This is a genomic window from Marihabitans asiaticum (genome assembly GCF_007828725.1).
GTDB classification, from domain to species: domain Bacteria; phylum Actinomycetota; class Actinomycetes; order Actinomycetales; family Dermatophilaceae; genus Marihabitans; species Marihabitans asiaticum.
Genome location: NZ_VIUW01000001.1, coordinates 743,980 through 952,911, shown reverse-complemented (window position 1 = coordinate 952,911; position 208,932 = coordinate 743,980). Strand labels below are relative to the sequence as shown.

Annotated in this window: 214 protein-coding genes and 5 tRNA genes (1 of these 219 only partly in view); 62 read left to right on the top strand and 157 right to left on the bottom strand. The window is 71.0% G+C overall.

All coding sequences use genetic code 11. The features are described 5' to 3' along the window. The 3 genes from FB557_RS04595 to FB557_RS04585 all read right to left on the bottom strand — a co-directional run. A partial coding sequence (locus tag FB557_RS04595; protein WP_211356476.1) for a gamma-glutamyltransferase occupies positions 1-919 on the bottom strand: 919 nt, incomplete at its 3' end. A 211-nt stretch (positions 920-1,130) separates the two neighbouring features. Continuing rightward, a tRNA-Met gene (locus tag FB557_RS04590) sits at positions 1,131-1,207 on the bottom strand. Between the two features lie 120 nt (positions 1,208-1,327). Further along, positions 1,328-4,309: a UPF0182 family membrane protein gene (locus FB557_RS04585; protein ID WP_144855935.1), complete on the bottom strand. Its 2,982-nt coding sequence runs from the start codon at positions 4,307-4,309 to the stop codon at positions 1,328-1,330. A gap of 195 nt (positions 4,310-4,504) precedes the next feature. Between FB557_RS04585 and FB557_RS04580 the strand changes: the two genes are divergently transcribed. Continuing rightward, positions 4,505-5,026 (top strand): PPA1309 family protein, encoded by a 522-nt coding sequence (locus FB557_RS04580; RefSeq protein WP_144855933.1) that lies wholly within the window; start codon positions 4,505-4,507, stop codon positions 5,024-5,026. A gap of 333 nt (positions 5,027-5,359) precedes the next feature. On the opposite strand, the gene FB557_RS04575 is transcribed toward FB557_RS04580, so the two are convergent. After that, the gene (locus tag FB557_RS04575; RefSeq protein ID WP_170236177.1) at positions 5,360-6,436 is read right to left on the bottom strand and encodes a YlbL family protein; all 1,077 of its coding nucleotides are present in this window, start codon (positions 6,434-6,436) and stop codon (positions 5,360-5,362) included. Positions 6,437-6,528: 92 nt separating this feature from the next. Here FB557_RS04575 and FB557_RS04570 point away from each other — a divergent pair, with 92 nt between their 5' ends. Continuing rightward, on the top strand, positions 6,529-8,052 hold the full coding sequence (locus FB557_RS04570; RefSeq protein ID WP_144855930.1) for a zinc-dependent metalloprotease: 1,524 nt from the start codon (positions 6,529-6,531) through the stop codon (positions 8,050-8,052). After that, positions 8,049-8,741, top strand: a complete 693-nt coding sequence (locus FB557_RS04565; RefSeq protein ID WP_246074400.1) for an NUDIX hydrolase — start codon at positions 8,049-8,051, stop codon at positions 8,739-8,741. Before FB557_RS04570 ends, FB557_RS04565 begins: the two co-directional genes overlap by 4 nt. A gap of 110 nt (positions 8,742-8,851) precedes the next feature. On the opposite strand, the gene FB557_RS04560 is transcribed toward FB557_RS04565, so the two are convergent. Then, entirely contained in the window at positions 8,852-9,418 is a 567-nt protein-coding gene (locus tag FB557_RS04560; protein WP_144855928.1) for a M48 metallopeptidase family protein, read from the bottom strand. A gap of 148 nt (positions 9,419-9,566) precedes the next feature. Here FB557_RS04560 and FB557_RS04555 point away from each other — a divergent pair, with 148 nt between their 5' ends. Both FB557_RS04555 and FB557_RS04550 read left to right on the top strand, forming a co-directional pair. After that, positions 9,567-10,451 (top strand): hypothetical protein, encoded by an 885-nt coding sequence (locus FB557_RS04555; RefSeq protein ID WP_144855926.1) that lies wholly within the window; start codon positions 9,567-9,569, stop codon positions 10,449-10,451. Further along, positions 10,448-11,770, top strand: coding sequence for an ABC1 kinase family protein (locus tag FB557_RS04550; RefSeq protein ID WP_144855924.1), 1,323 nt, complete (start codon positions 10,448-10,450; stop codon positions 11,768-11,770). The genes FB557_RS04555 and FB557_RS04550 overlap by 4 nt, the downstream gene beginning before the upstream one ends. 121 nt (positions 11,771-11,891) lie before the next feature. Here FB557_RS04550 and FB557_RS14115 read toward each other — a convergent pair whose 3' ends face one another. The 5 genes from FB557_RS14115 to nudC form a co-directional block, all read right to left on the bottom strand. Next, complete coding sequence (locus FB557_RS14115; protein WP_170236176.1) at positions 11,892-12,044, bottom strand: hypothetical protein; 153 nt, start codon at positions 12,042-12,044, stop codon at positions 11,892-11,894. 26 nt (positions 12,045-12,070) lie between these two features. Beyond that, complete coding sequence (locus FB557_RS04545) at positions 12,071-12,370, bottom strand: WhiB family transcriptional regulator (RefSeq protein ID WP_144855922.1); 300 nt, start codon at positions 12,368-12,370, stop codon at positions 12,071-12,073. Positions 12,371-12,465: 95 nt separating this feature from the next. Further along, positions 12,466-12,687, bottom strand: coding sequence for a hypothetical protein (locus FB557_RS04540; RefSeq protein WP_144855920.1), 222 nt, complete (start codon positions 12,685-12,687; stop codon positions 12,466-12,468). A gap of 260 nt (positions 12,688-12,947) precedes the next feature. Next, on the bottom strand, positions 12,948-15,095 hold the full coding sequence (locus tag FB557_RS04535; protein WP_246074431.1) for an ATP-dependent DNA helicase UvrD2: 2,148 nt from the start codon (positions 15,093-15,095) through the stop codon (positions 12,948-12,950). Between the two features lie 22 nt (positions 15,096-15,117). Next, a complete protein-coding gene (gene nudC / locus FB557_RS04530; RefSeq protein WP_144855916.1) occupies positions 15,118-16,026 on the bottom strand; it encodes an NAD(+) diphosphatase in 909 nt (302 codons plus the stop codon). 67 nt (positions 16,027-16,093) lie between these two features. Between nudC and FB557_RS04525 the strand changes: the two genes are divergently transcribed. After that, positions 16,094-17,590 (top strand): phosphotransferase, encoded by a 1,497-nt coding sequence (locus FB557_RS04525; RefSeq protein WP_144855914.1) that lies wholly within the window; start codon positions 16,094-16,096, stop codon positions 17,588-17,590. On the opposite strand, the gene FB557_RS04520 is transcribed toward FB557_RS04525, so the two are convergent. Together FB557_RS04520 and FB557_RS04515 are read right to left on the bottom strand one after the other, a co-directional pair. Next, the gene (locus tag FB557_RS04520; RefSeq protein ID WP_246074399.1) at positions 17,571-20,963 is read right to left on the bottom strand and encodes an ATP-dependent helicase; all 3,393 of its coding nucleotides are present in this window, start codon (positions 20,961-20,963) and stop codon (positions 17,571-17,573) included. The two genes, FB557_RS04525 and FB557_RS04520, sit on opposite strands and share 20 nt — an antisense overlap. After that, positions 20,960-24,253, bottom strand: coding sequence for an ATP-dependent helicase (locus tag FB557_RS04515; protein ID WP_144855912.1), 3,294 nt, complete (start codon positions 24,251-24,253; stop codon positions 20,960-20,962). The genes FB557_RS04520 and FB557_RS04515 overlap by 4 nt, the downstream gene beginning before the upstream one ends. A gap of 78 nt (positions 24,254-24,331) precedes the next feature. Here FB557_RS04515 and FB557_RS04510 point away from each other — a divergent pair, with 78 nt between their 5' ends. The 3 genes from FB557_RS04510 to FB557_RS04500 all read left to right on the top strand — a co-directional run bounded on the left by FB557_RS04510 (position 24,332) and on the right by FB557_RS04500 (position 25,846). Beyond that, on the top strand, positions 24,332-24,976 hold the full coding sequence (locus FB557_RS04510) for a TetR/AcrR family transcriptional regulator (protein WP_144855910.1): 645 nt from the start codon (positions 24,332-24,334) through the stop codon (positions 24,974-24,976). A gap of 67 nt (positions 24,977-25,043) precedes the next feature. Next, complete coding sequence (locus FB557_RS04505; protein ID WP_144855908.1) at positions 25,044-25,262, top strand: DUF3107 domain-containing protein; 219 nt, start codon at positions 25,044-25,046, stop codon at positions 25,260-25,262. Between the two features lie 314 nt (positions 25,263-25,576). Then, positions 25,577-25,846 carry a GlsB/YeaQ/YmgE family stress response membrane protein gene (locus FB557_RS04500; protein WP_211356475.1) on the top strand — a complete coding sequence of 90 codons (270 nt, stop codon included), beginning with the start codon at positions 25,577-25,579 and terminating at the stop codon, positions 25,844-25,846. Positions 25,847-25,906: 60 nt separating this feature from the next. Here the strand turns inward: FB557_RS04500 and FB557_RS04495 are convergent, their stop codons facing one another. Continuing rightward, positions 25,907-26,608 carry a ferritin-like fold-containing protein gene (locus FB557_RS04495; protein WP_144855905.1) on the bottom strand — a complete coding sequence of 234 codons (702 nt, stop codon included), beginning with the start codon at positions 26,606-26,608 and terminating at the stop codon, positions 25,907-25,909. Positions 26,609-26,820: 212 nt separating this feature from the next. On the opposite strand from FB557_RS04495, the gene FB557_RS04490 reads away from it, so the two are divergent. Next, positions 26,821-28,413 (top strand): DEAD/DEAH box helicase, encoded by a 1,593-nt coding sequence (locus FB557_RS04490; protein WP_144855903.1) that lies wholly within the window; start codon positions 26,821-26,823, stop codon positions 28,411-28,413. 72 nt (positions 28,414-28,485) lie between these two features. Here the strand turns inward: FB557_RS04490 and FB557_RS04485 are convergent, their stop codons facing one another. The 5 genes from FB557_RS04485 to FB557_RS04465 all read right to left on the bottom strand — a co-directional run bounded on the left by FB557_RS04485 (position 28,486) and on the right by FB557_RS04465 (position 33,324). Continuing rightward, positions 28,486-29,583: an NAD(P)-dependent alcohol dehydrogenase gene (locus FB557_RS04485; protein WP_144855901.1), complete on the bottom strand. Its 1,098-nt coding sequence runs from the start codon at positions 29,581-29,583 to the stop codon at positions 28,486-28,488. Positions 29,584-29,662: 79 nt separating this feature from the next. Then, complete coding sequence (locus tag FB557_RS04480; protein ID WP_144855899.1) at positions 29,663-30,436, bottom strand: ParA family protein; 774 nt, start codon at positions 30,434-30,436, stop codon at positions 29,663-29,665. An 83-nt stretch (positions 30,437-30,519) separates the two neighbouring features. Beyond that, positions 30,520-31,365: a PHP domain-containing protein gene (locus FB557_RS04475; protein WP_144855897.1), complete on the bottom strand. Its 846-nt coding sequence runs from the start codon at positions 31,363-31,365 to the stop codon at positions 30,520-30,522. Between the two features lie 141 nt (positions 31,366-31,506). Beyond that, entirely contained in the window at positions 31,507-32,409 is a 903-nt protein-coding gene (gene purU / locus FB557_RS04470) for a formyltetrahydrofolate deformylase (protein ID WP_144855896.1), read from the bottom strand. 126 nt (positions 32,410-32,535) lie between these two features. Beyond that, positions 32,536-33,324, bottom strand: a complete 789-nt coding sequence (locus tag FB557_RS04465; protein WP_144855894.1) for an enoyl-CoA hydratase/isomerase family protein — start codon at positions 33,322-33,324, stop codon at positions 32,536-32,538. 40 nt (positions 33,325-33,364) lie between these two features. Here FB557_RS04465 and FB557_RS04460 point away from each other — a divergent pair, with 40 nt between their 5' ends. Further along, entirely contained in the window at positions 33,365-34,855 is a 1,491-nt protein-coding gene (locus FB557_RS04460) for an aminopeptidase P family protein (RefSeq protein ID WP_144855892.1), read from the top strand. A gap of 84 nt (positions 34,856-34,939) precedes the next feature. Here the strand turns inward: FB557_RS04460 and pdxR are convergent, their stop codons facing one another. After that, positions 34,940-36,385 carry a MocR-like pyridoxine biosynthesis transcription factor PdxR gene (gene pdxR, locus FB557_RS04455; RefSeq protein ID WP_144855890.1) on the bottom strand — a complete coding sequence of 482 codons (1,446 nt, stop codon included), beginning with the start codon at positions 36,383-36,385 and terminating at the stop codon, positions 34,940-34,942. Between the two features lie 85 nt (positions 36,386-36,470). Here pdxR and pdxS point away from each other — a divergent pair, with 85 nt between their 5' ends. After that, complete coding sequence (pdxS, locus tag FB557_RS04450; RefSeq protein ID WP_144855888.1) at positions 36,471-37,433, top strand: pyridoxal 5'-phosphate synthase lyase subunit PdxS; 963 nt, start codon at positions 36,471-36,473, stop codon at positions 37,431-37,433. Then, positions 37,430-38,113 carry a pyridoxal 5'-phosphate synthase glutaminase subunit PdxT gene (gene pdxT, locus FB557_RS04445; RefSeq protein ID WP_246074395.1) on the top strand — a complete coding sequence of 228 codons (684 nt, stop codon included), beginning with the start codon at positions 37,430-37,432 and terminating at the stop codon, positions 38,111-38,113. The genes pdxS and pdxT overlap by 4 nt, the downstream gene beginning before the upstream one ends. 254 nt (positions 38,114-38,367) lie before the next feature. Here pdxT and FB557_RS04440 read toward each other — a convergent pair whose 3' ends face one another. Continuing rightward, a complete protein-coding gene (locus FB557_RS04440; RefSeq protein WP_144855884.1) occupies positions 38,368-38,964 on the bottom strand; it encodes a YflT domain-containing protein in 597 nt (198 codons plus the stop codon). 43 nt (positions 38,965-39,007) lie between these two features. After that, complete coding sequence (locus FB557_RS14495) at positions 39,008-39,532, bottom strand: L,D-transpeptidase family protein (protein WP_246074427.1); 525 nt, start codon at positions 39,530-39,532, stop codon at positions 39,008-39,010. 37 nt (positions 39,533-39,569) lie between these two features. Between FB557_RS14495 and FB557_RS14490 the strand changes: the two genes are divergently transcribed. Then, positions 39,570-40,061: a hypothetical protein gene (locus tag FB557_RS14490; protein WP_246074435.1), complete on the top strand. Its 492-nt coding sequence runs from the start codon at positions 39,570-39,572 to the stop codon at positions 40,059-40,061. A 125-nt stretch (positions 40,062-40,186) separates the two neighbouring features. Here FB557_RS14490 and FB557_RS04430 read toward each other — a convergent pair whose 3' ends face one another. Continuing rightward, positions 40,187-41,182, bottom strand: coding sequence for a L,D-transpeptidase family protein (locus FB557_RS04430; protein ID WP_170236175.1), 996 nt, complete (start codon positions 41,180-41,182; stop codon positions 40,187-40,189). Positions 41,183-41,359: 177 nt separating this feature from the next. Continuing rightward, positions 41,360-42,226 carry an HpcH/HpaI aldolase/citrate lyase family protein gene (locus tag FB557_RS04425; protein WP_144855880.1) on the bottom strand — a complete coding sequence of 289 codons (867 nt, stop codon included), beginning with the start codon at positions 42,224-42,226 and terminating at the stop codon, positions 41,360-41,362. A 39-nt stretch (positions 42,227-42,265) separates the two neighbouring features. On the opposite strand from FB557_RS04425, the gene FB557_RS04420 reads away from it, so the two are divergent. The 4 genes from FB557_RS04420 to FB557_RS04405 are packed head-to-tail and all read left to right on the top strand — an operon-like array spanning position 42,266 to position 45,821. Continuing rightward, positions 42,266-42,784, top strand: a complete 519-nt coding sequence (locus FB557_RS04420; protein ID WP_144855878.1) for a hypothetical protein — start codon at positions 42,266-42,268, stop codon at positions 42,782-42,784. Positions 42,785-42,789: 5 nt separating this feature from the next. Next, positions 42,790-44,058, top strand: coding sequence for a magnesium transporter MgtE N-terminal domain-containing protein (locus tag FB557_RS04415; protein WP_144855876.1), 1,269 nt, complete (start codon positions 42,790-42,792; stop codon positions 44,056-44,058). Then, entirely contained in the window at positions 44,051-44,665 is a 615-nt protein-coding gene (locus tag FB557_RS04410; protein WP_246074393.1) for a DUF1003 domain-containing protein, read from the top strand. Before FB557_RS04415 ends, FB557_RS04410 begins: the two co-directional genes overlap by 8 nt. 10 nt (positions 44,666-44,675) lie before the next feature. Beyond that, a complete protein-coding gene (locus FB557_RS04405; protein WP_144855874.1) occupies positions 44,676-45,821 on the top strand; it encodes an Mrp/NBP35 family ATP-binding protein in 1,146 nt (381 codons plus the stop codon). Positions 45,822-45,880: 59 nt separating this feature from the next. On the opposite strand, the gene FB557_RS04400 is transcribed toward FB557_RS04405, so the two are convergent. Both FB557_RS04400 and FB557_RS04395 read right to left on the bottom strand, forming a co-directional pair. Beyond that, positions 45,881-46,315: a twin-arginine translocase TatA/TatE family subunit gene (locus tag FB557_RS04400; RefSeq protein ID WP_144855872.1), complete on the bottom strand. Its 435-nt coding sequence runs from the start codon at positions 46,313-46,315 to the stop codon at positions 45,881-45,883. Between the two features lie 2 nt (positions 46,316-46,317). After that, entirely contained in the window at positions 46,318-47,763 is a 1,446-nt protein-coding gene (locus FB557_RS04395) for a S1C family serine protease (protein ID WP_246074392.1), read from the bottom strand. A gap of 74 nt (positions 47,764-47,837) precedes the next feature. Here FB557_RS04395 and FB557_RS04385 point away from each other — a divergent pair, with 74 nt between their 5' ends. Next, a complete protein-coding gene (locus FB557_RS04385; protein ID WP_144855867.1) occupies positions 47,838-48,470 on the top strand; it encodes an O-methyltransferase in 633 nt (210 codons plus the stop codon). Here FB557_RS04385 and FB557_RS04380 read toward each other — a convergent pair. From FB557_RS04380 to FB557_RS04340, 9 genes are all read right to left on the bottom strand, one after another. Further along, on the bottom strand, positions 48,460-48,816 hold the full coding sequence (locus tag FB557_RS04380) for a hypothetical protein (protein WP_144855864.1): 357 nt from the start codon (positions 48,814-48,816) through the stop codon (positions 48,460-48,462). The two genes, FB557_RS04385 and FB557_RS04380, sit on opposite strands and share 11 nt — an antisense overlap. Beyond that, entirely contained in the window at positions 48,813-50,330 is a 1,518-nt protein-coding gene (locus FB557_RS04375; protein WP_144855863.1) for a leucyl aminopeptidase family protein, read from the bottom strand. The genes FB557_RS04380 and FB557_RS04375 overlap by 4 nt, the downstream gene beginning before the upstream one ends. Before the next feature lie 127 nt (positions 50,331-50,457). After that, the gene (locus FB557_RS04370) at positions 50,458-50,631 is read right to left on the bottom strand and encodes a DUF3117 domain-containing protein (protein WP_144855861.1); all 174 of its coding nucleotides are present in this window, start codon (positions 50,629-50,631) and stop codon (positions 50,458-50,460) included. 129 nt (positions 50,632-50,760) lie between these two features. Further along, positions 50,761-52,017 (bottom strand): hypothetical protein, encoded by a 1,257-nt coding sequence (locus tag FB557_RS04365; protein ID WP_144855859.1) that lies wholly within the window; start codon positions 52,015-52,017, stop codon positions 50,761-50,763. Next, positions 52,014-52,478: an SRPBCC family protein gene (locus tag FB557_RS04360; protein WP_144855857.1), complete on the bottom strand. Its 465-nt coding sequence runs from the start codon at positions 52,476-52,478 to the stop codon at positions 52,014-52,016. The genes FB557_RS04365 and FB557_RS04360 overlap by 4 nt, the downstream gene beginning before the upstream one ends. After that, a complete protein-coding gene (locus FB557_RS04355; RefSeq protein WP_144855855.1) occupies positions 52,475-52,813 on the bottom strand; it encodes a DivIVA domain-containing protein in 339 nt (112 codons plus the stop codon). The genes FB557_RS04360 and FB557_RS04355 overlap by 4 nt, the downstream gene beginning before the upstream one ends. Next, positions 52,813-53,535: an LOG family protein gene (locus tag FB557_RS04350; protein ID WP_144856106.1), complete on the bottom strand. Its 723-nt coding sequence runs from the start codon at positions 53,533-53,535 to the stop codon at positions 52,813-52,815. Before FB557_RS04350 ends, FB557_RS04355 begins: the two co-directional genes overlap by 1 nt. Positions 53,536-53,629: 94 nt before the next feature. Next, positions 53,630-54,706 carry a succinyl-diaminopimelate desuccinylase gene (gene dapE / locus FB557_RS04345; RefSeq protein WP_144855852.1) on the bottom strand — a complete coding sequence of 359 codons (1,077 nt, stop codon included), beginning with the start codon at positions 54,704-54,706 and terminating at the stop codon, positions 53,630-53,632. A 97-nt stretch (positions 54,707-54,803) separates the two neighbouring features. Further along, entirely contained in the window at positions 54,804-55,733 is a 930-nt protein-coding gene (locus FB557_RS04340; RefSeq protein ID WP_144855850.1) for an endonuclease domain-containing protein, read from the bottom strand. A gap of 183 nt (positions 55,734-55,916) precedes the next feature. Here FB557_RS04340 and dapD point away from each other — a divergent pair, with 183 nt between their 5' ends. Both dapD and FB557_RS04330 read left to right on the top strand, forming a co-directional pair. Next, positions 55,917-56,846, top strand: a complete 930-nt coding sequence (dapD, locus tag FB557_RS04335; protein WP_144855849.1) for a 2,3,4,5-tetrahydropyridine-2,6-dicarboxylate N-succinyltransferase — start codon at positions 55,917-55,919, stop codon at positions 56,844-56,846. Positions 56,847-56,900: 54 nt separating this feature from the next. Further along, the gene (locus tag FB557_RS04330; protein WP_246074390.1) at positions 56,901-57,803 is read left to right on the top strand and encodes a hypothetical protein; all 903 of its coding nucleotides are present in this window, start codon (positions 56,901-56,903) and stop codon (positions 57,801-57,803) included. 155 nt (positions 57,804-57,958) lie between these two features. On the opposite strand, the gene FB557_RS04325 is transcribed toward FB557_RS04330, so the two are convergent. The 3 genes from FB557_RS04325 to fdxA form a co-directional block, all read right to left on the bottom strand. Then, positions 57,959-59,239 carry a citrate synthase gene (locus FB557_RS04325; protein WP_144855847.1) on the bottom strand — a complete coding sequence of 427 codons (1,281 nt, stop codon included), beginning with the start codon at positions 59,237-59,239 and terminating at the stop codon, positions 57,959-57,961. A 173-nt stretch (positions 59,240-59,412) separates the two neighbouring features. Further along, complete coding sequence (gene dapC, locus FB557_RS04320) at positions 59,413-60,570, bottom strand: succinyldiaminopimelate transaminase (protein WP_144855845.1); 1,158 nt, start codon at positions 60,568-60,570, stop codon at positions 59,413-59,415. 26 nt (positions 60,571-60,596) lie between these two features. Beyond that, complete coding sequence (gene fdxA / locus FB557_RS04315) at positions 60,597-60,923, bottom strand: ferredoxin (protein WP_144855843.1); 327 nt, start codon at positions 60,921-60,923, stop codon at positions 60,597-60,599. Positions 60,924-60,959: 36 nt separating this feature from the next. Between fdxA and FB557_RS04310 the strand changes: the two genes are divergently transcribed. Then, the gene (locus FB557_RS04310; protein WP_170236173.1) at positions 60,960-62,048 is read left to right on the top strand and encodes a GNAT family N-acetyltransferase; all 1,089 of its coding nucleotides are present in this window, start codon (positions 60,960-60,962) and stop codon (positions 62,046-62,048) included. 58 nt (positions 62,049-62,106) lie between these two features. Here the strand turns inward: FB557_RS04310 and FB557_RS04305 are convergent, their stop codons facing one another. The 6 genes from FB557_RS04305 to typA all read right to left on the bottom strand — a co-directional run bounded on the left by FB557_RS04305 (position 62,107) and on the right by typA (position 69,907). Then, positions 62,107-62,739 carry a 4'-phosphopantetheinyl transferase family protein gene (locus tag FB557_RS04305; RefSeq protein WP_170236172.1) on the bottom strand — a complete coding sequence of 211 codons (633 nt, stop codon included), beginning with the start codon at positions 62,737-62,739 and terminating at the stop codon, positions 62,107-62,109. A gap of 143 nt (positions 62,740-62,882) precedes the next feature. Then, complete coding sequence (locus FB557_RS04300; protein WP_144855837.1) at positions 62,883-64,628, bottom strand: VanW family protein; 1,746 nt, start codon at positions 64,626-64,628, stop codon at positions 62,883-62,885. A 7-nt stretch (positions 64,629-64,635) separates the two neighbouring features. Continuing rightward, a complete protein-coding gene (locus FB557_RS04295; protein ID WP_246074388.1) occupies positions 64,636-65,127 on the bottom strand; it encodes a flavin reductase family protein in 492 nt (163 codons plus the stop codon). Further along, a complete protein-coding gene (locus FB557_RS04290; protein ID WP_144855835.1) occupies positions 65,124-66,107 on the bottom strand; it encodes a PIG-L family deacetylase in 984 nt (327 codons plus the stop codon). The genes FB557_RS04295 and FB557_RS04290 overlap by 4 nt, the downstream gene beginning before the upstream one ends. Then, positions 66,104-67,861 carry an ABC transporter substrate-binding protein gene (locus FB557_RS04285; RefSeq protein WP_144855833.1) on the bottom strand — a complete coding sequence of 586 codons (1,758 nt, stop codon included), beginning with the start codon at positions 67,859-67,861 and terminating at the stop codon, positions 66,104-66,106. The genes FB557_RS04290 and FB557_RS04285 overlap by 4 nt, the downstream gene beginning before the upstream one ends. A gap of 153 nt (positions 67,862-68,014) precedes the next feature. Next, complete coding sequence (typA, locus tag FB557_RS04280; RefSeq protein ID WP_144855831.1) at positions 68,015-69,907, bottom strand: translational GTPase TypA; 1,893 nt, start codon at positions 69,905-69,907, stop codon at positions 68,015-68,017. Between the two features lie 161 nt (positions 69,908-70,068). Here typA and FB557_RS04275 point away from each other — a divergent pair, with 161 nt between their 5' ends. The 5 genes from FB557_RS04275 (at position 70,069) to FB557_RS04255 (ending at position 76,090) form a co-directional block, all read left to right on the top strand. Continuing rightward, complete coding sequence (locus tag FB557_RS04275; RefSeq protein WP_144855829.1) at positions 70,069-71,739, top strand: ABC transporter substrate-binding protein; 1,671 nt, start codon at positions 70,069-70,071, stop codon at positions 71,737-71,739. Between the two features lie 97 nt (positions 71,740-71,836). Beyond that, a complete protein-coding gene (locus FB557_RS04270; RefSeq protein WP_144855827.1) occupies positions 71,837-72,844 on the top strand; it encodes an ABC transporter permease in 1,008 nt (335 codons plus the stop codon). Then, the gene (locus FB557_RS04265) at positions 72,841-73,860 is read left to right on the top strand and encodes an ABC transporter permease (RefSeq protein WP_144855825.1); all 1,020 of its coding nucleotides are present in this window, start codon (positions 72,841-72,843) and stop codon (positions 73,858-73,860) included. Before FB557_RS04270 ends, FB557_RS04265 begins: the two co-directional genes overlap by 4 nt. Positions 73,861-73,865: 5 nt before the next feature. Then, on the top strand, positions 73,866-74,918 hold the full coding sequence (locus FB557_RS04260) for an ABC transporter ATP-binding protein (protein WP_144855823.1): 1,053 nt from the start codon (positions 73,866-73,868) through the stop codon (positions 74,916-74,918). Then, on the top strand, positions 74,915-76,090 hold the full coding sequence (locus tag FB557_RS04255; RefSeq protein WP_144855821.1) for an ABC transporter ATP-binding protein: 1,176 nt from the start codon (positions 74,915-74,917) through the stop codon (positions 76,088-76,090). Before FB557_RS04260 ends, FB557_RS04255 begins: the two co-directional genes overlap by 4 nt. A gap of 149 nt (positions 76,091-76,239) precedes the next feature. Here FB557_RS04255 and FB557_RS04250 read toward each other — a convergent pair whose 3' ends face one another. From FB557_RS04250 to FB557_RS04220, 7 genes are all read right to left on the bottom strand, one after another. Further along, a complete protein-coding gene (locus FB557_RS04250; protein WP_144855819.1) occupies positions 76,240-77,436 on the bottom strand; it encodes an ABC transporter ATP-binding protein in 1,197 nt (398 codons plus the stop codon). Next, positions 77,429-78,571, bottom strand: coding sequence for an ABC transporter ATP-binding protein (locus FB557_RS04245; RefSeq protein WP_144855817.1), 1,143 nt, complete (start codon positions 78,569-78,571; stop codon positions 77,429-77,431). Before FB557_RS04245 ends, FB557_RS04250 begins: the two co-directional genes overlap by 8 nt. A gap of 4 nt (positions 78,572-78,575) precedes the next feature. Then, the gene (locus tag FB557_RS04240; protein ID WP_144855815.1) at positions 78,576-79,646 is read right to left on the bottom strand and encodes an ABC transporter permease; all 1,071 of its coding nucleotides are present in this window, start codon (positions 79,644-79,646) and stop codon (positions 78,576-78,578) included. Then, entirely contained in the window at positions 79,639-80,565 is a 927-nt protein-coding gene (locus FB557_RS04235) for an ABC transporter permease (protein WP_144855813.1), read from the bottom strand. Before FB557_RS04235 ends, FB557_RS04240 begins: the two co-directional genes overlap by 8 nt. A 160-nt stretch (positions 80,566-80,725) precedes the next feature. Continuing rightward, positions 80,726-82,327, bottom strand: coding sequence for a peptide ABC transporter substrate-binding protein (locus tag FB557_RS04230; protein WP_246074386.1), 1,602 nt, complete (start codon positions 82,325-82,327; stop codon positions 80,726-80,728). A gap of 200 nt (positions 82,328-82,527) precedes the next feature. After that, positions 82,528-84,633, bottom strand: coding sequence for a 4-alpha-glucanotransferase (malQ, locus tag FB557_RS04225; RefSeq protein ID WP_144855809.1), 2,106 nt, complete (start codon positions 84,631-84,633; stop codon positions 82,528-82,530). Between the two features lie 69 nt (positions 84,634-84,702). After that, positions 84,703-85,644 carry a universal stress protein gene (locus FB557_RS04220; RefSeq protein WP_144855807.1) on the bottom strand — a complete coding sequence of 314 codons (942 nt, stop codon included), beginning with the start codon at positions 85,642-85,644 and terminating at the stop codon, positions 84,703-84,705. 153 nt (positions 85,645-85,797) lie between these two features. Between FB557_RS04220 and trpB the strand changes: the two genes are divergently transcribed. Continuing rightward, positions 85,798-86,994 carry a tryptophan synthase subunit beta gene (gene trpB, locus FB557_RS04215; protein WP_144855805.1) on the top strand — a complete coding sequence of 399 codons (1,197 nt, stop codon included), beginning with the start codon at positions 85,798-85,800 and terminating at the stop codon, positions 86,992-86,994. A 44-nt stretch (positions 86,995-87,038) separates the two neighbouring features. Here trpB and FB557_RS04210 read toward each other — a convergent pair whose 3' ends face one another. Continuing rightward, positions 87,039-87,404 carry a hypothetical protein gene (locus FB557_RS04210; RefSeq protein ID WP_144855803.1) on the bottom strand — a complete coding sequence of 122 codons (366 nt, stop codon included), beginning with the start codon at positions 87,402-87,404 and terminating at the stop codon, positions 87,039-87,041. 176 nt (positions 87,405-87,580) lie between these two features. Here FB557_RS04210 and glsA point away from each other — a divergent pair, with 176 nt between their 5' ends. The 4 genes from glsA to FB557_RS04190 all read left to right on the top strand — a co-directional run bounded on the left by glsA (position 87,581) and on the right by FB557_RS04190 (position 91,764). Further along, complete coding sequence (gene glsA / locus FB557_RS04205; protein WP_170236171.1) at positions 87,581-88,552, top strand: glutaminase A; 972 nt, start codon at positions 87,581-87,583, stop codon at positions 88,550-88,552. 57 nt (positions 88,553-88,609) lie between these two features. Further along, complete coding sequence (locus FB557_RS04200) at positions 88,610-88,804, top strand: SDR family oxidoreductase (protein ID WP_281290042.1); 195 nt, start codon at positions 88,610-88,612, stop codon at positions 88,802-88,804. A gap of 68 nt (positions 88,805-88,872) precedes the next feature. Continuing rightward, positions 88,873-90,636 (top strand): HNH endonuclease signature motif containing protein, encoded by a 1,764-nt coding sequence (locus tag FB557_RS04195; protein WP_170236170.1) that lies wholly within the window; start codon positions 88,873-88,875, stop codon positions 90,634-90,636. 96 nt (positions 90,637-90,732) lie between these two features. Next, on the top strand, positions 90,733-91,764 hold the full coding sequence (locus FB557_RS04190; protein WP_144855795.1) for a pirin family protein: 1,032 nt from the start codon (positions 90,733-90,735) through the stop codon (positions 91,762-91,764). A gap of 44 nt (positions 91,765-91,808) precedes the next feature. On the opposite strand, the gene FB557_RS04185 is transcribed toward FB557_RS04190, so the two are convergent. Then, positions 91,809-92,255, bottom strand: a complete 447-nt coding sequence (locus FB557_RS04185) for an SRPBCC family protein (protein ID WP_144855793.1) — start codon at positions 92,253-92,255, stop codon at positions 91,809-91,811. A gap of 40 nt (positions 92,256-92,295) precedes the next feature. Here FB557_RS04185 and FB557_RS04180 point away from each other — a divergent pair, with 40 nt between their 5' ends. Together FB557_RS04180 and FB557_RS04175 are read left to right on the top strand one after the other, a co-directional pair. Beyond that, complete coding sequence (locus FB557_RS04180; RefSeq protein ID WP_246074384.1) at positions 92,296-92,664, top strand: YidH family protein; 369 nt, start codon at positions 92,296-92,298, stop codon at positions 92,662-92,664. Between the two features lie 7 nt (positions 92,665-92,671). Then, positions 92,672-93,040 carry a DUF202 domain-containing protein gene (locus FB557_RS04175; protein ID WP_144855788.1) on the top strand — a complete coding sequence of 123 codons (369 nt, stop codon included), beginning with the start codon at positions 92,672-92,674 and terminating at the stop codon, positions 93,038-93,040. A gap of 122 nt (positions 93,041-93,162) precedes the next feature. Here FB557_RS04175 and FB557_RS04170 read toward each other — a convergent pair whose 3' ends face one another. The 8 genes from FB557_RS04170 to FB557_RS04135 form a co-directional block, all read right to left on the bottom strand. Then, on the bottom strand, positions 93,163-93,672 hold the full coding sequence (locus FB557_RS04170; RefSeq protein ID WP_211356474.1) for a DinB family protein: 510 nt from the start codon (positions 93,670-93,672) through the stop codon (positions 93,163-93,165). Next, positions 93,669-93,971, bottom strand: coding sequence for a HigA family addiction module antitoxin (locus FB557_RS04165; RefSeq protein WP_144855786.1), 303 nt, complete (start codon positions 93,969-93,971; stop codon positions 93,669-93,671). Before FB557_RS04165 ends, FB557_RS04170 begins: the two co-directional genes overlap by 4 nt. 8 nt (positions 93,972-93,979) lie before the next feature. After that, positions 93,980-94,261: a type II toxin-antitoxin system RelE/ParE family toxin gene (locus FB557_RS04160; RefSeq protein WP_144855785.1), complete on the bottom strand. Its 282-nt coding sequence runs from the start codon at positions 94,259-94,261 to the stop codon at positions 93,980-93,982. Between the two features lie 40 nt (positions 94,262-94,301). Continuing rightward, positions 94,302-95,387, bottom strand: a complete 1,086-nt coding sequence (ychF, locus tag FB557_RS04155; protein WP_144855783.1) for a redox-regulated ATPase YchF — start codon at positions 95,385-95,387, stop codon at positions 94,302-94,304. Positions 95,388-95,440: 53 nt separating this feature from the next. Beyond that, positions 95,441-96,031 (bottom strand): hypothetical protein, encoded by a 591-nt coding sequence (locus FB557_RS04150; protein WP_144855781.1) that lies wholly within the window; start codon positions 96,029-96,031, stop codon positions 95,441-95,443. A gap of 362 nt (positions 96,032-96,393) precedes the next feature. After that, a complete protein-coding gene (locus FB557_RS04145) occupies positions 96,394-97,011 on the bottom strand; it encodes a DUF6318 family protein (protein WP_144855779.1) in 618 nt (205 codons plus the stop codon). Positions 97,012-97,124: 113 nt separating this feature from the next. Beyond that, complete coding sequence (locus FB557_RS04140; protein WP_144855777.1) at positions 97,125-97,412, bottom strand: hypothetical protein; 288 nt, start codon at positions 97,410-97,412, stop codon at positions 97,125-97,127. Then, complete coding sequence (locus tag FB557_RS04135; protein WP_144855775.1) at positions 97,409-97,972, bottom strand: NUDIX domain-containing protein; 564 nt, start codon at positions 97,970-97,972, stop codon at positions 97,409-97,411. Before FB557_RS04135 ends, FB557_RS04140 begins: the two co-directional genes overlap by 4 nt. Before the next feature lie 48 nt (positions 97,973-98,020). Between FB557_RS04135 and FB557_RS04130 the strand changes: the two genes are divergently transcribed. After that, positions 98,021-99,289, top strand: coding sequence for a DNA recombination protein RmuC (locus tag FB557_RS04130; RefSeq protein ID WP_144855773.1), 1,269 nt, complete (start codon positions 98,021-98,023; stop codon positions 99,287-99,289). Here FB557_RS04130 and hutI read toward each other — a convergent pair. From hutI to hutH, 4 genes are read right to left on the bottom strand one after another with little or no spacing between them, the layout of a single operon-like run. After that, complete coding sequence (gene hutI, locus FB557_RS04125; RefSeq protein ID WP_144855771.1) at positions 99,238-100,428, bottom strand: imidazolonepropionase; 1,191 nt, start codon at positions 100,426-100,428, stop codon at positions 99,238-99,240. The genes FB557_RS04130 and hutI overlap by 52 nt on opposite strands. Continuing rightward, complete coding sequence (hutG, locus tag FB557_RS04120; RefSeq protein ID WP_144855768.1) at positions 100,425-101,369, bottom strand: formimidoylglutamase; 945 nt, start codon at positions 101,367-101,369, stop codon at positions 100,425-100,427. Before hutG ends, hutI begins: the two co-directional genes overlap by 4 nt. Continuing rightward, entirely contained in the window at positions 101,366-103,075 is a 1,710-nt protein-coding gene (gene hutU, locus FB557_RS04115; RefSeq protein ID WP_425462979.1) for a urocanate hydratase, read from the bottom strand. Before hutU ends, hutG begins: the two co-directional genes overlap by 4 nt. Positions 103,076-103,134: 59 nt before the next feature. After that, a complete protein-coding gene (gene hutH / locus FB557_RS04110; RefSeq protein ID WP_144856097.1) occupies positions 103,135-104,691 on the bottom strand; it encodes a histidine ammonia-lyase in 1,557 nt (518 codons plus the stop codon). Between the two features lie 160 nt (positions 104,692-104,851). Between hutH and FB557_RS04105 the strand changes: the two genes are divergently transcribed. Next, positions 104,852-105,607, top strand: a complete 756-nt coding sequence (locus tag FB557_RS04105) for an IclR family transcriptional regulator (protein ID WP_211356473.1) — start codon at positions 104,852-104,854, stop codon at positions 105,605-105,607. 12 nt (positions 105,608-105,619) lie between these two features. On the opposite strand, the gene FB557_RS04100 is transcribed toward FB557_RS04105, so the two are convergent. Further along, complete coding sequence (locus FB557_RS04100) at positions 105,620-106,198, bottom strand: TetR/AcrR family transcriptional regulator (RefSeq protein WP_144855765.1); 579 nt, start codon at positions 106,196-106,198, stop codon at positions 105,620-105,622. Positions 106,199-106,269: 71 nt separating this feature from the next. Here FB557_RS04100 and FB557_RS14290 point away from each other — a divergent pair, with 71 nt between their 5' ends. Beyond that, positions 106,270-106,809 carry a hypothetical protein gene (locus FB557_RS14290; protein WP_211356472.1) on the top strand — a complete coding sequence of 180 codons (540 nt, stop codon included), beginning with the start codon at positions 106,270-106,272 and terminating at the stop codon, positions 106,807-106,809. A gap of 72 nt (positions 106,810-106,881) precedes the next feature. On the opposite strand, the gene FB557_RS04090 is transcribed toward FB557_RS14290, so the two are convergent. Beyond that, positions 106,882-107,895, bottom strand: coding sequence for a 4-hydroxy-3-methylbut-2-enyl diphosphate reductase (locus FB557_RS04090; protein ID WP_144855763.1), 1,014 nt, complete (start codon positions 107,893-107,895; stop codon positions 106,882-106,884). A 186-nt stretch (positions 107,896-108,081) separates the two neighbouring features. Between FB557_RS04090 and xseA the strand changes: the two genes are divergently transcribed. Beyond that, positions 108,082-109,317, top strand: coding sequence for an exodeoxyribonuclease VII large subunit (gene xseA / locus FB557_RS04085; RefSeq protein WP_144855761.1), 1,236 nt, complete (start codon positions 108,082-108,084; stop codon positions 109,315-109,317). Between the two features lie 10 nt (positions 109,318-109,327). Further along, positions 109,328-109,606 (top strand): exodeoxyribonuclease VII small subunit, encoded by a 279-nt coding sequence (locus FB557_RS04080; protein WP_144855759.1) that lies wholly within the window; start codon positions 109,328-109,330, stop codon positions 109,604-109,606. Between the two features lie 17 nt (positions 109,607-109,623). Here FB557_RS04080 and FB557_RS04075 read toward each other — a convergent pair whose 3' ends face one another. Continuing rightward, positions 109,624-110,175, bottom strand: coding sequence for a DUF4245 domain-containing protein (locus FB557_RS04075; RefSeq protein WP_170236169.1), 552 nt, complete (start codon positions 110,173-110,175; stop codon positions 109,624-109,626). Between the two features lie 141 nt (positions 110,176-110,316). Between FB557_RS04075 and glpX the strand changes: the two genes are divergently transcribed. After that, positions 110,317-111,324, top strand: a complete 1,008-nt coding sequence (gene glpX, locus FB557_RS04070) for a class II fructose-bisphosphatase (protein ID WP_144855755.1) — start codon at positions 110,317-110,319, stop codon at positions 111,322-111,324. A 3-nt stretch (positions 111,325-111,327) separates the two neighbouring features. Then, positions 111,328-112,263 (top strand): carbohydrate kinase family protein, encoded by a 936-nt coding sequence (locus FB557_RS04065; protein ID WP_144855753.1) that lies wholly within the window; start codon positions 111,328-111,330, stop codon positions 112,261-112,263. A gap of 178 nt (positions 112,264-112,441) precedes the next feature. Here the strand turns inward: FB557_RS04065 and FB557_RS04060 are convergent, their stop codons facing one another. From FB557_RS04060 to FB557_RS04035, 6 genes are all read right to left on the bottom strand, one after another. After that, positions 112,442-113,752: an anaerobic C4-dicarboxylate transporter gene (locus FB557_RS04060; protein WP_144855751.1), complete on the bottom strand. Its 1,311-nt coding sequence runs from the start codon at positions 113,750-113,752 to the stop codon at positions 112,442-112,444. Beyond that, positions 113,749-115,182, bottom strand: coding sequence for an aspartate ammonia-lyase (aspA, locus tag FB557_RS04055; protein ID WP_144855750.1), 1,434 nt, complete (start codon positions 115,180-115,182; stop codon positions 113,749-113,751). The genes FB557_RS04060 and aspA overlap by 4 nt, the downstream gene beginning before the upstream one ends. Positions 115,183-115,336: 154 nt before the next feature. Beyond that, positions 115,337-116,332: a carbohydrate ABC transporter permease gene (locus FB557_RS04050; protein WP_144855748.1), complete on the bottom strand. Its 996-nt coding sequence runs from the start codon at positions 116,330-116,332 to the stop codon at positions 115,337-115,339. Next, entirely contained in the window at positions 116,332-117,285 is a 954-nt protein-coding gene (locus FB557_RS04045; RefSeq protein ID WP_144855746.1) for a carbohydrate ABC transporter permease, read from the bottom strand. Before FB557_RS04045 ends, FB557_RS04050 begins: the two co-directional genes overlap by 1 nt. Positions 117,286-117,361: 76 nt before the next feature. Continuing rightward, positions 117,362-118,753, bottom strand: coding sequence for an ABC transporter substrate-binding protein (locus FB557_RS04040; RefSeq protein ID WP_144855744.1), 1,392 nt, complete (start codon positions 118,751-118,753; stop codon positions 117,362-117,364). Positions 118,754-119,000: 247 nt separating this feature from the next. Beyond that, positions 119,001-120,470 (bottom strand): GH1 family beta-glucosidase, encoded by a 1,470-nt coding sequence (locus FB557_RS04035; RefSeq protein ID WP_144855742.1) that lies wholly within the window; start codon positions 120,468-120,470, stop codon positions 119,001-119,003. An 81-nt stretch (positions 120,471-120,551) separates the two neighbouring features. Here FB557_RS04035 and FB557_RS04030 point away from each other — a divergent pair, with 81 nt between their 5' ends. Next, positions 120,552-121,205 carry a carbonic anhydrase gene (locus tag FB557_RS04030; RefSeq protein ID WP_211356471.1) on the top strand — a complete coding sequence of 218 codons (654 nt, stop codon included), beginning with the start codon at positions 120,552-120,554 and terminating at the stop codon, positions 121,203-121,205. A gap of 69 nt (positions 121,206-121,274) precedes the next feature. Here FB557_RS04030 and glmM read toward each other — a convergent pair whose 3' ends face one another. Next, a complete protein-coding gene (gene glmM, locus FB557_RS04025) occupies positions 121,275-122,624 on the bottom strand; it encodes a phosphoglucosamine mutase (protein ID WP_144855740.1) in 1,350 nt (449 codons plus the stop codon). 164 nt (positions 122,625-122,788) lie between these two features. Between glmM and FB557_RS04020 the strand changes: the two genes are divergently transcribed. Then, positions 122,789-123,934, top strand: coding sequence for a glutamate--cysteine ligase (locus FB557_RS04020; protein WP_144855738.1), 1,146 nt, complete (start codon positions 122,789-122,791; stop codon positions 123,932-123,934). A 28-nt stretch (positions 123,935-123,962) separates the two neighbouring features. Here the strand turns inward: FB557_RS04020 and truA are convergent, their stop codons facing one another. From truA to rplM, 3 genes are all read right to left on the bottom strand, one after another. Beyond that, positions 123,963-124,817, bottom strand: a complete 855-nt coding sequence (gene truA, locus FB557_RS04015; protein WP_144855736.1) for a tRNA pseudouridine(38-40) synthase TruA — start codon at positions 124,815-124,817, stop codon at positions 123,963-123,965. Positions 124,818-125,070: 253 nt separating this feature from the next. Then, the gene (gene rpsI, locus FB557_RS04010; RefSeq protein WP_144856091.1) at positions 125,071-125,532 is read right to left on the bottom strand and encodes a 30S ribosomal protein S9; all 462 of its coding nucleotides are present in this window, start codon (positions 125,530-125,532) and stop codon (positions 125,071-125,073) included. 69 nt (positions 125,533-125,601) lie between these two features. Beyond that, on the bottom strand, positions 125,602-126,045 hold the full coding sequence (gene rplM, locus FB557_RS04005; RefSeq protein ID WP_144855734.1) for a 50S ribosomal protein L13: 444 nt from the start codon (positions 126,043-126,045) through the stop codon (positions 125,602-125,604). 174 nt (positions 126,046-126,219) lie between these two features. Between rplM and FB557_RS04000 the strand changes: the two genes are divergently transcribed. Beyond that, the gene (locus FB557_RS04000) at positions 126,220-126,810 is read left to right on the top strand and encodes a winged helix-turn-helix domain-containing protein (protein ID WP_144855732.1); all 591 of its coding nucleotides are present in this window, start codon (positions 126,220-126,222) and stop codon (positions 126,808-126,810) included. A 93-nt stretch (positions 126,811-126,903) separates the two neighbouring features. Here FB557_RS04000 and rplQ read toward each other — a convergent pair whose 3' ends face one another. The 7 genes from rplQ to infA form a co-directional block, all read right to left on the bottom strand. Continuing rightward, positions 126,904-127,614: a 50S ribosomal protein L17, sunset domain variant gene (rplQ, locus tag FB557_RS03995; RefSeq protein ID WP_144855730.1), complete on the bottom strand. Its 711-nt coding sequence runs from the start codon at positions 127,612-127,614 to the stop codon at positions 126,904-126,906. 47 nt (positions 127,615-127,661) lie between these two features. Further along, a complete protein-coding gene (locus tag FB557_RS03990) occupies positions 127,662-128,684 on the bottom strand; it encodes a DNA-directed RNA polymerase subunit alpha (RefSeq protein ID WP_144855728.1) in 1,023 nt (340 codons plus the stop codon). A gap of 163 nt (positions 128,685-128,847) precedes the next feature. Next, entirely contained in the window at positions 128,848-129,456 is a 609-nt protein-coding gene (gene rpsD, locus FB557_RS03985; protein WP_144855726.1) for a 30S ribosomal protein S4, read from the bottom strand. Positions 129,457-129,482: 26 nt separating this feature from the next. After that, positions 129,483-129,881 carry a 30S ribosomal protein S11 gene (rpsK, locus tag FB557_RS03980; protein WP_144855724.1) on the bottom strand — a complete coding sequence of 133 codons (399 nt, stop codon included), beginning with the start codon at positions 129,879-129,881 and terminating at the stop codon, positions 129,483-129,485. Then, positions 129,881-130,258 (bottom strand): 30S ribosomal protein S13, encoded by a 378-nt coding sequence (rpsM, locus tag FB557_RS03975; RefSeq protein WP_144855722.1) that lies wholly within the window; start codon positions 130,256-130,258, stop codon positions 129,881-129,883. Before rpsM ends, rpsK begins: the two co-directional genes overlap by 1 nt. Before the next feature lie 215 nt (positions 130,259-130,473). Next, on the bottom strand, positions 130,474-130,587 hold the full coding sequence (rpmJ, locus tag FB557_RS03970; RefSeq protein WP_007928044.1) for a 50S ribosomal protein L36: 114 nt from the start codon (positions 130,585-130,587) through the stop codon (positions 130,474-130,476). Between the two features lie 82 nt (positions 130,588-130,669). Continuing rightward, the gene (infA, locus tag FB557_RS03965; protein ID WP_068265898.1) at positions 130,670-130,891 is read right to left on the bottom strand and encodes a translation initiation factor IF-1; all 222 of its coding nucleotides are present in this window, start codon (positions 130,889-130,891) and stop codon (positions 130,670-130,672) included. 286 nt (positions 130,892-131,177) lie between these two features. Between infA and FB557_RS03960 the strand changes: the two genes are divergently transcribed. The 3 genes from FB557_RS03960 to FB557_RS03950 all read left to right on the top strand — a co-directional run bounded on the left by FB557_RS03960 (position 131,178) and on the right by FB557_RS03950 (position 134,091). Next, entirely contained in the window at positions 131,178-132,854 is a 1,677-nt protein-coding gene (locus tag FB557_RS03960) for a BCCT family transporter (RefSeq protein ID WP_144855720.1), read from the top strand. A gap of 58 nt (positions 132,855-132,912) precedes the next feature. Next, positions 132,913-133,467, top strand: coding sequence for a hypothetical protein (locus FB557_RS03955; protein ID WP_144855718.1), 555 nt, complete (start codon positions 132,913-132,915; stop codon positions 133,465-133,467). A 102-nt stretch (positions 133,468-133,569) separates the two neighbouring features. Continuing rightward, positions 133,570-134,091 (top strand): hypothetical protein, encoded by a 522-nt coding sequence (locus FB557_RS03950; RefSeq protein ID WP_144855716.1) that lies wholly within the window; start codon positions 133,570-133,572, stop codon positions 134,089-134,091. 15 nt (positions 134,092-134,106) lie between these two features. Here FB557_RS03950 and meaB read toward each other — a convergent pair whose 3' ends face one another. The 34 genes from meaB to FB557_RS03780 form a co-directional block, all read right to left on the bottom strand. After that, entirely contained in the window at positions 134,107-135,087 is a 981-nt protein-coding gene (meaB, locus tag FB557_RS03945; protein ID WP_144855714.1) for a methylmalonyl Co-A mutase-associated GTPase MeaB, read from the bottom strand. Beyond that, a complete protein-coding gene (scpA, locus tag FB557_RS03940) occupies positions 135,080-137,287 on the bottom strand; it encodes a methylmalonyl-CoA mutase (RefSeq protein ID WP_144855693.1) in 2,208 nt (735 codons plus the stop codon). The genes meaB and scpA overlap by 8 nt, the downstream gene beginning before the upstream one ends. After that, positions 137,284-139,194, bottom strand: coding sequence for a methylmalonyl-CoA mutase family protein (locus tag FB557_RS03935; RefSeq protein WP_144855691.1), 1,911 nt, complete (start codon positions 139,192-139,194; stop codon positions 137,284-137,286). Before FB557_RS03935 ends, scpA begins: the two co-directional genes overlap by 4 nt. A 162-nt stretch (positions 139,195-139,356) precedes the next feature. Beyond that, positions 139,357-140,208 (bottom strand): type I methionyl aminopeptidase, encoded by an 852-nt coding sequence (map, locus tag FB557_RS03930; protein ID WP_144855689.1) that lies wholly within the window; start codon positions 140,206-140,208, stop codon positions 139,357-139,359. Continuing rightward, on the bottom strand, positions 140,208-140,771 hold the full coding sequence (locus FB557_RS03925; RefSeq protein ID WP_144855687.1) for an adenylate kinase: 564 nt from the start codon (positions 140,769-140,771) through the stop codon (positions 140,208-140,210). Before FB557_RS03925 ends, map begins: the two co-directional genes overlap by 1 nt. Further along, on the bottom strand, positions 140,771-142,093 hold the full coding sequence (gene secY, locus FB557_RS03920) for a preprotein translocase subunit SecY (RefSeq protein WP_144855685.1): 1,323 nt from the start codon (positions 142,091-142,093) through the stop codon (positions 140,771-140,773). Before secY ends, FB557_RS03925 begins: the two co-directional genes overlap by 1 nt. 198 nt (positions 142,094-142,291) lie before the next feature. Further along, entirely contained in the window at positions 142,292-142,792 is a 501-nt protein-coding gene (gene rplO / locus FB557_RS03915; RefSeq protein WP_144855684.1) for a 50S ribosomal protein L15, read from the bottom strand. A 2-nt stretch (positions 142,793-142,794) separates the two neighbouring features. Then, positions 142,795-142,977 (bottom strand): 50S ribosomal protein L30, encoded by a 183-nt coding sequence (gene rpmD / locus FB557_RS03910; protein ID WP_144855683.1) that lies wholly within the window; start codon positions 142,975-142,977, stop codon positions 142,795-142,797. Further along, entirely contained in the window at positions 142,977-143,672 is a 696-nt protein-coding gene (rpsE, locus tag FB557_RS03905; RefSeq protein ID WP_144855682.1) for a 30S ribosomal protein S5, read from the bottom strand. The genes rpmD and rpsE overlap by 1 nt, the downstream gene beginning before the upstream one ends. Before the next feature lie 37 nt (positions 143,673-143,709). Then, positions 143,710-144,084, bottom strand: coding sequence for a 50S ribosomal protein L18 (gene rplR, locus FB557_RS03900; RefSeq protein ID WP_144855680.1), 375 nt, complete (start codon positions 144,082-144,084; stop codon positions 143,710-143,712). 3 nt (positions 144,085-144,087) lie between these two features. Next, positions 144,088-144,624: a 50S ribosomal protein L6 gene (gene rplF / locus FB557_RS03895; RefSeq protein WP_144855678.1), complete on the bottom strand. Its 537-nt coding sequence runs from the start codon at positions 144,622-144,624 to the stop codon at positions 144,088-144,090. A gap of 11 nt (positions 144,625-144,635) precedes the next feature. Beyond that, complete coding sequence (rpsH, locus tag FB557_RS03890) at positions 144,636-145,034, bottom strand: 30S ribosomal protein S8 (protein ID WP_144855676.1); 399 nt, start codon at positions 145,032-145,034, stop codon at positions 144,636-144,638. Positions 145,035-145,206: 172 nt separating this feature from the next. Then, on the bottom strand, positions 145,207-145,392 hold the full coding sequence (locus FB557_RS03885) for a type Z 30S ribosomal protein S14 (protein ID WP_144855674.1): 186 nt from the start codon (positions 145,390-145,392) through the stop codon (positions 145,207-145,209). Position 145,393: 1 nt separating this feature from the next. Continuing rightward, a complete protein-coding gene (gene rplE / locus FB557_RS03880; RefSeq protein WP_144855672.1) occupies positions 145,394-145,984 on the bottom strand; it encodes a 50S ribosomal protein L5 in 591 nt (196 codons plus the stop codon). A 1-nt stretch (position 145,985) separates the two neighbouring features. After that, positions 145,986-146,324 (bottom strand): 50S ribosomal protein L24, encoded by a 339-nt coding sequence (rplX, locus tag FB557_RS03875; RefSeq protein WP_211356470.1) that lies wholly within the window; start codon positions 146,322-146,324, stop codon positions 145,986-145,988. 4 nt (positions 146,325-146,328) lie between these two features. Further along, positions 146,329-146,697, bottom strand: a complete 369-nt coding sequence (rplN, locus tag FB557_RS03870; protein WP_144855670.1) for a 50S ribosomal protein L14 — start codon at positions 146,695-146,697, stop codon at positions 146,329-146,331. Next, positions 146,694-146,996: a 30S ribosomal protein S17 gene (rpsQ, locus tag FB557_RS03865; protein ID WP_144855668.1), complete on the bottom strand. Its 303-nt coding sequence runs from the start codon at positions 146,994-146,996 to the stop codon at positions 146,694-146,696. The genes rplN and rpsQ overlap by 4 nt, the downstream gene beginning before the upstream one ends. Further along, positions 146,993-147,235, bottom strand: a complete 243-nt coding sequence (gene rpmC, locus FB557_RS03860; RefSeq protein ID WP_144855666.1) for a 50S ribosomal protein L29 — start codon at positions 147,233-147,235, stop codon at positions 146,993-146,995. Before rpmC ends, rpsQ begins: the two co-directional genes overlap by 4 nt. Beyond that, complete coding sequence (gene rplP, locus FB557_RS03855; RefSeq protein ID WP_144855664.1) at positions 147,235-147,654, bottom strand: 50S ribosomal protein L16; 420 nt, start codon at positions 147,652-147,654, stop codon at positions 147,235-147,237. Before rplP ends, rpmC begins: the two co-directional genes overlap by 1 nt. Further along, a complete protein-coding gene (rpsC, locus tag FB557_RS03850) occupies positions 147,654-148,466 on the bottom strand; it encodes a 30S ribosomal protein S3 (protein ID WP_144855662.1) in 813 nt (270 codons plus the stop codon). The genes rplP and rpsC overlap by 1 nt, the downstream gene beginning before the upstream one ends. Further along, a complete protein-coding gene (gene rplV / locus FB557_RS03845; RefSeq protein WP_144856087.1) occupies positions 148,466-148,843 on the bottom strand; it encodes a 50S ribosomal protein L22 in 378 nt (125 codons plus the stop codon). Before rplV ends, rpsC begins: the two co-directional genes overlap by 1 nt. A gap of 32 nt (positions 148,844-148,875) precedes the next feature. Then, positions 148,876-149,157, bottom strand: a complete 282-nt coding sequence (gene rpsS / locus FB557_RS03840; protein ID WP_144855660.1) for a 30S ribosomal protein S19 — start codon at positions 149,155-149,157, stop codon at positions 148,876-148,878. Between the two features lie 13 nt (positions 149,158-149,170). Continuing rightward, positions 149,171-150,007 (bottom strand): 50S ribosomal protein L2, encoded by an 837-nt coding sequence (gene rplB, locus FB557_RS03835; protein ID WP_144855658.1) that lies wholly within the window; start codon positions 150,005-150,007, stop codon positions 149,171-149,173. Between the two features lie 28 nt (positions 150,008-150,035). Further along, on the bottom strand, positions 150,036-150,335 hold the full coding sequence (gene rplW, locus FB557_RS03830) for a 50S ribosomal protein L23 (protein ID WP_144855656.1): 300 nt from the start codon (positions 150,333-150,335) through the stop codon (positions 150,036-150,038). Further along, a complete protein-coding gene (gene rplD / locus FB557_RS03825; RefSeq protein ID WP_144855654.1) occupies positions 150,332-150,982 on the bottom strand; it encodes a 50S ribosomal protein L4 in 651 nt (216 codons plus the stop codon). The genes rplW and rplD overlap by 4 nt, the downstream gene beginning before the upstream one ends. A 1-nt stretch (position 150,983) precedes the next feature. Then, positions 150,984-151,640 carry a 50S ribosomal protein L3 gene (gene rplC / locus FB557_RS03820; RefSeq protein WP_246074381.1) on the bottom strand — a complete coding sequence of 219 codons (657 nt, stop codon included), beginning with the start codon at positions 151,638-151,640 and terminating at the stop codon, positions 150,984-150,986. A gap of 14 nt (positions 151,641-151,654) precedes the next feature. Next, entirely contained in the window at positions 151,655-151,963 is a 309-nt protein-coding gene (gene rpsJ / locus FB557_RS03815) for a 30S ribosomal protein S10 (protein ID WP_012867945.1), read from the bottom strand. A gap of 377 nt (positions 151,964-152,340) precedes the next feature. Further along, complete coding sequence (locus tag FB557_RS03810; RefSeq protein ID WP_144855652.1) at positions 152,341-153,417, bottom strand: YihY/virulence factor BrkB family protein; 1,077 nt, start codon at positions 153,415-153,417, stop codon at positions 152,341-152,343. Between the two features lie 192 nt (positions 153,418-153,609). Beyond that, positions 153,610-154,803 carry an elongation factor Tu gene (gene tuf / locus FB557_RS03805; protein WP_144855650.1) on the bottom strand — a complete coding sequence of 398 codons (1,194 nt, stop codon included), beginning with the start codon at positions 154,801-154,803 and terminating at the stop codon, positions 153,610-153,612. Positions 154,804-154,914: 111 nt separating this feature from the next. Beyond that, complete coding sequence (fusA, locus tag FB557_RS03800; protein ID WP_144855648.1) at positions 154,915-157,029, bottom strand: elongation factor G; 2,115 nt, start codon at positions 157,027-157,029, stop codon at positions 154,915-154,917. Between the two features lie 104 nt (positions 157,030-157,133). Continuing rightward, positions 157,134-157,604, bottom strand: coding sequence for a 30S ribosomal protein S7 (rpsG, locus tag FB557_RS03795; protein ID WP_144855646.1), 471 nt, complete (start codon positions 157,602-157,604; stop codon positions 157,134-157,136). Next, entirely contained in the window at positions 157,604-157,978 is a 375-nt protein-coding gene (gene rpsL / locus FB557_RS03790; protein ID WP_144855644.1) for a 30S ribosomal protein S12, read from the bottom strand. The genes rpsG and rpsL overlap by 1 nt, the downstream gene beginning before the upstream one ends. 314 nt (positions 157,979-158,292) lie before the next feature. Further along, a complete protein-coding gene (locus FB557_RS03785) occupies positions 158,293-158,841 on the bottom strand; it encodes a GNAT family N-acetyltransferase (RefSeq protein WP_246074379.1) in 549 nt (182 codons plus the stop codon). Then, entirely contained in the window at positions 158,838-159,131 is a 294-nt protein-coding gene (locus tag FB557_RS03780; RefSeq protein WP_144855643.1) for a hypothetical protein, read from the bottom strand. The genes FB557_RS03785 and FB557_RS03780 overlap by 4 nt, the downstream gene beginning before the upstream one ends. A gap of 28 nt (positions 159,132-159,159) precedes the next feature. Between FB557_RS03780 and FB557_RS03775 the strand changes: the two genes are divergently transcribed. Next, positions 159,160-159,360 (top strand): hypothetical protein, encoded by a 201-nt coding sequence (locus FB557_RS03775; RefSeq protein ID WP_144855641.1) that lies wholly within the window; start codon positions 159,160-159,162, stop codon positions 159,358-159,360. 76 nt (positions 159,361-159,436) lie between these two features. On the opposite strand, the gene FB557_RS03770 is transcribed toward FB557_RS03775, so the two are convergent. The 3 genes from FB557_RS03770 to rpoB all read right to left on the bottom strand — a co-directional run bounded on the left by FB557_RS03770 (position 159,437) and on the right by rpoB (position 167,533). Further along, positions 159,437-159,712 (bottom strand): HU family DNA-binding protein, encoded by a 276-nt coding sequence (locus FB557_RS03770; protein WP_144855639.1) that lies wholly within the window; start codon positions 159,710-159,712, stop codon positions 159,437-159,439. A 317-nt stretch (positions 159,713-160,029) separates the two neighbouring features. Next, entirely contained in the window at positions 160,030-163,938 is a 3,909-nt protein-coding gene (locus tag FB557_RS03765) for a DNA-directed RNA polymerase subunit beta' (protein ID WP_144855637.1), read from the bottom strand. 112 nt (positions 163,939-164,050) lie between these two features. Continuing rightward, complete coding sequence (gene rpoB / locus FB557_RS03760; protein WP_144855635.1) at positions 164,051-167,533, bottom strand: DNA-directed RNA polymerase subunit beta; 3,483 nt, start codon at positions 167,531-167,533, stop codon at positions 164,051-164,053. A 322-nt stretch (positions 167,534-167,855) separates the two neighbouring features. On the opposite strand from rpoB, the gene FB557_RS03755 reads away from it, so the two are divergent. Then, positions 167,856-169,085: a phospholipase D-like domain-containing protein gene (locus FB557_RS03755; protein WP_144855633.1), complete on the top strand. Its 1,230-nt coding sequence runs from the start codon at positions 167,856-167,858 to the stop codon at positions 169,083-169,085. Between the two features lie 216 nt (positions 169,086-169,301). Here the strand turns inward: FB557_RS03755 and rplL are convergent, their stop codons facing one another. The 8 genes from rplL to FB557_RS03715 form a co-directional block, all read right to left on the bottom strand. Next, on the bottom strand, positions 169,302-169,694 hold the full coding sequence (gene rplL, locus FB557_RS03750) for a 50S ribosomal protein L7/L12 (protein WP_144855632.1): 393 nt from the start codon (positions 169,692-169,694) through the stop codon (positions 169,302-169,304). 72 nt (positions 169,695-169,766) lie between these two features. Then, a complete protein-coding gene (gene rplJ / locus FB557_RS03745) occupies positions 169,767-170,417 on the bottom strand; it encodes a 50S ribosomal protein L10 (protein WP_144855630.1) in 651 nt (216 codons plus the stop codon). Between the two features lie 275 nt (positions 170,418-170,692). Continuing rightward, on the bottom strand, positions 170,693-171,505 hold the full coding sequence (locus FB557_RS03740; RefSeq protein ID WP_144855628.1) for an SCO4651 family lipoprotein: 813 nt from the start codon (positions 171,503-171,505) through the stop codon (positions 170,693-170,695). Positions 171,506-171,654: 149 nt separating this feature from the next. Further along, on the bottom strand, positions 171,655-172,395 hold the full coding sequence (gene rplA, locus FB557_RS03735) for a 50S ribosomal protein L1 (protein WP_144855626.1): 741 nt from the start codon (positions 172,393-172,395) through the stop codon (positions 171,655-171,657). A gap of 119 nt (positions 172,396-172,514) precedes the next feature. Further along, on the bottom strand, positions 172,515-172,946 hold the full coding sequence (gene rplK, locus FB557_RS03730; protein WP_144855624.1) for a 50S ribosomal protein L11: 432 nt from the start codon (positions 172,944-172,946) through the stop codon (positions 172,515-172,517). 96 nt (positions 172,947-173,042) lie between these two features. Further along, positions 173,043-173,957, bottom strand: coding sequence for a transcription termination/antitermination protein NusG (nusG, locus tag FB557_RS03725; protein WP_144855622.1), 915 nt, complete (start codon positions 173,955-173,957; stop codon positions 173,043-173,045). Positions 173,958-174,036: 79 nt separating this feature from the next. After that, a complete protein-coding gene (gene secE, locus FB557_RS03720; protein ID WP_246074377.1) occupies positions 174,037-174,297 on the bottom strand; it encodes a preprotein translocase subunit SecE in 261 nt (86 codons plus the stop codon). Positions 174,298-174,381: 84 nt separating this feature from the next. After that, positions 174,382-174,454: transfer RNA gene (locus tag FB557_RS03715), tRNA-Trp, on the bottom strand. Between the two features lie 157 nt (positions 174,455-174,611). On the opposite strand from FB557_RS03715, the gene FB557_RS03710 reads away from it, so the two are divergent. The 3 genes from FB557_RS03710 to FB557_RS03700 are packed head-to-tail and all read left to right on the top strand — an operon-like array spanning position 174,612 to position 177,462. Then, the gene (locus FB557_RS03710; protein WP_144855618.1) at positions 174,612-175,916 is read left to right on the top strand and encodes an aspartate aminotransferase type Ic; all 1,305 of its coding nucleotides are present in this window, start codon (positions 174,612-174,614) and stop codon (positions 175,914-175,916) included. Next, positions 175,913-176,419 carry a DUF5709 domain-containing protein gene (locus FB557_RS03705; protein ID WP_144855616.1) on the top strand — a complete coding sequence of 169 codons (507 nt, stop codon included), beginning with the start codon at positions 175,913-175,915 and terminating at the stop codon, positions 176,417-176,419. Before FB557_RS03710 ends, FB557_RS03705 begins: the two co-directional genes overlap by 4 nt. After that, positions 176,416-177,462: an adenosine deaminase gene (locus tag FB557_RS03700; protein WP_144855614.1), complete on the top strand. Its 1,047-nt coding sequence runs from the start codon at positions 176,416-176,418 to the stop codon at positions 177,460-177,462. Before FB557_RS03705 ends, FB557_RS03700 begins: the two co-directional genes overlap by 4 nt. 39 nt (positions 177,463-177,501) lie before the next feature. Here FB557_RS03700 and FB557_RS03695 read toward each other — a convergent pair whose 3' ends face one another. The 9 genes from FB557_RS03695 to FB557_RS03655 all read right to left on the bottom strand — a co-directional run bounded on the left by FB557_RS03695 (position 177,502) and on the right by FB557_RS03655 (position 181,476). Next, positions 177,502-178,572, bottom strand: coding sequence for a UDP-N-acetylmuramate dehydrogenase (locus tag FB557_RS03695; protein WP_144855612.1), 1,071 nt, complete (start codon positions 178,570-178,572; stop codon positions 177,502-177,504). Next, positions 178,572-178,997 (bottom strand): MaoC family dehydratase, encoded by a 426-nt coding sequence (locus FB557_RS03690; RefSeq protein ID WP_144855610.1) that lies wholly within the window; start codon positions 178,995-178,997, stop codon positions 178,572-178,574. The genes FB557_RS03695 and FB557_RS03690 overlap by 1 nt, the downstream gene beginning before the upstream one ends. After that, positions 178,994-179,446, bottom strand: a complete 453-nt coding sequence (locus tag FB557_RS03685) for an FAS1-like dehydratase domain-containing protein (protein ID WP_144855608.1) — start codon at positions 179,444-179,446, stop codon at positions 178,994-178,996. Before FB557_RS03685 ends, FB557_RS03690 begins: the two co-directional genes overlap by 4 nt. Before the next feature lie 88 nt (positions 179,447-179,534). After that, positions 179,535-179,705 carry a 50S ribosomal protein L33 gene (gene rpmG / locus FB557_RS03680; RefSeq protein ID WP_144855606.1) on the bottom strand — a complete coding sequence of 57 codons (171 nt, stop codon included), beginning with the start codon at positions 179,703-179,705 and terminating at the stop codon, positions 179,535-179,537. Positions 179,706-179,866: 161 nt separating this feature from the next. Then, positions 179,867-179,940, bottom strand: a tRNA-Met gene (locus FB557_RS03675). Positions 179,941-179,978: 38 nt separating this feature from the next. Then, positions 179,979-180,051 (bottom strand) — tRNA-Thr (locus tag FB557_RS03670). A gap of 217 nt (positions 180,052-180,268) precedes the next feature. Continuing rightward, positions 180,269-180,706, bottom strand: coding sequence for an acyl-CoA thioesterase (locus FB557_RS03665; protein WP_246074374.1), 438 nt, complete (start codon positions 180,704-180,706; stop codon positions 180,269-180,271). Beyond that, positions 180,699-181,307, bottom strand: a complete 609-nt coding sequence (locus FB557_RS03660) for a DNA-3-methyladenine glycosylase I (protein WP_144855602.1) — start codon at positions 181,305-181,307, stop codon at positions 180,699-180,701. Before FB557_RS03660 ends, FB557_RS03665 begins: the two co-directional genes overlap by 8 nt. A gap of 86 nt (positions 181,308-181,393) precedes the next feature. After that, positions 181,394-181,476: transfer RNA gene (locus FB557_RS03655), tRNA-Tyr, on the bottom strand. A gap of 90 nt (positions 181,477-181,566) precedes the next feature. On the opposite strand from FB557_RS03655, the gene FB557_RS03650 reads away from it, so the two are divergent. Further along, the gene (locus tag FB557_RS03650; RefSeq protein WP_144855601.1) at positions 181,567-182,061 is read left to right on the top strand and encodes a YajQ family cyclic di-GMP-binding protein; all 495 of its coding nucleotides are present in this window, start codon (positions 181,567-181,569) and stop codon (positions 182,059-182,061) included. A 46-nt stretch (positions 182,062-182,107) separates the two neighbouring features. Continuing rightward, positions 182,108-182,692 carry a dienelactone hydrolase family protein gene (locus FB557_RS03645; RefSeq protein WP_144855600.1) on the top strand — a complete coding sequence of 195 codons (585 nt, stop codon included), beginning with the start codon at positions 182,108-182,110 and terminating at the stop codon, positions 182,690-182,692. A gap of 136 nt (positions 182,693-182,828) precedes the next feature. Here FB557_RS03645 and FB557_RS03640 read toward each other — a convergent pair whose 3' ends face one another. The 6 genes from FB557_RS03640 to FB557_RS03615 are packed head-to-tail and all read right to left on the bottom strand — an operon-like array spanning position 182,829 to position 189,222. After that, positions 182,829-183,857: a phosphotransferase family protein gene (locus FB557_RS03640; protein ID WP_144855599.1), complete on the bottom strand. Its 1,029-nt coding sequence runs from the start codon at positions 183,855-183,857 to the stop codon at positions 182,829-182,831. Beyond that, positions 183,854-185,077, bottom strand: a complete 1,224-nt coding sequence (locus FB557_RS03635) for an acyl-CoA dehydrogenase family protein (protein WP_144855598.1) — start codon at positions 185,075-185,077, stop codon at positions 183,854-183,856. The genes FB557_RS03640 and FB557_RS03635 overlap by 4 nt, the downstream gene beginning before the upstream one ends. A 49-nt stretch (positions 185,078-185,126) precedes the next feature. Further along, the gene (locus FB557_RS03630) at positions 185,127-186,323 is read right to left on the bottom strand and encodes an acetyl-CoA C-acyltransferase (RefSeq protein ID WP_144855597.1); all 1,197 of its coding nucleotides are present in this window, start codon (positions 186,321-186,323) and stop codon (positions 185,127-185,129) included. Positions 186,324-186,381: 58 nt separating this feature from the next. Beyond that, a complete protein-coding gene (locus FB557_RS03625) occupies positions 186,382-187,215 on the bottom strand; it encodes an SDR family oxidoreductase (protein WP_144855595.1) in 834 nt (277 codons plus the stop codon). A 26-nt stretch (positions 187,216-187,241) separates the two neighbouring features. Further along, the gene (locus tag FB557_RS03620; RefSeq protein ID WP_144855593.1) at positions 187,242-188,195 is read right to left on the bottom strand and encodes an NADPH:quinone oxidoreductase family protein; all 954 of its coding nucleotides are present in this window, start codon (positions 188,193-188,195) and stop codon (positions 187,242-187,244) included. A 25-nt stretch (positions 188,196-188,220) separates the two neighbouring features. Beyond that, positions 188,221-189,222, bottom strand: coding sequence for an NADP-dependent oxidoreductase (locus FB557_RS03615; protein WP_144855591.1), 1,002 nt, complete (start codon positions 189,220-189,222; stop codon positions 188,221-188,223). 174 nt (positions 189,223-189,396) lie between these two features. Here FB557_RS03615 and FB557_RS03610 point away from each other — a divergent pair, with 174 nt between their 5' ends. After that, complete coding sequence (locus FB557_RS03610) at positions 189,397-190,173, top strand: SDR family oxidoreductase (protein ID WP_144855589.1); 777 nt, start codon at positions 189,397-189,399, stop codon at positions 190,171-190,173. Positions 190,174-190,295: 122 nt separating this feature from the next. Here the strand turns inward: FB557_RS03610 and FB557_RS03605 are convergent, their stop codons facing one another. Both FB557_RS03605 and FB557_RS03600 read right to left on the bottom strand, forming a co-directional pair. Then, on the bottom strand, positions 190,296-190,958 hold the full coding sequence (locus tag FB557_RS03605) for a TetR/AcrR family transcriptional regulator (protein ID WP_246074372.1): 663 nt from the start codon (positions 190,956-190,958) through the stop codon (positions 190,296-190,298). Beyond that, entirely contained in the window at positions 190,955-191,632 is a 678-nt protein-coding gene (locus tag FB557_RS03600; RefSeq protein ID WP_144855587.1) for an HAD family hydrolase, read from the bottom strand. Before FB557_RS03600 ends, FB557_RS03605 begins: the two co-directional genes overlap by 4 nt. Before the next feature lie 125 nt (positions 191,633-191,757). Here FB557_RS03600 and FB557_RS03595 point away from each other — a divergent pair, with 125 nt between their 5' ends. Then, positions 191,758-193,125 (top strand): MFS transporter, encoded by a 1,368-nt coding sequence (locus FB557_RS03595; RefSeq protein ID WP_144855585.1) that lies wholly within the window; start codon positions 191,758-191,760, stop codon positions 193,123-193,125. Then, positions 193,122-193,931, top strand: a complete 810-nt coding sequence (locus tag FB557_RS03590) for an enoyl-CoA hydratase-related protein (protein WP_144855583.1) — start codon at positions 193,122-193,124, stop codon at positions 193,929-193,931. Before FB557_RS03595 ends, FB557_RS03590 begins: the two co-directional genes overlap by 4 nt. A 106-nt stretch (positions 193,932-194,037) precedes the next feature. Here the strand turns inward: FB557_RS03590 and FB557_RS03585 are convergent, their stop codons facing one another. The 6 genes from FB557_RS03585 to htpX all read right to left on the bottom strand — a co-directional run bounded on the left by FB557_RS03585 (position 194,038) and on the right by htpX (position 200,666). Continuing rightward, entirely contained in the window at positions 194,038-195,384 is a 1,347-nt protein-coding gene (locus FB557_RS03585) for an MFS transporter (protein WP_144855581.1), read from the bottom strand. 202 nt (positions 195,385-195,586) lie between these two features. Beyond that, a complete protein-coding gene (locus tag FB557_RS03580) occupies positions 195,587-196,207 on the bottom strand; it encodes a methylated-DNA--[protein]-cysteine S-methyltransferase (protein WP_144855579.1) in 621 nt (206 codons plus the stop codon). Beyond that, positions 196,204-196,668, bottom strand: a complete 465-nt coding sequence (locus tag FB557_RS03575; RefSeq protein ID WP_144855577.1) for an RNA polymerase sigma factor — start codon at positions 196,666-196,668, stop codon at positions 196,204-196,206. Before FB557_RS03575 ends, FB557_RS03580 begins: the two co-directional genes overlap by 4 nt. 3 nt (positions 196,669-196,671) lie before the next feature. Further along, on the bottom strand, positions 196,672-197,211 hold the full coding sequence (locus FB557_RS03570) for a methylated-DNA--[protein]-cysteine S-methyltransferase (RefSeq protein WP_211356469.1): 540 nt from the start codon (positions 197,209-197,211) through the stop codon (positions 196,672-196,674). A gap of 67 nt (positions 197,212-197,278) precedes the next feature. Continuing rightward, a complete protein-coding gene (gene pepN / locus FB557_RS03565; RefSeq protein WP_144855575.1) occupies positions 197,279-199,756 on the bottom strand; it encodes an aminopeptidase N in 2,478 nt (825 codons plus the stop codon). Between the two features lie 49 nt (positions 199,757-199,805). Further along, entirely contained in the window at positions 199,806-200,666 is an 861-nt protein-coding gene (htpX, locus tag FB557_RS03560) for a zinc metalloprotease HtpX (protein WP_144855573.1), read from the bottom strand. A gap of 227 nt (positions 200,667-200,893) precedes the next feature. On the opposite strand from htpX, the gene FB557_RS03555 reads away from it, so the two are divergent. Then, entirely contained in the window at positions 200,894-201,352 is a 459-nt protein-coding gene (locus FB557_RS03555) for a DUF4870 domain-containing protein (RefSeq protein WP_246074370.1), read from the top strand. A 110-nt stretch (positions 201,353-201,462) separates the two neighbouring features. Here the strand turns inward: FB557_RS03555 and FB557_RS03550 are convergent, their stop codons facing one another. Genes FB557_RS03550 through FB557_RS03540 form a run of 3 tightly spaced genes read right to left on the bottom strand, consistent with a single transcriptional unit; the run spans position 201,463 to position 203,042 of the window. Next, positions 201,463-202,032 carry a 4Fe-4S binding protein gene (locus FB557_RS03550; RefSeq protein ID WP_342778894.1) on the bottom strand — a complete coding sequence of 190 codons (570 nt, stop codon included), beginning with the start codon at positions 202,030-202,032 and terminating at the stop codon, positions 201,463-201,465. Continuing rightward, positions 202,025-202,576, bottom strand: coding sequence for an NADH-quinone oxidoreductase subunit C (locus FB557_RS03545; protein WP_144855571.1), 552 nt, complete (start codon positions 202,574-202,576; stop codon positions 202,025-202,027). Before FB557_RS03545 ends, FB557_RS03550 begins: the two co-directional genes overlap by 8 nt. Beyond that, complete coding sequence (locus FB557_RS03540; RefSeq protein WP_144855569.1) at positions 202,569-203,042, bottom strand: NADH-quinone oxidoreductase subunit NuoB; 474 nt, start codon at positions 203,040-203,042, stop codon at positions 202,569-202,571. The genes FB557_RS03545 and FB557_RS03540 overlap by 8 nt, the downstream gene beginning before the upstream one ends. 44 nt (positions 203,043-203,086) lie before the next feature. Between FB557_RS03540 and FB557_RS03535 the strand changes: the two genes are divergently transcribed. Further along, positions 203,087-203,578 (top strand): hypothetical protein, encoded by a 492-nt coding sequence (locus FB557_RS03535; protein WP_144855567.1) that lies wholly within the window; start codon positions 203,087-203,089, stop codon positions 203,576-203,578. On the opposite strand, the gene FB557_RS03530 is transcribed toward FB557_RS03535, so the two are convergent. Next, complete coding sequence (locus FB557_RS03530; RefSeq protein WP_144855565.1) at positions 203,563-204,384, bottom strand: crotonase/enoyl-CoA hydratase family protein; 822 nt, start codon at positions 204,382-204,384, stop codon at positions 203,563-203,565. The genes FB557_RS03535 and FB557_RS03530 overlap by 16 nt on opposite strands. Positions 204,385-204,583: 199 nt before the next feature. Between FB557_RS03530 and FB557_RS03525 the strand changes: the two genes are divergently transcribed. The 3 genes from FB557_RS03525 to rarD are packed head-to-tail and all read left to right on the top strand — an operon-like array spanning position 204,584 to position 208,587. Continuing rightward, positions 204,584-206,755 carry a PhoX family protein gene (locus FB557_RS03525; RefSeq protein ID WP_170236168.1) on the top strand — a complete coding sequence of 724 codons (2,172 nt, stop codon included), beginning with the start codon at positions 204,584-204,586 and terminating at the stop codon, positions 206,753-206,755. Positions 206,756-206,789: 34 nt separating this feature from the next. Further along, positions 206,790-207,608 carry a class F sortase gene (locus FB557_RS03520; protein ID WP_144855563.1) on the top strand — a complete coding sequence of 273 codons (819 nt, stop codon included), beginning with the start codon at positions 206,790-206,792 and terminating at the stop codon, positions 207,606-207,608. A 31-nt stretch (positions 207,609-207,639) separates the two neighbouring features. Next, on the top strand, positions 207,640-208,587 hold the full coding sequence (gene rarD / locus FB557_RS03515; RefSeq protein WP_144855561.1) for an EamA family transporter RarD: 948 nt from the start codon (positions 207,640-207,642) through the stop codon (positions 208,585-208,587). Positions 208,588-208,701: 114 nt separating this feature from the next. On the opposite strand, the gene FB557_RS03510 is transcribed toward rarD, so the two are convergent. Continuing rightward, a protein-coding gene (locus FB557_RS03510) for a polyprenyl synthetase family protein (protein ID WP_144855559.1) crosses the window boundary here: on the bottom strand, positions 208,702-208,932 show its 3' portion. 774 nt of this gene lie beyond the right edge of the window; only the last 231 of its 1,005 coding nucleotides appear in the window; its start codon lies off the right edge, out of view — the gene reads right to left on this strand; its stop codon occupies positions 208,702-208,704.

The following is a 208,932-nucleotide window of genomic DNA, read 5'->3' as shown; positions in this document are numbered from 1 at the left end:
CATCGAGACCACGGTGGCTGGCCCGGGTCGGCTCGAGGACCGGTGCGGTGTAGGCGGCCAGGTCGGCCGCCGTCAGCTGACCGGGGTAGACGCTCACACCCGGCGCGGTGGACGGGTCTCGGACCTCGTCGACGATCGCCCGGGCAACCTGGCCCCGGTAGAGCTCGCCGACACCGCGCCGACCGATGAGGTCGTAGGTGTCGGCCAGGTCCGGGTTACGCATCGTGTCCCCGACCTCGGGGGCCTTGCCGCCGGGCAGGAAGACCCGCGCGGTCTCGGGGAAGAGCCGGAACCGCTCGGCGTTGGACTCGGTGTGACGGCGGTAGTAGGCGTCGACGACGAAACCTCGCCGGGCCAGCTGCTCGGCCGGGCGCAGCAGCCAGCGCAGCCGCCGGGTGCCGAACCGGTCGAGCGCGACCTGCCAGGTGAGCGGCGTGCCGGGCACTCCCACGGAGAGCCCTGAGCTCACCGTCTTAGCGAAGGGGAGGGCGTTGCCTGCGCCGTCGGTCAGCGAGGTGGAGGTGAAGCTCGCCGGTGCGGTCTCTCGGCCGTTGATCGTCCATGTCCGACCCGACCGTGCATGGTGGTAGACGAAGAAGCCGCCCCCACCGAGGCCGCACGAGAAGGGCTCGGTCACGCCGAGCGTGGCGGCCATCGCGACGGCGGCGTCGACGGCGTTGCCGCCGGAGCGAAGGATCCGCATCCCGACATCAGCGGCGTAGGGGTCGACGCAAGAGACCGCTCCCCCGGCGCCGATCGCCTCGGGCACCTTGAGCGGCTCGGGCACCGCGCGCGGACCCCGCCCGCGGCCGGGTGGTCTGCGGTGGGCGGGCTCGGCGTGGCCGGGTGGCGCGGTGAGTGCGACGGCGGCGCCGGCTCCGCCGGCGGTAAGGACGGTGCGGCGGGTGATCTCGGCCATGTCAGCTCCCTTGGTGACGACGAGATCTCCATGGTGGACCCGCTCGGGCGATCCTGCACCTCGAGAGCGGCGACCGGCGAAGGGGGTAAAGCACGACGTTCGGGTCCGGGACGAGCGTGGCTGCCGTCGGCTCACGGCACAGCCCCCGGAAACGCCATCAGGGCGAACCTCGAAAGGTCCGCCCTGATGTTGGTGCGCGCTAGCATCGCGGTGGTAGCGGGGGCAGGATTTGAACCTGCGACCTCCGGGTTATGAGCCCGGCGAGCTACCGAACTGCTCCACCCCGCGTCGTTGCGAGTGCAACTCTACGTGAACGCCGCGTGACGACAAAATCGCGCTGGTTCGATGTAGACACGCCCGAGGTGATGACCCGGTGCTACCTCAAATCAGCCCACCGAGTCGCCCCACTCACTCGCCGAGGTCGACCGAGCCACCACCGGGCTGGTTCGCGGCGGCCCGCTCGAGCGCCGCGCGCAGGTCCTTCTGCGCCTTGCCGTAGGCCTCGAGGTCGCCGGCCTTGAGCGCGTCCTGGCCGCGCTTGTAGGCCTCGCCCATGTCGGCGATCGCCTCGCGTAGCGCCTGCTCGGACCCTGACGCCGGAGCCTCGTCGCCACCCTGCTCACCGTCCGGCTCCTCGGCCGGCGGCTCCTGCGGCGCCGGCTCACCCCCTTCGCCGCTCGCCCCCGAGTCACCCCCGAAGAGCTCGTCGAGCGCGTCCTCGAGCGAGCGCGCCCACGCGTACCGGTCGCCGAAGCTGACGATGACCATCCGCATCGAGGGGTAGGCATTCTCCGAGGTCGAGGAGAGGTAGACCGGCTCGACGTGCAGGAAGCCCTCACCGACCGGCAGGGTCATGAGGTTGCCGAAGTCGACCTGGCTGTTGCCTCGCGAGCTGTTGTTGAGGAAGTCGCTCAGCGTCTGGTCGGTGTCGACGCCCTTGACCGAGCTGCTCGCGATCTCGTTCTGCACCTGCGGCGGGCCGGGCACCGTCGTCGAGCGTGGCACCGCGAGCATCCGCAGCGTCCCGTAGCCGTCGGCGGGGTTGCCCTTCTCGCCCCCCGCCTCGGACTCCACGGCCAGGTACCCGGCCATGACGTCGCGGTCGCCCTTCGGGATGTACGTCGAGGTCAGCGACCACGCCGGCTGGTCCTGGTCGGGCATCGCCATGGTGAGGTAGTAGGGCGGCTGGGCGACCTTCTGGTCACGCAGCACCGTCGGGTCGTTCGGGACGCGCCAGCGGTCCTGGCCGGCGCGGAAGTCGCTGGCGTTGGTCACGTGGTAGTCGGCGAGCACCGCGCGCTGCATCCGGAAGAGGTCCTCCGGGTAGCGCAGGTGCGACATCAGCTCGGCGCTGATCTCCGAGGTGGGCCGGATGAGGTCGGGGAAGGCCTCCGACCAGGCCTGCACGATCGGGTCCTCGTCGTCCCAGCGGTAGAGGCGCACCGACCCGTCGTAGGCGTCGACGGTCGCCTTGATCGAGTTGCGCATGTAGTTCACCCGGTCGCCGGTGAGCGCCAGCTGGCGCTGGGTCTCGATCGAGGTGACCGTGCCCTCCTGCACCCCCGAGACGCTGAACCGGCTGCTGTACGGGTAGGTCTGAGAGGTCGTGTAGCCATCGACCACCCACTGGATCCGACCGTCGACCACGGTCGGGTACGGGTCCTTGTCGAGGGTGAGCCACGGGGCGACCCGCTGCACCCGCTCGAGCGGGGTGCGGTGCTCGAGCAGGCGCGAGTTCGAGCCGACGGCGTCGGAGAGGACCAGCTTGAGGTCGCGATGGGTGATCGCGTAGGCGACCTGGCGAAGGGGGGAACCGATGTCGACCCCACCCTCACCGGTGTAGGTCGAGCGGCTCTCGGTGCCACCAGTCGGCCGGTCGACCTCGCGCGGGGGCGCGCCGGGCTCACCGCCGACGATGGAGAAGTGCTTCATCTGCTCGCCGAAGTAGATCCGAGGCTCGTACTCCCCCTTCGCCTCGGCGATGTCGAACCACGCCGGGCTGCCGCTGCCCGAGACCTGCGCCCCGCGAGCCGCGACGAGCCCGTAGCCGTGGGTGTAGACGGTGTGGTCGTTGACCCAGTCCCGCCGGTCTGCGGGAACCTTGGTCAGGTCGACCTCGCGGGCCGCGACCACGGTGTCGACGCTCTCGCCGTCGACGGTGTACCGGTCGACGTCGAGGTCGTCGGGGAAGGTGTAGTACGGCTGCTGGGCCTGGAGCTGCTGGAAGGTGGGGCTGACGACGTTGGGGTCGAGCAGGCGGATGCCCGGGATCGTCCCGGCGTCCTCGCGCAGCTGCCCGGCGGAGGCGCTCGAGACCGCGTCGTACTCCTCGACCTGGACGTCGTCGACGTCGTAGGCGGCTCGGGTGAAGTCGATGTTGTCCTGCAGGTACGGCTGCTCCAGCGACGAGCGCGACGGCGCCACCTTGTAGGTCTCGACCAGGGCCGGGTAGATGTTGCCGACGAGCACGGACAGGCCGACGAGGGTGGCCACCCCGATGACCGGCAGGCGCCAGCGGCGCAGCCGGATCGCGGCGAGGAAGAAGCCCGCGCACATCACCGCAGCCACGGCGAGGATGTACTTCGCCGGGACCACCGCGTTGGCGTCGGTGTAGCCGACCCCGGTGAGCACCGCCGACTCGTGCGTGGTCAGCGCGTGCGCGTCGAGCAGGTAGGAGACCCCACGCAGCAGGGCCAGGACCGCGCCGAGCACCCCGAGGTGGACGAACGTCGCCAGGCTCGACCCGCCCCGCCCGGGCGGACGCAGCCCGCCGTAGACGTAGTGCGCGAAGGCGGCGGCGATGAGGCACACCGTCGCGACGACGGTGAGGTAGCCGACGACGAAGGAGTACCAGGGCATGTCGAAGAGGTAGTAGCCGACATCCATCGAGAAGTGCGGGTCGTCGACCCCGACCTCGCTGCCGTGCCGCCAGAGCTTGTACTGCTGCCACTGACCCGCAGCCGCCAACCCGCCCATGAGCCCCATGACGAGCGGCAGCCCGATCGTCACGAGCCGGCGGAAGGGGTCGAGCACCTCGCGGTACTGCGCCAGCGCCCGCTCCCCCGGCGTCCCGGGCCAGCTCATCGCGCGCTGCCGGTACGGGATGACCAGGCTCACCGCCAGCGGGACGGCGATGAGCAGCCCCCCGACGACGAAGAGGAGGGCCTCGGCCGCGAGCCGGCGCCACCACGAGGCGCTGAAGCCGAGCGCCTCGAACCACAGCAGCTCGGTCCAGATCGCGGCCGCGACGATGACCGCCAGCACGACGAGCCCGAGGCCGATGAACCAGCGCAGCGCCCGCGACCCGGCGCGCCGGGCCTCCGCGGCGGCGGAGTCCTCCTCGCTGGGGACGCCCGCTCCGTCCTCGGGGGGCAGGTCGCTCGAGCTCATCGCTCTCTCTTCACGGTCCTCTGACAGGGTCGGCGCACACGGGGGAAACACCGCGGCGGGGACAACCTACCTACCGTCCCTGACAACGGGTGGGGCAGCATGGCCCCCGTGCCCGAATCGTCTCCTTCCGACCCCGTAGATCCCCGCGACCCGCGCGACCCCCTTCGCCCCGAGCCCCGGTCGCGTCCCGACTCCATGCCGGTCACCGAGCCCCTGGCCCGCTGCGCCCTGGAGACCGAGCGGCACGTGGGGACCGCGGGCTGGGACCAGGCACCACGGGTCTTCGCGCTCGTCGAGACCGAGGCGCTGCTCGCCGCCGAGCCGCAGCTGCGCGAGTCGATGTCGGTGACCGACCTCGTCCCGGGCGCGCTCACCGCGATCGAGCAGGAGGGATTTGCCCGGACCAGCTCGATCGAGACCCTGCTCGGGCGGCTCAGCTGGCCCGAGACGGTGCACGGGGCCGCGATCGCCATCGAGCGCGTGGTCGTCCCGCCGAGTGCGGAGCACGACCTGCCGAGCGACCCGGAGCAGGCAGCCGAGCACCTCGCGGCCCACCCGGACCGCCAGGACGTGCGCCTCCTCGCGGCCGTGCACCGCGACGGCCGCTCGATCTGCCTGCTGCGTCAGCGGGCCAACGACCACGACGACCAGGTCGCGATGGGTGAGGACATCGCCCCCGGCCTCGTCCACGCGTTGCGCACCACCCTCGAGGACTGAGCGAAGGGGGGAACCCCGGGGCCACCGCAGACCCGGGCCGGTCGGCGCACGACGGGAGCTCGGGCCGGCTTTCCGTGTGCCCAACCGGTGACTCGCGGGTCGGACGACACGAGTGATCCCCTCGGCGCGGCGACCTCGAGATCTCAGGGGGTCACCAGGGTGGCTACGCGGACTTGTGTCGTCGTACCCGCGGGTAGCAACGGCGGACGAAGGGAGACCCGGGCCGGTCGGCGGGCGAAGAGAGACGGGAGATCGGGCCGGCGGCGGGCCGCAGGCCAGCCGCGCCGAGAGGGGCGAAGGGTCCCGGGTCACCCGTGCCCCGGGGCGCCCCCCTCACCGGGTGCCGCAGGACGGCACAGCCGAGACATCCCCCTTCGCCGCTGCCTCGACGGCACCCACCGCATCGTCGAGGGTCGCGACCTCGAGCACGGTCAGGCCCGAGGGGACGTTCCCGCTCACCTCCGAGCAGTTGGCCCGCGGCGCGAGGAAGTAGGCAGCGCCCCCCTCCTGCGCGCCGATCATCTTCTGCTCGATGCCGCCGATCGGGCCCACGGCGCCGGCGTCGTCGATCGTCCCCGTGCCGGCGATCGAGGTCCCCGAGGTGAGCGCCCCGGGGGTGAGGACGTCGTAGATCGCCAGGGCGAACATCATCCCCGCGCTCGGGCCACCGACGTTGCCGGCGTCGATCTCGACCTCGATCGGGAAGTCGTAGAGCGCGTCGATGCCCACCCCGATCCCGGCACGGCCGCCGCCGAGGTCCTTGGTCCCGACCTGCACGTCCTGCTCGCGGCCGTCTCGCTCGATCGTCAGCTCGACGCCCTCGCCCGGTGTGCGATCCGAGATCGCGGCGATGACGTCGGCGACGGTCGTGACCGGCTCGCCGTCGACCTTGCGGATCTCATCCTTCAGCTCGAGGACCTTCGCCGCCGGGTAGTCCTCGGCGATCGAGGCGACGACGTTGTCCTGCGGCACGTCCTTGCCCATGCTGCGCAGCGCGGCCGCGACGGCGTTCTTCTGCGAGCCCTGCATCTGGGCGGCGTTGAGCTCCTTGACCTGCTTCTCGGTGTAGCCGGTGCCGAAGACCTGCTCCTCGGGCACGACGTCGGACTCGCTGTCGAGCGTGCCGAGCAGCCACTCCCAGAGGGTGATGTGCTCGTCGGGGCTGCCCTGCACGCTGACCGTCGTGAAGTACAGGTGACCGGTCGTCGGGTAGGTCTTCTCGTCGACGGTGATGATCTTCGCCGCGTCCTCGCCCTCGCCGATCGAGGCGAGGGTGTCGCGGACCGGTCCGGGAGACTCCACCGCGTACGGCACCTTGATGTTGGCCATGAGGAGCGAGATGGTGAGGATGACCAGCGAGATCCACATGATCGACCACGCCAGCGCGTCGGCGCGTCTCCTGTCGGTCATGGGCTCCCTCATGATGCTCCCCCGGCCGTGGGAACCTATCGGCCCCGACCGTGGTTGGGTCTGTTGGTGACGACACATCCTAAGGAGCGCAGATGAGCGAGCCGACCAGCGGCCAGGACGACGGGCGGGAGGAGCTGCCCGAGGAGATCGCGGCGATCTTCCAGGAGATGACCGGTGGCGCGCCCATCCCGCCGGAGGTGGCCCGTCAGCTCTCCGCGATGGGTATCGCCGACGCCGACCCGGCCCAGCTGCGAGCCATGGCCGGCCAGATGCGGGCGATGTTCAGCCCCGGCGCGACGGCGAAGGGGGTAGACCTGACCCAGGCGACGACGACCGCCCGCGAGGTGGTCGCCGAGGGCGACCGGACGATCGGGGCCCGCGAGACCAACCTCGCCGAGCAGGCGACCCGCGTCGCGGGCATGTGGCTCGACGAGGTCACCGACCTCGAGGCTCCCGGCCTGACCGGCATCGCGATGACCCGGGCGGAGTGGGTCGAGGAGACGATGCCGCTGTGGGCCCGGCTCGTCGAGCCGGTCGCCGACGGGGTGTCCGGGGCGATCCGGGACTCGATGACCGCTCAGCTGAGCGGGCCGGACGCGCCGGACCTCACCGCGCTCGGCGTGCCCGAGGGCACCAACCCGCTCGCCCTCGCCGGGCAGCTCGCCCCGATGATCGACCGGCTCGGCTCGGCCCTGGTCACCGCGCAGACCGGCAGCGCCGTCGGTGCCCTCGCCGAGGACACGGTCACCGGCACCGAGGTCGGCATCCCCTTGCTGAACGATCACGTCGTGCTGCTGCCGGCCAACATCGCCGAGCTCGCCGACGGGCTCGACGTCGACATCGACGAGGTGTGGCTGCACCTGGCCGTCCGGGAGAGCGCGCGGATGCGTCTCTTCGTCGACGTGCCGTGGCTCGGCCCGCAGATCCTCGCGGCGGTCGAGGAGTACGCCCGTGGCATCGCGATCGACACCTCTGCGGTTGACCGCGCGGTTACCCAGCTCGAGCCGGGCGACGTCGCCGCGATGCAGGAGGCGCTGGCCGGCTCGCTCTTCCGTCCCTCGCCCTCCGCGGCGCAGCAGGCGGCCCTGACCCGGCTCGAGACCTGGCTGGCGCTTATCGAGGGCTGGGTCGACGTCGTCACTGCACGCGCCGCCGGCCCTCACCTGCCCAAGACCGACGCCCTCGCCGAGACGGTGCGGCGCCGGCGCGCGAGCGGCGGCCCGGCCGAGAAGACCTTCGCCGGGCTCGTCGGGCTCGAGCTGCGTCCGCGCCGGCTGCGCGACGCCGCGAACCTCTTCGCCGCGCTCGAGGACGCCGGCGGCGCCTCGGCGCGCGACGCCGCCTGGGGCCACCCCGACGTCGCCCCGACCTCGGCGGACCTGGACGACCCGCTCGGCTATGTCGAGCGGACCACCGGCGCGAAGGGGGGTCAGCCCGCCTCCTCGACCGGGTCGGGTCCCGACGCCGGTGACCCGGAGCAGACGGGCGCGTCCGGCTCCGAAGGGTCCTCGCCGACAGGTGCCCCGGCCGGGGACGACCTCGACGCCGAGCTCGCGGCCCTGCTCGACGAGGAGGCGCGCAAGCGCGAGGACCCCGGCACGTCCGACGACGCGTGAGGTCCGGTCCCGGGGAGGCCGGCGACGTCGCGGTCGGGGCGTCGGACGACGCGACCGTCGGCGAGGTCGGCGAGGTCGGCGAGGTCGGCGACGTCACGGTCGGGGCAGCGGGCGGCTCTCGGCTCGCCGACGACCTCGAGAACGTGCTGCGCACGTGGTCGGCGCCCGACCGCGAGCAGGAGGCGCTGCGGGAGTCCTTCCTCGGCCACCTTGTCCGGCACCCGGACGCGGTGCACCGGGACGGTCCGCCGGAGCACTTCACCGTCGGGTGCGTCGTGCTCGATGCGGAGGGGGAGCAGGTGCTGCTCACGCTGCACGCGAAGGCGCGGCGGTGGTTCCAGCTCGGCGGGCACATCGAGCCGGGTGACCCCAGCATCGCCGGCGCTGCCCTGCGCGAGGCGGTCGAGGAGTCCGGGCTGTGCGCGCGAGACCTGACCGTGCACCCCGAGCCGGTCCTCCTTGACCGGCACGAGCTGCCCGGTGCCTTCGGGCGGTGCTCGGCGCACCTCGACATCCGCTACGCCGCCGTCGCCCGCCCCGGGAGCCAGCCGAGAGTCTCGAGCGAGTCGCTGGACCTCGCGTGGTGGCCAGCGGACGCGCTGCCCGAGGGCACCGCCGAGGAGCTCACCCCGTCGGTGCGCGCCGCCCGCGCTGCCGTCGCCGCGTTGACGCCGCCCGCACTGCCGTAGCCGCGTCGCATCACGCCGGTAGTCGTCCCGGACTGGCGCCCGCGCTGCCGTAGCCGCGCTCACCCCCCTTCGCCGATCACCCGGCGCCTGATCGTCTCTCCAACCCGCCCCTACCCAGCCGCCGACTCCGGGGCGGCGGCTCCACCCCCTTCGTCGATCTCCGGCTCGTCCCAGGACTCCCCCGACCGGCCGGAGAAGCCCTCGAGGTACCCCCGCGCCCGCTCCCGCTGCGGGTATCGGTCCATGAGCGCGTAGAAGTCACGCCCGTGCCCTGGCACGAGCAGGTGCACCAGCTCGTGGGTGAGCACGTAGTCCAGGACGTAGTCGGGCATCTCCTGCAAGCGGTGACTCAGCCGGATCGCCTTCGACGACGGGGTGCACGACCCCCACCGCGAGTTCTGGTTCGTCACCCAGCGCACGCTCGACGGCACCGCGGCACCATCGAGGTAGCGGCGCGAGAGGGCCATCGCCCGCTCGTGCAGGTCGACGTCGGTGGGCCGGCGCCGCTCCCGCCGGGCAGCGAGCCGCTCGGCCATGTCACGGACGTAGCGCTGCTCCGCCGAGGCGCTCAACCCGGTCGGCAGCATGACGACCAAGGTGTCCCCCTCGACCCGCGCGGAGACGGTCTTGCGGCGGCGGGCGCTGCGGCGGATCTCGACGTCGGCGAAGTAGTCCATGTCCAGACCGTAGGGCCCGGCACCGACAACGTCCCGGCGCCCCTGTGGACAACCCGCGCGGCGAGGCGGCCCGACAGTGCGAGTCTGCTCGATGACACCACACCCCAACGACGCCCGACGACCCCGATGACCCCGATGCGAGGACCCCATGACCCGCCGCCCCCGACTCACCCGTCCGATCCAGCCGCTGGCCCGACCGGACGGCGCGATCCAGCTGGGCCTCGACCCGCGCAGCGCCCTCGTCACCCGAGGAGTCACCGCCGCGGAGTGCCGGTGGCTGTCGACGCTCGACGGCTCACGCGAAGAGGGCCAGGTGATCACGGCCGCTGCGGCGCACGGCATCACCGCCGAGCGCGCGGAGAGCCTCATCGCCAGCTTCGCCGAGCACGGGCTCGTGGACCGCGACGGCGTCGTCCCCGACCTGCGCAAGGCCGTGGCGGTGGTCGGGGCCGGCAGCGTGCCCGCGCACCTCGCCGAGACCCTGCGCGAGGCGGGCGTGCACCCGGTGCGACGGCTGATCGACGGGCTGAGCGATGACGAGCCTGCGGCCGCGGAGCTCGCGGTCCTCGTCTGCCCCGTCCCCGTCCCAGCCGGAGCGGGTGAGACCTGGCGCGCGGCGGGGACCGCGCACCTGCCCGTCTGGTGCGGCCGCACCCACGCCAGCGTGGGTCCGCTCGTCGTCCCTGGAGCCGGGCCCTGCCTGCAGTGCCTCGAGCTGACCCGGGTCACCCTCGACCCCGGGTGGAGCTGGATCCGAGCCCAGATCTCCCGTCCGCAGGTGGGTCCGGTCGTGCCGGTGGAGGCGGAGGTGACCCTGCGCAGCCTCGTCGTCGGCATCGCGGCCGGCGTGGTCATCGACACCCTGACGTCTGGCCCCGACCCCTCCGGCTGGTCGCTCGACGCCTTCGCCCCCGGACCGTGCCTGGAGCGGCGCCGATGGCCGCGCCAGCCGGGCTGCCCGCGATGCGGCGTCGACCAGGCGGCGAGCCCTCCGGCGGATGCTCAGGCTCCCGGGCGACAATGGGCGGGATGAGTGAGATTCCCCGCAACGCTGCCCGGCGCACCGCCCGGCTGGCCTCGCTGCCGCTCGGCGCCGCCAGCCGAAGCGCGATCGGTCTGAGCCGTCGTGCGCGCGGCGAGTCCGCCGAGAGCGTCAACGAGGACCTACGCCGTCGCACCGCAGAGCAGCTCTTCACCGTGCTCGGCTCGCTCAAGGGCGGCGCGATGAAGGTGGGCCAGACGCTCAGCGTCCTCGAGGCCGCCATGCCCGAGGACCTCGTCCAGCCGTACCGCGAGATGCTCGTCCAGCTCCAGGACGCGGCGCCCCCGATGAGCTACTCCACGGTGACCGACATCCTCGACCGCCAGCTCGGGTCGGGGTGGGAGCGCACGATGGTCCGCGACCTGAGCGAACGCCCGGTCGCGGCGGCCTCGATCGGGCAGGTCCACCGGGGGACGTGGAGCGACGGGCGCACGGTCGCGGTCAAGGTGCAGTACCCCGGCGCCGACTCTGCGCTGCGCAGCGACCTCCAGCAGCTTGCCCGCCTCGCGCGGGTCATGGGCAGCTTCGTCAGCGGGCTCGACATCAAGTCCGTGACCGATGAGCTGCTCGAGCGCGCCGACGAGGAGCTCGACTACGCCCTCGAGGCCGAGAACCAGCGCGTCTTCGCCCGCGCGTACCGGGGCGACCCCGACGTCGCGGTACCTGACGTCGTCGCCCAGACCGAGCACGTGCTCGTCTCCGAGTGGCTCGACGGCTCCCCGCTCAGCCAGGTCATCCGGGAGGGCAGCCAGGAGGTGCGCGACGCGGTCGGCGCGCTCTACCTCGAGATGGCGGCGAGCTCACCGGCGCGGTGCGGGATGCTCCAGGCCGACCCGCACCCGGGCAACTTCCGACTCACCCCCGACGGCCGGCTCGGGGTGCTCGACTTCGGTGCCGTCAACCGGCTGCCCGACGGATTCCCCCCGCGCATCGGACCCCTGGTCAGCCTCGCGCTGCGAGGCGAGGCCGAGGCGCTCGTGGACGGCCTGCGCGCCGAGGGGTTCATCCGGCAGGGCGTCAGCGTCGACCCGGACCGGATGCTGCGCTACCTGCGCCCCTTCGTCGAGCCGCTGGGCAAGGCCTCCCACCACTTCACGCGCGAGTGGCTCCGCGAGGTCTCGGCGCCGCTGACCGACCCCCGCACCGAGGAGTTCCTCACCGGCGCGAAGTTCAACCTGCCGCCGGAGTACGTCCTCATCCATCGGGTCTTCCTCGGCAACACCGCCGTCCTGAGCCAGCTCGAGGCGAGGGTCGGCGCCCGCGAGATCTTCGAGCGTCACCTCCCCGGCTTCGCCCCGCCGCCCCTCTGAGCCACCCGACCTCGCCCCTCCCCCTTCGCACCTGCCAAGGCTCGTGCCCGACCCCTTCGCACCTGCCAAGGCAGGTACCCCACCTGGGGCACCTGCCTTGGCAGATCCGGGTACGGCGCGGTCACCGCAGACCGAGCAGGGTCGGCATGGACTGGCTGGGCGACTCGGCCCGGCGCGGGAGACCGGGCTGATGACCTCGCGCGGCCTGGCGCTCACGCCGGGTCGTCCGGCTCCGACGTAGTCGCGCCGCGGTGGTACGGGTGATCTGTCGCATGGGTGCTTCACCTCCTCAAGGGCGGGTCAGGCCGAGATCGGATGCTTACGGGGACGGCCGCGGGGCCGCTTGCGCGGGATCACCCGGCCACCGTCGAAGAGCTCGCCACCCCACACGCCCCAGGGCTCGCCTCGCTCCAGTGCCCCGTCGAGGCAGCTCTGGCGGACCGGGCAGCTCGCGCACAGCGACTTGGCGTGCTCGACCCCGGCGGGGGTCTCGGCGAACCACAGCTCGGGCTCCGCAACGAGGCAGGGCGCCTCGGCCGGCGCGTCGACCTCGATCGCGGGCAACGGCTGGGGTGGGTGGCGGGTCTCGATGATCGTCATGTCGGGTCCTCCTGGGCGGGGTCGGGTGAAAACAGAGAAAGGCCGCGGTATCCGGTGTGGATGCCGCGGCCTCGAGGAGGTCGAACCGTCGTGGGCTAGGTGAGCCTGACGGGTCGCAGATCTCGAGGTCGCGCGGCGTCCGGGAAGCCGAAGGTGCCAGCAGCGCCACCGGTGGCGTCGGTCCCACCGAAGGCGGCAGCTGCGCCGAAGGCATCGGCTGCACGCAGAGCGGCTGCGCCACGCAGACGTGCGGCGGCGACTCCCCCGCGGACGAGGGCAGCGCCGTGCACGACGGTGGTGACGATCTGGTTCTTCATCGTGGGCTGCCCTCCTCTCGTGATCTGCTCTCTCGGTCGCGCCCAGGCGCTCCCGACTGACGCGTTGGACACTAGAGCAGACGTCGTGCGGCGCGCGACTTCTTTTTTCGAGGGGCTTTCGTCATCAAGCTCGACCCGAGTTGTTGCAGCTTCGCCCGACTTCGGTAGTCGGGTGAAGCTGCAACAACTCCCTCAACCCGATAACTGGCGGGCGAAGGGGGCGAGGCCGGGCGAGGACGAAGGGAGACGGCGAAGGGGGGTCAGCCGCGGGCGGCGGGTTCGTCGCCGGCGACGATGGCGAGCACGTCCTCGCCGTAGAGCTCGAGCTTGCGTGCACCCACCCCGCTGATCGCGCGCAGCGCGGCCACGTCCTTGGGCTCGGCGTCGGCGATCGCCTCGAGGGTGGCGTCGGTGAAGACGACGAAGGCGGGGACGGACTGCTCCGCGGAGAGCTCGCGGCGCCAGGTCACGAGCCGCTCGTAGAGCTTCTCGTCGTAGGTCGGCGGGCAGGCGGGGCAGCGGCCGGCGGCGCGCTGGGGCGCCGTGGTCAGCTCGGTGCCGCACCCCTTGCAGTGCCGCACCCGCGCCGAGCGCGGTCCGCGGCGCGCACCGCCACCCCCCGCTCCACCGCGCGCCCCGCCCGCCTTCGGCGTCGAGCGCGCCCCCTCACCGAGAACCACCGCGAGCGGGTCGAGGAATCGGCTGACCCGGCGGGTGGGCCGCGCGCCCGGGGTCCGGGCCCGGGCCCACGACAGGTGCAGCTCGTCGCGGGCCCGGGTCATCCCGACATAGAGGAGGCGCCGCTCCTCCTCGATCTCGTCCGGCCCCTCAGCCATGACGATCGGCATGAGGCCGTCGCTGCACCCAGCGAGGTGCACGACCGGCCACTCCAACCCCTTCGCCGCGTGGAGCGAGGCCAGGGTGACCCCCTCGACCGACGGTGCGTGCTGCGCCGCCGCCCGCTCGTCGAGCTCGCGGATCAGCTCCGGCAGGCGCACCCCGGGCGAGGTCGCGGCCAGGCGCTCCGCGAGGGTGACCAGGGCCCGCAGCGACTCCCACCGGGCCCGCACCGCCCCGGACGCGGCCGGCGGCTCCTCCTGGTAGCCCACCCCCTGGAGGACGTCGGCGACGGTGTCGGGCAGCGACTTCGACTCGTCGTCGGTGCGCGCGGCCCCACGCAGCAGGACGATCGCATCGCGCACCTCGCGTCGCGCGAAGAACCGCTCACCGCCGCGCACGAGGTACGGCACCCCGGCGTCGGCGAGCGCGGACTCGAAGCCCTCGGACTGCCCGTTGGTCCGCAGGAGGATCGCCACGTCGGAGGCCGGCCGGCCCGCGTCGAGCTGGCTGCGGATCCGGGCTGCCACCCAGGCCGCCTCGGCCGGGTCGTCGTCGAGCGCGGTGAGCGTCGGGTCGGGCCCGGCGCTGCGCTGCGCGACGAGCTCGACCGCCCCGCGTCGAGCGGTCGAGCCGCTGGGCATCGAGGCGACGAGGGTGTTGGCCAGCCGCACCACCTCGGGCGTCGAGCGGTAGTTGCGCACGAGGCGCACGGTGCGCGCGCCCGGGTGCGCCGCGCTGAAACCGAGCAGGTGCTGCGGGCTGGCACCGGTGAAGGAGTAGATCGTCTGCATCGGGTCGCCGACCACGCAGACCTCGTGCCGCCCGCCGAGCCACAGCTCGAGCAGGCGCTGCTGCAGCGCGTTGACGTCCTGGTACTCGTCGACGACGAAGTGCCGGTACTGCTGGCGCACCGTCGCCGCGATGTCGTCGCGCTCCTCGAGGATGCCGACGGTGAGGAGCAGCACGTCCTCGAAGTCGATGACCGCTCGCTCGCCCTTGACCTCCTCGTACACCTCGAGCAGCCGCGCCATGCCGCTCTCGTCCATGCCGGGCGGCTCGCGGCCCTCGCGCCGGGCAGCCGCCGCGTAGCTCTCCGGGGTGAGCAGGCTCACCTTGGCCCACTCGACCTCGGCCGCCACGTCGCGCAGCTCGGTGCGGTCCAGGCGCAGGCGAAGGCGGGACGCGGCCTCGGCGACGACGGGCGCCTTGTGCGGGAGGATCTCCGGGGCGGCCCCGCCGATCGCGTGGGGCCAGAAGTAGTGCAGCTGCCGCAGCGCCGCCGCGTGGAAGGTGCGGGCCTGCACCCCGGCCACGCCGAGCTCGCGCAGCCGCACCCGCATCTCGCCGGCCGCTCGGGCGGTGAAGGTCACCGCGAGCACCCGCATCGGCTGGTAGGCGCCGGAGTGCACCCCGTAGGCGATGCGGTGGGTGATCGCCCGGGTCTTGCCGGTGCCGGCGCCGGCGAGGACGCACAGCGGGCCGGTAGGGGTGGCAGCGACCTCGCGCTGCTCGGGGTCGAGGGCGTCCAGGACGTCGTCGGCGCTCGGTGGTGCGGTCACGTCGGCGATGCTCTCAGAGGCCGCCGACAGCTCACCGCCCGCCCACGGCAGCCGGGTCGGATCGCTCGCACAGCTCGCCGCCATACCACTCCTCGACGAGGCGTGCCGAGATCGAGACCGCCCGCGGCCGGTACAGCTCACCGGTCTCGAACGCCGCAGCCAGCTCGTCCCGGGTGAACCACCGCGCCTCGACGATCTCGACCCCGTCCGGCGCGAGCCGGGCCGAGGCCGCGCGAGCGGTGAAGCCCACCATGAGCGAGGCGGGGAAGGGCCACGGCTGGTCGGCCCGGTAGCGCACGTCGCTCACCTCGAGCCCGACCTCCTCGTGGACCTCGCGGGCGACCGCCGCGGCAAGGGTCTCCCCCGGCTCGACGAACCCCGCCAGCACCGACATCCGCCCCGTAGGCCATCCGGCGTTCCGGGCCAGCAGGAGCCGGTCGTCCGGGTCGGTGACCGCCATGATCACCGCCGGGTCGGTCCGCGGGTGGTGCCAGCTCTCGTCTGCCGGGCAGCGCCGGACCCAGCCGGCCTGGGCGATCTCGGTCGGCCCCCCGCAGCGGGGGCAACGAGGGTGGGTGCGATGCCAGTTGTCCAGGGCGACCGCGGTCGCCGCGAGGCTGGCCTGGTCCGGCGGGAGCAGGTCGGCAACCGCGCGAAGGGGGGTCCCCCCTTCGCCGTGCTGGAGGGCGGCGAGCACGTGTCCGCCGCCGAGTCGTCCGAGGAGGACGAGGTCGCGCTCCTCGTCCGAGGCCTCGGGGTGACGCAGGGCGAGGGCGATCTCGGGGCCACCCACGGTGGGAACGCGCATCTCGTGCACGTCGAGCACCCGGGTGCCCGGCTCGCCGAGCAGGCGCGGGATCACCCCGGCCTCGAAGCGGAGGTCAGCGGCGCGGTCCAGCGGAGGTCCGGCCAGCACGAGCTCGTCGAAGGGGGCAGCCATGGACCTCACGATAAGTCGGTCCGTGGCGCTGCAGGCCTCGCGCCGGTGATCGTCCTACGGTGAGTGCGTGAGTGTTCCGACGAAGCGTTCGCCCCTGGCCCTGGCGGCACTCGCCAGCGCGGCCGTCCCCGACCTGGACCCGGTGAGCGTGGAGCAGGTGCGCACCGAGCCGACGTCGCGCTTCGACGTCGCCTTCGTCCAGGACGCCGAGCACCGGCGGTGGGTGATCCGCTGCCCGCGCACACCGGCGGCCTCCGCGCAGCTGGAGCAGTCGGCGGCGCTGACCCACCTGGTGTCGCGGCGGCTCCAGCTGAGCGTCCCCGTGGTCCGGGGCTGGGTGGCCCTGCCCGAAGGGGGACGAGCGGCTGTCCATGCCCAGATCAGTGGTCGACTCCTCGACCTCGAGCGGCTCGTCCCGGGGCCGGGACTGACCGCCTCCCTCGGCCGGGCCGTGGCGAGCGTGCACAACCTGGACCCGGCGGTCTTCGAGGAGGCGGGCACGCCGTCCTACGAGCCCGAGGCGTATCGCACCCGGCGGCTGGCCGACCTGGACCGGGCGGCCGCCACCGGGCGGGTGCCGACGGGCCTGCTGACCCGGTGGGAGCGCCAGCTCGAGGACGTCGGGCTCTGGCGCTACCAGCCCGTCCCGACGATCGGGGGGCTGGGCGGTGAGCGCGTGCTCGCCACCGAGGACGGCGACCAGCAGCTGTCGGTCAGGGGGTTCGTCGGCTGGGAGGACGCGCAGGTCGCCGACCCCGCCGACGACCTTGCTGCCGTGGTGGGCTCGGTCGACGAGGAGACCCTCGACACCTTCATGGAGGCCTATGCCCACACCCGGGTGCATCGACCCGACCGCGGGCTCGTGCGCCGCGCGCGACTGGTCCACGAGATGTCGCTCGTGCGCTCGATGATGAGCGCGGTCGCCACCGGTGACCTCGACCTCGCCGAGGAGCACGCCGCCGCGTTGCGCCGGCTCGATGCCGAGGTCGCCGACGCGCCCGACGCACCCGCGGTGACCGAGGCGACCGACGTAGCCCAGGCGAGCGACGCACCCGCGGTGACCGACGCGAGCGACGTAGCCCAGGCGAGCGACGCTCCCGCGGCGTCCGAGGCGACCGACGCAGCCGAGGCGACCCGAGGACCTGGCGCGACCGACGACGTGGGCGCCGGGGGCGACGAGGGCGAGGAGGACCCGTCGACGCCGGAGACGGCGTCCGGCGGCAGCACCAGCGCCAGCCTGGTCGGCAGCCGGCGCGACGAGGGCGCCGAGGTCAGCGCCGACGACGATGCTGCGGACGCTGACGGCGACGAGACCCGCAGCGAGGAGCAGCCCGAGCAGCCCGACAAGGTCGCTGAGGGCGGTGCCGCGGGCGAGCAGCCCGACGATGTCGCTGAGGGCGGTGCCGCGGGCGAGCAGCCCGACGATGTCGCTGAAGGCGGTGCCGCGGGCGAGCAGCCCGACGATGTCGCTGAAGGCGGTGCCGCGGGCGAGCAGCCCGACGATGTCGCTGAGGACGACGGCGCGGGCGAGCAGCCCGGCGACGTCACACCCCCTCGCCGGTGAGCACCGCCGCCACCTGCTCCTCGCTCAGGAGCCGGGGCCGCACCGTCTCACCGGTGCCGGCGTAGAAGAGGGCTGCCCGCACCCTGGCGGGGTCGAGGCCGCTCCAGCGCGCGTAGGCGAGCCGGTACACGCTCAGCTGCAGCGCTGCACCGTCGGCGGACGAGCCGCGCGGCGGCCGGCCGGTCTTCCAGTCCACGATCGTCACCCCACCGTCGGGGTCGGCGAAGACCGCGTCGACCCGGCCGCGGACGGCCCGGCCGGCGAGCACGAACTCCAGGCTCAGCTCGACCTCGACCGGCGTGCGCTCGGCCCACTCGCTCGCGAGGAAGCGCTCCTGCAAGGCCGGCAGGTCGACGTCGTCGCTCTCGGCGTCGGCCCGGCCGGGCAGGTCGAGGACGTCGACCATCGCCGTGGTCCCGTAGTGCTGCTCGACCCACGCGTGGAAGTCCGTGCCCCGCCTCGCCTCCGGCGCTGGAGGGCTCGGCATGGGCCGGCGCAGCTGCGCTGCGTAGGACGCCTCGTCACCGGCCACCGCGACCAGGGACGAGGTGCTCAGGTGCTCCGGGAGCGTCACCGCGGGTGAGGTCGGGGTCCGGGCGGCCTCCCGCTCCCGAAGGAGCAGCTCGATCGTCTCGTCGAGCTCGTGCCTCCCAGCGAGCGATGTGGGCGACGCACCGCCGGCGAAGTCATCGCCGCCGCTCTCATCGCTCCCGCCCTTCCCCTGACGATCCGCGAGCCGGGCGGCGGCCCGACCCAGGGCGGGCCGCTCGGGTGCGGGCGGCATCGACGGCCAGGTGACCGTCCGGGAGCGCTCGAGCAAGGGGTTGGCCTCGTCGTCCCGCGGCATCGGCGCATCTGCGATGCGGTGCACGCCGGGCAGCGCGGCCACCTCGTCGAAGAAGCGCGATGCCAGCCTGGGCGTGCTGCCGGTCGCCGCCCAGACCGCCGAGGTCAGGAGCAGGTGCCGCCGCGCCCGGGTGAACGCGACGTAGGCCAGGCGGCGCTCCTCGGTGAGGAGCTGCTCACCGCTCGCCTCCTTGAAGGCGGTGACGTCGGCCTCGATCTCCTTGGTCGTCGCGCCGTGCTCACCGAGCGAGGGCAGACCGTGCCGGTCTCCGCGCAGCGGGTAGGGCACGCCTCCCTCGGTCGCGTGCAACCAGCCGCTGTCCCTGACGGTGCCGAGCGTCCACTCGCCGGTCTCAGCGTCGTGGCGGGAGCGAGCGTTGTGCGACGGGAATGACCCTTCAACCAGGCCGGGCACGGCCACGACGTCCCACTCCAACCCCTTCGCCGCGTGGCAGGTGAGGATCTGCACCGCGTCGGGGGTCGGGTCGACCACCGGCCGCTCCAAGCCGCGCTCTCGTGCGACGGCGGCCTCGACCCAGTCGAGGAAGCCACCGAGTGTCGACCGGTCGGCGCCGGCGGCGAACTGAGCCGCCACGTCGGCGAAGGCGTCGAGGTGGGCACGGGCGGCGCCTGGGCTCCACCCGGGGCGGGCCAGCACCTCGACATCGACCCCGAGGACCTGCTCGGCGTGAGCGACGAGGTCGGGCAGCGGCAGGCCGGTCAGACCACGCAGCGTCGAGATGCCTGAGGCGAGAGCGCGCAACCGCTCCAGCGCCCGCCCGCTGATCGTCTCGCCCCGGCTGCCGACCCATCCCGGCTCCGGCAGCTGATCGAGGGCGTCGACGATCGTCGTCTCCTCGCGCGAGTCCTGGGCGAGGTCGGTCCCCGGCGCCCGTCCGGCCCGAGGCCCCAGCTCGCGGGCCCACGCCGCGAGACCGGCGACGTCGGCCGCTCCGAGCCGGCAGGTGGGGCCGGTGAGCAGACGCATCAGCCGGTCACCGCGGGCGGGGTCCTGCACCACCGCGAGCAGCGCGACGACGTCGGCGACCTCGCTCGTCACGAGCAGACCGCCGAGGCCGACGACCTCGTGCGGGACGCCGCGCTCGGCGAGCGCCTCAGCGATGACGGCGAACTGGCTGCGCTTGCGGCACAGGACCGCCGCGCTGAACCGGCCGTCGCCGCGCCGCTGCTCGACCCACTCTGCGACGAGCTGGGCCTCGGCCCGCGCGTCGGCGACCCGCGCGGCCCACACCTGGCCGCGCTGCGCACCCGGGCGGGCCTGAAGCGGCCGGACCGGGACGGCGCTCGCCTCGCGCAGCGGCCGCGCGACCTCGTTGGCCGCGTCGAGCACCGCGGTGTCGTTGCGCCAGCTGCGGGACAGGTGGAGGACCGGAGCATCTCCGAAGCGCTCGGGGAAGGTCGCCAGGGTCGTCGCGCTCGCCCCCCGCCAGGCGTAGATCGACTGGTGCGGGTCTCCGACGGCGGTCACCGGGCTCGGCTCCGAACCGTCCGGGGCGAAGAGGCCGGTCATGAGCACCAGCTGGGCCTCCGAGGTGTCCTGGAACTCGTCGAGCAGCACGACCCGGAATCGGTCTCGCTCGCCCGTACCGACTTGCGGCGCGGAGCCGGCCAGCCGCGCGGCCAGCGCCATCTGGTCGGCGAAGTCGAGCACCCCGCGCTCGTGCTTGAGCTCGAGGTAGCGGCGCACGACGGGCAGCACGAGGGCGCGCCGTCGCAGGGCCTCGCGCTGGTCGGTCATCGCCTTCAGGCGGGTGCTGCTCGCCTCGGCCCGCTCCCACCGCTCGACGAGGGCGTCCAGGTGGGCGATCGCCTCCTCGGGCTCGCGGAGGTGCTCGGCCAGCTCCCCGGCGAGGTCGACGACCATGCTCGTGACGGTCGACTCCACCCACTCGACCTGATCCATCGGGCCGTCGTAGCCGAGGACCGCCTCGTGGGCGAGCTGCCAGGCGGCGGCCTCGGTGAGCAGCCGCGCGTCGCGCTCACGCCCGAGCAGCGGCGCGTGCTCGCGCACGAGGGACCCCGCGTAGGCGTGGTAGGTCGTGATCGTCGGGGCGCCGGGCAGGGTAAGGGCGCCGCTGACGTCGGTGCGCTGCGCCTGCCACAGCCCGGTGCGCTCCAGGGTCGCGAGGCGCGCCCCGACCCGGTCGGCGAGCTCCCCGGCCGCCTTGCGGGTGAAGGTCAGGCCGAGCACCTCCTCGGGCTGGACGAGGCCGTTGGCGACGAGCCAGACGACCCGCGCGGTCATCGTCTCGGTCTTCCCCGACCCGGCTCCGGCGACGACGAGCTGGGGCCGCAGCGGCGCCTCGATGATCGCCGCCTGCTCCGCGGTCGGCGGGTGCTCCTGACCCAACGCACGGCTGAGCTCGGCCGCGGACAGCGTCGGCGCAGGAGCGTCGTCCATCCGGTCGGTTCCCTCCCGCTCGGCGAAGGGGGAACCGCCCGGCCCCCCGAAGAGGGTGGGCTGCTCCGCCGGGCCAAGCGGCCCGGCGCCAGGTGGTGGGGTCATCGCAGCATCCGGCCTTCCTCGTGCGCCGGGCAGGAGGAGCGCACCGGGCAGATCGCGCAGCGGCGCTCCTCCGGGCGGGCGGGGACGTGCGCGGCGGCCATGCCGTCGACGACCTCGCCCACGACCTCGCGCACCCACTCAGGGTTCTCGCTGCCCGCCAGCGGGGCCTGCACCCGAACGTGGCTGCTCCTGTTCGCCGCCTTGCCGAGGTTGACCAGCGCGGCACCGGCCGAGGTCGCGCCGAGCTCGGCGAAGGCACCCTCCTGCACCGCCAGCTGGTAGACCCCGAGCTGACGGTGGGCGGGCATCTCCTTGGGACCCGGTGTCGACCCACCGGTCTTGTAGTCGATGACGCGCAGCGCGCCCTCAGTGTCGTGCTCGACCCGGTCGACCCGACCGGAGATCGTGGCCCGGCCCACGTCGGCCCGGAAGGGGACCTCGACGCCGGCCAGCCGCCACCCTTCGCGCCGGGCGGTGAGGTAATAGTCGGCCAACCAGCGACCCATCCGGTGAGCACGCTGCTTGTTCTGCTCGCCGACCCACCCCGGGTGCTGACCCAGCTGCGGCCACCGGGCCTCGATCTCGGCGGCGATCGTCTCGTGGTCGGCGTCGGGCAGGTCCTCGGCGATCGCGTGCAGCAGGGTGCCCAGGCTCTGGGAGACGTGACCGACGCCGCGCCCGCCCGAGCTCGTGAGCAGCCAGGCCAGCCCGCACTCCTCGAACGCCTCGACCTGGGACGGGCTGAGCGGGACCTGCTCGTCGGGTGATCGCAGCGGCCGGTCGTCGGTGAGACCGCGCAGGGCCCACCAGTCCCTCGGGTCGGCACCACGGACCCCGGCGGCACGCAGTGCCGCGAGACGGTCGAGCGCGACCTGCGTGGTGTCCTCGGTGCCCTCGGGCCGGCCGAGCTCCTGGCGCAGCCGAGCCACGACACCCACGAGATCCATCGGCAGCGGTGCCTCGACCGCGGTCCGGCCCTCCCCGTCGTCGGGCAACGGATCGATCACCTCGAGGAAGGGCGAGGGGTGCTCGTCCTCGGAGCGCACGGCGGTGACGAGGACGGCCTCGCTCGCCCGGGTGAGCGCGACGTGGAGCAGGCGGGTCTCGTCGTGGCGCACCTGGACCCTGGCCGCCTCGAGCGGCCCGGTGCCGCGACCACCGACCCGTGCCGCGGCTGCCTCGCCGGCACCTCTGCCGGTCATGATCTCGACGAGGTCCTCCGACCCGAGCATTGACCCGCGCAGGCGCAGATCGGGCCAGACCCCCTCCTGCACACCCGCCACGACCACCCGGCGCCACTGCCGCCCGGCGCAACCGGCCGGGGTGACGAGCGAGACCGCGCCGGTGCTGGGACTGCGGGCGGCGAGGGAGTCAGCGGCGACCTCTTGCTGCGCGACGGCCTCGAGGAACATCTCCGGTCCCCCGCGACGGACGGTGTCCTCGTGCGCGGCCGCTGCGGAGAACAGGGCGACGACGGCGTCGAGCGCCTCGTCCGCGCGCGCCCCGGCCGCTCCCCCGGCCAGTGCCCTCGCCCGCCACTGCTGAGCCACGCCGGCCGCCTCCCAGGCGGCCCAGAGCACCCCTTCGGCCGTGACGCCGGGCGCCCAACGCTCACCCTGCACCGGCGCCGCTTCTCGCGCTGCGGCGATGATCCGCGCCAGCCGCAGCAGGGGGTCGGTGTCGCCGCTGGGGTCCTCGACGGCGAGCAGGGCGATCTCCTCCGGGGCGACCACCAGGTCACGCAGCAGCTCGTCGCTGCTCCGTGCGCCTTCCGAGGCGAGCTCCACGGATCGCAGGCGCCGCCTCAGCCGGCGCACGGCGACCGGGTCGGCGCGTACATAGGGAGAGCCGAGCAGGTCGAGGACCTCCTCAACGTCGGGCACATCGCGGCGACCGCGCTGGAGGTCCAACGCGAGCGTCAGCACCGCGAGCAGCGGGGCCACCGCGCTCTGCTCCCGCAACGGCAGCTCGGTGGCGGCGGCGACGAGCGGCACGCCCCGCGCGGCGAGCACCCGGCGCAGGGTCGCCTGGCGGGCCGCGCCCCGCACGACGACCGCCATGTCCGACCAGGCCACGCCGTCGAGCAGGTGGGCCGAGCGCAGCTCGTGGGCGACGTAGGCGGCCTCCTGGGCATCGGATCTCAGCACGGCCACCTCGACCGCTGCGCCCTCACCGCGCGGGGGGCAGCCCCGCGCAGCGCCCCCGCCGAGCGCACCGATCCGCGCGACCACGCGCGCATTGGCCGCTGCCACGGACGACGGCAGCCGGTAGCCCCGGCCGAGCACGACCCGCCCGACGGACCGGCCGCCCCAGTCGTCGTCGACGAACACCGCCGGGTCGGCGCCCCGGAAGGTCTGAACCGCCGCGTCGGGGTCGCCGACCAGGACGAGCGGCACCCCGGCACCGGCGAGGATGCGCAGCAGCCGGGCCGCCGGAGCGGTGAGCTCCTGGGCGTCGTCGACGACGAGGCAGCCGACCTGCTCCAGGGTGCGCCTCCTCGCCTCGTCGTCGGACTCGAGCAGGTCCGATGCCGCGGTGAGCACCCACGCGGGGTCGAACATCCCCGGGGTGGCCAGGGCACCGACCTGCTCGTACTCCTCGAAGACCCGAGCCGCCGCACCCCACTCGGGGCGCTCGTGCTCCTCGCCCAGGGCCGCGAGCCGGTCGGGGGTCAGCGAGTGCTCGACCGCTCGCATCAGCAGGTCCCGCAGCTCGCCGCGGAAGGCCCGGGTCGCGAGCGCCTCGCGCAGATGCTCCGGCCAGACCGGACCGGTGCCCGACTCGGCATGGCCCGCGAGGAGGTCTGCCAGGACGAGGTCCTGCTGGGCACCCGACATCAACCGCGGCGTCGGCTGGCCCTCGAGAGCGGCCTGCGCGCGCAGGATCGCGAAGCCGAGGCTCTGCACGGTCCGCGCCAACGGCGCCGAGGCGGCCCCTCGCAGACCTGCAGTGACCTGGTCGCGCAGGGTGGCCGCCAGCTGCCTGGTGGCCCCGACCACGACGACCTCGTCGGGGCGGCACTCTCCCGAGGCCACGCGGTCCAGCGCGGCGTGCACCGCGACGACGGACTTGCCGCTGCCCGGCCCCCCGAGCACGACGAGCACCTCCTCGCGAGCCTCCACCGCGGCCCGCTGGCTCTCGTCGAGCTCGCTGCGGGACGGCAGCCGCGCAGCGGCCGGCTGCCCCCCTTCGCCACGCCCTTCGTCGCCCCCTTCGCTCCTCCCACCGCGGGTCCGGCTGGACCCACCACGGTCCAACCGGACCTGCGGCAGCTCGTCGTCCTTGGCCATGACCACATCCCATCACCGAGGGCTGACAACGCCAGCCCCTAGGATGTGCGGATCGCCCCGACTGACCCTGGAGGAACCATGACCGCCGGTCACGGCGCTCGCGTCCAGCGCCTCCCTCGCGCCGAGCGACGCGCGCAGCTGCTGCAGGCCGCGCAAGAGATCTTCGTCCGGCAGGGCTACCACTCCGCCGCCATGGAGGACATCGCCGAGCACGCCGGGGTGTCCAAACCGGTGCTCTACCAGCACTTCCCGGGCAAGCTCGAGCTCTACCTCGCGCTCCTCGAGAGCCAGTGCGACCGGCTCGAGCAGCTCGTCCTCGACGCCCTGGACAGCACCGACGACCACAAGGAGCGCGTCTACGCCACCCTGGCGGCGTTCTTCGAGTTCGTCAGCGGAGAGGGCGAGGCATTCCGGCTGATCTTCGAGTCCGACCTCACCAACGAGCCTCGGGTCCGGCACCGCATCGACAGTCTTGAGGCGCAGATCGCCGATGCGATCAGCCAGCGGGTCGCGAAGGACACCGGCCTGCCCCAGCAGTTCGCCGACCTCCTCGGCTACTCCTTGGCCGGCATGTCGCAGGTCTCCGCCCGCGCGTGGCTCGCTCATGCCCAGGACATCCCCCAGTCCGACGCCGCCCGCGCCGCCGGGCACCTCGCCTGGCGCGGGATCGGCGCCTTCCCCACCGAGGCCACCCGGCGCGCGGCCGACCGCGAGCCCAGCTGACCTAAGTCGGCACCGGCCAACCATCAGCACCGCACCCGAACCACCCCTACAGCAGAGAGGATCGACCGTGGAGGTCAAGATCGGAGTCCAGAACGTCGCCCGCGAGATCGTCATCGACGCGACCGGGACCGACCAGGAGATCCAGGGCGCCATCGAGGCGGCCCTGGCCGGCAACGCGCTCGACCTGCGCGACGACAAGGGGCGCCGGGTCGTCGTGCCCGCCGCCGCGCTGGGCTACGTCGACCTGGGCGAGCCCTCCCGAGGCCGCGTCGGCTTCGGCGCCTGACACCCCCTGGGTCGGCTGCCGCTCGCCGTCGGCCCGCCCCCTCGTCGCCCGCTTGAGCTCTGCCCCAGATATCTGGGGCAGAGCTCAACTCCTCTCCCAAACCCCTGCGCCTCGGGGCGGCCCGAGCACGTCGGAGGGTGCTCCCGGGTGCGTCTTCGCAGGTGGGCGAGCCATCCAGGGTCGGGACCGAGCACCCGAATCGCCCGCGACGTCCCCGGGAATACCCCTGTCCTGCCCTACGCTTCACTCCGATGACCGGGGAGGCCGGTCACCAAGCCCCGGCCAAAGCCGGGAACCTGAAAGGAACCGCCACCATGCTGTGGACCATCATCGTGACCGTCATCCTCGGGGCGATCATCGGGGCCCTCGCTCGTCTGGTGCTGCCGGGCAAGCAGAACATCTCGGTGCTCGTGACCGTCATCCTGGGCATTCTCGGCGCCCTCATCGGCTCCTGGCTGTACACCGCCATCTCGGGCAACGAGGGGACCTCGGGCATCGACTGGATCGCCCTCATCATCGGCGTCGCCGTGGCGGCCGGCCTCATCGTCGCCTACGGCGCGATCACCGGTCGCAAGCAGGTCTGAGCGACCGACGCACGCGAAGGGCCCCTGGATCTCCAGGGGCCCTTCGTCGTTTGGCGGTCGTCAGGCGGACAGCCCCAGGCGCGCCATCCGCTGCTGGTGGGCATCGGTGAGCCGCTGCATGATCGCGCCCATCTCCTCCAGTCCCGCGCCGGGTCGGGAGTGGCTGGTCCCGAGGATCAGCTCGGCGAGGGCGTCCCGCTCGCCGGCCACGAGCTGGCCCTGCGAGAGCGCCTCCCCGACGAGCCGGCGACCCCACAGCGCCAGCGGTCCCGCGAGGTGGCGGTCGGCCCTGATCTGGCGGCGGACCGCGTCGACGATCACCTCGGTGCGGCGGCCGTCGCCGGCGGCCTGGGCGATGATCGCGCGCGACTCGTCGTCGACGAAGGCGGAGATCTCGCGGAAGAAGTCGTTGGCGATCCCGTCACCGATGTAGGCCTTGACCAGCCCCTCGAGCAGCCCCCGTGGAGCGGTGCGGGCGTGGAAGGAGTCGAAGGCGGGGACGAAGGGGGTCATCGCCTCCATCGGGTCGCCGCCCAGCTCGCGGATGTGGGTCACGAGCAGCTCGTGTTTGGCGAACTCGTCGACCGCCATCCCCGCGAGCGCGGTCTTCAGCCCGAGGTCCTTGGACAGCTCGCTGTCCGCCGCCAGGCGGGTGAAGCCCGAGATCGCCCCGTAGGCGATCACCCCGAGGAGCTCGATCACCCCTTCGCGCTCCCGGTCCCCGAGAGTGGACCCAGGCTTGGTCGACGGCTCCTCGCTCATGGTCGCAGCGTAGCCGCGCTAGCCCCCCGACGGCAGGGCGTAGCATGGGCGACGAACGACGGTGCCCGGTCGGCATCACGACTTGTGCCCGGTCCTGCCCTCTGTCCTGGCAGCGGCCTCCGGTGCGACAGCTCAGTCGCCCACGCAGACCTCCGATCGGCCCGACCCACCCGGCGCGCCACACCGGCGCCGCCGCCGATCGAGAGATGTGCATGACCGACTCCACCGAGCCCACATTCGACACCCCTGCCGACGCCAGCGCGGAGGCCCCCGCAGCGGAGGCACCGGCAGCGCAGGCACCGGCAGCGCAGGCTCCCGCCGAGCAGCCCACCTTCGCCGACTTCGACGTCCACCCCGACATCGTCGCCAGCCTCGCCGACGCCGGCATCGTCCACCCCTTCCCCATCCAGGCGATGACCCTCCCGGTCGCGCTCGGCGGGCACGACATCATCGGCCAGGCCAAGACCGGCACGGGCAAGACCCTCGGCTTCGGCGTCCCGATCCTCAGCCACGTCGACGTCGACACCGACGACCGCCGCCCGCAGGCGCTGGCCGTCGCCCCCACCCGCGAGCTGGCGGTGCAGGTCGCGACCGACCTCGAGCGGGCCGGCAAGCGGCGCGGCGTCCGGGTGCTCACCGTCTACGGCGGCCGCGCGTACGAGCCGCAGATCGAGGCCCTGCAGCGCGGCGTCCACGTCGTCGTCGGCACCCCGGGGCGGCTGATCGACCTCGCCCAGCAGGGCCACCTCGACCTCACCAACGCCCGCACGGTGGTCCTCGACGAGGCCGACGAGATGCTCGACCTCGGCTTCCTCCCCGACGTCGAGAAGCTCATGGCGATGACGCCCGACGGGCGGCACACGATGCTCTTCTCGGCGACGATGCCCGGCGCCATCGTCGCCCTGGCCCGGCGCTACATGAACCAGCCCACCCACATCCGCGCGATGAGCGACGACGGTGAGAAGGACAGCCACACCGTCAAGGCGATCGAGCAGTTCACCTACCGCGCGCACGCCATGGACAAGGTCGAGCTGCTCTCCCGTGTGCTCCAGGCCAAGGATCGAGGCCTGACGATCATCTTCAGCCGGACCAAGCGGACCGCGGCCAAGGTGGCCGACGAGCTGAGCGACCGAGGCTTCGCGGCCGCCGCCATCCACGGCGACCTCGGCCAGGGGGCGCGAGAGCAGGCCCTGCGCGCCTTCCGCAACGGCAAGGTCGACGTCCTCGTCGCCACCGACGTCGCCGCGCGCGGCATCGACGTCAACGACGTCACCCACGTCATCAACTACCAGTGCCCCGACGACGAGAAGACCTACGTGCACCGGATCGGCCGCACCGGGCGCGCGGGCAACACCGGCATCGCGGTGACCCTCGTCGACTGGGACGACATGTCGAAGTGGTCGATGATCAACCGCGCCCTCGACCTCGGCATCCCCGAGCCGGTCGAGACCTACTCGGCCTCGCCGCACCTCTACGAGGACCTGGAGATCCCCGAGGGCGCCAAGGGGCGCCTGCCCAAGAGCCAGCGCACCCGTGAGGGCCTGGCCGCCGAGAAGCTCGAGGACCTCGGCGAGACCGGTCGGTCCGCCGGGGGTCGGGGCGGTTCCGGTGGGGGCCGTGGCCGCGACGGGCGCGGTGACCAGGGTGGTCGCGGCGGCCGGGGTGGCGGCCAGCGGGGCGAAGGGGGCTCCGCGCCCCGTCGCGACGGCGAGAGTGGCCAGGGTGGCGGCGAGAAGCCGCGGCGACGCCGCAACCGACGCCGCACCCGGGGTGGCCAGACCGGTCAGGCGACCGCCCAGGACTGAGCCGGCCGCTCCCCCCTTCGTACTCGGCGCCGACCCCTTCACCCCTCAAGGGGAGGAAGGGGTCGGCCGTTGTCAGGCCGGACTGATCGTCGAGGTGTCGATGACGGCGCGGAAGCGCACGTCGCCGGCGACGATCCGGTCGTAGGCCTCGTCGACGGCTGAGGTGTCGCTCGCGTCGATCCGCTCGATCGTCGCCGTGATGCCGTGCTCGGCGCAGAAGTCGAGCATCTCCTGGGTCAGCGGGATGCCGCCGATGTTGGAGCCGGCGATGACCTTGTCGCCGATGATCAGCGACGCAGGGGCGACGACGAGGTCGCTCGGCGGCAGCCCGACGTTGACCAGCGCACCGAAGGGCCGGAGCAGGGCGATGTACGCCGACATGTCGAGATCGGCGCTGACCGTGTTGACGATGAGGTCGAAGGAGCTTCGCGCCGCCTTCATCGCGTCCTCGTCGCCGCTGGCGATGTGGGCGGCGGCGCCGAGCTCGCGGGCCTCGTCGGCCTTGGCGTCGGTCCGGCTGATCGTCGTGACCTCGGCGCCCATCGCGGCCGCGATCTTGACGGCCACGTGCCCGAGCCCACCGACTCCAACCACCGCGACCTTGCGGCCAGGACCGGCGCCCCACCGCTTGAGCGGGGAGTAGGTCGTGATGCCGGCGCACAGCAGCGGGGCGGCGCCATCCATCTCCATCGAGTCGGGGATGCGCAGGACCATCTGCTCGCTGACGACGATGTGCTGGGCGTAGCCGCCCTGGGTGATCTCGCCGTCGTAGCCGGGTGCGTTGTAGGTGCCGACGGCCGGCTTCTCGCAGAACTGCTCCTGCCCGTTCTTGCACTGCTCGCACTCGTGGCAGGCGTCGACGAGGCAGCCCACCCCGACCCGGTCACCGACCTGGTAGCGGGTCACGGCGTCGCCGACGGCCTCGACCGTCCCGACGATCTCGTGGCCGGGGGTCATTGGGTAGGTCGCCGGCCCCCACTCGTCGCGGACGGTGTGGATGTCGGAGTGGCAGATGCCCGCCCAGGCGATCGCGATCCTCACGTCGTCGTCGCGCAGCGCGCGACGGGTCAGGCGGACCGCCTCGAAGGGGGCGCCTGCGGAGGGTGTGGCGAGGGCCTTGGTCTCGAAGGGGGACCCGCTGCGGGTCTGGTCAGGGGTGGCTGTGGTCATCCGCCCATCGTGGCACGCAGCTCCGACAGCTTGGTTGCTCCGGGCGGGCACGGATTCCCCCCCGCCACCGGCCGCGGTCTCAGAGCTGGGGCAGCAAACCCTCGGCGACCTCGCGATAGGCCTGGGCGCCCTTGCTCGATCCGGCGGTGTCAAGCACCGACCGGCCGATAGCCGGGGCCTCGGCGAAGCGCACTGTCCGCGGGATCGGCGGAGTCAGGACGGGCAGCCCGTAGCGCTCGCCGAGGTCGCCGAGCACCTCACGGGAGTGGTTGGAGCGGCCGTCGTACATCGTCGGCAGGATGCCGATGACCTTGAGCTTCTTGTTGAGCAGGCGGCGCACGTCACGGACGGTGTCGAGCAGCTGACCGACCCCGCGGTGGCTGAGCATCTCGGCCTGCATCGGGATGATCAGACCGGTCGCGGCCGTGAGCGCGGCGAGGGTGAGCACCCCGAGACTGGGGCTGCAGTCCAGCAGGACGACGTCGTAGTCGTCGCGGACCTCGTCGATCACCGACTGGAGGATGAACTCGCGGCCGGGCCGGGTGAGCAGCTGAGCCTCGGCGCCGGCGAGGTCGATCGAGGCAGGCAGCAGGTCGATGCCCTCGGAGGCCTCGACGAGAGCGTCGGCCATCTCGGCCTGGCCGAGGACGACCTCGTTGGTGGACAGCTCGACGACGTCGGGGTCGATGCCGAGGCTGAAGGTGAGGCTGGCCTGGGGGTCGAGGTCGATGAGCAGCACCTGCTTGCCGTGCTCGGCGAAGGCGGCGGCCAGGGACGCGACGGTCGTGGTCTTGGCGACGCCACCCTTCTGGTTGGCGACGGCGATGATCGCGGCCTTCTTCTTGCGGGGCACGGCTGACTCCTGGCGGTGAGGTCTGTCTGTGGCGGCCGCCCGGGGCGACCGGTCGGTCACATTGTCACAGGTCGGGCACGGATCTAGCGCACCACGGCGACATCGCTCGTCGCGAGCTCCTCGATCCGGGCGAGCGACTCCGGCGCAGTGGTGTGCTCGCCGAGCCGGTTGGGCTTGCCGTCACCGTGGAAGTCGCTGCTGCCGGTCGCGATGAGGTCGAGCTCGGCGGCCAGGGCCCGCGCCGTCGCTCGGGCGTCGTCGTCGTGGTCGCGATGATCGACCTCGATGCCCGCCAGCCCTCGCTCGGCGAGGTCGCGGACCAGCGGCGGGGTCAGTCCGCGGCTGCGGCGCAGGGCGAAGGGGTGAGCCACCACCGGCACCCCGCCGGCGGCCCCCACCAGGTCGATGGCGTCGGTCGTCCTCAGCGCGTGGTGGCGCACGTAGTAGCGACTGTCGTTGCGCAACCAGTCGGCGAAGGCCGCCGACCGGTCCGGCACCACCCCCTTCGCCACGAGTGCGTCGGCGAGGTGCGGGCGTCCCGGGGTCACCCCCGGACCCAGCCGGGCCGCGACGTCCTGCCAGGTGATGTCGATGCCGTCCTCGGCCATGAGCTCGGTCATCCGGCGCAGCCGCGGCAGCCGGTCGTCGACGACGAGGGCCATCTCGCTGCTCAGGCCCTCGTGCTCGGGGTCGAAGAGATAGGCGAGCAGGTGCACGCTGCGTCCCTCGTGCACGGTGGACAGCTCTGCGCCGCGCACCAGGGCGATGCCCTCCTCGCGTGCCGCCTGCACGGCCTTGGGCCAGCCGGCGGTCGTGTCGTGGTCGGTCAGCGCCACCGTGCCCACACCGGCCCGCGCAGCCTGGCGCACCACCTCCGCGGGCGGGTCGGTCCCGTCGCTGACGGTGCTGTGGGTGTGCAGGTCGATCACGTCGCCGAGCCTACGGCCGGACGCCGCGCCCCCGCCCCGCCGCCCCCGCGCCCCCGCCCCCCAACGTGATTCGAGGTAGATCTGGGGCGCCCAGTCGGGCGTTCCTACCTCCAATCAACGAGGTGTGGTGGGCCCAGGGCGTCAGCTGAAGACGACGGTGCGGTCCCCGTGCAGCAGGACCCGGCCCTCGGCATGCCACCCGACCGCGCGGGCCAGCACCCGGGCCTCGACGTCGCGGCCGACGGTGACGAGGTCGTCCGGGGCGAGCCGGTGGTCCACCCGCGCCACGTCCTGCTCGATGATCGGCCCCTCGTCCAGGTCGGGGGTGACGAAGTGCGCGGTCGCCCCGATGAGCTTGACCCCGCGGGCATGCGCCTGGTGGTAGGGCTTGGCGCCCTTGAACGACGGCAGGAACGAGTGGTGGATGTTGATCACCTGCCCCGCCATCCGCCGGGCGAGGGAGTCGCTGAGGATCTGCATGTACCGGGCGAGGACGACGAGCTCGACGTCGTGCTCGTCGACAAGCTCGAGGAGGCGTGCCTCGGCCTCGGGCTTGCTCTGCGACGTGACCGGCACGTGGTGGAAGGGGATGTCGTACTGCCCGGCCAGACCCTCGAGGTCGCGGTGGTTGGAGACGATCGCGGGGATCTCGACGTTGAGCGAGCCGGACGCCCGGCGGAAGAGCAGGTCGTTCAGGCAGTGCCCGAAGCGGCTGACCATCACGAGGGTGCGCAGCGGCCGGCTCGCGTCGTGCAGCTGCCACGACATCCCGTGCTCACCCGCCACCGCGGCGAAGCCTTCGCGCAGGGACGCCAGGCCGACTCCCCCTTCGTCATCGAAGGCGACCCGCATGAAGAAGTCGCCGGTCAGGGTGTCGCCGTACTGCTGACTCTCGACGATGTTGCCCCCGCGCCCGGCGACGAAGGTGGACACGGCCGCGACGAGTCCCGGCCGGTCCGCGCAGGCGAGCGAGAGGACGACGCGGGTGCGTCGGGTGGCGTCGGTCACGACAGCAGGCTCCTTGGGTCGCGATGGGGTCCTCATTGTGCGGGCAGGGCGAGGGATGCCGGCGCGGCGTCTCAACCTTCCGCGGCGCCGCTGGCGGTTCGAAGAAGCAACGTCACCTCGAGGTGACGCTCCTTCTTCGAACCGATCCAGGTGAGAGCGAGATCAGCGAAGACCCGGCCACCGCGGGCGACGCTTCTCGGCGAAGGCGCGCACCCCTTCGGCTCGGTCGGCGCTGAAAGCGGTGTCGTGCCAGCGCTCGTCCTCGATGTCGAGGCCCTCGTCGAGGGAGACGTCGAGCCCCGCGCGCATCGCGGCCTTGGCGTTGCGGACACCGATCGGCGAGTTCGCCGCGATCTGACCGGCCAGCTCCATCGCTGCGGTCCGCGGGTCATCCTCGACGCGGTCCACGAGCCCGAGCCGGTAGGCCTCGTCGGCGTCGACGCGTCGACCGGTGAAGATCAGGTCCGCGGCGCGGGACCAGCCGATGCGGCGGGTCATCAGCTGCGTGCCCCCGCCGCCGGGGATCACGCCGACCCCGACCTCGGGCAGCGCCAACGTGGCGCGGCGACCGGCGACGATGAGGTCGCAGGCGAGCGCGAGCTCGCACCCCCCACCGAGCGCGTACCCGTCGACGACCGCGATGGTCGGCACCGGCAGCTCGAGCAGGGCGCGGTAGGCGCGCCGGTTGCCGGGGCGCTGCTCGCGCAGCTGGTCGTCGGTCAGGCCGTTGCGCTCCTTGAGGTCGGCGCCGACGCAGAAGGCCTTCTCGCTCGAAGAGGTCACGACCACCGCCCGCACCGACCTGTCGGCGGCGAGCTCCTCGCCCGCGGCGACCAGGGCCTCAGCCATCTCGGTCGAGACGGCATTCATCGCCTCCGGCCGGTCGAGTACCCACTCGATCACTCCCCCTTCGTGACGGTCGAGGCGGACCAGACGCTGGTGATCACCCATGCCGTCGATGGTGCCATCTCCAAAGTGACACCATGGCGAGGTGAGCGAGAAGCAGACCAAGCCCGAGAACCGAGCCCGCCCGACCACGGAGGAGTTCCGCACCTTCGTCGCCGAGGACTGGGCGCCGCGCAGGAGCACGGTGCCGCAACTCACCGAGGCCGCTCGCCGCGCCGCGGTCCGACGCGAGACGCTGTCTCAGGCCTACCCCGGCGAGCGTCTCGTCATCCCGGCCGGGGGTCTGAAGGTCCGCTCCAACGACACCGACTACGTCTTCCGGCCGCACACCGCCTTCGCCTATCTCACCGGGCTCGGGGCGGACCGGGAGCCGGACGCGGTGCTCGTCATGGAGCCCCGCGAAGGGGGTGGGCACGAGTCCATCCTCTACTTCCGTCCGTTGGCCGGCCGGGACACCGACGAGTTCTTCGGCGACGCCCGCTACGGCGAGTTCTGGGTCGGCGCGCGGCCCACCATCGAGGACATAGAGTCCGAGCTCGGCCTGACCGGCCGCCACATCGACGGCTTCGACGACGCCGTCGGCAAGGACGCCGGGAGCACCCGGGTGCGGCTGGTCCGCGACGCCGAGTCCGAGCTGACCGCTCGGGTCGACCGGCTGCGCACGGACAACGGCGCGGCCGCCGAGACCCTCGAGGAGGAGGACCTCGTCCTCGGCGCGCACCTCTCGACGATGCGCATGGTCAAGGACGACTGGGAGCTCGACCAGATGCGCCAGGCCGTCGAGGCGACGCGGGTCGGCTTCGAGGCGGTCATCGCCGAGCTGCCGACCGTGGTCGAGCGGGGACGCGGGGAGCGCTGGGTCGAGGGCATCTTCGGCCTGCACGCACGCCACCAGGGCAACGGCGTCGGCTACGACTCGATCTGCGCCGCCGGCGACCATGCCAACACCTTGCACTGGATCAAGAACACCGGCGACATCGGCTCCGACGAGCTGCTCCTGCTCGACGCCGGGGTGGAGCTGGACACCCTCTTCACCGCCGACGTCACCCGTACCTTGCCGATCAACGGGACCTTCAGCGACGCCCAGCGCGAGATCTACGACGCGGTCTGCGAGGCCCAGGCGGCCGGGATCGCCGCCGTCCGCCCGGGCGCGAAGTTCTCTGATGTGCACGCCGCCGCGATCCGGGTCATCGCCGAGAAGCTGCACGGCTGGGGTCTGCTGCCCGAGGGCGTCTCGGTCGAGGACACCCTCGACACCGAGCACGGCCAGTACCACCGGCGCTGGATGGTGCACGGCACGAGCCACCACCTCGGTCTCGACGTGCACGACTGCGCCCAGGCCACCCGCAGCGAGTACATGGAGGCGGTGCTCGAGCCGGGAATGGTGCTCACGGTCGAGCCAGGCCTGTACTTCAAGGCTGACGATCTCAAGGCGCCGGAGCGGTTCCGTGGGATCGGGGTGCGGATCGAGGACGACGTCATCGTCACCGACGACGGCTGCCGCAACCTCAACGCCGACTGGCCGCACACCGCCGACGAGGTCGAGGAGTGGATCCGCGAGGTCCAGTCCCGCTGACCCGCCCGGCTGGACCCCCCGACTTCGCCTCCTACCACGCAGTACTGGTCGTGATCAAGACCAGTACTGCGTGGTAGCGGGCGCTCAGGCGGGGGCGATCACCTCGCGTAGCCGGGTCAGGCCCTCCTCGAGCGAAGGGGGGCCGAGCCCGACCACGAGACCGTGCCTGGGGAGCCCGCCGGCCGGGTGCCGGGGCCTTAGATCAGACCAGTAGTCGGCCATGCCGGCCACGAGGACTCCGCGAGCCCGTGCCTCGGCGACCACTGCGCGTTCGGCTGCGGCGTCGACCCCTTCGAGCTCGACGACGGCATGCAGTCCGCCGTCCATGGGGCGCACCCGGACCCCCTCCAGGCCGGAGAGAAGCCGAAGCGCCACATCGCGCCGGTCCCGGTAGCGTCGCCGCATCCTCGCGGTATGCCGACGCAGCGCGCCGGCGTCGAGGTAGTACTCGAGCGCGTCCTGCACCGTTGCGGGCACCGGGCATCCGACGTCGTGGCGGAGCGTGATCACCCTCTGCCGCAACGGCATCGGCACGATGACATGACCGAGACCGATGCCCGGCGCGAGAACCTTCGCGAACGACCCGAGGGTGACGACTACCCCTTCGTCTCCCCGGTCCAGGGCGGCGAGCGCGGGGACCGGTTCTCCGGTGAAGCGCAGCTCCCCGTCGTAGTCGTCCTCGAGCACGACCGCGCCATGGTCCCTGGCCCAGGCGATGAGCTCGAGGCGCCGACCGACCGGCATCGCACCGCCGAGCGGGTACTGGTGCCCCGGGGTCACAAGGACCGCGTCGAGATCGCTGTCCAGGTGGTCGACGCGCAGACCGGCCTCGTCCACCGGGACCGGGACGACCTCGTGGCCGAGCGCCGCGATGACCCGGCGCAGCGCCGGATAGCCCGGATCCTCGACGGCCACCCGGAGTTGCCTGTCCCTCGCATCCTGGCCGAGGACGAGCGCGGTGAGGACGAGCTGCAACCCCTCGCGCACCCCGGCAGTGACGAGGATCTCGCCCTCCCCGACGACTACTCCGCGCGCGATCCGCACGTGCTCGGCGAGCGCCGAACGCAGGGCCAACGACCCCGACGGGTCGTGCCGCGCGCCGGCCTGACCCACCGCCGACCGCCAGGCCGCTCGCCATGCGCCGTCCACGACGTCGGTCACGTCCGGCTGACCGGGTCGTAGGTCGATCACATCGGCTGCGGATGGCGGAACCGTCTGCGCTGCAACACCTCTCGACGGGGATGGCGCTCGCCCTGGGTGGTCGAGGTGCACTCCTGGGTCGACCCGGGTGGCACCTTCGTCCGCGACCAGCCACCCCTCGCCGTGCAGCTGGTCATACGCGGCGACCACGGTCCCCCTGGCTACCCCGAGCCTGGTCGCGAGCGCCCGCGTCGAAGGGAGCGGGTCGCCCGCCTGGAGCACCCCGGCCCGGACAACCTCACGCAGCCCGTCGGCGATCTGCACGACGAGCGAGCGGGGAGCGGACCGGTCGATCGTGAGCGGCAGGTCGGCGGGACGGGGATGGCGCACTCCCGCACGCTATCCGAAGTGGTCCACCTGCGTTGGCATGTTCTGGACCTTCACACCGGACCACTTACGGGATGAGATTGACCGCATGAGCACTCAGACCCCCCAACGCCTCGACTCCGCCCCTTCGGTGACCGACTCCCCGTCCGAGCCCACCAGCCCGACCACCGGTACCCGCCTCGTCAAGCGCGGACTTGCCGAGATGCTCAAGGGCGGCGTGATCATGGACGTCGTCACCGCCGAGCAGGCCCGGATCGCAGAGGACGCCGGCGCCGTTGCGGTCATGGCGCTCGAGCGCGTCCCCGCCGACATCCGCGCGCAGGGTGGCGTCGCCCGGATGAGCGACCCCGACCTCATCGCCGAGATCGTGGACTCCGTCTCCATCCCGGTCATGGCCAAGGCGCGCATCGGCCACCCGGTCGAGGCACAGGTGCTCCAGCATCTCGGCGTCGACTACATCGACGAGTCCGAGGTCCTCTCCCCCGCTGACTACGTGCACCACATCGACAAGCACGCCTTCGACGTCCCCTTCGTGTGCGGGGCGACGAACCTCGGCGAGGCCCTGCGCCGCATCGCCGAGGGCGCCGCGATGATCCGCAGCAAGGGTGAGGCCGGGACCGGCGACGTCTCCGAGGCCGTCAAGCACATCCGCACGATTCGCACCGAGATCGCCGAGCTGCAGGCCCTGCACGTCAGCGCACCGGAGGCCCTCTACACCCGGGCGAAGGAGCTAGCCGCCCCCTTCGAGCTCGTCGCCGAGGTCGCCCGGACCGGCACGCTGCCGGTCGTGATGTTCACCGCCGGCGGGGTGGCGACGCCGGCCGACGCGGCGATGCTGCGGCAGATGGGCGCCGAGGGCGTGTTCGTCGGCTCCGGGATCTTCCTGTCGGGCAACCCCGCGGCCCGAGCCGAGGCGATCGTGCGGGCGACCACCTTCTATGACGACGTCGCGGCGATCACCGAGGCCTCCCGAGGGCTGGGTGAGGCGATGGTCGGGATCAGTGTCGCCGACCTGCCCGCACCGCACCGGCTCGCCGAGCGGGGCTGGTGAGCTCCCCCTCGGTCGGGGTCCTGGCGCTCCAGGGTGGGGTGGCCGAGCATGAGCGAATGCTCGCCGCGCTCGGCGCGCAGGCGGTACCGGTCCGGCGACCGGCCGAGCTGGACGGTCTCGACGCACTGGTCATTCCTGGGGGTGAGTCCTCGGTGCTCGACCGGCTGCTCGACGTCGTCGGTCTGCGCGAGCCGCTGACGGAAGCCATCGGCGGCGGCCTGCCCACCCTTGGCACCTGTGCCGGGTTGGTCCTCCTCGCGCGCCGGATCGATAACCCGGCACCCGGTCAGCGCAGCCTCGGCATCCTCGACATCGCGGTGCGGCGCAACGCCTTCGGGCGTCAGGTCGACTCGGTCGAGACGGTCGCCACCTGGTCCGGTGCCGGGGACGGCCGGCCGGGATCGCTGCGCGCTGCGGCGATCCGGGCGCCAGAGGTGACCGCCTGGGGCGAAGGGGTCAAGGTCGCCGCGACGATGACCGTCGCCACGTCGGACGGTGGCCGACGCGAGGCGGTCGTGGGCGTGCGCCAAGGCGCCGTCATCGGGATCTCGTTGCACTCGGAGCTGACCGGGGATCCGACGGCGCACCGGGCCCTCCTCGCGGCCGTCACCTCACCCCCTTCGCAGCTCCCCGGGGATCTGCACAGGGCGGGGCCCACCGGAGGCCGACCGCTCGTCTGAGGCTCCGCGGGGATCTGCACAGGGCGGGGCCCACCGGAGGCCGACCGCTCGTCTGAGGCTCCCCGGGGATCTGCACAGGGCGGGGCCCGCCGGAGGGCGACCACTCGTCTGAGGCTCCCCGGGGATCTGCGCAGGGCGGGATCCGCCGGAGGGCGACCGCTCGTCTGAGGCTCCCCGGGGATCTGCACAGGGCGGGATCCGCCGAAGGGCGACCGCTCGTCTGAGGCTCCCCGGGGATCTGCGAAGGGGTGGGTCTACGGGGTGGGAGGGGCGGCGGGGTCGGTCCCGGCTCGGGCCGCCTGCGCGGCCGCCGCGCGGTCGGCGTCGGCACGGATCTGACGGGCCCGCTCCTCCGCGGCGCGCATCGGGTCGTGCTCGGCCAGGAACTCGCGGGCCTGTTGGGCGTTGCGGTGCTCGACGAGCAGCTCGTAGCGGGTGGCGACGACCTGGCTGATCGAGGTGAAGTCGCGGTGCCCCCCGGTCGCCCGGTAGCCGAGCCACGCCCAGACGAGCCCGAAGAGCGCGCCGACGAGGACGGTCGAGATCATCCGCATGACGATGTCCTCGCCCCCCTCGAACATCGCGAAGACGAGACCGACGAACATCCCGATCCAGACACCGGACAGCAGTCCGCCGAGCAGGACCCGCCCGGTCGTGAGCCGCCCGGTGACCCGCTCGATCTGCTTGAGGTCGGTCCCGACGAGCATGACGTTCTCGACCGGGAACTCGTGGTCGGAGAGGTAGTCGACCGCCTTCTGCGCCTGCTCGTAGCTGTCGTAGGTGCCGAGCGACTGGGGGAACTCCAGGCGCAGCACCTGCTCACGGATCGGGCGACCTGCCGGCTGACTCATGAGGACATCATCCCAGACCAGAGGCACAGACCCGAGCGCTCGGTCACAACACGACCACGGCACTGCCGACCGGCATGAGGTCCTTGGCCCAGATCATGTCCATCGCGGGGTTGCTCACCCGCGCGCACCCGTGCGAGGCCGGGTACGCGGGGACGCTGGTGGCGCCGTGAACTGCCCACCCGCGGTAGAAGTAGCGCGGCCGCCAGAGCTTGCCGAGGTCGGACTCATCCATCTTGTCCACCCCACGGAAGACGCTGAAGCTGCCCGTCGGCGTGGTCGCCCGGACCTGCTCGCCGTCCTCGGTCTCGTACAGCTCGCCGCTGCCGGTGCTCGTGTTGAGCGCCACCTGGACCGCGCCGCCGCGCACGACGAGGAGGAGCTGGCGCTGCAGGTCGATCTCGACGCGGTCCGCGGGCCCACCACCGCGGGCGGTGGGACGGCCGGCCGACTCCAGCGCGGCGCGGGTGGCGGGCCCGACGAGCCCGTCGCGGCCCAGCCCGTTGGCCTTCTGGAAGGCGAGGACCGCCTGCACGGTCAGCCCGCCGTAGTTCCCGTCTGCGGTGCCCAGCCAGTAGCCGAGACCGGCCAGCCTGCGCTGCAGCGCGGTGACCTGCTCTCCCGAGTCTCCCGGCCGGAGCGTGGTCGGGGCGGGGCTGGAGGACGAGGGCGAAGGGGTAGAGCTCGGGCTCGGCGACGCCGTCGCCGTGGTTGTGCTGGAGGTCGACGACTTCGAGGTGGAGCGACTCGGCGTGGGCGAGCTCGACGTTGACGGGGTCGAGGTGGACGAGCTCGCGGTCGCGGATGTCGACGTCGAGCGGGGCGTCGAGGTGCTCGACGTCGCCGAGGCAGACCCTGAGTCCGAGGTCGACGGCGAGTCCGACGTGGAGCGGCGCGATGAGGAGGTCGAGGAGGCGGCCGAGGTCGGGCTCGACGTCGACGCGGTCTGCGCCGGCCGACTCGTCGCGTCCGACGCCTGGCCGTCGTCGCTCTGCCCCGTGCCACAGGCGGACACCGCCATGGTGATGGTGGCCAGGCCGGCCACGGTGGCGACGCCGAAACGGCCTCTGGGGTGGACGGTCATGCGGCTCTCCTGCTGATGCGCTGGGGTGGTCGTGCGGGCCCACGAGACCTCACGGACCCAGGCCAGGTGCGGAGCACTCGCCGGTCGTGACAGACCTGTGATCCACTGCACCCGCGAGGCTCGTCGGCAGACCTCACGTCGTCAGTAGACGCGGACGGACCGCCCGATCGGGGCGAGGTTCCTGGCCCAGATGTAGTCCATCGCGGCGTTGCTCACCCGAGCGCACCCGTGCGAGGCGGGGTAGCCGGGAATCGAGGTCGAGCCGTGGATGGCGTAACCGCGGTAGAAGTAGACGGGTCGCCACAGCTTGCCCAGGGGCGAGTAGTCCATCTTGTTCACCCGCCGGAAGTTGCGGTAGGTGCCTCGGGGCGTCGGCGTCCGGGACGTGCCGGTGCTGGTGTTGAAGGCCCACTTCACCCGACCGCCCTCGACGACGCGCAGCACCTGACGGCGCAGGTCGATCTCGATCCCGTTGCCGCTGTAGTACGCCGCTCGAGGGCGGCTGATCCGCCCCACTGCCGACCAGGTGTTGGGTCCGCAGACCCCGTCCCGACCGAGGCCGTAGGTCTTCTGCAGGCACATGACGGCCTGCGAGGTGAGGTGACCGTAGCTGCCGTCGATGCTCCCGACCCAGAAGCCGTGGCTCGACAGCTGCCGCTGCAGGTAGGTCACGTGGCTCCCGCGCGACCCGGGCCGCAGCATCGGGCGCGACCCGGTGGGCTTCGGCTCGGGCTTGGGGTCGCTCGGCTCGGGCTTGGGGTCGCTCGGCTCGGGCTGGGGATCCGGCTCAGAGCCACCGGACGTGGCCCGGTCCAGCGCAGCCCAGGTGTTCGGTCCGACGATGCCGTCGACTCCCAGCTTCGCCCTCCGCTGGAAGGCCTTGACGTTGCGCAGCACGTTGGGGCCGAAGATGCCGTCGGTCGAGACCGAGTAGCCGAGCGTGCGCAGCTTCTTCTGCAGCGTGACCACCGCCGAGCCACGAGAGCCGTAGCGCAGCATCGGCAGGGCTGCCTGCGCGGCGCCGGGCAGCCCGAGGGTCGCCGCTCCCATGACGGTCGCGGCGGCTCCGCCCCGGACGAGCAGGCGGCGCCCGGTGTCGCGTACATCAGCGGTGTGGCGTGGCTGGTATCTCGTCATCATCTCTCCCACTGCTCATCGGTCCGAGCGCTCCCCGCGCCGCGGCCGGTGTCCTCGGACCGGCGCCGCGGCGACGGCGCTTCCCCGGTGGACCTCGGATACACGGCAGGCTACGCCGACCCTCGGAGTGAGGGAATACTCACGCCCCAAACCCGGCCGACCGTTGCCGAACCGGTATCAGCGGCGCTCGCGGATCGCCCGCTCGACGGCCAGCACCCGGCGGGCCTGGGCGACGTGGAGCTCCTCGATCATCTGACCCTCGTGCACCGCAACTCCCCCGCCGTCGCGGCCCTCCCAGGCGGCCACGACCCCCTTCGCCGCCTCCACCTCGGTCTCGCCCGGGGCGAAGACCTCGTTGCACGGGCCGACCTGGGTCGGATGGATGAGGGTCTTGCCGTCGAAACCAAGGTCCCGGGCCTGCTCGCACTCGCGGCGCAGCCCCTCCTCGTCGCGGACCGCGTTGTACACCCCGTCGAGCGCGACCGCCCCGACCGCGCGGGCCGCGAGGACCACCATCGACATCGCCACCAGCAGCGGGGAGCGGTCGGCGACCGGCTGCGCGCGCAGCTGCGCCAGCAGGTCGTTGGTCCCGAGCACGAGCGCCGCGACCCGGTCGGACCCAGCAGCGATGTCAGTGGCGTGCACGACCGCTCGCGCGGTCTCGATCATCGGCCAGACCGTGGTGGTCTCCGGTGCGCCGGCCGCAGCCAGCGCGTCGAGCACCTCGCGCACCTGCTCCGCCGACTCGACCTTGGGCACGACCACCGCGTCCGGCCCCACCGCGGCGACCGCCGCCAGGTCCTCCTCGTGCCAGGGGGTACCGACCGCGTTGACCCGCACGGTGAGCTCGCGGTGGCCGTACTCCCCCGACCCCACGGCCGCGCACGCCGCCGCGCGGGCGGCGGCCTTGTCCTCCGGCGCCACTGCGTCCTCGAGATCGAGGACGAGCGTATCGACGGGAAGGGTCTTCGCCTTCTCCAGCGCCCGCGGGTTGCTCGCGGGCAGGTAGAGGACGGACCGACGGGGCTGCTCCGGGTCGCTCACGGCGTCGAACGTAGCAGCGCCCGCCTCTACGCTGTCGCGGTGAGCACCCGACGCACGGACCTCGGCGCGGTGCTCGAGGCAGCGCTGCACCGCAGCGACATCGTCTGGCTCCGCACCGATCGCGACCGGGCGACGTGGTTCGCCCCGGTGCCCGCCGGCAGCCCGGCGGGCCCCTCCGGCTCGCTCCTCGTGGTCGCGGGCGGCCCGGAGCCCGAGCTCGGTGACCTGGCGGCCCCGCCCGCCCCGCTGCACGTCATCCTGCGGTCGAAGGGAGACGGCCGTCGCCTCCTCGTCCTGCCGGCCACTGCGGCCGAGCTGGTCCCCCCTTCGTCGTCGGTGACGCAGCCGCCGGGCGAAGGGAGTGACGCCGGCGACCCGTGGACCGCTGCCACCGCCCTCCTGCGCGCCGAGCGCATCGGCGGCGGACCTGACATCGTCTCGCGCTGGCGCGCCGAGTCCCGCATCTGGCTGATCCGCCCGGCGGGCCGACCGGTGGAGTCACCCGACCGCCCGCCACCGACGACGCTCGTCGCCGAGGTGGTGCGCCCACTACCCTGACCGGCGTGAGTGCTGCCGCCCGCTTCTACGTCGCCCGTCTCGCGGGCCTGAGGGTCTTCGACCCGCTCGGCGACCAGGTGGGCCGGGTCCGGGACGTCGTCGTGACCTTCGGCAGCGGCCGCCGACCCCGCGCCATCGGGATGGTAATCGAGGTCCCCGGCGCGCGCCGCGTCTTCGTGCCGATGACCCGGGTCACCTCGGTCGAGGGCGGCCAGGTCATCACCACCGGGCTGGTCAACATGCGCCGCTTCGAGCAGCGCGCCAACGAGACCCTCGTGCTCGCCGAGCTGCTCGAGCGGCAGGTGACGGTGCGCGGCGACGACGGCCCGGTGGAGGCCACGGTCGAGGACATCGGGGTCGAGCAGACGCCCACCCGCGACTGGCTCGTCCGGCGGGTCTTCGTCCGCTCCGGCCGCAAGAGCACACGCGGCCTGCTCACCCGGCGACGCGGCGAGACCTTCACCGTCCCCGTCGAGGACGTCACCGGGCTGCACGCCACCGACGCCGACCAGGCAGCGGTGAAGTTCCTCGAGCAGTTCGAGGACTCCAAGCCGGCCGACCTCGCCGAGGTGGTCACCGATCTGCCGGCGAAGCGACGCAGCGAGGTCGTCGACGCCCTCGACGACGAGCGGCTCGCCGACGTCCTCCAGGAGCTCGACGAGCACGAGCAGTCCGAGATCCTCTCCTCGCTCAAGGAGTCCCGCGCCGCCGCGGTCCTCGAGGCGATGGACCCCGACGACGCCGCCGACCTGCTCTCCGCGCTCACGCCCGAGCGGGCCGAGACCCTGCTCCAGCTGATGCAGCCCGACGACGCCGAGCCGCTGCGGCGCCTGCTCACCTACGACGAGAACACCGCCGGTGGCCTGATGACCACCGAGCCAGTCGTCCTCGGCCCGGACGACTCGGTCGCCGAGGCGCTGGCGATCATCCGCCGCCAGGAGATCGCGGCCGGGCTGGCCTCCACCGCCTACGTCTGCCGTCCCCCGCACGAGACACCGACCGGGAAGTACCTCGGGATGATCCACTTCCAGCGGTTGCTGCGCGAGCCGCCGCACTCCTCGGTCGGGCTCTTCCTCGACACCGGGGTCGACCCCCTTCTCCCCGACGCCCCGCTCGGCCGGATCACCCGCACCCTGGCGACCTACAACCTCATCTCGGTCCCGGTCGTCGACGAGAACGGCCACCTCGTCGGCGCGGTGACCGTCGACGACGTCCTCGACCACATCCTCCCCGACGACTGGCGCGACGATCGGCACGAGGTCATCGATGAGTGAGCGCGAGAAGAACCGTCAGGACAGGGTGCGCCGGCGCCGCTCCGGCTCCGGCCGGGTCGACCCCACCCGCGTCGACCAGCCGCGGGAGCTGCAGCGCCGCTGGGCGATGCGCAAGCCGTCGGCGCTGAGCAGCGAGAGCTTCGGGGTGCTCTCGGAGAAGTTCGCCCGCTTCATGGGCACGCCGACCTTCCTCATCTGGATGAGCGTCTTCGTCGCGGTGTGGCTGGCGTGGAACACCTTCATGCCCGAGAGCGCGCAGTTCGACCCGCGGGCGCTGAACTACACCCTGCTCACCCTCATCCTCTCGCTGCAGGCCAGCTACGCCGCGCCGCTGATCCTCCTCGCGCAGAACCGTCAGGACGACCGCGACCGGGTGGCCCTCGAGCAGGACCGGGTCCAGGCCGAGCGGGCGCTCGCGGACACCGAGTACCTCACCCGGGAGGTCGCGGCGCTGCGGATCGCCCTGCGCGACGCGGCGACCCGCGACTTCGTCCGCAGCGAGCTGCGGTCGTTGCTGGAGGAGATGGAGGAGAAGGGCCTGGAGGTCCGGCTGCGCGAGTCCGGCTCCGAGGCGGGCGATGATGGAGACGACCGGCCTAGCGCCTAGCATCGAGACCATGCCCTCGACCCACCCCACGATCACCGACGAGATGCTCCGCGAGGCGCTCAGCACCGTCCAGGACCCCGAGATCCGCAAGCCGATCACCGAGCTCGGCATGGTGGAGGACGCGGGGGTCGACGCATCCGGCCACGCCACCGCGACGATCCTGCTCACCGTCTCCGGCTGCCCGATGAAGGAGACGCTCACCACCGACACCGAGAAGGCGCTGCGCTCGATCGACGGCGTCACCGCGGCCACGGTCACCCTCGGCGTGATGACCGACGAGCAGCGGGCCGAGCTGCGCAACCACCTGCGCGGCGGTCAGGCCGAGCGCGAGGTCCCCTTCGCCCAGCCGGGGTCGCTGACCCGCGTCTACGCCGTCGCCTCGGGCAAGGGCGGGGTCGGCAAGTCCTCGATCACCGCCAACCTCGCGGCCTCGCTCGCCGACCAGGGGCTCAAGGTCGGCGTCGTCGACGCCGACATCTACGGCTTCTCCATCCCGCGCATGCTCGGCGTCACCCGCCAGCCCACGCAGGTCGACGAGATGATCCTCCCGCCGGTGGCGCACGAGGTGAAGGTGATCTCGATCGGGATGTTCGTCCCCGGCAACCAGCCGGTGGTCTGGCGCGGCCCGATGCTGCACCGAGCGCTGCAGCAGTTCCTCGCCGACGTCTTCTGGGGCGACCTCGACGTGCTGCTGCTCGACCTGCCGCCCGGCACCGGAGACATCGCGATCTCGGTGGCCCAGCTGATCCCCACCAGCGAGCTGCTCGTGGTCACGACCCCGCAGATGGCAGCGGCCGAGGTCGCCGAGCGAGCGGGGTCGATCGCCGCGCAGACCCACCAGCGCATCGTCGGCGTCATCGAGAACATGTCCTGGCTCGAGCTGCCCGACGGGACCCGCCAGGAGCTCTTCGGCGCCGGCGGCGGGAAGACCGTCTCCGAGAGCCTCACCCGGACCATCGGCGCCGAGGTCCCGCTGCTGGGGCAGGTCCCTATCGACGTCACCCTGCGCGAGGGCGCCGACACCGGGACCCCGGTCGTCCTGGGCCACCCGGACAGCCCGGCTGCGGTGGCGATCCGGGGCATCGCGAAGGGGTTGGCGACCCGTTCCCGCGGCCTCGCCGGCCGGTCGCTGGGGCTGAGCCCCACGGGTCGCTAGCCCAGGAGTCGGTCAGGTCCGACTCGATCAGGTGGCGGGTTTACCTGGTCCCGGATCCGTCAGGTCGCTTCGTCGTCGAAGGGGGCGGGGCCGCTGCGGCGCCCGGCTCCCGCGCTGGAGGACGGTGCCGCGCCTTCGGCCTCCACCGGCTGCGTCCCGTGCGCGACGGTCGTGGGTGTCGCCGGCGATGAGGTGGACACGGCCCGGGAGTCAGCGCTCCTCGAGGACGCCGTGGTGTCGTCCAGCGGCTCGAGCAGCGCCTGCCGCACGATCTTGCGCGGGTCGTACTGCCGCGGGTCGTACTGCCGCCAGTTGACGTCCTCGTAGTCCGGTCCCATCTGCTCCTTGAGCTGGCCCTTGGCGTCGTCGGCGAGCCGGCGCAGCTGGACGACGAACCGCGCGAGCTTCGCCGCGTAGTCCGGGAGCCGGTCCGGGCCGAGGAGGAAGTAGGCCAGGACGACGAGGATGATGAACTCCCAGCCGGTGGTCGGCACGCTTAGTTCTCCTTCGCCGCTTCGAGGGTCATCGTCAGCTGGGTTTCCTTGCCGCCCCGGTCGACGGTGAGCTCGACCTCGTCGCCGACCGCCTTGGAGCGGATGCGCACGATGAGCTGGTCGTTGCTCGAGATCCGCTGCCCGTCCATCTCGACGATGACGTCGCCGGGACGCACCCCGGCCTGGTCGGCCGGGCCGTCGGGGACGACCGGGTCCTGACCGCCCGCGGCGGACTCGCGAACCTTCGCGCCGTCGCCGGAGTACTGGGTGTCCAGCAGCACGCCGATGACGGGGTGCACGGCCTCGCCGGTCGAGATGAGCTGGTCGACGGTTCGCCGGACCTGGTCGCTCGGGATCGCGAAGCCCAGCCCGATCGAGCCGCTCGCGCTGTCGATGCCGCTGGGGACCTGCGCGATGGCGGAGTTGACCCCGACCACCTCGCCCCGGACGTTGAGCAGCGGCCCCCCGGAATTACCCGGGTTGATCGCCGCGTCGGTCTGGATGGCACTGATGTAGGACTCGGCTCCGCTCTCACCGGCGGTCACCGGACGCTCCAGCGCGCTGACGATGCCGGCGGTCACCGTGCTGCCCAGGCCGAGCGGGGACCCCACCGCGACCACGCTGTCACCGACGAGCACGTCGGCGGAGTCCCCGACGGGGATGGGGGTCAGGTCGGCTGGATCGACCTTGAGCACCGCGAGGTCGTAGCTCTCGTCGCGACCGACGAGCTCGGCCTCGCGCCGGGACCCGTCGGCCAGCTCGATGGTCAACGACGAGCTGGCTCCGCCCGCTGCCGCGACGTGGTTGTTCGTCACGATGTGGCCGCTGGTGTCGTAGACCCACCCCGAGCCGGTGCCGCTGCGCTGGCCGGACCCGACCCGGATCGTCACGACGCTCGGGACCGCGTTCGAGGCGATGTCGGCCACCGACCCGGCCTCCCGCTCGATCGCCGGAGCGTCCAGGGTCACCGGGCCCACGCCGGGTGCACGGTCGGCGACCAACCCCCCGAGTAGCCCTCCGCCGATCCCGGCGAGCAGCGCGGTGAGCACCACCACCGTCGCCGCGCCAAGAAGCGAGACGGTGCGCCGCCGGCGCCTGCTCGGGGCAGCGGGGGCCACCGGCATCGCCTGCGTCGGTTGGGCACCCTGCGCCCCGGGGTGGACGGGAGGTCCGGGGTGAACGGGCTGGCCGGGGTTGCCGGGGTTGCCGGGAGGTCCGGGGTGAACGGGCTGGCCGGGGTTGCCGGGCTGGCCGGGGTGAACGGGCTGGCCGGGCTGGCTGGGCTGGCCGGGGTGAACGGGCTGACCGGGCTCGGCGGAGCCGGGACGCTCGGGGGCCGGCTCCTGCCGGGGCCAGAACCCCTCCTCCTGGCGCGGCGAGGCGAGCGGCTGGGTGTCCCCCGGGACGCCCCCTTCGGACCCGTGCTGGTCCCCGCTGCGATCGCTCATGCCCCGATTGTGCCTGGTGGCACCGTCAGCCACCGAACAGAGCCCGAGCGCACTCCAGGCTAGGCTCACGCGCCATGAGCGCATCGCGGCTGACCAGCTATATCTACGCCGAGGAATTCGTCCCCGAGTCCGGGCCGGCCGAGAGCGCCCGCCGGTCCGGTGAGTCGCTCGGCGCCTCCCCCGTCGGCACCGGGGTGGGGGCCGCGCTGCGGCTGCTCGCGGCCGCCTCTCAGGCCCGGCACGTCGTCGAGATCGGGTCCGGTGCGGGGACCTCGGGGCTCTGGCTGCTCGACGGGATGCCCCAGGACGGCGTCCTGACGACGATCGAGCTCGAGCCGGAGAACGCGCACGTCGCCCGCGAGACCTTCGCCGCCGCCGGCGTGCCGACCCAGCGGACGCGGGTCATCGTCGGAGCGGCGAGCCAGGTCCTGCCCCGGATGACCGACGGGGCGTACGACATGGTGCACGTCGACGCCGACAAGGCGGCCTACCCGGAGTACGTCGAGCACGCGATCCGCCTGCTGCGGTCCGGTGGGGTCATGGCCCTGGACAACATGCTGTGGCACGACCGCGTCGCCGACCCGGCTCAGCGCGACGAGACCACCACGGTGCTGCGTGACCTCGGCAAGGCGCTGCGCGACGACGAGCGGCTCGTCCCGGCGCTGCTGCCGGTCGGCGACGGGCTGCTCGCCGCGGTCAAGCGCTGAGCGGGCCCGCTCCGCGGCGGAACTGCGCCGGCCCCTCGGCCACGGCGACGACCTCGAAGGTCTCGATCACCTCGGGCGCCGAGCCCACGATCTGGCTGCCCGGTGCCGTCTGCGCCTGACCGGTGAACTGCTCCTGGAAGTCGTCGCGGGCCTGCTCGTCACCGAAGACATAGGTGCCCTCGAACCACTCCCCCTCGCGCATGCGCCAGGTCTTGAAGGCCAGCCCGTCGAGGAACATGAAGGTCGCCATCGACGTGCCCACGACGTACTCGCGCAGCTCGGCAGCGACGTCCGGCGCGGCGTCAACGAGGGACCACCGCACGGCGAGCCCGTAGCCAGCGTTCATCGATCCATGCCTTCCAGCCAGGTGATCAGGGCGCGAGCACCGTAGCCCGTCGCGCCCTCGCTGAGCAGCCCGGTGTCATCATCCGAGCGTCCCGGCCCGGCGATGTCCAGATGGGCCCACCGGCGGTCTCCCACGAACTCGGCCAGGAAGAGCGCCGCGGTGATCGTGCCGGCCTTTCCAGGGGCGTTGTCGAGGTCGGCGACCGAGGACTCGAGGAAGGTCCGGTAGGGCTGGTGCAGGGGGAACCGCCAGAGCGGCTCGCCGCTGCTCGCGCCGGCCGCACGCAGACCGCCGGCCAGCTCGTCGTCGGTGGCGAAGAGCGCGGCCATGCTGCGGGCCAGGGCGACGCGTGCGGCCCCGGTCAGGGTGGCGACGTCGATCACGACGTCGGGGTCGAGGTGGTCGTCGGCGTAGGCGAGGGCATCGGCCATGACCACCCGGCCCTCGGCGTCGGTGTTGCTGATCTCGACCGTGCGGCGACCGCCGAAGGGGGTGACGACGTCGCCCGGTCGATAGCTGGACTCGCCGAAGGCGTTCTCGGCCAGCGGGAGGAGAGCGGTGACCTTGACCGGCAGGCCCATCGCCGCGATCGCGTCGATGACCGCCAGCACGACCGCCGAGCCGCTCATGTCGGTCTTCATCATCGCCATCGCCTCGGCCGGCTTGACGCTGATCCCGCCGGTGTCGAAGGTGATGCCCTTGCCGACGAGCACGACATGCGCCGCCGCACCGTCGGCGGGCTCGTAGCCCAGCTCGACGAGCCGGGGCGGGTTGGCCGACCCGCCCCCGACGGCCAGCAGCCCCCCGAAGCCTTCGTCGGCGAGGGCCACCTCGTCGCGGACGGCGACGCGCAGGCCGCGCCGGTCGGCGACGGCGCGGGCGCGTTCGGCCATCCACTGGGGGGTTGCGATGTTGGCGGGGGTGTTGGCCAGGTTGCGTGCGACGAGCGAGGCACGGGCCACGGTGACCGCCCGCTCGACCACACCCTCGCCCTCCCCGGTCACGAGCATCGTCCGGCGAGCGGGGAGTGCTCCCGGCTCGGCCACGGTGGCCGCCGACCGCTGCCCCGACTCGGTACCCGCAGGCATCGAGACGTGCACCGGTCGGAAGCCGCCCAGCACCACCCCTTCGACGAAGGCTTCGATCAGCCCGGCATCGGCGAGCAGCGGATGCGCCACGACGACCTCGGCCCGCCCATCCAGGGTGAGACCGAACCGCCCGACCGCCCCACCAAGGGCGCGCGCCTCGTCCCGGGTCGACGCGGCGGGGACCGCGGTGACCCGGCGTCCCCCCTTCGCGTCCGAGGTCTGCTCCACGACGACCGGCACGTCCGAGACCTCACCCAGGCGCTGCTGGGCCGAGCGCCAGGCGGCTGGGTCGACCCCGGCTGCCTCACCCTCGCCGGGGCCGAGGACGAGCACCAGCTCCCCCGCGACCTGGCTCGCGGACGCCGGCACCGAGGGGATGCACGTCAGGTCGGTGGTCGTCGGGCTCAGCAGGGCATCAGCAGGCATGGGCCCGACGATAGCCGTCGCACGAGGGCGGCCAACCGGCCGGCCCGGGTCGCACGATCGGGGCCGGCGGGAACGGCGACGGGCCCCCGACGTCGTGCACGCCGGGGGCCCGTCGATCAGTGAAGTGCTACTTCAGGCCGTCGCAGTCGTCGATGGCCTGACCGAGGGCCTTGACCTCGTCGGGGGTCATCTCGACGACCAGGCGGCCGCCACCCTCGAGGGGCATCCGCAGGACGATGCCGCGCCCTTCCTTGGTCACCTCAAGAGGTCCGTCGCCGGTACGAGGCTTCATTGCCGCCATTGATGCAATCCCTTCTGCTCACCGCCCGAGCGTCCGGACGATGGTCCACGGTGCGTTGAGCACCGCATCGGTCAACGCCTCATTATCTCCCCTGGCGCGAGGTCGACCTAATCCGACCGTCCGCACCGGTCACGGCGGCGTGACGTGCCAGGGCACGTACGGCAGCAGCCCGCACGACCAGGCGATGACGCCGCCGACGAGGAGCACCGCGACGATCGCGACCCGAAGGCGCCAGTGCCGCACCACGTCGCCGCCGGTGGAGGTGCGCATCGCCACCGAGGTGACGAGCGCCGCGATCGGGAAGTCGAGGAGCAGGAAGCGCCACATGCTCGTGATCGGACGGACCACGGCGAAGAGGTACAAGGGGTAGGCCAGGGCCCACATCCGGACCTCGAGCGGCATCCAGGACCCGTGCCGCCCGATGACCAGGGCGAGATAGGTCGCGACGAGCGCGACCATCACGACGACGCCGGCCAGGCCCTTCTCCTCCCACGCCCAGCTGAACCACAGGACGAACGGGCCCTGCGCCGGGCGCTGCCCCCACGCCGCCTGGACCTGGAAGAACGCATCCGGCAGACCCGAGAAGTACCCGACCGTCAGCGGCCAGGCGACCGCCGAGAAGGCCGTCGCCGCCAGCATCACCCCGACCCCGACCCGGTCGCCGCCGAGCGGCCGCACCCCGGCCGCCCGGTCCTCGCGCCATCGCAGGAGGAGGTGAACGAGGACGGCCAGCCCGAGGGCGGGGGCGACGGCGCGGGTGTATCCGAGGACGACCGCGACGAGCGCGAACCACAGGTAGTGCCGGCGCATGAGCAGCAGCAACGCCCCGGCGACGAGGCACGCGGCGAGGGCCTCGGTGTACGCCAGCAGCATCACCCCCGTCGCCGGGTAGAGGCACCAGAGCCCGGCCGCGACGAGCGCCAGGCGGTCCCGGGCCGGCTGGCTTGCCGCGTGCCCGGGGAAGCGCAGGACGCGGTGGATGAGCAGCACCGCCGCCGCGCCGGCGACGAGGTTGACCAGCACGGCGGCCGTGGTGAAGCCCAGCCCGGTGACCATGACGAGGCGCACGAGCGCCGGGAAGACCGGGAAGAAGGCCCACTGGCTGTAGGTGATCTCCCCGGTGCGCGGGTCGGCCGGCAGCGGGACGGGGTAGCCCTCGGTGACGATCCGCTCATACCACTGCGCGTCCCACAGCTGGAACATGTCGCGCACCGTCGGCTCGAGGTGACCGACACCGGCCGGCTCCTGGTAGTAGCGCGCCGCGACCCAGATGCCCAGGAGTGCGACGACTCGGCTCAGGGCGTAGACGCCGAGCAGGGCGCGGGAGGGGTGCTGCAGGGCCGCTGCGGTGACGCGCTCGCGACCCTCCCGGCCCAGGAGCTTCAAGCCCGGCCGTCCACGGGCGGAAGGCCGGTGAGGACCCCGTCGAGGACGCGCGCCAGCAGGGCGGCCGTCGCGCGCCGGGCGATCGGGTCGACCAGGCGGGCCAGCGGCCGCAGCCCCGACGGGGTCGGCACGATCTCCTCGGTCCACGCCACCTCGGCGCCGCCGGCGACCGGCACGACCTCGATGCTGGCCCACCCGGCGAGGAGCGCGCCGGTCTTGACCATTCGCATGCGCGCCGGGGTGCTCGGCGGCGGCTCCCAGCCGCTGACGACCATCGGGTCGTCGAAGCCCAGGGGGCCTACCGCAGTCCTCGCCACGAAGATCGAACCCAGGCGCAGGTCCTCGTCCTGGGTGATCGCCGTCAGCGGCACGTGGTCACCGTGACGCCGGACTTCGGTTACCCGCTCCCAGACCTCCTCCGGGGGCGCCGCGACGCGCCGCCGGACCGTCACCGCGCTCACCGGGCGCGCTCCGTATCCGGTGTCGCGAAGGCGTCCGGCGACGAGAGAGCCGCAGGCGAAGGGGGAGGCGCGCCTCCCCCTTCGCCCTCCAGCTCGGCGATCCGCCCGCGTAGCTGGTCGAGGACGTCGTCGACCTGGTCCATCCGGTAGCCGCGCAGCGCGGTGTCGAAGCGGACCTCGTCGACGTCGCCCGCCCGGAAGACCTCGCCCAGACCCACCTGCGGCGTCGTGGATGCCGGCGGGGGCACGGGGTCGACCGCGAGCCGCCCGGTCGCGAGCGCGACGGTACCGGCCGCAACGACGACCGCGATCGCGATGAGGAGCACCCAGATCATCAGTCCTGCTCCGTCCAGGGGGTGTGCGGCGCGGTCTGGTCGCCGCTGGCGACGATGTCGACCGCCTCGGCCGGGTCGTCGGTGAGGTGGAGCAGGTCGAGGTCGGCGGCGCTGATCGTGCCCGCGGGGACCGCCGTGTCCCGCAGCCAGGCGATGAGTCCGCCCCAGTAGTGCGAGCCGAGGAGGACGATGGGGAAGGAGGTGACCTTCTGGGTCTGGACCAGGGTGATCGCCTCGAACAGCTCGTCGAGGGTGCCGAAGCCGCCGGGCAGGACGATGAAGCCGTCGGCGTACTTGATGAACATCGTCTTGCGCGCGAAGAAGTAGCGGAAGTTGACCCCGAGGTCGACGTGCTCGTTCAACCCGGCCTCGAAGGGCAGCTCGATCCCCAGCCCGACGGAGACGCCACCGCCGGCCTGCGCGCCCTCGTTGGCCGCCGCCATCGAGCCGGGGCCCCCTCCGGTGATCACCGCGAATCCGGCGCGCGCCAGTCGGTGACCGACCTCGACGCCCATCTCGTGCTCGCGCGTGCCGGGTCGGGTCCGCGCGCTGCCGAAGACGCTGATCGCCGGGCCGAGCTCGGCGAGCGCGCCGAAGCCTTCGACGAACTCGGCCTGGATCCGCAGCACCCGCCACGGATCGGTGTGCAACCAGTCCGGCGAGGCCTGGCTGTCGAGCAGGCGCTGGTCGGTGGTCGAGGACGGGACCTGGCTGCCGCGCATGACGACCGGGCCCTTGTGGTAGGCGCGCCCCTGCGGTCGGTCGGTGTCGGGGGTGCGGCCATCGCGCAGGTACGACTCGGTCACGAGCTCGACCCTACGCGAGCCAGCGCAGCATGGCCGCCTCCGCCGCGACGAGCTGGGCGACCGGGCAGCGTTCCTCGTCGTGGTGGGCGAGGTTGGGGTCGCCGGGCCCGAAGTTGACCGCCGGGATACCCAGGGCCGCGAAGCGGGCCACATCGGTCCACCCCTCCTTCGGGCCGACCGGAACCGCGAGCGCCTCGACGAAGGTCTGCGCGGCCGGGCGATCCAGCCCGGGTCGAGCACCCTCGGCGAGATCGGTGACCCGCAGCTCGTGCTCGGGGAAGACCGAGTGCAGGTGGGCGAGCGCCTCCTCGCCGGACCGGTCGGGAGCGAAGCGGTAGTTGATCCGTACGGTGCACCGGTCGGGGATGACGTTGCCGGCGATACCGCCCTCGATGCCCACCGCCTGGAGCGCCTCGTGGTAGGTCAGCCCGTCGACCTCGACGGCCCGCTCCTCGTAGTCGGCGAGGCGGCGCAGGATGTCGTGCATGTCGTGGATCGCGTTGTGCCCGTTCCACGGGCGGGCGGAGTGGGCAGCGATGCCCTTGGTACTCACCTCGACCCGCATCGTCCCCTTGCAGCCCCCCTCGACCTCGGCGTTGGTCGGCTCGAGGAGGACCGCCAGGTCGGCGGCGAGGAGCTCGGGGTGGTCGGCGGCGAGGTGCTTCAGCCCGTTGTAGCGCTCCTCGATCTCCTCGGCCTCGTAGAAGACGAAGGTGAGATCACGGGCGGGCTCGCGGACCTCGTGGGCGATCCGCAGCTGCACCGCGACGCCGCCCTTCATGTCGACGGTGCCACGGCCGTAGAGCACCTCCTCACCGTCGACCATCTCGCGCCGCGTCGGCAGGTTGGGCGGGTCGGTCAGCGGGACGGTGTCGAGGTGGCCGGCGAGGACCACCCGCTCTTCGCGGCCGAGATCGGTGCGGGCGACCACGGTGTGGCCGAAGCGGGTGACGTCGAGGTGCGGCAGGGCCCGCAGGGCAGCCTCGACGGCGTCGGCGATCCCCCCTTCGTCCCGGCTCACCGACTCGATGTCGCACAGCGCGGCGGTGAGGGCGACGACATCGCTCGAGAGGTCCAGCTCAGCCATACCCGCACCCTACAAACTGCTGCACGCAGCACTTCGGTGCCCGTGCAGCAGGTGCATGTGCTGCACGGCCAACAAACTGGTCGCCGGTCGGGCCAGGTCAGGCGACGGACGCAGCCATCGCCCGCTCCAGCTTCGCCTTGACCTTCTTCGGGTTGTACACGTCGCTCCACATCAGCCGCACCACGATGTAGCCCCTCGCGCGGAGCTCGTCCTCGCGCCTCTTCTCCGCCACGACGTCCTCGGGCGTGCGGTACTTCATCGCCCCGTCGAACTCGAGGACCACCCGGCTCCCCTTGATGAGGAAGTCCACCCGGTACGGCCCGATCCACACCTGCGGTTCGAGGTCGTAGCCCAGCCCGTGGCAGACCTGCGCGGTGAGCGTCTCGCCCGGGGACTCCCTTCGCCCGTCGACGTCGGCCAGCGCACGACGCACGGCACCGATCCCCTTCGACCCGCGGTAGCGCTGGCCGGCCACGGTCTGAAGGCGATCGGGCGTCGTCAGACCAGCGCGGGCGGCCGCATCGGCGGCCACGGCCGCCGACCGCGGGCCGGAGAGCAACCCCGTCAAGACGATGGCGGTCTCGATGTCAACGACGGGAGCCTCCGCGACGATCAGCGGCGGACGGGTCATCGTCGTGATTTCACCCTCGCGCAGGTGAGCCGTGTAGTCCTTGCCCCGTCGGGTCGTCGTGCTGCTCTCTCGCTGGACGTGCACCCGAGCGAGGTCGCACTCGAGGGTCGGCAGGCCATGGAGGACCAGCGCCGAGTGCGCGGTCGCGGCAGAGCGCTTCACGTGCCGCCGCAGGACCGCGAGCGTCCTCAGGAGGTGCTCGTCCTTGTCGTCAGCCGGCCGCTCCGTCGCCCACATGCCACGCATGAGGTGATGCAGGTGCGTCTCACGGGCCAGCTCGAGGAGGTCGAAGCTGGACAGCCCGGCGCGACCGGCTTGCTTGGTGGACACGATGCGGTCAACGGCGAGCGCGCGCAGCGCTGTGAGGTCACGTTCGGGGTCTACATGTCGGCTCATGAGAGCAGGATCCCGAGTCTGGCGATCACGGCCGCGAAGATATCCACAGGTGCCTCGGCGCAGTCCTGGTGAGCGCACCGAACGGGCAGCACTTCCTCGCCCGTGCAGCAGGTGTATGTGCTGCACCGACAAAAAAGTGCTGCATGCAGCAGTTTCGAAGGGGGGTTCGTAGACTCTGGCGTCATGACGACACGAGAGGCCTGGGGCCACGGGATCGCCACGACCACCGACGACGGGACCACCCTCGACACCTGGTACCCGAGTCCCGCGCTGGGGGCTGCGCCGGAGGTGGACCAGGTCCCCGAGGAGCTCACCGCTCTCGCGGGCCGGGACGAGGCGCGCGCCGTCACCATCGAGGTCGTCACGACCGCGATCGACCTCGACGCGCCGCCCGCCGACGCGCGCGACGCCTACCTGCGCCTGCACCTCCTCTCCCACCGCCTCGTCACCCCCAACTCGATCAACCTCGACGGCCTCTTCGGCACGCTGAGCAACGTCGTGTGGACCAGCGTCGGCCCGTGCGCGGTCGACGGCTTCGAGGCGACGCGCGCCCGGCTGCGCGCTCGCGTCGGCCACGTCACGGTGCACTCCATCGACAAGTTCCCCCGCCTCGTCGACTACGTCACCCCGACCGGCGTGCGGATCGGTGACGCCGATCGCGTCCGGCTCGGCGCCCACCTTGCCGAGGGCACGACGGTGATGCACGAGGGCTTCGTCAACTACAACGCGGGGACCCTCGGCACCTCGATGGTCGAAGGGAGGATCAGCCAGGGGGTCGTCGTCGGCGACGGCTCGGACATCGGCGGTGGGGCCTCGACGATGGGCACCCTCTCCGGTGGCGGCACCGAGCGGGTGTCGGTCGGCGAGCGCTGCCTCGTCGGCGCCGAGGCCGGGGTCGGGATCGCCCTCGGCGACGACTGCGTCGTCGAGGCCGGCCTCTACCTCACCGCCGGCACGAAGGTCACCCTCCCTGACGGGTCGGTGGTCAAGGCCCGCGAGCTCTCCGGCAGCTCGGGCCTGCTCTTCCTGCGCAACTCGGTGACCGGCGCGGTCGAGGCGAAGGACCGCACCGGCCACGGGGTCACCCTCAACGACGCGCTCCACGCGAACTGACGCCCGCCCTCGCCCCCCGATCGCCGATCACCGAGAGCTAAGAACCACGCCCCCATGACCGAGCACCCCCAGCGCGGCGGCCGACGCCGTCCGGCGCTCGCCGACGAGCGCGCCCCGCGGCGGGAGGATTCGCGCAGCCGGATGCCCGGGGTGGTCGCCGGGCTCACCGCGCTCGGCCTGCTCGCCGGCGCCGGCTGGTGGGCGCGGGACAAGGTGCTCACCCCGTGGAGCGAGACCTGCCGGGCGACCGCGTCCGGCGAGACGGTGAGCTTCGACCCCGAGCAGATGCACAACGCGGCCCTCATCGTCCAGCTCGCCGAACGGCGCGGTCTGGCCGCGCGGGCAGGATCGATCGCGGTCGCGACCGCGATCCAGGAGTCCAAGCTGCGCAACATCACCTACGGCGACCGTGACAGCGTCGGGCTCTTCCAGCAGCGGCCGAGCCAGGGGTGGGGCACCGAGGAGCAGATCCTCGACCCGCACTACTCGACCGACGCCTTCTACGACGCGCTGGTCAAGGTCGACGGCTGGCAGGACATGCGGATCACCGAGATCGCCCAGGAGGTCCAGCGCAGCGCCTACCCGGAGGCCTACGACGACCACCAGGGCGAAGGGCGGACCATCGCCTCGGTGGTGAGCGGCCACTCCCCCGCCGGGATGGCGTGCAGCCTGGACCGCCCGGAGCAAGCCGGAGACCCCGAGGCGGTCGTCGCGGCCGTCGCCCAGGACACCGGGCACCAGGCCAGCGCCCAGGGCCAGACGGTCACCGTGTCCGCCGGCGATCGCCGCCGCGCATGGGGAACCGGAGCCTGGGCGGTCGCGCAGGCCAAGGCCCACGGCATCACCTCGGTCACCGTCGACGACCGGATCTGGCGGCGCGACGACAACCCCAAGGAGTGGCAGGCCGCCGACACCACCGCACCCGAGGGGCAGGTCGTCATCACCCTGGCCGAGTAGTCCTTGCCACTTGTGCCATCTGGTCAGAAGTAGCGGGCGAGTCGCGCGACCCGTCCGCTACTTCTGCCCTCAGGGCAGATCTGGCGCATCGCGCACGACGAAGGGGGTGACCCCGCCCATCCAGGCGGGGTCACCCCCTTCGCTCGGTCAGCGGGTCAGCGCTGGTCGAGGGCGACGTAGTCGCGCTCGGTGTACCCGGTGTAGATCTGGCGGGGACGGCCGATCTTGGTCTTCGGGTCGTTGATCATCTCGCGCCACTGCGCGATCCAGCCGGGGAGCCGGCCGATGGCGAAGAGGACGGTGAACATCTTGGGCTGGAAGCCCATCGCGGTGTAGATCAGGCCGGTGTAGAAGTCGACGTTCGGGTAGAGCTTGCGCTCGACGAAGTAGTCGTCGGCCAGCGCGATCTCCTCGAGCTTCATGGCGATCTCCATGAGCTCGTCGGAGCCCATCTTCTCCAGCACGGTATGCGCGGTCTCCTTGACGATCGCCGCGCGCGGGTCGTAGCTCTTGTACACCCGGTGGCCGAAGCCCATGAGCTTGACGCCGTCCTCCTTGTCCTTGACCTTCTTCATGAAGGTGTCGGTGTCGTACTCGGCGTTCTTGATCTTGGTCAGCATCTCCAGCACGGCCTGGTTGGCGCCGCCGTGGAGCGGGCCGGACAGTGCGTGGATGCCGGCGGAGATCGAGTTGTAGAGCGTCGCCTGAGAGGAGCCGACGAGCCGCACCGTCGAGGTCGAGCAGTTCTGCTCGTGGTCGGCGTGCAGGATGAAGAGCTGGTCGAGCGCCTTGACGATCTCCGGGTCGAGCTCGTAGGGCTCGGCGGGGAAGCCGAAGGTCATCCGGAGGAAGTTCTCGGTCAGCGTGAGCGAGTTGTCCGGGTAGAGGAAGGGCTGCCCCAGGCTCTTCTTGTGCGCGTAGGCCGCGATCGTCGGCAGCTTGGCCAGGAGCCGGATCGTGGAGTTCTCGACCTGCTCGGGGTCGAAGGGGTCGAGGTCCTGGTAGAAGGTGCCGAGCGCCGAGACGGCCGAGGAGAGCACCGGCATCGGGTGCGCGTCGCGCGGGAAGCCGTTGAAGAAGGCCTTGAGGTCCTCGTGCAGCATCGTGTGCCGACGGATCTTGGCCTCGAACTCCTCGAGCTCGTTCTCCGACGGCAGCTCGCCGTAGATGAGGAGGTAGCAGACCTCGACGAAGCTGGACTTCTCGGCGAGCTGCTCGATCGGGTAGCCGCGGTAGCGCAGGATGCCCTGGTCGCCGTCGATGTAGGTGATGTCGGACTCGCACGAGGCGGTGTTGACGAAGCCCACGTCGAGGGTGACGTTGCCCGTCTCCTTGAGCAGGCTCGAGATGTCGTAGCCGTCGTTGCCCTCTGCGGCCTCGACCACCGGGAAGGTGAGGTCCTTGCCGTCGGCGGAGAAGGTGGCGTGGTCAGTCATGGGGTTCTGCCCTTCTGCTCGAGTCGTGACTCGCGATCGCGTGCCCTTCGGGTGGCGGGCCGGACCCGCGGGGTCTCCGAGACCGAAACTACCTCAGCCGGGAGCCTGGGGAAGAGCCAGGGCCGTGGGGTGGGACACACTCCGGCCGCGCGAAGGGGGGATCAGCCGCCTCCTCAGGAAGTGAGCCGCTCCCCCGCGCGCTCGATCTGGGCATCGCTCGCGGTGAGCGCGATCCGCACGTACTGCGCGCCGGCAGCCCCGTAGAACGACCCGGGTGCCACGAGGATCCCGCGCTCGGCGAGCCGCTCGACGGTGCGCTCGGCCGGCTCCCCCGCGGTGGCCCAGAGGTAGAGACCGGCCTCGGAGTGCTCGACGGTCAACCCGAAGTCCTCGACCGCGGGCCGCAGCATGGCCCGTCGGGAGCGGTAGCGCTCCTTCTGCTCGGCGACGTGGGCGTCGTCGCGCAGCGCGACGGTCATCGCGGCCTGGACCGGCGCGGGGACGATCATCCCGGCGTGCTTGCGGATCTGGAGCACCTGCCGCACGAGCGCCGGGTCCCCGGCGACGAAGGCGGCGCGATAGCCGGCGAGGTTGGACTGCTTGCTCAGCGAGTAGACCGCGAGCAGCCCCTCGTGCGAGCCCTCGCACACCCGCGGGTCGAGGATCGACGGGGTCGTCGGCAGCTCCGCGTAGCTCTCCCCACGATCGCCCTCGCGGCGCCAGTCCAGCTCGGCGTAGCACTCGTCGGAGGCGACGACGACGCCGCGCTCGCGGGCCCACCGCACGACCTTGCGCAGGTGCTCGACCCCGAGGACCTGACCCGTGGGGTTGCTCGGGGTGTTCAGCCACAGCAGCCGGGGCGCGGAGGCCGCGGTGACCGGCCCGAACGCGGTCGTGGCGTCCGCCGCCACCGGGGTGGCCCCGGCCAACCGGGCCCCGACGTCGTACGTCGGGTAGGCGACGCGGGGGAAGGCGACGCTCTCCCCCTTCGCCACGCCGAGGAGGGTGGGCAGCCAGGCGACGAGCTCCTTGGAGCCGACCGTCGGCAGCACGCCGTCGGGGTCCACCCCCGGCGCCCCGCGGCGCCGCGCGAACCAGGCCGAGACCGCCTCGCGCAGCTCGGGCGTCCCGTAGGTCTGCGGGTACCCCGGTGCGTCGGCGGCGGCGGTGAGCGCCTGGCGGATCGGGTCCGGCGTCGGGTCGACGGGCGTGCCGACGGAGAGGTCGACGATCCCGGACCCGCGCGGGTCACCGTCGGTGGTGGCGAAGGCCCTCGCCCGCTCCTTGGCAGGGGCGAGCGAGTCCCAGGGGAAGTCGGGGAGGGTGAGCATCGAGGCCAGAGGTGCCGAGGGGCCGACTACTCGTCGTGCTCCTGCGGCGGCAGCGCCGCGATGACCGGGTGGTCCTTGTCGATCATGCCCATCTTGGCCGCACCGCCGGGGCTGCCGAGGTCGTCGAAGAACTCGACGTTGGCCTTGTAGTAGTCGGCCCACTCCTCGGGGGTGTCGTCCTCGTAGTAGATCGCCTCGACCGGGCAGACCGGCTCGCAGGCGCCGCAGTCCACGCACTCGTCGGGGTGGATGTACAAGGAGCGCTTGCCCTCGTAGATGCAGTCGACCGGGCATTCCTCGATGCAGGCCTTGTCCTTCAGGTCCACACAGGGCTGCGCGATCACGTACGTCATGGCCTCCATAGTATGGGCCGGGTGTCCGATCCGACGGTGAGGTATCCCTTAGGGCGGCGGATGGCGATCCGGACCCGGCTGGGTCCGACGCAGGGGGCGAAGGGGGGCCAGCCCGCCTCGACCCCCCGGCCGGATGGTTCTCCTCGCGGCCCGTCGCTGACGGACACCGTCGGCGAGGTCGTCGCGGTCGAGTCCGACGCGGTGGTCGTGCGCACCCGCGGTGGGGAGGTGCGGCTCGCGCTCGCGGACGTCGTCGCCGCCCGGGTGATCCCGCCTCGCCCGACGCGACGCGGCGCCCCGCACCGGGCGATCTCGATCGAGGACCTGCACCTCGTGATGACCAAGGGCAACCCCGGGCTGGAGACGGCCTGGCTGGGCAGGCCGGGCGGTGGTTGGCTGCTGCGGGCCGGCGGAGGCTGGACCGGTCGGGCCAACTCGGTGCTGCCCGTGGGCGACCCCGGCATGCCCGACGACGACGCGGTGCGCGAGGTCGTGGCGTGGTACCGCGAGCGGGAGCTCGTGGCGCACGTCATGCTGCCCCTACCCGAGCACGCTCGGTGGGTCGATGACCCGCTCGGCGCGCTCCTCATCGCCCAGGGCTGGTTCGTGAGCCCTCCAGTGCTCGTGATGACCGGCCGGAGCGCTGATCTGGGCTCGCTCCCGGCGGGCGCGGCCCGGGTCGAGAGCGCTGCGGACCTGACCGAGGAGTGGCTGGCCGCGGCGGGTCCGCGGGTGCGCGGCGGCGGTGAGGTCGCGCAGGTGGTGCTCACGGCGCCGCGAGACCAGGCCTTCCTCCTCGCCCGGGACGGCGACGGCGCCCCGGTGGGCGCCGCCCGGGTCGCCTTCGACGACGGCTGGGCGGGGGTCTTCGGGGTGCACGTCCGGCCGGACCAGAGGCGAAGGGGGGTCGGCGCCGCCCTGACGGCGGCGGCCGGGCGGATCGCCCAGGATCGAGGCGTCACGCTGGCCTACCTCCAGGTCGAGCGCGCCAACACCGCCGCGGTGGCGCTGTACGAGCGGGCCGGCATGGACCTCCACCACCACTACGCCTATCTCGCCCTCCGACCCCCCACACCCCCGTCACCCACCCCCGCCCCCGCCCCCGCAGGATCCGAATTTCCCTAGGTTCCTGCCAGCCGCCGAGGAATGTTCCCGGGCGGCTTGTCAGGACCCTCGGCGTCTCTCAGAGCTCGCAGAGCCACCCGACGCAGCCGGCCGGCGCGTCGAGCCGGGTCACCCGGCCAGCCGGTCGCGAGCCGTCGGTCAGCCCGACCTCGCCTTCCTCGATAAGCACCCGGGACATCGACAACGCCAGCCCGGTCCCGATGGCTTTGAGGTAGGCCTCCTTGGCCGCCCACAGATGAGCGAATCCTTCGGAGTCGGCCGGCTGCGCCTCCCCGGGCGCGAGAACCCGACCGAGCAACCGGGCCGAAGGGAGGTCCGCCCGGACCACTTCGACGTCCACCCCGACGGGTCGGCCGGCTCCCCCGACGAGGACGTGCGGACCGGAGTGGGAGGCGCTGACGTGCCACCCGGTCGCGCCCCCCGTCGGCACCGGGCGACCGTGCGGCTCGCCGCAGTCCGGGCAGGACCTGTGCAGGCCGACCTCGGCCACCGGACAGCCGGCGAGCTCAGCCGCGACCTGTCGCATGAGCGCCGCCGCGCCGAGGAACCGGGTCCGATCCGCCTCGCTGCTCTTGGCCTCGTAGCGGTCGCGCTCCCCTTCGTCGAGGTAGCCGTGCCAGCCCCGGTCCACCTCGTCGAGCGCGAGCCACCGCACCAGGACCGGCGATGACGAGAGGACGGCTGTTCGCACAGGATGGAGGATAGGCAACCCGGCCTCGGGCAGAGCCCGGCCGGGTCCCTCCCCCTCCGCAGATCCGAATCTCCCTAGGCGTTTGCCCAGCCGCCTAGGAAATTTCCCGGGCGGCTGACAGAAACCTAGGGAAATTCGGATCTTTAGCCGGTGCAGGTGACGTCGTCCTGGGGGATGTACTTCGTGACGAAGCTCGACGTCACCGCCTCGCCACCGCCGACCGGTCGCATGATCCGGGTGACCGTCACGTCGAAGCCCGGGGTCGGGGTCTGCGGCACGCATTCCTCGCCGGAATCGCGGATGGTCTTGGGCTGGGTGACGTTGCGTCGCTCGCTCTTCTGCGCGTCGACGTCGTACTTCTTGCGGCCGTAGAACGAGACGGTCACCTGGGAGTCGCTCGCGCTGGCCTTGATGAGGATGCCGGCGCCGGTGTCGTTGGTGAACCGGTTGTCGACCCCGGGGTAGGAGATCGTCGCCTCGCGTCCCTCGGGGTAGCGCGAGATGTAGAACGAGTGCGGGTGGAACTCCTCGATCCGCGCCCCGGAGAAGAACACCGCGTTGAACAGCGTCGTCGAGAGCTGGGAGATACCGCCGCCGTAATCCTCGCGCAGCCGGCCGGCGTAGATCACCCCGGCCTCCTTGTACCCCTTCGCCGCGGTCCGGGGCCCGAGGTGCTGGTTGAGGCTGAAGGTCCCGCCCGGCGGCACGTAGGCGCCGTCGAGGTTCCGCGCGGCGAGCTTGATGTTGTCGACGCGGGTCCCGCCGGTCGACATGTACGTCGTGAAGGTCGAGATCTGCTCCGTGGGCAGGGTCTTCTTCGCCTGCGCCGTGGTCAGCTTGGGCTTGGTCGACTCCGAGTCCACCGTCGCCACTCGCTTGTCACCGGTCTTGGACATCGCCTCGAGGACCGGCTCGGCGATCGAGTCCTTCTTCAGCCCGAGCCCGTTCTTGCTGGGCGTCACCGAGAAGTCGGAGACACCGCGGACCTGCACGGTGGCGTCCTTCGCGGCGCGCAGGGCGCCCGAGCTGTCACCGGCGTCGAGAACCGCAGCGGTGACCTTCTCGGTGTCGATGTCCCGGGTGAGCTCGGCGTCCTCGACCTTGACCGAGATGGCAGAGGCGAGCGCGTCGACCGGCACCTCGAAGCTCACCGTCTTGTCGTCCTTGGCCAGCTCGTCGGTGGTGCGCACGACCACCGGACCACTCACGAGGGGCTTCAGCTCCCCGACGAAGCTGTCGATGTCGGCCTGGGTGAGGGCGGGCTCGAGGGTCTTGGCGGTCGCCTGGTACGTCCCGGTGTCCGGCCATCCGGCGTCGATGGCGTCGACGAGCGCCTCGCGGTCGACCTCCCGCCCGGGCACGGACTTGGTGGTCTTGACCTTCGCCCCCTCCAGGCTGACCGACCCGTTCTTGGGCTTGGTGTCGAGCGTCGAGCCGACCTCGTCGACGGCCGCCGCGAGCGCGTCGCGGTCGACGTCGGTGACCAGGTCGTGCGCGGTCCCGCCCCGCACGTGGTCGTAGAGGTCCATCGGGTTGAGGCTGAAGCCGGTCAGGCCCTCCAGCGAGGCGTCGTAGTCGATCGCGAGCCCGGCGTCGGCCGGGGCGATGCTCTGGCTCTGGTCTCCGAGCGTGACGGCCACCTCGTCGCTGGCCTGGTCGGACACACCCCTCTCGAGCGCTGCGCGCGCCTCGTCACCGGTCATGCCCGCGACGTTGACCCCACCGACCGTCGTCCCCGAGGCGGCCCGGTCACCGAAGTAGACGGCGGCGGCGACGTACAGACCGACGAGGACGAGGAGCACGAAGAGGGCGGCGAGCACCCCGCGCCGGCGCCCCCTGCCCTCGGCGGAGGACCCGTCGTACTCGTCCTGGAACGAGTGGTCGGTCATGCGTCATTCACCTCGTGCTCGTGTACCGGCTCCGGTAGTAGACCAGCGGTTGGCCGCGGTCGGCGTGGCGAGCCCGGAGCACCTCGGCGACGACGATGACGTGGTCGCCAGCCACATGCTGCTGCACAGTGTGGCACTCCAGAGTCGCCAGGGCCGCATCGAGCAGGACGACCCCGGTCTCTCCGCGGTGGTGCGCGACCCGGTCCAGCTGGCCCTGCAGCGGCCGGCCGAAGGTCGACAGCCACGCCGCGGTCGGCCGATCCTCCTCGCGCAGGATCGACACCCCCCACTGCCCGGCACGGGTCAAGGCGTCGTGAAAGCCGGTCTCCTGCTGCACGCACAGCAGCACCAGCGGCGGGTCCAGCGAGACCGAGGTGAAGGAGTTGGCCGTCATCGCGTGGTCGTGCCCGTCGACGGTCGCGGTGACGACCGTGACCCCGGTCGCGAGGCGGCTCATCGCCTGGCGCAGGTCACCGCTCGCCCTCAGCTCCTCGCTCATGACGCGCCCCCGACGAGCGGCAACCGCCCACCGCCGGCGGCCGCGCCAGGGACGAGGCGGCCGGTCTCGACGTCAACCTCGGCGTAGCCCTCGCGGCCGGACAGGCGCGCGGCGATGTCGTTCGACAGCGCGTACTGGGCGCCCACCACGGTGACCTGGGTGGCGTGCTCGCGCAGCGCCGCGACCTGCCGGGGTACCGCGGCCGGATCGGTCACCGCGTGCGTGACGAGCGCGTCGGCGACGACCGAAGGGGGGAAGTCGCCCTCGGGGAGGGACCAGGAGGGGTCGGCGGGCCCGCGCTCGGCCAGCCACTGCCGGTCCTCCCTCGCCCAGGACGAAGGGGTGAGCGCGGCCATCATCGGTGGCCGGCTCTGCGGCGGCAGGCCGCGCAGCGCGGCCCGGACGACGCGGTGGGTCTGGATGTGGTCGGGGTGGCGGTAGCCCCCGTGCTCGTCGTAGGTCACGACGACGTCGGGGGCGAGCTCGACGATGACGGCGCGGACGAGGGCAGCGGCCTCGTCGAGGTCGGCCTGCACGAACGCGCGTGGGTGAGCGGCGCTCGGCGTCCCGGCCATCCCGGAGTCGCGGTAGACCGCCGTCCCGGCAGCCGTCGCGCCCGCGCGGCCCGGCCCCCCGTCGCGCTCCGCTTCGGCGTCGCCGGCCGGACTCCCTTCGTCCGCGGCCCTCGCGTCGCTGAGGGATCCCCCTTCGCCCGGGGTGCCCCCTTCGCCGAGGACCCGATGCTGCGCACCGATCGCCGCCATCGCCCGGCGCAGCTCCTCGCGGCGCACCCCCGCCAGGGTGTCCTCGCGGTCGGCGCCGTGATGCACGAGCTCGGGCGGGATGATCTCGCCCTCGTCGCCGAGGGTGCAGGTGAGCACGTGCACCTCGTCGCCCCGCTCGACGTGGTGGGCGATCGCCACGCCGGTCGCGAGGGTCTCGTCGTCCGGGTGGGCGTGCACGAAGAGCAACCTACTCACCGGGACACCCCGACCAGGCCGGTCTCGAGCGCCCCGCCGAAGACGGCGTTGGCCGCGAGCCCGGTCACCTCGGAGCCGGCGACGAAGGTGTTGCGCTGCTGGGCGAGCGGGATGTAGCGCCCGGTCTCCAGGAGCCCTTGGTCGACCTCTTGCCAGCGGGTCATGCGCTTGTCCTCGTCTCGTTCGGCGGCAGCGGCGTCCATGTCTCGGTTGAGGTTCTTGCTCGCGACGTAGCCGTAGTCGCGTCCGGAGCCGGCGTCGGAGATGTTGATCCGGTCGTCGAAGAGCAGCGGCAGGACGGTGGCGGCGCTGGGGTAGTCCGGGCCCCAGCTGGACCAGAAGACGTCGTAGTCCTCGGCAGCGTCCGCGCCGGAGATCGTCGCGAAGTAGTCGTCGCCGACGGGCTTGAGCTCGATCTCGAAGCCGACTCGTTCCCAGCCCGCCTCGAGCGCCTTCATCGCCGCGTCGGCGCGCTCACCGGGCCGGTAGGCGACCCGCACCGTGGGCGAGGTCTTCTTCGCCTTCTTCAGCCGCTCCGCCGCGGCGTCGGGGTCGCCGGAGGGCCCCCGGTCGAGCACCGCCTCGTGGGCCGACGGGAGCGAGGCGCCGATCAGGGACCAGGCGGGGGTGCTCACGGCCTCGCCGCCGAGCGCCTCGACGTAGGCCTGCCGGTCGGTCGCCAGCGCGAGGGCGACGCGCACCTCCTGCTCCTTCATCACCTCGCTCCTCATGTTGGGGGCGAGGTAGTCGACGAGCTGGCCGTCGGCCGCCACGGTCTGCAGCCGCGCTGGGGACTCGCGCACCGGGTCGAGCAGCCCGGCGGGCAGCGGGTCGAGCAGGGCGGCCCGTGAGCCGCCCTCCCCCTCGGCCATCAGCCGGACCGCGTCGACCGCCGAGACCCCTTCGCGGTGGTCGATCCGCTCCGGCCCCGGGTCCCGGACCTCGTCGCTCTCGGCGTCCCACCTCGGGTTGGGCACCCAGGTGCCACCCTGCGAGGGCACCCACTGCCCTTCGAGCTGGTAGGGGCCGTTGGAGAACACCGAGTACACCCCGTCGTCGCGCTCGTCCTGCGCTTCCTTGTACGGCGCGAGCTCCGTGGTGGAGACGACGGCGGCGAAGGTGGGGACCGGCTCGGAGAGGCGGAAGGTCACCTTCCGTCCGTCGCACCGCACGGCGTCCTCGATGAGCTTGGTGGCCTTCTCGCTCTGGCCGGCCTTGCCGTAGGGGCCGGGGTACTCCGAGGAGCCGTCGGGCTTCTTGGGGATGTCGAGGTAGGTCAGGGCGTACCCGGTGGACGCGGTCTCGGTGGCGAGGGACCGGGCCACGCCGTACCGGACGTCCTCGCAGGTGACCGCCGACCCGTCCTGCCAGGTCACCCCTTCGCGCAGGGTGAAGGTCCAGCTCGTCGCGTCCTTGTTCGGCTTCCCCGTGTCCGTCGCCAGGTCGCCCACGAGCTCCTTCTGGCCGGCCAGGTCGGTCGCCGGCCGGTACGTGGTCAGCGTGCGCAGGTAGGTCCGACCGGCGAAGAGCGCCTGCTGCCGGGAGGTCATCCGCTGGGGGTCCCAGGTGAGCACCGGCCCCTGGGCGAGGACGGTCAGCTGGCGCTGCGGGCCGCTCAGGGCGGTCGTGCTGGAGCCAGCCGGGTCGCCGGCTTCTGCGGTGGGGTCGGTGTCACCGCCGACCTCGCAGCCGGCCGACGCCGCCGCCACCGCTGCTGCGGCGAGGGCCGTGAGGAGTGCTCGGACGTGGCTCATCGCCTACCAGGATGCCTGGTCCCCGCTCGTCGCCGGTCAGCCGCCACGCCGAACCCAGGCACCAGCCTTGGCAGGTGCGCACCCAGTCGGCACGAGCCTTGGCAGGTGCACACCCCGTGGGGACGAACCTTGGCAGGTGCGAAGGGGGCGGGGTCAGCTGCGGGAGCGCGCGGCCCGGGCGCGCAGCACCTGGTCGAGCTCGACCTTGCGGATCCGGACCGAGTCGGGGGTGACCTCGACGCACTCGTCCTCGCGGCAGAACTCCAGGGACTGCTCCAGCGAGAGCTTGCGCGGCGGGACGACCTTCTCGAAGTTGTCCGCGGAAGAGGCGCGGACGTTGGTCAGCTTCTTCTCCTTGGTGATGTTGACGTCCATGTCGTCGGCGCGGGAGTTCTCCCCGACGATCATCCCCTCGTACACCTCGGTGCCGGGCTCGACGAAGAGGACGCCGCGCTCCTGGAGGTTGACCATCGCGTAGGCAGTGACCGGGCCGGAGCGGTCGGCGACGAGGCTGCCGGAGATGCGGGTGGTGATCGTGCCCGCCCACGGCTCGTAGCCCTCGAAGACGTGGTGGGCGATGCCGGTGCCGCGGGTCTCGGTGAGGAACTCGGTGCGGAAGCCGATCAGCCCGCGGCTGGGCACGAGGAACTCCATCCGGATCCACCCCGTGCCGTGGTTGGTCATCTGCTCCATCCGCCCCTTACGGGCGGCGAGGATCTGAGTGATCGCGCCGAGGTGCTCCTCGGGGGTGTCGATGGTCAGCCGCTCGACCGGCTCGTGCAGCTTCCCGTCGATCTCCTTGGTCACCACCTGCGGCTTGCCGACGGTCAGCTCGAAGCCCTCGCGGCGCATCTGCTCGACGAGGATCGCCAGCGCCAGCTCGCCGCGGCCCTGGACCTCCCACGCGTCGGGGCGCTCGGTCGGCAGGACGCGAAGGGAGACGTTGCCGATCAGCTCGCGGTCCAGCCGGTCCTTGACCAGCCGGGCGGTGACCTTGGTGCCCCGGGTCGGGCCACGGCCGACCAGGGGTGAGGTGTTGGTGCCGATGGTCATCGAGATCGCCGGCTCGTCGACGGTGATGACCGGGAGCGGGATCGGGTTGTCGGCGTCGGCGATGGTGTCGCCGATCATGATCTCGGGGATGCCGGCGATGGCGATGATGTCGCCGGGACGAGCGGGAGTACCCTCCAGCGGCTGGCGCTCGAGCCCTCGGGTGATGAGCAGCTCGGTGATCCGCACCTTCTCCTGGCTGCCGTCGTGCCGGCACCAGGCGACCTGCGCCCCCTTCGTCAGCTGCCCGTTGTGCACCCTCAGCAGGGCGAGCCGGCCGAGGAAGTTGCTCGAGTCGAGGTTGGTGACGTGCGCCTGCAGCGGCGCCTCGTCGTCGTAGGTCGGTGCCGGGATGGTCTCGAGGATCGTCGCGAAGAGCGGCTCGAGGTCCTCCCCCGCGACCTCGCCACCCTCGGGCGCGGTGAGGCTGGCCACGCCCGCCTTGGCCGAGGCGTAGACGATGGGGAACTCGATCTGGGACTCGTCCGCGTCGAGGTCCATGAAGAGCTCGTAGACCTCGTCGACGACCTCGGAGATGCGCGAGTCGGGCCGGTCGACCTTGTTGATGCACAGGATGACCGGCATCTTCGCCGCGAGCGCCTTGCGCAGCACGAAGCGGGTCTGCGGCAGCGGCCCCTCGGAGGCGTCGACGAGCAGCACCACGCCGTCGACCATCGACAGGCCCCGCTCGACCTCACCGCCGAAGTCGGCGTGCCCGGGGGTGTCGATGATGTTGATCGTCACGCCCTCGGGGGCGTCGTGCTCGGCCGCGGAGGGCCCCGCATAGTGGATCGCGGTGTTCTTGGCGAGGATCGTGATGCCCTTCTCCCGCTCCAGGTCGCCGGAGTCCATGACCCGGTCGGTCGCCCCCTCCTTCTCGTGCTCGGTGAAGGTCCCGGCCTGCCACAGCATCTTGTCCACGAGCGTGGTCTTGCCGTGGTCGACGTGGGCGACGATGGCGACGTTGCGCACGTCGGGGCGGGTAGTCATGGGCATGGGGCAGATTGTCGCTGGTCCGGTGCCGATCCGCAGAATCGCGCGGGAGGTCTCCCTTCGGTAAAGACGGGCCGTCTGGCGGTGCGGCGGGGGCCAGATCCGGATAGGTTCGCTGGTCAGTCACGACGACGTGACGGGGATCACCACGAAGCGAGGTAGACATGACGGTGCGGAAGAGCACTTCAGCGGTCCTGCTCACCGCCTTCGCCCTGACCCTGGGCGCCTGCGCGGAGAGCGAGCGGAGCGACGACGGGTCCGGTGGCGGATCCGGCGGCGAAGGGGGCGACGGCACCTTCACCTTCGGTGCGGCGGGAGCGCCCGAGGTCTTCGACCCGTTCTACGCCAGCGACGGCGAGACCTTCCGGATCACCCGGCAGATCTTCGAGGGCCTCGTCGAGGTCAAGCCGGGCAGCGCCGAGATCGGTCCCGGCCTGGCGACCGAGTGGGAGCCGAACGAGGACGGCACGAAGTGGACCTTCACCCTGCGCGACGGGGTGACCTTCTCCGACGGCGAGGAGATGAACGCCGAGGCGATCTGCGCCAACTTCGAGCGGATGGCCGACCAGAACGAGACCGCCCAGGCCGGTCCCGCGGAGTACTGGGCGTACTCGATGGAGGGCTTCGGCGAGGACTCTCTCTACCGCAGCTGCGAGGCCACCGACGACATGACGGTCGACCTCACCATCGCCCGCCCGACCTCGAAGTTCCCGGCGCTGCTCTCCCTCTCCTCCTTCGCGATGCAGTCGCCGAAGGCCCTCGAGGAGGGCAACGCCAACGAGGTCACCAAGCAGGGTGAGGGCTTCTCCTACCCGGAGAACGCGCAGAACCCCGTCGGCACCGGCCCGTACACCTTCGAGAAGTACGACACGGCGAACAAGACGGTCACCCTCAAGCGCAACGACGACTACTGGGGCGAGAAGGCGAAGAACGCCGAGATCGTCTTCAAGATCATTCCGGACGAGTCCACCCGCCGCCAGGAGCTCGAGGCCGACAGCATCAACGGCTACGACCTGCCGAACCCGGTGGACTGGAAGGGCCTGGAGGACGGGGGCAACCAGGTTGAGGTCCGCCCCGCCTTCAACATCCTCTACATGGGGCTGAACCCGGAGAGGAACGAGAAGCTCCAGGACAAGAAGGTCCGTGAGGCGATCGGACTGGCCCTCGACCGTGAGGGCATGGTCAAGGCGCAGCTGCCGGAGGGCGCGGTGGCGGCCTCGCAGTTCATGCCCGACACCGTCCAGGGCTACAACTCCGAGCTGCAGCCGACCGAGCGCGACGTCGAGAAGGCCAAGAGCCTGCTCAAGGAGGCTGGCGCCGAGGACCTCGAGCTGACCTTCGCCTACCCCAGCGAGGTCACCCGGCCATACATGCCGAACCCGCAGAAGATCCACGAGGCGCTGACGAACAACCTCGAGGAGGTCGGGATCACGGTCAAGGCGGTCACCAAGCCGTGGAACGGCGGCTACCTCGACGGGGTCGACAACGGCCAGTTCGACGCGTGGCTGCTCGGGTGGACCGGCGACTACGACTCGGCCGACAACTTCATCGGCACGTTCTTCGGCAACCTCGAGAGCAACGACTTCCAGACCTCGGCCACCGACTTCGGTGAGCAGCTGAGCCAGGAGATCAAGGAGGCCGACCAGACGGTCGACGAGGCCGAGCGCACCGCGATGTACGAGGAGCTGAACAAGAAGATCGCCGAGGAGTACATCCCCGGGCTGCCGATCTCGCACAGCCCGCCGGCCATCGTGGTCAACGAGGACGTCGAAGGTCTCGTGGCCAGCCCGCTGACGGCCGAGGAGTTCTCCACGGTCACCGTCGGCGGCAAGTGAGCCGACCCGTCGGTCGAGCTCTCACCTGACGGCTGGGGCCGTCTCGTCCGCGCCGGCGAGACGGCCCCGCGCCGGAGAACTGCCTCAGGAGACGTCCGTGCTCAGATTCATCGTCCGCCGGCTGCTGCAGCTGGTGCTTGTGATCTTCGCGCTCTCGGTGCTCCTCTTCGCCTGGCTGAAGTCCCTGCCCGGCGGGACGGTGTCGGCGATGCTCGGCGAGCGCGCCACCCCCGAGTCCCGGGAGGCGCTGACCAAGGAGCTGGGCCTGGACCAGCCCATCCCCGTGCAGTACTGGAGCTTCCTCAAGCGGGCGGTGCAGGGTGACTTCGGCGTGTCCAACGGCGTTCAGCCGGGGACGCCGGCACTGGACCTCCTCCTCGAGCGGTTCCCCGCGACGATCGAGCTGAGCATCAGCGCCCTGCTCGTCGCGGTGCTCCTCGCCCTCCCGCTGGGCTACCTCGCGGCCCGCCGTCGTGGCGGCATCCTCGACAACGTCGCCATCGTCGGCTCGCTCGTCGGGGTCGCGGTCCCCGTCTTCTTCCTCGCCTTCCTGCTCAAGTACTGGTTCGCGATCGAGCTCGGCTGGATGCCCGTGTCGGGCCGTCAGGAGGTCGGCAACGCCACCCGGGTCACCGGCTTCTTCGTCCTCGACGGCCTCCTGACCCGCGAGTGGGACGCCTCCCTGGACGCGCTCAAGCACCTCGTCCTCCCCGCGATCGCCCTGGCCTCCATCCCCTTCGCCATGATCTTCCGGATCACTCGGGCGAGCGTCCTCGACGTCCTCGACGAGGACTTCGTGCGCACCGCCCGGTCGAAGGGGTTGACCTCCCGAGTGATCCGTGGCCGGCACATCATGCGCAACGCCCTGCTGCCGGTGATCACCGCCATCGGTCTGCAGACCGGGCTCCTGCTCGGCGGCGCGATCCTCACCGAGACCGTCTTCAACTTCCCCGGCATCGGCAACGCCCTCTCCGAGGGATTCACCAAGCGCGACTACCCCGTGCTCCAGGTGATCATCCTGGCCGCCGCCGGGGTGTACGTCCTGGTCAACCTCGTGGTGGACATCCTCTACGCCGTGGTCGACCCCCGAGTGAGGACGCGATGACCCCGACCCACCGTGACGCGCGCGACCCCGGCACCAAGGGGCCTCGCGGGCTCGGCTCCCGCAAGAAGGAGCGCATCGACGAGCTTGCCGCCACCGCCGGAGCGTCCGGGCCGGTCGACGAGGCCGGCGCGATCGACGACACCGCCGGGGTGAGCCTCATCGCCTCCGCGTGGCGGCGCCTGCGCCGCAGCCCGGTCTTCCTCGTCGGGCTGGCGATCACCATCGCCTTCGTCGTCCTGGCGATCGTCTCGTCCTGGCTGGCCCCGCACGACCCGGGCGAGTGGCTGCTCTACGACAAGGTCAGCCCGCAGTCCAACCCGATCCCCGGACCCGAGCCCGGCTTTCCCCTCGGCGCCGACGACAAGGGCCGCGACCTGCTCTCCCGGCTGCTCGTCGGCAGTCGCCAGACGTTGATCGTCGGGGTCTGCGCGACCCTCTTCGGGCTCGCCGGAGGGCTCGTGCTCGGCACCCTGGCCGGCGCCTTCAGCGGCTGGGTCGACTCGGTCATCATGCGGATCGTCGACGTGATGCTCTCCATCCCGAGCCTGCTGCTCGCCTTCTCCATCTCCGCGGTCGCCAGCCGCCCCAGCCAGTGGACGCTGATCATCGCCATCGCCATCGTCCAGATACCCATCTTCGCCCGTCTGCTGCGCGGCTCGATGCTCGCCCAGCGCAGCAAGGACCACGTGCTCGCCGCCCGGGCGCTCGGCGTGAAGAAGTCAGCCATCGTGCTGCGGCACATGCTGCCCAACAGCCTCGGGCCGGTCATCGTCCAGGCCACGCTCGTGCTGGCCACCGCCATCATCGACGCGGCCGCCCTGTCCTTCCTCGGGCTGGGCAACCCCGACGACCGCAACCCCGAGTGGGGGCAGATGCTCGGCCGCGCCCAGACCTACATCTACGACCACCCGCACCTGGCGTTCTACCCCGCGATCTGCATCATCATCGTCGCCCTCGGCTTCACACTCATGGGCGAGTCGCTGCGCGAGGCGCTGGACCCAAAGAGCAGGAGGTGACCGGCATGACGACCACGACACCCGAGACGGCACGCCGCGACCCGCGCGGTGCCGAGCCGCTGCTGTCCGTCCGCGACCTCACGGTGACCTTCAAGCGGCAGGGCGAGGACCCCTTCGTCGCCGTCGACGGCCTGAGCTTCGACGTGCGCCCCGGGCAGACCGTCGGCCTGGTCGGCGAGTCCGGCTGCGGCAAGTCGGTCACCTCGCTGGCGATCATGGGGCTCCTCCCCGACCGTGGCAACACCGTGACCGGCAGCGTCGAGCTCGACGGCCGCGACCTGCTCACGCTGTCGAACAAGCAGATGCGTGACCTCCGGGGCAGCGACATCGGCATGATCTTCCAGGACCCCCTGTCCTCCCTGAACCCCGTGGTGCCGATCGGGCGGCAGGTCACCGAGGTCCTGGAGCGGCACAAGGGCATGTCCCGCAAGTCGGCCAAGCCGGTCGCCCGCGAGATGCTGCACAAGGTCGGCATCCCCGACCCGGACCGTCGGCTCACCGAGTACCCGCACCAGCTCTCCGGCGGCATGCGCCAGCGCGCGCTCATCGCCATGGCGTTGGCCTGCGAGCCCCGCATGCTCATCGCCGACGAGCCGACGACTGCTCTCGACGTGACGATCCAGGCGCAGATCCTGGCCCTGCTGCGCGAGCTGGTCGAGGAGATGGACACCGCGCTCATCATGATCACCCACGACCTCGGCGTCGTCGCCGGCCTCTGCGACGAGGTCAACGTGCTCTACGGCGGCCGCCTCGTCGAGCGCGGCGACCGGCACCCGCTCTTCCACGACCCGCACCACCCGTACACCGGCGGGCTGCTGTCCTCGGTCCCCTCGCTCGAGGGCGACGCCGCCGAGCGGCTCAACCCGGTGCCCGGCTCGGTGGCCGACAACCTGCCGTGGACCTCCTCGTGCGCCTTCGCGCCGCGGTGCTCCAACGCGATCGAGCGGTGCCGGGAGGAAACCCCGGCCGCGGTGGCGAGCGGCGACCGGGTGTTGCGCTGCTTCAACCCGCTGGGCGGGCAGGCCTCGCCCGCCGAGTCTGAGGAGGACCGCCGATGAGCACGGCTGCGACTGAGCCCGCGAGCGACCGGGCGAAGGGAGACCGCACTAGGGGGGACAAGGGCGAGGTCCTCGTCGACGTCCAGGACCTCAAGGTCCACTTCCCGATCAAGCGCGGCATCATCTTCGACAAGGTCGTCGGTCACGTCTACGCCGTGGACGGCGTCGACCTGCAGATCCGCCGGGGAGAGACCTACGGGCTGGTCGGCGAGTCCGGCTGCGGCAAGTCCACGCTGGGCCGGGCGATCCTGCACCTCGAGGAGTCCACCGAGGGGACCGTCACCTTCGACGGGCAGAGCCTGACCGACTTGGGGGGCGAGGACCTGCGCAAGCGCCGCCGGGACCTGCAGATGGTCTTCCAGGATCCCATGGGCAGCCTGGACCCCCGGCAGAGCGTGGAGTCGCTGCTGGTGGAGGGGATGAAGGCGCACGGCATCGTGGGGGACGCCGAGGCGGCCATGCCCCGCCTGAAGCAGCTGCTCAGCGACGTGGGGCTGCCGGCGGCGGCCCTGAAGAAATACCCGCACGAGTTCTCCGGCGGTCAGCGGCAACGCATCGGCATCGCTCGCGCGCTCTCGGTCGACCCCGAGCTCATCGTCGCGGACGAGCCGGTCTCCGCCCTCGACGTGTCGGTGCAGGCGCAGGTGATCAACCTGCTGGCAGACCTGCAGGAGGAGTACGGCCTGACCTACCTGGTCATCGCGCACGACCTGGCGGTGGTGCGCCACATCTCCGACCGGGTCGGCGTGATGTACCTCGGCGGCATCGTCGAGGAGTCCGACGCCGCAGACCTGTATGCCAACCCGCTGCACCCCTACACCCGTGCGCTGCTCTCTGCCGTACCGGTACCCGACCCCGACGTCGAGGACACGCGCGAGCAGATCCTCCTCTCCGGCGACCTGCCCTCCCCCGCCAACCCTCCGTCGGGGTGCCGCTTCCACACCCGCTGCCCCTGGCGCCAGGAGAGCCGCTGCGACGACGAGCGCCCGCAGCTGCGGCTGGTCGAGATCGACGGCACCACCGGCAGCCACAAGGTGGCCTGCCACTACGCCGAGCAGATCGCCAGCGGGGAGATCCAGCCGCACGACGTCGAGACGCAGACCGAGGACAAGCCCAAGGAGCTGCGGGAGGCCGAGGGCGACGAGGTCGCCGACGACATCCCCTTCACCTGACCAGGAGGCCTGCTCCCCCTTCGCCCCCCGAGCCACCGCTCCCCGACGCGGGCTACCACGCAGTAGTGGTCGTGATCACGACCACTACTGCGTGGTAGCAGGCGGTTCAGGCGAACGGGTTCAGGCGAAGGGGGTCAGGCGAGGGGGGGTCAGCCGCCGGAGGGGGCTCTGGTGTCCGGGCCCGACTGCACGTCCCCGTCGCCGGCGGCACCGGCGGCGACCGCGTCGCTGTTGTCCCGCTCACCCTGACCGGCGAAGAGCGAGTCTTTGCCGCGACCACTGACGTCCTGGGTCTCGATCACCTGGCGGACCTCGGCGAAGTGGCAGCGAGACAGGTGCCCGCCGTCGCCGTCCTGGTGCACCTCCAGCTCCGGGGTGTCGGTGCGGCAGACGTCTTGGACCTTCCAGCAGCGGGTGTGGAAGTGGCAGCCGTCCGGCGGGTTCGCGGGGGACGGGACGTCGCCGCTGAGGGTGATCTGGTCGCGCTTGCCGCGCAGGGTCGGGTCCGGCACGGGCACGGCGGAGAGCAGCGCCTGGGTGTACGGATGCGTCGGGCGGCTGTAGATCTCGTCCTCGTCACCGATCTCGACAAGCCGACCGAGGTACATCACCCCGACGCGGTCGGAGATGTGCCGCACGACCGAGAGGTCGTGGGCGATGAAGATGTAGGCCAGGCCAAGCTCGCGCTGGAGCTTCTCCATGAGGTTGACGACCTGCGCCTGCACCGACACGTCGAGCGCAGAGACCGGCTCGTCGCAGATAAGCACCTTCGGGTTGAGCGCGATCCCGCGGGCGATCCCGATGCGCTGGCGCTGACCACCGGAGAACTGGTGCGGGTACCGGTTGATGTGCTCGGGGTTGAGCCCGACGAGCTCGAGCAGCTCCTGGACCGCCTTGCGTCGACCCTTCTTCGGCACCACGTCCGGGTGGATGTTGAAGGGTTCCCCGACGATCTCACCGACGGTGCGGCGCGGGTTGAGCGAGGTGTACGGGTCCTGGAAGACGATCTGGATGTCGCGACGCATCTTGCGCATCGCCGAGCCGGACTGCTCGTACATCTGCACTCCGTCGAACTCGACGGTGCCGTCGGTCGGCTCCTCCAGACGCATGAGCACCCGGCCCAATGTCGACTTGCCGCAGCCGGACTCGCCGACGATACCGAGGGTCTCGCCCTTGTAGAGGTCGAAGGAGACGCCGTCGACGGCCTTGACCTCACCGACCTGGCGCTGGAGCACCCCACCCTTGATCGGGTAATACTTGCGCAGGTCGCGGGCCTTGAGAACGATGTCGCGGTTGTTCGTGCCGCGATCGCTCGTCGCGCGTTCGGTGGTCTCGAGATCAGTCATCGAGGAGCTCCTCTGCGAAGTGGCAGGCGGACTGGCGGCGGGGCCGGATGTCGCGCAGCGGCGGGCTCTCCTCGCGGCAGACGTCCTGAGCCATGACGCACCGCGGGTTGAAGGCGCAACCCGGCGGGATGCGGGTCAGGCTCGGCGGCAGCCCACCGATGGCGGAGAGGTCCTGCCCCTTCTGGTCCAGGCGCGGGATCGACTCGAGCAGACCCTTGGTGTACGGGTGCGCGGGGGCCGCGTAGATGTCGTCGACGTAGGCCCGCTCGACGATCCGCCCGGCGTACATCACGCTGATCCGGTCCGCCACGTCGGCGACGACGCCGAGGTCGTGGGTGATGAGGATCAGGCCCATGTCGTGCTCTTCCTGCAGCTCCTTGAGCAGGGCCATGATCTGGGCCTGGACCGTCACGTCGAGCGCGGTCGTCGGCTCGTCGGCGATGAGCACCTTCGGGTCCAGCGCGATGGCCATGGCGATCATGATCCGCTGGCGCATACCGCCGGAGAACTGGTGCGGGTAGGCCTTGACCCGCTCCTTCGCCCCGGGGATGTTGACCCGCTCCATGAGCCGGATGGCCTGGTCGTAGGAGTCGGAGCGGTTCATGTCCCGGTGCTTACGGAACATCTCCGCGATCTGCCAGCCGACCGGGAAGACCGGGTTGAGCGAGCTGAGCGCGTCCTGGAAGACCATGGAGATCTCCGGGCCACGCAGCTTGCGCCGCTCGTCCTCGGGCATGGTGAGCAGGTCCTTGCCGCGGTAGAAGATCTCACCCGAGGGAATCTTCGCCGGCGGCATGTCCAGGATGCCCATGACGGCCTGGGCCGTCACCGACTTGCCCGAGCCCGACTCGCCGAGGATCGCGAGGGTTTCCCCCTCGGCCAGGGTGAGGTTCACCCCGTTGATCGCCTTCGCCAGCCCTTCGCTGGTGTGGAACTCCACGAAGAGGTCCCGGACCTCGAGCAGCTGCTCGCCCTGGCGCTCCCACGGCGGCACGTCCGGCTTGGCGATCGGGTCTCCCTTGACCACGGTCGCCGGCTCCTCGCGGTTGGCGTCATCGTGCCCGGTGGTGTCACGAGTGGTGTCGTCGCGGTGGGTGTCGTCCTGCTCTGCAGTGTGCTTGTCTCGTCCGAACATGGAATCACCTGTCTCGGCTCTTGGGGTCGAACGCGTCGCGCACGGCATCGCCGAGCATGATGAACGCGAGGACGCAGATGCTGAGGAAGAGGGCGGGGAAGAAGAGGGCGTGCAGCGTCGTGCCCGAGCGGAGGAACACGAGCGAGTCGTTGATCATCACGCCCCACGAAATAGCCGGCGGGACCAGCCCGATCCCGAGGAAGGACAGGGTCGCCTCCACCGAGATGTAGACGCCGAGGTTGATCGTCGTGACGACGATCGCCGGGGCGAGGGCGTTGGGCATGACGTGCCGCCGGATGATGCGAAGGGGGGACGCCCCCAGTGCCCGCGCGGCCTGGACGTAGTCGTTCGGCTTGACCTGGATGACCGAGCTGCGCATGAGGCGCATGATTGCGGGCCAGCCGAACAGGACCAGCACGAGCACGAGCTGGAAGATCGTGCCGAAGTATCCCTGCAACGGGACGCCGAGCAGCGTGTCCATGCTGCGGGTGGCCGAGAGAAGGATGATGCCGGCCATGAGCAGCGGGATGGCGAAGAAGATGTCACCGATGCGTGAGATGAGGGTGTCGACCCAGCCGCCGAGGTAACCCGCGACGAGCCCGAGGAAGGAGCCGAGGAGCAACGTCCCCGTCGCCCCCAGGACGCCGACGAGGATCGAGGCCCGGGCTCCGTAGATCGTCCGGGTGTAGACGTCGTAGCCCTGGCGGTCGGTACCGAACCAGTGCGTGCTGTTCGGGTCGATCCGGGCGCGGCCCAGGTCCCCGTAGTCGGGGTTCTGGTCGGTGAAGAGACCAGGGAAGATGGCGATCGCGAGCAGCCCGACGATCAGGACCGACGAGATCCAGAAGAGCGGGTTCTTCCGCAGGCTGCGCCACGCGTCGGCGGTGAGGCTGCGCGCGGTGCCCGTGTCGTCGGCGGCGATCGCCGCCGACGAGGACGTCGGGGTCTGCTTCTCGTGGCTCTCGGTGGGCAGCTCGCCACCTTCGCCCGGCTTGTTGTCGTGCAGTGGCGCGTCGTCGTGCTCGAGGCGCTCGTCGGGGTTCGCGTCGTGCGGGGTCTGATTGCGCTCAGTCATGGCTGATCCTCGGGTCCAGGACGCCGTACAGCAGGTCGACGATGAGGTTCACGATGAGATAGACGAGCACCAGCACGGTCACGGCCCCGACGACGGCGATGCCGTCACGGTTGCCGATGCTGGTGAAGACGTAGCCACCCACCCCGAGGATGTTGAAGATCCCCTCGGTGACGATCGAGCCGCCCAGGAGTGCGCCGAAGTCGTACCCGAGGAAGGTGATGACCGGGATGAGGGAGTTGCGCAGGGTGTGGATGCCGATGATCCGCCTGTTCGAGAGCCCCTTGGCCTTGGCGGTGCGCACGTAGTCCGAGCCGAGGTTCTCCGCGATGTTGGTCCGCATGAGACGGGCGATGTAGGCCAACGAGAGCGACCCCAGCACCATCGCGGGCAAGAGCAGCCGGTAGAAGGTTGCGTCCGCCCCGACGAGGACCGGGAACCAGCCGAGCTCCAGCCCGAAGAAGTACTGCAGCACGAAGCCGCTGACGAAGATCGGGATGGAGATGACGAAGAGGGTGCTGACAATGACGAGGTTGTCGATGAACCCGCCTTTTCGCAGCCCCGCGAGGATGCCGGCCAGGATGCCGACCACCGACTGGAAGACCAGGGCCATCGACGCGAGCTTGCCGGTGACGCCGAAGCGGTCCCTGAGGTCCTCGGCGACGGGGATCCCGTACTGGTTCTCGCCGAGGTCACCCTGGAGCACGTTGCCCATGTACTTGCCGTACTGGACCGGCAGCGGGTCGTCCAGGTTGTACTTCTCCCGGAACTCCTTGACGTAGGCCGGTGGGCAGGCCCGCTCACCGCACTTGCCGGCGGTGGGGTCGCCCGGCATGGCGAAGACCATCGCGTAGATCAAGAACGTGGAGCCGAGGACCACCGGGATCATCTGCAGCAGTCGTCGGACGATGTACTTGCCCACGTTCACCTCCTCATCGAGTTCGAGCGCTGGCGCACGGCGTGCGGAGCGCGGTCGAGGCTATCCCAATCTGGTGTGATGCGCGCTACAGGGTGTGCGCGGCACAGTGATGGCCGGCCACCGCACTCGGCAGCCGGCCATCACCGGTGTGTCACCTAGCTCGTCACTTGATCGTGACGGCGCGCAGGTCCGGCACGCCGAACGGCGTGGCGGTGACGTTGTCGACCTTCTCCGACCAGCCGATCATCGTCTTGCCGTACCAGGTGGGGATGGTGGTGAACTCCTCGGCGATGAGGCCCTCGGCCTCCTGGTAGAGGGTGTTCGCCTCCTCCGGGGATTCGGCCGCGGCGGCCTCGTCCATCTTCTTGGCGAACTCCTCGCTGTCGTAGCCGTAGTAGTTCGACCCGGCGTTCTTGCCGTAGATCGGGGCGAGGTAGTTCTCGATGGACGGGTAGTCCATGACCCAGCCCATGCGGAACAGGCCCTTCAGCTCCTCGTTGCCGAGCTTGGTGAGGAAGGTCTTGAAGTCGACGCTCGGGGTGGCGACGCAGTCGATGTCGATCGCGTTCTTGATCGAGTTGCAGACCGCCTCGGTCCACTCCTTGTGCCCGCCGTCACCGTTGTAGTGCAGCTCGAGCTTGCCGTCGTAGCCGCCGCCCTCCTCGAGCAGCTGCTTGGCCTTCTCCGGGTCGTAGGTGCAGTACTCACCGCACGCACCCTCCTTGTAGCCCTCGACGACCGGGGAGACCCAGCCGGTGGCGGGGGTGAAGGCGCCGTTGAAGATCTCCTTGATGATCGTCGGCCGGTCGATGGCCATGGAGATCGCCTGGCGGACCTTGACGTCCTCCAGCTTGGGGTCGACGTTGTAGTTCAGGCCGAGCATCTGGAGGGTGGAGTTCGGCTTCTCCAGGTTGCGGTCGGGCAGGTCGGTCTTGAACTGGTCGTTGACCAGCGCCGAGGCCGGGATCGCCCGGATGATGTCGACCTGGCCGGCGAGCAGCGCGGTGTACTCGGCGTCCTGGTCCTGGAAGATCTGGAAGGTGATCTTGTCGGCGTTGCCACCGAACTCACCGGAGTAGTCCTCGAACTTCTCGGTGACGATCGCCTTGTTCTCGTCCCAGGAGACGAACTTGTACGGACCGGCGGCCACCGGGTTCTTGCCGAAGCCCTCGGGGTCCTCGAAGAAGGAGTCCGGCTGCGGCGCGAAGGCGGTGTAGCCCAGACGCAGCGGCAGGTTGGAGACCTTGTCGGTGGTCTTGATGGTGAAGGTGTAGTCGTCCTCGACCTTCAGGCCGGACATCTCCTCGGTCTCGGAGTCCTCGGCGGAGACCTCGTCGTAGCCCTCGATCGGCTCGAAGAAGTACGCGCCCTGCTGACCGTTCGGGCCGTGGGCGGTGTAGTTCCACGCGTCGACGAAGTTCTTCGCCTTGACCTCGGTGCCGTCGTGGAACTTGTAGCCCTTCTTGAGCTTGACGGTGAAGTTCTGGTTGTCCTCGGTCTCGATCGACTCGGCGATGTCGTTGGACGGCTCCGCCGTCTCCGAGTCGTACTTCACGAGCTTCGCGGTGAGGATGTCGAGGACGTCGCCACCACAGGTCTCGGCCGTGTTGCCGGCGATCAGCGGGTTCTCGGGGTTGCAGCCGCCCATGATGATCTCGCCACCGGACTGGCCCTCGCCGCTGCCGCTGTCACTGCCGCTGTCGCCACCGTCGCTGCCGCACGCGGTCGCGAGAAGCGCGACTGCGGAGATGCTGGCGACGGTCATCGCGCGAGACTTCACTCGCATGGATGTCCTCCTACGTCTGTCCGCCCGTGTCGGCGGAGGGGATCCGGACCGCTGCCCGGCTGATGCCGCAGCCGATCGGCTGCTGTCGCTATCTCAGTAGATGAGAACCCCCTTGCGCCAGAGGGCACGACGTCATGAGACCCAACCGTGACTTGCGCGGCCCGCAGGTCACCGTTCGGTCACGACCCGCGCAGGTCCTCGAGCGAGACCGGGGTCCCCGAGCCGTCGGCGAGGGGGAGCCGCCAGTTCGGGTACTCCTCGTCGGTGCCCGGCTGGTTGATCGCGCGGACGTCGCCGACGAGGTCGGTCAGCGCGACCCCCTTGAGCAGCGAAGCGGTGTCCGCCAGCCAGCGGTGCATCGCCTCGGTCGTCGCCGGGACATCCCCCACCTCGTCCTCGCGGAGGTACCCGGCGGCGACCAGCTCCGCGCGCACCGCCTCGATCGTCGCCTGCTCCTCGGCCCGCTCCTCGGCGAGCGGCCGGGTGAGCAGGCCGAGCCGCTCGCGCAGGTCGACGTGCGCCAGCTCGAGGTAGCCCGCCGTGGGCGGGAGGTCGTGCGTGGTCACCGTCGCGAGGCACAGCCGGCGGTAGTGCGAAGGGGGCAGCAGCCGCCCGTCGTCGGTCCACTCGAACCACATCACGCTGGTACCCAGGACGGACCGCTCGAGCAGGTACTCCCGGACCCAGGGCTCGACGACGCCGAGGTCCTCGCCGATGACGAGCGCCCCGGCGCGCTGCGCCTCGAGCGCGAGGATCCCGATCATCGCCTCGTGGTCGTAGCGCACGTAGGCGCCGTCGGAGGGCTCGCCTCCCTGCGGGATCCACCAGAGGCGGAAGAGCCCGATGACGTGGTCGACGCGGATGCCGCCGGAGTCGCGCAGGACCGAGCGGATCATCTCCGCGTACGGCTCGTAGCCCAGCTCGGCCAGGCGATCGGGTCGCCACGGCGGCTGGCTCCAGTTCTGCCCGCGCTGGTTGAACTGGTCCGGCGGCGCCCCGACCGTCACGCCCTGGGCGAGGGCGTCGCCGAGGGCCCAGGCGTCGGCGCCGCGGGGGTGGATCCCGACCGCCAGGTCGTGGACCACACCGAGGCACATCCCCCCTTCGAGCGCCTCTCGCTGCACCTCTCCCAGCTGGACCTGCAGCACCCACTGGAGCCAGCAGTAGAAGGACACCTCTCCCGCGTGCTCCGCGCGGAAGTCGGCCACCGCGGGCCCTTCCGGATCGCGAAGGGAGACCGGCCAGTCCTCGTCCCACCGGGGCCCGTGGACGTCGCAGATGGCGCACCACGTCGCGAAGCGGAGCAGGCCCACCCCTTCGCTCTCCATCCACCGGCCGACCCGGTCGGCCTGGGCCGGACCCAGCTCGCGGTAGGCCGCGCGCAGCGCGGAGCGCTTGAGCCGCCAGGCCTCGTCACGGTCGAGCACCGCGGAGTCGTTGAGCGGGGCGGCCTGGCCGGCGAGCGCGTCGATCTCGGCCCGTGCGCTCTCGCTCAGCAGCTCGACGCTCGGCAGGGTGCCCATGTCGATGTACAGCGGGTTGACGAAGCGTCGTGAGGCCGGCAGGTACGGCGAGGGCTCGAGGACCCCGCTCGGCTCCGCGGCGTGCAGCGGGTTGACCAGGACGAAGTCGTGGTCGTGCTCGTCGGCGGCCCAGCGGGCCAGCTCCCGGAGCACCCCGAGGTCGCCGATCCCCCAGGTGTCCCGCGAGCGCACCTGGTAGAGCTGGGTCATCAGGCCGTGGGCATCGCCCTCGGCGACACCGGCGGGCAGATCGAGCTGGTGCGGGACCGCGATGAGCCGCGAGAGCCGGGAGTCGGGCCTGGGCAGCGGGCTGTCGCCGCCCACCTCGGCGACGAGCTCGTGGTAGCCCAGTGGCAGGCCGGCGGGGATCTCGAAGGCGGCCTCGCCGACGAGCACCCCGTCGACCTCGACCGGGGGCACGAGATGCTCGAGCTGCTCGAGGTCGACCCGGCCCCCGTCCTCGAGGTCGACGTGCACGGTCAGCGACGCCCCGTCGGCGACGTGCACGTGCAGCCGGTACGGGAAGGCGGTGCGCGCCACGACCGTCGGCGGGAGGGTGCGCCGCCAGGGCTCCTCGCGCAGCCGGGTCAGGCTGGCCGTCGTGGCCTGCTCGGTCGAGACGTCCTCGCCGAGGGCCGTGAGCACCTCCCGCAGGGCGTCGGGCGGGATGACGGTGTGGTTGCCCTTCCAGTCCCAGTACTCGCTCGAGACGCCCTTCGCGTCGGCCAGGTCACGGAGGTTCTGCGGCAGGTCGTCGGTCACGGGGTCAACCCTGCCAGGGTGCGACGCACCCACGCCCCCTGAGGTGCGACGAAGGCGCCTCGAAGGGGGTCAGCCCCTCGTGACGAGCACCGGGCCCGGGCTGACCTCGAGCACGGTCTGGGTGACCGACCCGAGGAGCAGGCCGCGGAAGCCTCCCCGGCCGCGGGTTCCGACGACGACCAGGTCATCGTCGGTCGCGCCCTGGACCAACGCGGCCGCCGGCTTGCCCTTGCGGACCTCGACGGTCACCTCGATGTCGCGGTCGGTGCGCTGCTCGATCGCCGGCGAGACGGTGGCGCCGGAGCGCACGTCGGCGAGCGCCTGGTCCATCACGCCCTGGGCGATCTCGCGGTAGCGGCGCTCGACCTTCTCCCACTGCGGGCTGCCGGGCTCGGTCACGACGACCCCGTCGACCACCTCGATGTGCCAGGCGATGACGGCGGTGACTGGCACCGCCGCGTGCTTGGCGACGTCGAGTGCGGCAGCGGCGGCGGCTCGAGACTGCTGGCTGCCGTCGACTCCCACGATCACGCGGCGCGGCTCCGGGCCGGCGCTCTCGGGCACGAGGACCACCGGCGCGGCGGCGTGCTGGATGACCGCACCGGAGACGCTGCCGAGGACGACCCGCTCGAGCCGGGAGGAGCGGGTGGCGCCGAGCACGACGAGCGCGGCCCGCTCAGCGGCGTCGACGAGCACCCGCGAGGCGCTGCCGGTCGTCGTCGACGTGCTCACCTCGACGTCGGGGGCGATCTCCTTGATGTGCTCGCAGGCCGTCGTCACCGACGACTCCGCCGCCTCGAGCAGCTGGTCGACGACGATGCCGGACGCCGCCGACTCCGGTCCGCCGAACGCGGAGACGCCGACCTCCGCGACGCTCACGACGTGCAGCGCGGTCTTGCGCCGCTGCGCCGATCGCGCCGCCCAGGCCAGCACCGCCCGGTCCTTGCTCGTGCCGTCGACAGCGACGACGACGGCGCCATCAGGGGTGTTGTGCTCTGCCTCGCGTGCCATACCTCATCCTCTCACCAACCGGGCGTGCGGGGGCGTCCACCACGTGGCACGGGGATACCGCGATGTCGCCCCCACCGGCTACCGTCCCGGCCAGCAGACCCCCTTCGCTCCCCCTTCGCGTCGTCCCGACGCCCTCGCCACGAGGAGGCCACCATGCCCCGCTTCACCCACGCCGACGAGAACGGCAGCTTCGGCCGGTACGGCGGCGCCTTCCTCCCGCCGCACCTCGAGGCGCCGATCGCCGAGGTCGCGACCGCGTACCGGGAGGCGATGGCCGACCCCGCCTTCATGGACGAGTACCGCGAGCTGCTGCGCGAGTACGTCGGGCGCCCCTCTCCCCTGTACCTGGCGCGGCGCTTCTCCGAGCGGCTCGGCGGGGCGAAGGTCTACCTCAAGCGCGAGGACCTCAACCACACCGGCTCGCACAAGATCAACCACTGCCTCGGCGAGGGGCTGCTCGCGAAGCGGATGGGCAAGACCCGGCTCATCGCCGAGACCGGCGCGGGTCAGCACGGGGTGGCGCTGGCGACCGCGGCGGCGCTCCTCGGGCTGGAGTGCGAGATCCACATGGGCGGCATCGACGTCGAGAAGCAGCACATGAACGTCGTGCGCATGGAGATGCTCGGCGCGAAGGTCGTCGCCGTCGAGACCGGTGGACGCTGCCTCAAGGACGCGGTCGACTCCGCCTTCGCCACCTACGCGGCCGACTACGAGGACGTCTTCTTCGGCATCGGCTCGGTCGTCGGCCCGCACCCCTACCCCTCGATGGTGCGCGACTTCCAGTCCGTCGTCGGCGCCGAGGCCCGCGAGCAGATCATGGCGAAGGAGGGGCGCCTGCCCGATGTCGTCATGGCCTGCGTCGGCGGCGGGTCTAACGCGATGGGCCTCTTCTCCGGCTTCCTCGAGGACGAGCAGGTGCGGGTGATCGGGGTCGAGCCGGCCGGCGAGGGCCTGTCCGGCGACCGGCATGCGGCGACCATGACGAAGGGGGTCGACGGCACCCTGCACGGGATGTCCACCGTGGTCCTCCAGGAGGAGGACGGCGAGCCCTCGCCGGTCCACTCGATCGCCTCCGGCCTGGACTACCCCGGCGTCGGTCCGCAGCACGCCTGGCTCAGGGATGTCGGTCGCGCCGAGTACGTCTCGGTCACCGACGAGGAGACGCTCGAAGCGTTCTCGCTGCTCTGCCGCACCGAGGGGATCATCCCGGCGCTGGAGAGCTCGCACGCCCTCGCCCACGCGATGAAGATCGCGCCGGAGATGTCGCCCGAGCAGGTGATCGTCGTCAACCTCTCCGGGCGGGGCGACAAGGACGTCGACTACATCGCCGAGGTGATGGGCTCGCGCTGACGCGCGAGGGCATCACCACGCGAGGGCGTCACTGCGCGAGAGCCTCACTGCGCGAGGGCGTCCCTGCGCGGCCGGACCTCCATCGCCGTCGGCAGCGCCCCGGACTGCAGCGAGAGAGCGATGAGGTCGGCGCCGGCACCGGAGGCGGGGTCGACGATGCGCTGGCCGGTGAGCTCGTCGGTGGAGTAGCTCGCGTCGGCGCCGCACTCCCGGGTGAAGGTCGGGGCGATGAGGACCTCGCGGTCGAGGACGAAGGCGACCAGGCGGGACGCTTCGTCCGTCGCGCACATGGCCGACTCCCGGACCTGCCCCATCGTCGGCACCGCCTCGTCCGCCCGGGTCAGCGTGAGGGCCTCCTCACCGCCCCCTGAGTAGGCCGCTCGGGCCTCCCTTCGCCGCCACTCCGGCAACGACGACCGGGGCGGCCGCGCATCCCGTGAGCAGGACCGCGATGACGAGCGCAACCGATGCGCGCAACCACACCATGGCCGCGACGGTAGGAGCGCGGACTAACTATTGGGGACGGCGGCCGGTCCGGCCGGTGAACTGCACCCGACAAGAACCACTCGTCGAATACCATCGCACGGTGACGCAGAGCATGAGCGACTACCTGGCCGAGACCCTCGACGCAGTTCGCGACGACGAGCGAGGGACCGTCCACCAGGTGCCCCAGGCGCTCGCCGAGGCCGACCCGGACCTGCTCGCCGCGTGCCTGTGCACCACCGAGGGCTCGCTCTTCGCCGCCGGCAACGTCGATCACGAGCTGACGGTCCAGTCGGTCGCCAAGGCCTTCGTCTACGCCCTCGCGATCGAGGAGCACGGCGTCGAGGAGGTGCTGGCCAGGGTTGACGTCGAGCCCTCCGGCGAGGCCTTCGACGTGCTCTCGGTCGAGCCGGAGACCAAGCGCCCGCGCAACCCGATGATCAACGCCGGGGCGATGGTCGTGCACGGGCTCATCGGCGGGGTCGCGGTGGACTGGCAGGAGCGCGAGCGGATCATCCTCGACGGCCTGTCTCGCCTGGCCGGGCGGGAGCTCTCGATCGACACCGAGGCGGCCGACGACGAGCTCGCCCAGGCGCACCGCAACCTCGCCCTGGCCCACCTGCTGCGCGCCGAAGGGGTTATGGAGGACTCCCCGGAGGACGTCGTGACTGGCTACACCCGGCAGTGCTCGGTGCTGGTCACGCCACGCGACCTGGCCGTCATGGCGGCGACGCTGGCCACCGGCGGTCGGCAGCCGATCACCGGTGAGCAGGTGCTCTGCCTGGCCACGACCCGGCACGTGCTCAGCGTGATGACGACGTGCGGCATGTACGACTCGGCCGGGGACTGGATGTCCCAGGTCGGCATCCCCGCCAAGAGCGGGGTGTCGGGGCTGATCATGGGCGCGATCCCGGGGCGCTTCGGTCTCGCGACGCTCTCGCCGCGGCTGGACGGGCACGGCACGAGCCGACGCGGTGAGGCGATCTTCACCCGGGCGAGCCGCGAGCTCGACCTGCACCTGCTCACCGACCCCACCGGGCACGACGAGCAGTGGCGGACGCTCGTAGGAGACTAGACTGGCGCGCTCCTCGCGCTAGCTGGCTCGCGGCCGGCACCCCCGGGCCGAGGCCCCCTGCCGACGCACTCGACGCAGACCGATATGTGCGCCGACCCGGACTTCCAGGCGTCGGTGCGCTCCGGGGTACCGGCGGCTCGGCTTGGCTCACCACGGGAAGCCGCCGAGGCGCTGTGGTGGCTCGCCTCCCCGCAGGCGTCGTACGTCGTCGGCAACGTGCTCACCCTCGACGGGGGCTGGTCGCTCGGCTGAGCGGGTCGTCGGCTGAGCGGGTCGACGGCGCCGGTCCGTTGTCACACCTCAGTTCTATGATCGAACACATGTTCGACGATGTGACGATGTTCGTAGATCAGGCACGGGTGGGCTTCGCCGCGTGCGGGGTGACCGCGGAGGCCCTCGGTGGGCAGGCCGAGACCGAGTCGCTCGGCGAGATGCTGGCCGGGGTGGAGCGGGCGCGTCGGGCAGCCGATGCCGCGCAGCTGGCGGTCATCGCGGAGCTGGCTCGGCGGGGCGTCGATCCGGTACTCCCGGGGGAGACACGGCTGGCGAAGGGAGAGATTGCCCCCTTCTGCGCGGACGAGGTGGCGTTGCTGCTTGGGTGCTCGCTGACCGTGGCGGAGCGGCGGTGCCGGCTCGCGGCGCGGCTGGCGACGGACCTGTCCGACCTGGCCGTGCCGCTGAGCGCGGGGCTGGTCGGCGAGCGGAGCGTGCAGCTCGTCGCCTCCGAGACCGAGGAGGCGTCGGCTGAGGCGGTTGAGGCGGTGGTGGCTCACGTGCTCGGCCGCAAGCGCGGCAGCGAGGAGATCCGCCTGGTCGCGCTGGAGCCCCGAGAGCTGGCGCGCTCGTGCCGTCGGGTGCTCACCGTGGTGGACGAGGCCGCGCTGGAGCGACGGGCACGGCGCAACCGGTCCGAGGCGACCGACGTCCACCTCGATCCCGGGCCAGTCGGGACGAGCATGCTCACCGCGGTGCTCCCGACCGAGGCCGCGGTCGTGGTCTACGCCGCGGTCGAGGAGCTGGCTCGCACGGCGGTGCGGGACCGGCCGGGACTGAGGTTGGGGTCGGCGCGAGCGCAGGCGCTGACCGACCTCGCTCTGCGAGGGGTGAGCGTGCACACCCGGCTCGACCTCACCGTCCCCGTCCTCACGGGCCCCGCCCCCGCCGGTGGGGGCGAGCCGGGAGCCGGGGGGCGGTCACTCCTTGCCCCCGCTGGTGGGGGCGAGCCGAGGGCTGACGGGCGGTCATTCCTTGCCCCCGCTGGTGGGGGCGAGCCGGGAGCCGACGGGCGGTCACTTGCCCCCGCCGATTGGGGCGAGCCGGAAGCCGGCGGGCGGTCACTCCTTGCCCCCGCTGACGGGGGCGAAGGACGCGCCGGAGGCGAGGGGCGGGCAGTGGCACGGTTCGGCCCGGTCGAGGTGCCGGGCGTCGGGTGGATACCCGCCGAGACGGTCACCGCGATCCGCGCCGGTGAGGACCACGACCTGGCCCGGGTCCTGCTCGACCCCGACACCGGACACCTCGTCGCGGCCGACAGCACTGCCCAGCCCGGGTACGTCCCTCGGCCCGGGCTGCGTCGGCTGGTCACGACCCGTGACGGGACGTGTCGAATGTTCGGCTGCACCCGCCCTGCGGTCTCCTGCGACCTGGACCACGCGACCGCGTGGCCGCAGGGCCCGACGAGCGCGACCAACCTCGCCCCGCTCTGCCGGCGCCACCACCAGCTCAAGCAGCACCCGCGGTGGGGCTACCGCCTCGACCCGGACGGCACCGCGACCTGGACATCGCCCACCGGGACCGCTGCCATCACCTGGCCCCAGGCCTGGGCCCCCGAGACCGTCGAGCCCGAGACTGTCTACCCCACGGCCGCCGCCTCCGACGGCAGCACCGAAGTCAACGACCGCAGCGCAGACGCCGACCACACCAAGGGCGACCCCACTACGGACGACCCCACTACGGACGACCCCACCGCGGGTGCCGACCACACCGCGGGTGCCGACCACGCCACCGCCGCTCTGCCCCCTTCTCCCCCACCGGTGGGGGCAGGCGTCGGGTCCACCCTTGAGGATGACGCTCCGCCCTTCTGATCGTCTCCGGTGATCGCGCAGAGGGACCGACCGCCTCGTCACCGGGGGAGCGCAAGCGGTCGCCGCCGGCGCGGCCGCTGAGTACTCTCGAGGCGCATGAGCAACACCGAGGCCGATCCCGACGAGTACGACTCGGGCACCGACGTACCGTGCGAGGGGTTCGAGCTCCTCTCCCCCCGCGAGGTGCCGCTCGGCGGGCCCCGCGCGATGACCGTCCGGCGCACCCTCCCGCAGCGCAGCCGCAGCCTCATCGGCGCGTGGTGCTTCGTGGACCACTACGGGCCTGACGACGTCGGCCGCACCGGGGGCATGGAGGTGCCCCGCCACCCGCACACCGGGCTGCAGACGGTCAGCTGGCTCTTCACGGGCGAGATCGAGCACCGCGACTCGGCCGGCACCCACGCGATGGTCCGGCCGGGCGAGCTGAACCTCATGACGGCCGGGCACGGAATCAGCCATTCCGAGTACTCGACCGCGGGCACCACGAGCCTGCACGGGGTGCAGCTGTGGACCGCCCTGCCGGACAGCCGTCGCGACGACCCGCCGCGGTTCGACCACCACCGCCCCGACGCGGTGACCGGCGACGGGTGGGAAGCGCGGGTCTTCCTCGGCTCCTTCGCCGGCAGCACCTCTCCGGTCCCGACGGCCACGCCGTTGCTCGGGGTTGAGCTGCAGCTAGAGCCTGGCGCGACCGCGACCTTCGCCGTCGACCCTGACTTCGAGCACGGGCTGCTCGTCGACGCCGGTCCGCTCACCATCGCCGGCGATCAGCCGGTGGCGCCCGCCCACCTGGCCTACCTCCCGCCAGGTTACGACACCCTCACCCTGACGACCGCCGAATCGCCGGCCCGCGCCCTGCTGCTGGGTGGCCCTCCCTTCGAGGAGGACATCGTCATGTGGTGGAACTTCATCGGCCGCACGCACGACGAGATCGTGGAGTACCGCCGTCAGTGGCAGGCCGAGATCGGCGCCGATGAGGGCGAAGGGGGATCAGCCGACTCCGCGCGCGAGCCCGGGGACTCCCCGCGGCTCAGGTTCGGGCGCTTCCCTCCCGACCAGCCTGCACCGCTGCCCGCGCCAGCGCTGCCGAACGCCCGGCTGCGGCCGCGCAAGCGAGCGGCGCGGTGACCAGTGTTGCGGGGCGGTGACGGCACACTTCCCCGCCGAGCGCCTCAGCGCTGAGCGACCTCCGCAAGACTGTCGATGCTGGCGCGCAGATTTGACTCGGTCGTGGCACGGGCACGCTCGAACCGGCTCTCGTCGGTCAGCTCGCGCCAGTCGTAGATGTGGGTGACCCGGCACGTCTTCTCGGTCAGCGGCTCGACCTCCCAGCGCCACTCGTGGCCGGCCGGGGCTCCCCCTTCGCTCCCCGGACGCCAGGCGATCCGGCGACCCTCCTCGAAGTCGACGACCCGGTTGTCGCGCACCTTGTCCTTCGTCGTCCGCATCGCGAAGACCTCACCGACCTCACGCACCCGGGCGCCGCGGACGAGCTCGGAGACGTTGTCGTTGCCGTCCCAGCGCGGATGCTGGCTCGGGTCGGCGATGAGCTCGAAGACTTGCTCGGCGGGGGCGTCGATCTCGCGCGTGGACCGGACGACCTTGCTCTCGGTGCTCATGGGCCCAGTCAAGCAGGAGACGGGTCGGTACGGTGGCGCCGTGAGCGGACGACAGCGCTGGCCGGCCCGGGTCTACGGAGAGGGTGAGGAGCCGGACTACCGGTTCAGCCTGGCGAACGAGCGGACCTTCCTCGCCTGGCTGCGCACGGGTCTCGCCCTGATCGCGGCGGGGATCGCGGTCGATGTCGTCGACCTCTCGCTCAGCGTCGAGATGACCGCTGCGCTGGCGACCCTGCTGCTGCTCCTCGGTGCCGGGAGCGCGGTGCTGGCGTTCCTGCGGTGGGCGGGGTCCGAGCGGGCGATGCGGCTCGGAGCGCCGCTGCCCGCGTTCGGCGTGACGGCGACCCTCTTCGCTGGAGCGCTGACCGTGCTCGCGCTGCTGGCCATCGTGATCATCGGCGTGCAGTGATGGCGCGGTGACTACCGAGGGAAGGCTCACGCCGCCGGGCGCGCAGCCGGAGCGCACGGCCCTGGCCTGGCAGCGCACGGGGCTCGCCAGCGCGGCCGGCGCCGCGATCGTCGCCCGGCACACCCTGGGGCCGCTGGGTTGGTGGGCCGCGGTGCTCATGGCGGCCACGATGGTCCTCGCCTTCATGGCAGCCGCCCTGGGCCGTCGCCGGTACCTGGCGGGGCTGCCGGGCAGTCCCGACAACGATGCGAGGCCGCCAGGCGGCCGACGGCGGGGGCGGCGGGGGCCCCGACGCGACGGTGCCGCCCCGCTCGCGCTGAGCGCATCGATCGTCCTGCTCGCGCTCACCGAGCTGGCCGCGATCACCTGGAGGTAAGGGACCGGTTCGAAGAGGGAGCGACCGCTCGAGCGGTCGTTCTCTCTTCGAACCAGCAGGTCACACGTTATTTCGAAACTTCACCGGCGTTCCGGCACATACGGCTACCTGCGGCGTGGCACTCAGGTGAGCGTCAACGATCTCGCGGCCTTGATCTGCTCCACAAGGATCTCCGCGTGCCCAGCGTGCTGGGCCAACTCCCGGATGCAATGAGTCAGCACCCAGCGCAGCGACAGCTCACCCATCGCGGGATGCACGCACGTGGCGTCCAGGCCCAGCCGATCGATGACTTGGTCAGCCGCGGCAACGGTGGCCTCGTGGCGTGCGGCCAAGGATTCCAGCGAGTCTGCACCCTCCAGGGTGAAGCTTTCGTCCACGGTTTCCGGAATGCCGGCCTCGGAGCGCGTGGCACCCCCGAAGCGGCAGACGAACCAGGCCGTGTCAACGAAGATAGCGTGCTTCAGCAGACCCATCGGAGTCGTCAGGGAGGGGACCAGAGAGCGGCGGGCTTCTTCATCGGAGAGATCGAGCACGATCTCGCGAAGGAGGCGTCGGTGCTCAGAGAGAAAGCCCAACAGCACCTCCCTCTCGCCGCCGATTCCGACCTCCAGCGCGCCTCCGACGAGACTCACGACGCCGCGGCGAGAGGCTGGATGGCCGCGATCTGGTCGGCCGCGCGACCCTCGGCCAGTTCGATCTCATACCGGGACTGGAGATTGAGCCAGAACAGCGCGTCAACGCCGAAGTACCTCCCCAGGCGCAGGGCCGTGTCGGCGGTGACGGCCCGCTTGCCATGCACGATCTCGTTGATCCGACGAGGCGGTACGCCGACAGACACCGCGAGCTTGTGCTGGGTGATGCCAAACCAGTCCAGGAAGTCCTCCTGCAGGATCTCCCCAGGGTGGATCGGGGGGTAGAGCTTCTCAGTCATGGTGCACCTCAGCGATAGTCCTCGATGATCACGTTCTCGAGTCCCGCATCGGTCCAGACGAAGCAGATGCGCCACTGGTCGTGGATTCTGATGCTGTGCTGGCCCGCCCGGTCGCCCTTGAGCGATTCCAAGCGGTTGCCGGGCGGCACCCTGAGTGCGTTGAGCGTCGTCGCTGCGTCCAGCTTGTGCAGCATCCGGTTGGCCGCCCGGTGGATCCGCGGGTCCACCTTGGGTGCCGACTCACGCAACCAGACCCGTTCGGTGTCACGGTCACCGAACGATCTGATCACCCTTCGAGGGTGGCAGACATAACGTACTGCGTCAATAACGCTAGACGTTAAACCTGAACTCCACCACGTCACCATCAGCCATGACGTAGTCCTTGCCTTCCATCCGGACCTTGCCGGCAGCCTTCGCGTCAGCCATCGACCCGGCGGCGACGAGGTCGTCGAAGGAGACCACCTCGGCCTTGATGAAGCCGCGCTCGAAGTCGGTGTGGATCACCCCGGCGGCCTTCGGCGCGGTGTCACCCTTGTGGATCGTCCAGGCGCGCGCCTCCTTCGGTCCAGCGGTGAGGTAGGTCTGCAGCCCGAGGGTGTTGAAGCCCTTGCGCGCCAGCTGGTCCAGGCCGGGCTCGGTGATGCCCACTCCTTCGAGCAGCTCGCGGGCGTCCTCGTCGTCGAGCTCGGCGACCTCGGACTCGAGCTTGGCGTTGAGCACGATCGCCTCGGCCGGCTCGACCAGGGCCTGCAGCTCGGCGTGCAGCGCGTCGTCGTCCAGCTGGTCCTCGTCGACGTTGAAGACGTAGAGGAAGGGCTTGGTCGTGAGCAACCCGAGCTGGCGGGCGATCTCCATGTCGACGCCGGCCGACTCCCCCTTCGCGAAGAGGGTGTCTCCCCCTTCGAGCACCGTCTGCGCCGCCTTGGCGGTCTCGAGGACGGCGGGGTCGGTCTTCTTGCCCTTGACCTCCTTGTCCAGCCGCGGCAAGGCGCTCTCGAGGGTCTGCAGGTCGGCGAGGACAAGCTCGGTGTTGATCGTCTCCATGTCCGAGCGTGGGTCGACCCGCCCGTCGACGTGGGTGACGTCGTCGTCGACGAAGGCGCGCACGACCTGGCAGATCGCGTCGGCCTCCCGGATGTTGGCGAGGAACTTGTTGCCCAGACCCTCGCCTTCGCTCGCGCCGCGCACGATGCCCGCGATGTCGACGAAGGACACCGTCGCAGGCAGGATCCGCTCGCTGCGGAAGATCTCGGCAAGCGTGCCGAGCCGCTCGTCCGGCAGGGGGACGACGCCGACGTTGGGCTCGATGGTCGCGAAGGGGTAGTTCGCGGCCAGGACGTTGTTCTTGGTCAGCGCGTTGAACATCGTCGACTTGCCGACGTTGGGGAGACCGACGATTCCGATGGTGAGTGCCACGGGACCAGGAGTCTAGTAGCGGGCGAAGGGGGGACCCGCCACCCGGGTCGTGGTCAGCTCACAAGACGGTTCTTGGCCTCGACGACCTCGTAGGGCACCTCTGGCTCGTCCTGCAGGTCGGCGACGGTGTCGATGTCCTGCCACTCGCCGCCGTCGACCCGGTACGAACCGGTCAAAGTCGCATCGATGTGCACCCGCACCTTCCCGACGTCCGAGTAGGTGTGGCGGATGTCCCCGTCCGGGTAGATGCCCCCGGCGCTCTTCGTCCACCCCGAGTTCTCGCCGTCACCGAAGTCGTACCAATAGCTCCGCTCCGCGGCCCGGAACTCGATGCTCCAGGACAGCAGCTGCATCGCCTCGCTGGTCTCCCCCGGCGCCAGGCAGTCGCCGTCGTCAGGCCAGGTCGCCTCGTAGAAGGTCGGCAGGTTGACCAGGGTGCGCCCACCGACAGGCTGCATCGACGGCTTTGGCAGGCAGAACGGCAGGCTGACGAACGCCTCCTGGATCTGCTGCATGCTCGGCACCGGCGGGACCTGGACCACCTCGATGCCCGCCGGCGCGCTCGGTGGCGCGGGCGAGTCGCCCGTGCAGCTCGTCGTGCTGCTTACCCACTCCTGAGATCCCTCGGGGCGCCACTGCGTCACGACCGGCCTCTCGCCGTTGCCCTGGGTCGTGCACTCGAATCGGACCGCCCCGCACAACGGGTGCGCGGCCGAGGTCGTGCATGGGATCGCTGAACTCTCCCAGCGAACTGCGGGCTTGGGGTCTGACTGGGCCCCTCCGCCCTCCTGGCTCGCTGCTGCAGCCGAGCCTCCTGGCTCACTACCTGCGCGACCCGCAGGCCCTCCGCCACCGCCCCGGTCGTCATGTCCTTGACCCGCAGCAGCTTCCGCCTGGTTGCCTTTGATCTTGCCATCCGGTGCCGCCGCGGCAGTCGTCCCCGCGTAGAAAGGAAGGAGCAATAGCAGCGCCCAGGCCCCAACCCGCCCAACGTTCCTGACGATGCTCATTCCGTGATCAACCAATCAACGACAACCCAGTCGTCGCGCTCTCGTCGGATCGTGACGATCGAGTGAAACTCGTCACCCTCGACGGTCTGTTCGTCGCCGGAGGGGTTGACCACCGCGTAATCCTCGTACGCGACTGCGACCTTGGACAGAAACTCCCCCTGGTCCTTGACCGTCTCAACGCCCCGTACGTCAAAGGGATTGGAACGTGCGCGGTACTGGCCCTCGTACTGAGCGTCTGAGCGATCCGCAGAGTCCCGACAGACCTCGCAGGTGTGGGCCGAGTAGCGCCGGTATAGACGGCCGGACCCGGTCACCTCAGCCTCCCCCATCTGCTGCCAGTACCAGACCGCGAAGGCCTGCGCCCCTTCCTTCGTATCTGGCTCCGCCTCCGCGGGCGGCTCGTCCGGCAGCGCCGGGGAGCTCGATCCAGACGCCGACCCTGATGAGCCCTCAGGGCCTGATGTGCCAGAAGAGGACGCCGAAGGATCCGGCTTGACCACCGTCGGCTTCACGGTGCTCGTGCTCGAGGTCTCCTCACCGTCCGCCTCGCCGCCGCAGCCAGCAAGGACGACCGCCCCTACCAGGGCAACCGCACACATCACTCGCCTCGCCATCAGCATGTCCCTCCATCAGCCTGCGCCCGCCCGGCACCCGCCAGGCGCCACCAACGGTAGCCAGATCTGAGCGGGCCGCATCTCGAGATCTCCACAGGCCCGCTGGACCGGGCCTACTCCCCCTTCGCCACCCAGGTCCGCAGCGGCCCGCGCACCCCGACGAAGAGCGCGACGCCGACCGCGACGAAGACCCACGGCACCCACCAGCGAGGCGACCCGATGGCGAAGGGAGCGGCGACCAGACCAACAAGGACCGGTATCGCCAGCAGGAGCAACACCGCGTCCTTGACCACCTCACGGCCCCAGAAGTCCCACAGCGCGAAGCCTGAGGAGGCGCTTCGCCTCGCCTGACGCCGCTCGATGAGCCGGTCGACCCGCTCCGCCGGATCCGGCTCGGTCATGTCGGCTCCGCCGAGTTCTCCAGGTAGAGGGTGGTCTGCGCCGCGACGGCCTGAGCGAGCATGGCGGCGGTGTAGGGCGCGACGCGCTCGCTCGCCTGCGCCGGGTCGACCCAGTGGACGGCCTTGATCTCGCGCCGCTGCAGCACCGCCTCCTCGAGGATCGATGCCTCGACGCTACCGAGGTCGAAGAGGACGAGCAGCGCGTCGTCCCACCCCCGGTAGGGCGGCAGCCAGTTCACCGCGAGCATGCCACCGACCCCGAGACTCAGGCCGAGCTCCTCGCGGACCTCGCGGGCCACGCAGTGCGCCGGGGACTCCCCCGGGTCGACGACGCCACCGGGCAGGTCCCAGTCCTTCTTGTAGACCAGCTGGCAGAGCAGCACCTCGCCGTGCTCGTTGCGCAGCAGCCCCTGAGCGATGAGGCGCTTCTTCGGCAGCCGCGAGTTCAGCACCCGGATGAAGGCCAGCCGCCCCTGCTCCGAGCCGAGATCGGGACCCTTCTCCCCCTGGGCACCCTGGACCTCGTCCTTGACCTCGTGCTCCGTCTCGTCCCGCGCCATGCGGCCACGGTATCCAGCGTTGTCGGTGCTCGCTGGTTGGGTGGACCCATGGACATCACGACCTTGCTCGTCGGGCTGGTGATCGGTGCAGCGCTCGGGGCCGCCCTGGCGTGGGGCTACGCCCGTGGGAGCGTCCTCTCGGCTCGTACCGAGGCGGTGCTTGGCGCTGCCTCGGCCCGTGAGGAGCTCGCGGCGGCGACCTCCGAGCGCGACGTGCTGCGCGCCCGGGTGGTCGACCTCGAGGCGACCGTCGCCGACGACGCGCAGACGGCCGCGGCCTTGCGTCCGGTGCAGGACGCGCTGGCCCGGGTGAGCACGCAGGTGCAGACGCTGGAGCGAGACCGGGTCGACCAGTTCGCCGGGGTGCGTGATGCGCTGGTCCGGCTCGAGGAGAGCACCGCGACGGTGGGCCGGGAGACCCAGTCGCTCGCGGGGTCGCTGCGGGTGTCCTCGGTGCGCGGCCAGTGGGGTGAGACCCAGCTGCGCCGGGTGCTCGAGGTCTCCGGCATGCTGCCGCGCTGCGACTTCGAGGAGCAGGCGCGGGGTACCAACACCGCGGGCGAAGGGGTGAACCCGGACGTCGTCGTCCGGTTGCCCGGGGAGAAACAGCTCGTCATCGACGCCAAGGCACCGATGAGCGACTGGCTCGCCGCGCACGGCGAGGACGTCAGTGACGAGCAGCGCGCGGCGGCGCTGAGCCGGCACGCCAAGGCGTTGCGCTCCCACGTCCGGACGCTGGCGGCCAAGGAGTACTGGACCGCCTTCGAGCCCTCGCCGGAGATGGTCGTGTGCTTCGTTCCCACCGACGCGACCCTGGCCGCCGCCCTCTCTGCGGACCCCTCCCTGCACGAGGAGGCGATGAGGGAGCGAGTCGTGCTCACCTCCCCGGCGACGCTGCTCGCCCTGCTGCGGACCATCGCCTACACCTGGCAGCAGGACGCCCTGACCCGCAGCGCCCAGGAGCTGCTCGACGTCGGCCGCGAGCTCTACCAGCGGCTCGGCACCCTCGGCGACCGGACGAGCGCGATGGGCAAGAGCCTCGCCCGCAGCGTGGAGGCCTACAACGCCCTGGTGGGCACGCTGGAGTCACGCGTCTTCGTCTCGGCGCGGCGGATGACCGACATCGGCCTCTCGACCGACGCCATCGCCGAGCTCGAGCCGGTCGAGACCGCGCCGCGGGCGCTCAGCGCACCCGAGCTGGTCGAGGAGCTCGACCTGGCCGCGGGTCCGCACGGGCGCCCCGAGCTCGACCTCGATCAGCGCCCTCAGCCCGACGACAGGTTCAGCGCCCGCGCCAGCGGCACCCCCGGGCGATAGGCAAGGTGGGTGTAGGACGGTGCGTCGATGACGGTGAGGTCGGCACGTGAGCCCACGGTCAGGGTGCCGACGTCCGTGCGGCGCAACGCCTTCGCCCCGCCGACCGTCGCGGCCGCGAGCGCCTGCGCCGGGGAGAGCCCCATCTCGCGCACGGCGAGCGCGATGACGAAGGGCATCGAGCTCGTGGCGCACGTCCCGGGGTTGCAGTCCGTGGCCAGCGCGATCGAGACCCCCGCGTCCAGCAGGGTGCCCGCATCCGGGTACGGCGAGCGGGTGGAGAACTCCACGCCTGGCAGCAGCGTCGCGACCGTCGTCGCCGACGCACCAGCGAGCGCCTCGACGTCGGCGTCGCAGAGATAGGTGCAGTGGTCCACGCTCGCCGCGCCGAGCTCGACGGCGAGCTGGACGCCCGGGCCGTGACCCAGCTGATTGCCGTGCACCCTCAGCTCCAGACCCGCCTCGCGGCCGGCCAGCAGCACCCGACGCGACTCCTCCTCGGTGAAGGCGTGCGGAGAGTGCGGCTCGCAGAAGACGTCGACCCATCGCGCGTACGGCGCGCACGCCGTGAGCATCTCCCCCGTGACGAGATCGAGATAGGCCTCGCGGTCGTCGCGCATCGACGGGGGCACGACGTGCGCCCCGAGGAAGGTCACCTCGTCGGTGACCTCCGCGGCGAGACGCACCGCGCGCACCTCCTGCTCGACATCGAGCCCGTAGCCGGACTTGATCTCGACGGTCGTCGTGCCCTGGGCCCGCATCTCGGCGACCCGGCCGACGACGAGGTCGCGCAGGCGTGCGTCGCTCGCCGCGCGGGTCGCGTCCATCGTCGTCGCGATCCCGCCCCCGTCGTAGGGGGTCCCGGTCATCCGGGCGGCGAACTCCCCGGACCGGTCGCCGTCGAAGACGAGATGGCTGTGGCTGTCGACGAAACCGGGAACCACCGCCCGACCCTCGACGTCGACCCGCGCGTCGGCCGGCGGTGCGGCGGCTGCCGGGCCGACCCAGGCGACGGTCGGGACCCCTTCGCGCTCCTCGAGCACCAGCGCGGCGTCGTCGTGGCGCACCCCCAGGCCCGCCTCGCCGCTGCCGTCACCCGTGACCAGCTCCCCGATGCCGGTGACGAGCGTGCTGGCGCTCACGAGGCCCTCCTCGCCGCGACCGCCCGAGTCATCAGCCGGTGGACCAGCCGGGCAGCGACCCGCGCCGTGCGCGAGTCGAGATCCAGGCGCGGGTTGAGCTCGGTGACGTCGAGATGGACCAGCGTGCCGGAGTCGGCGACCGCGTCGCAGACCGCCTGGATCACCGAGACCGGGACCCCGAGCGCGGCCGGGGCGCTCACCCCGGGCGCGACCGCGGCGGGCAGCACGTCGAGGTCGATGCTCAGGTACACCTCGTCGACCCCGGCGAGGAACTCCTCGACGAAGGCCCGCGCGGGCGCGACCTCCTGGCAGTCGTCGTCGAGCAACCAGCGCGCGCCGACCCGCTCCGCGGTCTCGAAGAGCGCGGTCGTGTTGCTCGCCCGGCTGATCCCGAGCACGGCGTAGTGCATCTGGGCACCGGCCCGCGCCCGGTCGCGCGCGATCTGGGCGAAGGGGGTGCCCGAGGTCGCCTCGTCGGCCTGGCGCAGGTCGAAGTGGGCGTCGAGGTTGAGGATGCCCAGCCGCGGTCGATGGCCATCGGCCGCCAGCCCGCAGTAGCTGCCGTAGGCGGTCTCGTGCCCGCCGCCGAGGACGACGGTCAGGGGTGCACCGTCACGGGCGGCGGCGATCGCCTCGCCGAGTCGAGCCTGACCCCCTTCGAGGTCGCCGCCAGTGACGGCTACGTCCCCGTGGTCACGGACCGCCAGCTCCTCGTGCACCGCGAGCGAGGCCACCGCCGAGCGCAGGGCGGCCGGCCCCTCGGCGGCCCCGACCCGACCCTTGTTGCGCTGCACCCCCTCGTCGCTGGCGAAGCCAAGCAGCGCGACATCGACCGGCTCGTCGCCGGGGCCTGCGCCGTCGGGGCGGACGACGTGGTGGACCCGGCGGTGCTCCGGCCCCGGCCCGTCATCCCGACCGGTCCAGGCGAAGGGGGAGCTCACGCCTCCCCCTTCGCGTCCCGGATGGTCGGGTCCATCGGCACCCGCACGCCGCGCTCCTCGGCGACCTCGACCGCCCGGGAGTACCCGGCGTCGACGTGACGCAGCACCCCCATGGCGGGGTCGTTGGTCAGCAGCCGCTGAAGCTTCTGCCGGGCGAGGTCGGTGCCGTCGGCGACCCCGACCTGCCCGGCGTGGATCGAGCGGCCGATGCCGACCCCGCCGCCGTGGTGGATCGAGACCCAGGTCGCGCCCGAGCTGGTCGCGGTGAGCGCGTTGAGCAGCGGCCAGTCAGCGACCGCGTCGGTCCCGTCGAGCATGCCCTCGGTCTCCCGGTACGGGGAGGCGACCGAGCCGGAGTCGAGGTGGTCGCGACCGATGACGATCGGCGCCTTGACCTTGCCGTCCCGGACGAGGTCGTTGAAGAGCATCCCCGCCCGGTGCCGCTCGCCGTAGCCGAGCCAGCAGATCCGCGCCGGCAGCCCCTCGAACTCGACGAGCTCGCCGGCAGCGTCGAGCCAGCGGTGCAGGTGCTCGTCCTCGGGGAAGAGCTCCTTGAGCGCGGCGTCGGTGACGGCGATGTCCTCCGGATCGCCGGAGAGCGCCACCCAGCGGAAGGGGCCCAGCCCCTCGCAGAAGAGCGGACGGATGTACGCGGGGACGAAGCCGGGGAACTCGAAGGCCCGGGCGTACCCGGCCTTGCGGGCCTCGTCGCGGATGCTGTTGCCGTAGTCGAAGACCTCAGCCCCCTCGTCCGCCAACTCGACCATCGCCTGGACCTGGGCGGCCATCGACTCGCGCGCCTTCTTCGTGAAGCCGGCGGGGTCCCCCTTCGCCTCCTGCTCCCACTCCCCGAGCTGGTACTCGGCGGGCAGATAGCTGAGGGGGTCGTGGGCGCTGGTCTGGTCGGTCACGACGTCGACGGTGATCTCGCCGGCCCGGTGGCGGCGCAGGATCTCGGGGAAGACGGTCGCGGCGTTGCCGACGAGCCCGACCGAGAGCGGGCGACGCTCATCCTTGGCCACCTGCAGCTGGCGCAGGGCGTCGTCGAGGTCGGTGCTCACCTCGTCGAGGTACCGCTTGGCGCGTCGCCGCTCCAGACGCGTCTGGTCGACGTCGACGACGAGCACGGCGCCGCCGTTGAGGGTGACCGCGAGCGGCTGGGCCCCGCCCATGCCGCCGCAGCCGCCGGTGATCGTCAGGGTGCCGTGCAGGGTCGGCTCGTCGAGGCGACCCTGACCGTGCAGCTTGCGCGCGACCGCGGCGAAGGTCTCGTAGGTGCCCTGGAGGATGCCCTGGGTGGCGATGTAGATCCACGACCCGGCCGTCATCTGGCCGTACATCATCAGCTCCTCCGCCTCGAGCTCACGGAAGTGCTCCCAGGTCGCCCAGTCCCCGACGAGGTTGGAGTTGGCGATGAGCACGCGCGGCGCCCACTCGTGGGTGCGCAGCACGCCGACCGGCTTGCCGGACTGCACGAGCAGCGTCTCGTCGTCCTCGAGGTCGGTCAGGACGCGCACGATCGCGTCGAAGGCGGCCCAGGACCGCGCCGCACGACCGGTGCCGCCGTAGACGACGAGGTCGTCGGGCCGCTCGGCGACCTCGGGGTCGAGGTTGTTCTGCAGCATCCGCAGCGGCGCCTCGGTCTGCCAGCTCTTCGCGGTGATCTCGGTGCCGCGCGGCGCGCGCACCTCCCGTGCTCCGTCCATGCTCACTCCTTCGGTCTCGGTCGGATCGTGCTCAGCTGCGTGGGGTGATCGTGCGCCACTCACCGCAGCCCACCGACGACCTGCTCGACGGCGGCACGCACGCTCCCGTCGAGCACCGCCTGGTAGGCCGGCTCGATGTCGTGCGCGAGGATCCGGTCCTCTCCGGGCTCGACCCGGGTGACCGCAGCCAGGGCATCGATGGCCGCACCGGTCGCGGGGGCGGGACGAAGGGGGGCGCGCAGCGCGATCCCCCGCGCCGCGGTGAGCAGCTCGATGGTCAGCACCCGGGCGAGGATGTCCACGGACCGGCGCAGGGCGCGGGCCGACGCCCACCCCATCGAGACGTGGTCCTCCTGCATCGCGCTGCTGGGGATCGAGTCGACGCTGGCGGGGCTGGCGAGGCGCTTCAGCTCGCTGACCATCCCGGCGGCGGTGTACTGGGCGATCATCAGCCCGGAGTCGGTACCGGGGTCATCGGCGAGGAAGGGCGGGAGCCCGTGGTTGCGCGCCGGGTCGAGGAAGCGGTCGGTGCGCCGCTCGCTCATGCTCGCGACGTCGGCGGCGACGATCGCGAGGAAGTCCAGGACGTACGCCACCGGGGCGCCGTGGAAGTTGCCGTTGGACTCCACCCGCCCGTCGAGGGTGACGACCGGGTTGTCCACCGCGGCCTGCAGCTCGCGGCCGGCGACGAGCGCGGCGTGCTCGAGCGTGTCCCGGGCACCGCCGTGCACCTGCGGTGCGCAGCGAAGGGAGTACGCGTCCTGCACCCGGGTGCAGGCGGTGGGGTCGCGGTGGCTGTCGCGGATCGGGCTGTCGGCGAGCACGGCGCGCAGGTTGGCCGCGGACGCGGCCTGGCCCGGGTGCGGGCGCAGCTCCTGCAGGTCAGCCGCGAAGACGTCGTCGGTGCCGAGCAGGCCCTCGACGCTCATCCCGCAGGCGACATCGGCTACCGCGAGCAGGCCGCGCAGGTCGTGGATCGCCAGGCAGAGCATGCCGAGCATGCCGTCGGTGCCGTTGACCAGTGCCAGGCCCTCCTTCTCGTGCAGCTCGACCGGAGTCAGGCCGGCGCCCTCCAGCGCCTCTCGGCTCTCGACCGGATCACCGCCGCGCACCCGCACCCGACCTTCGCCGATGAGCGCGAGCGCGCAGTGAGCGAGCGGGGCAAGGTCACCGGAGCAGCCGAGCGAGCCGAACTCGTGGACCACCGGGGAGATGCCCTCGTTGAGCAGGGCCAGGTAGAGGCGCAGGGTCTCCTCGCGGATGCCGGTGCGTCCGGAGGCGAGGGTCTTGACTCGCAGCAGCATCAGCGCGCGGACCACCTCGTCCTCGACCTCCGGGCCGGTGCCGGCGGCATGGCTACGGACCAGCGAGCGCTGCAGCCGGGCGCGCTTCTCGTGCGGGATGTGGGTCGTGGCCAGGGCGCCGAAGCCGGTGGACACCCCGTAGTGGGCGACGGTGTCCTCGGCGAGCGAGTCGATCACCTCTCGGGCCTGACGAACCCGCTCCCACGCCAAGTCGGCGATCTCGACACGCGCTCCGTGCCGAGCCACGGCCACGACGTCCTCGACGGTCAGCGGCTGCTCGCCGAGGGTGATCGTCGCCTCTGGCGCGCCCATCGGGGCTCGCCCCGCCGCGTCACCACGGTCGGTTGTCGCGCCGGTGCTCTGCGTCCTCGCCTCGCTCATGCAGACCATCTCAGCGCTGACCGGGCCACGTCGCCAGCCCCGGGTCGTCGATCCTGTCTCGGATCCGAGACAGCCGACTAGGATCGCCCAGGTGAGCAACGCACCCGCGGCGAGTCACGCCCTTCGCCTGCTGTCTCACCTCGCCGGGCGGGTCGAGCCGCTCCCCGCCTCGGCCATCGCCCGCGCGCTGGACCTGCCTCGAAGCACGACCTACCACCTGCTCGCGGCGCTGGCCGAGCAGAGCTATGTCATCCACTATGCCGAGGACCGCCGGTGGGGGCTTGGGGTCGCGGCCTTCGAGCTGGCCAGCGGCTACCAGCGTCAGGACCCGCTGCAACGCCTCGCCCGGCCGGTGATCCAGCGACTCGTCGACGAGACCACCCACAACGCCCATCTCGCGGTGCTGCATGGGCGGGACGTCCTCTACGTCATCGAGGAGCGGGCGCCCGGCCGTCCGCTGCTCGTCTCCGACGTCGGTGTGCGCCTGCCCGCCCCGACGACGGCCAGCGGCCTGGCTCTGCTCGCCGCGCTGCCGGGCCGGCAGGTCACCGCCCTCTTCCCCGGCGTCAGCTCCGTCGTGCGCGGCGGCGACTCGCCCGCGACCCCGTCCGCGCTGCGCCGCGAGCTCGTCGCGATCCGGCGCCGCGGCCACGCCGTCGAGGCCGGGACGGTCACCCCGGGGCTCAGCTCGGTCGCCGTCGCGGTGCGCGACCGGGCCGACCAGCCGCTGGCCGCGATCGCCCTGACCTACCCGGACGAGGCGGTGACCGACACCGCGGCGCTGCTCACCCCCCTTCGCCGTGCCGCAGGTGCGCTCACCCGTCAGGTGGGCGGCAGGCAGACCTGATCCGAAGGGAGGTCACGACCCGGCGAGCGCCGCCACGTGATCGCGCAGGACCGCGCGCGCCAACGCCGGCGTCATCCGGTCCGGGTTGAGCGAGAGGTGCAGCGCGAGGCCGTCGGTGAGGACGTGCAGGCGGGCTGTCTCGGCATCCAGGCGGGGCGCGTCGACCCCGGTCTCGGTGAGCACCCAGCGGCAGACCCGGTCGATGCCCTGCCAGCTCGTCTCGTTGAGCGCGGCGAGGCGTGCATCGCCACGCGCGCCGACGACGACCGCGTGCCACACGTCGAACTCCGCGCGGCGCGCATCGTCCAGAGGCAGCAGCTGCTCGAGCGCCTGAAGGCGACCCTCCGGACCCTCGGCCGCTGCGATGGCGGCCCGCGTCCGCCGCTCCGCGGTGCCGATCAGCCTCTCGGCGACGAAGAGCACCAGCCCCGCCTGGCTGTCGAAGTAGTGCCGCAGCGCCCCCGGCGACAGTCCCGCCTCGGCGGCAACCGTGCGGACCGAGGCCGCCGCCACCCCGTCCCGGCGGGCGACGGTGGCGAAGGCGGTAGCGATGTCGGCGCGGCGCTGGTCGTGGTCGACGATCTTCGGCATGACCGCATGGTGACACAGTTGTGCTAGATTGTTTTAGCACAGTCGTGTTGTTAACGGTGAAGGGGTGCGCCATGCTCTACGCGATCATCGTCGGCTCGGAGCTCGGCTTCTGGCTGGTCCTGCTCGCCGGGCTCGTCGCCCGCTACCCGTTGCGCCGCCCTCGTCTCGGGGCCGCCCTGCTCGTCGCCGCGCCCCTGGTCGACCTCGTGACCCTCTGCGCCGCGGTCCTCGACCTACGCAGCGGCGCCGACCCCTCCTTCGCCCACACCCTGGCCGCGATCTACATCGGGGTCTCGGTCGGCTTCGGCCACTCGATGATGCGGTGGGCCGACGTCCGCTTCGCCCATCGGTACGCCGGTGGGCCGCCCCCGGCACCGAAGCCCGAGCACGGTCCAGCACGCGCCCGCCACGAGACCGACGGGATGCGACGCCATGCGATCGCCTGGGTCGTCGGCGCGGTCCTGCTCGTCCTCGCCGGCCTGCTCGTCGGCACCTCGGCCGCGCACGACCAGTTCTACGGTGCGGCGCGCCTGTGGACGATCATCCTCGTGATCGACCTCGGGTACGGCGCGAGCGTCATCGCCCGCGAGCGCCGCGCGGCCCTGGGCTGAGGTCGCCGGGCCGGAGCGCGACCATCGGCCGCGCCGCAGTGCAGCTGGCCGGGAGCGCTCCGGCTCGCGCGGTCAGTGGAGCTGGCCGGCGTCCTCGAGCGAGCTGGCGTCGTGCTTCATCTTGTCGCTCATCCCGGCGGCCTTGAGGTCCTTGCGCAGCTCCATCGGCAGCGCGAAGAGCAGGCTCTCCTCCGCCGCGGTGATCGCGGTGACGTCGTCGAATCCCTGGCTCGCGAGGTAGTCCAGCACCCCGCGGACGAGGATCTCGGGCACGGAGGCGCCGGAGGTCACCCCGACGGTGCGCACGCCGTCGAGCCAGGTCGGGTCGATCTCGTCGGCGTAGTCGACGAGGTGCCCGTCCTTCGTGCCGTGCTCGAGGGCCACCTCGACCAGGCGCACCGAGTTGCTGGAGTTGCGCGAGCCGACGACGATCATGAGGTCGCAGTCGGCGGCCATCTGCTTGACCGCGAGCTGGCGGTTCTGCGTGGCGTAGCAGATGTCGTCGCTCGGCGGGTCCTGCAGCGCGGGGAACTTCTCGCGCAGTCGGCGCACCGTCTCCATCGTCTCGTCGACGCTGAGGGTGGTCTGGCTGAGCCAGACCACCTTGTCGGGGTCGCGGACCTCGACGTTGGCGACGTCGTCCGGGCCGTCGACGAGGGTGATGTGCTCGGGCGCCTCGCCGGAGGTGCCGATGACCTCCTCGTGGCCCTCGTGACCGATGAGCAGGATGTCGTAGTCGTCCTTGGCGAAGCGGACCGCCTCCCGGTGGACCTTGGTCACCAGCGGGCAGGTCGCGTCGATGGTCTTCAGCGACAGCTGCTTGGCCTCCTCGTGCACGACCGGCGCCACGCCGTGCGCGGAGAAGACCACGGTGGCCCCCTCGGGGACCTCCTGGGTCTCGTCGACGAAGATCGCCCCGCGCTTCTCCAGGGTGGTCACGACGTGCTTGTTGTGCACGATCTCCTTGCGGACGTAGACCGGCGGGCCGTAGAGCTCGAGCGCCTTCTCCACGGCGACGACCGCCCGGTCCACCCCGGCGCAGTAGCCGCGCGGGGCGGCGAGCAGGACACGCTTGCTCTCAGACATGCCCACCAGCGTAGGCCAGAGCACTGGACACTCCCTGACCCCCGAGCCCCCCGCCACCAAACTGCTGCATGCAGCACTTCGGTGTCCGTGCAGCACCTGCACCTGCTGCACGGACACCGAGGTGTGCCTCGGTCGAGCATCCGCCGACCTGGGCGCTGTCGCCGCCTGTGCCTAGGCTCTGTGACCATGAGCACCCTGCCCGATAAGGCGGCCGACACCACCGCCGAGCAGCCCTGGCCGGTCCGGGTGCTCTCGCTGAAGATCCAGGACTACGTCGAGCGGATGTCGGTGACCTGGGTCGAGGGGCAGGTGGTCCAGCTCAACCGCCGGCCCGGGGCGAAGACCGCCTTCCTCACCCTGCGCGACCCGGACGTCGACATGTCGCTGTCCTGCGCCATCCGGGTCACGGCGCTGGACGCGATGCCCGCGCCGATCGCCCAGGGCGCCCGGGTCGTCGTGCAGGCCAAGCCGCAGTACTGGACCCAGCGCGGCTCGCTGAGCATGGACGTGCGCCAGATCCGCCCGGTCGGCATCGGCGAGCTGCTCGCCCGGATCGAGTACCTGAAGCAGAACCTGCGCGCCGAGGGACTCTTCGACGCCGAGCGCAAGCAGCGCCTCCCCTTCCTCCCCCGCCGGGTGGGCCTGATCTGCGGGCGGGCCAGTGCCGCGGAGAAGGACGTGGTGGAGAACGCACGCCGCCGCTGGCCGGGCCTGCACTTCGACATCCGCGCAGTCGCGGTCCAGGGCAGCTCCGCGGTCACCGAGGTCGTCGCGGCGCTGCGCGAGCTCGACGCCGACGAGGGCGTCGACGTCATCGTCATCGCTCGCGGCGGCGGCGCCGTCGAGGAGCTGCTCGCCTTCAGCAACGAGGCGATGATCCGCGCGGTGAGCGAGGCACGGACCCCGGTCGTCAGTGCGATCGGGCACGACGTGGACTCCCCGCTGCTCGACCTCGTCGCCGACGTGCGGGCATCGACCCCGACCCACGCGGCCAGCCTCATCTGCCCCGACCACGCCGCGGAGCGCGAAGGGGTGATCGTCGCCCGGGACCGGGTCCGGGCCCACGGGCGCGCGATGGTCGACAGGGAGCGTCGTGCGCTGGTCACCCTGACCAGCCGCCCGGTGCTCGCCGACCGCACCGCCCTGATCCGCACCCAGCGCGAGGTCCTCGCCGCGCTGCGCGGCCGCTCCCGCACCCGGGTCGAGCACGCGCTCCACCGGGACCGCGATCGGATCGAGCACCTTCGCGCCCAGGCCCGGGTCCTCTCGCCGCAGTCGACCCTGGAGCGGGGCTACGCGATCGTCTCCGACGGCGAAGGGGTGGTCGTCACCTCCTGGGAGGACGTCGAGGGCGACCAGGTTCTCCGGGTCCGGGTCGCCGACGGCGACTTTGCCACCCGCGTCGTCGGCGGGGGCTCGTAGGGTGTCTGCCATGGCTGAGCGCGAGGCACCGCAGGACACCTCCAGCACCCCCGAGGCGCCGACGCCGGTGGGCGAGCTGAGCTACGAGCAGGCGCGCGACGAGCTCATCGCACTGGTCGCGACGCTGGAGTCCGGCAAGACCGGGCTCGAGGAGTCGATGCGGCTGTGGCAGCGCGGCGAGGACCTCGCCGCGCACTGCTCGGGCTGGCTGGACCAGGCCGAGGCCAGCCTCGATGCCGGGACCGATGCCGATGCCTCGGCACAGGCCGGGGAGCACCAGGCGCACTAGGTCGTGACCGCCTACGGCTAGCCGGTAGCAGCCTCGAGGTGGTTGGCGAGCTCGAGCAGCTGGTCGAAGGTCCCCGTCCCGGTGACGATCGTCGTCAGCTCGCCCTCCCCTTCGCCGCGGTTGACCAGGCTGCGCTGCACCTTGCCCTCACGCTCACGCTGAAGCCACTCTCGCCCGTCGCCGGTCGACACGGTGCCGACCCGCTTGCCGTTGTTGGTCTGGGTGTTGACCCATGTGTCGGTGGCGTCGGCGACCTGCTGCAGGGCGACATACTCCCCGTCCGGGGTCTTCCACGTCGCGCTCCACATCATGAGGTCGTCCTTGGAGCGGACGTACCGCTGGGAGTCCGAGGTCCACCCTTCGGGCAGGTCGGTGGCGTACTCGAAGGGGTGACCCGACTGGGTCGCGTGCTGCCGCGCCGCTGCCTCGATGTCGGCCTGGTCACCGGAGACCGAGCTGGTCCGGGCAACCATGAGGAAGATGACGGCCGCCATGCCCGCCACGACGAGCAGGGACCGGACGACGTTCGCGACGGTGCCCTTCGCGTAGTGGCTGGCAGCTGAGCTCATGGGCGCGATTCTCCCACCTTCGCCTGGCCGCCTCGACCAGTGGCTGGGCTCCCCCCTTCGCACCCGGCCCGTGCACCCCCTCAGCATCCGGCCTCGATAGGGTCGAGGCGACGCCCCTCCCTCAGAGTCGAAGGACCGCCGATGAGCCCGCACCGCACGCCCGACCGCAACCTCGCCCTCGAGCTCGTCCGGGTGACCGAGGCGGCCGCGATGGCCGGCGGACGCTGGGTCGGGCGGGGCGACAAGAACCAGGCGGACGGCGCGGCGGTCGAGGCGATGCGCGCGATGATCGCGTCGGTGCAGATGCGCGGAGTCGTCGTCATCGGTGAGGGCGAGAAGGACGACGCACCGATGCTCTACAACGGCGAGGAGGTCGGCAACGGCGAAGGGCCGGAGTGCGACGTCGCCGTCGACCCGATCGACGGCACCACCCTCACCGCGAAGGGGATGACCAACGCCGTCTCGGTCCTCGCCGTCGCCGACCGTGGCTCGATGTACGACCCGAGCGCCGTCTTCTACATGGACAAGCTCGTCGCCGGCCCCGAGGTCGCCGACGTCGTCGACATCCGCCTCCCGGTGAAGGAGAACATCCGCCGCGTCGCCAAGGCCAAGGGCGAGGAGGCAGAGGACGTCACCGTGGTCATGCTCGACCGGCCCCGGCACGAGGAGCTCGCCGAGCAGGTCAGGGCAGCGGGGGCGCGGATCCGCTTCATCTCCGACGGCGACGTCGCCGGCGCGATCATGGCGGCCCGCCCCGAGACCGGCATCGACCTGCTGCTCGGGGTCGGCGGCACGCCCGAGGGCATCATCACCGCGTGCGCGATCAAGTCCCTCGGCGGGGTGATCCAGGGCAAGCTGTGGCCCACGGACGACGAGGAGCGCCAGCGCGCGCTGGACGCCGGCCACGACCTCGACGCCGTGCTCACCACCGACGACCTCGTCGCCACCGACAACTGCTACTTCGTCGCGACCGGAATCACCGACGGCTCGCTGCTCAAGGGCGTGCGTTACCGCTCCGGCGGCGCCACCACCCACTCGCTGGTGATGCGCAGCCGGTCCGGCACGATCCGTACCGTCGAGGGCCAGCACCGCCTGACCAAGCTCGAGCAGTACGACGCGCTGGGTCCGGCGCGTGGCCAGTCGGACTGACCCATGACGCACGCGGCCGATCAGCCCGGGATCGTCGTCATCGGCGAGGCGCTGGTCGACGTCGTCAACCGCCGCGACCTCGGCGGCGACGTCGAGGAGCATGTCGGCGGCAGCCCGGCCAACGTCGCCATGGGCCTCGCCCGGCTCGATCACCGGGTCGAGCTCGTCACCTGCCTCGGCGACGACGAGCGGGGGGCACGGGTCACCGAGCACCTGCGCCAGCACGGGGTCGAGCTCAGCGAGGGCAGCATCCGCGCGAGCTCGACCTCGACGGCTGAGGCGACGATCGCGCAGGACGGGTCGGCCTCCTATGTCTTCGACATCGACTGGCGGCCGGACCTCAGCTCGCTCACCGGCTCGACCGGCGCTCACGTCCACACCGGGTCGCTCGCAACCGTCCTCGGACCCGGCGACGAGGACGTGCTGACCTCCCTTCGCGTCCTCGCCCAGACCGGCACGATCAGCTACGACCCCAACATCCGGCCCGCGGTCGTCGGCGACCCGGGCGAGCTCGTCGCCCGGGTCGAGGAGGTCGTCGCCCTGAGCACGGTGGTCAAGGCCAGCGACGAGGACCTGGACCTGCTCTACCCGGGCGTCCCGCCCGAGGAGGTGCTCCGCCGGTGGCGGGACGACCTCGGCTGCCCGGTGACCGTCGTGACGATGGGGGCGAAGGGGGTGAGCTGGGCCTCCCGGGACGGCGCCTGCGGTCAGGCTCCTACGCAGGCCCGCGAGGTGGTCGACACGGTCGGGGCGGGCGACTCCTTCATGGCCGGCCTGCTCTCCGGCCTGCTCGACGCGGGGGCGCTCGGCGATGTCGCACGGACGGTGACCCCCGGCGACGACCAGCTCCGCTCCGCCGTGGAGCGTGGACTGGCCACGAGCGGGATCACCGTCGGCCACGCCGGCGCCTACGCTCCCACCCGATTCGAACTTCCCTAGGTTCCTGTCAGCCGCCCGGGAAATTCCCTGGGCGCCTGACAGGAACCTAGGGACATGCGGATCTGAGGCGGGACGGCAGTGACGGCCGGCCATCCCTCGGCGACCTGCGAGAGAGCCCTAGCAGACAGCGGTGGCGGCCGGGCCCTCCCGGCCCGGCCGCCACCTCTCCCACCCGGGTCTACAGCAGGACACCCCCGATGAGGAAGCCGATCGCCACGGAGAAGCTGATGGCGAGCACGCCGGGCAGCAGGAAGGGGTGGTTGAAGACGAACCGCCCGATCCGGGTGCTGCCGGTGTCATCCATCTCCACCGCCGCGAGCAGCGTCGGGTAGGTGGGCAGGACGAACAGCGCCGAGACCGCCGGGAAGGCCGCGACCGCTGCGACCGGCGCCACCCCGAGGGCGAGCGCGGTCGGCATGAGCGCCTTGGTCGTCGCGGCCTGCGAGTAGAGCAGCGCCGCGGCGAAGAAGAGCACGACGGCCAGCAGCCACGGCTGGTCGCGCAGCAACCCACCAGCGAAGTCTTCGATCTCGGCCTGGTGCGCCGCGACGAAGGTCGTGCCGAGCCAGGCTACGCCGAGCACGCAGATGCTCGCGCTCATCCCCGACTTGAAGGTCGACGCTGAGAGGATGTCGCTGGGGTGGACCGCGCAGGCCAGGACGATCGCGGCCGCGATGCCGAGCATGAAGGCGATGATCGCCTGGTCCCGGCTCATCACCGGCTCGCTGATCAGGCCCACCTTGTCGCTGATCGCGGTGGCGTAGGCCATCACCGCCACCAGCCCGAGGAGGAAGATCAGCACGGAGCGCTTCGCCGCCGGCTTGATCTCACGAGCAGCGCCACGCTGGGCGATGACACCGCGCTCGAGCCGCTCCCGGTAGACCGGGTCATGCTCGAGGGCGCTGTGGGGGTTGGCCCGGTCGATCGCCAGCATCACCAGCGCCGTGAGCATGCACGCGACGAAGGTCGACGGGACCGCCACGGCGAGCAGCTCGAGGTAGCCGACGCCCTTCGGCTCGAGGACGGAGGAGAAGAAGACGACCGCCGCCGAGATCGGGCTGGCGGTGATCGCGATCTGCGATGCCACCACGGCCACCGACAGCGGCCGGCTGGGGCGGATGTTGTTCTCCTTGGCCACCTCGGTGATGACCGGCATGGTGGAGAAGGCGGTGTGCCCGGTCCCGGCCATGAAGGTCATGAGGTAGGTGATGAGTGGTGCGAGGAAGGTCAGGTGCTTGGGGTTGCGCCGCAGCACCCGCTCTGCCAGACCGACGAGGTAATCCATCCCGCCGGCCACCTGCATGGCGGCGATGGCGCAGATGACCGCCATGATGATCGAGATGACATCCAGCGGCATGTCGCCGGGGGTGACGCCGAGCAGGGCAAGGACGAGCACACCGAGCCCGCCGGCGAAGCCGATGGCGATGCTGCCGAGCCGGGCCCCGATGAAGATCGCGGCAAGGACGACGAGGAGCTGTACCCAGATCATCGCGCCGCCTTCGGGTCGTCGACGTCGTCGAGCGTGAGGGGCTTCATGAGGTTGTCCAAGGAGAGGATCGAGTCGAGCTCGGCCTCGCTCATCAGGCCTCTCTCGAGGACGATCTCGCGCACCCCACGCCCGCTCCGGGCGGCCTCGCGACCGATCTCGTCGCCGGCCTCGTGACCGATGACGTCGTTGAGATAGGTGACCACACCGATCGAGTTCGTGACGTAGCCGAGGCAGACATCACGGTTCGCGGTGATCCCATCCACGCAGGTCTGCGCGAGCACCGTGCAGGCATTCGTGAGCAGGGTGATGGACTCGAAGAGTGCCTGACCGATGACCGGCTCCATGACGTTGAGCTGGAGCTGACCGCCCTCGGCGGCCATCCCGATGCAGGTGTCGTTGCCGATGACCTTGAAGCACACCTGGTTGACCACCTCGGGGATCACCGGGTTGACCTTCGCCGGCATGATCGAGGACCCGGCCTGCCGCTCGGGGAGGTTGATCTCGTTCAGCCCGGCGCGCGGACCGGAGGAGAGCAGCCGCAGGTCGTTGCAGATCTTCGACAGCTTCACCGCCAGCCGCTTCAGGGCGGCGTGCGCCATGACGTAGGCGCCGGTATCGCTCGTGGCCTCGATGAGGTTCGGCGCCGGCACGCACGGACGGCCCGCCACCTGCGCGAGCAGCGAGACCGCGAGCGCGGAGTACCCGGGTGGAGTGTTCAGGCCGGTGCCAATGGCAGTCGCCCCGAGGTTGAGCTCGAGCAGGAGGTCCCTGGCGGAGTCGAGGTGACGCTGTTCCTCGGCAAGAGTGACGCCGAAGGCGGTGAACTCCTGCCCGAGCGTCATCGGCACCGCGTCCTGCAGCTGGGTCCTCCCCATCTTCAGCACGTCGGAGAACTCCTGCCCCTTCGCGGCGAACGAGCGCTCCAGGTGAGTGAGCGCCTGCGCGAGCTCACCGATCATCGAGTCCAGCGCTAGCCGGAAGCCGCACGGGTAGGCGTCATTCGTCGACTGGCTGCGGTTGACGTGGTCGTTCGGGTTGACAACGTCGTACCGGCCGCGCTCGTAGCCGAGCCGCTCGAGAGCGAGGTTGGCCAGCACCTCGTTGGTGTTCATGTTGACCGAGGTCCCGGCACCGCCCTGGAAGACGTCGACCGGGAACTGGTCGAGGCACCGACCGTCGTCGAGCACCTCGTCGCACGCCCCGACGATCGCGTCCGCGATCTCCTGCGGGAGGGCGCCGAGCTGGGCGTTCGCCAGCGCCGCCGCCTTCTTGACCCGCACCATGCCGAGGACCATCTGCGGCACGTCGCTGATGGTGGTCCCGCTGATCGGGAAGTTCTGCACCGCTCGCACCGTGTGCACGCCGTAGTAGGCGTCGTGCGGCACCTCCAACGGCCCCAGCAGGTCATGCTCCGTGCGAGTTCTTGCCATCCGAACCACCTTCAGCGAGTAGGTCCGTCGACGATCGGTCGACTACTACAAACGGTAGCAATGACGTCGCGATACCCATACCCCCGGTGGCATGACGAAGGGGTGGCCGGCCGGCCACCCCCTCGCCTGTGCCAGCTCCCGCTGACCGTGAGCCTCAGCCCTTCAGCCCACCGGCCAGCAGGCCGCGGACGAAGTACCGCTGCAGGCCGAGGAAGACCGCCACCGGCACGATCATCGAGATGAAGGCGCCCGCGGAGAGCACGTGCCAGGCCGACCCGCGCGACCCCGAGAGCTCGGCGATCCGCACCGTGATCGGCGCGACGTCCGGCGTGCCGCCGAGGAAGACCAGGGAGACGAGCAGGTCGTTCCACACCCAGAGGAACTGGAAGATCCCGAAGGACGCCAGCGCCGGGCCGATGAGCGGCATGAGCAGCTGGAAGAAGATGCGCACGTGCCCCGCACCGTCGACCCGGGCCGCCTCCATGAGCGAGGCCGGGATCTCCTTCATGAAGTTGTGGATGAGGAAGACCGCCAGCGGCAGCGCGAAGATCGTGTGCGAGATCCACACGGTCCAGTACGTGCCCTCGACGCCGGCGTCGGTGTAGAGCCGCAGGAGCGGCACGAGCGCGACCTGGAGCGGGACGATCTGCAGCGCGAAGACCGCGACGAAGAGCCAGTTGCGGCCAGGGAAGTCGATCCACGCGAAGGCGTACGCGGCCAGCGAGGCGAGCAGCAACGGCAACAGCACCGCCGGGAGGACGATGACGATGCTGTTGACGAAGTAGTCGACCATGCTCGCCGAGTCGCCCGGCCTCAGCGCCGCCTGGTAGTTCTCCAGCGTGTAGCTGCCCGGGTTCGTGAAGGAGGTCCACCAGCCGGTGTTGTTGATGTCGCGCTGCTCCCGGAAGGAGGTGACGAGCAGACCGATGGTCGGCAGGGTCCACAGCGCGGCGATGACGATCGCGACGAGCGAGGCGCCCGGGCTGGAGAGGAAGTTCTTGGCCTGCGAGGCCGAGCCCGAGGCCGTCCGGCGCTTCTTACCCGGCGTCTTGCCGGTGCCCGTGGCCGACGTCTTGTCGCCGACCCGGGTCTCCTCGCGGACCTCCTCGTGGATGTCCTCGCCGTCGACGGGGTTGGGGATGGTACCCATCAGGCGTCCTTCCGCATCTGGATGACGTTGTACGTCACGATCGGGATGACCAGCAGGAAGAGCAGCACCGCGAAGGCGGCCGCCAGGCCTGGTCGGTTGTACCGGAAGAAGGCGTCGTAGAACTCGTTGGCGATGATCGAGGTCTCGTACTGACCGCCGGTCATCGTGCGCACGATGTCGAAGACCTTCAGGGTGCCGATACCGATCGTCGTGAGGACGACGACGACGGCCGGCCGGATCGCCGGCATCGTCACGTACCGGAAGCGCTGCACCGGGTTGACCCCGTCGAGCTGGCTGGCCTCGATGATGTCGTCCGGGATCGCCTTGATCGCCGCCGAGAGGATCGTCATCGCGAACCCGGCCTGGATCCAGACCATGACGATGATGAGGTAGAAGGTGTTCATCGGCACGTCGAGCAAGAACTGCTTGGGCTCGATCCCCACGGTCTTCAGCACCGCGTTGAGAACGCCGATCTGGTCCCGGAAGCTCGGCTTGTACTCGTAGACGAACTTCCAGATGATCGACGCGCCGACCATCGAGATCGCCATCGGGAGGAAGACCAGCGCCTTGGCGACCTTCTCCCACGGGGTGCGGTCGACGACGAGCGCGTAGAGCAACCCGATCCCGGTCGCGAGCACCGGCACGAGGATCACCCACAGCGCGGTGTTCCTCAGGACGATGAGGTTCTGCTCCTGGGTGAAGATGTCCACGTAGTTCGCCAGACCGAAGCCGCCGCCCGCGTCCTCCTTGAAGGAGTCGCGGATGGTCAGCAGGGCCGGGTAGATCAGGCCGACGAGGATGAAGAGCAAGGTCGGCAGCACGAAGCTGGCCGCCTGGATGCGCTCACCGGTCCGACCGCTGAAGCGGGCGGCGAGCAGCAGGATGCCGATGAAGACGACCGCGAAGATCGCGATCGCGAAGAGCATGAGGCCGAGCTTCTCTGGGGTGCTCATGGCGATTTCCTCCCTCTGATGTCGGGGCGGGCCGGGGATCTCCCCGACCCGCCCCTACGCCGTCAGATGCGGGTCGTCAGTTCGACGGCCAGCTCTTCTCGATGGCGTCCAGGACCGCCTTGTCGTCCTTGTCGGTGGCGATCCAGTTCGTCATCTCCTTCCAGAACGACCCGGCGCCCACGACGCCCGGCATCATGTCCGAGCCGTCGAAGCGGAAGACGGCGTTCTCGTCCTGAAGGGTCTCTGCGGCGAGCTGGTCGACCGGGGACTTGAGGTTCTCAACGTCCAGGCCGGTGTTGGCGCTGACCCAGCCGCCCTCGGTGACCTTGGCCTTCTCGTTGGCCCAGACGTCAGAGGAGAGGTAGGTCTGGAAGGCCTGGACCTCGGGACGGTCGTCGAAGGCGGCGACGAACTCGCCACCACCGAGGACCGGCTTGTCACCCTCAGCCTCCTGAGCCGGCAGGTAGAACGCCCAGACGTCGCCGTCCTCGCCGACCTCGGCGCCTGCCTCGACCCAGTTGGCCGCGTAGAACGACGCCTGGCGGTGCATGTAGCACATGCCGTCCATGATCGGCAGGCCGGCCTGCTGGAACTCGGTGGTCGCGATCGTCCTCACGTCACCAAGGCCACCGTTGACCATGGCCGGGTCCTTGAGGATCTTGCCGACCTCGCCGAGGGCGTCGACGACCTGCTGGTCGTTGAACTTGATCTCGTGCTCGACCCACTGGTCGTAGGCGTCCGGCCCCGCGGTGCGGAGCATGACGTCCTCCATCCAGTCGGTGGCCGGCCACCCGGTCGCGTCACCGGAGCCGATGCCGGCACACCAGGGCTTGACGCCCTCCTCGCCGGAGGTGTCCTCAGCGATCTTCTTGGAGAGGTCCATCATCTCCGACCAGGTCTGGGGAACCTCGTACCCCTTCTCCTCGAAGGCCGCCGGGCTGTACCAGACGAAGGACTTCACGTTCGCGCCCAGCGGAGCGGCGTAGAAGGTGTCGTCGACGCTGCCGTAGGTCTTCCAGTCCTCGCCGAAGAACTCGTCGACGTTGGCCTCGACCTGCTCCGGCGCCCCCTTGACCTTGCCGGTCTCGACCATGGTCTTGAGCAGACCCGGCTGCGGGATGATCGCGAGGTCGGGAGCGGTTCCGCCCTTGACCCGGACCTGCAGCTGGGCCTCGAACTCCTTGGACCCCTCGTAGGTCACCTTGACCCCGGTGCAGTCCTCGAACGGCTTGTACGACTCCTTGTGCGGGGTGTCCTCGGGGGCGACGATCGAGGTGTAGATCGAAACCTCCTTGCCATCGAGGTCACCGAACTCCTCGTACACCGAGCAGTCGATGTCGCCGCCGGCCGAGTCGCCGCTGCCACCGTCACCGTCGCTGGAGGAACCACCGCAGGCGCTGAGCCCGACCAGGGCGACGGCAGCCATGCCGATCGTCGCCTTCGAGCGGCGGAAGGGAGTGGACGTCATCATTGATCACCTTGCTCCGATCACGAGCGTCGCCGACGGTCGACGACGCCAGGCCTGGGTCGACAGGGGCGACGGCCCAGGAAGGGTGAGGAGGCAGGACCCCCGGTACCCGTACTGCGCTAAGTGAACAACGCGCACGTGATCTGCGCCACGACCTGCCCAACGATGAGGCGTAACGATCCGGTAACCACCCCCGCCTCGTCCGATTTACCAGGCAAGACGACCGCGGCCTGCCCTGACTGGTCGGTCAGGGCGACCGGTGACGTCTCACCTGATGAGCAGCCAGGACCTCGCGGAACCACAGCGCGGAGTCCTTGACGATCCGCTCCTGGGTCTCGAAGTCGACAGCCACGATGCCGAAGCGGCGCTGGTAGCCGAAGGCCCACTCGAAGTTGTCCAGCAGCGACCACGCGAAGTAGGCCCGCACGTCGACGCCGGCGTCGATCGCGTCGGCCACCGCGCCCAGGTGGCCGGAGAGGTAGCTCGTCCGGTCACGGTCGGGCACGTGGCGGGAGCGGCCCTCGTCACCCTCACCCTCGACCACCTCGTCGGCGTATGCCGCACCGTTCTCGGTGATCACCAGCGGCAGCCCGGGGTTCTCCTCCCCCAGCCGCCGGAGCATCCCGGTCAGCGCCGACGGCTCGACCAACCACCCCATCTCGGTCCGCTCGCCCTCGGGCTCGACGAAGTCGACGCCGGACACGCCCACCCAGGGTGAGGCCACCCCTTCGCCGTGCCCGCCGCTGCTGCTCGGCGCCTCCCCGGGGGCGATCCCGCGCACGATCGTCGGTGTGTAGTAGTTGATCCCGAGCGACTCGATCGGCACCTGGGCCGCCTGGGTATCGCCGTCGCGGACGAAGGACCAGTCGGTGATCTCGGCGGTGTCCTCGAGCAGGTCCTCGTCGTAGAACCCGCGCAGCATCGGGCCGGTCCAGATCCGGTTGCCCACGGCGTCGACCCGGCGGGCGGCCTCGACGTCTTCGGCGCGCTCCGGGTCGTGGGCGCGCACCGCGTGATGGTTGAGCGTGACCGCCACCCGCGCCGCCTCGCCGAGCTCCCCGCGGATCGCGTCGGCGCCGAGCCCGTGGGCCAGGTTGAGATGGTGCGCCGCGGCGAGCGCGGCTGCCGGCTCGGTCCGACCCGGGGCGTGGACCCCCGCGGCGTACCCGAGGAAGGCCACCACCCACGGCTCGTTGAGGGTCAGCCAGCTTCCGACGAGATCGCCGAGCTCACGCGCCGCGATCCCCGCGTACTCGGCGAAGCGGTAGGCGGTCTCGCGTGCGGGCCACCCGCCGGCGTCCTCGAGCTCCTGCGGCAGGTCCCAGTGATACAGCGTCACCACCGGCTCGATGTCACGCTCACGCAGCCCGGTGAGCAACCGCCGGTAGAAGTCCACCCCGGCCCGGTTGACCGGGCCCGACCCGCCCGGCTGGATCCGCGGCCAGGCGATCGAGAGCCGGTAGCTGTCCACGCCCAGCTCGGCCATGAGATCGAGGTCGGACTCCCACCGGTGGTAGTGGTCGCAGGCGGTGTCGCCGGTGTCGGCGTTCCAGACCCGGCCCGGGGTGTGGCTGAAGGTGTCCCAGATCGAGGGGCCCCTACCCCCTTCGCTCACTCCCCCTTCGACCTGGTAGGCGGCCGTGGCCACCCCGAGACGGAAGTCGCTCGGGAGCCGGGCGGCCAGGACGGCGGGGTCGGTGACGGGGTAGCGCTCCATGGGTGACCATCCTGCCCGCCCTAGGCTGACGGGTACACCCTCCCGACGCCCCCTCGTGGGACCGGCAGCAAGGACCGACCGATGCCAGATCCGACCATCCCGCACCACCGCCCCGGCATCCGCCCGAGCACCCCGGCGCAGGCCTGGGCCGAGCTCGCAGCGGGCAATGCCCGCTTCATGGCCGACGAGCGCCACCACCCGCACCAGGACATCCACGACCGGCAGAAGCTGACGAGCAAGCAGCGGCCGTTCGCGATCTTCTTCGGCTGCGCCGACTCCCGGGTGGCCGCCGAGATCATCTTCGACCAGGGGCTGGGCGACCTCTTCGTCGTGCGCACCGCCGGGCACGTCATGGACCCGAGCGTCCTCGGCTCGCTGGAGTTCGGCGTGGGGGTGCTGGGGTGCCCTCTCATCGTCGTCCTCGGGCACGACTCCTGCGGGGCGGTCAAGGCCGCCATCGACGCGAGCGACACCGGGAGCATGCCGCCGGGCTTCCTCCGCGACATCGTCGAGCGGATCACCCCGAGCGTGATCAGCGCGCGCCGCGCCGGCCGCGACGACGTCAAGGAGATCGAGCGGGAGCACGTGCGGGCCACCTGCCAGCTGATGCGCGAGCGGTCGACAAGCATCGCGGAGGCGGTCCAGGGTGGGCGGCTGGCGATCGTCGGCGCCGAGTACGACCTCGCCGAGGGCGAGGCGCGGGTCGTCGACGTGGTCGGCTCGATCGAACACTGACCGTTCGGCCTGTCGGGACCGGACGGCTCGGGCGAAGGGGGGATCAGCCCGGTTCGAGCGAAGGGGGAGCTACAGGCTCAGCCGCTCCCGGACGACCTCGGCGAGCGCGTCGGCGACGGACTGCGCCTGCTCCTGGGTCGGCGCCTCGACCATGACCCGGACGAGGGGCTCGGTACCGGACTTGCGCAGCAGGATCCGGCCGGTCTCGCCGAGCGAGCGCTGGTGCTCGGCGACAGCCGCGCGGACCTCATCGTCGTCATCGACCTTGTCCTTGGCGACGCCGGCGACGTTGACGAGCACCTGCGGCAGGCGGGTCATCACGCCGGCCAGGTCGGTCAGCGAGCGCCCGGTCCGTGCGACCTCCGCGGCGAGCATCAGGCCGGTGAGGAGGCCGTCACCGGTCGTACCGTGATCGAGGAGGATGACGTGCCCGGACTGCTCGCCACCGAGGGAGTACGAGCCACGACGCATCTCCTCCAGGACATACCGGTCGCCGACAGCCGTCTGCTTGACCGCGACACCGGACTCCTTCATCGCGTTGAGCAGACCGAGGTTGCTCATGACCGTGGCGACCAGGGTGTCCTGGGCCAGGGCGCCGCGCTCCTTCATGGCCAGGGCGAGGACAGCCATGATCTGGTCGCCATCGACGAGGGCACCGTGGGCGTCGACCGCGAGGCATCGGTCGGCGTCTCCATCATGGGCGATGCCGAGGTCGGCGCCGTGCTCGAGCACCGCCGCCTGCAGCTGCTCGATGTGGGTCGAGCCGTAGCCCTCGTTGATGTTCAGCCCGTCCGGGCTGGCCCCGATGACGTGGACCGTGGCACCGGCGAGGCGAAACGCCTCGGGAGAGATCTCGCTCGCCGCGCCGTGCGCCGCGTCGATGACGACCGTGAGGCCGTCGAGCGTCCCGGGGATCGCGCCGAGGAGGTGGCGCACGTACCGCGCTCCCCCGTCGGCCATCACCGAGATCCGGCCGACGTCGGCGCCCGTCGGACGTGACGGGGCCTCCTTCATCCGCTTCTCGATCTGGTCCTCGACGGCGTCGGGCAGCTTGTGTCCCCCGCGGGCGAAGAACTTGATGCCGTTGTCCGGCATCGCGTTGTGCGAGGCCGACAGCATGACGCCGAAGTCGGCGTCGGCATCGGCGGTGAGGAAGGCGATGGCCGGGGTCGGCAGCACGCCCGCGTCGAGCACGTCGACCCCCTCCGAGGCCAGTCCGGCGAGGACCGCGGCGGAGAGGAACTCCCCCGAGGCCCGAGGGTCGCGACCGACCACCGCACGCGGACGCCGACCGTGCTCCAGGTCACGCCGCCGCAGGACGTGCGCCGCCGCCTGGGAGAGGCCGAGCGCGAAGTCGGCGGTGATGACCTCGCCGTTGGCGAGACCGCGCACCCCATCGGTGCCGAAGATCCGGGACATGAGCCAGGTGAGCCTTCCGTGCAGGTGACCTCGGTGGAGGCGGCCCGACCGCGATCAGGTGCGATCACAGGCCAGGCCCAGCGACTGCTGCACGATACCCGCGACCTAGGCTGAGCACTCAAGATGACGCACATCGGTGTCCCTGCGACGACAAGGCGCTCGCCATGATCGACTTCACCCCCTCCACCGGGCCGAGCCTCGGCGTGGAGTGGGAGCTGGCCCTCGTCGACCACGAGAGCCTGGACCTCGTCCCCAGGGCCGGTGACGTCGTCGACGCCCTCAGCGAGGCCGACCTGCCGCGCTCGATCTGCTTCCACCGCGAGCTGCTGAGCAACACCGTCGAGATCGTCACCGACGTGTGCTCCACCGTGGCCGAGGCGACGGCCGACCTCGAGGCGGGCATCGCCGCCCTGCGCGAGGTGACCGACCCCCTCGGGATCGACCTCATGTGCGCGGGCACCCACCCCTTCGCCCGCCCCCAGGACCAGGAGGTCAGCCGCGGCGAGCGCTACGCAACCCTCATCGACCGCACCCGCTGGTGGGGCCGGCGGATGCTCATCTACGGGGTGCACACCCACGTCGGGGTGACCTCGGTCGACCGGGTGCTCCCGCTGCTGAACGGCATGCTCCCCTACGCCCCGCACCTGCAGGCGCTCTCGGCGTCCTCGCCCTTCTGGGCCGGCGAGGAGACCGGCTTCGCGAGCAACCGGTCGCAGATGTTCCAGCAGCTGCCGACCGCCGGGTTGCCCTTCCAGTTCGACACCTGGGCCGAGTACGAGCGCTACGTCGACGACCTGCTCACCACCGGGGTGATCGACGACCTCAAGGAGATCCGCTGGGACCTGCGCCCGGCCGGGCACCTCGGCACGCTCGAGGTCCGGGTGTGCGACGGCCTGCCGACCGTGCGCGAGGTCGCGGCGATCACCGCGCTGACCCAGTGCCTCATCGTCTGGCTCGACAACCGCCTCACCGACGGCGGCACGGTGCGCACGCTGCCGCCGTGGCACGTCCAGGAGAACAAGTGGCGTGCCGCGCGCTACGGCATGGACGCGATCGTCATCTGCGACGACAAGAACCGCGAGCGTCTCGTGACCGACGACCTCGTCGACATCCTCGACCGGCTCGAGCCCCTGGCTCGGCGGCTCGGGTGCGCCGAGGAGCTCGCCGACGTCGAGACGATCATCCGATCCGGGGCGAGCTATCAGCGCCAGCTGGCCGTCGCGGAGCGGGCCGACGGCGACCTGCAGGCGGTGGCGAGGTCGTTGATCGAGGAGCTGCGCGCCGGCTCACCGCTGCCCGGCGGTCCGTGAGCGGTGCCGTCCCGGTGAACGGGTGGCCTCAGGGCAGCTCGCGGCGGTTGCGCGCCTCGGCGGCGCGATCGGCCAGCGCGTCCTCGCTCGGGTAGTCGACCTGCTCCAGGCTCAGCCCGTGTGCCGGCATGACCTTGACCCGGGGGTCGCGTCGGCCGGCTCGGAGCACCTCGGCCGGCCATCCCGGACCTTCCCGTCCCTGGCCCACGGGGACGACGGCGCCGACGAGGGCACGGACCATGGAGTGGCAGAAGGCGTCGGCGACGACGCTCGCCTCGAGCAGTCCCTCCTCGTCGCGGCGCCAGGAGTAGCGCAGCAGCGTGCGGACGGTGGTGGCTCCCTCTCGGCGCTTGCAGAACGCGGCGAAGTCGTGCAGCCCGACCAGTGCGCCGGCCGCCTCGTCCATGCGGTCGGCGTCGAGGGGGTGGCGCAGCTGGACGACGGCGCGACGGCGAAGGGGGTCCCGGCTCGCCTCGTCGTCGCAGATGAGGTAGCGGTACCGGCGCTGTGTCGCGGAGAAGCGCGCGTCGAAGCCTGGGGGCGCCTCGGCGACACGGTGCACCGCGATGTCCGGCGGCACGACGCCGCGCAGGCGACTGGCGAGCACCTCGGCGGGGGCGCGCCCGGCACGGTCGGTCAGCTGCTCCCACGTCGCGCGCGGTAGGTCGAGGTGGCAGACCTGGGCGCGGGCGTGCACGCCCGCGTCGGTCCGTCCGGCAACGACGAGGCGGACGTCGTGGCGCAGCACGGTCTGCAGTGCGGAGGACAGCTCGCCCTCGACCGTGCGCCGCCCCGGCTGTGCTGCCCAGCCGGAGAAGTCGGTGCCGTCGTAGGCGAGGTCGACCCGGAGCCGGACCTCATCGCACCGGCTCTGCTCGGACATGGGCCGGAGCCTACCGGCGCCTCCGTCGGGCGCTGCTGCCACGGGACGACGAAGGGCGGTCCACCCGGTGGGTGGACCGCCCTTCGCCCAGGACGCGGTGAAACCCGCGCCAGCTTCGGATCAGCGCTTGAGGAGCCAAGCGGTGAGACCCGCGCCAGCGGGGATCAGCGCTTGAGGAGCCAAGCGGTGAGACCCGCGCCAGCTTCGGATCAGCGCTTGAGGAGCCAAGCGGTGAGACCCGCGCCAGCGGGGATCAGCGCTTGGAGTACTGCGGAGCCTTGCGCGCCTTCTTCAGACCCGCCTTCTTGCGCTCGATGGCGCGAGCGTCACGGGTGAGGTAGCCGGCCTTCTTCAGCGCCGGGCGGTTCAGCTCGGGGTCGACGCCGTTGAGGCTGCGGGCCACGCCGAGGCGCACGGCGCCGGCCTGGCCGGAGGGGCCACCGCCGTGGACGCGGACGAGCACGTCGTAGGCGCCGTCGAGCTCGAGCACGGTGAGCGGCTCGTTGACGATCTGCTGGTGGACCTTGTTCGGGAAGTACTCCTCGAGCGTGCGCCCGTTGATCTTCCACTCGCCGGTGCCGGGGACGATGCGCACCCGGGCGACGGCCTGCTTGCGCCGGCCGGTGCCGGCACCCGGTGCCGACGCGGACGGGCGAGCGGCGGGCTCGGCGCCCTCGGCGACCGGGCCAGTGGACTCGGAGGTGTAGGACGTCATCTCGACGTCGTCGGACAGCTCGATGTTCTCGGTGGTGTCAGCCACGGTGTCAGTCCTTCTTCCGCGCGCTTACTGCGCGACCTGGGAGATCGTGTAGGGGGTCGGCTGCTGCGCCGAGTGGGGGTGCTCCGAGCCGGAGTAGACCTTGAGCTTGCTCATCTGCGCACGGCCGAGCGAGGTCCTGGGGAGCATGCCGCGGATCGCCTTCTCGACGGCCTTCTCCGGGCTCTTCTCGAGCAGCTCGGTGTAGCTGACCGACTTCAGACCGCCCGGGAAGCCCGAGTGACGGTGGGCGAACTTGCGCTCGGCCTTGGTGGAGGTCAGCGCGACCTTGTCGGCGTTGACGATGATGACGAAGTCGCCGGTGTCGATGTGCGGGGCGAAGGTCGTCTTGTGCTTGCCGCGCAGGAGGATCGCGGCCTGGCTGGCCAGACGGCCGAGCACGACGTCGGTCGCGTCGATGACGTGCCAGGCGCGGGTGACCTCTCCCGCCTTGGTGGAGTGAGTACGCACAGGTGCTGCCTTTGTGTCGAACGGATCAGGTACCCGTCTAGTTTACGAAGGGGGGTCAGCCTCCTCGAAATCCGCGGAACGGGCCTACGGCCCTACTCCCGAGCGGGTTGCAGCGGGTCGGCACGATAGCGCTGGGGCTTGGCAAGGGGACATTGCACAACTATTGTGCAATCCATGGAGCATCCGACCGCGGAGGCCGACCAGTCCTGGCGGCTGCTCGCTCACCCCCTTCGCTCCCGGATCGTCGCGCACCTGCGGCTGCACGGCGGCGCGACCTCCGCGGAGCTGGCCCGCGAGCTCTCGAGCAACACCGGCGCCACGAGCTACCACCTGCGCGTCCTCGAGCGCTCGGGCCTGGTCGAGGACACCGGTCTCGGCAACGCGAAGACCCGGGTCTGGGCCCTCCCCGACGAGGACGAGGTGGGCGACGACCTCGTCGTGCGCACGACCCCCGCGCCGGACGACCCCGAGACGGCCGCGGACGACCTGTGGCTCGCCCACGACCACGTCGAGCACCTCGCGGCCCGGGCCCACGCCTGGATCGACGCCTCCCACGAGTGGCCGCTGGTGTGGCAGGAGGAGGCCGGCCTGCACGACTTCGCCGTGCTCGTCGACGAGGAGCAGCTCGACGCGATGCGCGCCGAGCTCGGCGAGGTCATGGCCCGCTACCGCCGGATCGGGGCCGGCACCCCCGGGGCCCGCCGAGTCGCCGTCACGGTGGCGATCCACCCGATCGACCGGGCCCCCACCAGCCCCCAGCGGTAGCCCTCGGCGAGACCGCACGGCGAAGGGGTGGCCCTCCCTCTCGGGAGGACCACCCCTTCGTCGATGGCGTGACTCGCGTCAGCTCGCGTCGACCTACTGCGCGGACTCGCCGCCAGCGGGCTCGAATCCGGCCGCCTGGGCGTCCTCCGCGGAAGCAAACCAGAACTCGGCCTCGGTGGCGTCGTACCACTGCGAGCCGGGCACGTGGTACTTGCCCGAGTCGGCGTTGCCCTTGACGTCGTAGCCCTCGGGGGCCGAGCCGTCCTCGGTCGCGGCGACCGCGCCCTGGGGCAGCTCCACGGCGGTCTCGGCGGGCGCCTCGGTCGACGCGGTGGCCTCGGACTGCTCGGTGGCCTCCGGCTCCGCGGGGGCCTCGGCGGCGGGGGCCGCAGCGGCGGTGGACGCCTCGGCCTCCTTGACGACGGCGCGCTTGGGCTTGGCGTCGACCGGCTCGCGGACGAGCTCGATGACGCACATCGGCGCGTTGTCGCCCTTGCGCGGCGCGATCTTGGTGATCCGGGTGTAGCCGCCCTGACGGTCGGCCACGTCCGGGGCGATCTCGGTGAAGAGGCGGTGCACGACGCCCTTGTCCTTCACGACGGCCATGACCTTGCGGCGCGACTGCAGGTCGCCGCGCTTGGCGAAGGTGATCAGCCGCTCGGCCAGCGGACGGAGCCGCTTGGCCTTGGCCTGGGTCGTCGTGATCTGGTCGTGCTCGAAGAGGCTCTGGGCGAGGTTGCCCAGCATGAGCCGCTCGTGCGCCGGGCCGCCTCCCAGACGGGGTCCCTTGGTGGGGGTAGGCATGTCATTCTCCTAATTCGCTGACCTCACCGGTGGAGGTCGTCAGTGGGTCAGAACTGCTCGTCCTCGGCGAAGGACTGGTCGTCCTCGTCCTCGTCGTCGTAGCGGTCGGCGATCTGGCTGGGGTCGAACCCGGGAGGGCTGTCCTTGAGCGCCATCCCCATGGCGTGCAGCTTGTCCTTGACCTCGTCGATCGACTTCGCGCCGAAGTTGCGGATGTCGAGCAGGTCGGCCTCGCTGCGCCCCACGAGCTCACCCACGGAGTGGATGCCCTCGCGCTTGAGGCAGTTGTAGGAGCGCACCGTGAGGTCGAGGTCCTCGATCGGCAGGGCCATGTCGGCGGCCATCGCCGCGTCGGTCGGCGAGGGACCCATGTCGATGCCCTCGGCCTCGACGTTGAGCTCGCGGGCCAGACCGAAGAGCTCGACGAGGGTCTTGCCGGCAGAGGCCATCGCGTCGGCCGGGGTCATCGAGTTCTTGGTCTCGACGTCGACGACGAGCTTGTCGAAGTCGGTGCGCTGCTCGACTCGGGTGGCCTCGACCTTGTAGGTGACGGCCAGCACCGGGGAGTAGATCGAGTCGACCGGGATGCGCCCGATCTCCTGCTCGAAGGACTTGTTCAGCTGGGCCGAGACGTAGCCCCGGCCGCGCTCGACGACGAGCTCCATCTCGAGGGTGCCCTTGTCGTTGAGCGTCGCGATGTGCAGGTCGGGGTTGTGCACCTCGACACCGGCCGGCGGGTTGATGTCGGCGGCGGTGACCGCGCCGGCGCCGGACTTGCGCAGGTACATCACGACCGGCTCGTCGTTCTCGCTGGAGACGACGAGACCCTTGAGGTTGAGGATGATCTCGGTGACGTCCTCCTTGACCCCCGGGACGGTGGAGAACTCGTGGAGCACGCCGTCGATCCGGATGGAGGTGAGGGAGGCACCCGGGATGGAGCTGAGCAGGGTGCGGCGAAGGGAGTTGCCGAGGGTGTAGCCGAAGCCGGGCTCGAGGGGCTCGATGACGAACCGCGAGCGGTTGTCGGCGACGACCTCCTCGCTGAGGACTGGGCGCTGTGCGATGAGCACGGTGTTTTCCTTCCCACGGGCGACCGCTATATGACGCCACGTGATGCGGACGGCCCGCAGGGCCGTCCAGGGCCGTCGCGCCTCTGTCCGCGACGACGGCCGGGGGTCGCTCCCCCTTCGCCTCAGGGACGAAGGGGGAGCAGCGACCCCTGGAGTCCAGGGATCAGTTCTTCGAGTAGAGCTCGACGATCAGCTGCTCGGTGAGCGGGATGTCGATCTGCTCACGGGTCGGCAGCTGGTGCACGAGGATCTTCAGGCTGCCCGGGACGACGTGCAGCCACGCCGGGACCGGACGCTCGCCGAAGGTCTCACGGGCCAGCTGGAAGGGGAAGGACTCCACCGACTGCTTGCGGACCGTGATGATGTCGTACTGCTCGACCCGCTGGCTGGGGACGTCGGTGCGACGGCCGTTGACCTCGAAGTGGCCGTGGGTCACGAGCTGGCGCGCGTGCCGACGGGTCCGGGCCAGGCCGGCGCGGTAGACGACGTTGTCCAGGCGGGACTCGAGGATGGTCAGCAGGTTCGAACCGGTCTTGCCGGGGCGGTTGGCCGCCTCCTTGTAGTACCGGACGAACTGCTTCTCCATGACGCCGTAGGTGAAGCGAGCCTTCTGCTTCTCCTGCAGCTGGGTGAGGTACTCCTTCTCCTGGATCCGGCGCCGGCCGTGCTGGCCGGGCGGGAAGGGACGGAGCTCGAAGTTCTTGTCACCGCCGACGAGGTCGGTCTTGAGGCGACGGGACTTCTTGGTGATGGGGCCGGTGTAACGAGCCATGGTCTATATCTCCTTGGTTCCCGTGCTCAGACGCGGCGGCGCTTGGGCGGACGGACCCCGTTGTGCGGGCTGGGCGTGACGTCGCTGATCGCGCCGACCTCGAGGCCGGCGGCGGTCAGGGAGCGGATCGCGGTCTCACGACCGGAACCGGGGCCCTTGACGAAGACGTCGACCTTGCGCATGCCGTGCTCCATGGCACGGCGAGCGGCGGCCTCGGCGGCCATCTGCGCGGCGTAGGGCGTCGACTTGCGCGAGCCCTTGAAGCCGACCTGGCCGGCGGAGGCCCAGGAGATGACGGCGCCGGTGGGGTCGGTGATGGAGATGATCGTGTTGTTGAACGTGCTCTTGATATGGGCCTGGCCCACGGAGACGTTCTTCTTGACCTTGCGGCGAACCTTGGCGCCGGAGCGGGTCTTGGGAGGCATTACTTACCAACCTTCTTCTTGCCGGCAACGGTGCGCTTCGGGCCCTTGCGGGTCCGAGCGTTGGTCTTGGTGCGCTGCCCGCGCACGGGCAGGCCACGACGGTGACGGAGGCCCTCGTAGGTGCCGATCTCGACCTTGCGGCGGATGTCCGCGGCGACCTCACGGCGGAGGTCACCCTCGAGCTGGCAGTTCGCCTCGAGCCAGTCCCGGAGCGCGACGAGCTGGTCGTCGACCAGGTCCTTCACGCGGGTGCTCGGGTCGATGCCGGTGGCGGCGAGAGCCTTCTGCGCGGTCGTGCGACCGACGCCGAAGATGTAGGTCAGTGCGACCTCGACGCGCTTCTCGCGCGGGAGGTCCACTCCAACAAGACGTGCCATCTTGTGGTGTTCCTTGTCTGTGCTTCCGGAGGTCTGGTACAGCACCGGTCCGCGGGTGGTCCCCCGCCAGGTCGCGGGGCCCTCGGTCCCCGGCCTCCGGGCCGGGGGTGACGTCCGGAGCGAGACGCTTCGGGGTCGGGTGCTGCGTCGTATGGTGTTGTGCTGGTCTCAGACCTGGCGATGCGTGCGGGACCCGTGCGGGCCCGGTGCGGCGATCAGCCCTGGCGCTGCTTGTGGCGCAGGTTGTCGCAGATCACCATGACCCGGCCGTTGCGGCGGATCACCTTGCACTTGTCGCAGATCTTCTTGACGCTCGGCTGAACCTTCACTGCCAACTCGTCCTTGATCGCTCTCCTCCCGGTGGCGCCGATTGACGCACCGGGTCGTGCAGCCTGGCGGGCGAGGAGCCCGTCAGCGGTAGCGGAAGACGATACGGCCGCGGGTCAGGTCGTACGGGCTCAGCTCGACGACAACCTTGTCCTCGGGGAGGATCCGGATGTAGTGCTGACGCATCTTGCCCGAGATGTGGGCAAGGACCACGTGACCGTTCGTCAGCTCCACCCGGAACATCGCGTTCGGGAGTGCTTCGACGATCGTGCCCTCGACCTCGATGACACCGTCCTTCTTGGCCATATCCTCTCAATCCGTGTGATGGGCACCCTCAGGATGAGGACGCCCGGGAGTGCCTCCGCGATGCGATACCCACCTGCGGGCAGGGGGACGGCACACGGAAGCGACGCTCCAGTCTAGGCGACGCCCTCCCCCACGGCGAAATCGTGTCGGCAGAGCACAGGTCGGTCACGATCTGGCGATATCCCGCCAGATCGTTGCGTCCGCTGCCCTGCCCGGCGACGGTGGGACGCACGCCGGAACCCGCACCGGGGACCACGTCGCCACGAGGAAAGGACCACCCTTCGCCATGGACGCCCTCGCCAGACGGCTGGGACTGCGCACCCAGCCGACGATCTTCTTCGTCTCCGCCGGCCTCATGGTCGCCATCCTCGCGCTGCTGCTCCTCTTCCCCACCCAGCTGAACTCGATGTTCGGCACGGGGCGGACCTGGATCGTCACCAACCTCGGGTGGTACTTCATCTTCGGGGTCACCGCGTGGCTGCTCATGCTGCTCTTCGTCGCCTTCGGGCCGTACGGCGAGGTGACGCTCGGGCGGCGCGACGAGCCGCCGCAGTACAGCTTCCCGTCGTGGTTCGCGATGCTCTTCGCCGGAGGTATCGGCACGATCCTCATGTTCTGGGGCGTCGCCGAGCCGATGTCGCACTTCGCCACCCCGCCGCGCGCCGGCGTCGAACCGTACTCGGCCGAGGCGGCCACTGACGCGATGAACTTCGCGCTCTACCACCTCAGCCTGCACACCTGGGCGATCTTCTGCCTGCCCGGCCTCGCCTTCGCCTACTTCATCCACCGCTACGAGCTGCCGGTGCGGGTCAGCTCGGTGTTCTACCCCCTGCTCAAGGAACGGATCTATGGGCCGATCGGGCGCGGCATCGACATCCTCGCGATCCTCGGCACCCTCTTCGGCGTCGCCGTCTCGGTGGGCCTGGGCACCTCCCAGATCGGTGCCGGGCTGAACGCGCTCTTCGGGTGGGAGAACGGCACGACGCTGAAGGTCCTCATCATCGTCGTCCTCACCGCGGTCGCGGTGAGCTCGATCGTCGCCGGCCTGGACAGCGGGATCAAGCTGCTCTCGAACATCAACATCGGGATGGCGATCGCGCTGATGATCTTCGTCTTCCTCACCGGCGGGATGTCCCTCTTCCTCCTCCGTGAGATCTTCGAGACCCTCGGCAACTACATCACCGCCCTGCCCGAGCTGGCCCTGTGGAACGACGCGCTCGCGAACGTCCAGAAGGAGGATGGCTGGGGCTGGCAGGGCGGCTGGACCGTCTTCTACTGGGCGTGGACGGTGAGCTGGGCGCCCTTCATGGGCATCTTCCTCGCCCGGATCTCCAAGGGTCGCACGGTGCGCGAGTTCGTCCTCGGAGTGCTCTTCGCGCCGAGCCTGTTCACCCTCGTGTGGTTCGTCGTCTTCGGCTGGTCGGCGATGCAGATCGACGGCATCGGCGGGTCCGGTGGCGAGCTGTCCACCGCGGTCGCCGAGTCGGTGCCGCTGGCGATGTTCGAGTTCTTCGAGAACTACCCCGCGACCCAGCTGATCCAGGGGCTGGCCGTGCTCATCGTCGCGATCTTCTTCGCCACCAGCTCGGACTCGGCCTCGCTCGTGGTCGACATGCTGTGCACCGGCGACGGCGAGGCCGGCCCGCTGCGCCAGCGGGTCTTCTGGGGCGTCAGCGAGGGTGCCCTCGCCGCGCTGCTCATCGTGCTCGCCGGCGACAAGGGTCTCGAGGCGCTGCAGCAGGTGATCACCGTCGTCGGGTTGCCGATGTTCACCTTGATGTTCATCGCGGGCATCGCCTTCGTCGTCGCCCTGCGCAAGGAGGACCTCCACTTCGCCACCGAGATCAAGGGCATCCCGGCCGACGCGATCGCTGCCGGCAAGGAAGCCAGCGCTCGCGGAGAGATCGGCTACGACCCCGAGGCGGACCACTCCGAGGAGGCGGTCGACACCGCGCGGGACTGACCGCGGCCGACGGGCGAAGGGGGCGGTGCACCGGGTCTCGGTGCACCGCCCTCTCCTCGTGAGCGGGCGTGACCAGACCGTGATCGTCGGTTCGTCCGGATCTGCGGTGCAGCCCTGGCAGGCCTGCTCTACGGTCCGATCGGACCACGACCTCGCGGTTCGGCGTCACCCCCTTCGCGCACCTGGAGCCGCACGTGCCCGCCACCCGCCCTGCACTCCTCACCATCCTCACCGCCGGCCTCGCCCTCGGCGCGCCGGCTATGGCCGCGAGCGCCGCCCGCTGACCGTCCGCCCAGCGGCGGCGACCGTCAGCGACTCCTGCGGGGTCGGGTCGGACTCGGTCGTCCTGCCCGAGACCGACGGCGCCCACTACACCGTCACCTCCGAGGGAGAGGCCATCGTGCTGCCCGAAGGGGTGCCCGTCCCGGGCGCATTCTTCGCCGTCGTCGCGCTGGAGGACCTCCCCGAAGAGGCCGAGGTCCCCGACCACATCACCGTCCAGGTCACCGCCCGGGCCGACGAGGGCTACGCGCTCGACCCCGACGTCTCGCCCTCCCAGGAGGTCACGCTCGGCCTCACCCCGTGCGCCTCCCGCACGCGCCGGTGCAGGTGACGAGCGAGGCCTGCGAGAGCCTCACCGTGACCAACCCGGCGGGCAACCCCGAGGCGAGCGTCATCCTCTTCGACCCTGGCCGACCCCGAGGTCGAGCACGAGATGGTCGTCGGGTCCGGCGAGAGCGCGAGCACCCAGGCCCCCGCGGGCGGCTTCGGGTGGGACGCGGTCGACACCGCTCTCCTCGACCACACCGCGCTTCAGGGCGACACCGGCCTCCTCGACGGCGCAGCGCACGAGGAGGCTCTCGACGAGCTCGTCGAGGAGGAGGGCGCCGAGCTGCGGGCGATGGCCAGCTATGAGCTGAGCGAGCAGGACCTGGCTGACCTGACCGAGATGGGTCGCGAGATCGACGCGCTCGAGCTGACCTGGCTCGGGTCCGGCGACGTCGAGGTGGCCGCCTGCGAGGGCTCTTCCCCCGCCCCGGGCGAGCGCCCCGACGACAGCACGTCCGGGCCGCAGCCGGCACCGGAACGACCGGCCGTGGTCCACACCGACGGTGTGGCCGACGTCGGTGCTCGCTCCATCCCGGGTCCGCTGTCGCTCGCGCTCGGCGCGGTGGCCGGGCTCGGCGTTCTGCTGCTGCGTCACGGCAGCCGGCGACCCCGGCGCGAGAACCGGTAGAGCAGGCGCGGGCGCTCAGCCTCGGGAGAACGCGGCGAGGATGCGCTGGGCCGCCTCGACCGCGCTCACCCGGCCGTCGCTGACCGAGTCCACCAGGGCCGGCAGCTCGGTGCGGACCGTCTCGTCCCGGCGCACCGCGTCGTGCAGCTCGGCGTCGACCAGCGCCCACATCCAGGACAGCTGCTGCTCGCGCCGCCGGCTCTCCAGCGACCCCTGCTCCTGAAGATGACGGCGGTGGTCAAGCACCGCCTGCCAGACCTCGTCGAGCCCGGTCTGCTCCTGAGCGCTGCAGGTGAGCACCGGCGGCCTGCGGGCCTGCGGGTCGGAGCTGATGAGGCGCATCGCCGCGGTCAGCTCGCGGGCCGCGACCCACGCATCGGTCTCGTGCGGCCCGTCGGCCTTGTTCACCGCGATGACGTCGGCGATCTCAAGGATCCCCCGCTTGATCCCCTGCAGCTGGTCTCCCCCGCGCGCGAGCGCCAGGAGGAGGAAGGTGTCGACCATCTCCGACACCGCGACCTCGGACTGGCCGACCCCCACGGTCTCGACGATGACGACGTCGAAGCCGGCGGCCTCGAGCACGAGCATCGACTCGCGGGTCGCGCGGGCCACCCCGCCGAGGTGGGTCCCGGTCGGCGACGGCCGGACGAAGGCGTCGTCGCTCGCGGTCAGCCTCGCCATCCGGGTGCGATCGCCGAGGATGGAGCCACCGGTGCGGGAGGAGGAGGGGTCGACCGCGACGACGGCGACCCGGTGACCGCGCTCGATGAGGCGTACGCCGAGCGCGTCGATGAAGGTCGACTTGCCGGCACCGGGGATGCCGGAGATCCCCACCCTCGTGCTCCCGCCGGTGTGCGGGGCCAGCTCGGTGAGCAGCGCCCGGGCCCGGTCGCGATGATCCGCGCGGGTGGACTCGACGAGGGTGATCGCCCGGGCCACCTGGGCACGCGAACCCGCCCGTACTCCGGCGGCGAGATCACCGACCGGGTCAGCCATCGGCCGTGGAGCGCTCGCGCAGGGCGTGGACCAGCCGGATCGCCGCCTGGGCGATGACGGTGCCGGGCGGGTAGATGTCGTCGGCGCCGGCGGCCCGAAGATCCTCGAAATCCTGGCTGGGGATGACGCCGCCGACGACGATCATGAGGTCCTCGCGGCCGAGCGAGTCCAGCTCGTGACGCAGAGCCGGGACGAGGGTGAGGTGGCCGGCCGCGAGCGAGCTCACGCCGACGACGTGCACATCGGCTTCGACGGCCTGCCGGGCCACCTCGGTGGGCGTCTGGAAGAGCGGCCCGACGTCGACGTCGAAGCCGAGGTCGGCGAAGGCCGTGGCGATGACCTTCTGACCCCGGTCGTGCCCGTCCTGCCCCATCTTCGCGACGAGGATGCGGGGGCGGCGCCCCTCGTGCTCGGCGAAGTCCTCGACGGCCGCCAGCGCCTCGGCGACCGAGTCGTCCCCCTTCGCCTCGTCCCGGTACACACCCGAGATGGTACGGATCTGCGCGGTGAACCGGCCGAAGACCTCCTCCATCGCCGCCGACATCTCGCCGACCGTGGCCTTGGCCCGGGCCGCGTCGATGCACAGCGCGAGGAGGTTGGACTCCATCGACACCTCTGCCGAGCGCGCCCCGTCGCGCAGCGCCGCGAGGGCCGCCTGGCACGCCTCGTCGTCACGCTCGCTCCGGAGCCGCTCGAGCTTGGCGCTCTGGCTGGCCCGCACGGCGGCGTTGTCCACCTTGAGGATCTCGACCGCGTCGTCGGCGGCGGTGTCCTCGACCGGGTAGAGGTTGATGCCGATGAGCGGCTGGGTGCCGGAGTCGATCCGGGCCTGGGTGCGTGCGGCCGCCTCCTCGATCCGCATCTTGGGGATGCCCTCCTCGATGGCACGGGCCATCCCGCCGGCCTGCTCGACCTCCTCGATGTGCTGCCACGCCCGCTTGGCCAGGTCGTGGGTCAGCCGCTCGATGTAGGCGCTGCCGCCCCACGGGTCGATGACCCGGCAGGTGCCGGACTCCTGCTGCAGCACGAGCTGGGTGTTGCGGGCGATGCGGGCGGAGAAGTCGGTGGGGAGGGCGATCGCCTCGTCGAGGGCGTTGGTGTGCAGGCTCTGGGTGTGCCCCTGGGTGCTGGCCATCGCCTCGACGCAGGTGCGCACGATGTTGTTGTAGACGTCCTGAGCGGTCAGGCTCCAGCCGGAGGTCTGGCTGTGGGTGCGCAGCGAGAGCGACTTGGGGTTCTTCGGCTCGAAGGTGTCGCGCACCAGCCGCGCCCACAGCAGCCGCGCCGCGCGCATCTTGGCGACCTCCATCGCGAAGTTCATCCCGATCGCCCAGAAGAAGGAGAGCCGGGGGGCGAAGGCGTCGACGTCGAGCCCGGCCTCGCGACCGGCCCGGATGTACTCGATGCCGTCCGCCAGGGTGTAGGCCAGCTCGAGGTCCTGGGTCGCCCCGGCCTCCTGCATGTGGTAGCCAGAGATCGAGATGGAGTTGAAGCGTGGCATCTTCGCCGAGGTGAAGGCGAAGATGTCGGAGATGATCCGCATCGACGGGCCCGGCGGGTAGATGTAGGTGTTGCGGACCATGAACTCCTTGAGGATGTCGTTCTGGATGGTGCCGCTCAGCTGCTCCGGGCTCACCCCCTGCTCCTCGGCCGCCACGACGTAGAGCGCGAGGATCGGGAGCACCGCGCCGTTCATCGTCATCGACACCGACATCTGGTCAAGCGGGATGCCGTCGAAGAGGGTGCGCATGTCGTAGATCGAGTCGATCGCCACCCCGGCCATGCCGACGTCGCCCTGCACGCGCGGGTGATCGCTGTCGTAGCCGCGGTGGGTGGCCAGGTCGAAGGCGACGGAGAGCCCCTTCTGCCCGGCGGCGAGGTTGCGACGGTAGAAGGCGTTGGACTCCTCGGCGGTGGAGAAGCCGGCGTACTGCCGGATCGTCCACGGCTGGTTGACGTACATCGTCGGGTACGGGCCGCGCAGGAAGGGCGCGGCGCCCGGGACGGTCTCGAGGAAGTCGAGGTCGGCGATGTCGTCCTCGCCGTACACCGGGGGGACGGTGATGTGCTCGGGGGTCTGCCACCCGTCGGCCGCGCCGGGCTCGTTCGCCAGCAGCTCCGCCCAGCGCTGCGCGGCGTCCTCAGCCGGGCGGCCGGCACCCAGGTCCGCCGTCGAGAGGTCGGGGATCGCACTGCTCATCGGGCGGCTCCTTCGTCGGTGGTGCTCTCCCCCGAGGCCGATGCCTCGCTCCCTGAGGCGGAGGCCTGCGAGCCTGGACGGGACGGACACCCCAGCCGGTCGAGGAGGCGCGAGAGCACGTCGACGACGTCCACCCCTTCGCTCACGGCCAGGTCGGCCGGGGACCCCTCGCCGAGCTCCTCGGCCCGCCCGGCCAGGACGACGAGGTGGGCTCCGGCCTCGCGCAGTGCGGCGACGACATCGGCGCCCACCTCGGCGTTGACCGCGGCCGAGGTGGCGATCATGGCGACCGTCGTGCCGGACTCGCGCAGCGCCGCACCCGCACCGGCCGGATCGACCTCCTCGGCGGTGCTCACCGAGATGCCGGCGACCCCGAGGAGGTTGCTCGCCCACATCTGCCGCGCGCCGAAGTCGCGTCGCGCGCCGGGGCTGACGAGCAGCACGGTGGGCGGCTCCTGCGCCGCGGCGGACCGCGCACGCAATGCCTCGAAGACCTCGCCGTCGCGGTGGACGGGCAGCCCGCCGGGCTCTTCGGCTCGTCCTGGCCGCGGCTGCCGGGTCAGCAGGGTCTCGCCGGCGAGCGGGAAGGTCGAGGTACCGGTCAACGGGATGCTCCGGTCGGACAGGCCGCGGAGCCGCTCTCGCCAGGACGCCTCGAGATGGCGGGCGAGGGTGCCGTCGGCGAGCAGCGCCGCCACCCCACCGGCGGAGTCGATCTCGCCGAGCCGGGTCCAGGCCCGGCGGGCCATCTCGTCGGTCAGCTCCTCGACGTACCAGGAGCCACCGGCGGGGTCGGCGACGACGGCGACGTGGGACTCCAGCGCGAGGAGGTGATGGGTGTTGCGAGCCAGCCGCCGGCTGAAGGAGTCGGGCAGACCGAGCGGGGTGTCGTACGGCAGGACGGTGATGCTCTCCGCTCCCCCGGCCGCAGCGGCGAAGCAGGCGATCGTGCCGCGCAGGACGTTGACCCACGGGTCGGTCGCGGTGAGCATCCGGGCCGAGGTCACGGCGTGCACCCGTGCGCCACGAGCGGGCTCCGGCACCCCGGCGAGCTCCCCGACCCTGGCCCAGACCCGGCGCAGCGCGCGCAGCTTGGCGATCGTCGCGAACTGGTCGACCGTGGCCGCGACCCGCATCTCGACCTGGGCGAAGGCGTCGGCGACGTCCACCCCGTCGGCCTCGAGCGCCCGGGCGTAGGCGACGCCGGTCGCGGCGGCGAGCGCGATCTCCTCGACGTCGGTGGCTCCCGCGTCGTGGTAGACCCGCGCGTCGCAGACGAGAGCGCGCACGCCGTCGAGCGCGAGACCCCGACGGACGAAGGGGGTGAGCCCGGCCAGGTCGGCCGGGTCGCCCGTGGCGGCGGCCTGGCCGATCGGGTCGAGACCGAGGTTGCTGCCCTGGGCGAGCTGGTCGGCTCGCTCGAGGACGGCGAGCAGCGCCTCCGCGGCCTCACGCTGGTCGCCGAGCGACGACACCGCGACGGGCGCGAGGTCGAGCATCACGCCCTCGAGCACGCTCGACAGCTCGGTGGGCTCGACATAGCCATCGCCCACCTGGACCCAGGTCGAGGTCGCGCCCTGGTCGAGATCGGTCAGCACGGCGCGCCGGGCAGCAGCGGCGTCGGGACTCTCGACGAGCTGGCGCACGTCCCACGGCTGCAGCCGGGGTCGGGGTCCGTTGCCCCGGGTGAAGGGCATCGTCCCGGGCAGGCCGAGGCTCGGAGCCGGATCGCCGGGACGGTACAGAGGGCGCACGGTGATCTCGCCCGGCAGCTCGGTGCTCAGCCGCGCCTCTGCCTCGGCCCCGCTGAGCTGGTGGCCCTCGGGCCGGCGCTTGTTCAGCACCCCGGCCGCGAGCTCGCGCCACTGCTCGAAGGACGCCTCCTCGAAGCCGTCGGCGAGCTTCATGACAGCGTCTTCGGGACTGACGGTCACGTCAGGTTGCTCCTCCAGGTCAGCCAGCACCGGTGCGGGCGGGATGGGCATCTGCTCGTTTCACCCTAGCGCCCGGAGCGGTGCCACGAGCGGGCCCGGTGTCCGAGGTGTGCTCCGCGCGCCGAGCGCGCGGCCTCAGTCTGCGAGCGGCCCGAAGGGGGCACCCACGCGCGCCAGCTCGGCCTCCCCACCGTCAAGGGCGGTGAGCACCCAGAGCCCGGCCTCGGTCAGCGCGACCGAGTGCTCCCAGTGGGCAGACCGCTGGCCGTCGTCGGTGACGATCGTCCACTCGTCGGCGAGCACGTGGTTGTCTTGCTCCCCCAGGGTGACCATGGGCTCGATGGCGATCGTCGTACCGACCGGGGTGGCGGGGCTCTTGCCTCCGTGGCGGAAGTTGGGCACGTTCGGCGCCATGTGCATCTCCTCGCCGATGCCGTGCCCGACGTAGTCGGTGACGATGCCGAAGCGCCGTCCGCTGCGCCGCTCCGCGCCGCGGATGCTGTCCTCGACCGCCGCGCCGACGTCGCTGATCCGCCCGCCCGCGTGCAGCGCGGCGATGCCGGCCCACAGCGAGTCGTAGGTGGCCGCGCTCAGCTCGAGGTCCTCCGGCCGGGCCGCCTCGTCGCCCCCGACGACGACCGTCATGGCGGAGTCGCCGTTCCAGCCCTGCACCTCGGCACCGCAGTCGATGCTCAGCAGGTCCCCGGCCCGCAGCACCCGATCGCCCGGGATGCCGTGGACGATCTCCTCGTTGACCGATGTGCAGAGGGTGTGGGAGTAGCCCGGCACGAGCTGGAAGTTGGGGATCCCGCCGTGGTCCCGGATGAAGCTCTCGGCGAGGGCGTCGAGGTCACCCGTGCTCACCCCTTCGCGCACCTCACCGCGCAGCATCTCCAGGGTGCGCCCCACGAGCAGCCCGGCCACCCGCATCGCGCGGATCTGCTCGGCGGTCTTGGCCGCCACCCGCTCCCGGCCCAGCCAGGACATCAGCGCGACAGCGCCGCGAAGATGCGCTCGCTGACCTCGTCGACCTCGCCCATGCCGTCGACCTCGACGAGCAGGCCACGCTCCCGGAAGACCGCGGCCAGGGGCTCGGTCTCGCGCTCGTAGATGGCGAGCCGCTCGCGGATCACCTCTTCGGTGTCGTCGGCCCGGCCGTCGGTCGCGGCCCGCTTGAGCAGCCGGTCGACGAGCTCGTCGGTGTCGACGGTCAGCAGCACGACCTGGTCGACGGACTCACCACGAGCGGCGAGCATCGCGTCGAGGGCATCGACCTGCCCCGGCGTGCGCGGGTAGCCGTCGAGGAGGAAGCCGGGCTCGCAGTCGTCCTCGATGAGGCGGTCGTCGACGATCGCGTTGGTGATCTCGTCCGGGACGTAGCCGCCGCTGGAGGTGATCTCCTGGACCTGCTTGCCCAGCTCGGTCTGGCCCTTGATGTTGGCACGGAAGATGTCGCCGGTCGAGATCGCGGGGATGCCGTAGTGCTCGGCAATCCGGCCGGCCTGCGTGCCCTTGCCTGCCCCGGGGGGGCCGAAGATGATGAGGCGCATCAGCGTAGGAACCCTTCGTAGTGACGTTGCTGGAGCTGGGACTCGATCTGCTTCACCGTCTCCAGGCCCACACCGACCATGATGAGGATCGAGGTGCCGCCGAAGGGGAAGCTCTGGGTGGCGCCGATAAGCACCAGCGCGATGATCGGGATGAGCGAGACCAGCGCGAGGTAGATCGCACCTGCGACGGTGATCCGCGAGAGGACGTAGTTCAGGTACTCGGCGGTCGGCCGACCTGCTCGGATGCCGGGGATGAACCCGCCGTACTTCTTCATGTTGTCCGCGACCTCGGTCGGGTTGAACGTGATCGAGACGTAGAAGAAGGTGAAGAAGAGGATCATCGCGGTGAAGACGACGACGTAGACCCAGGTCGGGTTGCCGGGGTTGAAGTTGGTCACCAGCCAGTTGACCCACCCGGAGTTGTTGCCGGCGGGGTCCTGGCGGAACTGGGCCACCATCATCGGCAGCGAGAGCATCGAGCTGGCGAAGATCACCGGGATGACGTTGGCCATGTTGACCTTGATCGGGATGTACGTCGAGGTGCCTCCGTACATCTGGCGCCCGACCATGCGCTTGGCGTACTGCACCGGGATGCGCCGCTGGCTCTGCTCGACGAAGACGACCGCGGTGATGATGAGCAGGCCGATGAGGATGACGAGGAAGAAGATGTCCCAGCGGCCCTCGCGCTGCTGGATCCCCCACAGCGCGCCGGGGAAGGTCGCGAGGATCGAGGTGAAGATGAGCATCGACATGCCGTTGCCGACGCCCTTGTCGGTGATCAGCTCGCCGAGCCACATGATCAGCCCGGTGCCCGCGGTCATGGTGAGCACCATGATGAGGATGCTCGGCAATGACTCCCGGTAGAGGATGTTGGTGCAGCTGGCGTTGCCGAAGAGCTGGCTGGGGTTGCGGGCGAAGGTGATGAAGGTCGCCGACTGCAGAACGGCCAGGGCGATGGTGAGGTACCTCGTGTACTGCGTCATCTTCGCCTGACCCTGCTGACCCTCCTTCTTCAGCGCCTCGAAGCGAGGGATCACCACCGTCAGCAGCTGGACGATGATGCTCGCCGTGATGTACGGCATGATCCCCAGCGCGAAGATCGAGAGCTGCAGCAGCGCGCCGCCGCTGAAGAGGTTGGCCATCCCGAGGAAGCTGCCTGCGTCGTCGCGGGCGCCGGCGATGCAGGTCTGGACGGCGTTGTAGTCGACGTTCGGCGTCGGGACGAAGGACCCGAGCCGGAAGAGGACGACGATGCTCAGGGTGAAGAGCAGCTTGCGACGCAGGTCCGGCGTCTTGAACGCGCGGGTGAAGGCGGAGAGCAAGTGATCCTCCATAGCTCGTGGCAGGTCGGCGCCAGCAGGGCGGGCCAGCCACGACGGGCGGGCGAAACTACGCGAACGATACCCGGCACGGCTGTGCCGGGCGAACGAGGTGCAACGGCGGAGCCTTGAGACGGCGAAGGGGTCTGACGGACGAGTCGTCCGTCAGACCCCTTCGTGTGCCGCTCGAGATCGGGTGCCTCAGGCCGCGGTCACCGAACCGCCGGCGGCCTCGATCTTCTCCTTGGCGCTGGCGGAGCAGGCGTCGACGGTCAGGTTGACCTTGACGCTGATCTCGCCGGTGCCGAGCACCTTGACCGGGGCGCCCTTGCGGACCGCACCCTTGGCGACCAGGTCGGCCGCGGTGATGTCGCCGCCCTCGGGGAAGAGGGTGGCGATCTTGTCCAGGTTGACGACCTGGTACTCGGTCTTGAACGGGTTCTTGAAGCCACGCAGCTTCGGCAGCCGCATGTGCAGCGGCGTCTGGCCGCCCTCGAACCGCTCGGGCACCTGGTAGCGGGCCTTGGTGCCCTTGGTGCCACGGCCCGCGGTCTTGCCCTTGGAGCCCTCACCACGACCCACACGGGTCTTGGCGGTCTTGGCACCCGGGGCGGGACGCAGGTGGTGGACCTTCAGCGCGTGGGTCGCGCCGTCGGGGCTCCCGGCGGCCGCGCCCGCGCTGCTCTTCTTGGCCTCAGCCATGATCACTCAACCTCCTCGACGGTCACCAGGTGGGAGACCGTGCGGACCATGCCCCGGATCTCCGGGCGGTCCTCCTTGACGACGATGTCGCCGATTCGCTTGAGACCGAGGGTGCGCAGGGTGTCGCGCTGGTTCTGCTTGCCACCGATCTCGGAACGGGTCTGGGTCACCTTCAGTCGCGCCATCACGCACCTGCCTTCGCGGACTCGGCGGCCGCACGGGCCTCCTCGCGTCCGGCAGCCTGCGCGCGCAGCATCGCGGCGGGAGCGACCTCGTCCAGCGGCAGACCGCGCCGGGCGGCGACGGCCTCCGGACGCTCAAGACCCTGCAGGGCCGCGACCGTCGCGTGGACGATGTTGATCGCGTTGTCCGAGCCGAGCGACTTGCTCAGCACGTCGTGGATGCCGGCGCACTCGAGGACCGCACGGACCGGGCCACCGGCGATGACACCGGTACCCGGCGAGGCCGGGCGGAGCAGGACGACGCCTGCGGCAGCCTCACCCTGGACGGGGTGCGGGATGGTGCCCTGGATCCGGGGGACCTTGAAGAACGCCTTCTTGGCCTCCTCGACACCCTTGGCGATCGCCGCGGGCACCTCCTTGGCCTTGCCGTAGCCGACGCCCACGGTGCCGTCACCGTCGCCGACGACGACGAGGGCGGTGAAGCTGAAGCGCCGTCCACCCTTGACGACCTTCGCCACGCGGTTGATGGTCACCACGCGCTCGAGGTACTGGTTGTCGGCGGCGCGGTTGTCCCGGCCACCGTCGCGACCGCCACGGCCGCCGCGGCCGCGGTTGTCGTTCCGGTTGTCGTTGCGGTTGTCGTTGGAGCGCTGGTTGGTGCCTGCGGCACCGGCGCCTCGACGCTGGGGTCCGGGCATCAGATGTTCCTCTTCTCGACGTTCTGCTTGTGCGACTTCACAGCGCCAGGCCTCCCTCGCGGGCGCCGTCGGCGATCGCCGCGACCCGGCCGTGGTACTTGTTGCCGCCGCGGTCGAAGACCACGGACTCGACGCCGGCCGCCTTGGCCCGCTCGGCGACGAGCTCACCGACCTTCTTGGCCTGCTCGGTCTTGCCGCCGGTCAACGACCGGACGTCGGTCTCCATCGTGGAGGCCGAGGCGACGGTCTTGCCCACGGTGTCGTCGACGACCTGGACGAAGACGTGGCGGCTGGAGCGGGTCACGACCAGGCGCGGACGGGCGGCTGTGCCGGTGACCTTCTTGCGGAGGCGCACGTGCCGGCGGCCGCGCGCGGCGACCTTGCCCTTGGCGCGCTTGACAGTCATAGCCATGGCTTACTTACCAGCCTTTCCGACCTTGCGACGGATGCGCTCGTTCTCGTAGCGCACACCCTTGCCCTTGTACGGGTCGGGGCGGCGCAGCTTGCGGATGTTGGCAGCGGTCTCGCCGACGAGCTGCTTGTCGATGCCCTGGACCGAGAACCGGGTGGGGTTCTCGACCGCGAAGGTGATCCCCTCGGGCGGGTCGATGGTGATCGGGTGGCTGTAGCCGAGCGCGAACTCCAGGGCGCCGCCCTTGTTCTGCACCCGGTAGCCGGTGCCGTGGATCTCGAGCTTCTTCTCGTAGCCCTCGGTCACGCCGACCACCATGTTGTTGATCAGCGAGCGGGTCAGGCCGTGCAGGCTCCGGGACTCACGCTCGTCGTCGGGGCGGCTGACGGCGATGCCGTCCTCGCCCTGCTCGACCGTGATCGGCTCGGCCACGACGTGGCTCAGCTCGCCCTTGGGGCCCTTGACGGTGACCTTCGCCCCGTCGATGGACACGTCGACACCGCTGGGGATGGTGACCGGGAGTCGTCCGATTCGCGACATGATGCTCTCCCTTACCAGACGTAGGCGAGGACTTCCCCGCCCACACCCTTGCTCGCGGCCTGCTTGTCGGTCAGGAGACCAGAGGACGTCGAGATGATCGCGACGCCCAGGCCACCGAGGACCTTCGGCAGGTTGGTCGACTTGGCGTACACCCGCAGACCGGGCTTGGACACCCGGCGCACCCCAGCGATGGAGCGCTCACGGTTGGGCCCGTACTTGAGGTTGATCGTCAGCGTCTGGCCAACGGTCGCGTCCTGCACGGTCCACCCCGCGATGTAACCCTCCGCCTGGAGGATCTCTGCGATGTGCGACTTCAGCTTCGAGAACGGCATGGAGACCTCGTCGTGGTGCGCCGAGTTGGCGTTCCGGACGCGGGTCAGCATGTCCGCAATCGGGTCGGTCATGGTCATGGGCTTCCTGGCCCTTCCTCACCGCGGTTTCACCCCAGGGGATTCCTGTGGCGACCTTCGATGTAGAGACGGTTCATAGGTCGTGCCGGGACGGCACTGGCGAAGGGGGGTCTCCCCCCTTCGCCGGGGGGGCGGGACCAGGCCGGCCGGTGGCCGCTGGATCCCGCTGGGCTCACCAGCTGGACTTGGTGACCCCGGGCAGCTCGCCGCGGTGCGCCATCTCGCGCAGGCAGATCCGGCACAGGCCGAACTTGCGGTAGACCGAGTGCGGCCGGCCGCAGCGCTGGCAGCGCGTGTAGGCGCGCACCTTGAACTTCGGCTTCTTGTTGGCCTGGTTGATCAGAGCGGTCTTGGCCATGTCAGTTCTCCTTGAACGGGAAGCCGAGCGCCTTGAGCAGAGCGCGGCCCTCGTCGTTGTTCGTCGCCGTGGTGACCACGGTGATGTCCATGCCGCGCACCCGGTCGATCTTGTCCTGGTCGATCTCGTGGAACATCGACTGCTCGGTCAGACCGAAGGTGTAGTTGCCGCGGCCGTCGAACTGCTTGGGCGAGAGACCGCGGAAGTCGCGGATGCGCGGGAGCGCGACCGACACGAGCCGGTCGAGGAACTCCCACATCCGGTCACCGCGGAGGGTGACGTGCGCGCCGATCGGCATGCCCTCGCGCAGCTTGAACTGCGCGATGGACTTGCGGGCCTTGGTGACCTGCGGCTTCTGGCCGGTGATCGCCGTGAGGTCGCGGATCGCGCCCTCGATCAGCTTGCTGTCCTTCGCCGCGTCGCCGACGCCCATGTTGACGATGACCTTCACCAGGCCGGGCACCTGCATGACGTTCTCGTAGCCGAACTGCTCCTGCAGGCCGGACTTGATCTCGTCGGCGTAGCGCTGCTTCAGCCGCGGCGTGGTCCGCTCGGCCGACGCGGTCTCGGGGGTCTCGATGGTCTCAGTCATCTCAGAGGTCCTTGCCCGAGCGGCCCGCGACGCGGGTCCGGCTCGTCTTGCTGCGACCGTCGCGCTCGACCGTCTCGACGCGGGTCTTGATCCGGGTCGGCTTGTTGTCCTCGGGGTCGACGATCGCCACGTTGCTCACGTGGATCGGCGCCTCCTGGACGACCAGGCCGCCGGCCTGACCGCCCATGCCCGCCTTGGTGTGGCGGGTGACGCGGTTGACGCCCTCGACGGTGACACGCTGGGTCTCGGTGTGCACGGCGATGACCTTGCCCTGCTTGGTCTTGTCCTTGCCGGACAGGACCTGCACGAGGTCACCCTTCTTGATCTTCATCTTCGCCATGGCTCTAGAGCACCTCCGGGGCGAGCGAGACGATCTTCATAAACTTCTTGTCGCGCAGCTCGCGGCCGACCGGGCCGAAGATGCGGGTACCGCGCGGGTCCCCGTCGGCCTTGAGGATGACCGCGGCGTTCTCGTCGAAGCGGATGTAGGACCCGTCGACGCGGCGGCGCTCCTTGCTGGTGCGCACGATGACGGCCTTGACGATGTCGCCCTTCTTGACGTTGCCGCCGGGGATCGCGTCCTTGACCGTGGCGACGATCGTGTCACCGATGCCGGCGTAGCGGCGGCCGGAGCCGCCGAGCACGCGGATGCACAGGATCTCCTTGGCGCCGGTGTTGTCGGCAACCCGGAGCCGGGACTCTTGCTGGATCACTTGGCCTTCTCCAGAATCTCGACGAGGCGCCAGCGCTTGGTGGCCGACAGCGGACGGGTCTCCATGATGAGGACGTGGTCACCGATACCGGCGACGTTGCCCTCGTCGTGGGCCTTGACCTTGTGGCTCTTGCGCATGACCTTGCCGTACAGGGCGTGCTTGACGCGGTCCTCGACCTCGACGACGACGGTCTTGTCCATCTTGTCGCTGACGACGTAGCCACGGCGGGTCTTGCGGTAGTTCCGCTCCGAGCTCTGGGCGGTCTCGCTCACGGTCTCTTCCTTCACGTTCTCGCTCACTTGCTCTCACCCGCCGGGGCCTGACCGATGCCGAGCTCACGCTCACGCATCTCGGTGTAGATCCGGGCGATGTCCTTGCGGACGGCCCGAAGGCGGCCGTGGGACTCCAGCTGGCCGGTGGCCGACTGGAACCGGAGGTTGAACAGCTCCTCCTTGGCCTTGCGCAGCTCGTCGACCAGACGGTCGTCGGCCAGCTGACGCAGCTCGGCGGGAGTCAGGTCCTTGGAACCGACTGCCATCAGATGTCACCACCTTCACGCGCGACGAAGCGGCACTTCATCGGCAGCTTGTGCATGGCCAGACGCATCGCCTCGCGGGCGACCTCCTCGTTGACACCGGAGATCTCGAACATGATGCGGCCGGGCTTGACGTTGGCGACCCACCACTCCGGCGAGCCCTTGCCGGACCCCATGCGGGTCTCGGCGGGCTTCTTCGTCAGCGGTCGGTCCGGGTAGATGTTGATCCACACCTTGCCGCCACGCTTCATGTAGCGGGTCATGGCGATACGGGCCGACTCGATCTGCCGGTTGGTGACGTAGGCCGGCTCGAGAGCCTGGATGCCGTAGTCGCCGAAGGCGATCGTCGTGCCGCCCTTGGCCATGCCGGTGCGGTCCGGGTGGTGCTGCTTGCGGTGCTTCACTCGACGAGGAATCAGCATCAGCTGTTCTCTCCCTCGCTGGTCGTCGGGGCCGAGGCAGCCGCCTCCTGGCTGGCAGGAGCGCCGCCCTCGGTCTGCTGGTTGCGGCGGGCGCGGGCCGGACGGTCGTCGCGGTCGCGACGGGGGCCGCGGCCACGCGGAGCGGCGGACGCCTGCTGGGCGGCGAACTCCTTCTCCGTCATGTCGCCCTTGTAGATCCAGACCTTGACCCCGATGCGGCCGAAGGTCGTGCGGGCCTCGTAGAAGCCGTAGTCGATGTTCGCGCGGAGCGTGTGCAGCGGCACCCGACCCTCGCGGTAGAACTCGCTGCGCGACATCTCGGCGCCACCGAGCCGACCGGAGCACTGGATCCGGATCCCCTTCGCGCCGGCGCGCTGCGCGGACTGGATGCCCTTGCGCATGGCGCGACGGAAGGTGACGCGGGCGGCCAGCTGCTCGGCGATGCCCTGGGCGACGAGCTGAGCCTCGATCTCGGGGTTCTTCACCTCGAGGATGTTCAGCTGCACCTGCTTGCCGGTGAGCTTCTCCAGCTCACCACGCAGGCGGTCGGCCTCGGCGCCGCGGCGACCGATGACGATGCCCGGACGCGCCGTGTGGATGTCCACCCGGACGCGGTCACGGGTGCGCTCGATCTCGACGCGAGCGATGCCGGCGCGCTCCATGCCGGTGGAGAGCAGCTTGCGGATCGCGACGTCTTCCTTGACGTAGTCGCGGTAGCGCTGCCCCTCCTTGCTGGAGTCGGCGAACCAGCGGCTCTTGTGGTCGTTGGTGATGCCCAGACGGAAGCCGTGCGGGTTGATCTTCTGACCCATCAGCGGGTCCCTCCCTTCGCGGCCTTCTCAGGCTTGCTCGTGACGAGGACGGTGATGTGGCTCGTGCGCTTGTTGATCCGGCCGGCGCGGCCCTGGGCCCGCGGGCGGAAACGCTTCATCGTCGGACCCTCGTCGACGAAGGCGGAGGAGATCACGAGGTTGCGCTCGTCGAACGCCTCCCCGGCCTCGTCGGCCTTGACGCGCAGGTTCGCGATCGCGGACTGCAGCACCTTCAGCGTCGGCTCGGCCGCGCCCTGAGGGGCGAACTGCAGCGTGGCGATGGCGGTCTGGGTGTCCTTGCCACGGATGAGGTCGACGACCCGGCGCGCCTTCATCGGCGTGACCCGGACGAACCGCGCGACGGCGCGGGCCTCCAGGGGCTGGGTCTGGGTGGTCTCGGTGGTAGCCATCAGCGACGACGTCCCTTCTTGTCGTCCTTCACGTGACCGCGGAAGGTGCGGGTCGGGGCGAACTCGCCGAGCTTGTGCCCGACCATCGCCTCGGTGACGAACACCGGGACGTGCTTGCGGCCGTCGTGCACGGCGAAGGTGTGGCCGAGCATGTCCGGGCTGACGACCGAACGACGCGACCAGGTCTTGATGACGTTCTTCGTGCCCGCTTCGTTCTGAGCGTCCACCTTCTTCTGCAGGTGGTCGTCGATGAAGGGGCCCTTCTTCAGACTACGAGGCATCTCCAGGCTCCTATCAGCGCTTCTTGCCGGTACGACGACGGCGGACGATCATCTTGTCGCTCGCCTTGCCGGGGCGCCGGGTGCGGCCCTCGGGCGTGCCCCACGGCGAGACGGGGTGACGGCCACCGGAGGTGCGGCCCTCGCCACCACCGTGCGGGTGGTCCACGGGGTTCATCACGACACCACGGACGGTCGGGCGCTTGCCCTTCCACCGCATCCGGCCGGCCTTGCCCCAGTTGATGTTGCTCTGCTCGGCGTTGCCGACCTCGCCGACGGTGGCGCGGCAGCGCACGTCGACGCGGCGGATCTCACCCGAGGGCATGCGAAGGGAGGCGAGCGTGCCTTCCTTGCCGAGCAGCTGGATGCTCGCGCCGGCGGCGCGGGCCAGCTTGGCGCCCCCGCCCGGACGCAGCTCCACCGCGTGGATGGTCGTACCGGTGGGGATGTTGCGCAGCGGCAGGTTGTTGCCCGGCTTGATGTCGGCCGAGGGGCCGTTCTCGATCGGGTCACCCTGCTTCAGGCGGTTCGGCGCGAGGATGTAGCGCTTCTCGCCGTCGGCGTAGTGCAGCAGCGCGATGCGCGCGGTGCGGTTGGGGTCGTACTCGATGTGCGCGACCTTGGCCGGCACGCCGTCCTTGTCGTGGCGACGGAAGTCGATGACCCGGTACGCGCGCTTGTGACCGCCGCCGATGTGGCGGGTCGTGATGCGGCCGCTGGCGTTGCGGCCACCACTCTTGGTCAGCGGGCGGACGAGCGACTTCTGCGGCGTGGAGCGGGTCACCTCGACGAAGTCGGCGACCGAGGAGCCGCGGCGACCGGGCGTGGTCGGCTTGTACTTGCGGATAGCCATAGTCAGTTACGTTCCTTGTCTTCCCCGGTCAGCCCTGGCCGCCGAAGATGTCGATCGCGCCCTCACGGAGGGTGACGATCGCGCGCTTGGTGTCCTTGCGCTTGCCCATCCCGAAGCGGGTCCGGCGAGTCTTGCCCGGGCGGTTCATCGTGTGGACCGACTCGACCTTGACGTCGAAGATCTGCTCGATCGCGATCTTGATCTCGGTCTTGTTCGCCCGCGGGTCGACGACGAAGGTGTACTTGCCCTCGTCGAGCAGCGCGTACGACTTCTCCGAGACGACCGGACGGATGAGGATGTCGCGGGGGTCCTTGGCGGTGATGCTCACTGGGAGTCCTCCTCGGTCTGCTTCGACGGGCCGGCGAGGAAGGCCTCGAGCGCCGCCTGGGTGAAGACCACGTCGTCGGCGCAGAGCACGTCGTAGGTGTTGAGCTGGTCGCTCCACAGGACGTGGACGTCCGGCAGGTTGCGCACGCTCTTGATCGCGACCTCGTCACCACGGTCGAGGACCACGAGGAGGTTCCGGCGCTCGGAGAGCGAGGAGAGGACACCGGCGACCGACCTGGTCGACGGAACCTCACCCTCGACGAGCGCGGAGAGGACGTGGATCCGTCCGTGGCGAGCACGGTCGGACAGGGCACCGCGCAGGGCGGCCGCCTTCATCTTCTTCGGGGTGCGCTGGGTGTAGTCACGCGGCTGCGGGCCGTGGACGGTGCCACCGCCGGCGAACTGAGGGGCGCGGGTCGAGCCCTGACGGGCACGGCCGGTGCCCTTCTGGCGGTACGGCTTGCGCCCGCCACCGCGAACCTCACCGCGAGTCTTCGTCGCGTGGGTCCCCTGGCGCGCCGCGGCGAGCTGGGCCACGACGACCTGGTGGATCAGCGGGACGTTGGTCTGCACGTCGAAGACCTCGGCGGGCAGCTCCACCGTGCCGGACTTCTCGCCGGCCGGGCTGAGGATGTCGATCGTCGGCACGTCAGGCTCCCTTCACCGCGTTGCGGACGAGGACGACGCTGCCGCGGGGGCCGGGGACGGCGCCCTTGACGAGCAGCAGGCCCTTCTCGGCGTCGACCGAGTGGATGGTCAGGTTCTGCGTGGTCTGGCGCACCCCACCCATGCGACCGGCCATCCGCATGCCCTTGAAGACCTTGCCCGGGGTGGCGCAGCCACCGATCGAGCCCGGCTTGCGGTGGTTACGGTGCGCACCGTGGCTGGCGCCCACGCCGTGGAAGCCGTGCCGCTTCATGACACCGGCGAAGCCCTTGCCCTTGGTGGTCGCGGTGACGTCGATGAGGTCGCCGCCCGCGAACACCTCGGCGGTGAGCTCCTGGCCGAGCGAGTACTCGGAGGCATCGGAGGTCCGCAGCTCGATGGTGTAGCGACGGGGGGTGACCCCGGCCTTCTCGAAGTGGCCACCCTCGGGCTTGTTGACCTTGCGCGGGTCGATGGCGCCGAAGGCGATCTGGACCGCCTCGTAGCCGTCGGTCTCGGTGGTACGGACCTGCGTGACGACGCACGGCCCAGCCTGGATGACGGTCACGGGGACGAGACGGTTCTCGTCGTCCCAGACCTGGGTCATACCGAGCTTCTCGCCGAGGATGCCCTTGACGGTCTTGTCGATAACAGTAGTCATGGTCTTCCCTGCGATCAGAGCTTGATCTCGATGTTGACGTCCGCAGGCAGGTCGAGCCGCATGAGCGAGTCGACGGCCTTGGGCGTCGGGTCGATGATGTCGATGAGTCGCTTGTGCGTACGCATCTCGAAGTGCTCGCGGCTGTCCTTGTACTTGTGCGGCGACCGGATCACGCAGAACACGTTCTTCTCCGTGGGCAGCGGCACCGGGCCAACAACCGTCGCGCCGGCACGGGTCACCGTGTCGACGATCTTGCGCGCCGAGCTGTCGATGACCTCGTGGTCATACGACTTCAGTCGGATGCGGATCTTCTGTCCGGCCATCTGAGCCTGTCTCTTTCTCGCCGTCGTGCAGTGGTCTGTTCTGGCCGGCCCTGCCGGACCTCCGACCCACGCGGTCGGGTGTGTCGCACCCGCTCCGCAGCGCACGTCAGCCCATGCGGGCATGACGTCCGAGTCGGCGGTCCGGTCGAGCCGGAGCTTGATCCTCCCGGTCAGGTCGCCCCGCCGTCGATGGCGGTTCGATTTACTTGTCCCGGGGTGGCGACGGCCGTGAGCGGCTGTCGCACATCAAGCAACCCATCTAGTGTGCCAGAGCCGGTCCCGGCCGGACAAATCCGGGCGGAACCGGCTCTGGAGTGCGGTCACCTGAGCGGCCCGCGCGCCCGAGCGCACGGGGGCTTACGCCGCCCCCGACGGGGTCAGTCGTCCCTGCCGTTGCGGCCCGAGTGCCGCGCGCTCATCCGGATCTTGCGCCCCTTGGCGACGGACTCTTCTTCCTTCTCCTCCGCCTTCTCCGAGGCCGCGGTGTCCCGCGGCGGGAGCTGGATCTCCTCCTCCGCCTCGATCCCGGCCTGGAGCTGGCGGCCCCGCTCGATCTCGGCGTCGACCTCGGCCCCGAGCAGGAGGACCGTGTTGATGATCCACAGCCACAGCAGGAAGATGATCACGCCGGCCAGCGAGCCGTAGGTGGCGTTGTAGGAGCTGAAGTTCGCCACGTAGAAGCCGAACGCGACGGTCGCGAGGATCGCCACGAGGATCGCGACGGCGGCGCCCGGGGTGACCCAGCGGAACGCGGGATGGCGCACGTTGGGGGTGAAGTAGTAGAGCGAGGCGACCATCACCACAACGAGCAGGAGCATGACCGGCCACTTGGCGATCCCCCAGACCATCACCGCGGTGTCGCCGAGGCCGATCACGCTGCCGATCGCGTCGGCCACCCCACCGGACACGACGAGGCCGAGCGCCAGGAGGACGGCGAGCACGACCAGGCCGGCGGTGACGAGGAGCATCTGCGGGCGCAGCTTCCAGATCGGGCGGCCCTCGTCGACCTCGTAGATCGTGTTCATCGCCTTGCCGAACGCGGTGACGTAACCCGACGCCGACCAGAGCGCACCCAGCAGACCGACGACAAGACCGATCCCGGCACCGCTGGCGTTGACCATGTTCGAGATCGGGCCCTCGAGCTGGTCGGCAGCACTGCCGGAGCCGAAGCGGTTGATCAGGTCGAGGATCGCGTTGGTCGTGCTCTCCCCCTGGCCGAAGACACCGAGGAGGGAGACCACCGCGAGCAGGGCCGGGAAGAGCGAGAGGACGCCGTAGTAGGTCAGGGCGGCGGCGAGGAGCGTGCACTGGTCCCTGGAGAACTCCGAGACTGCCTTGCCGAGCACGTACTTCCACGTCCGTCCGTCGAGCTCGGTCGGAGTGCCCGGCTTACGGTCGTCTTCGGGATGCGGCGCCGTTGACGCCTTGGTCGAGGCGGAGCTTTCGCTGGCCATGTCTCCCCTTGTGGCTCGGGTTGGTCACCTGGTGCTCCAGGCGCTGATCTAGGCCCCAGCCTATGCCTCCTTCGCTCCCCCATGGGCCTTTGACCAGCGGCGACACTCCCCCTTCGGCATGACGAAGGGGGCCGACCCACCCGTAGTGGATCGGCCCCCTTCGCGAGGTGCTGACCTTGAGTCAGCGGTGGATCACTTGAGGATCTTGGTGACCCGGCCGGCGCCGACGGTCCGGCCACCCTCACGGATGGCGAACTTCAGGCCCTCCTCCATGGCGATCGGCTGGATGAGCTCGACCTTCATGTCGGTGTTGTCGCCGGGCATGACCATCTCGGTGCCCTCGGGCAGGCTCACGACACCGGTGACGTCCGTGGTCCGGAAGTAGAACTGCGGACGGTAGGAGTCGTAGAACGGCGTGTGCCGGCCACCCTCGTCCTTGGACAGGATGTAGACCTGACCCTCGAACTCGGTGTGCGGGGTGATCGAGCCCGGCTTGCAGATGACCTGCCCGCGCTCGACGTCCTCACGCTTGGTGCCGCGAAGCAGCAGACCGACGTTCTCGCCCGCGCGGCCCTCGTCGAGCAGCTTGCGGAACATCTCGATGCCGGTGACCGTCGTGGTCGTCTTGCCCTCGCGGATGCCGACGATCTCGATGTCGTCGTTGACGTTGAGGACGCCACGCTCGATACGGCCGGTGACGACGGTGCCACGACCGGTGATGGTGAAGACGTCCTCGACCGGCATGAGGAACGGCTTGTCGACGTCACGCTCGGGCTCGGGGATGCTCTCGTCGACCGCGTCCATGAGCTCGAGGATGGAGTTGCTCCACTTCTCGTCGCCCTCGAGGGCCTTGAGCGCGGAGACGCGCACGACCGGGACGTCGTCGCCGGGGAACTCGTAGGAGGACAGCAGCTCGCGGACCTCCATCTCGACGAGCTCCATGATCTCCTCGTCGTCGACCATGTCCGACTTGTTCAGCGCGACGATGATGTAGGGGACGCCGACCTGGCGGGCCAGGAGGACGTGCTCCTTCGTCTGCGGCATCGGGCCGTCGGTGGCGGCGACCACGAGGATCGCGCCGTCCATCTGGGCCGCGCCGGTGATCATGTTCTTCACGTAGTCGGCGTGACCGGGGCAGTCGACGTGCGCGTAGTGACGCTTCTCGGTCTGGTACTCGATGTGCGCGATGGAGATGGTGATACCGCGCTGCTTCTCCTCGGGCGCCTTGTCGATCGAGTCGAACGGGGACGCCTCGTTCAGCTCCGGGTACTTGTCGTGCAGCACCTTGGAGATCGCGGCCGTCAGCGTCGTCTTGCCGTGGTCGATGTGACCGATGGTGCCGATGTTGACGTGCGGCTTGGACCGCTCGAACTTTGCCTTCGCCACTTGCTTGTCCTCCTCAGGACTTCTTCTTGGTTACGCCGTGATCCTGCCTGGACATGGCGTCGTTCATGGGGGTGTTGCGTGGAACGCGTCGGATTCGGGTAATGCTACCCGTCACTCGCCGCGGGTCTTCTTGATGATCTCCTCGGACACCGCCTTGGGGACCTCGGCGTAGGAGTCGAACTCCATCGAGAAGCTCGCCCGACCCTGGGTCTTGGAGCGGAGGTCACCGACGTAGCCGAACATCTCGGACAGGGGGACGAGCCCGCGGACCATCTTGGCGCCGCTGATGTCCTCCATGCCCTGGACCTGACCACGGCGGGCGTTGATGTCGCCGATGACGTCACCCATGTAGTCCTCCGGGGTGCGCACCTCGACGGCCATCATTGGCTCGAGCAGGACCGGGTCGGCCTTGCGGATGGCCTCCTTGAAGGCCATCGAGCCGGCGATCTTGAACGCCATCTCCGAGGAGTCGACGTCGTGGTAGGCGCCGTCCAGCAGCGTGGCCTTGACCCCGACCATCGGGTAGCCGGCGAGCACGCCGTACTGCATGGCGTCCTGGATGCCCGCGTCGACGCTGGGGATGTACTCCTTCGGGATGCGGCCACCGGTGACCTTGTTCTCGAACTCGTACATCTCGCCGTCGGTGGTCTCCAGCGGCTCGAAGTTGAGCTGGACCTTCGCGAACTGACCCGACCCACCGGTCTGCTTCTTGTGGGTGTAGTCGTACTTCTCCACCGAGCGGCGGATGGTCTCGCGGTAGGCGACCTGGGGCTTGCCGACGTTGGCCTCGACCTTGAACTCGCGCTTCATCCGGTCCACGAGGATGTCGAGGTGCAGCTCGCCCATGCCGGCGATGATCGTCTGACCGGTCTCCTCGTCCAGGGACACCTGGAAGGTCGGGTCCTCCTCGGCGAGCTTCTGGATCGCGGTGCCGAGCTTCTCCTGGTCGCCCTTGGTCTTGGGCTCGATGGCCACCTGGATGACCGGCTCGGGGAAGCTCATCGACTCCAGCACCACCGGCTCCTCGAGGGAGCAGAGGGTGTCACCGGTCGTCGTGCTCTTCAGGCCGATGGCGGCGTAGATGTGGCCCGCCATCGCGTCCCCGACCGGGTTCTCCTTGTTGGCGTGCATCTGGAACAGCTTGCCGATGCGCTCCTTCTTCTCCTTGGTGGAGTTCAGGACCTGGGTGCCGGCGGAGATGTGCCCGGAGTACACGCGGATGAAGGTCAGCGTGCCGAAGAAGGGGTGCGAGGCGACCTTGAACGCCAGCGCCGCGAACGGCTCGTCCTTGGCCGGCTTGCGCAGCACCTCGACCGACTCGTCGCCGAGGGCGTGGCCGTGCATCGGGGGCACGTCGACCGGGCTCGGCAGGTAGTCCTTGACGGCGTCGAGGATCGGCTGCACGCCGCGGTTCTTGAAGGCGGACCCGCAGAAGACCGGGTACAGCTCGGAGTTGACGGTGAGCTTGCGGATGCCCGCCTTGAGCTCGTCGACGGTCAGCTCCTCGCCGCCGAGGTACTTCTCCATGAGGTCGTCGTCGGACTCCGCGACCCGCTCGACGAGGTGCTGGCGGTACTCCTCGGCCTTGGCCTGGAGGTCCTCGGGGATCTCGCGGGTCTCGTACTCGGCGCCCATGGTGACGTCACCCTTGGCGTCGCCGGGCCACACGAGCGCGCGCATGTAGAGCAGGTCGACCACGCCGACGAAGTCGTTCTCCGCGCCGATCGGCAGCTGCATCACGAGCGGCTCGGCGCCGAGGCGGTCCTTGATCGTCTGCACGGTGAAGTAGAAGTCGGCGCCCAGCTTGTCCATCTTGTTGACGAAGGCGATGCGCGGGACCTCGTACTTGTCCGCCTGGCGCCACACCGTCTCGGACTGGGGCTCGACACCCTCCTTGCCGTCGAAGACCGCGACCGCGCCGTCGAGCACGCGCAGGCTGCGCTCCACCTCGACGGTGAAGTCGACGTGGCCGGGGGTGTCGATGATGTTGACCTGGGTGCCCTCCCAGAACGAGGTGACCGCGGCCGACGTGATCGTGATGCCGCGCTCCTTCTCCTGCTCCATCCAGTCGGTGGTCGACGCACCGTCGTGGGTCTCACCGATCTTGTGGTTGACACCGGTGTAGAAGAGGATGCGCTCAGTCGTCGTCGTCTTGCCGGCGTCGATGTGCGCCATGATGCCGATGTTGCGGACCTTCGTGAGGTCCGTCAGGACGTCCTGTGCCACGTGTGTCTCTCTCGCTCGTTGCGGGTTCGTCTTGGGGGCCGCCGTGCGGCCCGGTGCCGGGGCGAAGGGGGAGGCTGCCTCCCCCTTCGCCCCGCTCTGGGGTCTTACCAGCGGTAGTGGGCGAAGGCCTTGTTGGACTCGGCCATCTTGTGGGTGTCCTCGCGACGCTTCACCGCAGCGCCGAGGCCGTTGCTCGCGTCGAGGATCTCGTTCATCAGCCGCTCGGTCATCGTCTTCTCACGACGCTGGCGGGCGTAGCCGACGAGCCAGCGCAGCGACAGCGTCGTGGCGCGGCCGGGCTTGACCTCGATCGGGACCTGGTAGGTCGCGCCACCGACGCGGCGGGACTTGACCTCGAGGCTCGGCTTGACGTTGTCGAGCGCGCGCCGCAGCGTCTGGACCGGGTCGGTGCCGGTCTTCTCGCGGCAGCCCTCGAGGGCGCCGTAGACGATGGACTCGGCGATCGACTTCTTGCCGTCCATGAGGATCTTGTTGACGAGCTGGGTGACGAGCGGGCTCTGGTAGACGGGGTCGACGACCAGAGGGCGCTTCGGAGCAGGACCCTTGCGAGGCATTACTTCTTCTCCTTCTTGGCGCCGTACCGGCTGCGGGCCTGCTGACGACCCTTGACGCCCTGGGTGTCGAGCGAGCCGCGGACGATCTTGTAGCGGACACCGGGGAGGTCCTTCACCCGGCCACCACGCACGAGCACGATCGAGTGCTCCTGGAGGTTGTGGCCGACGCCCGGGATGTAGGCGGTGACCTCGATGCCCGACGTGAGGCGCACACGGGCGACCTTGCGCAGGGCAGAGTTCGGCTTCTTGGGGGTGGTGGTGTACACGCGGGTGCACACGCCACGGCGCTGCGGAGAGCCCTTGAGGGCAGGAGTGGCGACCTTGGTGGTCTTGTCCTGCCGGCCCTTGCGCACCAGCTGGTTGATGGTAGGCAACCTGAAAACTCCGTACGTCGATGATCTTCTGCGCGCCGACCTGGGCCGGTCACGCTCCTTGGGGTGACCCTCACCGACCCCCGATGTCGGGCGTGTCGGCGACGGCGCTCTCCCCTGCACTCCCCGATCTGCGCTCCGACGTCACCGTCGGGGGGCAGGGCACGAGGCGCCCGGCGAGAGAGGTAGCTGCTCGAACCGGGTGGTTCGAGACACCGCGTGCGCGTCGACCACCTCCCGGCGGGTCAGCACACGAGGGTCAACGATACCGGCGCGGCGGCGCGGGCCACAAATCGCGGCCGGAGGCCCCCCTTCGCTCAGTCCTTCAGGCGCTCGAAGGCCGGCGCGTACCGGAAGGGTCCGGCCAGCTCTGGTCGCCAGGCGCGCAGCGCCTTGGCCTGGAAGAAGCGGTCGGGCCACGGGCCCGGCGAGCCGATCCCGAGGTCGACCGCCGGGACGAACCCGAAGAAGCCGTAGTAGTCGGGGTCTCCGAGCAGGACGATGACCGGGTCCCCCCGTCGCTCGGCGGTCGCGATGACGGCCGACATCAGGGCCGCGCCGATCCCCCGCCCCTGCAGGTCGGGTCGCACGCAGATCGGACCGAGCCCGATGGACGGACGGCCGGCGAGGTCACCGGTGGAGCAGGCGACCTGACCGACGACGGCGCCGTCGACCTCGGCCACCAGGGTGAGCTCGGGCACGAGGTCGCCGTCGGCGCGCAGCTCGCCGAGCAGACGCCGCTCGACCGTCCCGGCTCCCCCTGCGTCAGTGGCGAAGGCCGAGTCGACGAGCGCCGCGACCGCCGCGTCGTCGGCGCGGGTCTGCGGGCGAAGGACGAGAGCATCGCGCAGGTCGGGCGCGCTCATCGGTGGTACCAGTCCACGATCATCTGCGCGTTGCCGGTGAGGAAGAGGGCGAGGAAGGCCACCGCCGCCCCGAGCAGGACCACCGCGAGGACCGTCGCGCTCGTGCGGTCCTTGCGCACGAGCATCGTCACCGCCACCGCGGCCATGGCGAGCCCGAGGACCTTCGACGCGCCGCCGGGCTTGACCAGCAGCGCGACCGCGCCGACGGCGAGCACACCGGCAAGCAGCCATCGGCCGACCGTCGCGCGCGCGGTCATCGCGCGCTCCTCCCGGTGACTCACCTGGCTCATCCTGTCACCCCGAGCGGTAGACCGAGGCATGGACTTCTGGATCATCCTCGTGCCCTTCCTCCTCGTCCTGCTCGCCCTGCTGGTCGTCCTGGCCCGACGGTCAGCGTCGATGGGCGGCGAGGCCGAGTACGACCGCCGGCTGCTGCGCGGCGAGGCCATCAACGGCACCCCGTTCCCAGGCCACAGCGGTGGGGGTCGCACGACCAACCCCCAGCGCCGGCGCCGGTAGCGGCACACCGCGCCAGGGCACGACGAAGGGGGTGAGGCCGGCGGCCTCACCCCCTTCGTCAATCAAGCGGGACTCACTACCCCTTCGCGGCCGCCTTGAGGGCGGAGCCGGCGGAGAGCTTGGCGGCGTAGCCGCCGGGGATGGTCATCTCCGCACCGGTCTGCGGGTTGCGGCCCTTGCGCTCGGCGCGCTCGACGCGCTCAAGGCTGAAGAAGCCGGGGACGGTGACCTTCTCGCCCTTGCCGACCGCGTCGGAGAGGACCTCCTGGAGGGCGGTGATGACCTCGGCGGCGTTGGACTGCGAGACGCCCGCCTTCTCGGCGACGGCGCTGGCGAGCTCGGACTTGTTCATGGGGGATCTCCCATTTCTGTAGGGGGCTCGAACAAGGGCCACTCCACCACGATTCGGCGAGGGATGCGACCCAGCTCCCCGGCGTGTTTCCCTTGATTTTCCGGGGATCGTCGGCTGTCGTCGCCACATCCGTCACACCAGCACCATCTCGCGGTGGCCCGTCGCGCCTCACCCGAGAAGGTGCACCTTCACCCGGGGTCGGTAGTCGGGTGAAGGCGCACCTTCTCCCTGAACCCGATACGTGGGTGGCAGGGCGAAGGGGGGACCGGTCACCCGATGGTGACCAGTCCCCCCTTCGGCGGGCTCGAGCGCGCAGGTCAGAGGCGGTCCAGCCCCAGCTCCGCGTCGTCGAGGCGCACCGCCTCGCCGCTGCCCGGGCCGAAGACCGGGTAGGCGTACTCGTCGTAGCTCGGCAGCGTGTACATCGCCGCGCGGGCCTCCTCGGTCGGCTCCACCGCGATGTTGCGGTAGCGCAGCAGCCCGGTCCCGGCCGGGATGAGCTTGCCGAGGATGACGTTCTCCTTCAGGCCGAGCAGCGGGTCGCTCTTGGCCTCCATCGCGGCCTCGGTGAGGACGCGGGTCGTCTCCTGGAAGGAGGCGGCGGAGAGCCACGAGTCGGTCGCGAGCGAAGCCTTCGTGATGCCCATGAGCTCGGGGCGACCCGAGGCCGGGCGGCCACCCTCGGACACAGCCCGCCGGTTGGCGTCCTCGAAGCGGGAGCGCTCGGCGAGCATGCCCGGCAGGAGCCCGGTGTCACCGGACTCGAGCACGGTGATCCGCCGCAGCATCTGGCGGACGATGACCTCGATGTGCTTGTCGTGGATCGACACACCCTGCTGGCGGTAGACCTTCTGCACCTCGTCGACGAGGTGCTTCTGCGCCTGCCGCGGCCCGAGGATGCGCAGCACCTGCTTCGGGTCGATCGCGCCCTGGACCAGCTGGGTGCCGACCTCGACGCTCTGCCCGTCCTCGACGAGCAGGCGCGCGCGCTTGCTCACCGGGTAGGCGTGCTCGTCACCGTTGTCGGCCGCCAGGAGGATCCGGCGGGCCTTGTCGGTGTCCTCGACCGTGACCCGGCCGCTCGCCTCGGCGATCGGGGCGACGCCCTTGGGGGTGCGCGCCTCGAAGAGCTCGACGACACGCGGCAGACCCTGGGTGATGTCGTCACCGGCCACACCACCGGTGTGGAAGGTCCGCATCGTCAGCTGGGTGCCGGGCTCACCGATCGACTGGGCCGCGATGATGCCGACGGCCTCGCCGATGTCGACGAGCTGGCCGGTCGCCAGCGAGCGGCCGTAGCACTTCGAGCAGGTCCCGACGCTGGACTCGCAGGTGAGCACCGAGCGCACCTTGACCTCGTCGATGCCCGCCTCGTAGAGCCGGCCGATGACCACGTCACCGAGGTCGGAGCCCGCCTCCGCGAGCACCTCGCCACCGGACTCCACGTCCGCCGCGACGCATCGGGCGTAGGCGGTGAACTCGACGTCGTCGTGCAGGCGCCGGGTCCCGGTGACCTCGTCGTGCTGGGCGATCGGCATGGTCAGGCCACGCTCGGTGCCGCAGTCGTCCTCGCGGATGATGACGTCCTGGCTGACGTCGACGAGACGACGGGTGAGGTACCCCGAGTCCGCCGTCCGCAGCGCGGTGTCGGCCAGTCCCTTGCGGGCACCGTGGGTCGAGATGAAGAACTCGACCACGGAGAGGCCCTCGCGGAAGTTGGTCCGGATCGGACGGGGGATGATCTCGCCCTTCGGGTTGGCCATGAGGCCACGCATGCCGGCGATCTGACGCAGCTGGAACCAGTTGCCTCGGGCACCCGAGCTGACCATGCGGTAGATCGGGTTGTCCTTGGGGAAGTTCTCCTGCATGTCGTCGGCGACCTTGTTCGTCGCCTGGGTCCAGATCTCGATGAGCTCCTGGCGCCGCTCGTCGTCGGTGATCAGACCACGCTCGTACTGGGTCTGGACCTTCGTCGCCTTCGCCTCGTACTCGGCGAGGATCTCCGCCTTGTTGTCGGGGGTGACGACGTCGCTCACCGCGACGGTCGTGCCCGAGCGGGAGGCCCAGTAGTAGCCGGCCTCCTTGAGCGCGTCGAGCGAGGCCGCGACCTGCACCTTGGTGTAGCGCTCGGCGAGGTCGTTGACGATCGTCGAGAGCCGCTTCTTGTCGACCGGCTCGTTGACGAAGGCGTAGTCACCCGGCAGGCACTTGCTGAAGATCGCCCGGCCGAGCGTGGTCGTCGCGGTCCACTGAGCGAGCACGCCGCTCTCGTCCGGCTCGACGCCCTCGGGCAGCTCGGTGCCCTCCGGCGGCCGCACGTCGTGCAGCCGGATCTTGACCGGCGTGCCGATCTTGATCTCACCGGCGTCGAAGGCCATCTGCGCCTCGGCGGTCGAGGCGAAGGAGCGCAGCCGGGGGTTGCCCTCGTCGTCGACCTCGCCGTCGTGCGCCAGCTCCGAGGTGAGGTGGAACAGGCCGATGATCATGTCCTGGGTGGGCATGGTCACGGGCCGGCCGTCGGCCGGCTTGAGGATGTTGTTCGAGGACAGCATGAGGATGCGGGCCTCGGCCTGGGCCTCCGCCGAGAGCGGCAGGTGCACGGCCATCTGGTCACCGTCGAAGTCCGCGTTGAAGGCGGTGCAGACGAGCGGGTGGATCTGGATGGCCTTGCCCTCGACGAGCTGCGGCTCGAAGGCCTGGATGCCCAGACGGTGCAGCGTGGGCGCGCGGTTGAGCAGCACCGGGTGCTCGGTGATGACCTCTTCGAGGACGTCCCACACGACCGGGCGCTGACGCTCGACCATCCGCTTGGCCGACTTGATGTTCTGGGCGTGGTCGAGGTCGACGAGCCGCTTCATGACGAAGGGCTTGAAGAGCTCGAGCGCCATCGCCTTGGGCAGACCGCACTGGTGCAGCTTCAGCTGCGGGCCGACGACGATGACCGAACGGCCCGAGTAGTCGACGCGCTTGCCGAGGAGGTTCTGACGGAAGCGGCCCTGCTTGCCCTTGAGCATGTCGGAGAGCGACTTCAGCGGACGGTTGCCCGGGCCGGTCACCGCACGACCACGACGGCCGTTGTCAAAGAGGTTGTCGACCGCCTCCTGCAGCATCCGCTTCTCGTTGTTGACGATGATCTCGGGCGCGCCGAGGTCGAGCAGTCGCTTGAGCCGGTTGTTGCGGTTGATCACGCGGCGGTAAAGGTCGTTCAGGTCCGAGGTGGCGAAGCGGCCACCGTCGAGCTGGACCATCGGACGCAGGTCCGGCGGGATCACCGGGACGGCGTCGAGCACCATCCCGGCCGGCTCGTTCTCGGTCGTGAGGAAGGCGGTGACGACCTTGAGCCGCTTCAGGGCGCGCGTCTTCTTCTGCCCCTTGCCGGTCGCGATGGTCTCGCGCAGCGAGGCGGCCTCGGCCTCGAGGTCGAAGGTCTCGAGGCGCTTCTGGATCGCCGCGGCGCCCATGCCGCCCTCGAAGTACATGCCGAAGCGGTCCCGCATCTCGCGGTAGAGCGCCTCGTCACCCTCGAGGTCCTGGACCTTGAGGTTCTTGAAGCGGTCCCAGACCTGGTTCAGCCGCTCGACCTGGGCGTCCGCACGCTTGCGGATCTGGTTCATCTCGCGCTCGGCGGAGTCCTTGACCTTGCGCTTGGCGTCGGACTTCGCGCCCTCGGCCTCGAGCTCGGCGATGTCGCTCTCGAGCTTCTTGGCGCGCGCCTCGACGTCGGAGTCACGCTTGTTCTCCATGGCCTTGCGCTCGGTCTCGATCTCGGCCTCGAGCGAGGGCAGGTCGGCGTGACGCTGGTCCTCGTCGACGCTGGTGATCATGTACGCCGCGAAGTAGATGACCTTCTCGAGGTCCTTCGGGGCGAGGTCCATGAGGTACCCGAGGCGGCTCGGGACACCCTTGAAGTACCAGATGTGGGTGACGGGGGCGGCGAGCTCGATGTGGCCCATCCGCTCGCGGCGCACGCCCGCCCGGGTCACCTCGACGCCGCAGCGCTCGCAGATGATGCCCTTGAAGCGGACCCGCTTGTACTTCCCGCAGGAGCACTCCCAGTCGCGGGTGGGGCCGAAGATGCGCTCGCAGAACAGCCCCTCCTTCTCCGGCTTGAGGGTGCGGTAGTTGATGGTCTCCGGCTTCTTGACCTCGCCGTGGCTCCAGTTACGGATGTCCTTGCCGGTCGCGAGGCCGATGCGCAGCTCGTCGAAGAAGTTGACGTCGAGCACGTGCTTCCTTCTCTCGTTGATCGAGGTGAATCTCAAAAGGTCAGGTGGGTCGGGTGGGGCCTGCCGCCCGGCGACGAAGGGGTGAGCAGCTCACCCCTTCGTCGCGGCCGGGTCAGACCTCCTCGACCGAGGAGGGCTCGCGCCGGGAGAGGTCGATGCCGAGCTCTTCAGCGGCCCGGAAGACGTCGTCCTCGTTGTCTCGCATCTCGATGGTGCCGCCCTCGGTGTTGAGGACCTCCACGTTGAGGCAGAGGGACTGCATCTCCTTGATGAGCACCTTGAAGGACTCGGGGATGCCCGGCTCGGGGATGTTCTCGCCCTTGACGACCGCCTCGTAGACCTTGACGCGGCCCGTGACGTCGTCGGACTTGATCGTCAGCAGCTCCTGCAGCGCGTAGGAGGCGCCGTAGGCCTCGAGGGCCCACACCTCCATCTCGCCGAAGCGCTGGCCACCGAACTGTGCCTTACCACCGAGCGGCTGCTGGGTGATCATCGAGTACGGCCCCGTGCTGCGGGCGTGGATCTTGTCGTCCACGAGGTGGTGCAGCTTGAGGATGTACATGTAGCCGACCGAGACCGGGTCCGGGTACGGCTCGCCCGAGCGGCCGTCGAAGAGCTGGGTCTTGCCCGAGCTGTCGATGAGCCGCTGACCGTCCCGGGTGGGGCGGGTCGAGTCGAGCAGACCGCGGATCTCCTCCTCGCTGGCACCGTCGAAGACGGGGCTCGCGACACGGGTGTCCGGCTCGGCCGAGCGCGCGTCCTCGGGGATCATCTGGGCCCACTCCGGGTTGCCCGCGATCTCCCAGCCGCGGCTGGCGGCCCAGCCGAGGTGCAGCTCGAGGATCTGCCCGATGTTCATCCGGCCCGGCACGCCGAGCGGGTTGAGCACGACGTCGACGGGGGTGCCGTCCTCGAGGAAAGGCATGTCCTCGACCGGGAGGATCTTCGAGATCACGCCCTTGTTGCCGTGGCGGCCGGCGAGCTTGTCACCGTCGGTGATCTTGCGCTTGTTCGCGACGTAGACGCGCACCAGCTGGTTCACGCCCGGGGGCAGCTCGTCGCCCTCATCCTTGTCGAAGACCTTGACGCCGATGACCGTGCCGGTCTCGCCGTGCGGGACCTTCATCGAGGTGTCGCGGACCTCACGCGCCTTCTCACCGAAGATCGCCCGGAGCAGCCGCTCCTCCGGGGTGAGCTCGGTCTCCCCCTTCGGGGTGACCTTGCCGACGAGGAGGTCGCCGTCGCGCACCTCCGCGCCGATCCGGATGATGCCGCGCTCGTCGAGGTCGGCGAGGACCTCCTCGGAGACGTTCGGGATGTCCCGGGTGATCTCCTCCGGCCCGAGCTTGGTGTCGCGGGCGTCGACCTCGTGCTCCTCGATGTGGATCGAGGAGAGGACGTCGTCCTGCACCAGACGCTGGCTGAGGATGATCGCGTCCTCGTAGTTGTAGCCCTCCCACGGCATGAAGGCCACGAGCAGGTTGCGCCCGAGGGCCATCTCGCCGCCGTCGGTCGCCGGGCCGTCAGCGAGCAGCTGGCCGGCCTCGACGTGCTCGCCCTCGGCGACCATGACGCGCTGGTTGTAGGAGTTGCCCTGGTTGGACCGGTTGAACTTCATGATCCGGTACGAGCGGCTGCCGCCGTCGTCCTGGGCCACGGTCACCAGGTCGGCAGAGACCTCGGTGACGACACCGGCCTTCTCGGCCCGGACGACGTCGCCGGAGTCCAGCGCGGCACGGTGCTCCATGCCGGTGCCGACGTACGGCGCCTCGGCCCGCACCAGCGGGACCGCCTGACGCTGCATGTTGGCGCCCATGAGCGCACGGTTGGCATCGTCGTGCTCGAGGAAGGGGATCATCGCGGTCGCCGCGGAGACCATCTGGCGCGGCGAGACGTCCATGTAGTCGACGTCCTCGGCCGGCACCTGGTCGACCTCGCCGCCCTTGGTCCGCGCCAGCACCCGCTCGTTCACGAAGCGCTGGTCGTCGCTGAGCTCGGCGTTGGCCTGGGCGACGATGTACTTGTCCTCCTCGTCGGCGGACAGGTAGTCGATCGTCTCGGTCACCTTGCCGTCCTCGACCTTGCGGTAGGGCGTCTCGATGAAGCCGAAGGAGTTGATCCGCCCGTAGCTCGCGAGCGAGCCGATGAGGCCGATGTTCGGGCCCTCAGGGGTCTCGATCGGGCACATCCGGCCGTAGTGCGACGGGTGGACGTCACGGACCTCCATCTGGGCGCGGTCGCGGCTGATGCCGCCCGGCCCCAGCGCCGAGAGGCGACGCTTGTGCGTCAGACCCGACAGCGGGTTGTTCTGGTCCATGAACTGCGAGAGCTGGCTGGTGCCGAAGAACTCCTTGATGGAGGCGACGACCGGCCGGATGTTGATCAGGGTCTGCGGCGTGATCGCCTCGACGTCCTGGGTGGTCATCCGCTCGCGCACGACCCGCTCCATGCGGGAGAGGCCGGTGCGGACCTGGTTCTGGATCAGCTCGCCGACCGAGCGCACCCGGCGGTTGCCGAAGTGGTCGATGTCGTCGGTCTCGACCGGCAGCTCCACGGTCTCGCCGTCGCGGCTGCCCTGCATCGTGTCCTCGCCGGCGTGCAGCGCGACGAGGTACTTCAGGGTGGCGACGATGTCCTCGAGGGAGAGCACCGACGCGTCCAGCCCGACCTCGACCCCGAGCTTGCGGTTCATCTTGTACCGGCCGACCTTGGCCAGGTCGTACCGCTTGGGGTTGAAGTAGAGGTTGTCGAGGAGGTTCTGCGCCGCCTCACGGGTCGGCGGCTCGCCCGGCCGCAGCTTGCGGTAGAGGTCGAGCAGCGCCTGGTCCTGGTCCTCGAGGTGGTCCTTCTCGAGGGTGAGCTCGATCGACTCGTAGCCCTCGAACTCGGCGCGGATCTCGGCCTCGGTCATCCCGAGCGCCTTGAGCAGGGTGGTCACCGGCTGCTTGCGCTTGCGGTCGACGCGCACGCCGACCATGTCGCGCTTGTCGATCTCGAACTCCAGCCAGGCGCCCCGGCTGGGGATGACCTTGGCCGAGTAGACGTCCTTGTCGGAGGTCTTGTCCGGGGTGCGCTCGAAGTACACGCCGGGGCTGCGGACGAGCTGGCTGACGACGACCCGCTCGGTGCCGTTGATGATGAAGGTGCCGCGGTCGGTCATGAGCGGGAACTCGCCCATGAAGACGGTCTGGCTCTTGATCTCGCCGGTCTCGGCGTTCATGAACTCCGCGGTGACGAAGAGGGGCGCGGAGTAGGTCTGGTCGCGCTCCTTGCAGTCATCGACCGAGTACTTGGGCTCTTCGAAGCGGCCCTCGGAGAAGGACAGCGACATCGAGCCGGAGAAGTCCTCGATGGGGGAGATCTCCTCGAAGATGTCGTCCAGGCCGGACTTGGCCGGCAGGTCCTTGCGACCGCTGGCCTTGGCAGCGGCGACCCGCTCCTGCCAGCGCTGGTTGCCGAGGAGCCAGTCGAAGCTCTCCGTCTGGAGGGCGAGGAGGTCGGGGACCTCCAGGGGCTCGCGAATCTTCGCGAACGAGAGACGGCCGCTGGCCGTCCTTGCGGTGGACATCGGGGATGCGGTGCGCGAGGCAGCCAAGGATGTTCCTTCCACGGGCCGTGATGGTCGGGTGGCGCTGTCCATCACCGATCTGCACCGTCGCGCCGCAGCACCGGGCGACAACCGCTGGGCGGTGACGCTGAGCGCAGGCACGACGACAGAGGGCAAGGGGAGCGCAAGGGTTCAGCATAGGGGCTGAGGGGCACGCCTGTCCAACCCGGTCAAGTCCCCGACCTGACGGTGGTCGCCACGTGGTCCCGGCCGCAAGCCGGGCGCGTCCTTCGGCACGTGGGTGTGTCGACGCGACGAGGATGAACCACGCGCACCCCCTTCGTCAAGCAGGCAGGCCTAAAGTGCGGGCATGCCCGACCGTTATGCCCGAAGCCTCCTCCGAACAGGCCTGACCACGACGCTCGCGGCTCAGGCGCTCACCGTGGCCGGGCTCCTCGCCTTCGACACGCTCCGCAAGCGCGACCGACCGGGCCGGCGGCTGCCTCGGGCGGAGTCACGGGTCATCGACGTCGACGGCGGGAGGCTGCGGATCTATACCTCGGGCGAGTCGCTCTACGAGGACATGCTCGCCGACATCGAGGCCGCGCGGTCGCACATCTTCTTCGAGTCCTTCATCTGGAAGAACGACGAGGTCGGGCGCGCCTTCAAGGACGCCCTTGTCCGGGCCCACGAGCGGGGGGTCGAGGTCTTCGTCGCGTTCGACGAGTTCGCCAACCTTGTCGTCCCGCGCTCCTTCTTCGACCTGCCGGACGGGATCCACGTCAAGCGGCACCCGCTCATCGGACACTTTCCGTACGTCCTCCCCCGCAACCTCGGGCGTGACCACCGCAAGCTGCTCGTCGTGGACCACGACGCGGCCTATCTCGGCGGCTACAACATCGGCGCGCTGTACGCCGACCGGTGGCGCGACACCCATGCCCGGGTGAGCGGCGAGATGGTCGTCGAGCTGAGCAACGCCTTCATCGACTACTGGAACGTCGCACCCGGCAACTCCGTCCCGCGGGTGCACACCCCCATGGCCCGGACCTGGAGCCAGAACATGCGGGTGCACCGCAACACCCCGGTCGACATGGTCTACCCGATCCGCAACATGTACCTCGAGGCGATCGACCGGGCCGAGAAGAACGTCTACCTCACCGTGGCCTACCTGCTGCCGGACTCGGTGCTCGAGCGGGCCCTGACCGACGCCACCAGACGCGGCGTGGACGTACGGATCATCGTGCCCCACTTCAGCAACCACATCGTCGCCGACTGGGCCAGCCGGGCCCGCTTCGAGCGCCTGTTGCGGGGAGGGGTGCGGATCCTGCGCTACGAGAACGCGATGGTGCACGCCAAGACCGCGACGATCGACGGGCGATGGAGCACGGTCGGCACGGCGAACCTCGACCGGCTCAGCCTGGCCGGCAACTACGAGATCAACATCGAGATCCTCGACTCCGGCGTCGCCGCGCAGATGGAGGAGATCTTCGCCGCCGACGCCCAGAACTGCACCGAGCTGACGCTCGAGGAGTGGATCGAGCGCCCGCTCGTCCTGCGCGTCTCCGAAGGCCTCATCTCCCCCTACCGCCCGCTCCTCTGACCACACCAGCCCCTCCCCCTTCGCCCTGCCCTCCCCCTTCGCCAGATCCGAATTCCCCTAGGCGTTTGACAAGCCGCCGAGGAAATTTCCCGGGCATCTGACAGGAACCTAGGGAGATTCGGATCTGGGGTGCGGGGACGACGAAGGGCGGGCCGCACCTGATCGGTGCGACCCGCCCTTCGCAGCGGATCAGATGCCCTCAGCCGAGGGCGCAGATCACTTGAGCTCGACGGTGGCGCCGGCGCCCTCGAGGGCCTCCTTGGCCTTGTTCGCGGCGTCCTTGTCGACCTTCTCGAGGATCGGCTTCGGAGCGCCGTCGACGAGGTCCTTGGCCTCCTTCAGGCCGAGGGAGGTCAGCGCGCGGACCTCCTTGATGACCTGGATCTTCTTGTCGCCGGCCGCGGTGAGGACGACGTCGAACTCGTCCTGCTCCTCGGCAGCGCCACCGGCCTCGCCGTCACCGGCGGCCGGGGCGGCGCCCGCGACGGCAACCGGGGCCGCGGCGGTGACCTCGAAGGTCTCCTCGAACTGCTTCACGAACTCGGAGAGCTCGATCAGGGTCATCTCCTTGAAGGCCTCAAGGAGCTCGTCGGTGCTGAGCTTCGCCATGATGGGCGTCCTTTCTTGATACGTACTAGCCGTGAGTGGCGTTGTTGTGATGTGGAGCGAAGGGGTGGCCCCTCAGCTCTCGTCGCCACCCTCGGCGACGGTCTCGGTGGCCTCGGACGACGCAGCCTCGTCGGCTGCGGGGGCGTCCTCGGCGGGGGCCTCTTCGGCGGTCTCGGAGGCCGGGGCGTCGGTCGCGACCGGGCCCTGCTCCTCGACCTTGGCGCGCAGCGCGTCGACGACCCGAGCGGTCTGCGCGAGCGGCGCGTTGAAGAGGTAGGCAGCCTGGGTGAGCTGGGCCTTCATGGCACCAGCCAGCTTGCCGAGCAGCACCTCGCGGGACTCGAGCTTGGCAAGCTGGTCGATCTCGTCGGCACTGAGGGGGCTGCCCTCGTAGATGCCGCCCTTGATCACCAGGAGCGGGTTGTCCTTGGCGAAGTTGCGCAGAGCCTTCGCGGCCTCGACCGGGTCACCCTCGACGAAGGCGATCGCGTTCGGTCCGACGAGCTGGCCCTCGAACGCGGACTCGACGCCCGCCTCCTTGGCCGCCCGCTCGGTCAGCGTGTTCTTCACCACGGAGTAGGTGGCGTTGTCACGGAGGGTGCTGCGCAGCTCGGCGAGCTGGGCCACGGACAGGCCGCGGTACTCCGTGAGAACGGCCGCGTTCGAGGTGCGGAACTTCTCCGTCATCTCGGCGATGGCGGCGTTCTTCTCAGCTGTCGCCATGCGGGCCTCCTTCTCGTGCGTGGGGACCGCCTGCTGGCTGCTCGAGCCCGACGGCCCAAGAGAAAGAGCCCCGGCGCAGGGCGCACGGGGCTCGCATCGTGCTCGCCGCGAGGCGAGCTGCTCGCTCAGTGTGTCCTGCGCTGGTCGCCCTCTCGGGGGCCTTCGTCCGGCTCACCTCTCGGTGGGCCGGCAACCGGCGGTCATCGGTCGGGTCAAGGGTAGTGCGCGGCTCCCCCTTCGGCCAAATCCGGGCGCGAAGGGGGACGCCTCACGGGTCAGGGGGTGGCGCTCTCGTTCGTGAGCGTGTCGAGGTCGATGGTCCCGATCTCGGAGTCGGCAGGGGGCGAGACATCCACGGGGGCGCCGTGGTCCGAGTACGTGATGGTCGAGTCGGAGTTGCCCGCGGTGACGACCTTGGTGATCCGCCACTGTGCGTCGACGGTCTGGCGGATGGTGGCGGCCTGGACCTCGGCTGCTGCCTCGGTCGGCAGCTCGGCGCCGACCATCGCCTCGGTCGCCTTCCGGAGCTGGTCCGCGGTCAGCGTGGTCTCGTAGGTGGTCTGGTCACCCTCGACCTCGACGACGGTCGCGTCGACGTCGTCGAGGGTGCTGAGGAACTCGGCCGGGTTGGCGGCCCGCTCGAGGATCCCCAGCAGCGGCGCCATCATCTGGCTCATCATGTCCTCCCCCTCCGGGTCGATCTTGATGAACCTCTTGCCGCCCGTCATCTCCGTGAAGCTGTCGCCGCCGAGGTAGAGCACGTCGTCGGCGTAGATCATCTCCAGCGACTCGCCACCGCTCGTCCCGCTCAGCTCGTAGGCCAGCCCGTCGGTGGTGGACATCTCGCCCTGGAGGTCGCTGCCTTCTCCGGTTGATCTCATCGTGACGGTGCCGGCCTTCTTCATCGCCGCTGCGGTGCGCTCTCCCAGCTCCTTCGCCGACAGGCTGTCGCCGATCGTCGCGACGGACTGCGCCGACTCGCCCGCAGCGCTGGAGGACCCGGCTGCAGTCGATGCGCTGCCCTCGGAACTGCACCCGGTGAGAGCGAGTGCGCCGACGGCGACGAGCGAGACGATGGTGCGCTTCATGCGGGACCCCCTGGAGATGGCGCGGCTGTCGCTCCCGAGGCTAGTGGGTCGGGACAGGCGAAGGGGGATCGGTCCGCGGACCGATCCCCCTTCGGGACCTTCGTCGCACTTAAGGGCAATGCCCTCGAGTGCTTCGGACACGCCTGGGCTCAGGCCTCGGCGACCTCGTCGACGGCGACCGGGGCGGACTCCTCCATGAGGTCCTTGGTCCGGGTGAAGTCCAGCGGGATGCCCGGGCCCATGGTGGTGCTCATGACGGCCTTGGTGATGTAGCGGCCCTTGCTCGCGGACGGCTTGAGCCGGTTGATCTCCTCGAGCGCGGCCGCGTAGTTCTCCACCAGCGCCTTCTCGTCGAAGGACGCCTTGCCGATGATGAAGTGGAGGTTGGCGTGCTTGTCGTTGCGGAACTCGATCTTGCCGCCCTTGATGTCCGAGACCGCCTTGGCGGTGTCCATCGTGACCGTGCCGGTCTTGGGGTTCGGCATGAGGCCGCGCGGCCCGAGGACCTTGCCCAGGCGGCCGACCTTGCCCATGAGGTCCGGGGTGGCGACGACGGCGTCGAAGTCCATCCAGCCGCCCTGGACCTTCTCGAGCATGTCGTCGGTGCCGACGTAGTCCGCACCGGCCTCCTTGGCCGCCTCGGCCTTGTCGCCGCCGGCGAAGACGAGGACTCGCGCGGTCTTGCCGGTGCCGTGCGGCAGGTTCACCGTGCCGCGGACCATCTGGTCGGCCTTGCGCGGGTCGATGCCGAGACGGAAGACGACCTCGACGGTCTCGTCGTACTTGGCCTTGGCGCTCTCCTTGGCCAGGCGCACCGCCTCGAGCGGCGCGTAGAGGCTGTCGCGGTCGATCTTCTCGGCCGAGGCCTGGTAGGTCTTGCTGCGCTTCATGTGCTTCTCCTGATCTGGTGGTGAAGTCGTGGTGCGGGCCAGCGCTGGCCCTCCCACGGGGTGGTGGCTTCGAGGCTCGGGCCGCGGGCGGCCCTAGCGCCTCAACCGACGCGCCGACCTCAGAGGTCGGTGGTGATGCCCATCTGACGAGCGGTGCCGGCGATGATCTTCATCGCGGCATCGATGTCGTTGGCGTTGAGGTCGGGCATCTTGGTCTCGGCGATCTCGCGGACCTGGTCCTTGCTCAGCGAGGCGACCTTGGTCTTGTGCGGCTCACCGGACCCCTTCTGGACGCCGGCGGCCTTCTTGATCAGCTCCGCAGCCGGCGGGGTCTTCGTGATGAAGGTGAAGGACCGGTCTTCGTAGACCGTGATCTCGACCGGGACGACGTTGCCGCGCTGGTCCGCCGTGGCGTCGTTGTACGCCTTGACGAACTCCATGATGTTGACCCCGTGCTGACCGAGCGCGGGACCGACGGGCGGGGCGGGGGTGGCCTGACCGGCCTGGATCTGCAGCTTGATGAAGCCAGAGACCTTCTTCTTGGGAGGCATGTGAGTGCCAGCTCCTTCGTGTGTCGTGGGCCGACGCCATGGGCGATGACCCGGTTGCATGTGCAGCGCCCGAGGCTTCGGGCTGCCGCCCTAACCTCAGATCTTCGCGACCTGGCTGTAGGACAGCTCGACCGGGGTCTCCCGGCCGAAGATGGAGACGAACACCTTGAGCTTCTGGGTGTCCGGGTGGACCTCGGAGATCGTCGCGGGCATGGTCTCGAAGGGGCCCTCGGTGACCGTGACGGACTCGCCGACCTCGAACTCCACGTCGACGACCGTGCTCGGCGCAGCGCCGGCAGAGCCGGACGCGGCCGCAGCAGGCGCGGCAGCAGCCTGCTTCTCCAGGTCCGCGGGCTTGAGCATGGTGTAGACCTCGTCGAGCGTCAGCGGGACCGGGTCGTGCGCGCTGCCGACGAAGCCGGTGACACCCGGGGTGTGTCGCACGGCGCCCCACGACTCGTCGGTGAGGTCCATCCGGACGAGAACGTAACCGGGCATCCGCGGCTGCTTGCGGGTCTTCTTCTGACCGCTCTTGATCTCGGTGACCTCGTCGATCGTGACGGCCACCTCGAAGATGTAGTCCTCCATGTTGAGGTTCGCGATGCGGGTCTCGAGGTTGTGCTTCACCCTGTTCTCGTAGCCGGCGTAGCTGTGGATGACGTACCAGTCGCCGTACTTGCTCGCGAGGTCGTCCTTGAACGCCTGGACCGGGTCCTCCTGCTGCTCGGGCAGCAGGTCGCCGTCCTCGTCCTCGCTCACCTGCTCGGAGGCGGGCTCGGCGTCACCGCTGGCCTGAGCGGGCTCGTCGCCAGCCTCGACATCAGCGGCGCTCTCGGTGCCCTCGCTGCTCTCGGCGGCCTCTGAGGTGTCCTCGCCCTCGGCGAGCGCACGCTCGGCGTCGGCCTCCTCGGCCGTCGGCAGGTCAGGGGTGGCCACACCGCTCTCGGCGGCCTCGGCCTGCGCCGGGGTCTGCTCCTCGTCGGCGAAGGGGCTGGTCGGCTGGTCGGACATGACCTGTAACTACCTCACCTGATTGACAAGCGGCACCGGCCGGCGCCGCGGACTGACTAACGGATCGGGACCGACGGCCTCAGCCGCCGAACACCCAGAGGACGAGCCTGGTGAAGACGAAGTCGAGCCCGGCCACGATGAGCATCATCACCGTGACGAACACGATGACCACCGCGGTGTAGTTCAGCAGCTCCGATCGGGTCGGCCGCACCACCTTGCGAAGCTCGTCGAGCACCTGCGTGATGAACAGTCCGATCGACCCGAAGAACCGGGAGACCGGGTTGCCGCCCTGAGGCTGCTGCCGGCGAGCCCTCGGCGGCTGGGTGCCGAGCTCGGTCACGTCGCCCTCTTCTCTCGTCGTCCAGTCATGCATCTCGTCCGGTCGTGCATCACGTGCGCCGCGACAACGGATGTCGCGTCACCGCAGGGCAGGAGGGACTCGAACCCCCAACCGCCGGTTTTGGAGACCGGTGCTCTACCAATTGAGCCACTGCCCTACGGGCGCCGGGTTGGGCCGACGCCCGTGGCTGACCTCCCTTCGCCCGTCGCCGTGCGCGGGCACGCCGGAGGGTCTGGTCGAAGTCAACCGAGGAACCACCATACGCCAGGTCCGGCCGGGCGTGCGAACCCGGCCGCGGGTGCAAGACTGACCGGGTGAGCGAGCACCACACCCACGCCCCCCTGGCCGACCTGACCGACGAGGCCCTTGCGGGGCTGCTGGCCGACCAGCGAGCGGCCTACGAGGAAGTGGCGGTCCGCGGGCTCTCGCTCGATGTGACCCGCGGCAAGCCGAGCACCGCCCAGCTCGACCTCTCCGATGCGCTGCTCACTCTGCCGACCAGCACCCGCGATCGCTCGGGGACCGACGTGCGCAACTACGGCGGCCTCCAGGGCCTGCCGGAGCTGCGGGAGATCTTCGCCGAGCTGCTCGGTGTCGACCTCGCCCAGCTCATCGCCGGCAACAACTCCTCGCTGACGATGATGCGCGACTGCCTGGTCGACCTGTTGCTCTTCGGCGGGGTCGACTCGCCCCGGCCGTGGAAGGACGAGGAGCGGGTCACCTTCGTGTGCCCGGTGCCCGGTTACGACCGCCACTTCGCCCTGCTCGAGGAGCTCGGGATCGACATGGTCACCGTCCCGATGACCGAGCACGGCCCGGACGTCGATGCGGTCCGAGCCCTCGTCGCGGACGACCCGAGCGTCAAGGGCATGTGGCTCGTCCCGACCTATGCGAACCCGACAGGGCGCACCACGAGCCAGGAGGTCGCGGCCGAGCTGACCGCGATGGTGACGGCGGCGCCGGACTTCAAGATCTTCTGGGACAACGCCTACGCGCTGCACCACCTCGCCGAGACCCAGACCAAGACCGCCGACGTGCTCAGCCTGGCCAGCGCGGCCGGCAACCCGCACCGCGCGATCCTCTTCGCCTCGACGAGCAAGATCACCTACGCCGGGGCCGGCGTGGCCTTCCTCGCCTCCTCCCAGGAGCAGGTCGCCTGGTACCTCGCCCACCTCGGCAAGGGGTCGATCGGGCCGGACAAGGTCAACCACCTGCGGCACGCGGAGTTCTTCGGCGACGCCGACGGGGTCCGCGCGCACATGCGCGCCCACGCCGAGATCATCGCGCCGAAGTTCGCGGCCGTCGACGAGGTGCTCTCGCGCCGGCTGGGCGGGCAGGAGATCGCGACGTGGAACACACCCGAGGGCGGCTACTTCGTCAACCTCGACATCGTGCCGGGGACGGCCAGCCGGGTCGTCGCCCTGGCCAAGGAGGTCGGGCTCGCGCTGACCCCGGCCGGCGCGTCCTTCCCCTACGGCGAGGACCCGAGGGACGAGAACATCCGGCTGGCGCCGACCATGCCGCCGCTGGAGGAGGTGCGCGAGGCGATGGACGTCGTCGCGACGTGCGTCCTCCTCGCAACCGCCGAGAAGCTCACCGAGGAAAGGGCAACGAGATGAGCGAACGAGGAGACGCCAACCTGTCCCGCGGGATCGTCGACCCCGGGCAGCTGCAGCCAGAAGACACCCTCGACGGGGAGCTGGGCAGCGACGTGCTGGACACCGGCTACACCGCGGACGACCGCCCTCGCGGCGACGAGGGGTGGGGCCGGGTCGAGCCTGACCATCACGACAGCATCGAGGACCGGATCGCCCAGGAGGAGGCAGACCCCGCCTCGGCCTACGGTGCACCGGACAACGAGTCGGGGATGGACCGGGAGCGGATCGGCGGGGACGACCCCGACGCGATCGACGCCGACGACGACTGGCTCGGCGACGGCGAGGTCGGCGACGAGCGCGCCGGGCGGCTCGTCGCGCCGGACCAGGGCGACGGCAACGACACCGAGGACGAGGCCTGGGGTCGCGACGTCGGCGTCGACGGCGGTGCGGCCTCCGCCGAGGAGGCGTCGATGCACGTGATCGGCGAGCGCGACGAGGACGAGCGCGGCGAGGAAGAGCGCTGAGCCGCGACCTCTCGCGCCTGCCGAAGGCGCACCTGCACCTGCACTTCACCGGGTCGATGCGGGTGTCGACCGTCCGTGAGATGGCCTCCGCGCACGGCATGCGGCTGCCGCACGCGCTCGGCGTCGAGCACTACCCGCCCCAGCTCTCGGGGGTGGACGAGCGCGGCTGGTTCCGCTTCCAGCGTCTCTACGACGCCGCGCGCCACTGCGTTCGCGGCGAGGACGACATGCGCCGGATCGTCCGCGAGGCGGCGCAGGACGACGGTGCGGAGGGCTCCCGCTGGCTGGAGATCCAGGTCGACCCGACCTCCTACGCCCCCTTCGTCGGGGGGATCACCCCGGCCCTGGAGATCGTGCTCGACGAGGCCCGGTCGGTCTCGTCGACCGCGAGGCGCACCGGCGCGGCCCAGGTGGCGGTCGTCGTCGCGGCCAGCCGCGTCCGCCACCCCCTGGAGGCGCGCACGCTGGCTCGGCTCGCCGCCCAGCACGCGGGGGACGGTCCGGGGACCGTCGTGGGCTTCGGTCTGTCCAACGACGAGCGAAGGGGGGTGACGAGCGACTTCGCGAAGGCGTTCCAGATCGCCGAGCGGGCCGGTCTTGCGCTCGTCCCCCACGGCGGTGAGCTCCTCGGCGCCGACGCCGTGACGGAGACGCTGGATGCGCTCCACCCGGACCGGCTCGGTCACGGGGTACGCGCGGTCGAGGACCCCCGAGTGCTCCAGCGGGTCGTCGAGGAGGGGATCGGCCTCGAGGTCTGTCCCGGCTCCAACGTCTCCCTCGGGGTCTACCCGGAGGAGTCCGCGGTCCCCCTTCGCCGCCTCGTCGACGCCGGCGCCCGGGTCGCGCTGGGTGCCGACGACCCGCTGCTCTTCGGCACGCGGCTTCTTGCCCAGTACGAGATCGCTCGCGAGCTCGGGTTCTCTGACGCGGAGCTTGCCGACCTGGCCCGTGCGTCGGTGCGGATCAGCCGGGCTCCGACGCACACCCGGGCAGAGATGCTGGCGGGTATCGACGACTGGCTGGACTCCCCCTCGCTGCCCTGACCCCAGGAGCGTCCGTGCGGCCCGCCGGCCCGCCTGCTCTCAGAGCTCGTGGCCGACGAAGACCGGCTCGTTGACCAGGGTCACTCCGAAGGCGGCGCGCACCCCGTCGCGGACCTCGCGGGCGAGGGCGGCGATGTCCTCGGAGGTCGCCGAGCCTCGGTTGGTGACCGCGAGGGTGTGCTTGGTCGACAGCGCGGCAGGACCGGGCATGCCGTACCCCTTGCCGAAGCCGGCTCGGTCGATCAGCCACGCGGCACTGGTCTTGACCGACCCTTGCGGACCGTCGAACCGAGGCGGGACCGGGGCGTCCGGCCCGAGCCGCTCCCCTACCCGCTCGACCACGGTGTCGTACTCCGCCGGGCTGAGGATCGGGTTGGTGAAGAACGAGCCGCAGCTCCACGTGTCGTGGTCACGCTCGTCCAGGACCATTCCGCGCGCGCGGCGCTGGGCCAGGACCGCCTCGCGGGCGGCGGCCAGTGGGACGCGCTCACCGAGCTCTACCCCGAGCTGGCGCGCGAGGTCGGCGTAGGCCACCGGAGCCGACTCGTCGGCGACGACAAGGGTGAACGTCACCTCGAGGACGACATAGCGACTCGTCCCCTTGAACCGCGAGTGGCGGTAGGTGAAGTCGCAGTCCTCGCCGCGGAAGGTGACGATCTCCCCCTTCGCCCGGTCGAAGACTCGCACCGAGGAGATGGTCTGGGCGACCTCCTGGCCGTAGGCGCCGACGTTCTGCACGGGCGTGGCGCCGGTCAGACCCGGGATGCCGCTCAGTGCCTCGATGCCGGACCAGCCGCGCTCTACCGCCAGGGCGACGAGCTCGTCCCACGGCTCTCCTGCGGCGACGGTGACCTCGACCGTGTCACCGCGCTCGGCGGTGACGGTGACGCCTCGGCTGGCGATGCGCAGCACGACGCCGGGGAATCCGTCGTCGCTGACGACGAGGTTCGAGCCGCCCGACAGGACGAGCAGGTCGTGGCCGGCGGTGTCGACCTCGGCGACGGCAGCGGCGATCTCATCGGCCGAGGTGGCCGTCACCATCGCGTCGGCCGGGCCGCCGACACGCATGGTGGTCAGCGGCGCAATCGCCGCGCCCTCCTCGCTGCGCATCAGTCGAGCTGGACCCGGGCGGTGCACCGACCCAGGACCTTCTGCCCGGCGGAGCTGGCGGTCAGCTCGACGACGGACTGGCGGGTGTCGGGGTCGACCGAGGTGACGACCGCGGTGACCTCGACGTCGGCGCCGCCGTCGTGGGGGACGACGACCGGCCGGGTGAAGCGGGTGCGGTACTCCAGGACCCTCGCCGGGTCACCGACCCAGTCGGTGACGGCCTCGATGGCCGCACCCATGGTCCACATGCCGTGCGCGATGACGTCGGGGAGTCCGACGGCGCGGGCGGTCTGCTCGTCCCAGTGGATGACGTTGCGGTCGCCGGACGCCCCCGCATAGTGGACGAGGGTGGCGCGGTCGACGTGGAGGGTCCGGGCTGTCAGCTCCTCCCCGACGGTGACCTCGGTGTGGCTCTTGACCCTCATGCCTGCTCCTCACCGCGGATGACGATGGTCGAGTGCGATGTCGCGACCGGCTGATCGTCGGGGTCGAGGAGGTCGGTGCGCATCGTCACCATGGTGTGCCCTCCACCGGATCGCACCGAGTCGATGGTGAGCACGCCGCGCAGCTCGTCGCCGGCGACGATCGGGCGGTGGTGGACGAAGCGTTGCTCACCGTGCACGACCCGCGAGTAGTCGACGCCGGCATCGGGGTCCGCGACGAACTGGGCGTCCGAGCGCTGAGCGGGGATGATCGCGAAGGTCGGCGGGGCCACGAGGTCGCGGTACCCCGCGTCCTGCGCGGCGGCCAGGTCGCGGTGCAGCGGCGAGCCGGCGCCCACCGCAGCGGCGAAGTCGCGCACCGCCTCCCGTCCGACGTGGAAGGGCTCGGTCGGCGGGTAGGTGCGTCCGACGAAGGACTCGTTGACGGCCATGGGCGCCAGCCTATGGGACGCCCACGCAGACGACGGCGCCGCCGTGACCGTGATGGTCGCGGCGGCGCCGTCGGTGCCGACTGGTGGGTCAGCGGGTCTCGCGGTGCGTGGTGTGCTTGCGGCAGCGCGGGCAGAACTTCGCCATCTCCAACCGGTCAGGGTTGTTACGACGGTTCTTCTTGGTGATGTAGTTGCGCTCCTTGCACTCGGTGCACGCCATCGTGATCTTCGGACGGACATCAGCGCTCTTGGTTGCCACGGGTCGAACCTGCTCTCGAAAGGATGGCGGTCATTGGTCGGGGTGTGCTGCCGGCTCCACGGGCGCGGGATCACGGCTGCAGCGTCGGCACAACAGGATAGGGCACCCCCCGTGGGGCGGCGAAATCCGATCGCGGCTCACCGCCCCGGAGGTGGTGCTCGTAGCGGGAGCGGGACTCGATCCCGCGACCTCACGATTATGAGTCGTGCGCTCTAACCAGCTGAGCTACCCCGCCGTGGGGCTCGGCACAGGCTGATCGCCTGGCCGGACCTGAGCCCCCTGTCGGAATCGAACCGACGACCTTTTCCTTACCATGGAAACGCTCTGCCGACTGAGCTAAGGGGGCGTGCCTCACCGGTGCGAGGCGCCTGGGAGAGATTACACGCCCGCCCGGCTCGGGCGAAAATCGGGGCTCGCTGGCGACCGATCACCGGTAGCACGACGAGACATGACCGCCTCCGCGCGCTACGGCTCTGCCCCAGAATGCGGGGCAGAGCCGTAGCGTCAGATCGAGCGGGATGCGTCTGGCCGGGAGCCAGGTAGCGATGAACTCAGCGCTTCGCTCAGCCTTCCTCGGCCGCGACGAGCGGCTCCATCGCCGACCGCAGCAGCTCCGGGACGGGAACCGGGCGGCGGGAGACCCGGTCGACGAAGACGTGCACGAACTCCCCCTTCGCCACCGTCTCGCCGTCGCTGCCGCGGCGCATGAGGACCTCCCAGGTCACCGAGGTCCGGCCTAGCCGGCCGACCCGCAGACCGAGGACGAAGGGGTCGGGGTAGCTGATCTCGGCCAGGTACCGGCAGCGCGTCTCCGGGACGAGGTCGACGACGTCGCCGGTGGGGTCGAAACCGTGCTGCATGAGCCAGTCGTTGATCGCGGTGTCCATGATCGCGTAGTGGACGGCGTTGTTGACGTGGCCATAGATGTCGTTGTCGTTCCACCGGGTGGGCACCGTGACGGTGACCGGGTACCCGGGGGCGGGTGCGGATGAGTCAGGCACGGGTCCCATCCTGCCGCCACAACCCGGAGCAGCCACGCCGGTGGCTCCCGAGCAGATGGGTGTCGACGATGCCGATCGCCTCCATCAGCGCGTGCATCGTCGTCGGCCCGACGAAGACGAAGCCACGTCGCTTCAGCTCGCGAGCCAGGGCGGTCGACTCGGGCGAGACCGTCGGCACCTCGGCCGCGGTCCGTGGCAGGGGCGTGCGATCGGGCTGGAACGACCAGACGAGGTCGGCCAGACCCCCGTCAGCGCGAAGGGAGAGCGTCGCCCCGGCGTTGCTGATCGTCGCCTCGACCTTGCGCCGGTTGCGCACGATCCGGGCATCGCCCATGAGGCGGGCCACGTCGCGCTCCCCGTACCCCGCGACCACCTCCGGGTCGAACCCGTCGAACGCCTCACGGAAGGCCGGGCGCTTGCGCAGGATCGTCGCCCAGGACAGCCCGGACTGGAAGGCCTCCAGGCTGAGCCGCTCGAAGACCCCGCGCTCGTCACGGACCGGCACTCCCCACTCGCGGTCGTAGTACTCGCGCAGCAGCGGGTCGACGCTCGCCCAGGCAGGACGGGTCAGCCCGTCCTCTCCGGTCACGACGTCGCTCATGAGCTCATCGTGGCAGGTCCCACCGACAACCCCTTGGCACGCCGAGGGCCTCGACCTGATGCGGTCGAGGCCCTCGTGCCCTTCGGTGGCAGGTCCAGGATTCGAACCTGGGTAGGGATAACCCGACGGATTTACAGTCCGTTTCCATTGGCCGCTCGGACAACCTGCCGTGTGCGCATGTGAGGATAGCAAGGCCGGGCGCGCCCGATGAAATCAGGCGGCTCACCCCCTTCGTCCCCGATCACCAGGAGCACCAGCCATGGCCGACAGCAGCTTCGACATCGTGAGCAAGGTCGACAAGCAGGAGGTCGACAACGCCCTGAACCAGGCGGCCAAGGAGATCTCGCAGCGCTACGACTTCAAGGGCGTGGGCGCTTCGATCGAGTGGTCCGGGGAGTCGGTCGTGCTCAAGGCCAACACCGCCGAGCGGGTGCTCGCGGCGCTCGACGTCTTCGAGACCAAGCTGGTCAAGCGCGGCGTGTCGCTGAAGAACATCGACTTCGGCGAGAAGGAGCCCAAGCCCTCCGGCAAGGAGTACGTCCTCGGCGGCCCGCTCAAGGAGGGCATCGACCAGGACAACGCGAAGAAGATCTCCAAGATCATCCGCGACGAGGGGCCGAAGGGGGTCAAGGCCCAGATCCAGGGCGACGAGCTGCGGGTCACGAGCAAGTCCCGCGACGACCTCCAGGAGGTCCAGCGTCTGCTCAAGAGCAAGGACCTCGACGTCGCGCTGCAGTTCACCAACTACCGCTGAGCCAGAGCACAGGACGGTGGGGGCGCGGAGGCGCTAACGTCTCGTCATGGCACAGATCCTGCTCTTCCACTCCGCACTCGGCGTACGCGCCGGGATCGTCGCGCTCGAGGACGCGCTGACCCAGGCCGGGCACGATGTCACGGTCGTCGACCAGTACGAGGGGCGCACCTACGACTCCTACGACGAGGCGATGGCGCACGTCGACCGGGTGGGGATGGCCGCCCTCATGCACGGCGCGCTGGGGCACGCGACCGACGTGCCGGGGAGATTCGTCGCGGTCGGCTTCTCCAACGGCGCCGGCATGGCTCAGTACGTCGCGGCGAAGCGTCCGCAGGACGCCCGGGGTGTGGTGATGATCGGGGGCGGGGTGCCGATGCGTCACCTCGACCTGCCGTGGCCGAAGGGGGTGCCCGGCCAGATCCATGTCACCGAGGGTGACCCGTGGTCAGAGGCAGAGGAGCGCGACGAGGTCGTCGCGGACGCCGCTCAGGCCGGCGCCGAGGTCGAGATCTTCGTCTACCCCGGCGACGGCCACCTCTTCAACGACGAGCAAATGCCCGACGAGTACCAGCCGGACGAGGCCGAGCTGCTCCACGAGAGAGTCGTCGAGTTCGTCTCGCGGCTCGAGTAGCCCTCGTCCAGCCCCAGCCCCCGCGACACTTCTGCCCTCGTGTCACGAATCGCGGGGCAAAACCGCGACACGCCCGCCACTATTGCCCCGAGGGCAAGAATGGCGGGCGTCGTTGCGAGCGCTGCGGATGGGCTCGTCAGCCGCGGTCGAGGATCGCGTGGGCGTGCGCGACGAGGGCGTCGACGGCTTCGGGCAAGTGGTGACCCGTCTCGGAGAGGTTGCGCTCGTCGTCGCTCTGGCGACGGCGCACCCCTTCGAGGATGATCGCCAGCTTCCACACCCCGAGCGCGTGCCAGAAGGGCACCGCCGAGACGTCCCTGCCGGTCTGCTCCGCATAGTGCGCGACGAGCTCGTCGGCGCCGGCGAAGCCGGGCACGGTCGTCACCGAGAAGACGGCGCCCTGGGGGTCATCCGGCCCCGGCCAGTAGGCGAGCAGGGTGCCGATGTCGGCGATCGGGTCGCCGAGGGTGCACAGCTCCCAGTCGAGCATCGCCCGGGCCCCGCCGCTGTCCGGGTCGAGGATGAGGTTGCGCAGGTGACCGTCGCCGTGGACGAGGGTGATCTCGCTCGAGCCCGGGTCGGCCGCGACGAGCCGGTCGGTGAGGTCCTCGATCTCGGGGAGCTCGCGCATCTTGGACTGGTCCCACTGGCCCTTCCACCGCCGGAGCTGTCGCGCGCCGTACGGCTTGTGGCTGGCGAGGTCGGCCAGGCCGGTGCGCTCGAGGTCGACCGCGTGGATCTTGGCCAGGGTCTCCACGAGCGCCAGGCCGGCGGCGTGGCGCTGCTGCTGGCTGAGCGCTTCGGCGTCGGCCCGTCCGTCGAGGACGATGCCGTCGACGTGCTCGACCACCATGACCGGCACGTCGCTGACGGCCGCGTCCTCGCACAGACCGTAGACCGCCGGGGTCGGCACGTCGGTGCCCTGGAGCGCGGAGAGGATCCGGTGCTCCCGGGCGACGTCGTGGGCCGAGGCGAGGGTCTTGCCCAGCGGTGGGCGCCGCAACACCCACCGCTGGCCACCGGCGTCCGTGGCGAGGAAGGTGAGGTTGGACTGACCCAGCCCGATCCGCTCGAAGCTGATCGGACCATCCGCGCCGATGCCCAGGCCCTCGAGCCAGGCGGTCATCGCCGGGACGTCGAGACCCTCCACGGCCGCCGGGCTCATCCCTTCGCCCTCGTCTGGGCAGCGCGACGCTTGATCTCCTGACGGGCGATGATCATCTTGTGCACCTCGTCCGGGCCGTCGGCCAACCGCAGGGTGCGCAGGCCGGCGTACATCCGGGCGAGCGGGAAGTCATCGCTCACGCCGCCCCCGCCGTGCACCTGGATCGCGCGGTCGACGACCTTGAGCGCGACGTTCGGGGCGACCACCTTGATCGCCGCGATCTCGGTGCGGGCCTCCTTGTTGCCGACGGTGTCCATCATGTGCGCGGCCTTGAGCGTGAGCAGGCGCGCCATCTCCAGCTCCATGCGCGACTCGGCGATCCAGTCCTGGACGTTGGAGCGGGAGGCGATCGGCGCACCGAAGGTCTCGCGGCTCTGGGCGCGATCGATCATGAGGTCCAGCGCCCGCTCGGCCATGCCGATGGAGCGCATGCAGTGGTGGATCCGACCCGGCCCGAGCCGCGCCTGGCTGATCATGAAGCCGTCGCCCTCGCCGGAGAGCACGGCGTCGGCGGGGACCCGCACATCGGTGAAGGTGACCTCGGCGTGCCCCTCCCGGTCCTGGTAGCCGAAGACCGGCAGGCCGCGGACGATCTCGATCCCGGGGGTGTCCAGGGGCACGACCATCATCGACTGCTGACGGTGCTTGTCTGCCTGCGGGTCGGTCTTGCCCATGACGATGAGCACCTTGCAGTTCTGGTGCAGGGCGTTCGACGTCCACCACTTGCGGCCGTTGATGACGTACTCGTCGCCGTCACGGACCATCGAGGTCTCGATGTTCGTCGCGTCCGAGCTGGCCACGGCCGGCTCGGTCATGGCGAAGGCCGAGCGGATCTCCCCCGCCAGCAGGGGCCGCAGCCACTTCTCCTGGTGCTCCTCGCTGCCGAAGAGGGTGAGCACCTCCATGTTGCCGGTGTCCGGGGCGTTGCAGTTCATCGACTCGGGCGCCAGCTCGATGCTGCGCCCCATGATCTCGGCCAGGTAGGCGTAGTCGAGGTTGCTCAGCCCCGGACCCCACTCCGGGTAGGGGTGGAAGAGGTTCCACAGCCCCCGCTCCTTGGCCTCGGCCTTGAGGTCCTCGAGGATCTGCGGGTGGTGGTTCGGGCTGTCGGCCGCCGCCATCTGCTCGTGGTAGACCGACTCGGCCGGGTAGACGTGCTCGTCCATGAAGGCGAGCACCTTCTCCCGGTACTCGGCGCCACGCTCACTCAGTCCCAGCATCGTCTTCTCTTCTCGTCTCGTGGGGTTCGTCGGTGTCGAAGGGGGAGGATCAGAAGATCTCGAAGAGGCCGGCCGCGCCCATGCCGCCGCCGACGCACATGGTCACGACGCCGAGCTTGGCGCCGCGCTTCTTGCCCGAGAGCAGGATGTGCCCGGCCATCCGCGCACCACTCATGCCGTAGGGGTGCCCGACCGAGATCGCGCCGCCGTCGACGTTGAACTTCTCCGGGTCGATGCCCAGGCGGTCGCGGCAGTACAGCGCCTGCACGGCGAAGGCCTCGTTGAGCTCCCAGAGGTCGATGTCGTCGACGCTGAGACCGTGCCGCTCGAGCAGCTTCGGCACCGCGAAGACCGGCCCGATGCCCATCTCGTCCGGCTCCGTCCCGGCGACCGCCATCCCGCGGAAGGCGCCGAGCGGGGTCAGCCCGAGACGCTGAGCCTCCTCGGCCTCCATGACGACGAGCGCCGAGGCGCCGTCGGAGAGCTGCGAGGCGTTGCCCGCGGTGATCGACGCCTCGTGCTCGACCTTGCCGCTCAGGACAGCCGGCAGCCCGGAGAGGCTCTCCAGGGTGGTGCTCGGGCGGTTGCCCTCGTCCTGGGTGAGGGTCACCTCGCGCTCGCTGACCTCGCCGGTCTCCTTGTCCTTGACCAGCGCCACCGAGGGCAGCGGGACGATCTCGTCGTCGAAGGCGCCGGCCTCCTGGGCGGCAGCGGTGCGCTGCTGCGAGGAGAGGGCGTACTCGTCCTGGGCCTGGCGGCTCACGCCGTAGCGCTGCGCGACGACCTCGGCGGTCTCGAGCATCGACATGTAGGTCGCCGGGACGTGCTCGACCAGCCACGGGTCCATCGCCCGGTAGGTGTTCATGTGCTCGTTCTGCACGAGCGAGATCGACTCAACGCCACCGCCGACGACGACGTCCATGCCGTCGAAGACGACCTCGTGGGTCGCCGCGGCGACCGCCATGAGACCACTGGCGCACTGGCGGTCGACCGACATCCCGGACACGCTCACCGGCAGTCCCGCGCGCAGCGCCGCCTGCCGCCCGATGTTCGAGGCGGTCGAGCCCTGCTGCAGGGCCGCGCCGACGACGACGTCCTCGACCCGCTCGGGGTCGACCCCGGAGCGCTCGACGGCGTGCTTGACGGCGTGCCCGACGAGCTCCTGTGCCTGGGTGTTGTTGAAGGCGCCCCGGTAGGCCTTGCCGATCGGGGTGCGGGCGGTGGAGACGATGACTGCCTGTCGCATCTGCTGGGTGCTCCTTGCTGGTGGGTGTGGCTGGCGGGAGGGTCGAAGGGGGGTGAACTCAGGTGCCGAGGGAGGCGGCGAAGCGCTGCATGCCGCGGATCCACCGGTCGATGTCGTCGACCTTGCGGCGCTGGTAGTCCGCGACGGCCGGGTGCGGGAGGACGAGGAAGCGGCGCTCGGCTACGGCGTCGAGGGTGACCCGGGCGACGACGGACGGCTCGAGGATCTCACCGGCCGAGGCGACCGCCGCGGTGGCGACCGCACCGCCACCGGCCGCGTTCATCCCTTCGCGCAGCAGGCGGGTGTCGACGCCCTGCGGGCACAGGCAGCTCACGCCGACCCCCTGCGCGCCGTAGGTGACCGCGAGCCACTCGGAGAAGGCGACCGCCGCGTGCTTGGTCGCGGTGTACGTCGCCGAGCCGATCTGGGTGAGCAGGCCCGCCGCGGAGGCGGTGCTGACGAAGTAGCCCTCGCCCCGCTCGACCCACTCGGGTACCAGCGCACGGGCCGCGCGCACGTGCGCCATGAGGTTGAGGTCGATCGCGGTCGACCACAGCTCTTCGGGTGCGTCCAGCCCGAGGGACTCCCCCATGCCGGCGTTGGCGAAGTAGAGGTCGACCGGCCCGAAGGACTCGCGCGCCACGGTGATCATCGCGGCGATGCCGTCCTCGCTGGCGGCGTCGCCGGAGATCGCGGCGACGCGGTCCTCGTGGTCACGCGCGAGCTCGGTGGCCTGCTCCTCGAGCCGCTGCGCATCGACGTCGGAGACCACGACCCGTGCCCCTCGCCGGAGCAGCTCGGCGGCCAGGGCGGCACCGATCCCACCGGCGGCACCGGTGACGATCGCCACCCGTCCGGCGAAGGGGTCCGACGGCACTTCGGCTGCGCTCATCTGGTCACTCCGGTCTGTCTCGGCGGTCATGGCGTCACCAGCACCTTGCCGGTGACCGAGCGGGTCTCGAGGGAGGCGATCGCCTCGGCGGCCTGCTCGAGCGGGTAGGTCGCGCCGACGATCGGCGCGAGCGCGCCCGAGCGCAGGTGCGGGAGCATCGCCTCCCACTCGGTGGCGATGTGCCCCGGCCGCGGCATCGCGAAGGCGCCCCAGCCCACACCGACGACGGCGATGTTGTTGAGCAGCAGCCGGTTGACCTTGACCTCGGGGATGGACCCGGCGGTGAAGCCGATGACGAGGAGGCGCCCCTCGTCCCGCAGGGTGCGCAGCGAGTCGGTGAAGCGGTCGCCGCCCACCGGGTCGACGACGACGTCGATGCTGCGCCCGACGGCGTCCTTGAAGCCGTCCGCGAGGACCACCTCGTCCGCGCCCGCCTGGCGGGCTACCTCCCCCTTCGCCTCGGTGGAGACCACGGCGACCACCCGGCCGGCGCCGAAGGCCTTGGCCACCTGGATCGCCGCGGTTCCGACCCCGCCGGCCGCGCCGTGCACGAGGACGCTCTCGCCCGTCGCGAGGCGGCCGCGCTCGACGAGGGCGAAGTAGGCGGTGCAGTAGTTGAAGAGGAAGGACGCGCCCTGCTCGAAGCCGACCTCGTCGGGCAGCTCGAAGGTCACGCTCGGGTCGGCGACGGCCCGCTCGGCCAGCCCACCGAGCATGGTGAGCGCCGCGACGCGGGCGCCCGGCACGAGGCCGCTGCCCTCGGGGGCGGTCACGACCGTGCCGGCGACCTCGGCGCCTGGGACGAAGGGGAGGTCGGGCTTGACCTGGTACAGGCCCCGGGTCTGGAGCAGCTCGGGGAAGGCCACCCCGGCTGCGGCGACGTCGATGACGACCCCGCCGCCGGACCCGTCCGGCTCGGGGACCTCGGTGACCTCGACGGCGGTCGGGCCGTCCAGGGTGGTGATCTGTGCTGCGCGCATCGGGTGCTCCTCGAGGTGGTCGCGATCAGAGGGCGAGGACGAGCTTGCCGGTGTTGACGCCGTCGAAGAGCCCGCGCAGGGCCTCCGGGAAGGCGCGCACTCCCCCGTCGAGGACGGTCTCACGGGCGACGAGGCTGCCGTCGCGGATCATCGAGCCGATCGCGGCGATCGCCTCGGGGTAGCGGTCCTCGTAGTCGAAGACGACGAACCCCTCCATCCGGGCGCGGAAGACGAGTAGCGACATGTAGCGCTTGGGCCCGTCGGGCAGGCTCTGCGCGTTGTACCCGGAGATCGCGCCGCACAGGACGACGCGGGCGCCGCGGCGCAGGTTGGCCAGGGCGGCGTCGAGCAGCGGCCCGCCGACGTTGTCGAAGTAGATGTCGACCCCGTCGGGCGCGGCCTTGCGCACCTGGCGGGTGAGGTCGCCCTCCCGGTAGTCGATGGCCTCGTCGCAGCCGAGCTCACGCAGCCAGGCGACCTTGTCCGGGCCGCCGGCGACGCCGATCACCCGGCAGCCGCGCGCCTTCGCGATCTGGGCGACGACGCTGCCCACGGCACCCGCGGCGGCGGAGACCAGGACGGTCTCGCCGTCCTGGAGGGCGCCGACCTCGGTCAGGCCGAAGTAGGCGGTCATGCCGGGCATGCCGAGCGCGCCGAGCCAGGTCGGCTCGTCGGCGAGGTCGAGGTCGAGCGTGGTGAGCTCTTCGCCGGGCAGGGTCGCGTACTCGCGAGCGCCGACCGTCCCGGTCACCACGTCACCGACGGCGTGATCGGGGTGGGCCGAGGCGACGACGGTGCCGGTGCCTCCGGCGCGCATCACCTCGCCGATCTGGACCGGGGGGATGTAGGAGCGGACGTCGTTGAGCCAGCCGCGCATCGCGGGGTCGAGGGAGAGGTAGCGCACCTGGACCACGACCTCGCCGTCGGCGGGCTCGGCCACCTCGGTGCTCGTGATGTCCCAGACATCGTCGCTCGGCACCCCCTCGGGTCGACGGGCGAGCTGCACCTGCGTGGACGTCCAGGTCATCGATGACCCTCCTGCGGAAGATGGATGGCTGCTGACCGGCACCCTAGCCCTGACATGAATCCGGTTTCAACTGATACTTGAACCCGGATTCGACTATGGCTAGGTTCGAGACCGACGAGTGGCCCTGCCCGCCCGGCACCCCGGCGCCACTGACAGACGAAAGGACTTAGCTCCATGGACATGACCTCGCTCTTCTCGCTCACCGGACGCTCCGCGCTGGTCACCGGGGGCTCACGCGGGATCGGCAAGATGATCGCGACCGGCCTGCTCGCGCAGGGTGCACGGGTCTACATCTCCTCGCGCAAGGCCGACGTCTGCGACGCCGTCGCCGCCGAGCTCAGCGAGCTCGGACCGTGCGTGTCGCTGCCCGCGGACGTGTCCACGACCGAAGGGGTGCAGGGCCTCGTCGCCGCCTACCGCGAGCACGAGGAGGACCTGGGGATCCTCGTCAACAACGCCGGGGCGGCCTGGGGCGAGGACTTCGACACCTTCCCCGAAAAGGGCTGGGACAAGGTGATGGACCTCAACGTCAAGTCCCCCTTCTTCCTCACCCAGGCGTGCAAGCCACTGCTGCTGGCCGCCCACGAGCGCACCGGCGAGCTGTCCAAGGTGATCAACATCGCCTCCATCGACGGGCTCTCGGTCAACCCGCTCGAGACCTACTCCTACGCCGCGAGCAAGGCCGGGATGGTCCACCTCACCCGGCGGATGGCCACCCACTTCGCACCGCTCGGGGTCGGCGTGAGCGCGATCGCCCCGGGCGCCTTCGCCTCGGAGATGAACCAGGCCGCCAGGGACCAGGCCGACGAGGTCAGCCGGCATGTCCCGCTCGGCCGGATCGGGACCGACGAGGACATGGCCGGGGCCGCGGTCTTCCTCGCCTCCCGCGCCGGGGATTACGTCGTCGGCGACACCCTCGTCGTCGACGGCGGGGTCAACATCGCCCGCTGAGCACTCCCCCTTCGCCCATCCCTCTCCTCCCCCTCCCTTCGCACCTGCCAGGCAGGTACCCACCTAGCCCGGTACCTGCCTTGGTAGGTGCGAAGGGAGGGCGAAGGGGGTGAAGCGGCGCCTCAGGGCGCGGTGAGGCCGAGCGCGTTGGTCCAGAGTCGGGTCACCGTGCGTACGACCTGCTCGGTCGGGTAGTCCTCGGCGAGTGAGTAGGCGTCGGCGGCGACGTTCGAGACCATGCCCGAGAGCGCCATCGAGGCCAGCTGCGGGTCGACCTCGGGGTCGGCCAGACCGCGGCGCTGCAGGTCGGTGATCGCGCGAGCGTTCCGGGTGAAGAACGCCTCGGCCCGGGCCCGCCGCATCGCGCGGAAGCGCGGGTCGATCTCGGCGACCTGGATGAGCAGCCGGTTCAGCCGCGCGTTGCGGGCATAGGCCTCGAAGTACGCCTGGTTGCTCGCGGCGATGATCGCGACCGGGTCGTCCTGCGCCGCGATCCGGCCGGTGCCGGGGTTGAGCATGTCGTTCTGCGCCTCGTGGAGCACCGCGGCGAAGATCTCGTCCTTGCCCTCGAACCAGGTGTAGATGCTGCCGACCGAGCATCCCGCCTCGGCGGCGATGTCGACCAGGCGCGAGTCGAGGTAGCCGTCGCGCTCGAAGACGGTGCGCGCCGCGTGGATGAGGTTGTCGCGGGTGCGCTGCCCCCGCGTCGTGCGCGGCTGCACCCCGATCATCGTGGGGTCGACGAGATCTGGGGGCGCCCCCTTCGCCTGCTCCTGGGTGCTCACCCCCGGTCCCCGTCCGGTGTGCCGGCACCCGGGGAGAGCTCGAGCAGGGACTCCAGGGCGGCGACGGTCTCCGCGGGGCGACGGTGCAGCACCCCGGTGATCCCAAGGCGGGCCGCGCCGTCGAGGTTCTGCTGCAGGTCATCCACGAGGACGCACTGCGCCGGATCGACCCCGAGCCGCTCGCAGGCGATCTGGTAGATCCTGCGGGAGGGCTTGCGCACCCCCACCTCGGCGGAGATCACGCTGACATCGAAGAGGGCGTCGCGGTCGATCAGCCGGTAGCAGTCCTCGCCGAGGGAGTTCGACACGAGCGCGACCGGGACCTCCTCGCGCCGTAGCCGGTGGACCAGAGCCACCATCGACTCCTCCAGCCTGAGGGTCTCCCCGATCCGGCGGAGCAGTCCCTCCGGGGCGATGGCCCGTCCGGCGACCCCGCTCAGCGCCCGGCCCAGCGCCTCCTCGAAGCCGGCGTCACCCAGCTCGCCCTTCTCGTGGGCGGTGAGGGCTTGCTGCAGCGAGGTATCCCGCGCGAAGGCTTCGCCCACCGCCGTGGCATCCAGCCCCAGTCCTGCGCTGAGCTCCTCGAAGGCGTCGTGCAGCGAGGTGGTAAGCACGCCGCCGTAGTCGACGAGCACGGCCGTGACGCCCTTCGCCTGCCGGGCCGATCCGCTCATGGTTCACCTCTCCTCGTCGTGGACTCCCCCACCCTAGACTTGAACTCAGATTCAGGCCATGCTGCGAGCACCGCGTCGACCGTCGCGGCCACCACCTGCGCCACCACCTGCGAGGAGAGCGATCCGTGCCCGGACCTGCCAGCCGCGCCGCCGCGCGTGGGCCCGGGCTCGCGATCGTCCTCGCCGTGCTCTTCGGGATCAGCGGGATGGGCAGCGCGGCGGTCGCGGTCGCCGTCCCCGCGATCGGGTCAGATCTGCGCGTCCCGACGACGAGCGCCACGCTCGTCGTGAGCTGCTACGCCCTCTCCCTCGCGGTCTCCAGCGCCGTCTTCGGCTGGCTCGGCGACCGGTACGGCATCCGGCGCCCGATGATGATCGGCATCACCGGCATGGCCCTCGCTGCCCTCGGCGCCACCCTCGCCGACGACCTGGCGACCCTGGTCGCCCTTCGCGTCCTCCAGGGCATGGGCGCCGCCGCGATCCCCGCGCTCACCCTGACCGCCCTCCTCCTCTCCTACGAGGGGCGGGCGCAGCGGGCGGCCCTGGCGACCTACACCGGGGTCTTCGCCGCGGTCAACGCCGTGGGTCCCGTGATCGGCGCGACCCTCGTGGACCTGGCCGGCTGGCAGCCGGTCATCGCGCTCGCGATCGTCGCGCTCCCCCTCGTCGCCCTGGCCGCGCCAGCCCTCCCCGACGCCGGCGACACCTCGATCCGGCTCGACGCAGTCGGCACCGCGCTCGTCGTGGCGCTCGCCACCGGGGTCATCCTCGCCCTCCAGGCCGGCACCCTCGGGCTCACGACGGCCGCCGCCGGCGCGCTCGTCGCCGCCGGCTCCCTCCCCTTCGCCGTCCGGCACGTCCGCCGTACCCCCGACGGGCTCATGCCGCTGCAGCTCTTCACCTCCCCGCCCGCGCGGGCGAGCCTGCTCACCGCGATCGGGGTCCCGGCCGGGTGGTTCGCGCTGCTCATCGGCATCCCCGCGATCCTCGGTCAGGTCGGCTGGACCGGTGTGCAGATCGGTCTGCTGCTCCTGCCCGGCGGCGTGCTCGCGATCCTCTCCCCGCGCCTGACCACCCCGGTGCTCGACCGGCTCGGGCCGATGCTCACCCAGGCCCTGTCCAACACGCTGACCGTCCTCGCGCTCGGCGTCGGGGCCGCGGGGATCACCCTGCGTCACCCGGCCGTGCTCGTCGGGGCGGTCCTCGTCCTCACCTTCGCCTTCGGCCTGGGGCAGCCGGCGATGTCCCAGGTCGTCGGCGACTCGGTACCGCCGCACCGTCGCGGCTCGGCGATGGGTCTGCAGACCATCGTCTTCCTCGGCGGCGGCAGCGTCGGCGCGGCCACGATCGGTGGCATCGGCGCCATGGCCAGCCCCGTGGTCGCGCTCCTCGCCCTCGCGGCGGTCCCCGCCCTGGCCGCGGCACTCCAGCTACGTCTCGCCCATTCACCGTCCCTCGTTCACCGACACCCAACTCACCAGGAGCTGACATGAGCGCCGAACCCCACCTGCTGACCGAGACCGCAGACGGTGTCTGCACCCTCACCCTCAACCGACCGGACCGGCTCAACGCCCTCTCCGCCGAGATGCTCGAGAGCCTCGGCGCCGAGCTGGCCCGAGCCGAGGAGGACCCCGAGGTCCGATGCATCGTCCTCACCGGGGCCGGGCGCGCGTTCTGCGCCGGCGGGGACGTCCAGGCCTTCGCCGAGTCGGGGGGCGAAGGGGGTGGAGCCACCGAGGTCGACCCGCAAGCCGTGGCCGAGCAGCTGGCCCGGCAGGAGGCCACGGTCGCCGCGATGTGGCAGTCCAGCACCCCGGTCGTCGCGGCTCTGCCGGGGGCAGCGGCCGGCGCCGGCCTCGGCCTGGCGCTCGCGGCCGACCTGCGGGTTGCCTCGACGCAGGCGGTACTCACGACGGCCTTCGCGAAGGTCGGGCTCTCGGGTGACTTCGGCGTGCCGTGGCTGCTGCAGCGGCTCGTCGGGTCGGCCCGCGCGACCGAGCTGATGCTTCTCTCCCCGCGTCTGGACGCCCAGACCAGCCTGGAGCTGGGACTGGTCAACCGGGTCGTCGAGCCCGACGCCCTGGCGGCAGAGACGACGCGGCTGGCGCGCGAGCTCGCCGACGGGCCGGCTCTGGCTCAGCGTCACGCCAAGGCCAACGTGCGGGCGGCCGAGCTGAGCACGCTGACGGACTACATGGCCGGCGAGGTCGCCCGGCACAAGGAGTGCGGCATCTCCGCCGACCACGCCGAGGCGGCTCTGGCCTTCACGCAGAAGCGGCGGCCGGTCTTCGGCCGCTGACTCTGGCCCCCTTCGCCCGAAACTGCTGCATGCAGCACCTTGACGTCGGTGCAGCACCTGCATGTGCTGCACCGACAACGAAATGCTGCATGCCGCAGTTTCGCGGTCAGGCCTCGAGCTCCTCGCCGCGCCGCTCGGGCAGCAACGCGAAGGCCGCGACCGCAGCCAGGACGAAGGCCGCCGCGAAGATCGAGAAGACGAGCACCTCGCCGCTGCCGCGCTCAAGGAGGAAGGGCACCGAGAGCGGCGCAAGGATCGAGGCGATCCGACCGAAGCCGGCGGCCGCGCCCGCGCCGGTGCCACGCATGAGCGTGGGGTAGATCTCCGGAGTGATCGCGTAGAGCGCGCCCCAGGCCCCGAGGTTGAAGAAGGACAGGGAGCAGCCGGCGGCGATGATCGCGGTCTCGGAGTCGGCGAGGCCGAACAACCCGGCCGAGACCGCCGACCCGAGGAGGAAGAGGCCAAGGGTCACCCGTCGCCCGATCCGCTCGATGAGGTAGGCCGACAGCGCGTAGCCGGGCAGCTGCGCGAGGGTGATGATGAGGGTGTACTGGAAGGACTTCGTGATGTCGAAGCCCTGGGCCACAAGCAGCGACGGCAGCCAGATGAAGGCGCCGTAGTAGGCGAAGTTGACGCAGAACCACACCGCCCAGATGCCGAGGGTGCGCAGCCGGTACGCGCTCGACCACAGCTGCGCCGGCGACGCGGCCGGCGCCTCCTCGATGTCGCGGGTCGGCGCCGCCTCGACCCCAGCTTCGGTCTCGAAGTCGCGCACCACCTGCTCGGCCTCGTCGTCGCGTCCGGCGCGCTCGAGGTAGTGCACCGACTCGGGCAGACCGAGCCGGACGACCACCGCGTAGAGGGCGGGGACGAGGCCGAGCGCGAGCCCCCAGCGCCACCCGTTCTCGCCGTTCGGCACGATGAAGAAGCCGACGAGCGCGGCGAGGATCCACCCCAGCGCCCAGAACGACTCGAGCGCGACGACCATCCGCCCGCGGATCCGCGTCGGTGACAGCTCGCTCACCAGGGTCGATGCGACGGGCAGCTCGGCGCCGAGACCGAGCCCGACGAGGAAGCGGAGCACGAGGAAGAGCGCGAGGCCTCCGGCGAGCGCGGACGCACCCGTCGCCAGCCCGTAGATCACCAGGGTCGCGGCGAAGACCGTGCGCCGCCCGAACCGGTCGGACAGCCGCCCGCCGAGGGTTGCGCCGATCGCCATGCCGATGAAGCCGATCGTCACCACCCAGGACCGCTCGGCCGTGGTGAGGCTCCACTGCTCGGCGAGGACGACGAGCACGAAGGAGATGAGACCGACGTCCATCGCGTCCAGCGCCCACCCGCCGCCAGCGCCGAGCAGCAGCCGGGTGTGCTTGCGGGTGTAGGGCAGTCGCCCGAGCCGTTCGGGCCGGGTCATCGCCTCGGGGCGGGTCGTCTCGGGCGCAGGCGTGCTCATCGGTTCCCTTCGGTGGCGGGCGAAGGGGGGTCCCTCTCGCCGTCGTGGGCGGTGCGTGGCTGGCTCCGAGAGGGCAGTCTGCCGTACGACGCGCCGCCGTGGCGGCCGATCCGTCGTGGTGCGACCGTTCGTCTGAGGTTCCCCGGGGATCTGCGAAGGGGGCGGGGAGCCGTTCGTCTGAGGTTCCCCGGGGATCTGCGAACTACCGGTCGGCGGCTGACCCGCCGCGGGACTCCATCTCCAGCAGCGCCACCTTCGCCGAGTCGCCTCCGCGGTAGCGCCCGGGAGAGCCGTCCGCACGCACGACCCGGTGGCACGGCAGGAGCAGCGGCAGCGGGTTGGTCGCGCACGCCGTCCCGACCGCGCGGACCGCCCGGGGCCGCTCGACGATCGCGGCCAGCTCGCCGTACGAGGCGGTGCTGCCGTAGGGGATCCGGGGCAGGGCGGTCACGACCTCGCCGCGGAACCCACCGAGCAGGCTGAGGTCGAGGGCGATCTCGAAGCCGGAGCGTCGCCCCGCGAGGTACTCCTCGACCTGCTGGGCTGCCTTGTCCAGCCGGCCGGGGCTGCGCAGCACCTTCGGGCTGACCTCACGGGCGACCTCGGCGAGCACGCGCTCCTCGCCCTCGACGTCGGCGAAGCCGACCCGCACCAGCCCGCGCGGGGTCGCCGCGAGCACGAGGCGGCCGAGGGGGCTGTCGATCACCCGGTAGGCGACGTCGAGGTCGGCGCTGCGGGCGGCCCGCTCGACGAGTCGTCCGTGCAGCCGCGCCATCCGCTCGTCGTCGATCTGCGGGAGGTCGGCGGCCATCCCTTCGCTCATCGGATCTCCTTGGCTCGCAGGGTCTTCAGCCCGTCGGCGGCGGCGCGGCGCGCGGCTGCCTCGGTACCGCCGGTCAGGGTGGCGATCTGCGCATAGCTCAGACCGCCGAGGTATCGGTAGGTCACGACCTGGCGTTGCTTGGTCGGCAGGACCGCGACGTGCGCCCACACCCCTTCGTCCCCGGGTTCGGGTCCGGGCACGCCGACCTCGGGCTGCCGGTCGGTGGGCACGGCCCGGCGGGCGCGAGCGCGGAGCAGGTCCAGGCACTTGCGGCGGGCGACGACGGTGAGCCACGCCCGCGGGTCGAGGTCATCAGGCAGGTCGGGCCAGGCGCGCAGCGCCGCGAGGAAGGTCTCGCTCCACGCGTCCTCGGCCTCGTCGCTGCCGAGCATCGCCATGCACAGCGTGAGCACATGGCGGCCGTGCTCGGTGACGACGGACTCGAAGGGGGTGTCGGCCATGGTCTAGAAGAGCGCCCCTCGGTCGGCGGCGGGCGGCTCCTCGAGGTCGAGCAGGGCGCGCTTGCGCTCCAGGCCGCCGGCGTAGCCGGTGAGGCTGCCGTCGCTGCCGACGACCCGGTGGCACGGGACGATGATCGAGACCGGGTTGGCCCCGACCGCGCGGCCGACGGGCTGGGCGGCGGCGCCCAGCTGCCGGGCGATCTCGCCGTAGGTGGTCCGCTCGCCGTACCCCACCTCCTGCAGCACCGCCCACACCCGCTGCGCGAGTTCCCCTCCGCGCAGCCGCACCGGCAGATCGAAGTCCCGGCGCTTGCCTGCGAGGTACTCCTGCAGCTGGCGGCGGGTCGCCTCGGCGAGCGGCAGGGTGTCCTCCCGAGGGCCGAAGCTGACCGGGTCGGGCAGGGTCCAGTGACCGGGGAAGTACAGCCCGACGAGCGCCTCGTCCTCACCGTCGTCGTCGGCGACGACGACGGTGAGCTCGCCGAGGTCGGTCGCGATGAGGGCGTGCCGGGCGGTGCTCACGCCGGACGGACGGCGGGTCATGGACTCGATCATGCCTCTAGGACGCTGCCGGCGTCGGTTGTGTGAGATCGCTCGCGAGCCCCGGCGGTCAGGCGCCGTAGCGGGCGCGGCTCGCGACCACCTGCTCCAGCTCGGCCTGGGCGTCGACGACCGCGCGGCGGACGGCCATGTCCAGATCGTCTCGCGCCAGGCAGGCTCGGCTGAGCTCGAGCGTCTCGGGGGTGGCGAAGCGCGAGGGGTAGGCCATCGACGCCACCCGTCCGAGCGCGCTGTCGCCGAGATGCCCGGCCATCGCCGGGATGTCGGTGAAGTACCGCTCGATGTAGGGGCGGACCAGGTCGCGGTCCTCCGGGCCCCAGAAGCCGGCGGCGATGGCGACGAGCTCGTAGTTGCTGCGCTCGCGGTTGGTCGTCAGGTCCGCCCAGGCGGCGGCCTTGGCGTCGGCGGTGGGGATGGCCGCGGTGGCGGTGAGCGCGCCGAGGTTGCCGGTCATCGTCCGGTCGGCGCGCCGCGCCTGCTCGATCTCCTCGGCGCGCAGCGCCCCCTGGCGGGCCAGCTGGCCCAGGACGATCCACCGGAAGTCGTCGTCGCCGACGAGCGAAGGGGGGAGATCCTCCCCCTTCGCCCAGGGCCGCAGGCGGCCCTCGACATCGGTCGTGGTCCGGGCGACCAGGCGGGCGGCGTGCAGCTCCCGGCTGCCGCCGGGATCTGCCGCGCTGGCCTCGGCGAGGATCCGCTCGCCGAGGTCGGCCATCCGGGACCGGGCCGCGGCCTGCTCGTCCTCGGGCAGGTAGTTGCGGATCACCTTGCCGGTGAGGTGCATCCCGGCGCTGGCGAGGATCGAGTCGTTGCGCTCGCCCGGCAGGGCGCGCTCGCCGAGGTCGACGAGCAGGCGGGGGTCGACCAGGCCGAGGGCGAGCTGGTCGCGCAGGCCGACCCAGATCACCGCGCGGGCCTGCTCGTCCTCCAGGGAGGGCAGCTCCGTAAGCAGCGCGCCGAGGCTGCGCTCGTCGAGGAGCGAGGTGGCCCAGGTGAGGTCACCGGCGTTGGGCAGGACGAGGGGGGCGTCGAGGTCGATGCCGTGCAGGGTCGCGGTGTCCTCGCTGAGCGTCAGCGCGGTGCGCGAGGTCTCGCGGCCTCCGGAGTAGGTCGCGACGTCCAGCTGGTGGGGCCGGTCGGCCGGGTGATCCTCGGGGACCGCGCGGGTCAGGGTCGCGCTCTCTCGCTCGACCGAGAGGGCGTCCACCCCGGCGGTCTCGAGCCACGCGGTCGACCACGAGTCGAGGTCGGTCCCGGCGGCCCGCTCCATCGCGGCGAGGAAGTCCGCGAGCGAGGCGTTGCCGAAGGAGTGCCGGGTGAGGAAGTCGCGGATGCCGGCGAGGAAGGCCTCGTCCCCGAGGTACTCGATGAGCTGGCGGATGACGGCCGCACCCTTGGCGTAAGAGATCCCGTCGAAGTTGGCCAGCGCCGAGCGCGCGTCGGGCGCCGAGGACCCGGCCACCGGGTGGGTCGACGGCGAGCGCTCGGCGGCGTAGCCCCAGGACTTGCGCGCCATCGTCGAGTCCACCCAGGCGTCGGTGAAGTCGGTGGCGGCGACGAGGCAGCGGTGGGCCATGTACTCGGCGAAGGACTCGTTGAGCCACAGGTCGTCCCACCAGCGCAGCGTGACGAGGTCGCCGAACCACATGTGCGCCATCTCGTGGCTGATCGTGTTGGCCCGGGTGAGCCGCTCGCTGCGGCTCACCGCTCCGCGGAAGAGATAGCTGTCGCGCAGCACGACGCAGCCGGGGTTCTCCATCGCGCCGGCGTTGAACTCGGGGGCGAAGACCTGGTCGTAGTCGTCGAAGGGGTAGCGCACGCCGAAGATCGAGTGGAAGTAGTCGAAGCTGGCCTTGGTCACCTCCAGCATCTCGGGCGCGTGCGCCTCGAGCTCGGCGCGCAGCGACGCTCGACCGTAGAGGCCGAGGGAGATGCCGTCGTGCTCGTCACGGACCTGCGCGTACGGGCCGGCGCACACGGTGACGAAGTAGGTCGCCAGCGGCTTGGTCTCACGAAGCCGCCACACTGCCCCTTCGCCGCCCTCGGCTGCTCCGTTGCCGATGACGACCCAGTCGCTCGGCGCCGTGACCGTGACCCGGTACGGGGCCTTGAGGTCGGGCTGGTCGACGCAGGCGAAGACGCTGGGCGCGGCGTCGAGGAAGGTGTGCCCGTAGACGTAGTCGTTGCCGTCGGCCGGGTCGGTGGCCCGGTGCAGCCCCTCGCCGTCGTGGCTGTAGGCCATCGTCGCCTCGACCTCGATCACGTGCTCACCGGCGACGAGATCGAGCGGGTAGCGCTTGTCCGCGAGCATCCCGGTGTCGAGGTCACGGCCGTCGAGGCGGATCGCGTGCAGGGTGACCGGGTCGATGTCGAGGAAGGTCTCGCCGTCGGTCGCTGCCGACAGGTGGATCCGGGTCACCGACCCGAAGTGCTCGGCGCCCTGGTCGAGGTCGAGGTCGACCTCCATCGCGGAGACGGTCAGCAGGTCGGCGCGGGCACGGGCTTCGGCGAGGGTGAGGGAAGGCACCCCGCCATCAAACCACCCGGCGGGGTGCCCTCCCTTCGTGCTGGTCGGCTCAGCCGAGCCGGTGGCCGTAGGCCATCGCCTCGAGGCGGGCGACGCGCTCCGTCATCGGCGGGTGGGTGGAGAAGAGCTTGGAGACGTCGCGCGGGCGGAACGGGTTGGCGATCATCATGTGCGCCTGCGACTGCAGCTGCGGGGTGGGCGCCAGCGGCGCCTGCGCCGTGCCCTGCTCGAGCTTGCGCAGCGCGGAGGCCAGGGCCAGCGGGTCCCCGGTGAGCTGCGCGCCGTCCTCGTCGGCGTCGTACTCCCGGGTGCGGCTGATCGCCATCTGGATGACCATCGCGGCGAAGGGGGCGAGCAGGGCCATCGCGAGCATCGCGATCGGGTTGCCCCCACGCTCCCGGTCACCGCCGAAGAAGAGGGCGAACTGGGCGACCGTGGAGATGATGCCGGCCAGGGCACCGGCCACCGAGCCGGTGAGGATGTCGCGGTTGTAGACGTGCATCAGCTCGTGCCCGAGGACCCCGCGCAGCTCGCGCTCGTCGAGCAGGTGCAGGATCCCCTCGGTGCAGCACACGGCGGCGTTGTCGGGGTTGCGGCCGGTCGCGAAGGCGTTGGGAGCGGCCGTCGGGGAGATGTAGAGCCGAGGCATCGGCTTGCCGGCCTTCTGCGAGAGCTCGGTGACGATCCGGTGCATCACCGGGGCCTCCTGCGGGCTGACCTCCCGGGCGCGCATCGCCTTGATCGCCAGCTTGTCGGAGTTCCAGTAGGTGTAGATCGAGGTGCCGACGCCGAAGAGGGCGAAGAGCCAGATGAAGCGGCCGTTGCCGATGAGCGCGCCCATGCCGAGCAGCAGAGCCCAGATGCCACCGAAGAGCGCCGCGGTCTTCAGCCCGTTGTAGTGCTTGTGCATGGTCTGATTCCCCTTCTGCCGGCGAGGGCCGGTGCTGCCTCGTCTTGGTGCATACAACACCACCAGGCTGGATGACCTTCCCAGGTTGCGGGCGGCAAGAACCCGGCCGCGAGCACGGACGGGGGTTCTCCCCCGTGCACCCGACGGGGCAGCACCCTGGCGGGAAGGGCCACAGCTGCGGCATCGTTGTCAAGGAAGGACACATCGACAAGACGAAGGGGAGCCGCGTGAGCACGCCGAACCCGTACCAGAACCCGCAGCACGACCAGTACCCGCAGCACGACCAGTACCCGCAGCAGGGGCAGTACCCGCAGCAGCAGGGCTTCCAGGCCCAGCAGCTCGGCCCGAAGGAAGAGCGCAACCTCGGGATGCTCTCGCATATCATCCCGCTCGCGGCGATGGTGCTCAGCGCCGGCTTCCTCGGCTTCGTCGCCTCGCTCGTGGTCTACCTCATGTACAAGGACCGCGGCGCCTTCGTCGCGAACCACGCGGCGAACAGCCTCAACGTGCAGATCACGATGGGTATCGTCATGCTCGTCAGCCTGCCGCTCATGCTCGTCCTCATCGGCTTCGTCACCTTCGGTCTGGCGATCGCCATCGCCGCAGTGCTCCACATCGTCGGCGCGGTCAAGGCGAGCAACGGCGAGGCCTGGAACCCGCCGCTCACCCTGCGCATCGTCCGCTGACCAGCGCCCTCAGCCATCGGCGCCGGACGTCCCCGTGGGCGTCGACGCCGCCTGACCCTGAGGGGCGAAGGGGTGCCCCGGACCGATCGTCGGTCCGGGGCACCCCTTCGTCATGCCTGCTCCGGAGAGTCCGAGGGATCGCGGGTCGCGCGGCGGCGTGGAGTCAGCCCGCCACGGCGGCCCCGGGCCGCGGGACCGCGCCGATCGGTCGCCGCGGGCTGCGCGGCCTCGGCGGCTGGCTCGGAGCCGGGGTCGAGCGGCGGGGGTGCGGGGGCCTCGGACAGCCAGCCGCCGAGCACGTCCATCTCGTGGGTCAGCTCGTCGAGATCACCGGCCGGGTACTGGAACTGGGGGCTCCACAGCAGCGCGTCGAAGGGGCAGACCTCGACGCAGATGCCGCAGTACATGCACAGCGACCAGTCGATGGCGAAGCGGTCCAGCACGTTGCGCCGCCGGGGGCGGGCGCTGCTCCCCTCGGGGGCCGGCACCTCCTCGGTGTGACTCTCGATGTAGATGCACCAGTCGGGGCACTCCCGGGCGCAGAGCATGCACGAGGTGCAGTTCGCCTCGACGAGCGCGATGACCCCTCGCGAGCGCGAAGGGAGGGTGACCGGCTCGAGCAGGTCGCTCGCCTCGGGCGACGCGGGCCGCTCGCCCGCACCGCAGCCGCACTCACTCACGGCCGTCCTCCTGGCCGTGCTCCCGACCCCAGTCGGGTCCGGGAACCCCCGGTGCCTGCACCCGCCGCCGTGACGGCGAGCCCGCGCCGGAGCGCCCCTCACCGGGCTCCTTGCCCCCGGGCCACGGCTTGGTGGCCCGAGAGGCCAGGACGAAGGACTTGCGCAGCGGGTTGCCCTCGAAGCCCTCGGGCAGGAGCAGCGGCCGCAGCCCCTGGCCGGTGCCGTCGTCGAAGCCGTCGAAGAGCACCCCGAACATCTCGAAGGTCTCCCGCTCGCACCACGCCGCCCCCGCGAAGAGACCGGTCAGGCTCGCCAGCGGCTCGCCCTCGGGCACCCGGGTACGCAGCAGCATCGAGCGCCGGTCACGCTCGGGCGTCGGTCGCGGGTCGACGAGGCGGGCGACGACCTCCATCCCGGGGTCGGTGGCGGCGTCAGTCTCGTCGACGGCGCTCAGCCAGTCGAAGAACGCGTACCCGTCCGCACGCGCCGACCGGGCCTGCTCGACCCAGCGCTCCCGGGGGACCGTCACCCGCTCCTCAGGCATGCTCGGCCGCGATCTGCCGGTGCAGCCGGGCGAGCCCGTGCAGCAGCGCCTCGGGCCGGGGCGGGCAGCCCGGCACGTAGACGTCGACCGGGACGAGCTGGTCGACGCCCTTGGTCACGCAGTAGCTGTCCCAGTACGGGCCACCGCTGTTCGAGCACGCCCCGAAGGAGAGGACGTAGCGCGGCCCCGGCATCCGGTCGTAGACCTCCTGCACACCCGGCGCCATCGCGTCGGTGATCGTGCCCGAGACGACGAGCACGTCGGCCCGCTCGGGCCCCTCGCTCGTCTCGAGCACCCCGAGTCGGTCCAGGCCCTCCCCCTGCGCCGCGGCGACGAACTCCATCGCGCAGCAGGCCAGACCGAGGTCGTGGACGTGTACGTCGTAGCGCCGCCCGCCCAGGCGCACCGTCCGCGGCGCCGGGTCGGCCCCGGCGCCGACGGTGGGGAGGGGCAGGTCGGTCGGCATCAGGAGAACCCTAACGACCGCGCGCACGTGGCAGCATTCCTGAGATGAGGTCGGACCACCCGGCAGGAGCGGCGCCCAGCCTCCAGGCGCGCGGCGTGGTCGTCCCAGGCCACGGCGTCGCCTCCGGGCGGGCGCCGGACTCCCCCTTCGCCGCCGGCACCATCGCGCTGCAGACTCCCCACTTGGCCCGGCAGGGCATCGACCTCTCCGCGTACCACCCGGCGACGATGAACGTCGACGTCTCCCCCTTCGCGCTGCGCGTCCTCGACCCGCGCTGGACCGCCACCGACATCGCCTGGACCGACGTGCACCCGGCCGAGACCTTCTCCTTCGTGCAGTGCCGTCTGACCGCCGGCGGTCGAGACGTCGACGCGCTCGTCTACCACCCCCACCCGGAGACCAAACCCGGCATGAACCATCAGCCGCGCAGCGTGGTCGAGCTGCTCGCGCCCTTCGTCCCCGGCCTCGGCTACGGCGACGAGGTCAGCGTCGAGCTGGCGCAGGGCCAGGCCGTCTTCGATCAGCTGCCGGAGTAGCGGCCGGAGCGCTTCTCCAGCAGGGCAGCCACCGCCTCCTCGTGGTCGGTCGTGGTGTGCGCGACCGCCTGCATCGCCGCGGCCGTCTCGAGACTCGCGCGAAGGGGGACCTCGGGCGCGTCCCGCAGCAGCGCCTTGGCCATCCGCACCGCGTAGGGCGGGTTCTTCGCGACCCGGTCGGCGAGGGCGCGGGCGGCACCGAGCAGCTCCTCAGGCTCGGCGACCGCGTTGACCAGCCCCCACTCCCGTGCCGTGGCCGCGTCCACCCGGTCACCGGTCAGCGCCATCTCCGCCGCCCGTGCCGGGCCGACGAGCCTGGTCAGCAGCCAGGCGCCGCCGTCGCCAGGGATGATGCCGAGCTGGACGAAGGACTCGGCGAAGAACGCCGTCGTCGAGGCCACCCGCAGGTCGCACATGAGCGCCAGGTCGCACCCCGCGCCGACCGCCGGCCCGTTGACCGCCGCGATGACCGGCACGTCGAGGCGGGCCATCGCGGCCGGGATCCGCTGCACCCCGCGGCGGTAGCCCTCGCGGCTCCCGGAGACCGGCCCACCGAAGGGAGGCTGCTTGTCACGCATCGCCTTGACGTCGCCGCCGGCGGAGAACGCCGAGCCCGCACCGGTGAGGATGACCGCTCGCAGGGAGCCGTCCTGGGCGTCGGCATTCGCCTGCTCGACCGCATCCTCGAGGGCGGCGATCACCTCCTGCCCGGTGATCGGGTTGCGCTGCTCGGGGAGGTCGATGGTCCACGTCCGGACGTGGCCGTCCTGGTCGACGCGAAGGGGGGGGCTCGGCTGCTCGGGCACGGGAAGGACTCCTTCGTCGGGTCATCCCATGATGCCTTGACGATCCGCTGGGCAGAGATTCGCCCGAGGGCCACCTGGGCGTCATCGCCCGTTGGCCGAGCCGGCCGTACCGTCCTCGCGTCGACCCGACCCGCCACCAGGACGCCAGCCCGGTCCACCCCCTTCGCCCCGACGCACCGCCACCGACGAAAGGCCCGTCATGCCCGCCAGCCCCAGCCGTACCCTGCTCCCGCTGCTTCCCGGCCACCGCGACGGCGGCCGGTCGGCGATGACCTGCATCTGGAAGTGCGGCGACGCCTGCAGCAAGCCGGTCCCCAACCAGAGCGACAACGAGTACTTCGGCGACGTCGTCGCCGCCTCGCGCCGCTCCGTGCTCAAGGCGGGATCGCTCACCGCGGCGGTCGCCGGCTTCGGTGCGGTGTCGGCGACGCAGAGCGCGGCAGCGCGACTGGCCGCCGACCCCACCGCGCTCACCGCCCCCTTCGGCTTCACCCCGATCTCACCGGTCCCGGCCGGCACCGACGAGGTCGTCGTCCCCGACGGCTTCCGCTGGGCGCCGATCATCCGCTGGGGCGACCCGATCATGCCCGGCGCACCCGCCTTCGACTTCGAGAACCAGACCTCCGCGGCGCAGGAGGGCCAGTTCGGCTACAACTGCGACTACGTCGGCGTCATCCCCAAGGGCGACAGCACGACCGAGGCCGTGCTCGTGGTCAACAACGAGTACACCAACAACGAGCTGATCTTCTCCGGGTACACCGACGCCACCGCGCTGACCGACGACCAGGTGCGGATCACGATGATGGCCCACGGCATGTCCGTCGTGGAGATGACCCGCAAGGACGCCACGAGCCGCTGGACCTACACCAAGGCCGCCCCGCTGAACCGCCGGGTCACGGTCGAGACCGCCTTCGACATCGTCGGCCCGGCTCGCGGGTCGGACCTGCTCAAGACGTCCGCGGACCGCAAGGCTCACACCGCCCGTGGCACCTTCGGCAACTGCGCCGGCGGCACGACCCCGTGGGGCACCGTGCTCTCCGGCGAGGAGAACTTCAACTACTACTTCGCCCAGCCCGACGCGCCGAGCGACGACCTCGCCGGTCGCGCCGCGGCCCGGTACGGACTGGCCAGCGGCTACCCGGCGCAGCACAACTGGGACCGGCTCGACTCCCGCTTCGACCTCACGCAGGAACCGAACGAGGCCAACCGCTTCGGCTGGGTCGTCGAGCTCGACCCCTTCAACCCCAGCGCCCCGCCGAAGAAGCTCACCGCGATGGGTCGGATGAAGCACGAGGGCGCCAACGTCATCGTCGCCGACAACGGCCATGTCGTGGCGTACATGGGTGATGACGAGCGCTTCGACTACATGTACAAGTTCGTCAGCAAGAAGAAGTACGTCGAGGGCGACCGCGACCACAACACGCAGCTGCTGCACGAGGGCGACCTCTACGTCGCGAAGTTCTCCGGCGACGGGGCCGACGGGGTGCACGACGGCACCGGGACCTGGGTGCCGCTCACGGTCGGTGGGCGGTCGGCCGTCGAAGGGATGAGCCTGGAGGAGGTCCTCGTCTACACCCGGCTCGCCGCCGACCAGGTCGGCGCGACGAAGATGGACCGCCCCGAAGACGTCGAGCCCAACCTCGTCAACGGGCGGATCTACGCCGCGCTGACCAACAACAGCAAGCGGGCCCCCGCCCAGACCGACGGCCCCAACCCGCGCGCCGAGAACAAGCACGGCCAAGTGCTGGAGATCACCGAGGCCGGCGGCGACCACACCGCGACGACCTTCGCGTGGCGGCTCGTGCTCGTCTGCGGTGACCCGAACGACCAGGAGACCTACTTCCTCGGATACGACAAGTCCGAGGTCAGCCCCATCTCCTGCCCGGACAACGTCACCTTCGACGGCGACGGCAACCTGTGGATCGCGACCGACGGCAACTCCCTCGGCCACTGCGACGGCATGTACCTCTTCCCGCTCGAGGGCGAGCACGCCGGGCACCTGCAGCAGTTCCTCTCCGTCCCCGCCTTCTCCGAGTGCTGCGGGCCGCTCATCGAGTGGGACGACAAGGTCGTCTTCGCGGCCGTGCAGCACCCCGTCGAGGAGGACGGGGCGAGCACGACCAACGTGCTCTCCACCTTCCCCTACCAGGGCAACACCCAGCCGCGACCGTCGGTGATCATGATCTGGCCCGAGGCGTCGGCCGCACCGGAGCCGAGCCCGTCGCAGCCCACCCCGACGCCCACGTCGCCCAGCCCGTCTCCGTCGACCCCGTCGCCGTCGCCGAGCACCCCGGCGCCCACGACGCCTGAGCCCACACCGTCGCGACCCGGCGGCCCCCGCGGACCGATCGTCGAGACCGACCTGCCGTAACCGAGGCCCGACGTGCAGGTGAGAGGCTGCTGCCATGAGCGAGCAGCCCGACACCTCCCGGCGACCCGGGGTCCTCGTCGCGATCCTCGTGGCGCTGGCCCTGGTCGCCGCGGCCGTGATCGCCGTCGCGCTGCTGCGCGGCGGCGAGGACGGGTCCCCCGCTGCCGGCACCTCGACCAGCTCGAGCGCGTCGAGCAGCGCGAGCACCTCCAGCACGTCGTCCTCGAAGGCCTCGTCGGGCACGGACGATGACTCGTCCTCGACCAGCTCCCCCCGGTCGTCCTCCACCTCCACGGAGGGCAGCCCCGACGGGGAGACGAAGGATCCTGAGGTCGAGGTCACTCCCTCGTCCGAGCTGAGCCTGAGCGCCGAGCAGGTGGCCGCGGGCAAGGCCGCGGCCGACTCCGGATCGGGGGCCAGCTCGGTCAGCATCCCGGCGATCGGGCTCGAGCACGACCTCGAGGCGCAGGGGCTGCGTGACGGCAAGGTCAACCCCAAGGCGCACCAGGTCATCTGGTTCACGGGGTATGACCGGGTGGTCCCGGGAGCCACCGGGACGTCGGTCATCGCCGGTCACGTGACCTCCGGCGGCGGACCCGACGCCTTCGCCGCGCTGGAGGACGTCGAGCTGGGCGACGGCATCGTCATCACTTACCCCGGCGGTGAGCAGCTCCGCTTCGAGATCAGCCGCGCCGAGATCGTCGACAAGACCGACCTGCAGCACGACGCCGACGTCTGGGGGCAGAACTCCCAGGCTCGGCGGGTGGTCCTCGTCACCTGTGACGACGAGCTCGGGTTCCGCGAGGACGGGCACCGCAAGGCCAACTTCGTCGTCGTCGCCGAGCAGGCCTGATCGCTCTGCGGCGCTCCTCTATGCTCGCCCGGTGAGTGCACCTCAGAGCGACGCCGCGGCAGCAGAGCATCGGCGTGGCCTGCTCGCCGGGTGGGGCGCGTACGGCATCTGGGGGCTCTTTCCGCTCTACTTCACCGCGCTCGAGCCGTCGGGCGCGTGGGAGATCCTCGCGCACCGGATCGTGTGGACGCTCGTCCTGTGTGCCGCGATCCTCCTGCTGCGCCGTGAGCTGCTCGGGCTGCTGTCGCTGCTGCGCAGCCGACCCCGGCTGGCTCTCGGTGTGGCGATCGCCGCCTACGTCATTGCGATCAACTGGGGCTTCTACGTCTACGCGGTGAGCACCGGGCGGACCCACGAGGCGGCGCTGGGCTACTTCCTCAACCCGATCGTCACGGTCGGCATGGGGGTGCTCATCCTCCGCGAGCGTCTGCGCCCGCTGCAGTGGGCGGCCGTGGCCATCGGGGCAGCCGCCTTCGGCTATCTTGCCGTCTCGTCGGGGCAGATCCCGTGGCTCTCGATCATCCTCGCCTTCTCGTTCGCCACCTACGGGCTGACGAAGAAACGGCTCGGTGCCTCGCTTCCCGCCCTGCAGTCGCTCAGCGCGGAGACCATCGCGCTCATCCCCCTCGCGACCGGCATCCTCCTGTGGCTCACCGCGAACGGCGAGGGCACCTTCACCGCAGGAGCACCCTGGCACCCGATGCTCCTCGTGCTCTCGGGCGTCGCCACGGCGGTCCCGCTGCTCCTCTTCGCCGCCGCGGCGCGGCGCATTCCCCTCGTGACGATCGGCCTGATCCAGTTCATCACCCCGGTCGCCCAGCTGCTCGTCGGCGTCTTCCTGCTGCACGAGGTCGTGCCCTCCACCCGCTGGGTCGGCTTCGCGATCGTCTGGGTCGCGCTCGTCGTGCTCTCAGCCGACTCGCTCGCCGCAGCACGCCGCTCCCGCCGCTCCCGCCGCGCGCCGCAACCCTCCGCCTGACTCCCCCCCTTCGCACCTGCCAAGGCAAGTACCCAACTCACCCGCACCTGCCTTGGCAGATACCAACCTCACCCGCACCTGCCTTGGCAGGTGCGGGGAAAGGGGAGAGAGCGGTCAGCCTGCCCGGTCGACGACGCTGGCGACGAGGGCGAGCAGCGCAGCCTTAGCGTCGCTCTCCGGCAGCGGGTCGAGCACCTCGGCGGCACGCCGGCCCACGGCGAGCATCTCCTCGCGCGCCGCGGTCATCGCCGGGTGAGGGCGGAGCAGCTCGAGCACCCGCTCCAGCCGCTCGGGGTCGTCGAGGTCGGAGACCAGCAACGCCTTGAGCTCGTCGTCGGCCGGGTC

Excerpts from the sequence above, each read along its gene's own strand:
- FB557_RS04585 (WP_144855935.1), bottom strand. The coding sequence starts at position 4,309 with ATGAGCTCGAGCGACCTGCCCCCCGAGGACGGAGCGGGCGTCCCCAGC.
- FB557_RS04580 (WP_144855933.1), top strand. The coding sequence starts at position 4,505 with ATGCCGGTCACCGAGCCCCTGGCCCGCTGCGCCCTGGAGACCGAGCGG.
- FB557_RS04575 (WP_170236177.1), bottom strand. The coding sequence starts at position 6,436 with ATGACCGACAGGAGACGCGCCGACGCGCTGGCGTGGTCGATCATGTGG.
- FB557_RS04570 (WP_144855930.1), top strand. The coding sequence starts at position 6,529 with ATGAGCGAGCCGACCAGCGGCCAGGACGACGGGCGGGAGGAGCTGCCC.
- FB557_RS04560 (WP_144855928.1), bottom strand. The coding sequence starts at position 9,418 with ATGGACTACTTCGCCGACGTCGAGATCCGCCGCAGCGCCCGCCGCCGC.
- FB557_RS04555 (WP_144855926.1), top strand. The coding sequence starts at position 9,567 with ATGACCCGCCGCCCCCGACTCACCCGTCCGATCCAGCCGCTGGCCCGA.
- FB557_RS04550 (WP_144855924.1), top strand. The coding sequence starts at position 10,448 with ATGAGTGAGATTCCCCGCAACGCTGCCCGGCGCACCGCCCGGCTGGCC.
- FB557_RS14115 (WP_170236176.1), bottom strand. The coding sequence starts at position 12,044 with ATGCGACAGATCACCCGTACCACCGCGGCGCGACTACGTCGGAGCCGG.
- FB557_RS04545 (WP_144855922.1), bottom strand. The coding sequence starts at position 12,370 with ATGACGATCATCGAGACCCGCCACCCACCCCAGCCGTTGCCCGCGATC.
- FB557_RS04540 (WP_144855920.1), bottom strand. The coding sequence starts at position 12,687 with ATGAAGAACCAGATCGTCACCACCGTCGTGCACGGCGCTGCCCTCGTC.
- nudC (WP_144855916.1), bottom strand. The coding sequence starts at position 16,026 with ATGGCTGCCCCCTTCGACGAGCTCGTGCTGGCCGGACCTCCGCTGGAC.
- FB557_RS04520 (WP_246074399.1), bottom strand. The coding sequence starts at position 20,963 with ATGACCCCACCACCTGGCGCCGGGCCGCTTGGCCCGGCGGAGCAGCCC.
- FB557_RS04515 (WP_144855912.1), bottom strand. The coding sequence starts at position 24,253 with ATGGCCAAGGACGACGAGCTGCCGCAGGTCCGGTTGGACCGTGGTGGG.
- FB557_RS04510 (WP_144855910.1), top strand. The coding sequence starts at position 24,332 with ATGACCGCCGGTCACGGCGCTCGCGTCCAGCGCCTCCCTCGCGCCGAG.
- FB557_RS04500 (WP_211356475.1), top strand. The coding sequence starts at position 25,577 with ATGCTGTGGACCATCATCGTGACCGTCATCCTCGGGGCGATCATCGGG.
- FB557_RS04495 (WP_144855905.1), bottom strand. The coding sequence starts at position 26,608 with ATGAGCGAGGAGCCGTCGACCAAGCCTGGGTCCACTCTCGGGGACCGG.
- FB557_RS04490 (WP_144855903.1), top strand. The coding sequence starts at position 26,821 with ATGACCGACTCCACCGAGCCCACATTCGACACCCCTGCCGACGCCAGC.
- FB557_RS04485 (WP_144855901.1), bottom strand. The coding sequence starts at position 29,583 with ATGACCACAGCCACCCCTGACCAGACCCGCAGCGGGTCCCCCTTCGAG.
- purU (WP_144855896.1), bottom strand. The coding sequence starts at position 32,409 with ATGAGGACCCCATCGCGACCCAAGGAGCCTGCTGTCGTGACCGACGCC.
- FB557_RS04465 (WP_144855894.1), bottom strand. The coding sequence starts at position 33,324 with ATGGGTGATCACCAGCGTCTGGTCCGCCTCGACCGTCACGAAGGGGGA.
- pdxS (WP_144855888.1), top strand. The coding sequence starts at position 36,471 with ATGAGCACTCAGACCCCCCAACGCCTCGACTCCGCCCCTTCGGTGACC.
- FB557_RS04440 (WP_144855884.1), bottom strand. The coding sequence starts at position 38,964 with ATGAGTCAGCCGGCAGGTCGCCCGATCCGTGAGCAGGTGCTGCGCCTG.
- FB557_RS04430 (WP_170236175.1), bottom strand. The coding sequence starts at position 41,182 with ATGACGAGATACCAGCCACGCCACACCGCTGATGTACGCGACACCGGG.
- FB557_RS04410 (WP_246074393.1), top strand. The coding sequence starts at position 44,051 with ATGAGTGAGCGCGAGAAGAACCGTCAGGACAGGGTGCGCCGGCGCCGC.
- FB557_RS04405 (WP_144855874.1), top strand. The coding sequence starts at position 44,676 with ATGCCCTCGACCCACCCCACGATCACCGACGAGATGCTCCGCGAGGCG.
- FB557_RS04395 (WP_246074392.1), bottom strand. The coding sequence starts at position 47,763 with ATGAGCGATCGCAGCGGGGACCAGCACGGGTCCGAAGGGGGCGTCCCG.
- FB557_RS04385 (WP_144855867.1), top strand. The coding sequence starts at position 47,838 with ATGAGCGCATCGCGGCTGACCAGCTATATCTACGCCGAGGAATTCGTC.
- FB557_RS04380 (WP_144855864.1), bottom strand. The coding sequence starts at position 48,816 with ATGAACGCTGGCTACGGGCTCGCCGTGCGGTGGTCCCTCGTTGACGCC.
- FB557_RS04375 (WP_144855863.1), bottom strand. The coding sequence starts at position 50,330 with ATGCCTGCTGATGCCCTGCTGAGCCCGACGACCACCGACCTGACGTGC.
- FB557_RS04370 (WP_144855861.1), bottom strand. The coding sequence starts at position 50,631 with ATGGCGGCAATGAAGCCTCGTACCGGCGACGGACCTCTTGAGGTGACC.
- FB557_RS04355 (WP_144855855.1), bottom strand. The coding sequence starts at position 52,813 with ATGATCTGGGTGCTCCTCATCGCGATCGCGGTCGTCGTTGCGGCCGGT.
- FB557_RS04350 (WP_144856106.1), bottom strand. The coding sequence starts at position 53,535 with ATGCGCGGCAGCCAGGTCCCGTCCTCGACCACCGACCAGCGCCTGCTC.
- dapE (WP_144855852.1), bottom strand. The coding sequence starts at position 54,706 with ATGGCTGAGCTGGACCTCTCGAGCGATGTCGTCGCCCTCACCGCCGCG.
- FB557_RS04340 (WP_144855850.1), bottom strand. The coding sequence starts at position 55,733 with ATGAGCCGACATGTAGACCCCGAACGTGACCTCACAGCGCTGCGCGCG.
- dapD (WP_144855849.1), top strand. The coding sequence starts at position 55,917 with ATGACGACACGAGAGGCCTGGGGCCACGGGATCGCCACGACCACCGAC.
- FB557_RS04330 (WP_246074390.1), top strand. The coding sequence starts at position 56,901 with ATGACCGAGCACCCCCAGCGCGGCGGCCGACGCCGTCCGGCGCTCGCC.
- FB557_RS04325 (WP_144855847.1), bottom strand. The coding sequence starts at position 59,239 with ATGACTGACCACGCCACCTTCTCCGCCGACGGCAAGGACCTCACCTTC.
- dapC (WP_144855845.1), bottom strand. The coding sequence starts at position 60,570 with ATGCTCACCCTCCCCGACTTCCCCTGGGACTCGCTCGCCCCTGCCAAG.
- fdxA (WP_144855843.1), bottom strand. The coding sequence starts at position 60,923 with ATGACGTACGTGATCGCGCAGCCCTGTGTGGACCTGAAGGACAAGGCC.
- FB557_RS04300 (WP_144855837.1), bottom strand. The coding sequence starts at position 64,628 with ATGACCGACCACTCGTTCCAGGACGAGTACGACGGGTCCTCCGCCGAG.
- FB557_RS04295 (WP_246074388.1), bottom strand. The coding sequence starts at position 65,127 with ATGAGCGAGGAGCTGAGGGCGAGCGGTGACCTGCGCCAGGCGATGAGC.
- FB557_RS04285 (WP_144855833.1), bottom strand. The coding sequence starts at position 67,861 with ATGAGCCACGTCCGAGCACTCCTCACGGCCCTCGCCGCAGCAGCGGTG.
- typA (WP_144855831.1), bottom strand. The coding sequence starts at position 69,907 with ATGCCCATGACTACCCGCCCCGACGTGCGCAACGTCGCCATCGTCGCC.
- FB557_RS04275 (WP_144855829.1), top strand. The coding sequence starts at position 70,069 with ATGACGGTGCGGAAGAGCACTTCAGCGGTCCTGCTCACCGCCTTCGCC.
- FB557_RS04265 (WP_144855825.1), top strand. The coding sequence starts at position 72,841 with ATGACCCCGACCCACCGTGACGCGCGCGACCCCGGCACCAAGGGGCCT.
- FB557_RS04260 (WP_144855823.1), top strand. The coding sequence starts at position 73,866 with ATGACGACCACGACACCCGAGACGGCACGCCGCGACCCGCGCGGTGCC.
- FB557_RS04255 (WP_144855821.1), top strand. The coding sequence starts at position 74,915 with ATGAGCACGGCTGCGACTGAGCCCGCGAGCGACCGGGCGAAGGGAGAC.
- FB557_RS04250 (WP_144855819.1), bottom strand. The coding sequence starts at position 77,436 with ATGACTGATCTCGAGACCACCGAACGCGCGACGAGCGATCGCGGCACG.
- FB557_RS04245 (WP_144855817.1), bottom strand. The coding sequence starts at position 78,571 with ATGTTCGGACGAGACAAGCACACTGCAGAGCAGGACGACACCCACCGC.
- FB557_RS04240 (WP_144855815.1), bottom strand. The coding sequence starts at position 79,646 with ATGACTGAGCGCAATCAGACCCCGCACGACGCGAACCCCGACGAGCGC.
- FB557_RS04230 (WP_246074386.1), bottom strand. The coding sequence starts at position 82,327 with ATGACCGTCGCCAGCATCTCCGCAGTCGCGCTTCTCGCGACCGCGTGC.
- FB557_RS04220 (WP_144855807.1), bottom strand. The coding sequence starts at position 85,644 with ATGGCACGCGAGGCAGAGCACAACACCCCTGATGGCGCCGTCGTCGTC.
- trpB (WP_144855805.1), top strand. The coding sequence starts at position 85,798 with ATGCCCCGCTTCACCCACGCCGACGAGAACGGCAGCTTCGGCCGGTAC.
- FB557_RS04195 (WP_170236170.1), top strand. The coding sequence starts at position 88,873 with ATGTTCGACGATGTGACGATGTTCGTAGATCAGGCACGGGTGGGCTTC.
- FB557_RS04190 (WP_144855795.1), top strand. The coding sequence starts at position 90,733 with ATGAGCAACACCGAGGCCGATCCCGACGAGTACGACTCGGGCACCGAC.
- FB557_RS04185 (WP_144855793.1), bottom strand. The coding sequence starts at position 92,255 with ATGAGCACCGAGAGCAAGGTCGTCCGGTCCACGCGCGAGATCGACGCC.
- FB557_RS04165 (WP_144855786.1), bottom strand. The coding sequence starts at position 93,971 with ATGACTGAGAAGCTCTACCCCCCGATCCACCCTGGGGAGATCCTGCAG.
- FB557_RS04145 (WP_144855779.1), bottom strand. The coding sequence starts at position 97,011 with ATGGCGAGGCGAGTGATGTGTGCGGTTGCCCTGGTAGGGGCGGTCGTC.
- FB557_RS04140 (WP_144855777.1), bottom strand. The coding sequence starts at position 97,412 with ATGACCGAGCCGGATCCGGCGGAGCGGGTCGACCGGCTCATCGAGCGG.
- FB557_RS04135 (WP_144855775.1), bottom strand. The coding sequence starts at position 97,972 with ATGGCGCGGGACGAGACGGAGCACGAGGTCAAGGACGAGGTCCAGGGT.
- FB557_RS04130 (WP_144855773.1), top strand. The coding sequence starts at position 98,021 with ATGGACATCACGACCTTGCTCGTCGGGCTGGTGATCGGTGCAGCGCTC.
- hutU (WP_425462979.1), bottom strand. The coding sequence starts at position 103,075 with ATGGACGGAGCACGGGAGGTGCGCGCGCCGCGCGGCACCGAGATCACC.
- hutH (WP_144856097.1), bottom strand. The coding sequence starts at position 104,691 with ATGGGCGCGCCAGAGGCGACGATCACCCTCGGCGAGCAGCCGCTGACC.
- FB557_RS04100 (WP_144855765.1), bottom strand. The coding sequence starts at position 106,198 with ATGCCGAAGATCGTCGACCACGACCAGCGCCGCGCCGACATCGCTACC.
- FB557_RS14290 (WP_211356472.1), top strand. The coding sequence starts at position 106,270 with ATGCTCTACGCGATCATCGTCGGCTCGGAGCTCGGCTTCTGGCTGGTC.
- FB557_RS04090 (WP_144855763.1), bottom strand. The coding sequence starts at position 107,895 with ATGTCTGAGAGCAAGCGTGTCCTGCTCGCCGCCCCGCGCGGCTACTGC.
- xseA (WP_144855761.1), top strand. The coding sequence starts at position 108,082 with ATGAGCACCCTGCCCGATAAGGCGGCCGACACCACCGCCGAGCAGCCC.
- FB557_RS04080 (WP_144855759.1), top strand. The coding sequence starts at position 109,328 with ATGGCTGAGCGCGAGGCACCGCAGGACACCTCCAGCACCCCCGAGGCG.
- FB557_RS04075 (WP_170236169.1), bottom strand. The coding sequence starts at position 110,175 with ATGAGCTCAGCTGCCAGCCACTACGCGAAGGGCACCGTCGCGAACGTC.
- glpX (WP_144855755.1), top strand. The coding sequence starts at position 110,317 with ATGAGCCCGCACCGCACGCCCGACCGCAACCTCGCCCTCGAGCTCGTC.
- FB557_RS04065 (WP_144855753.1), top strand. The coding sequence starts at position 111,328 with ATGACGCACGCGGCCGATCAGCCCGGGATCGTCGTCATCGGCGAGGCG.
- FB557_RS04060 (WP_144855751.1), bottom strand. The coding sequence starts at position 113,752 with ATGATCTGGGTACAGCTCCTCGTCGTCCTTGCCGCGATCTTCATCGGG.
- aspA (WP_144855750.1), bottom strand. The coding sequence starts at position 115,182 with ATGGCAAGAACTCGCACGGAGCATGACCTGCTGGGGCCGTTGGAGGTG.
- FB557_RS04050 (WP_144855748.1), bottom strand. The coding sequence starts at position 116,332 with ATGGGTACCATCCCCAACCCCGTCGACGGCGAGGACATCCACGAGGAG.
- FB557_RS04045 (WP_144855746.1), bottom strand. The coding sequence starts at position 117,285 with ATGAGCACCCCAGAGAAGCTCGGCCTCATGCTCTTCGCGATCGCGATC.
- FB557_RS04040 (WP_144855744.1), bottom strand. The coding sequence starts at position 118,753 with ATGACGTCCACTCCCTTCCGCCGCTCGAAGGCGACGATCGGCATGGCT.
- FB557_RS04035 (WP_144855742.1), bottom strand. The coding sequence starts at position 120,470 with ATGGAGCGCTACCCCGTCACCGACCCCGCCGTCCTGGCCGCCCGGCTC.
- FB557_RS04030 (WP_211356471.1), top strand. The coding sequence starts at position 120,552 with ATGCCAGATCCGACCATCCCGCACCACCGCCCCGGCATCCGCCCGAGC.
- glmM (WP_144855740.1), bottom strand. The coding sequence starts at position 122,624 with ATGTCCCGGATCTTCGGCACCGATGGGGTGCGCGGTCTCGCCAACGGC.
- FB557_RS04020 (WP_144855738.1), top strand. The coding sequence starts at position 122,789 with ATGATCGACTTCACCCCCTCCACCGGGCCGAGCCTCGGCGTGGAGTGG.
- truA (WP_144855736.1), bottom strand. The coding sequence starts at position 124,817 with ATGTCCGAGCAGAGCCGGTGCGATGAGGTCCGGCTCCGGGTCGACCTC.
- rpsI (WP_144856091.1), bottom strand. The coding sequence starts at position 125,532 with ATGACGTCCTACACCTCCGAGTCCACTGGCCCGGTCGCCGAGGGCGCC.
- FB557_RS04000 (WP_144855732.1), top strand. The coding sequence starts at position 126,220 with ATGGAGCATCCGACCGCGGAGGCCGACCAGTCCTGGCGGCTGCTCGCT.
- rplQ (WP_144855730.1), bottom strand. The coding sequence starts at position 127,614 with ATGCCTACCCCCACCAAGGGACCCCGTCTGGGAGGCGGCCCGGCGCAC.
- rpsD (WP_144855726.1), bottom strand. The coding sequence starts at position 129,456 with ATGGCTCGTTACACCGGCCCCATCACCAAGAAGTCCCGTCGCCTCAAG.
- rpsK (WP_144855724.1), bottom strand. The coding sequence starts at position 129,881 with ATGCCTCCCAAGACCCGCTCCGGCGCCAAGGTTCGCCGCAAGGTCAAG.
- rpsM (WP_144855722.1), bottom strand. The coding sequence starts at position 130,258 with ATGGCACGTCTTGTTGGAGTGGACCTCCCGCGCGAGAAGCGCGTCGAG.
- infA (WP_068265898.1), bottom strand. The coding sequence starts at position 130,891 with ATGGCCAAGAAGGACGGTGTCATCGAGGTCGAGGGCACGATCGTCGAA.
- FB557_RS03960 (WP_144855720.1), top strand. The coding sequence starts at position 131,178 with ATGGACGCCCTCGCCAGACGGCTGGGACTGCGCACCCAGCCGACGATC.
- FB557_RS03950 (WP_144855716.1), top strand. The coding sequence starts at position 133,570 with ATGGTCGTCGGGTCCGGCGAGAGCGCGAGCACCCAGGCCCCCGCGGGC.
- meaB (WP_144855714.1), bottom strand. The coding sequence starts at position 135,087 with ATGGCTGACCCGGTCGGTGATCTCGCCGCCGGAGTACGGGCGGGTTCG.
- scpA (WP_144855693.1), bottom strand. The coding sequence starts at position 137,287 with ATGAGCAGTGCGATCCCCGACCTCTCGACGGCGGACCTGGGTGCCGGC.
- FB557_RS03935 (WP_144855691.1), bottom strand. The coding sequence starts at position 139,194 with ATGAAGCTCGCCGACGGCTTCGAGGAGGCGTCCTTCGAGCAGTGGCGC.
- map (WP_144855689.1), bottom strand. The coding sequence starts at position 140,208 with ATGTCCTGGCTGGGCCGGGAGCGGGTGGCGGCCAAGACCGCCGAGCAG.
- FB557_RS03925 (WP_144855687.1), bottom strand. The coding sequence starts at position 140,771 with ATGCGCCTCATCATCTTCGGCCCCCCCGGGGCAGGCAAGGGCACGCAG.
- rplO (WP_144855684.1), bottom strand. The coding sequence starts at position 142,792 with ATGGCTGAGGCCAAGAAGAGCAGCGCGGGCGCGGCCGCCGGGAGCCCC.
- rpmD (WP_144855683.1), bottom strand. The coding sequence starts at position 142,977 with ATGGCGCGACTGAAGGTGACCCAGACCCGTTCCGAGATCGGTGGCAAG.
- rpsE (WP_144855682.1), bottom strand. The coding sequence starts at position 143,672 with ATGCCCGGACCCCAGCGTCGAGGCGCCGGTGCCGCAGGCACCAACCAG.
- rplR (WP_144855680.1), bottom strand. The coding sequence starts at position 144,084 with ATGGCTATGACTGTCAAGCGCGCCAAGGGCAAGGTCGCCGCGCGCGGC.
- rplF (WP_144855678.1), bottom strand. The coding sequence starts at position 144,624 with ATGTCGCGAATCGGACGACTCCCGGTCACCATCCCCAGCGGTGTCGAC.
- rpsH (WP_144855676.1), bottom strand. The coding sequence starts at position 145,034 with ATGACCATGACCGACCCGATTGCGGACATGCTGACCCGCGTCCGGAAC.
- FB557_RS03885 (WP_144855674.1), bottom strand. The coding sequence starts at position 145,392 with ATGGCCAAGACCGCTCTGATCAACCAGGCCAACAAGAAGCCGAAGTTC.
- rplE (WP_144855672.1), bottom strand. The coding sequence starts at position 145,984 with ATGACTGAGACCATCGAGACCCCCGAGACCGCGTCGGCCGAGCGGACC.
- rplX (WP_211356470.1), bottom strand. The coding sequence starts at position 146,324 with ATGGCGAAGATGAAGATCAAGAAGGGTGACCTCGTGCAGGTCCTGTCC.
- rpmC (WP_144855666.1), bottom strand. The coding sequence starts at position 147,235 with ATGGCAGTCGGTTCCAAGGACCTGACTCCCGCCGAGCTGCGTCAGCTG.
- rplP (WP_144855664.1), bottom strand. The coding sequence starts at position 147,654 with ATGCTGATTCCTCGTCGAGTGAAGCACCGCAAGCAGCACCACCCGGAC.
- rpsC (WP_144855662.1), bottom strand. The coding sequence starts at position 148,466 with ATGGGTCAGAAGATCAACCCGCACGGCTTCCGTCTGGGCATCACCAAC.
- rpsS (WP_144855660.1), bottom strand. The coding sequence starts at position 149,157 with ATGCCTCGTAGTCTGAAGAAGGGCCCCTTCATCGACGACCACCTGCAG.
- rplB (WP_144855658.1), bottom strand. The coding sequence starts at position 150,007 with ATGGCTATCCGCAAGTACAAGCCGACCACGCCCGGTCGCCGCGGCTCC.
- rplC (WP_246074381.1), bottom strand. The coding sequence starts at position 151,640 with ATGACTACTGTTATCGACAAGACCGTCAAGGGCATCCTCGGCGAGAAG.
- rpsJ (WP_012867945.1), bottom strand. The coding sequence starts at position 151,963 with ATGGCCGGACAGAAGATCCGCATCCGACTGAAGTCGTATGACCACGAG.
- FB557_RS03810 (WP_144855652.1), bottom strand. The coding sequence starts at position 153,417 with ATGGCCAGCGAAAGCTCCGCCTCGACCAAGGCGTCAACGGCGCCGCAT.
- rpsG (WP_144855646.1), bottom strand. The coding sequence starts at position 157,604 with ATGCCTCGCAAGGGTCCTGCTCCGAAGCGCCCTCTGGTCGTCGACCCC.
- FB557_RS03785 (WP_246074379.1), bottom strand. The coding sequence starts at position 158,841 with ATGAGCGCGCCCGACCTGCGCGATGCTCTCGTCCTTCGCCCGCAGACC.
- FB557_RS03780 (WP_144855643.1), bottom strand. The coding sequence starts at position 159,131 with ATGAGCCAGGTGAGTCACCGGGAGGAGCGCGCGATGACCGCGCGCGCG.
- FB557_RS03775 (WP_144855641.1), top strand. The coding sequence starts at position 159,160 with ATGGACTTCTGGATCATCCTCGTGCCCTTCCTCCTCGTCCTGCTCGCC.
- FB557_RS03770 (WP_144855639.1), bottom strand. The coding sequence starts at position 159,712 with ATGAACAAGTCCGAGCTCGCCAGCGCCGTCGCCGAGAAGGCGGGCGTC.
- FB557_RS03755 (WP_144855633.1), top strand. The coding sequence starts at position 167,856 with ATGCCCGACCGTTATGCCCGAAGCCTCCTCCGAACAGGCCTGACCACG.
- rplL (WP_144855632.1), bottom strand. The coding sequence starts at position 169,694 with ATGGCGAAGCTCAGCACCGACGAGCTCCTTGAGGCCTTCAAGGAGATG.
- rplJ (WP_144855630.1), bottom strand. The coding sequence starts at position 170,417 with ATGGCGACAGCTGAGAAGAACGCCGCCATCGCCGAGATGACGGAGAAG.
- FB557_RS03740 (WP_144855628.1), bottom strand. The coding sequence starts at position 171,505 with ATGAAGCGCACCATCGTCTCGCTCGTCGCCGTCGGCGCACTCGCTCTC.
- rplA (WP_144855626.1), bottom strand. The coding sequence starts at position 172,395 with ATGAAGCGCAGCAAGACCTACCAGGCCTCGGCCGAGAAGATCGACCGC.
- rplK (WP_144855624.1), bottom strand. The coding sequence starts at position 172,946 with ATGCCTCCCAAGAAGAAGGTCTCTGGCTTCATCAAGCTGCAGATCCAG.
- nusG (WP_144855622.1), bottom strand. The coding sequence starts at position 173,957 with ATGTCCGACCAGCCGACCAGCCCCTTCGCCGACGAGGAGCAGACCCCG.
- FB557_RS03705 (WP_144855616.1), top strand. The coding sequence starts at position 175,913 with ATGAGCGAACGAGGAGACGCCAACCTGTCCCGCGGGATCGTCGACCCC.
- FB557_RS03695 (WP_144855612.1), bottom strand. The coding sequence starts at position 178,572 with ATGCGCAGCGAGGAGGGCGCGGCGATTGCGCCGCTGACCACCATGCGT.
- FB557_RS03690 (WP_144855610.1), bottom strand. The coding sequence starts at position 178,997 with ATGAGGGTCAAGAGCCACACCGAGGTCACCGTCGGGGAGGAGCTGACA.
- FB557_RS03685 (WP_144855608.1), bottom strand. The coding sequence starts at position 179,446 with ATGGCCGTCAACGAGTCCTTCGTCGGACGCACCTACCCGCCGACCGAG.
- FB557_RS03660 (WP_144855602.1), bottom strand. The coding sequence starts at position 181,307 with ATGAGCGACGTCGTGACCGGAGAGGACGGGCTGACCCGTCCTGCCTGG.
- FB557_RS03650 (WP_144855601.1), top strand. The coding sequence starts at position 181,567 with ATGGCCGACAGCAGCTTCGACATCGTGAGCAAGGTCGACAAGCAGGAG.
- FB557_RS03645 (WP_144855600.1), top strand. The coding sequence starts at position 182,108 with ATGGCACAGATCCTGCTCTTCCACTCCGCACTCGGCGTACGCGCCGGG.
- FB557_RS03640 (WP_144855599.1), bottom strand. The coding sequence starts at position 183,857 with ATGAGCCCGGCGGCCGTGGAGGGTCTCGACGTCCCGGCGATGACCGCC.
- FB557_RS03635 (WP_144855598.1), bottom strand. The coding sequence starts at position 185,077 with ATGCTGGGACTGAGTGAGCGTGGCGCCGAGTACCGGGAGAAGGTGCTC.
- FB557_RS03630 (WP_144855597.1), bottom strand. The coding sequence starts at position 186,323 with ATGCGACAGGCAGTCATCGTCTCCACCGCCCGCACCCCGATCGGCAAG.
- FB557_RS03625 (WP_144855595.1), bottom strand. The coding sequence starts at position 187,215 with ATGAGCGCAGCCGAAGTGCCGTCGGACCCCTTCGCCGGACGGGTGGCG.
- FB557_RS03620 (WP_144855593.1), bottom strand. The coding sequence starts at position 188,195 with ATGCGCGCAGCACAGATCACCACCCTGGACGGCCCGACCGCCGTCGAG.
- FB557_RS03615 (WP_144855591.1), bottom strand. The coding sequence starts at position 189,222 with ATGACCTGGACGTCCACGCAGGTGCAGCTCGCCCGTCGACCCGAGGGG.
- FB557_RS03610 (WP_144855589.1), top strand. The coding sequence starts at position 189,397 with ATGGACATGACCTCGCTCTTCTCGCTCACCGGACGCTCCGCGCTGGTC.
- FB557_RS03600 (WP_144855587.1), bottom strand. The coding sequence starts at position 191,632 with ATGAGCGGATCGGCCCGGCAGGCGAAGGGCGTCACGGCCGTGCTCGTC.
- FB557_RS03590 (WP_144855583.1), top strand. The coding sequence starts at position 193,122 with ATGAGCGCCGAACCCCACCTGCTGACCGAGACCGCAGACGGTGTCTGC.
- FB557_RS03585 (WP_144855581.1), bottom strand. The coding sequence starts at position 195,384 with ATGAGCACGCCTGCGCCCGAGACGACCCGCCCCGAGGCGATGACCCGG.
- FB557_RS03580 (WP_144855579.1), bottom strand. The coding sequence starts at position 196,207 with ATGAGCGAAGGGATGGCCGCCGACCTCCCGCAGATCGACGACGAGCGG.
- FB557_RS03575 (WP_144855577.1), bottom strand. The coding sequence starts at position 196,668 with ATGGCCGACACCCCCTTCGAGTCCGTCGTCACCGAGCACGGCCGCCAT.
- FB557_RS03570 (WP_211356469.1), bottom strand. The coding sequence starts at position 197,211 with ATGACCCGCCGTCCGTCCGGCGTGAGCACCGCCCGGCACGCCCTCATC.
- htpX (WP_144855573.1), bottom strand. The coding sequence starts at position 200,666 with ATGCACAAGCACTACAACGGGCTGAAGACCGCGGCGCTCTTCGGTGGC.
- FB557_RS03545 (WP_144855571.1), bottom strand. The coding sequence starts at position 202,576 with ATGCCTGAGGAGCGGGTGACGGTCCCCCGGGAGCGCTGGGTCGAGCAG.
- FB557_RS03540 (WP_144855569.1), bottom strand. The coding sequence starts at position 203,042 with ATGCCGACCGACCTGCCCCTCCCCACCGTCGGCGCCGGGGCCGACCCG.
- FB557_RS03535 (WP_144855567.1), top strand. The coding sequence starts at position 203,087 with ATGAGGTCGGACCACCCGGCAGGAGCGGCGCCCAGCCTCCAGGCGCGC.
- FB557_RS03525 (WP_170236168.1), top strand. The coding sequence starts at position 204,584 with ATGCCCGCCAGCCCCAGCCGTACCCTGCTCCCGCTGCTTCCCGGCCAC.
- FB557_RS03520 (WP_144855563.1), top strand. The coding sequence starts at position 206,790 with ATGAGCGAGCAGCCCGACACCTCCCGGCGACCCGGGGTCCTCGTCGCG.